At 60.6% G+C, this 230,686-nt stretch carries 170 protein-coding genes and 22 pseudogenes (2 of these 192 running past the window's edge); 100 read left to right on the top strand and 92 right to left on the bottom strand.

The window, feature by feature from the left end:
* Positions 1-250: the 5' portion of a MarR family transcriptional regulator gene (locus K6I40_RS02905; RefSeq protein WP_222912776.1), read on the bottom strand. 59 nt of this gene lie to the left of the window's left edge; only the first 250 of its 309 coding nucleotides appear in the window; the start codon lies at positions 248-250; the stop codon falls past the left edge of the window.
* A 499-nt stretch (positions 251-749) separates the two neighbouring features.
* On the opposite strand from K6I40_RS02905, the pseudogene K6I40_RS02910 reads away from it, so the two are divergent.
* The 4 genes and pseudogenes from K6I40_RS02910 to K6I40_RS02925 form a co-directional block, all read left to right on the top strand.
* Positions 750-1,247: pseudogene (locus K6I40_RS02910) on the top strand (AAA family ATPase); the annotation flags it as partial.
* 112 nt (positions 1,248-1,359) lie between these two features.
* Positions 1,360-1,611: a hypothetical protein gene (locus K6I40_RS02915; RefSeq protein ID WP_222912777.1), complete on the top strand. Its 252-nt coding sequence runs from the start codon at positions 1,360-1,362 to the stop codon at positions 1,609-1,611.
* Entirely contained in the window at positions 1,608-2,075 is a 468-nt protein-coding gene (locus K6I40_RS02920; RefSeq protein WP_222912778.1) for a nucleic acid-binding protein, read from the top strand. The genes K6I40_RS02915 and K6I40_RS02920 overlap by 4 nt, the downstream gene beginning before the upstream one ends.
* Before the next feature lie 383 nt (positions 2,076-2,458).
* Positions 2,459-3,679, top strand: a complete 1,221-nt coding sequence (locus K6I40_RS02925) for an AAA family ATPase (protein ID WP_222912779.1) — start codon at positions 2,459-2,461, stop codon at positions 3,677-3,679.
* A 134-nt stretch (positions 3,680-3,813) separates the two neighbouring features.
* Here K6I40_RS02925 and K6I40_RS02930 read toward each other — a convergent pair whose 3' ends face one another.
* Positions 3,814-4,137 (bottom strand): hypothetical protein, encoded by a 324-nt coding sequence (locus K6I40_RS02930; RefSeq protein WP_222912780.1) that lies wholly within the window; start codon positions 4,135-4,137, stop codon positions 3,814-3,816.
* 471 nt (positions 4,138-4,608) lie between these two features.
* Here K6I40_RS02930 and K6I40_RS02935 point away from each other — a divergent pair, with 471 nt between their 5' ends.
* Positions 4,609-5,718, top strand: coding sequence for a terminase family protein (locus K6I40_RS02935; protein WP_255681349.1), 1,110 nt, complete (start codon positions 4,609-4,611; stop codon positions 5,716-5,718).
* Between the two features lie 678 nt (positions 5,719-6,396).
* On the opposite strand, the gene K6I40_RS02940 is transcribed toward K6I40_RS02935, so the two are convergent.
* The 6 genes from K6I40_RS02940 to K6I40_RS02965 form a co-directional block, all read right to left on the bottom strand.
* Entirely contained in the window at positions 6,397-6,705 is a 309-nt protein-coding gene (locus K6I40_RS02940) for a MarR family transcriptional regulator (protein WP_222912781.1), read from the bottom strand.
* A gap of 647 nt (positions 6,706-7,352) precedes the next feature.
* Complete coding sequence (locus tag K6I40_RS02945) at positions 7,353-7,991, bottom strand: hypothetical protein (protein WP_222912782.1); 639 nt, start codon at positions 7,989-7,991, stop codon at positions 7,353-7,355.
* A 124-nt stretch (positions 7,992-8,115) separates the two neighbouring features.
* The gene (locus K6I40_RS02950; RefSeq protein WP_222912783.1) at positions 8,116-9,708 is read right to left on the bottom strand and encodes a hypothetical protein; all 1,593 of its coding nucleotides are present in this window, start codon (positions 9,706-9,708) and stop codon (positions 8,116-8,118) included.
* A 634-nt stretch (positions 9,709-10,342) separates the two neighbouring features.
* A complete protein-coding gene (locus K6I40_RS02955; RefSeq protein ID WP_222912784.1) occupies positions 10,343-11,413 on the bottom strand; it encodes a YihY/virulence factor BrkB family protein in 1,071 nt (356 codons plus the stop codon).
* Positions 11,414-11,769: 356 nt separating this feature from the next.
* Positions 11,770-12,741: a hypothetical protein gene (locus K6I40_RS02960; protein ID WP_255681442.1), complete on the bottom strand. Its 972-nt coding sequence runs from the start codon at positions 12,739-12,741 to the stop codon at positions 11,770-11,772.
* The gene (locus K6I40_RS02965) at positions 12,731-13,168 is read right to left on the bottom strand and encodes a hypothetical protein (protein WP_222912785.1); all 438 of its coding nucleotides are present in this window, start codon (positions 13,166-13,168) and stop codon (positions 12,731-12,733) included. Before K6I40_RS02965 ends, K6I40_RS02960 begins: the two co-directional genes overlap by 11 nt.
* Positions 13,169-13,403: 235 nt before the next feature.
* Here K6I40_RS02965 and K6I40_RS02970 point away from each other — a divergent pair, with 235 nt between their 5' ends.
* Positions 13,404-13,664, top strand: a complete 261-nt coding sequence (locus tag K6I40_RS02970; RefSeq protein ID WP_222913623.1) for a MarR family transcriptional regulator — start codon at positions 13,404-13,406, stop codon at positions 13,662-13,664.
* 385 nt (positions 13,665-14,049) lie between these two features.
* Here K6I40_RS02970 and K6I40_RS02975 read toward each other — a convergent pair whose 3' ends face one another.
* Positions 14,050-15,186 carry a glycosyltransferase family 4 protein gene (locus K6I40_RS02975; RefSeq protein WP_222912786.1) on the bottom strand — a complete coding sequence of 379 codons (1,137 nt, stop codon included), beginning with the start codon at positions 15,184-15,186 and terminating at the stop codon, positions 14,050-14,052.
* A gap of 104 nt (positions 15,187-15,290) precedes the next feature.
* On the opposite strand from K6I40_RS02975, the gene K6I40_RS02980 reads away from it, so the two are divergent.
* Both K6I40_RS02980 and K6I40_RS02985 read left to right on the top strand, forming a co-directional pair.
* On the top strand, positions 15,291-16,571 hold the full coding sequence (locus K6I40_RS02980) for a sulfatase (RefSeq protein ID WP_222912787.1): 1,281 nt from the start codon (positions 15,291-15,293) through the stop codon (positions 16,569-16,571).
* A gap of 15 nt (positions 16,572-16,586) precedes the next feature.
* Positions 16,587-17,708: a glycosyltransferase family 4 protein gene (locus K6I40_RS02985; protein ID WP_255681351.1), complete on the top strand. Its 1,122-nt coding sequence runs from the start codon at positions 16,587-16,589 to the stop codon at positions 17,706-17,708.
* A gap of 17 nt (positions 17,709-17,725) precedes the next feature.
* Here K6I40_RS02985 and K6I40_RS02990 read toward each other — a convergent pair whose 3' ends face one another.
* The 3 genes from K6I40_RS02990 to K6I40_RS03000 all read right to left on the bottom strand — a co-directional run bounded on the left by K6I40_RS02990 (position 17,726) and on the right by K6I40_RS03000 (position 22,123).
* Positions 17,726-19,333 carry an alkaline phosphatase family protein gene (locus K6I40_RS02990; RefSeq protein ID WP_222912789.1) on the bottom strand — a complete coding sequence of 536 codons (1,608 nt, stop codon included), beginning with the start codon at positions 19,331-19,333 and terminating at the stop codon, positions 17,726-17,728.
* A gap of 400 nt (positions 19,334-19,733) precedes the next feature.
* Entirely contained in the window at positions 19,734-20,462 is a 729-nt protein-coding gene (locus K6I40_RS02995) for a glycosyltransferase (RefSeq protein WP_222912790.1), read from the bottom strand.
* A gap of 230 nt (positions 20,463-20,692) precedes the next feature.
* Positions 20,693-22,123 (bottom strand): sulfatase, encoded by a 1,431-nt coding sequence (locus tag K6I40_RS03000; protein WP_222912791.1) that lies wholly within the window; start codon positions 22,121-22,123, stop codon positions 20,693-20,695.
* Positions 22,124-22,469: 346 nt separating this feature from the next.
* Between K6I40_RS03000 and K6I40_RS03005 the strand changes: the two genes are divergently transcribed.
* From K6I40_RS03005 to K6I40_RS03020, 3 genes and pseudogenes are all read left to right on the top strand, one after another.
* A complete protein-coding gene (locus K6I40_RS03005; protein WP_222912792.1) occupies positions 22,470-23,927 on the top strand; it encodes a hypothetical protein in 1,458 nt (485 codons plus the stop codon).
* 824 nt (positions 23,928-24,751) lie between these two features.
* Positions 24,752-25,576, top strand: a complete 825-nt coding sequence (locus K6I40_RS03015) for a sulfatase-like hydrolase/transferase (RefSeq protein WP_345779369.1) — start codon at positions 24,752-24,754, stop codon at positions 25,574-25,576.
* A gap of 15 nt (positions 25,577-25,591) precedes the next feature.
* Positions 25,592-26,247, top strand: a pseudogene (locus K6I40_RS03020) (ISH3 family transposase); the annotation flags it as partial.
* 182 nt (positions 26,248-26,429) lie between these two features.
* On the opposite strand, the gene K6I40_RS03025 reads toward K6I40_RS03020, so the two are convergent.
* The 3 genes from K6I40_RS03025 to K6I40_RS03035 form a co-directional block, all read right to left on the bottom strand.
* Complete coding sequence (locus K6I40_RS03025; RefSeq protein WP_222912794.1) at positions 26,430-27,434, bottom strand: polysaccharide pyruvyl transferase family protein; 1,005 nt, start codon at positions 27,432-27,434, stop codon at positions 26,430-26,432.
* 227 nt (positions 27,435-27,661) lie between these two features.
* Positions 27,662-29,017, bottom strand: coding sequence for a flippase (locus K6I40_RS03030; protein WP_222912795.1), 1,356 nt, complete (start codon positions 29,015-29,017; stop codon positions 27,662-27,664).
* A gap of 100 nt (positions 29,018-29,117) precedes the next feature.
* Positions 29,118-29,285 carry a hypothetical protein gene (locus K6I40_RS03035; RefSeq protein ID WP_222912796.1) on the bottom strand — a complete coding sequence of 56 codons (168 nt, stop codon included), beginning with the start codon at positions 29,283-29,285 and terminating at the stop codon, positions 29,118-29,120.
* On the opposite strand from K6I40_RS03035, the pseudogene K6I40_RS03040 reads away from it, so the two are divergent.
* A pseudogene (locus K6I40_RS03040) lies at positions 29,281-29,541 on the top strand (nucleoside-diphosphate sugar epimerase); the annotation flags it as partial. The gene K6I40_RS03035 and the pseudogene K6I40_RS03040 overlap by 5 nt on opposite strands.
* Positions 29,542-30,145: 604 nt before the next feature.
* Here K6I40_RS03040 and K6I40_RS03045 read toward each other — a convergent pair.
* Entirely contained in the window at positions 30,146-30,307 is a 162-nt protein-coding gene (locus K6I40_RS03045) for a hypothetical protein (RefSeq protein WP_222912797.1), read from the bottom strand.
* Positions 30,308-30,380: 73 nt separating this feature from the next.
* A complete protein-coding gene (locus tag K6I40_RS03050; protein ID WP_222912798.1) occupies positions 30,381-30,632 on the bottom strand; it encodes a hypothetical protein in 252 nt (83 codons plus the stop codon).
* A 23-nt stretch (positions 30,633-30,655) separates the two neighbouring features.
* Here K6I40_RS03050 and K6I40_RS03055 point away from each other — a divergent pair, with 23 nt between their 5' ends.
* Positions 30,656-31,603, top strand: a complete 948-nt coding sequence (locus K6I40_RS03055; protein WP_222912799.1) for an NAD-dependent epimerase/dehydratase family protein — start codon at positions 30,656-30,658, stop codon at positions 31,601-31,603.
* A 127-nt stretch (positions 31,604-31,730) separates the two neighbouring features.
* Here K6I40_RS03055 and K6I40_RS03060 read toward each other — a convergent pair whose 3' ends face one another.
* Together K6I40_RS03060 and K6I40_RS27765 are read right to left on the bottom strand one after the other, a co-directional pair.
* On the bottom strand, positions 31,731-32,714 hold the full coding sequence (locus K6I40_RS03060; protein WP_222912800.1) for a sugar phosphate nucleotidyltransferase: 984 nt from the start codon (positions 32,712-32,714) through the stop codon (positions 31,731-31,733).
* Positions 32,715-33,087: 373 nt separating this feature from the next.
* Positions 33,088-33,221, bottom strand: a pseudogene (locus tag K6I40_RS27765) (NDP-sugar synthase); the annotation flags it as partial.
* A 2,063-nt stretch (positions 33,222-35,284) separates the two neighbouring features.
* Between K6I40_RS27765 and K6I40_RS03065 the strand changes: the two are divergent.
* Positions 35,285-36,829 carry an SDR family oxidoreductase gene (locus K6I40_RS03065; RefSeq protein WP_255681352.1) on the top strand — a complete coding sequence of 515 codons (1,545 nt, stop codon included), beginning with the start codon at positions 35,285-35,287 and terminating at the stop codon, positions 36,827-36,829.
* 40 nt (positions 36,830-36,869) lie between these two features.
* Positions 36,870-37,066 (top strand): annotated as a pseudogene (locus K6I40_RS27770) (RNA-guided endonuclease TnpB family protein); the annotation flags it as partial.
* 1,064 nt (positions 37,067-38,130) lie between these two features.
* On the opposite strand, the gene K6I40_RS03070 reads toward K6I40_RS27770, so the two are convergent.
* On the bottom strand, positions 38,131-38,772 hold the full coding sequence (locus K6I40_RS03070; protein ID WP_255681353.1) for a hypothetical protein: 642 nt from the start codon (positions 38,770-38,772) through the stop codon (positions 38,131-38,133).
* A gap of 318 nt (positions 38,773-39,090) precedes the next feature.
* Here K6I40_RS03070 and K6I40_RS03075 point away from each other — a divergent pair, with 318 nt between their 5' ends.
* A complete protein-coding gene (locus tag K6I40_RS03075; protein ID WP_345779358.1) occupies positions 39,091-39,489 on the top strand; it encodes a hypothetical protein in 399 nt (132 codons plus the stop codon).
* Positions 39,490-39,536: 47 nt separating this feature from the next.
* On the opposite strand, the pseudogene K6I40_RS03080 reads toward K6I40_RS03075, so the two are convergent.
* A pseudogene (locus K6I40_RS03080) lies at positions 39,537-40,799 on the bottom strand (transposase).
* Between the two features lie 243 nt (positions 40,800-41,042).
* On the opposite strand from K6I40_RS03080, the gene K6I40_RS03085 reads away from it, so the two are divergent.
* Positions 41,043-41,975, top strand: a complete 933-nt coding sequence (locus K6I40_RS03085; RefSeq protein WP_222912801.1) for an NAD-dependent epimerase/dehydratase family protein — start codon at positions 41,043-41,045, stop codon at positions 41,973-41,975.
* 1,064 nt (positions 41,976-43,039) lie between these two features.
* Complete coding sequence (locus K6I40_RS03090) at positions 43,040-43,204, top strand: HVO_A0556 family zinc finger protein (protein ID WP_222912802.1); 165 nt, start codon at positions 43,040-43,042, stop codon at positions 43,202-43,204.
* Between the two features lie 323 nt (positions 43,205-43,527).
* Here K6I40_RS03090 and K6I40_RS03095 read toward each other — a convergent pair whose 3' ends face one another.
* From K6I40_RS03095 to K6I40_RS03105, 3 genes are all read right to left on the bottom strand, one after another.
* Positions 43,528-44,796 carry a glycosyltransferase gene (locus K6I40_RS03095; protein ID WP_222912803.1) on the bottom strand — a complete coding sequence of 423 codons (1,269 nt, stop codon included), beginning with the start codon at positions 44,794-44,796 and terminating at the stop codon, positions 43,528-43,530.
* Between the two features lie 649 nt (positions 44,797-45,445).
* Entirely contained in the window at positions 45,446-46,558 is a 1,113-nt protein-coding gene (locus K6I40_RS03100; protein ID WP_222912804.1) for a DUF1616 domain-containing protein, read from the bottom strand.
* Positions 46,559-46,692: 134 nt separating this feature from the next.
* Positions 46,693-47,832 carry a winged helix-turn-helix transcriptional regulator gene (locus tag K6I40_RS03105; protein ID WP_222912805.1) on the bottom strand — a complete coding sequence of 380 codons (1,140 nt, stop codon included), beginning with the start codon at positions 47,830-47,832 and terminating at the stop codon, positions 46,693-46,695.
* 536 nt (positions 47,833-48,368) lie between these two features.
* Between K6I40_RS03105 and K6I40_RS03110 the strand changes: the two genes are divergently transcribed.
* The 4 genes from K6I40_RS03110 to K6I40_RS03125 all read left to right on the top strand — a co-directional run bounded on the left by K6I40_RS03110 (position 48,369) and on the right by K6I40_RS03125 (position 52,362).
* Positions 48,369-49,151 carry an ABC transporter ATP-binding protein gene (locus K6I40_RS03110; RefSeq protein ID WP_222912806.1) on the top strand — a complete coding sequence of 261 codons (783 nt, stop codon included), beginning with the start codon at positions 48,369-48,371 and terminating at the stop codon, positions 49,149-49,151.
* A gap of 182 nt (positions 49,152-49,333) precedes the next feature.
* Positions 49,334-50,482 carry an ABC transporter permease gene (locus K6I40_RS03115; protein WP_255681354.1) on the top strand — a complete coding sequence of 383 codons (1,149 nt, stop codon included), beginning with the start codon at positions 49,334-49,336 and terminating at the stop codon, positions 50,480-50,482.
* Between the two features lies 1 nt (position 50,483).
* The gene (locus tag K6I40_RS03120) at positions 50,484-51,710 is read left to right on the top strand and encodes an ABC transporter permease (protein WP_222912808.1); all 1,227 of its coding nucleotides are present in this window, start codon (positions 50,484-50,486) and stop codon (positions 51,708-51,710) included.
* An 82-nt stretch (positions 51,711-51,792) separates the two neighbouring features.
* Entirely contained in the window at positions 51,793-52,362 is a 570-nt protein-coding gene (locus K6I40_RS03125; RefSeq protein ID WP_222912809.1) for a metal-dependent hydrolase, read from the top strand.
* Positions 52,363-52,424: 62 nt separating this feature from the next.
* Here the strand turns inward: K6I40_RS03125 and K6I40_RS03130 are convergent, their stop codons facing one another.
* Positions 52,425-54,524: a hypothetical protein gene (locus K6I40_RS03130; RefSeq protein WP_255681355.1), complete on the bottom strand. Its 2,100-nt coding sequence runs from the start codon at positions 54,522-54,524 to the stop codon at positions 52,425-52,427.
* A 308-nt stretch (positions 54,525-54,832) separates the two neighbouring features.
* Between K6I40_RS03130 and K6I40_RS03135 the strand changes: the two genes are divergently transcribed.
* From K6I40_RS03135 to K6I40_RS03145, 4 genes are all read left to right on the top strand, one after another.
* The gene (locus K6I40_RS03135) at positions 54,833-55,936 is read left to right on the top strand and encodes a DUF58 domain-containing protein (RefSeq protein ID WP_255681356.1); all 1,104 of its coding nucleotides are present in this window, start codon (positions 54,833-54,835) and stop codon (positions 55,934-55,936) included.
* A gap of 215 nt (positions 55,937-56,151) precedes the next feature.
* Positions 56,152-56,355: a hypothetical protein gene (locus K6I40_RS27775; protein WP_255681357.1), complete on the top strand. Its 204-nt coding sequence runs from the start codon at positions 56,152-56,154 to the stop codon at positions 56,353-56,355.
* A complete protein-coding gene (locus K6I40_RS03140; RefSeq protein ID WP_222912810.1) occupies positions 56,352-56,909 on the top strand; it encodes a hypothetical protein in 558 nt (185 codons plus the stop codon). Before K6I40_RS27775 ends, K6I40_RS03140 begins: the two co-directional genes overlap by 4 nt.
* On the top strand, positions 56,902-57,852 hold the full coding sequence (locus K6I40_RS03145; protein ID WP_255681358.1) for a hypothetical protein: 951 nt from the start codon (positions 56,902-56,904) through the stop codon (positions 57,850-57,852). Before K6I40_RS03140 ends, K6I40_RS03145 begins: the two co-directional genes overlap by 8 nt.
* A gap of 43 nt (positions 57,853-57,895) precedes the next feature.
* On the opposite strand, the gene K6I40_RS03150 is transcribed toward K6I40_RS03145, so the two are convergent.
* The 3 genes and pseudogenes from K6I40_RS03150 to K6I40_RS03160 all read right to left on the bottom strand — a co-directional run bounded on the left by K6I40_RS03150 (position 57,896) and on the right by K6I40_RS03160 (position 60,375).
* Positions 57,896-58,933 (bottom strand): MoxR family ATPase, encoded by a 1,038-nt coding sequence (locus K6I40_RS03150; RefSeq protein WP_222912811.1) that lies wholly within the window; start codon positions 58,931-58,933, stop codon positions 57,896-57,898.
* The gene (locus tag K6I40_RS03155; protein WP_222912812.1) at positions 58,930-60,054 is read right to left on the bottom strand and encodes a DUF4350 domain-containing protein; all 1,125 of its coding nucleotides are present in this window, start codon (positions 60,052-60,054) and stop codon (positions 58,930-58,932) included. The genes K6I40_RS03150 and K6I40_RS03155 overlap by 4 nt, the downstream gene beginning before the upstream one ends.
* Positions 60,055-60,118: 64 nt before the next feature.
* Positions 60,119-60,375, bottom strand: a pseudogene (locus K6I40_RS03160) (hypothetical protein).
* 679 nt (positions 60,376-61,054) lie between these two features.
* Here K6I40_RS03160 and K6I40_RS03165 point away from each other — a divergent pair.
* From K6I40_RS03165 to K6I40_RS03210, 10 genes are all read left to right on the top strand, one after another.
* Entirely contained in the window at positions 61,055-62,272 is a 1,218-nt protein-coding gene (locus K6I40_RS03165) for a GTP-binding protein (RefSeq protein WP_222912813.1), read from the top strand.
* A 1-nt stretch (position 62,273) separates the two neighbouring features.
* A complete protein-coding gene (locus tag K6I40_RS03170; RefSeq protein WP_222912814.1) occupies positions 62,274-63,623 on the top strand; it encodes a GTP-binding protein in 1,350 nt (449 codons plus the stop codon).
* Positions 63,624-63,968: 345 nt separating this feature from the next.
* The gene (locus K6I40_RS03175; RefSeq protein WP_222912815.1) at positions 63,969-65,003 is read left to right on the top strand and encodes a metal ABC transporter substrate-binding protein; all 1,035 of its coding nucleotides are present in this window, start codon (positions 63,969-63,971) and stop codon (positions 65,001-65,003) included.
* Positions 65,000-65,221, top strand: coding sequence for a hypothetical protein (locus tag K6I40_RS03180; protein ID WP_222912816.1), 222 nt, complete (start codon positions 65,000-65,002; stop codon positions 65,219-65,221). The genes K6I40_RS03175 and K6I40_RS03180 overlap by 4 nt, the downstream gene beginning before the upstream one ends.
* Positions 65,218-65,991 carry a metal ABC transporter ATP-binding protein gene (locus tag K6I40_RS03185; RefSeq protein WP_222912817.1) on the top strand — a complete coding sequence of 258 codons (774 nt, stop codon included), beginning with the start codon at positions 65,218-65,220 and terminating at the stop codon, positions 65,989-65,991. The genes K6I40_RS03180 and K6I40_RS03185 overlap by 4 nt, the downstream gene beginning before the upstream one ends.
* A 48-nt stretch (positions 65,992-66,039) precedes the next feature.
* Positions 66,040-67,056, top strand: a complete 1,017-nt coding sequence (locus tag K6I40_RS03190) for a metal ABC transporter permease (RefSeq protein WP_222913633.1) — start codon at positions 66,040-66,042, stop codon at positions 67,054-67,056.
* Between the two features lie 380 nt (positions 67,057-67,436).
* Positions 67,437-68,387, top strand: coding sequence for a nickel ABC transporter permease (nikB, locus tag K6I40_RS03195; RefSeq protein ID WP_222913635.1), 951 nt, complete (start codon positions 67,437-67,439; stop codon positions 68,385-68,387).
* Complete coding sequence (nikC, locus tag K6I40_RS03200; protein WP_222912818.1) at positions 68,384-69,292, top strand: nickel transporter permease; 909 nt, start codon at positions 68,384-68,386, stop codon at positions 69,290-69,292. Before nikB ends, nikC begins: the two co-directional genes overlap by 4 nt.
* Before the next feature lie 2 nt (positions 69,293-69,294).
* Complete coding sequence (locus K6I40_RS03205) at positions 69,295-71,706, top strand: ABC transporter ATP-binding protein (RefSeq protein ID WP_222912819.1); 2,412 nt, start codon at positions 69,295-69,297, stop codon at positions 71,704-71,706.
* Positions 71,703-73,244, top strand: a complete 1,542-nt coding sequence (locus tag K6I40_RS03210) for an ABC transporter substrate-binding protein (protein WP_255681359.1) — start codon at positions 71,703-71,705, stop codon at positions 73,242-73,244. Before K6I40_RS03205 ends, K6I40_RS03210 begins: the two co-directional genes overlap by 4 nt.
* Positions 73,245-74,522: 1,278 nt before the next feature.
* Here K6I40_RS03210 and K6I40_RS03215 read toward each other — a convergent pair.
* Positions 74,523-76,037 carry an RICIN domain-containing protein gene (locus K6I40_RS03215; RefSeq protein WP_222912820.1) on the bottom strand — a complete coding sequence of 505 codons (1,515 nt, stop codon included), beginning with the start codon at positions 76,035-76,037 and terminating at the stop codon, positions 74,523-74,525.
* Positions 76,038-76,378: 341 nt separating this feature from the next.
* On the opposite strand from K6I40_RS03215, the gene K6I40_RS03220 reads away from it, so the two are divergent.
* Positions 76,379-78,817 (top strand): alpha-L-arabinofuranosidase, encoded by a 2,439-nt coding sequence (locus tag K6I40_RS03220; RefSeq protein WP_255681361.1) that lies wholly within the window; start codon positions 76,379-76,381, stop codon positions 78,815-78,817.
* Between the two features lie 73 nt (positions 78,818-78,890).
* On the opposite strand, the gene K6I40_RS03225 is transcribed toward K6I40_RS03220, so the two are convergent.
* Positions 78,891-79,718 carry an SDR family oxidoreductase gene (locus K6I40_RS03225; RefSeq protein WP_222912821.1) on the bottom strand — a complete coding sequence of 276 codons (828 nt, stop codon included), beginning with the start codon at positions 79,716-79,718 and terminating at the stop codon, positions 78,891-78,893.
* Positions 79,719-79,975: 257 nt separating this feature from the next.
* On the opposite strand from K6I40_RS03225, the gene K6I40_RS03230 reads away from it, so the two are divergent.
* Positions 79,976-81,070, top strand: a complete 1,095-nt coding sequence (locus K6I40_RS03230) for an exo-alpha-sialidase (protein ID WP_255681362.1) — start codon at positions 79,976-79,978, stop codon at positions 81,068-81,070.
* A gap of 101 nt (positions 81,071-81,171) precedes the next feature.
* Here K6I40_RS03230 and K6I40_RS03235 read toward each other — a convergent pair whose 3' ends face one another.
* Positions 81,172-83,844, bottom strand: a complete 2,673-nt coding sequence (locus K6I40_RS03235) for a sugar-binding domain-containing protein (RefSeq protein WP_222912822.1) — start codon at positions 83,842-83,844, stop codon at positions 81,172-81,174.
* A 274-nt stretch (positions 83,845-84,118) separates the two neighbouring features.
* Between K6I40_RS03235 and K6I40_RS03240 the strand changes: the two genes are divergently transcribed.
* Complete coding sequence (locus K6I40_RS03240; protein ID WP_222912823.1) at positions 84,119-85,219, top strand: M24 family metallopeptidase; 1,101 nt, start codon at positions 84,119-84,121, stop codon at positions 85,217-85,219.
* A 221-nt stretch (positions 85,220-85,440) separates the two neighbouring features.
* Here the strand turns inward: K6I40_RS03240 and K6I40_RS03245 are convergent, their stop codons facing one another.
* From K6I40_RS03245 to K6I40_RS03255, 3 genes are all read right to left on the bottom strand, one after another.
* Complete coding sequence (locus K6I40_RS03245) at positions 85,441-86,304, bottom strand: carbohydrate ABC transporter permease (RefSeq protein WP_222912824.1); 864 nt, start codon at positions 86,302-86,304, stop codon at positions 85,441-85,443.
* Positions 86,297-87,100: a sugar ABC transporter permease gene (locus K6I40_RS03250; RefSeq protein WP_255681363.1), complete on the bottom strand. Its 804-nt coding sequence runs from the start codon at positions 87,098-87,100 to the stop codon at positions 86,297-86,299. Before K6I40_RS03250 ends, K6I40_RS03245 begins: the two co-directional genes overlap by 8 nt.
* 129 nt (positions 87,101-87,229) lie before the next feature.
* On the bottom strand, positions 87,230-88,531 hold the full coding sequence (locus K6I40_RS03255; protein WP_222913643.1) for an extracellular solute-binding protein: 1,302 nt from the start codon (positions 88,529-88,531) through the stop codon (positions 87,230-87,232).
* Between the two features lie 335 nt (positions 88,532-88,866).
* Here K6I40_RS03255 and ugpC point away from each other — a divergent pair, with 335 nt between their 5' ends.
* A complete protein-coding gene (gene ugpC, locus K6I40_RS03260) occupies positions 88,867-90,009 on the top strand; it encodes a sn-glycerol-3-phosphate ABC transporter ATP-binding protein UgpC (protein WP_222912825.1) in 1,143 nt (380 codons plus the stop codon).
* Positions 90,010-90,201: 192 nt separating this feature from the next.
* Here ugpC and K6I40_RS03265 read toward each other — a convergent pair whose 3' ends face one another.
* Entirely contained in the window at positions 90,202-91,533 is a 1,332-nt protein-coding gene (locus tag K6I40_RS03265) for a sialidase family protein (protein ID WP_222912826.1), read from the bottom strand.
* 304 nt (positions 91,534-91,837) lie between these two features.
* On the opposite strand from K6I40_RS03265, the gene K6I40_RS03270 reads away from it, so the two are divergent.
* Entirely contained in the window at positions 91,838-92,083 is a 246-nt protein-coding gene (locus K6I40_RS03270) for a universal stress protein (protein WP_222912827.1), read from the top strand.
* 118 nt (positions 92,084-92,201) lie between these two features.
* Here K6I40_RS03270 and K6I40_RS03275 read toward each other — a convergent pair whose 3' ends face one another.
* From K6I40_RS03275 to K6I40_RS03295, 5 genes and pseudogenes are all read right to left on the bottom strand, one after another.
* The gene (locus tag K6I40_RS03275) at positions 92,202-92,807 is read right to left on the bottom strand and encodes a DUF624 domain-containing protein (RefSeq protein ID WP_255681365.1); all 606 of its coding nucleotides are present in this window, start codon (positions 92,805-92,807) and stop codon (positions 92,202-92,204) included.
* A 288-nt stretch (positions 92,808-93,095) separates the two neighbouring features.
* Positions 93,096-93,410: a hypothetical protein gene (locus K6I40_RS28850; RefSeq protein WP_345779370.1), complete on the bottom strand. Its 315-nt coding sequence runs from the start codon at positions 93,408-93,410 to the stop codon at positions 93,096-93,098.
* A gap of 203 nt (positions 93,411-93,613) precedes the next feature.
* Positions 93,614-94,480: a fumarylacetoacetate hydrolase family protein gene (locus K6I40_RS03285; protein ID WP_222912829.1), complete on the bottom strand. Its 867-nt coding sequence runs from the start codon at positions 94,478-94,480 to the stop codon at positions 93,614-93,616.
* Positions 94,481-94,763: 283 nt separating this feature from the next.
* Entirely contained in the window at positions 94,764-95,999 is a 1,236-nt protein-coding gene (locus K6I40_RS03290; RefSeq protein WP_305082481.1) for a mandelate racemase/muconate lactonizing enzyme family protein, read from the bottom strand.
* A 209-nt stretch (positions 96,000-96,208) separates the two neighbouring features.
* A pseudogene (locus K6I40_RS03295) lies at positions 96,209-96,969 on the bottom strand (IclR family transcriptional regulator).
* A gap of 795 nt (positions 96,970-97,764) precedes the next feature.
* Between K6I40_RS03295 and K6I40_RS03300 the strand changes: the two are divergent.
* The gene (locus tag K6I40_RS03300; protein ID WP_222912831.1) at positions 97,765-99,684 is read left to right on the top strand and encodes a beta-L-arabinofuranosidase domain-containing protein; all 1,920 of its coding nucleotides are present in this window, start codon (positions 97,765-97,767) and stop codon (positions 99,682-99,684) included.
* 108 nt (positions 99,685-99,792) lie between these two features.
* Here K6I40_RS03300 and K6I40_RS03305 read toward each other — a convergent pair whose 3' ends face one another.
* The gene (locus K6I40_RS03305) at positions 99,793-101,682 is read right to left on the bottom strand and encodes an ABC transporter ATP-binding protein (RefSeq protein WP_222912832.1); all 1,890 of its coding nucleotides are present in this window, start codon (positions 101,680-101,682) and stop codon (positions 99,793-99,795) included.
* Between the two features lie 277 nt (positions 101,683-101,959).
* Between K6I40_RS03305 and K6I40_RS03310 the strand changes: the two genes are divergently transcribed.
* Entirely contained in the window at positions 101,960-103,462 is a 1,503-nt protein-coding gene (locus K6I40_RS03310; protein ID WP_222912833.1) for an alpha-L-arabinofuranosidase C-terminal domain-containing protein, read from the top strand.
* An 87-nt stretch (positions 103,463-103,549) separates the two neighbouring features.
* Here K6I40_RS03310 and K6I40_RS03315 read toward each other — a convergent pair whose 3' ends face one another.
* The 3 genes and pseudogenes from K6I40_RS03315 to K6I40_RS03325 form a co-directional block, all read right to left on the bottom strand.
* Positions 103,550-104,014: a universal stress protein gene (locus K6I40_RS03315; RefSeq protein ID WP_222912834.1), complete on the bottom strand. Its 465-nt coding sequence runs from the start codon at positions 104,012-104,014 to the stop codon at positions 103,550-103,552.
* A gap of 270 nt (positions 104,015-104,284) precedes the next feature.
* Positions 104,285-104,404, bottom strand: a pseudogene (locus tag K6I40_RS27785) (hypothetical protein); the annotation flags it as partial.
* 151 nt (positions 104,405-104,555) lie between these two features.
* Positions 104,556-106,000: pseudogene (locus K6I40_RS03325) on the bottom strand (MATE family efflux transporter).
* 934 nt (positions 106,001-106,934) lie between these two features.
* On the opposite strand from K6I40_RS03325, the gene K6I40_RS03330 reads away from it, so the two are divergent.
* The 6 genes from K6I40_RS03330 (at position 106,935) to K6I40_RS03355 (ending at position 113,163) form a co-directional block, all read left to right on the top strand.
* The gene (locus K6I40_RS03330; RefSeq protein ID WP_222912836.1) at positions 106,935-108,623 is read left to right on the top strand and encodes an ABC transporter substrate-binding protein; all 1,689 of its coding nucleotides are present in this window, start codon (positions 106,935-106,937) and stop codon (positions 108,621-108,623) included.
* Between the two features lie 78 nt (positions 108,624-108,701).
* Positions 108,702-109,715, top strand: a complete 1,014-nt coding sequence (locus K6I40_RS03335) for an ABC transporter permease (protein ID WP_222912837.1) — start codon at positions 108,702-108,704, stop codon at positions 109,713-109,715.
* A 13-nt stretch (positions 109,716-109,728) separates the two neighbouring features.
* A complete protein-coding gene (locus K6I40_RS03340; RefSeq protein WP_222912838.1) occupies positions 109,729-110,721 on the top strand; it encodes an ABC transporter permease in 993 nt (330 codons plus the stop codon).
* A gap of 2 nt (positions 110,722-110,723) precedes the next feature.
* Complete coding sequence (locus K6I40_RS03345) at positions 110,724-111,776, top strand: ABC transporter ATP-binding protein (protein ID WP_222912839.1); 1,053 nt, start codon at positions 110,724-110,726, stop codon at positions 111,774-111,776.
* Positions 111,769-112,893, top strand: a complete 1,125-nt coding sequence (locus K6I40_RS03350; protein ID WP_222912840.1) for an ABC transporter ATP-binding protein — start codon at positions 111,769-111,771, stop codon at positions 112,891-112,893. The genes K6I40_RS03345 and K6I40_RS03350 overlap by 8 nt, the downstream gene beginning before the upstream one ends.
* 57 nt (positions 112,894-112,950) lie before the next feature.
* Positions 112,951-113,163 (top strand): hypothetical protein, encoded by a 213-nt coding sequence (locus K6I40_RS03355; protein WP_222912841.1) that lies wholly within the window; start codon positions 112,951-112,953, stop codon positions 113,161-113,163.
* Here K6I40_RS03355 and K6I40_RS03360 read toward each other — a convergent pair.
* A complete protein-coding gene (locus K6I40_RS03360; RefSeq protein WP_222912842.1) occupies positions 113,160-115,421 on the bottom strand; it encodes an alpha-L-arabinofuranosidase C-terminal domain-containing protein in 2,262 nt (753 codons plus the stop codon). The two genes, K6I40_RS03355 and K6I40_RS03360, sit on opposite strands and share 4 nt — an antisense overlap.
* A 97-nt stretch (positions 115,422-115,518) precedes the next feature.
* Complete coding sequence (locus K6I40_RS03365; protein WP_222912843.1) at positions 115,519-116,196, bottom strand: IS6 family transposase; 678 nt, start codon at positions 116,194-116,196, stop codon at positions 115,519-115,521.
* A gap of 942 nt (positions 116,197-117,138) precedes the next feature.
* On the opposite strand from K6I40_RS03365, the pseudogene K6I40_RS03370 reads away from it, so the two are divergent.
* Positions 117,139-117,513, top strand: a pseudogene (locus K6I40_RS03370) (PaaI family thioesterase); the annotation flags it as partial.
* Between the two features lie 174 nt (positions 117,514-117,687).
* On the opposite strand, the gene K6I40_RS03375 reads toward K6I40_RS03370, so the two are convergent.
* Positions 117,688-118,659 carry an NADPH:quinone oxidoreductase family protein gene (locus tag K6I40_RS03375; RefSeq protein WP_222912845.1) on the bottom strand — a complete coding sequence of 324 codons (972 nt, stop codon included), beginning with the start codon at positions 118,657-118,659 and terminating at the stop codon, positions 117,688-117,690.
* Positions 118,660-118,804: 145 nt separating this feature from the next.
* On the opposite strand from K6I40_RS03375, the gene K6I40_RS03380 reads away from it, so the two are divergent.
* The 4 genes from K6I40_RS03380 to K6I40_RS03395 all read left to right on the top strand — a co-directional run bounded on the left by K6I40_RS03380 (position 118,805) and on the right by K6I40_RS03395 (position 123,072).
* A complete protein-coding gene (locus K6I40_RS03380) occupies positions 118,805-120,442 on the top strand; it encodes a class I adenylate-forming enzyme family protein (protein WP_222912846.1) in 1,638 nt (545 codons plus the stop codon).
* A gap of 190 nt (positions 120,443-120,632) precedes the next feature.
* Positions 120,633-121,217 (top strand): rod-determining factor RdfA, encoded by a 585-nt coding sequence (gene rdfA, locus K6I40_RS03385; RefSeq protein ID WP_222912847.1) that lies wholly within the window; start codon positions 120,633-120,635, stop codon positions 121,215-121,217.
* A 2-nt stretch (positions 121,218-121,219) separates the two neighbouring features.
* Positions 121,220-121,672 (top strand): ATP-binding protein, encoded by a 453-nt coding sequence (locus K6I40_RS03390; protein WP_222912848.1) that lies wholly within the window; start codon positions 121,220-121,222, stop codon positions 121,670-121,672.
* Positions 121,651-123,072 (top strand): archaea-specific SMC-related protein, encoded by a 1,422-nt coding sequence (locus K6I40_RS03395; protein ID WP_222912849.1) that lies wholly within the window; start codon positions 121,651-121,653, stop codon positions 123,070-123,072. The genes K6I40_RS03390 and K6I40_RS03395 overlap by 22 nt, the downstream gene beginning before the upstream one ends.
* Positions 123,073-123,163: 91 nt before the next feature.
* Here the strand turns inward: K6I40_RS03395 and K6I40_RS03400 are convergent, their stop codons facing one another.
* The gene (locus K6I40_RS03400; RefSeq protein WP_222912850.1) at positions 123,164-123,649 is read right to left on the bottom strand and encodes an AsnC family transcriptional regulator; all 486 of its coding nucleotides are present in this window, start codon (positions 123,647-123,649) and stop codon (positions 123,164-123,166) included.
* Positions 123,650-123,739: 90 nt separating this feature from the next.
* The gene (locus tag K6I40_RS03405; RefSeq protein WP_222912851.1) at positions 123,740-124,738 is read right to left on the bottom strand and encodes a TIGR04024 family LLM class F420-dependent oxidoreductase; all 999 of its coding nucleotides are present in this window, start codon (positions 124,736-124,738) and stop codon (positions 123,740-123,742) included.
* A 417-nt stretch (positions 124,739-125,155) separates the two neighbouring features.
* On the opposite strand from K6I40_RS03405, the gene K6I40_RS03410 reads away from it, so the two are divergent.
* Positions 125,156-125,470: an OB-fold domain-containing protein gene (locus K6I40_RS03410; RefSeq protein WP_222912852.1), complete on the top strand. Its 315-nt coding sequence runs from the start codon at positions 125,156-125,158 to the stop codon at positions 125,468-125,470.
* Positions 125,471-125,577: 107 nt separating this feature from the next.
* Positions 125,578-126,465, top strand: coding sequence for a 3-hydroxyacyl-CoA dehydrogenase family protein (locus tag K6I40_RS03415; RefSeq protein ID WP_222912853.1), 888 nt, complete (start codon positions 125,578-125,580; stop codon positions 126,463-126,465).
* 700 nt (positions 126,466-127,165) lie between these two features.
* Here K6I40_RS03415 and K6I40_RS03420 read toward each other — a convergent pair.
* The 3 genes from K6I40_RS03420 to K6I40_RS03430 all read right to left on the bottom strand — a co-directional run bounded on the left by K6I40_RS03420 (position 127,166) and on the right by K6I40_RS03430 (position 129,813).
* On the bottom strand, positions 127,166-127,966 hold the full coding sequence (locus tag K6I40_RS03420) for an enoyl-CoA hydratase-related protein (RefSeq protein ID WP_255681366.1): 801 nt from the start codon (positions 127,964-127,966) through the stop codon (positions 127,166-127,168).
* A 133-nt stretch (positions 127,967-128,099) separates the two neighbouring features.
* The gene (locus K6I40_RS03425; RefSeq protein ID WP_222912854.1) at positions 128,100-128,909 is read right to left on the bottom strand and encodes an enoyl-CoA hydratase/isomerase family protein; all 810 of its coding nucleotides are present in this window, start codon (positions 128,907-128,909) and stop codon (positions 128,100-128,102) included.
* A gap of 112 nt (positions 128,910-129,021) precedes the next feature.
* Complete coding sequence (locus K6I40_RS03430; RefSeq protein WP_222912855.1) at positions 129,022-129,813, bottom strand: enoyl-CoA hydratase/isomerase family protein; 792 nt, start codon at positions 129,811-129,813, stop codon at positions 129,022-129,024.
* A gap of 170 nt (positions 129,814-129,983) precedes the next feature.
* Between K6I40_RS03430 and K6I40_RS03435 the strand changes: the two genes are divergently transcribed.
* From K6I40_RS03435 to K6I40_RS03475, 9 genes are all read left to right on the top strand, one after another.
* Positions 129,984-130,982 (top strand): TIGR04024 family LLM class F420-dependent oxidoreductase, encoded by a 999-nt coding sequence (locus K6I40_RS03435; RefSeq protein ID WP_222912856.1) that lies wholly within the window; start codon positions 129,984-129,986, stop codon positions 130,980-130,982.
* 174 nt (positions 130,983-131,156) lie between these two features.
* Positions 131,157-132,383, top strand: coding sequence for an acyl-CoA dehydrogenase family protein (locus tag K6I40_RS03440; protein WP_222912857.1), 1,227 nt, complete (start codon positions 131,157-131,159; stop codon positions 132,381-132,383).
* A 192-nt stretch (positions 132,384-132,575) separates the two neighbouring features.
* Positions 132,576-133,565 (top strand): MBL fold metallo-hydrolase, encoded by a 990-nt coding sequence (locus K6I40_RS03445; RefSeq protein ID WP_222912858.1) that lies wholly within the window; start codon positions 132,576-132,578, stop codon positions 133,563-133,565.
* 119 nt (positions 133,566-133,684) lie between these two features.
* The gene (locus K6I40_RS03450) at positions 133,685-134,773 is read left to right on the top strand and encodes an acyl-CoA dehydrogenase family protein (RefSeq protein WP_255681367.1); all 1,089 of its coding nucleotides are present in this window, start codon (positions 133,685-133,687) and stop codon (positions 134,771-134,773) included.
* A 268-nt stretch (positions 134,774-135,041) separates the two neighbouring features.
* Complete coding sequence (locus K6I40_RS03455; protein ID WP_222912859.1) at positions 135,042-136,670, top strand: AMP-binding protein; 1,629 nt, start codon at positions 135,042-135,044, stop codon at positions 136,668-136,670.
* A gap of 69 nt (positions 136,671-136,739) precedes the next feature.
* Positions 136,740-138,413 (top strand): AMP-binding protein, encoded by a 1,674-nt coding sequence (locus tag K6I40_RS03460; protein WP_222912860.1) that lies wholly within the window; start codon positions 136,740-136,742, stop codon positions 138,411-138,413.
* Positions 138,414-138,937: 524 nt separating this feature from the next.
* On the top strand, positions 138,938-140,086 hold the full coding sequence (locus tag K6I40_RS03465) for a thiolase family protein (protein ID WP_222912861.1): 1,149 nt from the start codon (positions 138,938-138,940) through the stop codon (positions 140,084-140,086).
* A 270-nt stretch (positions 140,087-140,356) separates the two neighbouring features.
* Positions 140,357-141,448: an amidohydrolase family protein gene (locus tag K6I40_RS03470; protein ID WP_222912862.1), complete on the top strand. Its 1,092-nt coding sequence runs from the start codon at positions 140,357-140,359 to the stop codon at positions 141,446-141,448.
* On the top strand, positions 141,448-141,825 hold the full coding sequence (locus tag K6I40_RS03475) for an iron-sulfur cluster assembly protein (protein ID WP_222912863.1): 378 nt from the start codon (positions 141,448-141,450) through the stop codon (positions 141,823-141,825). Before K6I40_RS03470 ends, K6I40_RS03475 begins: the two co-directional genes overlap by 1 nt.
* 96 nt (positions 141,826-141,921) lie before the next feature.
* On the opposite strand, the gene K6I40_RS03480 is transcribed toward K6I40_RS03475, so the two are convergent.
* Complete coding sequence (locus K6I40_RS03480) at positions 141,922-142,671, bottom strand: SDR family NAD(P)-dependent oxidoreductase (RefSeq protein WP_222912864.1); 750 nt, start codon at positions 142,669-142,671, stop codon at positions 141,922-141,924.
* A gap of 225 nt (positions 142,672-142,896) precedes the next feature.
* Here K6I40_RS03480 and K6I40_RS27790 point away from each other — a divergent pair.
* The 3 genes and pseudogenes from K6I40_RS27790 to K6I40_RS27795 form a co-directional block, all read left to right on the top strand.
* Positions 142,897-143,846 (top strand): annotated as a pseudogene (locus K6I40_RS27790) (thiamine pyrophosphate-dependent dehydrogenase E1 component subunit alpha).
* On the top strand, positions 143,843-144,808 hold the full coding sequence (locus K6I40_RS03495) for an alpha-ketoacid dehydrogenase subunit beta (RefSeq protein WP_222912865.1): 966 nt from the start codon (positions 143,843-143,845) through the stop codon (positions 144,806-144,808). Before K6I40_RS27790 ends, K6I40_RS03495 begins: the two are co-directional and overlap by 4 nt.
* 178 nt (positions 144,809-144,986) lie before the next feature.
* Positions 144,987-145,637, top strand: a pseudogene (locus tag K6I40_RS27795) (E3 binding domain-containing protein); the annotation flags it as partial.
* 851 nt (positions 145,638-146,488) lie between these two features.
* On the opposite strand, the gene K6I40_RS27800 reads toward K6I40_RS27795, so the two are convergent.
* From K6I40_RS27800 to K6I40_RS03530, 7 genes are all read right to left on the bottom strand, one after another.
* Positions 146,489-147,490, bottom strand: a complete 1,002-nt coding sequence (locus K6I40_RS27800) for an LLM class flavin-dependent oxidoreductase (RefSeq protein WP_255681368.1) — start codon at positions 147,488-147,490, stop codon at positions 146,489-146,491.
* Positions 147,487-149,007: a hydantoinase B/oxoprolinase family protein gene (locus tag K6I40_RS03505; RefSeq protein ID WP_222912867.1), complete on the bottom strand. Its 1,521-nt coding sequence runs from the start codon at positions 149,005-149,007 to the stop codon at positions 147,487-147,489. The genes K6I40_RS27800 and K6I40_RS03505 overlap by 4 nt, the downstream gene beginning before the upstream one ends.
* Positions 149,004-149,168, bottom strand: a complete 165-nt coding sequence (locus K6I40_RS03510) for a hypothetical protein (protein WP_222912868.1) — start codon at positions 149,166-149,168, stop codon at positions 149,004-149,006. The genes K6I40_RS03505 and K6I40_RS03510 overlap by 4 nt, the downstream gene beginning before the upstream one ends.
* Positions 149,165-151,237: a hydantoinase/oxoprolinase family protein gene (locus K6I40_RS03515; protein ID WP_222912869.1), complete on the bottom strand. Its 2,073-nt coding sequence runs from the start codon at positions 151,235-151,237 to the stop codon at positions 149,165-149,167. The genes K6I40_RS03510 and K6I40_RS03515 overlap by 4 nt, the downstream gene beginning before the upstream one ends.
* A 95-nt stretch (positions 151,238-151,332) precedes the next feature.
* Complete coding sequence (locus tag K6I40_RS03520; RefSeq protein ID WP_222912870.1) at positions 151,333-152,400, bottom strand: phosphotransferase family protein; 1,068 nt, start codon at positions 152,398-152,400, stop codon at positions 151,333-151,335.
* Positions 152,397-152,870 carry a hypothetical protein gene (locus K6I40_RS03525; RefSeq protein WP_222912871.1) on the bottom strand — a complete coding sequence of 158 codons (474 nt, stop codon included), beginning with the start codon at positions 152,868-152,870 and terminating at the stop codon, positions 152,397-152,399. Before K6I40_RS03525 ends, K6I40_RS03520 begins: the two co-directional genes overlap by 4 nt.
* A gap of 49 nt (positions 152,871-152,919) precedes the next feature.
* Positions 152,920-154,152: an acyl-CoA dehydrogenase family protein gene (locus tag K6I40_RS03530; RefSeq protein WP_222912872.1), complete on the bottom strand. Its 1,233-nt coding sequence runs from the start codon at positions 154,150-154,152 to the stop codon at positions 152,920-152,922.
* A gap of 188 nt (positions 154,153-154,340) precedes the next feature.
* On the opposite strand from K6I40_RS03530, the pseudogene K6I40_RS27805 reads away from it, so the two are divergent.
* Positions 154,341-155,074, top strand: a pseudogene (locus K6I40_RS27805) (acetoacetate decarboxylase family protein).
* Positions 155,075-155,361: 287 nt separating this feature from the next.
* A complete protein-coding gene (locus K6I40_RS03545; protein ID WP_222912874.1) occupies positions 155,362-156,885 on the top strand; it encodes an AMP-binding protein in 1,524 nt (507 codons plus the stop codon).
* 13 nt (positions 156,886-156,898) lie between these two features.
* On the opposite strand, the pseudogene K6I40_RS03550 reads toward K6I40_RS03545, so the two are convergent.
* A pseudogene (locus K6I40_RS03550) lies at positions 156,899-157,908 on the bottom strand (zinc-binding dehydrogenase).
* 163 nt (positions 157,909-158,071) lie between these two features.
* Here K6I40_RS03550 and K6I40_RS03555 point away from each other — a divergent pair.
* A complete protein-coding gene (locus tag K6I40_RS03555) occupies positions 158,072-158,911 on the top strand; it encodes an enoyl-CoA hydratase-related protein (RefSeq protein WP_222912875.1) in 840 nt (279 codons plus the stop codon).
* 67 nt (positions 158,912-158,978) lie between these two features.
* Here the strand turns inward: K6I40_RS03555 and K6I40_RS03560 are convergent, their stop codons facing one another.
* Complete coding sequence (locus K6I40_RS03560) at positions 158,979-160,553, bottom strand: long-chain-fatty-acid--CoA ligase (RefSeq protein WP_222912876.1); 1,575 nt, start codon at positions 160,551-160,553, stop codon at positions 158,979-158,981.
* Positions 160,554-160,651: 98 nt separating this feature from the next.
* Between K6I40_RS03560 and K6I40_RS27810 the strand changes: the two genes are divergently transcribed.
* The 9 genes from K6I40_RS27810 to K6I40_RS03600 all read left to right on the top strand — a co-directional run bounded on the left by K6I40_RS27810 (position 160,652) and on the right by K6I40_RS03600 (position 168,817).
* Positions 160,652-160,954 carry an enoyl-CoA hydratase-related protein gene (locus tag K6I40_RS27810; protein ID WP_255681446.1) on the top strand — a complete coding sequence of 101 codons (303 nt, stop codon included), beginning with the start codon at positions 160,652-160,654 and terminating at the stop codon, positions 160,952-160,954.
* On the top strand, positions 160,921-161,295 hold the full coding sequence (locus tag K6I40_RS27815; RefSeq protein WP_255681447.1) for an enoyl-CoA hydratase/isomerase family protein: 375 nt from the start codon (positions 160,921-160,923) through the stop codon (positions 161,293-161,295). The genes K6I40_RS27810 and K6I40_RS27815 overlap by 34 nt, the downstream gene beginning before the upstream one ends.
* A 227-nt stretch (positions 161,296-161,522) precedes the next feature.
* Positions 161,523-162,659: an acyl-CoA dehydrogenase family protein gene (locus K6I40_RS03570; protein WP_222912877.1), complete on the top strand. Its 1,137-nt coding sequence runs from the start codon at positions 161,523-161,525 to the stop codon at positions 162,657-162,659.
* Positions 162,660-162,923: 264 nt separating this feature from the next.
* Positions 162,924-164,279 (top strand): ABC transporter substrate-binding protein, encoded by a 1,356-nt coding sequence (locus K6I40_RS03575; RefSeq protein WP_222912878.1) that lies wholly within the window; start codon positions 162,924-162,926, stop codon positions 164,277-164,279.
* An 11-nt stretch (positions 164,280-164,290) separates the two neighbouring features.
* On the top strand, positions 164,291-165,151 hold the full coding sequence (locus K6I40_RS03580) for a branched-chain amino acid ABC transporter permease (protein WP_222912879.1): 861 nt from the start codon (positions 164,291-164,293) through the stop codon (positions 165,149-165,151).
* Positions 165,144-166,154, top strand: coding sequence for a branched-chain amino acid ABC transporter permease (locus tag K6I40_RS03585; RefSeq protein ID WP_222912880.1), 1,011 nt, complete (start codon positions 165,144-165,146; stop codon positions 166,152-166,154). Before K6I40_RS03580 ends, K6I40_RS03585 begins: the two co-directional genes overlap by 8 nt.
* Positions 166,147-166,890 (top strand): ABC transporter ATP-binding protein, encoded by a 744-nt coding sequence (locus K6I40_RS03590; RefSeq protein ID WP_222912881.1) that lies wholly within the window; start codon positions 166,147-166,149, stop codon positions 166,888-166,890. The genes K6I40_RS03585 and K6I40_RS03590 overlap by 8 nt, the downstream gene beginning before the upstream one ends.
* Positions 166,890-167,606: an ABC transporter ATP-binding protein gene (locus tag K6I40_RS03595; protein WP_222912882.1), complete on the top strand. Its 717-nt coding sequence runs from the start codon at positions 166,890-166,892 to the stop codon at positions 167,604-167,606. Before K6I40_RS03590 ends, K6I40_RS03595 begins: the two co-directional genes overlap by 1 nt.
* 134 nt (positions 167,607-167,740) lie before the next feature.
* On the top strand, positions 167,741-168,817 hold the full coding sequence (locus K6I40_RS03600; RefSeq protein WP_222912883.1) for a zinc-binding dehydrogenase: 1,077 nt from the start codon (positions 167,741-167,743) through the stop codon (positions 168,815-168,817).
* Between the two features lie 32 nt (positions 168,818-168,849).
* Here the strand turns inward: K6I40_RS03600 and lpdA are convergent, their stop codons facing one another.
* From lpdA to K6I40_RS03615, 3 genes are all read right to left on the bottom strand, one after another.
* Positions 168,850-170,253 (bottom strand): dihydrolipoyl dehydrogenase, encoded by a 1,404-nt coding sequence (gene lpdA, locus K6I40_RS03605; RefSeq protein WP_222912884.1) that lies wholly within the window; start codon positions 170,251-170,253, stop codon positions 168,850-168,852.
* A gap of 1,256 nt (positions 170,254-171,509) precedes the next feature.
* Positions 171,510-172,298, bottom strand: a complete 789-nt coding sequence (locus tag K6I40_RS03610) for an SDR family oxidoreductase (protein ID WP_222912885.1) — start codon at positions 172,296-172,298, stop codon at positions 171,510-171,512.
* 173 nt (positions 172,299-172,471) lie between these two features.
* Positions 172,472-172,654 carry a hypothetical protein gene (locus tag K6I40_RS03615; protein WP_222912886.1) on the bottom strand — a complete coding sequence of 61 codons (183 nt, stop codon included), beginning with the start codon at positions 172,652-172,654 and terminating at the stop codon, positions 172,472-172,474.
* Positions 172,655-172,935: 281 nt separating this feature from the next.
* Here K6I40_RS03615 and K6I40_RS03620 point away from each other — a divergent pair, with 281 nt between their 5' ends.
* The 4 genes from K6I40_RS03620 to K6I40_RS03635 all read left to right on the top strand — a co-directional run bounded on the left by K6I40_RS03620 (position 172,936) and on the right by K6I40_RS03635 (position 177,484).
* Positions 172,936-173,913, top strand: coding sequence for a D-2-hydroxyacid dehydrogenase (locus K6I40_RS03620; RefSeq protein WP_222912887.1), 978 nt, complete (start codon positions 172,936-172,938; stop codon positions 173,911-173,913).
* A 73-nt stretch (positions 173,914-173,986) separates the two neighbouring features.
* Positions 173,987-175,120, top strand: coding sequence for a thiamine pyrophosphate-dependent enzyme (locus tag K6I40_RS03625; RefSeq protein WP_222912888.1), 1,134 nt, complete (start codon positions 173,987-173,989; stop codon positions 175,118-175,120).
* A complete protein-coding gene (locus K6I40_RS03630; RefSeq protein WP_222912889.1) occupies positions 175,117-176,121 on the top strand; it encodes an alpha-ketoacid dehydrogenase subunit beta in 1,005 nt (334 codons plus the stop codon). The genes K6I40_RS03625 and K6I40_RS03630 overlap by 4 nt, the downstream gene beginning before the upstream one ends.
* Complete coding sequence (locus K6I40_RS03635) at positions 176,111-177,484, top strand: dihydrolipoamide acetyltransferase family protein (RefSeq protein ID WP_222912890.1); 1,374 nt, start codon at positions 176,111-176,113, stop codon at positions 177,482-177,484. The genes K6I40_RS03630 and K6I40_RS03635 overlap by 11 nt, the downstream gene beginning before the upstream one ends.
* Positions 177,485-177,675: 191 nt before the next feature.
* On the opposite strand, the gene K6I40_RS03640 is transcribed toward K6I40_RS03635, so the two are convergent.
* From K6I40_RS03640 to K6I40_RS03650, 3 genes are all read right to left on the bottom strand, one after another.
* A complete protein-coding gene (locus K6I40_RS03640; RefSeq protein WP_222912891.1) occupies positions 177,676-179,160 on the bottom strand; it encodes a tripartite tricarboxylate transporter permease in 1,485 nt (494 codons plus the stop codon).
* 37 nt (positions 179,161-179,197) lie between these two features.
* Positions 179,198-179,560 carry a tripartite tricarboxylate transporter TctB family protein gene (locus K6I40_RS03645; RefSeq protein WP_255681370.1) on the bottom strand — a complete coding sequence of 121 codons (363 nt, stop codon included), beginning with the start codon at positions 179,558-179,560 and terminating at the stop codon, positions 179,198-179,200.
* Positions 179,561-179,752: 192 nt separating this feature from the next.
* Positions 179,753-180,760, bottom strand: coding sequence for a tripartite tricarboxylate transporter substrate binding protein (locus tag K6I40_RS03650; protein ID WP_222912893.1), 1,008 nt, complete (start codon positions 180,758-180,760; stop codon positions 179,753-179,755).
* Positions 180,761-181,023: 263 nt separating this feature from the next.
* Between K6I40_RS03650 and K6I40_RS03655 the strand changes: the two genes are divergently transcribed.
* A complete protein-coding gene (locus tag K6I40_RS03655) occupies positions 181,024-181,470 on the top strand; it encodes a universal stress protein (protein ID WP_222912894.1) in 447 nt (148 codons plus the stop codon).
* A 112-nt stretch (positions 181,471-181,582) separates the two neighbouring features.
* Here the strand turns inward: K6I40_RS03655 and K6I40_RS03660 are convergent, their stop codons facing one another.
* On the bottom strand, positions 181,583-182,074 hold the full coding sequence (locus K6I40_RS03660; RefSeq protein WP_222912895.1) for a hypothetical protein: 492 nt from the start codon (positions 182,072-182,074) through the stop codon (positions 181,583-181,585).
* A 257-nt stretch (positions 182,075-182,331) separates the two neighbouring features.
* Positions 182,332-183,147, bottom strand: a complete 816-nt coding sequence (locus K6I40_RS03665) for an aldo/keto reductase (protein WP_222912896.1) — start codon at positions 183,145-183,147, stop codon at positions 182,332-182,334.
* Positions 183,148-183,362: 215 nt separating this feature from the next.
* Between K6I40_RS03665 and K6I40_RS03670 the strand changes: the two are divergent.
* A pseudogene (locus K6I40_RS03670) lies at positions 183,363-184,459 on the top strand (Gfo/Idh/MocA family oxidoreductase).
* Positions 184,460-184,600: 141 nt separating this feature from the next.
* Here K6I40_RS03670 and K6I40_RS03675 read toward each other — a convergent pair.
* The 3 genes and pseudogenes from K6I40_RS03675 to K6I40_RS03685 form a co-directional block, all read right to left on the bottom strand.
* A pseudogene (locus K6I40_RS03675) lies at positions 184,601-185,105 on the bottom strand (metal-dependent hydrolase).
* Entirely contained in the window at positions 185,105-185,422 is a 318-nt protein-coding gene (locus K6I40_RS03680; protein WP_222912897.1) for a hypothetical protein, read from the bottom strand. The pseudogene K6I40_RS03675 and the gene K6I40_RS03680 overlap by 1 nt, the downstream one beginning before the upstream one ends.
* A 49-nt stretch (positions 185,423-185,471) precedes the next feature.
* Positions 185,472-185,639 (bottom strand): hypothetical protein, encoded by a 168-nt coding sequence (locus tag K6I40_RS03685; RefSeq protein ID WP_222912898.1) that lies wholly within the window; start codon positions 185,637-185,639, stop codon positions 185,472-185,474.
* A gap of 246 nt (positions 185,640-185,885) precedes the next feature.
* On the opposite strand from K6I40_RS03685, the gene K6I40_RS03690 reads away from it, so the two are divergent.
* On the top strand, positions 185,886-186,368 hold the full coding sequence (locus K6I40_RS03690; RefSeq protein WP_222913648.1) for a MaoC family dehydratase: 483 nt from the start codon (positions 185,886-185,888) through the stop codon (positions 186,366-186,368).
* A gap of 144 nt (positions 186,369-186,512) precedes the next feature.
* Here K6I40_RS03690 and K6I40_RS03695 read toward each other — a convergent pair whose 3' ends face one another.
* The 3 genes from K6I40_RS03695 to K6I40_RS03705 form a co-directional block, all read right to left on the bottom strand.
* Entirely contained in the window at positions 186,513-187,448 is a 936-nt protein-coding gene (locus K6I40_RS03695) for a prolyl oligopeptidase family serine peptidase (RefSeq protein ID WP_222912899.1), read from the bottom strand.
* A 184-nt stretch (positions 187,449-187,632) separates the two neighbouring features.
* Entirely contained in the window at positions 187,633-188,094 is a 462-nt protein-coding gene (locus tag K6I40_RS03700; protein WP_222912900.1) for a hypothetical protein, read from the bottom strand.
* Entirely contained in the window at positions 188,091-188,933 is an 843-nt protein-coding gene (locus K6I40_RS03705; protein WP_222912901.1) for a ParA family protein, read from the bottom strand. Before K6I40_RS03705 ends, K6I40_RS03700 begins: the two co-directional genes overlap by 4 nt.
* Positions 188,934-190,280: 1,347 nt before the next feature.
* Here K6I40_RS03705 and K6I40_RS03710 point away from each other — a divergent pair.
* Positions 190,281-190,972, top strand: a pseudogene (locus K6I40_RS03710) (mandelate racemase/muconate lactonizing enzyme family protein); the annotation flags it as partial.
* 96 nt (positions 190,973-191,068) lie between these two features.
* Here K6I40_RS03710 and K6I40_RS03715 read toward each other — a convergent pair.
* Positions 191,069-191,491 carry a heme-binding protein gene (locus tag K6I40_RS03715; RefSeq protein WP_222912902.1) on the bottom strand — a complete coding sequence of 141 codons (423 nt, stop codon included), beginning with the start codon at positions 191,489-191,491 and terminating at the stop codon, positions 191,069-191,071.
* 493 nt (positions 191,492-191,984) lie between these two features.
* Here K6I40_RS03715 and K6I40_RS27820 point away from each other — a divergent pair.
* The 4 genes and pseudogenes from K6I40_RS27820 to K6I40_RS03730 form a co-directional block, all read left to right on the top strand.
* A pseudogene (locus K6I40_RS27820) lies at positions 191,985-192,179 on the top strand (dihydrodipicolinate synthase family protein); the annotation flags it as partial.
* 919 nt (positions 192,180-193,098) lie between these two features.
* Positions 193,099-194,526 carry a glycoside hydrolase family 4 gene (locus tag K6I40_RS03720; protein ID WP_222912903.1) on the top strand — a complete coding sequence of 476 codons (1,428 nt, stop codon included), beginning with the start codon at positions 193,099-193,101 and terminating at the stop codon, positions 194,524-194,526.
* A 425-nt stretch (positions 194,527-194,951) separates the two neighbouring features.
* Positions 194,952-196,196 carry a right-handed parallel beta-helix repeat-containing protein gene (locus tag K6I40_RS03725; protein WP_222912904.1) on the top strand — a complete coding sequence of 415 codons (1,245 nt, stop codon included), beginning with the start codon at positions 194,952-194,954 and terminating at the stop codon, positions 196,194-196,196.
* Positions 196,197-196,361: 165 nt separating this feature from the next.
* Positions 196,362-197,389, top strand: a pseudogene (locus K6I40_RS03730) (GDSL-type esterase/lipase family protein).
* 75 nt (positions 197,390-197,464) lie between these two features.
* Here the strand turns inward: K6I40_RS03730 and K6I40_RS03735 are convergent.
* Positions 197,465-198,139 (bottom strand): carbohydrate-binding family 9-like protein, encoded by a 675-nt coding sequence (locus K6I40_RS03735; protein WP_222912905.1) that lies wholly within the window; start codon positions 198,137-198,139, stop codon positions 197,465-197,467.
* 183 nt (positions 198,140-198,322) lie between these two features.
* Positions 198,323-201,085, bottom strand: a complete 2,763-nt coding sequence (locus K6I40_RS03740) for a family 78 glycoside hydrolase catalytic domain (RefSeq protein ID WP_222912906.1) — start codon at positions 201,083-201,085, stop codon at positions 198,323-198,325.
* A 150-nt stretch (positions 201,086-201,235) separates the two neighbouring features.
* Here K6I40_RS03740 and K6I40_RS03745 point away from each other — a divergent pair, with 150 nt between their 5' ends.
* Positions 201,236-203,431: an RICIN domain-containing protein gene (locus K6I40_RS03745; protein ID WP_222912907.1), complete on the top strand. Its 2,196-nt coding sequence runs from the start codon at positions 201,236-201,238 to the stop codon at positions 203,429-203,431.
* Positions 203,432-203,921: 490 nt separating this feature from the next.
* Here the strand turns inward: K6I40_RS03745 and K6I40_RS03750 are convergent, their stop codons facing one another.
* A complete protein-coding gene (locus K6I40_RS03750) occupies positions 203,922-205,100 on the bottom strand; it encodes an oligogalacturonate lyase family protein (protein ID WP_222912908.1) in 1,179 nt (392 codons plus the stop codon).
* Between the two features lie 64 nt (positions 205,101-205,164).
* The gene (locus K6I40_RS03755) at positions 205,165-207,027 is read right to left on the bottom strand and encodes a DUF2264 domain-containing protein (protein ID WP_222912909.1); all 1,863 of its coding nucleotides are present in this window, start codon (positions 207,025-207,027) and stop codon (positions 205,165-205,167) included.
* Positions 207,028-207,142: 115 nt separating this feature from the next.
* On the opposite strand from K6I40_RS03755, the pseudogene K6I40_RS03760 reads away from it, so the two are divergent.
* The 3 genes and pseudogenes from K6I40_RS03760 (at position 207,143) to K6I40_RS03770 (ending at position 212,271) form a co-directional block, all read left to right on the top strand.
* Positions 207,143-210,333: pseudogene (locus K6I40_RS03760) on the top strand (glycoside hydrolase family 2 TIM barrel-domain containing protein).
* Between the two features lie 121 nt (positions 210,334-210,454).
* The gene (locus K6I40_RS03765; protein ID WP_222912910.1) at positions 210,455-211,663 is read left to right on the top strand and encodes a glycoside hydrolase family 88 protein; all 1,209 of its coding nucleotides are present in this window, start codon (positions 210,455-210,457) and stop codon (positions 211,661-211,663) included.
* Positions 211,664-211,806: 143 nt separating this feature from the next.
* On the top strand, positions 211,807-212,271 hold the full coding sequence (locus tag K6I40_RS03770) for a universal stress protein (RefSeq protein WP_222912911.1): 465 nt from the start codon (positions 211,807-211,809) through the stop codon (positions 212,269-212,271).
* Positions 212,272-212,307: 36 nt separating this feature from the next.
* Here K6I40_RS03770 and K6I40_RS03775 read toward each other — a convergent pair whose 3' ends face one another.
* Together K6I40_RS03775 and K6I40_RS03780 are read right to left on the bottom strand one after the other, a co-directional pair.
* Positions 212,308-213,033, bottom strand: coding sequence for a TIM barrel protein (locus K6I40_RS03775; protein WP_222912912.1), 726 nt, complete (start codon positions 213,031-213,033; stop codon positions 212,308-212,310).
* A gap of 26 nt (positions 213,034-213,059) precedes the next feature.
* A pseudogene (locus K6I40_RS03780) lies at positions 213,060-214,168 on the bottom strand (Gfo/Idh/MocA family oxidoreductase).
* 137 nt (positions 214,169-214,305) lie between these two features.
* Between K6I40_RS03780 and K6I40_RS27825 the strand changes: the two are divergent.
* Together K6I40_RS27825 and K6I40_RS03785 are read left to right on the top strand one after the other, a co-directional pair.
* Entirely contained in the window at positions 214,306-214,806 is a 501-nt protein-coding gene (locus K6I40_RS27825) for an alpha-glucuronidase family glycosyl hydrolase (protein ID WP_255681371.1), read from the top strand.
* Positions 214,803-217,151: a glycosyl hydrolase 115 family protein gene (locus K6I40_RS03785; RefSeq protein WP_255681372.1), complete on the top strand. Its 2,349-nt coding sequence runs from the start codon at positions 214,803-214,805 to the stop codon at positions 217,149-217,151. Before K6I40_RS27825 ends, K6I40_RS03785 begins: the two co-directional genes overlap by 4 nt.
* Before the next feature lie 297 nt (positions 217,152-217,448).
* On the opposite strand, the gene kdgK1 is transcribed toward K6I40_RS03785, so the two are convergent.
* From kdgK1 to K6I40_RS03830, 9 genes are all read right to left on the bottom strand, one after another.
* On the bottom strand, positions 217,449-218,390 hold the full coding sequence (gene kdgK1 / locus K6I40_RS03790) for a bifunctional 2-dehydro-3-deoxygluconokinase/2-dehydro-3-deoxygalactonokinase (protein ID WP_222912913.1): 942 nt from the start codon (positions 218,388-218,390) through the stop codon (positions 217,449-217,451).
* 721 nt (positions 218,391-219,111) lie between these two features.
* On the bottom strand, positions 219,112-219,339 hold the full coding sequence (locus tag K6I40_RS03795; protein ID WP_255681373.1) for a hypothetical protein: 228 nt from the start codon (positions 219,337-219,339) through the stop codon (positions 219,112-219,114).
* Between the two features lie 50 nt (positions 219,340-219,389).
* Positions 219,390-220,478: an ABC transporter ATP-binding protein gene (locus K6I40_RS03800; RefSeq protein ID WP_222912915.1), complete on the bottom strand. Its 1,089-nt coding sequence runs from the start codon at positions 220,476-220,478 to the stop codon at positions 219,390-219,392.
* Complete coding sequence (locus K6I40_RS03805; RefSeq protein WP_222912916.1) at positions 220,478-221,542, bottom strand: ABC transporter ATP-binding protein; 1,065 nt, start codon at positions 221,540-221,542, stop codon at positions 220,478-220,480. The genes K6I40_RS03800 and K6I40_RS03805 overlap by 1 nt, the downstream gene beginning before the upstream one ends.
* Positions 221,543-221,611: 69 nt before the next feature.
* Complete coding sequence (locus tag K6I40_RS03810; protein ID WP_222912917.1) at positions 221,612-222,613, bottom strand: ABC transporter permease; 1,002 nt, start codon at positions 222,611-222,613, stop codon at positions 221,612-221,614.
* Entirely contained in the window at positions 222,606-223,625 is a 1,020-nt protein-coding gene (locus K6I40_RS03815; protein WP_222912918.1) for an ABC transporter permease, read from the bottom strand. Before K6I40_RS03815 ends, K6I40_RS03810 begins: the two co-directional genes overlap by 8 nt.
* 43 nt (positions 223,626-223,668) lie before the next feature.
* A complete protein-coding gene (locus K6I40_RS03820; protein ID WP_255681374.1) occupies positions 223,669-225,426 on the bottom strand; it encodes an ABC transporter substrate-binding protein in 1,758 nt (585 codons plus the stop codon).
* Positions 225,427-225,578: 152 nt separating this feature from the next.
* Positions 225,579-227,330 carry an ABC transporter substrate-binding protein gene (locus tag K6I40_RS03825; RefSeq protein WP_255681375.1) on the bottom strand — a complete coding sequence of 584 codons (1,752 nt, stop codon included), beginning with the start codon at positions 227,328-227,330 and terminating at the stop codon, positions 225,579-225,581.
* A 154-nt stretch (positions 227,331-227,484) separates the two neighbouring features.
* Entirely contained in the window at positions 227,485-227,718 is a 234-nt protein-coding gene (locus tag K6I40_RS03830) for a hypothetical protein (RefSeq protein WP_222912921.1), read from the bottom strand.
* Positions 227,719-228,254: 536 nt separating this feature from the next.
* Between K6I40_RS03830 and K6I40_RS03835 the strand changes: the two genes are divergently transcribed.
* Positions 228,255-230,099 (top strand): rhamnogalacturonan lyase, encoded by a 1,845-nt coding sequence (locus tag K6I40_RS03835; protein WP_222913650.1) that lies wholly within the window; start codon positions 228,255-228,257, stop codon positions 230,097-230,099.
* A 287-nt stretch (positions 230,100-230,386) separates the two neighbouring features.
* A protein-coding gene (locus tag K6I40_RS03840; RefSeq protein ID WP_222912922.1) for a rhamnogalacturonan lyase crosses the window boundary here: on the top strand, positions 230,387-230,686 show its 5' end (the start). The gene runs 1,716 nt beyond the window's last position; 300 of the gene's 2,016 nt are visible here — the first part of the coding sequence; the start codon lies at positions 230,387-230,389; its stop codon lies beyond the right edge, outside the window.

Here is a 230,686-nt window from a genome sequence, read left to right on the forward strand (position 1 = left end):
TCGGTCGCGTCGCGGCAGGCTCACTTGGGAGAGTTGGCTCGGCCAGTTCCGCCAGCCGGGTTTCGCCGGCCGCAGTAATTTCGTAGACGCCACCGGTGGTCTGGCGGACGTCGCCAGTCGACTGCAGGGCGGCACACCGTTGGGCGACCGTCAGTGGATGGGCCTCACAGTGGGCCGCAAGCGGCGCTATTTCGAGCGGACCGTGTGCGGCAAGCACGGCCAAGGCCGTCTGCCGTGAGCAGGAAGTCATGGCGCAACACGGTATGTAATGGTCTATCATGATATAAATCCCGGGGTGACGTCTCTCCTCGCCCGGACCGTAAGGCGGTGGCCCTCCCCTCGCCGCCATCGAGACGCACGACCGGACCGGCGACGCTGCCGACACCAGTCCGGACGTCCTGCTCGAGCGCGGCACAACGCTGCGCGACCAGCACGTCGTCTGCGACGAGTGGTCCGCGACCGAGCGCCACCTCGAGGACGTCCTCGCCTGACATGACCACGGGGAGCGGCCCGCAGGCCGGCTCTATTGCGAGCATAAACCCGCGCACGGTTGGCTCCTGAGCAACGAGCTGCTCGAGGTTTCGTCACGGGCAGCTACGCGCTGCGCGACGGCCCTCGCCTGTGGTCACCCGTGGCGAGCCACCGACCGCGACCGCCACTCGGATCACCGGACTCACTATCGGCCGGGCGAGCAGCCGGGCGCTACGTTCATTGGTGGCACGCGACTACCACGGCTAACCGCGATTCGTATGAGCAAGTACGACGACCTCTTCGCCGAGACCACGCCGGATGAGAGCGTCTTCGCCGACAAGGGGGTACTTGATCCCCTCACGAAGCCCGTGGAGATCTCTGCCCGCGACGCCCAGGAACGCGAGTTCGCCAGGATTCTCACTAGCGTCCACGACGGCTACCTCCCGCCGACGGTCGCGGTGTACGGCCCGCCCGGCATGGGCAAGACGCTGACGACGCGGCGGGTCTGCCGCGAGTTCGCCGCCCGCCACGACGCCGTTGCGGTGGAGTACGTGAATCTCACGGAGTGTCGGACGCTGTTCAGCGCCGCCAACGAAATTTTGGCCGCGCTGACCGGCGCCAAGAAGGGGGCCTACGAGGGGGTGGACGGCGTCTTCGCCGGGCTCTGGGCGGCCCTCGCCGACTACCCCGCCTAAACGGTGCTCCTCCTCGATGAGATCGACCACGTCCGCCACGACGCGAACGAGTTCCTCTACTGGCTCTTGTGCGGCGAGGGCACCCGCGCTTGCGGAAGCAATCGCTGTCGCGTCCACACCTGAACGGCCGACACCGTCGGACACGATGGTGTATCCACTGCTGTTTAAGGTCGTACGGAGCGAGTATTCAGATATGGCCACGGATCTCACCGAGCGGGTGCAAGAGATCGCCGACGCACGAGGAAAACGCGAATCGGAGATCCTCGAACAAGCCCTCGAGCGTGGCGTCGAAGACCTCTGGATCGAGGTCGTCCTGTCGCGATACGTGAACGACGAAATCGATCGAGAGACGGCAATCGAACTCGTCGGTCGGGACCGGGTCAAGCGTGCAGAACGCGAACTGCAGGCGGTTTCCGACGATGTGCAGTGGGGGCTCGATGCGTGAGTCTCGCGGTCGCTGACACGGGGCCCATTATTCATCTCGACGAGATCGATGTGCTCCACGTGCTCTCGACCATCGATCACGTTCTGCTTCCACAGACAGTGTACGATGAACTCGCGGCGGGCACGGTTCCGCCTGCGCTCGGCGACATCGAGTACGAACTCGTCGAGGCCGACGCGGCCGCACTCGATGTGGAGTTGGATCCCGGCGAGACAGCCGCTCTTGCGGTCGCGGCTGAACGTTCAGCGGTGTTTCTGACCGACGACCTTGCAGCCCGGAACGCCGCTGCGGAGCGCGGTGTCGAGGTGCATGGGTCGATCGGGATTCTCGTGCTCGCGTATAGCCGTGGCGAGCTCAGTAAACCGACGGCGATCGACCACATGCGAGCGCTTCAGGCAGAGACGAGCTTGTTTATCACGGACGCAGTCGTGGAGCGAGGGATTGCGCTGCTCGAGGCGTCGTCCTGACGTCGGTCGCCCGTGACCCGATCGAACGCGTGCGGTGAGGTCTCGCCCGAACGTCACCAGTGTGGCTATCGGGCCGGTATGTGAGACGGTCGTTGCTAGCACGCCACTCCCACGGGTACTCCCGACCGCGCTACGATGCGACGCTCATCAGCGATCCCGAACGGCTGTGCACGACTATGCCGGTGCGTTCGCCCCGCGTTGACCCTGTACGGGCACCAGCAGTCCGACGAGCGCCTGCCCCGGTATGCGGCAGTCGGCTCGCAGTTGCGTGGGGCACGCCGTCGGCTGCAGCGTCGACCACCGAACCGGTCCGACCGGCACCGGTCGCGCACGGGCGATACGTTCATTGCTGGCACGCCACTACCACGGTCAATTGCGATCGTATGAGCAAGTACGACGACCTCTTCGCCGAGACCGCACCTGCGGACAGCGTCTTCGCCGACAAGGGCGCGCTCGATCCGCTCGCGGAGCCTGCGGAGATCCTCGCCCGCGGTGCCCAGGAACGCGATCTCGCCACGATCCTCGCTGGCGTCCACGACGGCTATCTCCCGCCGACGGTCTCCATCTATGGCCCGCCGGGGACCGGCAAGACGCTGACGACGCGGCGGGTCTGCCGCGAGTTCGCCGCCCGCCACGACGCCGTTGCGGTGGAGTACGTGAATCTCAAGGAGTGTCGCACGCTCTTTAGCGCCGCCAACGAGATCCTGTACGCGCTGACCAGCACCAAGAAGGGTGCCTACGAGGGGTTGGATGGCGTCTTCACGGGGATCTGGGACACGCTCGAGGCGTATCCTGAGTGGACTGTCCTGCTGCTCGACGAGATCGACCACGTCCAGCACGACACGAACTACGAGCCCAACGAGTTCTTCTACCGGCTGCTCCGCGGCGAGGGGAAGCTCGCCCGCGGGATCTCGCTCTCGGTCTGGCTAGTGAGCAACGAGTTGCTCGAGGTCGACCTCCGGCTGGACAGCCGCGTCGCAAGCGCGATGAGCGACGAGGCGGTCTGCTTCCCGCCGTACGGGGCCGATGAGTTAGCGGCACTCCTCAAGCCCCGACTCGAGCAGGCGTTTCGTGACGGCGCGGTGCCGACGGAGGTCCGCGACGAGGGCGCCCGGGAGGCGGCCCGGCGGTGGGGCGACGCCCGGAAGGCTCTGACGCTCTTTCGCCAGGCCGGCGAGACGGCCAACGACCGCGGGTTCGCCCGGGTGACCGACGAGTGCATCGCGGCGAACCTCGAGGCGACCGAACGCGAGGCGACCATCGCGAAACTGCTCGCCTTGCCGGCAAACCACTTCCTCGTGCTCACCGGCGTGACGGGCTGGGATCAGGGGACGACGATCAAACAGCCCGTGACGACGGCGGAGATTCACGAAATCGTGCGGAGCGACCAGGTCCCGGCCGCCCTCCGCTTCGGCGAGCGCACGATCCGCGAGGCCGTCACCGATCTCGAGACGATGGGCCTCCTCGAGACCTGGATCGACTCACGGGGCCGTGACGGCCGGGTCAAACAGATCGAGACGACGTTCGACCCCGGTTGGGTTCGGGAGGCGATCGAACCCTACGCCGCGACGTCGCCGGCGTTCGCCGCTGTCAACGATACTTAAGTCAGGGCAGCTTCCTATGAAACTGGAATAAAGCGTCTCAGACGACATTCTTACTCATCTCTGGGCAAGAGTCGCCGCTACCTGTTTCACTTTCACTTCGGTATCCGGCAAGTTATACCGGACAGTCACGAACACTATCCCATGAGCCGCCCACCCACACCGTCCGGTCGCGACCGGCTGCGGCGCGTGGCCGGTGCTGGCTGAGTGGTGGCTCCCCGCACCATGACGGCATCCAGTCCCCCTCCGAACGCACCGACCGCGAGGCAGTCCTCGACCGCCTCGCCGACACCATCGAACTCACCCACGACCGAATCGCGGCCAGCGACCCCGACACGGCCGCCGAGCAGGAACTCCAGATCAAGTGGATCCGCACGCTCGGCTATCTCTCGGGGCAGTACCGCAAGCTGCTCAAAGACGAGGACCTCGACGAGATGGCCGCGGAACTCGACCTGCTGCACGCCGACGACGGAGGACCGCGATGAGCGATCCGACCAAACGCGAACTCGAACGGGAACTCGCGGCCCTCAAACACCAGTTGGAGGGGCCACCAGACGACGCCCCGACCGACGTGACGGTCCAGTGGCGCGACGCCGCCCCCGAGGCCCGGCCCACGGGGATCGACTACGATCCCGAGACGGCCACGCTCACCTACGATCTCTGGGCGGCCCAACGGGAGTGTCTCGCGGCGCTCACCGGCGGCGAAGCGGATCTCGTCGCCTGCCTCGCGGGGTATGGCAGCGGGAAGTCCATCCTGGGCGCGCGCTGGCTGCTCACCCAGGCGCTGGCCCACCCCGACAGCCGGTTTCTGGCGATGGGCGTCGACTTCACCAAGGCCCGCGACAGCACGTTTCGCATCCTGTTCGACCAGCTTGCCCGGCACACGGACGGCGATGGTGACACGGGCCCACAACGGGCCCGAAACCTCGCCGGTGGTCGCCGACTACACCCGCAGCGCCAACCGACTGACGCTGACCACCGGCGCGACGATCATCCTCGGGGCGGCCGACAGCTGGAACCGCTACGCCGGCGACGAGTTCGGCGCCATCTGGCTCGACGAGCCCAGCCACTACGAGGCCGACCTCCACGACCTCCTCGAGATGCTCGGCAGCCGGCTGCGCGGCGTCGCCGGGCCGAAAGTGCAGTGTTGGACGCTGACCGGTAACGGCTACAACGACGCCTGGGAGATCCTCGGCCAGCGCCAGGACAAAACCGGCGACCCGATCGGGCTCGCCATCGAGGTGGTGCGGGCGTCGACGCTCGACAACCCGTATCTCGATCCGGGCACCCGCGAGCGCTTCGAACGCCAGTACGCCGACACCGACCGTGAGGCCCAGGCGCTGCGCGGGGGGTTCGCCGCCGCCCAGGGATTGGTCTACAGCGGTTTCAGCCGCGATCGACATGTGATCCCCCATGCCACCGCTTGCGAGCGTGCCGGCGACAGCTGGCGGGTCTACGGCTACGACGCCGGCTGGGACGACCCTCGGGTCTGTCTCGAACTCGGCAAGACGTCGTACGAGCAACTCGTTGTCCTCGACGCGTTCTACGAGTCGGAAAGTCACCTCGAGGACGTCCGGGCCTGGCTCGCCGACAACGGAAAGCCACGGGGGACGATCTACTGCGATCACGAACCCGCCCAGATCGACAAGCTCAACCGCGCGGGCTACTCCGCCGAGAAAGCGACGAAGGACCTCGACGAGGGGATCGCCGAGGTGCGCAAACGCCTCGAGGCCGACGGCAATCTGCCCGTCGACAACCGTGAGAAGGTAATCATGGTCATGGGTGGGGTTCCCGGCGGCACCCACCTCTCGTCGCCGACGGGGGAAACGCGGCGCGCGGGCGAGCCACCCTGTGGCGAGACAGCCAGCGCTGAGGCAACGCAATCAGAACAGCCCACCGTTGGGCTCCTGATTTCCGAGCGCTGCCAGCACCTGATCCGGGAGTTCCTCGGCTACAAGGCAGACCACGTCGGCAAGGCGACCGCCGAGGACCACTGTCTCGATGCGCTGCGCTACGCCTGCATGAGCGTCGCCGGGCGATAAGTGCCCGCGAGTACTGGTCGCTACTCGGTGACGAGCCGGCCGGCTGCCGCCGCCCGTGCCCTCGCGGTCGCGGCCCGTCTCCTCGCCGCGGAGCCATGGAGTCGATTGCCCAGCCTCGGACAGCCGCTCGCGGTGGGCGGTCAGATGCCCCTGTGGAAGGCGGCTCGCAGTAAGCGGACACGACACTGGCACCCGGTGACGGCCGTCCGAACGGGCTACCGGACCCAGCTCGGGGGGAGCTATACGACGTTCGCTACCGAAGGGGGCGCATGGACCGCCGCAAGCGGCTTGGATTGCGGCTGCACCGCGCGCTGCTTTATTGGGGGCTGCTACGTCACCCACGCGGGCGAGCGGCGGCCCGCGAGCGGTATACGCCGACCGGCAAGCGCCGGGCGCCGCCGGACGACCCCGAGGCGGCTGATGGCGGCGACCGATCCGGCGACTAACCGGCGGCCGGTGGCCGTGGCGCGGTGAGCGGGTGGCGGCCGCTGCGCTCCCAGCGGGTGGGGGCACGACCGGCCGGTTAGCGACCGAGCCCCACGGCTGGCGCGCTCACTCTCACTCTCTGTCTCTCGTCCGGATCGCAGCCTCGAGCAGTGCGAGCGTGGCGCCGGTGGTGATCGCGTGACCCAAAGGGCAAAGGGGCGCCAGCAGCCAGTGACGGCCTAGACGCGTGAGCTACTCCTCATCGACGGTACCAGAGATGTCGCACGGAACATACCGCTCGCGGGAGATAGTCGGTCGCGTCGCGGCAGGCTCACTTGGGAGAGTTGGCTCGGCCAGTTCCGCCAGCCGGGTTTCGCCGGCCGCAGTAATTTCGTAGACGCCACCGGTGGTCTGGCGGACGTCGCCAGTCGACTGCAGGGCGGCACACCGTTGGGCGACCGTCAGTGGATGGGCCTCACAGTGGGCCGCAAGCGACGCTATTTCGAGCGGACCGTGTGTGACAAGCACGGCCAAGGCTGTCTGCCGTGAGCAGGAAGTCATGGCGCAACATGGTAGATAATGATCTATCATGGTATAAATCTCGAGGGTGACGTCTCTCCTCGCCCGGACCGCAAGGCGGTAGCCCTAACCTCGCCGCCATCGAGACGCACGACCGGACCGGCGACGCTGCCGACCGGACCAATCCGGACGTCCTGCTCAAGCGCGGCACAACGCTGCGCGACCAGCGGCTGGAGGCACGAACGGCCGGTGCGCGACCGAGCCCCATGGCTGGCGCAGTCTCTCTGTCTCTCGTCCGGATCGCGGCCTCGCGCGGCGGGCAGTCACCGTTCGAGTGGGCGCACCCAGCGGCTACCGATTAGCGACGCGCCTATACCGTAGTGAACCGCCGCGAGCAGGAGGTGCGAGCCACGGCCCACACCACCACTCGCGGGCGGTGGGCGCCGGCCCGCTGGTGGGTCGGGGAACCCCGATAGGACCGATCCGGACTGGGCGCCGGTGTGGTGCTCGACACCAGCCACGCCGCGTGCGGCTCGAGCGACGCCAAATCCGGCCGCGTCGCCAGCCGGCTGGGGAGCCGGCGGCGTGGGGAGACGCCGACCCGTGGGCCGGATGGGGCAGGTGCAGACTGCCACGAGAGGACAGGGCGCCCGCCGAGCCGTTCGGCCCGTGCCCAGGCACCCCACGCATCAGCAGGACGCGGCTGCCGTCGGTGCCGATGGGGCCACTGCTGTGAGACCGTAGTTGAACGCCGTATTGCCGCTCGCACGCGCCGGATGCTGGGAGGCGTACGCCTGCCACTCGAGCGTATAGTCGCCGTCCAACTCGAGGACGCGATCTTGACTCGCACGCCGACGTGCCGCCTCGGGCCAGGCCAGCCGCCCGCCGACAGTCCGGCCGTCAGAGAGTGTCAATGCGTCGTCATTCGCCCCGCTGGACTGGTTGTCCCATGTAAGGGTGTCGGTCGTCAGTATCACCGCCACACCCCGATCACAGTGCCCGGCCGCGACACGCGTTTCGAGCCGCTCGAGATCGGCGAGAGACGCATAGCAGCCCATATCCGTCGGGTCATTGCCAAACTGAAAGGTCTCGTCGGCCGGCTGTGCCTCGAACGGCTTCGTTGGAGACGTCAGTTCCACGGCCATGGTGGTCTCGCCGTCGGCCAGCCAGAGATCAACGATGACATCGCCGACCGGATACTCGGCGCGGATCGTCAGCGACGGGAACTGCCGGTGGAGTGCCCACGCAAGTGCCTGCTTGAAATCGGCTTCGCTGTGGAAGACGCGTGGGAGCTGCTCGAGCGAGGCGGCAAGGAGCGCGGCCTGCATACGTCGTCTCCACTGAGAGTGCTCATAAGCCCTGTCGAAGCTCTCGCACAGCGCAATCCCCCAGTAGTGATTAGCCCTCCAACCCACTATTGGCTTCTCTCTTCGAAACCAGAGAGGAGTTGCGCTACGAACCACCAATCTCTTCGACGTCTTCTGCCTGGATCTCGAATCCATACGTGAGGTCACCAACAGAAACCGAACGCTTCCATCCTGTAAGTGCAAAGTCAGCTGTGTCGCCCGGTTCGAGGTCGACAGTCTTCATCCGGTGCTCACCGTCCGGTCCTCTCACGGTGAGCCGATAGTCCGCAGTAACGTTCTTCACTGTCGCGGACCTGCTACTGTATTCGGCGTCATAGACTGGAGCATACTCAGTACCGCCAATCTCGAAGGAGATCGAGGAATCTATCACTTCAAGTTTCCCTTCGAGCTCAGGGTCCAGATCAAAGTCAGGCTCAAGTTCGTCGATCGGGACAGAAACGCTAACACGCCGAACATCAATTTCATACTCGGCTGCCCCCTCACAGTTTTCTAAGCTCATACTCGAGTAAATTCGCCTCTCGCCTTTTTCAATACGCTCTCTGCCTGTACCCGGTCCGCCAGGGGTACCTATCCGCGTAATTTCTTCCCCATCATCCGAATAGACACTCACCTCAGCTCCGAAGGAGAGGAGGTACGTTTCGGGAGTGGTTTTCTCGACCTCTATGCGGGCCTCACACTCGTCTGACCCATTCCGTATGAGTGCGTGATCCTGAACCTCCAGATGCTCTGCAGCTCTCTCGGAGAGGATTACTTCCCCCTCTGCATCGATCTCCTCGTTGTGATCGTTGACCAGTTCAGCTTCTTCGATCTCATAGTCCGACGTTCCAATCTGAACGAGATAACTCTCGACGTCTTCGGTACAGGATCCCTCAATTTCCTTTTCATCTGATTCGCCTGGCTCAAGGTTAGTGAACCCACGATCGAGATCATCGCTATTCACGGTCGCACTGACGACGTAATCGTGAGTGACGTTTGTGACACCGATAGTGACCCGACACTGGCCACTCCCGGGTTCGTCTACCCAGTTGAACCCGTGGTCGACTTCGATCTTGTCCTCGAGTTCGGGATGGATGTCGACGTCAGCCTCTATCGCGTCGGCAGAGATGATAGCACTAAAATTCACGACCTCGAACGTATACTGGTCAGTACCTTCGCAGTCATTGAAACTGACCGTGTAGAATCGATTCTCGTCCTCACCGAGCTCGCCCCTCTCAACACTTGGTCCAGCTTTTTCTGCGATCGTCTCACCGTCGTCAGAATAGAGCGTTACCTTCGTCTCAAAGGAGACGTGGTACTCGTCGTCGCTGCTGATTCGTTCGAGTTCCGCGGCAAACTCACACCCGGCCCCGTCCGAGTCGAGTGCGTGATTGAGAACGTCCAGATGCTCTTCTGCTTTATCAGGAAGGATTACATCTGGTTGCTCTTCTGGTTCGGCGTCCTCATCGTCTTCAGCGTCGCCCTGATCTTGATCCTGCTCCTCTTCGCCCTGGATTTCGTATTCCTCTTGATCGGTATCGTTAGTACTGTTGTTCCCATTCAGGCCATCGTTTTCGTCTCGATCCTGATCTTCGATGTCACCACTAGCTTCCTCTTCAGACTCGTCCTCAGCCTCGGAACAGCCAGCGAGTGTCGTAGAGAATATAATTCCAGTACCCGCTAAGACCGATCGTCTATCCATACTGATATTTTTGAGAGCTTATTAATAATATTGGCGAAAATATTGTATATATGTATTATTTTATAATCGTTCTGTGTGCATCCACCTCGTCGTGAACGGCGGGAAGGAGGTCAACAAGACGCCACCAGTCGTATTGAATCGGTCGCCAGCACCCTCGGTCGCGAGCCACAACGAAACGGTGAGTGGTGCCACTGAGACAGCGGATCGCGGCAGCATGAATGCTGCGACCGGATTTGTCCGTAGCCTCCGTCGAACGGCACACCAAACGGGCTGCGCTGCTGGATCTCGCCAAGACACGAGACAGCGCGGTTTCAGCCTCGAGTACCTCACTGCCACCGGTCGTGATAGGCCACTTGTATCTCTCGTGTCCACAAATCGGTCCCAGCGTGGCTTCGTTTCGTTCTCGCCACACCAACGCTATGACCGCCTAGCTCATATCGTGCGACTAGAGACCGCTGCTCGAAGGAACGTATCGCGCGAGGCGGGTACCCTTTCGAGTTAACAGTGCTGTCAGCCCGTTCCTTCGCTACAGGTAGGTCTCGAGGGAGGACTCGAGCTTCGCTGGCTATAATAGAATCTAATACGGAATAGCCAACCCTAGAGCAGGCTATTCTGGGTTTGATTATTCGGCAGGTTACTCCTCGCGATTGCTGCCCGAGCGCCATCGCAGGCGCACCTCATGGGTCGTTCCGTCCTCGTCCTCTCGAGTCCCCTCGGTTACGGAGATGGGCTCCTGTGGCGAGTTGCGCTCGGCGACGGTGGTCTCGTTCACCGAATGCATTCCCTCGACGTTCGTTGGAGACGTCCCCTCGGAGTGATCGGTAAGATCCTCCCGGAGCTGAGAGAGGTACGCCGCCACCTCGTCGCGGTTCATGTCTGCATCCAGCACCGAAGGTTCGATCCGCGTCTCGACAACCTCGCTGGCACGACCGATGATGACTGCGTTGACCACCGCACCCAGCAGCAGGATGACGCCGCTGAAATACAGCCAGGTGACTAACAGGATGATACTCGCGATAAGATTGCCCCCACCTCCGCTCAGGGATGCATACACCTGGAACAGCACCTGTAGGACCGCCCAGCCGACGGCCCCGACAATCGTTCCTGGGAGCACGTCCCGTGGCTCGACGTCGATCTCTGGAAACAGGTAATACATCGGGAAGAACGCGATAACGAGCCCGACGACGAGCAGCAGGGGGACCGCAAACTCGATGAACGGGACAAACGAGAAGAACGCGACCACGCTGGTGGCGACGACCATCGCGATGATCCCCAGCGTGAGAGTGATCAGCATCAGCAGTCCGTTTTTGATTTGGCCGACGAACGACTCCTGCGTGGTCGTCTCGTAAATCTCCGAGAAGGCGGTGTCAATCCCGCGGAACACCTTGAGCGCCCCCCAGACGAGCGTGAGAATCCCGATGATGGACGCGCTGACGGTCGATCCGGCGCCGGCGCCTGACTGTTGTTCGATCATCACCTCGATAACCCCGCCGACCGACTGAGAGACGTTGCTGGTAGCGAGCTCGATGACCCGCTGCTGCAGTCCGGGATCAACGAACGATACCGCGAGGAGGAAGAACATGACCAGCGGAACGAGCGAGATGAACGCGCTGTAGGCGATACTCCCGGCAAGGAAGGTGATGTTCTTCTCGCTAAAAACGGTCTTGACTACCTTCGCCTGCGACACAGCCGACTCGGTATTCATGGTTTCCGTATCACAGTCCGGACAATTAGTCCATGGGCTTGGATGCAGTCCACCTTCCATGGGCAACGGCCGTCTTCAGGGCCTTCAGGTGGACTTCCTGTCTGTCAGAAATCACTTTCATTTCAGTGTCAACCGCATCGAGCTCCGGAACTGTTCTCCGTGGACAGCCGTCGTCTCCCGTTAGGTATTCGAAGCCGTCGCTACTCTGTGACTGCCGAGACTGCTCGAGCGGGGACACCCACAGCTACCGAACCGACATTACACCCGCCAGCATGATGGTCACTGGTGTCGTAGCGGGGGTGTCTCGATCTCTCGAGGTGGGTTCACCAGGTCGTGTCCATGGTCATCCGAAGACGTCAGCTGTCTTCGGAGGCCGTCTCGCTCGTGATCGCCTTCGCATCGGTGCTCGAGTCAGTCGGGACCGCGGTGCTCGAGTCCGGACCGATATGTGAGTTAATTCCCGTACTGGCACTCGGCGCCGTCGTCTCACCGGGTATCTCGGCGTCTCTCGGAAGGATCACCCGGCGCTCGGTGTACTCGAGGCTGTTCTTCCGTTGCGTGCGTTTGCGGACCGCGAGGCGGTGTTTGGAGAGTTCGAGGACCGCGTCGATCGTCCTCGAGACGAGTTTCTTCGCGTAGGTTTCGCTGATACCGTCTTCCTGTCGGCGGATCCAGTGTTTCAGGTCGGAGGCGGTGACGTACTCGTCGATGGATTTGCAGCCGTCCATCCAGGGATCGTCGCCGACGGTCGGGTCAGTTCTAGCCTGCCAGAGTTTCGCGGCCAATCGCGTCGGGAGGGAGTTGGCGGTCGATCGGCGCATGTCCGCATCCATCCGCGCGAGTTGCTGGATCGGCAGGAGGTCTCCGTGGGCGAGGGCAACGGTGTCGGTTCCGTCCAGGGGATCGCTCGAGTCGGGGACGCGGTAGTACGGGCGTCCGTCGTCTTTGGTGAACTTCTCGAGGCGATCGCCGGCGATCCGGATCTCGTGGGGGGTGACGGTGTCCGTTCGGAGGTGAGCTCCCTTCTCGAGTTCGCGAGACTGGAGTTCCCGGACGCGGTCCTTGTTGGCGGCCGCTTTCCTGAGTGCGGCCTCGGCGGCGCGGTTCGTCTCGGTCGCCCGGGACTCGCACTCGGTCAATCGGTGCTCGAGATCAGTGATTCTGCCGTCCTTTTGATCGCACTCCTCTTCGAGGGCTGCGATGCGCTCGTTCTTCCGATCGCACTCCGCCTCGAGATCGGTGACGCGGTCCTCGAGGGCCGTCACGTGATCGCGGAGCGCCTCGAGTTCGCGCACGAGGGGCTGCTGGTCGCTCGAGTCACTCCCCATCGCGATCACCCTGCTCGTGTGTTGGGTCGTCAGCGCGTTCGACGTCGTCGACGGTCCCCGGAGCTGGTCCACGGTAGGTCGTCGTGAGCGAGTCACAGCCGATGACCGTCGGGGGATCACCGTCGTCCGACCGCTCGGGAAGCATCACCCCCGATCCGAACAGCTCGAGGCCGACGCGCATCGCTTCCGCATCGATCTCTCGGAGTCGGCGTGTCGTTTCGCGGTACGTCTCGTCGTCGATCGCGAGCTCGGTGGTCTCGTCGGCAGTTCGGACGTCCGTGAGGATACTTCGGGTTAGTTCGGTGATCGACTCGAGGCGTTCGCGGATGGAGTCGTCAGTGATCTTGCCATCGCTGGCTCGAGCGGTCGGCGTCGATGCGTGTGGTCGGTCGGGGCTTTCAAGACCCCGCGAATCGTCGTTTGACATGGCTTCCGTAGGGAGGTTACGGGAGCTTCTCGCGGACTCGGTGCCGCAAACACCGATCCGCTATTCTGTAACTCTGAAACCGAGAGAGTCACGTAGAGCTTCCGTACACGGTACGATGCACTCCCCTGACATAAATCTTGACTACATATGGCGTTTGGTTAAGACTGCAAATGGTGTTTTACCCCCTCGAGATGCTACTGGTTTTTCTGTGCTGCTGGCGGTGTATCGCGAATATATGGTCGAGCGGGTCCCATGGATGGCTCCTGTTGATTACGAGATTCTGCTCTTCTTCGACGAGCACCATATCCAAGTTTCTCCAAAAGTGATTGCAGCGAACATCGACTACGATCGTCAGTATGTGGGTAAGCGATGTGGGACACTCGCTGATGCAGATCTTCTGGAATCCGTTGGTACCGGCCTCTATCAGCTCACGGATACCGGGCACGCATATCTCGAGGGCCAACTCGACGTGAGCGAACTCGAGATTGACGAGTAGTTTGATCGGACTTCGACTGCGTTACTCGTTTTGATTGCTACTACTCAGAAAGCCCCGCCCGCGGTGGCTTGGTCGATCACTTCAAACCGATACCGGTTGAAAGAGATAGCCCCATTCGTATTAGCCGATCTCCGCTGAAGTGATCGTATGGGCCTCCGAAAGCGCCTTGGGTTACGGCTGCACCGGGCACTGCTTTACTGGGGGCTCCTAGACCATCCGCGCAGTCATGAATACGTGAAAGAGCGGTACACGCCCCTCGGTGGGGTACGGGAGTCGGATTCCCTGGACGAAAATAACGGCTCTGGAGAGCGATGAAAATTGAAGCACTATGTTATCCCATCATTCGAGAGATGGTTCCCGATCAGTTCCGCAGTAGCTTGCGAGTCTACCACTCGTCGTCGATCGCACGACGGTAACACTGTTCCGCTTGTTCAGCGACGGTATCCCAGTCATATTGTTGGGCTCGGGCCGTGGGTTCCGTGTTCGGCCGCTCGCCAGTGAGGGCTCGCTCGAGTACTGCTGCGAGGTCGTCGGCGGTCGGAGACGCGAGGAAGCCCGCGTCACCGATGACCTCGGAGGCAGCTGATTCGGGATGCTCCGCTGCGATAACGGTACAGTCCGCGGCCATCGCCTCCGCGAACGTGATCCCGAAGCCTTCGCGGGTCGAAGGCGAGGCGAAGACGTCCGCCGCGCGCATGTGGGCGAGTACGTCGTCGTACTCCTCTAAAAATCCGAGCATCGTCACGCGGTCGGCGTGCTCGAGGGCTTGGGCTTGTTTCTCGAGGCGATCGCGTTCTGGCCCATCACCGATGATGCCGAGGGTCGCGTCGGGGACAGTGTGTGCAATTTTGTCGAAGGCCTCGAGGAGCAGATCGACGTGCTTGTCCTTGATCAGGCGGCCCGCGTAGAGGACGGTGAAGCCATCACTTGTCGGCTCTGTCGATTCGATCTGGTTCACGTCGATTCCGTTCGGGACGACCTCGATCCGATCCCGGGACGGGCCGATTTCGGTGAGTCGATCGGCGGTGACGCTCGAGACGGCGATCGGATAGTGTGGCGTTTTGGCCGTGAGTCGCTCGATGCCCTTGCCAAAGGGAGCAAGCCGACCGAGGTAATCATCCCAGTAGTCGAGCCAGACTTCGTGCCAAGTTGTGATTAGCGGCGTGTCGGTTCCGAGGGTGGTGAGCTTCGAGGCGAGGACGGGAAAGTAAGGAAAGAGAGATGCGACGATGATATCGTGATCGTCGACGTTTCGTCGGAGATGTGGGAGTAACCGAGCGGAGAAGTCAATCGCTTCCGTGATCGATCGGCGTTCGTCCTCGTAGAGCTCTTGCGCCGGTGCGACGCCGTAGAGTGTCATCCCTTCATAGTCCATCACCTGTGGACCGTCCCAGAAGTGGCGGCCGTAAATCGTGACATCGTGCCCCTCTGCTGCAAGGCGAGTGCCGATTTCGTGGATGCGCTTTTCCGCACCGCCTTTCACGAAAGGAAAAACAACGTTCGTCACGAAACCGATATCCATCGATGACAGGTAGGCGAACGGGTGCTAATGACCTTACGGTATGACATCGGTGTGTTGTCTCGAAGTCTAAAATTATAACACCCTCCCACCAGTTCTCACGAGTAATGAGTATAGAGCCGGACAATGTGATCTTGCTTTCGGCGGACGCCCTCCGGGCGGATCATCTCTCCTGTTATGGCTATCATCGGGATACCTCACCCGTGTTAGATGAGTTCGCCGAAGAGTCGATTCGGTTTACCCAGGCCTATAGCGCGAGTTCTCACACCCGCGAAGCAGTCCCCGCATTACTCACTGGCGAGTATCCCGACGTCGCCATCGACGCGAATTATCGGCTCGTGGCGGACACGATCGCGTCTCGGCTTTCGGAGGCAGGGTTCAAGACTGGTGGTTTCCACTCGAATCCGTTCGTCTCGAGAGCATATGGCTTCGATCAGGGATTCGACGAGTTCGATGACGACCTCCACTTCGGGCAGCACAAGCTTGTTGCGCTAGCCCAGCGAGCATTGGATAAGTTGCGGAATCGGCACTATGCTCGAGCGGAAGAGATCAACGATCGGTCTCTCTCGTGGGTTGATTCGTTGGCTTCTAACGACTCGTTCTTCCTCTGGAATCACTACATGGATACGCACGGTCCATACGAACCACCGGAAGACTACCAGCGGCTGTACTGTCAGGAGACGGTTTCGGATAGCAAAGCTCAATCACTCTACCAGCGTGCGATCAAGGACCCGGATTCGATTACGGATGAAGAACGCCAACTGTTGATCGATCTGTACGACGCCGAAATCCGGTACAACGACGAACGGATCGGAGAGTTTCTGGAATCGCTTCGAAAGCGGAATCTGCTCGAGGATTCGTTGCTGATTGTTACAGCTGATCATGGCGACGCCTTTGGGGAACACGGCTATTACGAGCACCCACGATACCTGCACGACGAGATTACGCATGTGCCGCTGTTCGTCCGTCCACCGGGTGGCGTTGACGGCTCAGAGGTGGCGTCACCGACGAGTACACTAGACGTTGCTGCGACACTCGAGGACGTAGTCGGTGCTACTACGCAGAGTGAGGGACAGTCATTGCTCGAGTTAGGCGGTAAGAGCGATACGGTCGATCGAACAGTATTTCTCCAAGCACGTGGCGAAGATGAGCATAGCCACCTCCGTCGGTACGCGCTTCGGACGGCTGATGGCGCATGTTTCTGCGAACGCGATCGAGAGAACGACATACTCGAGTTTACGTCGTGTACGAGTCGGTCACATCGCGAGGAACTTGAGGCCCATATTGCGGAGCGGGTTCGACGCGAAAACGGTGAAGCAGCGGCAGATGACGGCGAAGTAGACGACGAAATCGAACGACGATTGAGTGCGCTCGGATATAAAGAGTAAATCATGAGAATTGCGATGATTCAAGACGACTGGTGGCCACGAACCGGTGGCGGTCCAGTCCACGTCAAGGAGCTTTCAGTAGCGCTCGCTGATCAATTCGGCCATACGATCGACATCTATACGCGGGCGTTAGACATGGACGGGCAAGCCCACACCAACACGGAGACGTTCGCCAATGGCAACGTGAGAGTGCATCGGTTGAAGCCATCGACGGAGTACTGGAACCCGATCGGTCGCGTCTCGTCCCTCGTGACACCGCTTCCACACCTTGTCACGGAAGATTTCGATATCGTTCACGGTCACACGTTCTTACCAGCAGTCCCGACGCGGACGGCAGGGGCAGTAACCGATGCAGCAACCGTCTTTACAGTTCACGGGACAGCACTGACATCCGGCGTCGGTCGCGATGAGTCTGCTCTGTCCCACGTTAAGCGTCGTCTCGAGCGGCTATTCATCCTCAACTTCGATTACGATCACGTCATCTCGGTCAATACCGAACATCTCGACCTGCTCGGCGACCACCACACGGATCTCTCCTGCGTTCCGAACGGCGTCAACCTCGAGCGATTCGACGTCGATGTCGAGCAGCGTGATGAAATCCTGTTCCTTGGCCGTCTCGCACCCAAAAAACGGGTGAGTGATCTTATCGAGGCCTTCGATCGAATCGCAGACGAAATTCCGGACACGGACCTCGTTATCGTCGGTACTGGACCGAAGAGTGACGAACTGAAAGCGCAGGCGAAGCAACTGGGTATCGACGATCGCGTTCACTTCGAAGGGCGGGTCTCCGACGAGGCGATCCCTCGGTACTATCGGCGTGCCAGCCTGTTCGTGTTACCCTCCGTGTGGGAGGGGCACCCGCTGACGCTGCTTGAGGCATGGGCGGCCGAGGTGCCAGTCATCACGAGCGATGTCGAGGGAATCGCCGAGTTCGTCGACCACGAGGAAACGGGTTACCTCGTTCCGCCGAAGTCGCCGGCCGAGCTCGGCGACGCGATGCAGTACGCGCTGTCGAACCCGGAGGCACGGCAAGAGTGGGCTGCGAACGCCTACGACCTCGTGCAAGCTGAGTACTCGTGGGAAGGGGTGGCCGAACGGACGAACCGCATCTACGAGCGGATCGCGTCGACACGCTGAGCGCAGGATTCGTTTTCTCACTCCATATAGCCGAGATCGGCGAGTCGATCTTCGACGCCCGACATATCCGCATCGGACTGCTCGTTCACGTATCCCGCCGCGAGTTCATCCCAGTCCGCGTACTCGATCTCATTGATGTCCCCGAGCAGGACTTCGCCGTCCGTGTTCGTATCCACAGGAATCCCGAGTGCCGCTGCGACAGTCGGTGCAATATCGTAGATTTCGGCGTGATCGTCGCAGATCAGGTCGCGGTTCGATAGGAGGATCCCATCCGGCTTGTGGTTCTTGTGAGGATAGCGCCGGAACGTATCGAGGATAGAGCCGCTCACATCGTACTGGTAGTCCCGCGGGACGAGGACGATATCCGGTGCGTCCTCAAGGTGTTTCCCTTCGTAGACGTCTTCGCGGGGGCGGACTGCCTCAAAGACCAGCTCGCCGTTGGGATCACGGACCTGCTCGAGTTTTTTGATGAGTTCGGTGCGCGTCTCCTCGTACTCCGACTGCGGAATCTGGCCGTCCGGATCGCGGTCCTGGACGTTCAGGTGTACACCGAGACTGTTGAAATACAGTTGGAACGCCTCTGAATTGGCGTGATCGACGACCTGATTCTGCGCGGCTACGAGCGCATCTTCGGGAAAAAACCGCTCGACCGCTCCTGCGAGCCCGACTGTGGAGAGACCACGGTGGACACGGTGTGGAGAAAGGCCGACTTTCGAGAGAACGTTCGCGGTGGTTCCGACTGCGCTCTCGAGTGGACTAGTGCTATTGTTCTCGTTGTCTTTCCCCTTCAGAGCATCCTTCTGCTGTCGGAAGTACTGCGCATCGCCCGTCGCCGTCTCACAATATCCCTGTTCGGCCAGCCACGAATTGACGTAAAACGTCCACTCGTAGTCGCCCATCCCGTGATCCGATGCAATGAAAACAGATGGATCGTCGCCGCCGAGTTCAATAATATCGCCGACAAACTCGTCGACCTTCTCGAGGACCTGACGAATCTCGTCTCGGTCGTCGAGATCGTGGAAGATCGAGTCGGTGACCTGGAACTGGACGGCCATCAGGTCCCAGTCGTAGCGTTCGTCGAGGAAGTAGGCCATGTCTCGGCGGTGACGGGCGACATCGACGTATTCGCTGACAGTGTCGTCGTCAGTTCCGTACTCGGGGTAGATAACGTACTCGTCGTACTCTGCTTCGTACTCCTCTCTCAGGTGTCCCGGATGGAACGATACATCTTCTTGAGCGAGATATCCAGGCACGACTGCTCCATTTTCCATCTCTGGTACTGGGTGTGTGACAGGATAGTTGATGACTACTGAGGTGAGATCATGAGGGTCAGCTGCCTCGAATAGGTACGGAGAATCGACGTCAGAGCGTTCGATGAGTCGCTTCTCATTGCCATCCCGAGTGAAGAAGTCGAAAACACCGTGCTTGCCGGGGTTTCGGCCAGAGAGGAGAGACGGCCAAGCACATGGTGTCCAAGGAGGATGAGTACTTTTGAGATCTGAAGATTCTCCACTGTCAACAAGACTACTGAGAGTTTGGAGGCTGCTATCGTTGATCCAGTTGTCGATCTCGTCCCAGTCCAGTCCGTCAAGACCAACAAGGATCGTCGGTGACTTTTCCGTCATTCCTGCGTGTCTTGTATCACTGAACGGTAAATCTCTTTATACTCTTTCGCCGCAGCCTCTCCGGAGAAATTCTCGCGAACACGTTTGTACGCTCGATCACCCAATCGTTCTGCTTGTCTACTATCCGAGAGAACCAATCGCAGTTTCTCCCCGAGTTCCGTGGGCGAACGCGGTTCTACATAGGAATGGTTCTCGCCGAGAGCCTCACGGAATGGCGGGATATCAGTGGCGACGATGGGCTTCCCATGTGCCATCGCTTCAAGCATACTGATACTAAATCCTTCCGAGATTGACGGTAGCGCAACAACATTCGCGTGGTGATAGACGGACTGGGGGTTCTTGACGAACCCGACGAATGCAACATTGTCTGCGACGCCTCGATCCTCCGCTATCTCTTGGATTACCTTTTTCGGGGCCCTTGTCCCGTCAACACCAATTTTGCACGGGGATGTTCCTCCAGAACATGTGGTAAAGCTTCGATCAGATCTTCTCGGCGCTTTTTCGGGTCGTATCGAGCAACATTCACGATAAGCTGTGCATCTCTGTCGATATCCGTCGTCCACTCAAGGTCGTTCCACGTGACAGCGCCGGTCTGTCGGACCTGCTCTACGTCAATACAGTTGTGTGCTACCTCTGTCTGCGCCCACCGTTTGTACACTGTCGGTAGCGATTGTTTCACAGCGTCAGACACGCACACGTTAGCATCTGCAAATGGACTCGTGAGAAGATCCGGCACTTTTGCCGTCATAGGCCGATTGTTATACGACGTGTGGACTGTCGAAACGACAGGTGTCTGGGTAAGTTTACCAACAACTCTCCCGATTGCACCACCTGTCACCATGTGTGTATGTATGAGATCGTAGTTATGTTTCTGCAAGTGCTGTTGGAGAGACATAACAGATTTTACCGAGAGCGGATTATCACCTAATCGGTGAACATTGATCTCGTGCTGTTCAAACTCTGGAACAAGTTCGTCCTTTCCCCCTAAATATGCTATTTCAATATTAATCTTATCGCGCAGATGTTTCGTGATATTCAGTATTACTTGTGGTGTTCCGGCAGCTCCTAGTTGTCCAGATAACATCAGTACCCGTTCCGGCTTTTGGATCATTTTGTCTGATTGTACCATGATTTAGATTTCATAGTATATCTGTAGTATACAACCCGATCTAACATTTTCGATTCGTAATGCATGAACCGCTACAAGAACCTGAGACTGATAACATTTCCGCTAATACTGACAGACTCCAGAAAATGTCGGTAAGCACATATTGTGTTGCTGGTCTATCAGGATTCGGATCCTCCTTCGGTAGCAATCAGATTTTCGCTCATTACTCAGATTGCGTAATCGGCCAGTATCTATAGATATCCTAGATCCTCTAGTTGCTGCCTACTATGCTCGGAAAGTTCGACTTGCTTCTCGCCAGTCGGATCAAGCGGCAACCCTTCATCATCTGCGATTTCAAGCAACCTCTCTGTGACTCCACTGCAGAGGTCCGTATCGTCTGAATCCTCCTCGCTTCCAACGTTAACTGTCCGGGCTTCGCCGTCGTGAGGGTCTATGAGTTTGTATTTGTTCGTCCGAACCATACGAAGTCGCCGATTAATGAGTTTTCGAACGTCCGTTTTTTCCCGGCGATTGCCGAGGCTTAAGTCCCGGTCTGGTGGATGGAGATACGTTGCACACACGTGCTCTCGCTCGCCGTCCTCATACAGCGAGTTTGAGGATACCGTCTCGTCAGGAGGGATAGTACAGTCAGCCAGTGAGAGAATTGTTGGATAGAGGTCACGAAGTTCGATAAGTGAGTCGGTTTCGGTAACGGTGTTCTCTTGGGGAGTACGGACAATCAGCGGAATCTGAACTAACGTGTCGTGAAGACCGTACTGATGGTCCATCAGCCCGTGATCGCCAATATTTTCACCGTGATCGCCGGCGACAATGACTGCAGTGTCCTTTGATAACCCCGTTTCATCAAGCGTATCGAGAATCTGTCCGAGGAGTTTATCAGTGTATACGAGCTCCGCCTTGTAGAGTCCACGGAGGGCTTCAAATTCAGCGGTTCCCATCTTAACTTCGTCGAAGAGGTATTTCCAGGGATCTTGGTTGACGGTCTTTGTCCCCCCTATATCTGAGACATACTGGGCTGCCAGTTCATCCGGTGGGTTGTATTCTAAGTGTGGTTCAAGAAAGTTGACAAAGTAGAAGAAGGGCTCAGCATCGTTGGTGTGCTTTTGAAGCCATCGTGAGGTACGAGTAGCTGTCAGCTGACCTCCCTTGTCAGATCGACCTGACAGGAATTTCGCATACAGCGTGTTAAGGATGGTCTTTGGTACGTTCCTTACAGAGAGATTGTCGACAAGAGCTAATAGTTGCTCATTGAAGCTATCTTTCCCGAAGGCAGCGGAGATGTCGTCGCCGTTCCAGAAGAGGTCCCACTTCATTGACAATGCGTCAAACCCTACGTCGAACCCAAACTCAGGGCTGATCCATGGGTTCCCAGAAATACCGACCGTTCGATAGCCACTGTCACTCAGCGCGGCTGGTAGGGGTGTCACAGATGGGTCAAACGTCGGCGAGTCGTAGTGTGCGCCGTGGTCGTGCGATCGCTGTCCCGTAAACATAGATGCGTGGGAAGGGAGTGTCCATGGTGAGGTCGAGAATACCGACGAGAAATACTCGCCAGACTCCGCTAATCGCTTCAGTGCTGGCAACTCGTCTGCTTCAATCATCTCTGAGACAATGTCAGCACGAGCAGTATCAAAAATTACAAACAAAATATTTGATCGCATATTATTGCTAGCTCTAACGGAAGTTATAAAGCTTGTGAAGATACCTGTTTAGCTCTGACAACCAGTTTAGCTCTGGGGATCTATTTAAATCTGATATTTACAGATCGAATAACCTAACAGTTCGCGTAATCTCTGCAAGAGAAAGAGTAACTTTTTAACTATCTATGCCACTGGATAGGTTATGGTTTCGGCGTCTTGGCGGCGAATTTTTCGCCTTCTTCCTCTTCTGGCAAGTTCGATCTGGTCAGTGTTTCATCCTGGACTTTGGCCGGTGCTCCCTGCGGGCTTTTTAGCGACTCTTCTTCTGCTGCTGTACGATAACGATCGACTGAGTCTGAGGAGCGTCGTGACTGAATCAATCGCGGCTGGATTAGTATACCGCGCCACAATTTGGATAGCGACTCCTTCGATGATCGGCATGGATCCCGACAAATATGCTGTCGCGATCAGTGTTGTCTCAGATGAAGGAATCGGAGCAATCTCTGATTTGGGGTTTTATGGGTCTACCCCCATCTACCATATTATTCATGTTATCGTGATGGACGTGTCTGGACTAAGTCCTGCAACGACTCTTCAATTGACCTCAACAGTTCTCTACGCGATCGTCCCTGTAGTCACAGTCGCGCATCTAACGACAGTTCTCAGCGGACACCGAGCAGCAAAACTTGGGTCCATCCTCGCAGCAGCTGGAGGGTCTACTATTGTCTATTCTACCCTTACGATACCACAAAGTACGATGCTAATTCTATGGTATCTTGTTGCATCAATCCTGATTATAGGCCAGCATAATCTATTAAGAACGCTGCTTTTGGTCATCTTCCTTGCGATTATGGCCGGTCTCCATAAGCTCGGAGCATTACTTCCCCTCGGGGGAATCACCGCAATAGCAGTAATTTATCTCATCGGCATCATACGTGACAGTCGTGCGCTAACTATGCGTCATCTGGGCCACTATTTCCTCATTTCGGGCCTGATATTTGGAGTTCAAATGGTATGGTTGACAGCTTGGATTAAAGGTACCATCGCAAAACTTATCTATATTGTATCTGGTAGCACAATCGAACCAACAGTTGATACACCTGCGGCAACAACAATTGACGGATTAGATAGCCTCATTTTTGAGCATGGATCCTGGATGGTTTTAATGTTGGCTGCAGGAATTGCGGGCATCTGGCTGTTCTATACACAATCAGACCGGAAGACTGCCGGTTTATTAGGGATTGTCGGCACGTCTACTTTAATCATCATCGGAGCTATTGCATCCCCGTTTAGTCTTTCTGTGGAACGGGCGATTGGAATTGGAGAGCCCTTTTTTATCATATTAGCAGTAATCGGCGCCGTCATTCTTTCAAAGCAGACAAACCGCTCAGTGGCACCAGTTATCGTTGCTCTATTGCTGATCACGCAACTCGTGGGTGCTGGTGCAGTCCCAGATCACCCCGTCGAAGTACAGGAATATCTCACTGATGACGAGGTTAACGCGAAGCAATGGGCGAATGCACATCTTGATCAAGAAATATACGGGAACTATTTTATCGCTCAAGAGATAACTGATTTTGAAGGTGAACGTGCCACACACAAAACGGGAGAAGGTGGAGGGTTTCCGGAGGGGTGGTCACCTGCCAGTGAGTATCTTGTAACGGGGAACCTCTCCGGAGCAGATGGATGCTTCTTCCTACGGAAAGGTCAAGACAAGGTCCAGTACAATGGATTGCATCAGCTGACATACGACCCCATCACCCGGTTGGAACATTCTAATCGGTCGGCTGTTTTCGAGAATTCAGACGTAGTAATTTACTGTTGAGTACTGATCAATGTTGACCTATATATTAAAACCTGAGGCTAAAAATCCGGTCAATTTATAGATTTAGTCATGCCCTCCATTATATCGAATATAGTTGGTGGGAACCACCTAATGATATAATAACTACATTCTGGTGTTATAGTAAATTAATAACCTACTTGACTATGCACATTTTTATAGAATCATATGAAGAACGTTATTTTAGTCACGATTGATTGTCTTCGGTATGACCGGTGTGGATTTAACGGGCACCATCGAAATACGACCCCTAGTTTAGATTCACTAACCGATTCGTACTTTTTCGACAATGCATACTCAACTGGGCCATATACGACGGAATCGTTCCCGGGAATATTAGCAGGGCAGCACTCTCATAATGGCGCACAATATGGAGATCATCCTGCTTGGAAAGCTCTTCCCGGTGATTCCACGACGATCGCAAGCCACCTTTCTAAGCAGTGATATCAGACAAATGCCATAATCTCTAACCCGGCACTGTCTAGATAAGAGAAACCGCAATACGGGAAGGTGATGAAGTGACGGTATCGGCTGTAAAATCATCATATTGGATCTGATATAGGGGACTCTGTTCCACGAGCAGCGACAATTCGGCTGCTTCAGCAAATTTCTCATAAGCAGTGTCAATCTCAGATTTCACCGGTAATGCTGTAGCAGGCTCTGAAACACTGCTATACGTCGGGATCGAGTAACTAGACAGTGCCACAACCTATAATCCGTATTCCTTAGCGTATGTCCTATATCGATACAAACAGTATCGGTCATCATGGCCGACAACGCGAGCGAAAACTATCACTTCGTTAGCTATTGACGAAATTGATGACCGAGAGTCTAGTTCACCGTTCTTCCTCTGGACACATTACATGGATTTGCATGCGCCTATTCATCCGGGTTCTGCATCGGAATTGGATGATATCGGGACCATCAAATCTCTGTTTTATGATGCTGGGCGAGCTGCCCGGAATCATGTTCCCTACGACCGGCTTTATGACGGGGCTCTTCGTTACGTCGATAAAAATATCGGGAAACTCATTGAACATTTAAAAGACAACAATATCTGGGGTGAAACTACGCTTATTGTTACTGGAGACCACGGAGAGGCACTTTACGACCGGCAAGGCGTATACGGTCATCCCCGGCACTATCATTATGACGAATTATTGCATGTGCCACTTTTGATCAATATTCCTGGTGAGAATGGTCGACGGATCTCTGCACCTGTTTCATTAGCTTGGCTGCACGAGCTAGTTTCTGATGCTGTTAACATTGAGCGAGGAGAATTCCCCTCTAAGAGCGGTTCTAGAGATCTATTTCAGGAACCGGCATCGAAGCCGATTGTTTCTGATACGCTTGATGAGGAAGGGCATACGGTCTCAGTGAGAGACGAGCAAACGAAATATATTGTCAATGAGCTAACCCCAGGTGGTGATATTGAATGGGATTATGCTAATGCTCACAGATCATATCTCTATAATAAGGACCGGGGAGAACGTAATCCTATAGATAGAGAATCCAATTTTCTTGAATTAGCCGAGTCTCTGGTAACATTACCATCAACTTTGCCACGAGTAGATGGCGACTTTGATGACGATGTCGAAGACCGATTGCGCGACCTAGGATATAAAATGTAATTTCTAACGGGACACGCTGGCGAAACCACCAGCGATGCTCTTGGTGAGTTCCTCAAACTCCTTTACGGCCTTGATCTGCGCGTCAAGGCCGTCTACCTTGATCGAGGATTTCTACAACAGCACTGGTCTTGAACTGCTGTACGCGTACAATTACGCCTACAGTATGCCAATTATCAAGTGGGTGAGGCGATTCAAGACGAACTCAGCAGAGGCTGAGTCGCGTGATTGAACACGAACTCGCTGGGCGGGTAATATTCCCTGTGTTCATCGACTGTGTCTACCAGCGAGGAACGATACGACGAGTATGGGGTGGCGCGTCACGGCTACGCCGTTGACGCGCCGTTCATCGACCCACTACAGGATCGAGAACACTATCGCAAGCGCTTCAGCATCGAGTCAAGCTATTGATTAGCCAAGCAGAACCTTGCTCTCACCAGTTCTCGGAATGCCGGGCTTCGGTTATTGATGTTTGTCGTGAGTTTGTTGCTGCAGAACGTCTGGCGATACCTTCATTGGATGTACGTGGCGGCGCCCCGCCGTGGGGGCGCCGCCTCTGGAAGTGGCCGTTCACGGAGTTCTATGAGATGATGGTTTGTGCTGCCTGGACAGCCCCCGGTATGCGCAGAGCAGTCCCAGCGAATCAACCACTCGACGACCGGTTCTTCCCGTAGCTGTCCCTAAATTGGGGCAGCGGTCGTGAGTGGCAACATTGTCGCGTCGGCGGTGATCCGCCGCTGACAGCGACTGACCGACGTCAGACATTACAGACGTAGATTCAGCGCCTACTGGAGGAGATCATAAGCCTCTCAATGTGATCGACTGAATATGATTCTACATCAATCCCATAATACAATTAGAGTGAATTGCTGATCATACTCTGAAGCGCTTCAACTTGTTTTTGTTTAGCTTTCTTTAGCAAGTTTTGATTGACTGAAACGGGCTCGTCCTGGATATCCTCATCGAGGACTTTCTCGAAGAGAGCTCCTCTCGGCGTATCGAACCAGAACTGTGCACGGTTTCCGTAGACAAGTGTCGGCACACAGGCGTGGATCCGATCGGAGTGTGTAACCCGCGTGTTTGCATACAAGAACAGATAATCTCGAATCGAATCGGATACGAATACGTCATCCTTGTTGAACAAGTTCCATTGAGATTTCATTTTCTTGATTTTCTGCCAGAGGTTCCCGTAGGGTTGCTCAAACGGATAATGGTCCGTATGGACTACTCTTCTATTGGACACGATCTTAGGAGTAGTTTGTTTATCGAAGGTTGCAACATCATACTCGTCGGTAGCGGTCGGCGGGTCATACCACTCATTGATGAAGAACGCACAGTCAATCCCATCATGGGCATGCGGTACGTCGTCGCTGTATGACTCGTACGCGTCCCTATCTCGAGTTATTAACCCTGCTGGCTCTACTTCATTGATAAATTGCTTGACATATCGCTGGGTTTCGCGATCGTAATCTCCACCTCCAGCTCCTAACAGAACGAGCGGGGTGTCATCCTCTACAAGCTTTTCGAATACTGGATAGTACTTTTCCAATACGTGTTCGTATAGAATACAGCCCGGGAGAACCGCTATGTCAACATCCACTAATTCACCAATGTTGACGGTATTCTGGAGTGGAGTATGGCTAGAATGTCGATACAACTCTCCATACGCCGATTCATCCCGGCCAGAAAAGACGTTCGGCAGGAGTCCTTTCGTCTTACGACCTCCAACTAAATTTGGGTGACCACTCGCTTCGATGATCTCTGCATCGGGGAATGCACGCTCGATAGCTGCCCTTGCTCCTTTATCGATAAATCCATTTCCAATATTTGCGATCCAGGTTCGCAATAGTAGAATTTGCATACGTGTCTTGAAATTCGGAAGGTAAATAACCTTTTTGACATACGCGAAGTAGTCATATTTATGGTTTAATATTTATATGTCGAATCGCTATATGTTTCCCTGTAGACTCTTAATGAGTTTTGAAACAAGTTCTCGGTCCTCGTCCGAGATGCCTCCAGTAATCCACAGCATGAGAACACCCATGCCTCCAGATATCATCCCAATAGCACTCAAAGTGATTATTTCTACTACCATATGAATGTTAGATGGAATAAAATAAGTCCGAAAGTTACGACTGTGAAACTAACTACAGACATCAGGACCGATTCAATTGAGACCACAAGAATATTGTGCATGAGGTACAGATCAATTGACTTGAGGATATTCATAGCAGTATACCCGAGAAGCGATGCTGTGGCGGCCCCTACTAACCCGTATTTGGGTATCAGCACGATATTGAGGACGAAATTGATTGAAACTGCGATAGTATTGTAGATGAGTACTGACTTTGATCGGCCGAATCCGAGCATCGCCTCCCCATTCGGTCCTGTAACTGCATTCAAAAATAGTCCAAGTCCTAAAAGGACTAACAGCGGTTTTATCTCCGCGACTTCGTACTGTTCCCCGAATAGGAATATTAGAAAATCAGGCCGAAGGGCAAGAGCAGCAAATGCGGGCGTTGTCAGCCCTAATATCCATTTTGTAGTTTGCTGGTACATTGGTGCGATGATTGCCTCGTTCCCATCAGCGAGTTGTTCAGTGAGTTTCGGATAAAGGAGAAACCCAAATGCAGACCTAAAGAGGCCGAGAAGTGAAACAATAGTAACTGCAACTTCATATATTGCTACGTGATCAGGACCCTGGTAATACGCAATGAGCATCTTATCGAGATACGATAATAATATGAATATTGAAGACGAAATTAACAACGGAAGACTAAATCGATAGAGCTGAGTTATCTTTGCAGACTGAATGATCTGCGGTCGCCATCCTTCCGCCCATACAAGGTACAATCCAGCCGAGGTTGTAAATAAAGTTGAAACGAAAAATGCGACTGCTACCGACGTGCTTGTGCCGAATACAAAGACTGCAACCCCTGCTAGTATGAGCTTTAATCCTGGTCGAATAATCTTAGATATCCGCACGAAACCCTTTGAGTTCATTTCTCCCCGAAGAATCCCGCCAATCAGTTTCAAGAGAGCAAAAATTGGAATCGTACATAGAAAGATATAGAGTAACAGATCAGGAGTAGCACTCCCAAATAGCTCGTTCTTGATTGTGTCTTTGAAGAGAAGTCCAAGGAATCCAGCGATGCCTCCAAGCGCAACTACAGTAAGAATTGAGACCGTAATGTACGTATCCCGGTATTGCCCGTTCTTTTCAGCTGCGATAAACCGAACGACGCCCTGGTTCAAACCGAAGAGGCAGGGGAGAGATGCAATATTAACGAGTGAGATTCCAAGTACAACTAACCCAAATTGATCAGTAGTGAGATAGCGGGCACCGACAAGGCGAAATAAGAATCCAGAGAACATGCTCAAAACAGTGCCGAGCAAGACAAGAATACCTGCTTGACCGACATCTGCTATATCTTTTGACCCCATCTATGTTTGTCCCATATCCCTTTTCTTTAAAAACCTGTTCGCATTTGAGGCGGTTTAGAAATATGGGGTGATATCTACTAACCACGTGGCGAAACAATGATCAACTGTGTTCGTCACTGTTGACGTACTTGTCGGCGGCTACACAGTGGAGCACAGTATCAATGTTAGCGATGACAACCTCGTCGATTGTCGCCTGCGACGTGAGGTCGCCTTGGAGAAACGTTGTATCGTCGGGGATCAAGTCCTGAGTTCTGTTAGAGACCGGCATCTATAACCTCGAGACGGGCGAGCCGTACAGTTTCAATACAGTTGTCGAGATACTCAACGACGAACTCGGGACCGATATCGAGCCCGAATACGTCGAAAACCCGATTCCCGGTTCGGTGTACATCCACGACACCTGTGCCGATTCGTCGACGATGCGCAAGGCGATCGGGTGGGAACCCGAGATCGACTTCGAGGAGGGACTCCGGCGGGTCTGTGCACAGTACACCGAAGACGACGCAGCGGCCTCGTCCCAGTAATCGGCGAGGGTACTCATCTGTTGCTCCGCCACAGTTCGGTACCCCATGTTCCGTACAAGTAGATCGATTATTGCCAGCTACTGGATCGGCCATCATCGTCACATCCACCATCACTCCAGGGCCGGTGTTCGACACGAAACCTGCAGTGCGCTGCCCGCCTGGTCCGCAGCGGACTCGGGACTGGCCGCCAGCTTGAGCCCCGGAGAGCGGCGTTGGCTGGGACGGCTCGTGGTTCCCCACCGACGGCGACGTAAGCATGGCTGTGTCCCGTCACGATTGCGGTGTCCTGCTCCGTGCGATGGCGCGAGTATCGCGCTGTACGATGGCCTGAGCACTGCGCGTCACGCCCCCATTTGCTCCTATCCGTACTGTCATGACCGAGGCCGCCGAAGTGGCCGAGAGCTATGGTATCAACACGCAATCGACGATCGTACGACAGGAGCGCAGTTCGGAGCAAGCACTGTGAGTGAGACCCGCGGACTGCACAAACGGTATATAAATCGTTTCAGTTGGTATTCTAGACTAGTCCCGTCACCGTGAGAGCGAGGGAATCGGAACGAGCTCGGTTCTGGGGAGCGGTGGACACCAACTGTTCGGGATCCCATCAGGCGCGGACTCGAGAGAGAAAGGACGGAAGAGGCGAGGCGCTGGTCTGCTTTCGGGCCGACGAGCGAACCGAGGACCCCGAGACGCGAGCGTGCTCGACAGCCACGAACGTCGTCGGCTTGATCGCCGCCGCGGGCAACTCGTCGCCAATGGTGAACACGGCAGCGTCCGTAGGCGTCGAACTGGCCGAAGAATGCGGAGCGTGCCGAAACCGAAAAGCGACCGAACGTCGGCTACAGCAACCGACGGAGCGCGCGCAGCGGGAACGTGATGATTGCGATAACGAGGCTGATCGCTTCTTTGAGTATCGATCGTATTGCGTTGATCATACTCAGGATAACGGGAAAGAACGGGTTGTCGATGTGGCCTGCCGACGCAAGCGGCGGGACCGTCTGTCTTCCACCTCGAAGCGTCGAAAGCCGTAAACAGCGACCGCCCTCGGACTCATGGGGCTCACAGACGTCCCGAGACCGTAGCGTTCTCATAGGTGGCTGCTAGTCATAGTGACATGCAGAATAAGCGCGTCCTGATAACGGGTGGGGCAGGGTTTATCGGATCCAATCTGGCAAATCATCTCGCAGCAAATAACGACGTCGTCGTGATCGACGACGAGTACCTCGGCACGTCCGAGAACCTCGAGTCTGCCGTCGACTACCACAATCGGAGCGTCCTCGAGGACGATCTCCCGACGGACGTCGACGTGGTATTCCACCTCGCGGCGCTCTCCTCCTATGCGATGCACGAGGAGAACCCCACCAAGGGAGCCCGCGTCAACGTCGAGGGGTTCGTCAACGTGGTCGAGCAGGCCCGCCAGGACGGCTGTGAGACGGTCGTCTACGCGTCGACGTCCTCGATTTACGGCAGTCGTACCGAGCCCTCGCCAGTCGACATGCCGGTCGCCGTCAACACCGGCTACGAAGCCTCGAAACTCGCCCGCGAGCGCTACGGCGAGTACTTCGCCAATCACTATGATATGAACGTCGCTGGCATGCGCTTCTTCTCGGTCTATCAGGGCTACGGCGGCGCTGAAGAACACAAGGGCGAGTACGCGAACGTGATCGCCCAGTTCGCCGACGACATCGCGAACGGGGAGGCACCGGTGCTGTACGGCGATGGCACGCAGACGCGGGACTTCACCCACGTCACGGATATTGTCCGCGGACTCGAGCAGGCCGCGGACACCCAGCTCACTGGCATCTATAACCTCGGGACGGGCGAGCCGTACAGTTTCAATACGGTTGTCGAGATGCTCAACGACGAACTCGGGACCGATATCGAGCCCGAATACGTCGAAAACCCGATTCCCGATTCGGTGTACGTGCACGACACCTGCGCCGATTCGTCGACGATGCGCGAGGCGACCGGGTGGGCACCCGAGATCGACTTCGAGGAGGGACTCCGGCGGGTCTGTGCACAGTACACCGAGGCCGACGCAGTGACCTCGTCCAACCAGTAGACTGGGCGGCCCGCTCCATCATACCGTCTTTTGTGCAGCACTATTGACCCCGCCGGTACGGCTTGTTACCACCCAGGCTGGCCATGGGTATGGCAAAGTCACGGTACAGTTACTTCATCAGAGCAGACTAGTCAGCTGGTGACTCAGGACGATTCGTGACCTGTAATTCAGAGCCGAACAACGCCTCGGAGAGCGAATACCCAGTGAGGCAGGTTCCCTCACCGACGATCGACCGCTCGAGGGCCGTCTCCTCGAGCGTCACCTCCGGAAAGATCACTGCGTCCTCAACCGTCGTATCGACAAGTGTCGCACCGTCCATCACGTGAACGTTCGGCCCGACCGTCGCGTTCTCGAGTGTCGCACTGTCGGCCACGCACGATTCCCCATCGAGATGCCAGGCAACAGCATCGAGATAGCTCGCCGGCGTGCCGATATCGAACCAGGCACCCTCGAACGTATACGCGTAGGTTGGCTTCCGATCCTGTAGCCACTGGATGAACCAGCCGGGTTCGTCGGGGTTGTTCTCCCCAGCGAGATAGGTTGCCAGCAGCGAAAGCGAGTTCTGCGGGAAGGCATAGCAGGCGATCGAAACGAGCGTGCTCTTGGGATCAGCAGGTTTCTCCTGGAAGTCGACGACGCGCTCGCCCTCGAGTTCGACGAGTCCATAGGATTTCGCCTTTTCGCGTGAACCAACGTCGTAGGCGGCGAGCGTCGGTGCGTCGCGCTCCGCAAAGGTATCGATAAAGTCCGCAATGTCGAAACTGATCAGGTTATCGCCGGCGATGACCAACAGATCGTCATCGATCTCTTCTCGGTCGACGAGTTGCGCCAGTGCACCGACGACGCCGAACTTCTCGTCCTCGCCAACCGTCTCCTCGATCGAGAGCCGTGGCTTGTCGAACTCGCTGTCGGCAAGATACGCCTCGAAGTCATCAGCGAAGCGCTCGTTCGTGCTGATGTAGACGTCGTCGATCCGCGCGTCCACCTCGAGTTCGGCGAGGATCCGGTCGATCACGGTATCCTCACCGATCGGGAGAAACATCTTCGGCCGCTCTTTTGTGAGCGGCCACATCCGCGTCGCATACCCTCCTGCGAGGACAACCGCGTTCATGCCGACTCCCCCTGACAGACACACTCGAGAGAAACCGAGCTAGGGGCGGCTGTGGCAGCCGTGGTCCGATGACCGATCCTTCCTGGAGCGCTACACTGGTAGCGCCCGGTCGCGAAAATCGCGTTCATTGTTACTAGCTATCTAGAGATGACGCAATGAAAGAGATACCGATACTGCGCATCGGTCCGTGCTAGCCGACCGAGTGGCGGTATGGACTCCCGGAACGACGACGAGTGATCGGCGAGTTTGAACCCACACACCACGTTTCATCTTGCGATAGCGAGGAAACCCCGCCGTAAATGGACCCTGCGAACGTCGCATCCGGACAGACCACAGTGGCCGGTACAATGGGAAGACACTCGAGGTCACCAACGAAGCGCTCGGGCGTGCTGACGGAGCCTCGTCGATCCGTGTCTTCACCTCGAGTTCGGCGAAGATCCGGTCGGTCACGGTTTCCTCACCGATCGGGAGGCACATCTTCGGGCGCTCGTTTGTGAGCGGCCACATAAACCATACCCGCGCCTCACGTTGCAGCTTGAGGTATAAAAGCCGACGACAACAGTTTGAGTACACACCACATTTCATGTGTGTTCTACTGAACGAGTGGAGAGTACCGTCTTCGATTCTGCAGACCCATATTAGAAGGTATTTTATGGTATATTAGATTAAGATAGATTCGTATCAGGAGGAAAGCCGAGGAACGAATTGCGACTGCTTCAGCCGATCCAACTGCTCCGGTTTCCGCCCCTGAATGACTCTCTGTGTCTGTGTGGGATCCGCGAGACATATGAAACACATGAGACTCATGAAGCGGGCCTTTCTCACAAATAAGTGGAATGTGCAGAATATGGGCCGTTTCGCGCAAAGTACTCAATAAGCGCTGCTGAAAAGAGGGGGTCAGCCGCCGTCAAATGAGGTTTGGGGAGAGTTCCGTTAGCACAACCTCTCCCCACGCGGTCTACAATCATAACTTAGTCAGCAGGCACAATCTCTCGGTTTCTCGGCTTAACCGAACACGGATGGGTTCCCAACTCATGGTAGCTACTCCTACAGGACTGGGTAAGAGCGCTTCCCTCTCTCCGGTGAGCGAACCGCTACGTGTAGCCCCACTGAACCGGTGATTCGCTGCAATCAGCAGGCATGTGTATCGGTATCGTCTGACAAAGATTTTATACACCACTGTTAAATTGTGCTCTCGTCACCATGCACTCCTGCGATTATTGCGGTGAACCCGTATCAATCGTCGAAACACCTGCTGCACACCCATGTATTGACTCGGACGAACTTCCCGAGATCATCTACGAATGCCAGATAGGGCATCTGTGGACGCCGTCCCGACGCAAGGTGGGATAACTCCGAGCCCCATACCGGGATAGGAGTAATAGCGGTGTAGCCCCGCCAGTAGCCCTGTCATGCCGAGTAGGTTGCAAACCAGCAAATATCCCACCCTGCGGGACAGGAAGCCTTGGCGTCGTCGGGCTGCGCCCGACTGCTTGAGGGAGCAAAGCTCCCTCTCCGTTTACGCCAGGGAGGAGATCGCCACTAACGAGCTATTCATCGAAAAGGGACCTGCCTGTGGGAGCTACGACGTTGAACGGGTACCCCTTATTGGGTGCGGAAGTTCATTCAGATGGTTGTGGACCAATCTGAGAAGAGGTTCGATTTGGTCCCACTCTTGACCTTTGGTTATCGTGTGCTCGTCACTATCGCAATGTACGTACCCTTCACCTCAAGTTTCGGAAGATGTATGTGATACAGCGCAGCCTGCGTGTTCTCTTCCTCAAACGCAAGACCTGATACCTGGTGAAGTGGGAGTTCACTGGCATCTTGGCCCTGTTCATAGAGAGTGAAAAGTAGCCGACGCCGAATGGGGTGACTTAACGTCTCCAGTATCTCATCAGTGACTCCGTTATCAGAGTAGCCGAGCATATGTTGATAATTCTGACAAAACTCCATAAACCTTTTTGCCGTTGTCTGCGGTTCAATCGCGATTCATTCGCTTTTAATGCCGAAACCGGGACGTACCGCTGTTCTGAACCCGCTTTCTGTCTTCAGCATGCAACTCGTCAACTACCCCACCCTCCTCGAGCGAACCCGTTAGAGTGGGTGGTAAATCCGCCACTCGGCGTCACCGTTCCAGACTTCAGGGCAAATTAACTGCTGCCCATCCGCTAATGTGACGACTACACGGAACGAGAACTGGATGAGCGAACGCAAGCACTCGGCGCATAACTAGTAACGGCTTCCTGACTCTCATACCAGTCAACCCATAACAAAGGATACTCATCGGGGTGTTCGGGTTATGCCGCGATGCATCGTCGGGTGGCCGACGGACGGACGGCACTCAGTTGACAACTATGAGATGGCCAGTGATTACAGCCGAGGGAACGTCAGTCCGTGATGCAATCGCTCAGGTCGATCAATCTGAAGGAAGCGGAATCATCGTTATCGACGATCAACGCCGGCTTCTCGGAACCGCAACAAGCGGCCAACTCAGAGACGAGCTGTTGGAGGGCACCCCACCCACGGCACCGATTTTGTCCGCTATCGATGACGTATCTGAACAACCAATGAGTGAAGACCTATCTGTTGACGCGACGGCTGACATACCTGACGCCAAGATTCCCGTCGCAGCCAGCTCAGAGTCAACCACCGTCGAGACGGTGCTCATAGTCGGCGGCGCTGGATATATCGGCTCGGTGCTCTGTCGGCTGCTGCTTGAGGAGGGCTTCATGGTTCGCGTCCTTGATCCACTCATGTATGGCGACACCGGTATCGCAGATCTCACCGATCACGAGCGGTTTGAGCTCTACGAGGGCGACGCCCGCTCGATCGAAACGGTGCTCGAGGCAATTGAGGGGGTTGACGCCGTCGTCCATCTCGGTGAAATTGTCGGTGATCCGGCTACTGAACTCGATCCACGAAAAACGCTCGAGTACAATCTCCATTCAACGCAGTTGCTCGCCTCGATCTGTAAGTACCACCAGCTCAATCGGTTCGTGTTCGCCTCATCTTGCAGTGTTTATGGAAAGCACGAGAATGGGACTGGACGGTTAGCCGAGGACGACGACCTCAATCCGGTCTCGCTGTATGCGCAGATGAAAATCCAGTCCGAACGCATCCTTCGCGAGTTCGCGGACGAACGGTTCTCGCCGACAATGCTCCGTATGGCGACCGTGTACGGCTACTCACAGCGAATGCGATTTGATCTTGTCGGCAACATCCTTCCTGCAAAGGCTCACGAGCAGGGCACCATTCCCGTCTTCGGCGGTGACCAGTACCGACCGAATGTTCATGTTGAGGATGCCGCGCGGGCGTACATTGACTGCCTCACTGCACCACTCGAGGACGTCGCAGGCGAGGTGTTCAACGTCGGCTCGAACGAACAAAATTATCGGATTGACGAACTCGCAACAATCGTTTCGGACGTATTCCCCGATGCCAGCATCGAGTATCGCGAGGAGTTAACTGATGAGCGAAGCTATCGTGTTGAGTTCGACAAAATCCAGTCGACGCTCGACTTCGAACCCGAGCGATCCGTCCGTGATCACTGTCTCGAGTTGAAAGCGGCGTTCGAGAGCGATATGTTTCCGGACTACACTGCGACACGATTCAACAACCACACAACCCTCGAGAGCGCCCTTCCTTCGAGGAGACGGCTGCGGTGCTCGAGGAACACGATCTACCCGCCTTTGACAGCCGGAGCGAAGCGACTGCATCTCAAGAACTACGGACTGACACCACGTGACATCCTCCCGCGCCTAAAGACGCGGGCCTCCCACCCGGTGTTGGCCGGGCAGGTCAATCCTGACGGTTGGGAGTCTACGGTTTGCGACCGACGGCGCTGGCTCTGCCACGAAGCCGTTACTCCTACCGCGTTGACGGCTCGGAGGTGTCTTGTTTTGTGTCGGTCGGCGCGGTCGGCTCACTTGTTTGATTTCGGCTCGCACCGTGGCAAACACCGAGTCAACTGCCAGTTCTCCGCGCACAAGAGGAGTATAGTGCGGTCGAACAATCAAGCTTACGGCGCGTATTCACGGCCTGAAGGCCGGGTATTGCGCCTGTTCATCAGTATAATCCGCCCGTACTGGTACTTACCGGAATTGCAGCGCTAAGGCCCCTTCCTCGACGAGCGACCGAAGGGAGCGAATACAGCGTTCACGAGAGCAAAACGTCCTGCACAAGCTCTCGAACTACTACGCCCTCAACTACGACCTCGTGGCTGTGGGGGACTTGGATGCGAAGGGGTTGGTCAAACTACCGGGCAACTCCCGTAACAGGGCGGGGTGGCGGCGGGGATGTTCCTGCGGATGCTTGAATACAAATGCAAGCGCGAAGGGACGCACTTTTTGACATTCTCACCACGGCTAAACAGTAGTTGCTGATTCGATCAAGAAAGCCGCGGGGATTGAGGTCTCGTCTCAGCTCCGGCTTCGTGAAACCGTGCTCAGTACTATCCAGAGAGTGTAACAGCTGCCGAATCTTTCCGTCAGCCGTTGTTCTCTCAGTCTTGCCAGTACTGAGGGGCGTACTGACTCGAGCTAATGGCCCGAGTCAGTCGCCGAGACAACCGATATCCGTACGGTATTTGTCCGAGAAACGCCCGACGTGGCGTTACGAGCAGATTCGTCAATACCCACAGATTGTACAACGCGACAGCAAACAGAAAGTAAACGACCCCGGCGCCGAGGAGGCAACGGGGGCGCCAGCCGCCGGGACGGCTGCCAGTGGAAGGGACGAGAACCGATCTGCAGACCATCCGTGTACGACACGAGAAGACAATAATGGTATATGAGGGGGTTGAGAACGATGAAGCGAACTGAATATGGCAACCTGTGATAACTGCGACTCTCATGTTACGGCCCACTACAAGCGCGTCTTTACGGACAATCAGGGCACTCTGCATGCCTGTTCGAATTGTCAGTCTCAGAGCGAGATGCTCAACGGCGCTGGAGTCGGAGACTAGGGCTACAGGAGCCGTACCAGTGAGACTCTGCGCCACACAGAACGAGAACTATCGCTTGGGCATGGCCTGGTTGTATAGGTCGCTACTTCCTCACCCTACATCGATGATAGCACACTTCTCGCTTCGTCGACTGTCTTTTTGATCGCGAGACGCGACTTGGCGAACTCACTGTCGGCAAGATGCCCTCGAGGTCACCAACGAAGCGCTCGGTCCTGCTGGAGCCCTCGTCGATCCATGTATTCACTTTGAATTCGACGAAGATCCGGCCGGTTACGGTTTCCTCACCGATCGGGAGACACATCTTCGGCCGCTCGTTTGTAAGCGACTACATCTGCGTCGTACCCACCCGCGAGGACGACCGCGTTATGCCGACCCTCCTGACAGACATACTCGAGAGAAACCGCACTGAAGGCGACTGTGGCACCGTGGTCCAGTAATCGGCGCGTCGAACTATCGCCGAAAAAGGGACCGAATAGCTCCCCGTAGTCGATGTAGTCCAACGATATGTCGCGAGGTACCAGCCTCCGACCCCGACTCGGGATCGTCCCTCGTGTTGTCCCACCGCCATGCCGGAAGGTCGACGGGGAGGTTCGACGCGGCGACACCGGAAGTCACCCCAATTGAGGACGCCAGCACGGCGATTTGCAGTTCGAATCGACCGAATCCCAGCGAGTCGGACTGCAAGAGTGTCCACACCATTCCGGAAACGAACAGCACCACTCCGGTGACGATCAACCACTTGTCCGCGACGGACGAACCATCTTCCCGTTGCGTGAGTCGAATCACGACGACACCCGTGACGAAGTAGACGATGAACACCGCGAGGAGAGCTCCCGCGATTGACAGTGCCGCGAACGGGTTCCACGACGGCAGCGCCGACGTGAAACTGCCGAGCAGGTCGGTCGGAACGAGACCTGCGACGAACTGTACGAACGTCTGAAGCACCGCGGCAATCAGAGAGTCGATCTCCGCGAGGATCCGGACCGCGAGCCGAATCTCGCTGTCGAGGAGCTCCCGCGCGAGGTCACGAACGAGCCCGCTGCCGAGGAGTCTGGCGAGGAGAAAGAGGCCGAATGGCGGAATCACTCCCAATATGAAGACCCAGCGCACGACCCACGAAAGGACGCCGCTTCGGGGGGCGCGACGAACCAGACGATAATGGCGAGCGGAACGATTGCAAACGGCGATTCATGGAGGACGCTGAGCGTCGTTTCGAATATGGGCACGGAGCAGTGAACGCACTAAAACTGGACCGAGCGTATTGAGAACCTTTCGACTTCAGAAATGAGTGAACCGAGATGAAATTGGTCGGTTAGATATCATTACAGCCGGGAGCCTCCCAGAGGGGCACGCCACCGTCATGCATGTGTCTGACTGACGTTTTAGGGCCTGAGTGTGGACGCGATTGCCATGGCCACGTCAGGGTCGACACAGACCGGAACGGATACCGGATCACAGCCGACGGGCGACGATTCCCTCTCGATACGGACCACGACGAGCATGGTTCGTCTCGGTGCGCGGATACAGCCGTGGCTCGCGTATCTCTTGGCCACGTGCTGGCCGGGCGCCGGCCACTTCTATCGCCGCCAGTGGGCGCGTGGCTGCAGCTGGATAGCGCTGTACGGGGCTGCACTCGTGGTTCTTAGTTCCGGCATGCTCCTCGCTGCGGGCTCGGTTACCGACCCGCTCCTTGTCACCGCACTCCGCCTCGAGGCGGTCGACTTCGGCGACGTAGCCATGCCGCTCGCAATCCTCGTTCTCAGTGTGGTCGATCTGTATGCGCTCACGACACTCGAGGAATGGAGTTGACATCCTCCCCGCCCTGAAGGGCGAGGATTCCCGACCGCGTTGGGATATTATGGTTCGCGGTTAGAAGCCTGTTCTCGTGGGGCGAAACAGCCCTCACTACGGTCGAACAGGTGAACCGCTGGCTGTGCCAACCAGCCGTTATCCCTATCACCGCCATCCGTGGCGAGACTCGGGAGTACCTTTTGCCGAATGTTCTCCGCGCCGTTCACGTCCGCGTTCGCAACTGTATCGCATTTCTCACACACGTACAACCCGCGTTCAACGCGCTGATTGTCGTCTGTGTGGCCGCACGCCGAACACGACTTCGACGTACCGCGTTCCGACACCAACTCCATGTTGATGCCTTCCGCTTCCGTCTTGTAGTTGAGAAGCGTCGTGAAGCGGTCGAACGCCCAGCCGTGTAAGTCGAGGTTGCCGTGGTCGCCCCAATTCCGAGGTTCGCCGTTCTCGTCATCTTCTCGGATACCGCCGAGGTCGCCAACGACAAGCGTCCCGACACCTCGTTCGACACACTCCTCGACAATCGCTTTCGAGAGTGCGTGCAAGAAGTGCGTCCGACGACCCGTCCGCTTCCGGTCAAGGCGGATAGTCTCGCGGGACGAAGAATCGTCGCACTTGGCTTTCATCTTAGTGAAGTAGTATTCGTCCTCTTTGAGTGCGCCACCGGGGTACAACAGGGATTCACCGCCGAACGAGACAGCGGCGAAGTTGCAAATCCCGAGGTCAACACCAGCCACTTCGTTGCCCGGCGGTTCCGGGTCGATAGTGGTGCGACAGACGAATTGAAGCCGCCATTCGTCGCGCTTATAGACGGTGCGAACCTGTTGAATGTCCCACTCGGTCAGGTCAACATCGGGACGAGTCTGGTACTCACAGAGGATGAAGTCTGAACGGTGTTCTTTGAGGTTGCGTCCTTTCGATAGACGAACACGGGTAAACTGTGCGTCGTGCTTGAAGCCAGCCGCTTTGAACGACACGGTAGAACGTGGGTGGGAGTCTCCGTTTTTGCGGTAGCCGGGCGGTCGGGCACGGTCGTCGCCGTTCCGACGCTTGCCGAACCATCCGTTGAACGCTTCAGCGAGTTCTTCGAGAACGCGCTGACTGGATTGAGAATGTAAGTCCGTGTAGCGTTCGTGGCCTTTGAGTTCCCCGTCATCGGGAATCTCGCCCGTTTCGTCCCACTGTTCTTGTGCGTAGTAGCGACCGACGTTCCAGAGTTTTGAGGCGGCCCACCCGAGTTGGTCGAGGTCGTCACGAACCTGTCACTGGTTCGTGATGGTGGCCTCGAAGGTTCGGATGGTTCGACTCATTTCTGGCTCCATAACTGGTTATGAACAGTGTTTTCTTAATAGTGTCGGTTGGCGTGGAATATCCGGCCGTGTAGTCAGCGGGGGTTGGCGTCATACAGTGACGGCGCGTATCCCCGCCCTAAAGGGCGCGGTTTTGCGCCTGTTCATCCCATAACGAGTACGCCGATCCTGCCAAACATAGGCACACTTTTCGGAGGTCAATGAAGTCGAATCGTTTACCGTCCTCCACTCTCGTGACCACATATGCACGACCAACACGTTCTCATCACCGGCGGCGCAGGATTCATTGGCTCACACCTGACCGAGCGATTGCTCGCAAACGGGGCCACCGTCACGGTTATCGACAACCTCTCGAACGGCCGCGAGGAGTGGGTCCCCGACGACGCAACCCTTATCGAGCGCGATCTCACCGACCCCAATGCGCTCGAGGGAGTCCTCACGAGCGACGTCGATCGTGTCTTCCACCTCGCAGCGTCGAAAGCCGTGAACAGCGACCGCCCGCGGGCGCAGTTCGAAGCGAACACACAGATGACTTACAACGTGCTCGAGACCATGCAGGACGTCGGCGTCTCGGAGCTCGCTTATACCTCGACGTCGACGGTGTACGGGGAAGCGCCGCGGCCGACCCCCGAAGATTACGCGCCCCTCGAGCCGATCAGCGTGTATGGTGCGAGTAAGCTCGCTGATGAAGGTCTCTGTTCGACATATGCGCACTCCCACGACCTGACCGTCCGCACGTTCCGCTTTGCAAACATCGTCGGCTCACGGCTGCACGGGGCAGTGATCCCTGACTTTATCGAGAAACTCCACGAGAACCCGGACAGACTGACCATCCTCGGGAACGGTCGTCAGGAGAAGTCGTATATGCACATCGAGGACTGTCTCGATGCGATGTTGACCGTCCTCGAGCGTGCCGATGGCTCACTCGCCACCTACAATCTCGGCACGCGGACGACGACCTCCGTGACCCGCATCGCCGATATCGTCAGTGAGGAGTTAGACCTCGCTCCCGACTACGAGTATACAGGCGGCGACCGGGGCTGGACCGGCGACGTACCGAAGATGCGCCTCTCGATCGAGAAACTCGACGCGCTCGGCTGGGGGCCACAGTACACCAGCGATACAGCGGTCCGCAAAGCGACACGTGACCTGCTTGCAGAGGGCGTGGCGGACTGAGTCGCACAAGCCTGGCGGCGACAGGAGCAGGAACAGCGGCCGGCGACAGCGGCAAGCGTATGAGCCAGGTTGTGGCAGCCGCAGCAGGTTGCGCGTCGTGATACACGCACCCGTGGTACCTCTCAAGTTGGCGAAGCGGCCGCCACCGAACGCCCCAGTGCTGGATCCAAACGACAACCGCGTTCGAGGTCGCCTTCTAAGATTGGTTGACTAACAAGACCCGCATACGCGGCTTATCGCGGATGGCACGTCTAGGGCCCGCTCGTGATGGGGATCGGTCGAGAAGGTTCCGCGAACGGCGAACCGACGGTGGTAGCGAACTGGAGCTGGTCGGTGCTGAGCCAGTCACAGAGACAACTGATGGGCACAGAGTCTGGAAGCGGACCCCATCCCACCGACAGCCATAGGTCCGATTCGTCGGCCAACTGGCAGCCGTACTGCTCCTTGATTAAATCACAGACGGGCGACATTTGGAACTCTCGTGCGATCCCCGTCATCGAATTACTTTCTCGCAGTAACCGAATTTCGGCCTGTTATGGGATTTTATCCATTCAAATCATATATCGTTCCCACACACTTCACAGATATCAGATTGCCATTCTACTGTTTTTACTACTACTCGCTGCACCTCACAGTGAGAACAGAACGTCTGTTCTCTTTGGTTCTCCCCTCCCATATTTCCCCTTTTAGAAATATTTCTGCCTCCTCTATTAATAAGTATATGGAATGAGGTTCATAATTGTAGTTATTAATTGTTTTTGGATATTATTCATGCTTTTATTGGTGAGGATGTTTTCTACTAGATATATGTCGAATTAATCGCCGAACGTGACAGAATCACACCTATATTCCACAATTTAATTCACCAGACGTTTAGAGGAACCACCTCCCTCAGCCCATCATCTCAATTTTTGAAAGTTTCTCACCGAGACATCATTATAGTACGGTTGATCAGGGAATAGATTACCACCATCAGTGTTGATTATAAAAAAGTATACCATGCTAGGTGTTCGGTATCGTATTACCTAGGACTTATTAGCCAATGTAAATATTGGATAATTACAATGCAACAACAAAGATCCGAGACCGTCGTTCATCCGGTGATCGACGCACTAGAGGGACGGACCTGTTCGTTCTGCGAGAAGGGCAAACTCGTTCAAGACATCTACAAGGGGAATGATGCCGTCATTTGCGATGTATGTGCCACACCTAGCGCACAGCTCTGGTAAGCGGCTCGCATCTCAATCGCGTTCTCGATGTTTGCCGCAGTACGCACCGAATCTGTGCAACGCACCTCTTTGAACAGTGCTTGCTGCAAACAGGCGCGGCTGAGTCGGTCGACAATACGACCGTTGTCTTGGATCGAATAGAGAGTCCTATCGCGCGCTATCGGCTGGTGGACGGTCCAGACAAACGGAAGGGTTCAGTCCTCAATCGTAAGCGACAGAATCTGGACTTTGCTTCGACTGAGTACTGACTATGATTTCGGACGCACCCATCTGGTAACCTGTCCGCGAGTGATCGTCGCAAAATCGAACGCGCACCGCAGCCACTACCGATTGACTGCGCTTAGGAAGAACGACGAAAACACCGTCTGGAGTCCGATGATGATCGCCGTAAACGCGACGAGCGACCCCATCGTGAACTCGAGCGTCGAGAACCCGTTCAGAATCCACTGATAGACCAGAATTCCCGCGTACGCACCACCGAGACCGAACACTGCGAGTCCGGCCGTCGCGCCGTGCTCGAGAGACAGCGATCCCGTCACGCGCTCCGTGATCGGATCCTCGGGTTTCTGGATCGGATCGCTCGTTACGGCGGCGAAGACCCCGAGGCTGCCAATCTGATAACCGACAATGGTCAGCAGACTCCCGGCGATCATCGAGTGGATCCCGAGGCTCACACTGCCGACCGATATCCCGGTATACGCAAGGCCCATTACGGCGAGTCCGACGAGACATAATAGGAGTCCCGGTGCCGAAAACAGGTAGCCCGGCGCGTTCACGAGCATGAACCGTACGTGCCGCCAGCCATCTTTGAAGCTCTCGAGGGTTTCCTCACCCTCCCGCTCGTGGTAGATGATGGGGGTTTCGACGATCGTGAGATCTTTCGCGCCGGCCTCCATGATCATCTCGCTGGCGAACTCCATGCCGGTCGTCTCGAGGCCCATCGTCTCATAGGCCTCCTTCGTGAAGATCCGGAAGCCGCTGTGGGCGTCGCTGACCCCGGCCCCGTAGAAGGCGTTCAGGAATTTCGTCAGGAGCGGATTCCCGATATACTGATGAAGCGACGGCATTGCGCCGGGTTTGATTTCGCCCTCGAGCCGACTCCCCATCACCATATCGGCGTCCTCGTCGCGGAGATGAGCCAGTAGGCGTGGGATCTGTTCGAAATCGTAGGTCGTGTCGGCGTCACCCATGACCACATAGTCTCCGCGGGCACGATCGAATGCGTATCGGTAGGCGTAGCCATACCCTGGTTGGTCGGGTTCGTAGATAATCGCACCCATCTCCTGCCCGATCTCAGGCGTGCGATCGGTCGAACTATCACTCAGGATAATCTCGGCAGTCAGACCGAGAGAAGCGATTGCCGTCTTCGCCCGCTCGATACATTCGGCAATGCCTGCCTCTTCGTTGAGCGTCGGCATCACGATGCTCAGCGTCGGCATCTGCTCGCTGTCCGGCCCAACAAGCAGGTTATCAGCCTCATGGTGGCTTGTCGTTTCGTGGTCGGTTTCTTGCTCGAGTCCGCCCTCGAGTGATTCTGATGTTGATTCGGCTTCCGTCGGATACGTCTGGTCTCTTCCTTCAGATCTCTTCATGATGGTCAGTCGTGGTGCCGCCCTCGTACTGCGGACCCAAGACGGCGAGGTCTGCTGGTGTCACACCATCTGCCGCTCATTGCGCCGAACCGCAGAGTTGTCGACTAGGATAGCTTACCGAAACTAGTTCCATAAGCGTTCGGTATTAGGCTAATACAATACCTTTTACTAGAAGGGAATGAATACTCATTTTATTATCTAATTATGTATGTGGGAGAACATAAGTGGGGGATTCTGAGTGTATCCCCGAGTGGAACGACGCTACTGAGAGCGGAGGCACACTTGATATGACCCAGTCTTAGCGATGTGCGCCTGCCGTGAAACACTCATGCGCTTCGGCAGACAGAAAGACATGCGTCCCAACATGCCGCCCGTACTACTGTCAACAATTCCTGCAAGTGACATCTCTACGTTGGCTCATCATCGTGACCAACGTACCCTTGCCGTGTATTGGCCGGGCAGTCATTGATGGAATGTACGCAAATTACAGCTTAAACCGTCGCACTTTCCTGATCCTGAAATGAGCAGCCTGTCATATAATATCGTATGAGTAGCGGCTCGTCACTGCTGGAATTACCGTCTGTTCGACATCGGGAACACGTTAGCGACATAGTGAACAGTGGGCTGACGCCAGTACAAGAGGAGCAAGTCATGGCTCGGAGACGGTCACCCAGAGATGAACGGAGTACTCTGTATCTTCCATCGAGGGCTCGGACGGCACATCACTGTCGGGGAAGAGCAACCAGACGATGCGCTGGTTCTCGCCGGTCATCGTGGGCTCGAGATCGTACGTCTGGAGCCCGCTCTCGTTGTGTGCGATCGTGGTGCTGAACCGATCGAGTTCACGTTGCTCGCGAACGATCGTTTCGTTGGCTGTCGCGTTACTGTCTCCGTCGCTATTCGCCGTCTCGTTCGCAACCACCTCGACCTCCTGTTCGAGGACCACCACCGTGTACTCCGTCGTCTGCTGTTCGTGGTTGTCGATGCCGACGATCAGTTCCTGACTCTCGCCTTGGACGAACTCGGTCGGGTAGTCGTCGGCGACGAGTTCGCCGTCGTCGTCTTCGGTCAACAGATAGATCGCCGAGAACTGCTCGCCGTCAGGCGGGATCATCACTGCGTACCAGACACTCCCGGCGGCGAGTATGACTGATGCTACAAGCAGGACGTTCAACGCGGCATCCGCACGCGTATCCGGCTCGAGTAACTCCGCGCGGCCGGCAGCGTACCACGTTCGGTAGGGGACCTGAAATCGATCTTCGACGGGCAGTTCCCGTCGGCGGCTGGCTGCCACGGCCGTCGCAATGAGCGTGAAGCCGCTCACCGACACTGCGATCGGTACCAGTCGAATTCCCCAAGGAGTGAAGTTCAATACGAGTCCGATTAGGGGAACGACGGCAATACTCAGCCCAAAGGAGAGCGCGACTCGCTCAAGGCCGTCGATCCCGTCCTGGGCTGCAAGCGAGTCGTACCAGCCGTCCGTATCCGAGTCATCGGCCATCATATCGCTGTCGGCTGGTGAGCCGGCAGTCGATGCGGGCGAGTCGGCAGCCTCAGGAAACAGTGCCGCGATAAACGCATAGCCTGGAACGAAGAGGACGAATGCGAGTCCGAGCGGTACCCGGAGCGGCGTCTCTCGAATCATGGGTGCCAGCGCGGACACGTTTGTCACGACGACGAGTACGACGATAGCAGCGAGATCGGCCGGCAGTTTCCTCACTGGTCGTGGCAGCAAGAGCCACAACGAACGGAACGCAACCATTCAGCTACTAGTATCGACGACAGTAATAAAAACGATCCGATAGGCGCCTGATCCGACAACGTAGCCCTAGTTCGAGTTATTAGTGCTCCCGGTATCAATTTTCGTACTAGGATAACTCCCCTCATTATACAAAATTAAGGGCTATCGGCCGCGAGAATTCCTTCCATGATTTGGATTTCCTCGGCCTCTGAAATCTGTTCGGACTGAAAGCAAACACGGATCACCTTGTGAGCGAGCTCCGGATCGACGGCATGGTCACTCGCGAGTTGCTGCTCAAGTGAATCGATCCGTGCAGTGAGTGCGGTAAGCTCTGCATCTGATTGCGCCTGCGGAGTCGACTGCATGTCGGTGGCACTTGCCATCTGACCCGTCTGTTCCTTGGGAGTCGCATCCATCTCTTTGCAGTCGGCAGTGCTCGATGCGCCGTCTGCTCGCGGAGTCGGGGTTACGGAGCGGTCCACACTTGGCGTTGCGTCCGCTGTCTCGAGATTGTCATCGATGTCCCCGGTGGCGTCGGGCTGGGCGTTGCCACCGTCTCCGAGCGCGGTGTCTGGGCGCTCCGTACTCGTCTCGGGTGTGTCCGTAGCCGCGCAGTCAGCAGTTGTGCTGGCCTCCACGTTTGCGTCGACCGCACTATCGTCGCAGGTCACGGCATCGCTATCTCCGCCGTTAGGCTCGTTAGACTGATCATTGTCCGCATCTACCTCACCGTCCGTCTGTGTCTCCTCGAGATCCGTTTCCGCTCGGTTGAAGAACTGCTTGACGAACGTCTGCCGGTCGGCCCAGTCGAACCCGGCAATCCCGTTGACCCGCTGGCTGATCGTCGCGCTGCTCACGCCAAGCGACTCGGCGAGGACAGCCTGTGTCGCGTGCGGATGGTCGCGGATCTCGCGGAGCGTCTCCAGTTGTGTCTCGGTGATATCGGCCGGGGCGACTATCGACTCGTCGGTACCGGTAGTGTGGTGACTCATAGCTGACTCGTCGAACAGTGAATCATCAACTGCATCCGCTGCCGTCTCGTCGTCGGCTGCAGTCGGTTCCGCATCCTCAACCGTTGCCTCGTCTGCTTCGATAGTCCCTGGATCTCCGTACTCATCGAGTACCTGCTCAACGAGTGACGTCGTCGCACCGGTGACACGGTCAGCGATCGCTGCCATCGATTCCTCCGGGCGTGATTCTGCGATTTCGAGGATCCGCTTATGAACGACTGCTCGCGGAACGGTCGATTTGTGATCGGTACCCCGTTTTGTAGTAGTTGCTTGTATATCACTCATACACCTTCCGTCTCGTGAGATATTACTTCACCATCTGCTGACTTGTAGCTTTTCCAGAGATATGATAACTATCACCATTCAGCAACCTCTATATCAGAGAATAGAACAAACCGAAATGAGCCGTTCGAACGGACCGTCAATCGTCCATGTGAACATCATCGTCGTCACAAACTATTGTACTGCTTCGAGGACGTCCGCAGTTTCGTCAGACAAATCGTCACCGCATTGAAAGCGGCACGTTCGTACCAGCTTTCCAGATCAGCCGAGATTAATGTGTCCGATTTCTGATGTCACGATGGAGCACCGATCTCGGCTGTGCTCAACACAAACGTGAGTACGCACTGCAAAAGAGCAATGTAAACCGAGATTGCCGTTCGTTCGAGGGAACGACTCGCTGCAGTGTGTTTTACGACAATTCGTGGTGAGGCGGCACCTTGTTTTACATTCCCTACTAGTGGCATGTAATTGTATTCAGGGTGCAGTAGGAGGGGCAAAACAATGATCGGCCGCCGAGAGTCCCTGTCTAAGACAGTAGTATGGCACATGATCCACCGCCGAGCACAGACGACCGAACACTGGCGACCACCAATAAACACACTCAAGCGGTCGCCACACCACCAGTTACTGTCCACTGTTCGGGAGTGACTCACGAGTACGGCGACAATCCCTCCAGACTTCGATCCGTCTCATCGCGAACGGTAACCGCGCTCGAAGACGTCTCATTCGAGATTCGTGCCGGCGAGGTTGTCGGCCTCGTTGGTCCGAGCGGGAGCGGTAAATCGACGGTACTCCACGTCGTTGGAGGACTACTCGAGCCGAGCAAGGGAACCGTCGACGTACTCGATACGGATCTCACAACACTCTCTTCGTCCCAGCGAACGCGACTGCGCCGCGATCATGTTGGGCTCGTCTTCCAACAGTTCCACCTCCTCTCGTCGCTGTCAGCTCGAGATAACGTCGCCCTTCCACTGGTTGAACGCGGGGTAGCACGACGCGAACGGCAGCAACGGGCTACCGAGTTACTCGAGCAGGTTGGTCTCGACGATCGTATGACCCACCGACCGGGCGAACTCAGTGGCGGAGAACAACAGCGCGTCGCGATTGCGCGGGCGCTAGTGACCGATCCCGAGATCGTCCTCGCCGACGAGCCGACGGGCGAACTCGACACGGAAACTGGCGAACAGGTGCTTGAACTCCTCGTGGATATCGCGGACGATCAGACGGTACTCGTGGCGACCCACGACGAACGCGCAATCGAGGTAACGGATCGCGTCCTCCGACTGCTTGATGGGGTAGTGACGGTCGATGAGAGACGATAACGGCTCCTTCATCTATGGCTGATGAGACACCGAATCGAGATCGATGGCTGCCTCGAGGTCGGCGATTTCGGCGGTGGATCGGGCTCCTCCGGGTTGCTGTCGGCCGGCTGGTGTCGCAACTGCGACGGATACCGAGACAGACAGCAGTAACGGTTTCTCTCGTCGCGCTCACGATTGCGCTGTTGGTCCTCGTAACAGGGATTTCGGCAGGTCTCGCGACAGATTCGACGGCCGATGACGAAGCCGATGTCCGTGTGCTACCCGAGGGAGGCGGCACGCTCTCGTCGGTCGTCGATGTCGAAAGTGCACGACTCGGCAACGTCCACGAAACGACGGCGACGGTCGATGACCGTGACGGCATTTCGTACGCGACACCCGTACTCACGGAGGCCGTCCAGGTCCAATCCGAGGGAAGTGACGAACCTGAAACCGTACTCGCACTGGGCGTCGTCCCGCCGGATGAACCGACGACGATCGAGGATATTTCGACATCCTCACTCGAGCCAGGAGATCCCCACTTCGCAAACGGCTCCTATGACGGTCCACGAACGGGAGAGGTTGTACTGACGGACGCTGCAGCGGATGGGATCAACGCGTCGGCTGGCGACAACCTCAAGATCAGGAGACCGACTCCCACTGGAGCACTCCAGTTGGAAAATGATAATCAATCTCCAGAATATACCGCGACTGCCGTCGAAGACACGGAAATCGATGGCCTGACAGGCGAACTCCCACTCGTCGTGCTCCATTTGAGCGAACTGCAGTCTATTACGGGTGCCAACGACGATGATCTCGCCGATCAAGTGCTCGTGAATGCCGAGTCAGACACGTCGATGAGCGCTGCTGAATCGGCCGCCGAGAACGCGTATCCGAACGCGACGATTCAATCCGGCGGAGAGAGTGAATTCACATCGATCCGAAGCGACGATTTCGCGCTCGCGACGAGTCTTGTTGCACTGGTCGTCACAGTCGTGATCTGCTCGCTGTTCGTCGCAACCTCCTCAGCACTGACGATCGATCAGGATCGGCAAACGATCGCTGTACTCGCGGCTGTCGGCTTCTCGGTCCGGTCGCGACTAGCCATCGTCGCGATCACGACGCTTAGCCTGACGCTTGTCGGTGCGGTTGCTGGCGTCGTCCTCGGCATTCTCGGCGTTTCGATCACGAACTACGCGGCTACGGCAACTGTCGCACCGGAACCGATCGCAACGCTCCGTCCAGTGGTTGTCCCCTACGCGATTGCGGTCGCATTGGTCGCAGGTATCCTCGCGCTTCCGTACCCGCTCTATCTCGTCGCGCGAACAAATGTTGTCTCCGAACTGAGTCGATAACATGAGCCGATTACTCACGAAAGGACGCGCTGTTGCACGGCTCGCGGTCAGTCAGATATGCCACGAACGCGGACGGACCGTACTCGTTGTTCTCGCGATCGCACTGGCCGTCCTCGCCGTTACGCTCCTGTCAAGTCTCGGACTGGGCGTCATGCAGACCGGTGAGGAGCGATTCGACCGGGCTGGACAGGACGTTTGGATCTCGGGGGACTCCGTTGAATTGACAGCAACCGGTAGCCTCGAGAATCCGATTACGGACTCCCACCGACTTGCTACCGACCTCAACCAACGCGACGATGTTGAGACAGCGTCACCGCTGGCGTTTCATTCTGTTTACGTCGGGACGAAACCGGACAACACCGAACTCGTAACTGGGGTCGGCGTTCCCGGTACTGGGAGCGACAATACCGCTGATGGCGACGGGTTCTCGGGAGGCGACAGCCACTATGCTAACGGCAGTTACGACGGACCGATGAGCCAGGAAATCGTTATCGATCCGCAGACAGCCGAACTGTTCGATGTGGGTGTTGGGGACACGATCTACGTCGGAACGAGTCGGGTGAGCGCTCCGGAACGTGAGTTCGAGATCGTCGGGATTTCGTCAGAGTACTCGCAGTTCCTCGGTACGTCCACGGTGACGATGCCGATCAGCGAGTTACAGGAACTCGCCGGTACCACCGGGACTGATCGAGCAACGTTTGTGACCGTTACTACGGTAGATGGTGCCGATCGAGAGACCGTAAGTGAAGATATTCAACAATCGTATCCGGGGTACAACGTGCGGACGAGCGAAGAACAGTTCGAGTCGATGCTGAACGAGTATCTGCTGGTACTCGCTAGCGGGGCGACGCTCGTCGTGTTAGCGCTGGTAGCCGGAATCGCGTTGACAACGAATACCCTCGTTCTCGTGGCCGTCCAACAGCGCGACGAACTCGCAGCCCTTCGGGCGCTCGGCCTCTCGCGCGGCCTGATCGCGGGCGTTATCGGCGGCCAGGGATTCACGCTCGGGGTGCTTGGTGGGATCCTCGGACTCCTCTCAACACCGCTGTTCGCATTTATACTCAACCACATAGCCACCTCATTCGTTGGCTTCGAGAACCTGTTGCGAACACCGCCGATTATCTATGCAACCGGCCTCCTAATCGCAGTCGCCATCGGGACACTCGGTGCCGTCATCGCCGGCTGGCGGGCAGCTCGATATGCCCGTGTTGATAACCTCTACGCCTAGAAGAGACTAAATGCCTTCAGCTCGACCTCGAGTCAGTGTACGAACGACACATCTTTGCGGATACGCCTGAAATCTCGGGACAATGTGGCCCTGGGGACACCTCGCTGTCGCATACTTGGTTTATACGGTCTACTGCCACCACCGAACCAGTCGGTCACCAAGAGTGCTTCCGGTGGTCGTCCTAGCGATTGGATCGCAGTTTCCCGATCTGATCGATAAACCATTTGCGTGGTCACTCGAGATCCTACCCGGCGGCCGGACACTCACTCATTCGGTGTTCGTCGCCGCACTGCTCCTCCCAGTGGTCTATAGGGTTTCCCTCCGTCTCGAGCGACCTGCTCTTGGGATAGCATTTGCCATCGGGCATGTATCACACCTAGTGGCTGACATTCCACCGTCTGCAATCGTCGTTCGAGATCTCTCAGCAACGACCTTCTTGTTCTGGCCGGTCCTCGAACCACCGGCATACGAAACGGTCGACGGCATTCTGGCTGGCTTCCTTCGGTACTCGATGGGGTGGTACGAGTGGGCCCAGTTTGGACTCGTCCTTATTGCACTCGTCACCTGGCACCATGATGGGAGACCTGGCCTTGACTACGTTCGACGTGGCCTCGAGCGAGCCGTCCGAAAGAACGGAGCGTCTGATCGGTAACACACTTCCCGCACCGAAGCGCGCAGATTAACTGCTACTGCGACGAGCGCAGCTGTGCTATCTCAATCGTCCGCTGGATTGTTGTCAGTTGACGGGTCGTCGAGACCACACAACGCCTGCGCTCGCTCGAGAACGGCAGTCGCTTCTGTCGTCGAAATCCGATCCTGACCGAAGGCCGCAGATTCGTACCCTTCGGTGACCTCACGGAGCAATGTGGCCTTCGTCTCGTCCTCGTTTTGGAAGGTACGATAGAACTCCCAGTGAGTCAGCGCGTCCCGGCCATCGATCTGTGATGACAGCGCCTGACGAACCGCCACATAACTCGAGTGGGCCGCGTCGTCGGGCCGGCCGCGTGAGAGTTGGTCACTCGCTCGCTCGAGCAGCGGTTCGACAGCGAATTGGTGTACTGACTGCTCAGACCCAGACGACTCAATGCCGGTAGCGGGGGAGTCCTGATCGGCGCCAGGACCGTTTGGAGCAGGGCTCGTCCCCCCCGATTGGCGATACCACCAGCCGACGAGGCCGCCAACGATCACGAGGCCGAACCCAACTGCGAGCCAATCCCACCGAGGAAGTCCTAATTCCGTTCTCCCTGAACCAACAGTAACGATCGTCTCAGCGGTCGCTGACTTGATATTGGATTCGTGGCCCTCGTAGACAGCGACGACTCCCATGTCGTTGCCACCGACCGAATTCGGAATGGTGACTGTCTCCTCGAACGTCCCGTCCGCCATCGTAGTCGTATTTCCAACAGTCGTTCCATCGATCTGGATTTGAACAGGTTCGCCGCCAATCCCGTCACCGCCGTCGGTGGCTAGCGTACCATCGAGCACGACTCTCCCATCGCCTGCCGACGTCCCCGCAACCGAGAGCGAACTATCTGTCTCGCGGACCATTATACCCGACGCGTCGCTCGTCGGGGCGAGAGCCCGATCTTCGAACGGGAATCGGACGCGCAGTTCAGTTTCACCGTCGGGAACCGACGCAGGCACGTTGGCGCTCCCATTGAACTCGCCGTCCGTTACAGTGACCGTGCCAATACGCTGCCCATCAAGGATCACCGCAAGGGGGACGTCATCAACGGGAACACCGTCGACATCGACTTCTCCGGCGACAGTCGCTTCTGTCCCATAAGCGACCTCACTGCTGGCCTCACTGAGGGAAACCGTCGGTTCGGTCTGCCCGATCGAGACACTGACGTTTGTCCTGTCACCCAAGTATGTCGATTGTGTATTCGGAACATACCGAACCTCGAGTTCCTCAACTGATAGCGACTCAGTAGTTGGTCGATACTCGAGAGAGAACACCCCGTTCGAATCCGTTGAGACTCGCTTCGTGTGGTTGTTGATATCCAGTCGAATCTCCGTATCGGCGATCGGATCGCCATCCGACGTCCGTAGCTCTCCTGTAGCAACCAGCGGCTCGACGAACGAGATCGTCTCGCGTTCGGGTGTAACTGTCAGGTCCGTTTCGACGAACTCCTGTTCGCGGACCGTCATCTGTTCGGACCGGATGTCTTCGGTAACCCCCTCGATCGCTGCGTTCGGTTCCGAGAGATCAGCACCTGTCCCCGCCTCAACCGAGTCGTAGCTCTCACGAACAGAGCCGCCCAGAGAGTTGATTTCGTTGGCAAGCGTCTCGAGTTCGCGAGCGAGTTCACGTGCGCGCCCTTCGTCACCAGCTTCGCGAGCGGCTTCGTACTCCGCTTTCGTTTCCCGGTACTCTTGAACCGCGTCTGTCAATTGTGATTGTTTCTCGCTGGCGTTCTCGAACTCGTCCGCAAGATTATTGCCTTCGGTTTCCCCGGCGACATCGACGTACTGCTCTAGTCGGTTTTGGTACTCCTCGTCGATGTACCCCTTCGCGAGTTCGTACTCACCCTCGCTCAACTGGATCGCACCCTCACCGAGTTGGCTACTCATTCTGTCAGTCAGCCACCCCTCGACGCCCTCTAGATCCCCGTTTTCGGAGTAGTTATCGGGGTTCCGATGGGGGGACGTCTCGTTTTGATCTTCTTCACTATCAGTTTGCTGGACCGCAACACGCTGGACGGCATCACCGTCTTTCGCGACGGCCACGCCTGTCAGGCCGGCCCCGGCAGTAGCCCCAAGTAAGAGGACAAGGAAGGTGAGAACGACCGCATGGCCGCTGACGTTATTCACAGTAGCGCCATTTGTGTTCCTTATTAATAAGGTATTCTCTCGAACGAAAGAACACTAGTGGGTAACAATTACATGTTCATTCGTCACTATGGCACTGTATGGCGTTCTCAGCGCCTTTCTAAGCTGTTTTTCAAGCGTCCGATTGAGACGTTGTCTTTCGAAATTCAACCACGAGCGATATTGCACAACGATTCACCCCGATCGCACCACTGGAGATCTGATCGATTCTCGCCCAGTAACCAATAGTTTCAACAGGGTCTCGGAAAGTCTGTCCAGACATGCAGCCCACGCGCCGGGGATGGACAGTTGTGGCACTCACCGTTGTGCTCGCCATCCTCGCGATGGTGTTCGCGCGTCCGCTTACACTTGTTGGTGCAGCTCTCGTTGGTACGTGGTTTCTGACCCATCAGTACCGCTTCGCCCGCGATCTCGAGCGAACGGTAGCGTCGTTGTCCGTCGTTCAGTCCACGGCCCAGACTAGTGTTCACACTGGAGACGTGATACCGGTTACACTCGGTGCAACGCGCGAAGCCGACACGGCGCTAACGGTCGAGATCACCGCCGGGCTTCCGGTCGCAAGTGAGGCAACCAAACCCTTCACCGTCACTCTCGAGTCGACTATCGAGCGGGCGGACCGAATGCGAATGGTCACCTGGCCAGTCGCCGGTAACCACTCGTTCGAGGGAGCGACTGTAACGGCGACAGACGGACTCTTCCGCGAGACGCTCACCGCAGGTCCGGCACCGATGGTAACGGTCGAACCACCCAGTACCCAACGGGTTCACGTCGGTGAGGGTGGCAACCAAGTTGCTGCTTCGTACGGCAGCCATGACGCCGGACAGGCCGGTTCGGGGATTGAACTGGCGGAACTCCGTGAGTACGTACCGGGCGACCAAGGGAAAGAAATTGACTGGAAAGCAACTGCACGGCATGCGACACCGTACGTCCGTAAGTACGAAGCCGAAACCGATCGGCGGACACTGCTCGTCGTCGACCACCGCGCCTCGCTCACGACCGGTCCTGGGACCATAACGAAACTAAATACGCTCCGAGAGGTAGCGTTGGTCATCGCGGGGAACGCACGTCGACTCAACGACCCACTTGGTCTGGTGACGGTCGGTGACGATGGGATCACTAACCGCCTCAGTGTGGCCTCACCGTCCGTCAACTATGGGCCAGTCAAGCGTCACTTACTCGATCTCACGCCGACAATTGAGGCAAATGCAAACCAAACAGATCCATTCTCCGGCCGCGCCAACTCGAACTCGACAAATGGACCGAGAGATTCAGTATCTCCGTCGACCCATTCGGAGGCCCGTTCGTCGACCACGGTTGGTTCAAGTGGAAACGGTACCACACTCGCTCGACGGCACACCGGCCCACGGATGTACAACGGTCACTCACCAATCTAGAGGGAACAGATGACACGTTCGCGCAGACGCTACGCCTCTTCTACAACGATCGGCAGAGATATCAGGAACGTATCGCCGAGGACCCACTCTATGGTGCGGTCCATACCGGGGTAACGGAAAACCAGGGAAGAATCTGGACAGTCATCTGTACTGATGACTCGCGGCCGGCTGAACTACGTGAGACGGTTACACTTGCTCAGCAGAACGGGAACAGAGTGACTGTCTTACTCGCTCCCTCAGTGCTTTACGAACCGGGCGGTCTCGCAGATGTCGAGCAAGCCTACGACCGATACATCGAATTCGAGGAGTTCCGACGGGAGCTTTCACGGATGGATAATGTAAGAGCACTTGAGGTCGGGCCAGCTGACCGACTGGCGACAGTGCTTGAAGCAGGACGATCTGGTGGTGATGGACTATGAGTGTCCGCATCGACGCAGTACCATCTGCAAGTGGCCATGACTGGCCGACCGTCGCTGCGTTCGTCGCGCTCGTCGTCGCTTTCGGCGTGGTCGCTGGCCCGCTTGGCGTGCTTGCAGGGCTCGCGACTGCGCTACTCGGATACGTACTCGGACCACCATACGCGCTAGCGGCCGGTCACGTTGCGCTTGTTGCGTGTACTCCTGGTGGAATCGATCCACTCTCGTTCGTAGTCGTCGAAGTCGCGTTCCTGGGCGTCGTGCTCGCGCCCGTCCATCGGACCACTAGTTCGAGTCACGTCGCGCTCGTTGCCGTCGCGAGCGCCCTTACGCTCGCTGGGGTCATGTGGATCGTCGTCGGCTCACAATCGATCTGGCTGGCCGCCGTGACCCTGCTTTCAGTGCTTGCGATAATCGCTTACGGGCACCATCGTCTCGAACTCGTTCAACTCGGGCTAATCCCGGGCAGCGATCGAGACCCCTTACTGGACGATACCGAGCGGACGACCAATTCAGGGAACGAGACAACTGACGGAAACACCACTAACCATGAGTAAGAAGGATGTTGACTTCGATACGAAAATTTCCGACTTAGATGCTAGTCCCCCGACCGGTGATCACGCTGCGGAAGGGGAGACAGATCACCTCGAACAGACAGCACGAACGGAGCTCTTAGAACAGGAGAACCGGCGATTACGAGCCGAGTATGCCCGCACGCATCAAGCACAGTATCGTCGGACAGCAGTGGGGCTAGCATCCATCGGAGTTTTCGCTTGTCTCGGTGCGGTCCTCTTCCCCGACAGTCGGGAGGTGCTTTTTGCACTCGCCGCAGTGGGGCTGTTCGGTGGGGTACTCACGTACTACCTGACCCCCGGCACGTTCGTTGCCGCGACCGTCGGCGAGCGAATTTATGCTGCGATGGCGATCAATGAGGCCGTGATCGCTGACGAACTCGGATTGAGCGATGAGCGCGCTTATCTGCCAACCGGTGATGCTGCAGGGGTCCGTCTCTATGTTCCCCAGCGGCCGACCGATGAGTTCCCCGAGACACTGGAGGGACCGATCGTGACTGATCCCGATCACCGTGGGCTCGCCCTCGATCCCACCGGGAGGACGCTGTTCGAAGAGTTCGAACGTACCCTTACTGACGAAATTGCCACCGCACCGGAACCGCTCGCAGCCCAGCTCGTAGACGGACTCGTCACACAGTTCGAACTTGCAGGAGGAGCGGATTCGGACGTCGACACGAAGACGGGGCGCGTCACCGTCGCTGTTGACGACAGCGCGTTCGGTGATATTGACCGGTTCGATCACCCAGTTGCCTCGTTCCTTGCGGTTGGCTTCGCTACTGGCCTCGAACAGCCAATCAAGCTCGAGGTTACATCGGGAGATGAGCGGTCTGACTGGCTCATCACGTGTCGCTGGTCCGATAATAGTGGAATCGACGACGAGAGTGAAGAGAAAACGACCGACGACGGAATCAGGGAAAGAACCGAGTAAGGTCCGGGTGCAGGCAGCGTATGGATTTCGTCTCAGGTGAGGATTACTGGAGTGTAGTGTTACCACCGTCGCTTGCTTCGGTGGCGTTAGAGACACCGCTTGTGTCTGCACTCGGCGGATCAGCCGCATCAACGATGTCTGAGATGACATCTGCTGGATCGACGTTGCTCAGGTCTGCATCAGTGCTTAACACGAGCCGGTGGCGCAATACTGGTTCGGCAATTGCCTTCACATCATCCGGAATAACGTAGTCACGACCATGAATTGCGGCTCGTGCTTTCGATCCGCTGAGAAATGCCAACGTCGCACGCGGTGAGGCACCGTGGGAAACGTCTGCATGGTCTCTCGTCGCAATCACTAGATCCAACGTATACTCCTTGACAGGCGGGGCAATATGGATTTCTTCAACGGTTTGTCGTGCGTTGACGAGAGCCTGTGGCTCGATGACCTGATCGACATCGTCGGGGTCGAGTTCGGGATTGTTGTCGAACCGGTCGAGCAATTTCCTCTCGTCCGGTCGATCCGGCAGATCTAGTGTCAGCTTGAACTGAAAGCGGTCCCGTTGGGCTTCCGGCAACTGGAATACACCCTCGGACTCGATTGGGTTCTGCGTTGCAACGACCATAAATGGGTCAGGCAACGAGAGCGTCTCACCTTCGATAGTCACACGTCGTTCCTCCATTGCCTCGAGCAGAGCACTCTGGGTCTTCGGCGTCGCGCGGTTGAGCTCGTCGGCAACTACCAAGTTAGCAAAGACGGGACCACGCTGAAGTTCGAACGTCCCCGCGTTCTGTCGGAAGATATGTGTTCCCGTGATGTCGGCCGGGAGCGTGTCGGGGGTCATCTGAATCCGGTTGTATTCGAGACCGGTTGTCCGTGCGAAGAGGTTCGCAAGCGTCGTCTTGGCGATGCCTGGAACCCCCTCAAGCAGGAGGTGGCCACGGGTCAACAGCGAAATCGCTAGATACTCGACTGCCTCATCGTTGCCGATCAGGACACGGTCAATCTCCGAACGAAGTAATTCATAGATTGCTTCGGGATCGCCACTCGTCCCGTCGACCGAATCGATGTTCCCACTCATTCGTCGGTTTCTCCTTCCGAACGTGGATGGTTAAGCGCTTTTATCACTCGGTCGATCTGTTCTTCATCCCACTCAGGATGGCGACTGCGAAGAAATTCGGCCCGCTCGTCGTTGGAGAGTTCGGGCCGCTTCCGTCTCCGATCACGACTCCCAGAGGACTGGAGACGTGTTGGGAACTTCGATCGCGCACCCTTGAGTATGGATCGAACACGCGCTTGCGACAGGATCGCAACGAGCCCGATTCCGACGGTACCAACGAGCAACTGTAACAGCGGGGAATCCTGAATAACTAGCATCGCGGCAGCCAAGGGGGGCAGCTTGGTCCCGTGTGACCGATCGAAGATGACGTGATCGGCGTCGGTGTACAATCCGCGCACGAACGCACTGTTATCCGGTTCATTGTACATCGCGTTTATCGTGATACTCGGATCACCAACAACAACGACTTGTCCCTCACTGATGTTCTCAACTGTGGCGACCGGATACGATTGCAAGTCATCCTGTTCGTCCAACCCATCTTCCTCAGGGCCGAGATACGCGAAGTCACTAGTCGATACTAGTACTGTTGCGTTACCCGCATCAATAGCAGTCGCATGGTTGAGCGTCAGCTGCTCAACGCCGGTTGTGAACGTGTGATTCTCGACGCCCGTTGCGACCGGCATTGTCGGTCCGCGGAAGTGATGGCGTTCGTCTCGGAGAAGTTGTCTATCAGCCTGTGCTTCAGCACCGACATCGGCAAGCAAGGCGTTCCCGGGCTCACCGAAGTTCTCGAGGACGACTAGGGTACCGCCGTCCGCAACGAACTCTCGGATGCGTTGGGCATCCTCATCCTCGTAGCGTTCGTCCGGTGTAGTCACAAATGCCACTGTCTCGTTAGCTGGCAGTTCCTGGTACTGGGCAGTATCACGCACGAGATGGCTCTCGACAGCGGGATTATCTGCACTGTCCTGATGGAAGTCAGACGAGCCGTCCCATGCGTGATTGTATAGACCGAATGAAGTCGACGATGTCGCCGCGGTGGCCCCTAGTGCGACGAGTACGGTAAGGGTAAGCGCAAGCAACAGAGCCCGTGGCCAATCGATCCTGCTACCATCGCTGAGCAAGCCGGTATGCCAGCTCATTGGACCTCCTTCACGGCTTGAGCAGACGGCAGTTCCCGATATCGGTGCACACTGTATCTCATATTTAGATTACCTCCGGTGGCAGGATCTCGAGAATCCGCCGGACGACGACCATCACGAAGCCGACGAGGCCGAGTAGAATGAGCCACCGCAACCGACGGCGCCACGTTGGCGTGACGTTGAACGGCGCAGTGAGTTCTATGATGACTAAAATCCAATCAGCGAGAGGACGAAGAACAACTCGTAGGAGAGTGCGTTCAACAGTGCGAGCGCGAGCACCGTTGCAACCATCCACGCGATGTTCCCACGAACGAACTGCATTCGACGCTGAGTTGGCATCCATTCGAACGAGTAGTACAGAGATACCTAAACGTAGCGCACTGTCAATGCGAGCAGTGGGACTGTCCCTCGAACTCACAGGCTGTGTTTCTGTCTTCGATCTGATCGAAGCCTCAGTCCGATATTTCACTATCTCGCGTAATACTAACTACTCGAGACCCGAACGATAACTGTGACGATAGGCTGGGACGACGAGGACCTGAGGCGGTATCTCGGACCCGTTGACGACCCCGACACGCTCGTGGAAGCGTTCGAATTGCTGTCTCGCTCGCGGTCAGTCCATGGATATTACCGATAGGCTTGCTGTTCATCGTGCTTGTGTACGGCGTGTTCGGGATCCCAGCCGTGGACTTGTGCTGCGGATACTCTGGGAACAGGCGTATCCCGAACGGAGCGACTGAGAAAAGAACAGGTATCTCGTCTTTCAGTCCTTTGTCCACTATTTCGAACGCCTCGAGAAGCGTTTAGTGGCTTTACGGACAACTTCGCTGTGGCCACCGTGCCCGTGTCAATCGCGAAGCCGCCGAGGTACTGTAACAGCGATTCGGGTATTGAGATGCCGATATACTAAGTCGCCCATCAGTGTTAATAATACTGTTATTGGTGTGCGGGTTAAAGCGCGATAGTTAATATTTTAGTATAGCATCTTAATAGTCCACATATGCCGTCGAACACGACACCAATTCCGGTAACGATTCTGAGTGGGAGCCTCGGTGCAGGGAAAACAACGACGCTCAACCACGTACTGAACAGTAACCGAGAGCTAAATACTGCCGTCGTCGTCAACGACATGGGCGAAGTGAACGTCGATGCCGACCTCGTCGAGCGCGAGTCGGACCTCTCCCAAGACGGTGAGGACATTATCGAACTCTCGAACGGCTGTATCTGCTGTCGTCTCCGCGGCGACATGCTTGAGGAGATCGGTCGGCTGGCCGAGACCCGTGACTTCGACTACCTGCTCGTCGAGTCGTCCGGGATTAGCGAACCGATCCCGGTCGCACAGACGTTCGCCCGCGGGTTCGAGGATGCGTCGTTCGATCCGACCGGCGTCTACGAGCTCGATACGATGGTCAGCGTTGTCGACGCCTACAGCTTCTGGCAGGGGTTCGACTCGGGACAGGCACTGACCAACAACGACATCGAACCCAAGGGGAGTCAGGTCCCCGAGGGGGTCCTGATGGACCAGATCGAGTTCTGTGACGTCCTCCTGTTGAACAAGTGTGATCTGGTTCCCGACGAGGACCTCGCGGAAATGGAAGCGGTCCTCAGCGCGCTTCAGCCGCGTGCGGAGATCGTTCGTACTGAACACGGCAGCGTCGACCCCGACGTAATTCTGGACACGGGTCGGTTCGACTTCGAGCGTGCGAGTCAGTCGGCCGGCTGGAAGCGCGAACTTCAGGGGGGACATCATCACGACGCCGCCGCCGCTGAACACGGCGTCGAATCGTTCGTCTTCGAGGTCGACAAGCCGTTTCACCCGGAACGAATCGCCAGCCTACTCGCCGATTTCCCGGATGGCGTCATCCGAGCGAAAGGGTTCTTCTGGTCGGCCGGGCGAGAGGACGTCGCGATGGGCCTGGACAAGGCCGGACAGTCAGTCCGGGCCGGCCCGGCCGGGACGTGGATCGCAACGCTCCCGGAGGCCGAACGGAAGCAGTACTTCGCCGCTCGACCCGGTATCGAGGACGACTGGGACGAGGAGTGGGGCGACCGCGGGATCCAGCTCGTGTTTATCGGCCGCGAGTTCGACGAAGCGGGGCTCGTCGACCGGCTCGAGGACTGTCTCCTGACCGACGAGGAGATGGACGGCGACTGGAGCCAGTACCCAGATCCGTTCGGGGCGGACGAGCAGCGCGAACTGGCGCTCGCCGACGACTGAGATGGCCGACGAACTGCTTCCGGTCACGATCCTGAGCGGCGGGCTCGGGGCCGGCAAGACGACGACGCTCAATCACCTCCTCAGGGAAGGCGGCGAGCGCCACGACATCGCCGTGCTCGTCAACGACGTCGGGGAGGCGAACATCGACGCGGACCTCGTCGAGAACGGTACTGATCTCTCGATCGACGACGGCACCGTCACCGAGCTCTCGAACGGCTGTATCTGCTGTGGGCTTCGGGACGAACTGGACCGCGAACTCGAACGACTCGCCACCCAGGAGACGTTCGACTACCTGCTCATCGAGCCGTCGGGGATCAGCGATCCCGTCCCGATCGCCGAGCGGTTCGTCTCCGCGGGGCGCGTGGCCGCGCGATACGATCTCGATTCGATCGTCACCGTCGTCGACGCCGCGCAGTTCCACTGGGCGTTCGTCGCCGGCGAGCCGCTCGAGCAGACGACCGACGGGACGCGGCCGCTGTCGGACCTCCTCGTGGAGCAGGTGGAGTTCTGCGACGTCGTCCTGTTGAATAAGTGCGACCTCGTCGACGACGACGAGCGCCGGGCCGTCGAACGAGTACTTCGAATGCTTCGTCCCGACGTCGAGATCGTTCGAACGACCGACGGACGGGTCGATCCGGATCGGACACTGGAGACGGGCCGATTCGACAGCGCCGAGATCGACGCCGCAGCGAGGTGGAAACGCGCGATCGATGACGATGAACGCGCTCCGGACAGCACCCACGACCACGGCCATGCAAATGATGACGGACGCGAGCACGGTTACGGGGACGATGACGGACACAAACACGGGCGTTCGAACGACGGAGAACACGAACACAGCCACGAGAGCGATGGCGAACACGACCACCTGCATCCGCCGGCGGAATTCGGTGTCGAGTCGTTCGTCTACGATCGCTATCGACCGTTCCACCCGGAACGTGTCCACGATTGGCTCACCTCGTTCCCGGAGTCAGTCATCCGGGCGAAGGGCCACTGCTGGGTCGCCGGCCGCGAGCGCTACGCGCTCGACCTGAGCCAGGCCGGGACGGAGATTCACGTCGACGTCAATGGCCGCTGGGCGGCGACGCTGCCGTCGTTCCAGCGAGAGTCGTACCGTGAGTCGCAATGGGACGGCCACTGGGACGAGGAGTGGGGCGATCGCGAGACGAAACTCGTGTTCATCGGTGCGGGAATGGACGAGACTGCGATCGTCGACGCGATGGACGGCTGTCTCCTCGACGACGCCGAGATGCGCCATGAGTGGGATACGTACGAAAATCCGTTTCCTGGAGACTGGAACGGTTCGGCACCACCCGAGGAGCAGCGGCTCGTGATCGACGAGACGCGATGAACGGATCCCGTCACAGCCGGTTTCGACTCGAGGACTGACGATCACTGACGAAACGCACGCCGACGAGCGGATCTCACCCACGAGCCAGCTGACTGATTCCGGGTCTCGTCGCGGTCCGCTGTCTCTCTGCCGACTCATCCCGTTTGGTCGGCGATAGATCCGATCGGCCTCGAGTGCGTTTCGGACCGGGTTCAACGGTAGACGTCTGAAACGACGAGATATCGATACTGTTCTCGTGTGTTGCACCTGCATCGGATCGACAGCCGCGACTACGACTACCATGTTATTAACAATAGTTACTATGATCACAACCCTTATTATCTTGATCCAGTAGACTAGTAACAGATGACGCAACAGAGCCGTCGACGATTCATCGGAATGGGGATCGGAGCCGCCGCGATCGGTACGATCGCGGGGTGTGTATCGAATCCGATCGACAGCGAGAGCGAAGGAACGGTGACCCAGTCCTCGTTTTTCGTGTTCGGCGACTTTGCGAGCGCGGTCGCGGGCGAAACTGCGACGGCGGAGACGCTGGTCCCGGTCGGGCAGCACGGTCACGGCTGGGAACCGGGGCCGCAGATCCAGGGAACGGTCCTCGAGTCGGACCTTTTCGTCCGCGTGACCGAGGGGTTCCAGCCCTGGGCCGACGACCTCGCAGAGAGCCTCGAGGACGACGACGCCGACGTTCGTCTCGTCAGTGCCGGCGCGAGCGTCGACCGTCTCGAAGCCGGCCACGATGACGGCGATGAGCACGAGCACGACGAACACAACCACGAGGACCACGCCGATCACGGTCACGAGGATGAACAGAATGACAACGAGGACCATGACCACAATCACGCCGTCGGCGACCCCCACTTCTGGCTCGATCCGACGCGCGCGATAACGGCCGTCGAGGCCATCCGCGACGGGTTCGTCGCCGTCGACGGCGCCAACGAGGACGCGTACGTCGACAACGCCGACGAGTACTGCGCCAGACTCGAGGAGCTCGACGAGACGTTCCAGTCGACGCTCGCGGACGCGTCCAAGGACGTCGTGCTCGTCGCCGGCCACGACGCGTACCAATATCTCGGTCACCGCTACGACTTCGAGATCAAGACGCTGACGGGGCTGGCACCCGACAGCCAGCAGACTCTGGCGGACAACGGGCGAGCACAGGAGATCATCGCGGAACACGACCTCGAGTACGTCTGTGTCGACCCGCTGGAATCGCAGACGGCGGCCGAGCGACTCGTCGAAGAGACGGACGCGACGGGCATCCTCCCGCTGACGCCGATCCCGGGCCAGACGCAGGAGTGGGTCGACGAGGGCTGGGGGTACGTCGAGATCATGGAGAACATCAACCTCGAAACGTTGTCGGAGGCCCTCGATACGCGATGAACGACTCGACCTCGACTGACTCCGAACCGGAGTGGACCGGGTCGGCGGGACCGGGGGCATCCGATCCGTCTCCCTCCACACTGATGGCGGTCGTCGTCGGCCCCGCAGAGCGGCCGGCCTGTACGATCTATCCGCCGGACGTGGCCACCCCCTATCGGACGACGACGTGGATAACGGCTCACGGGGACGCGTTCGTCGACCCGGAGGAGATGCGATGACGACCGCACCACCGGATGAACAGGATGCAACGGAGCCCATCGTCAGCATCGACGATGTGACGTTCCGGTACGGCGACCGACCGGTCCTCGAGGACGTCTCGATCGACGTCGATCCGGGCGCGTTTCTCGGACTGGTCGGGCCGAACGGAAGCGGCAAGAGCACACTCCTCGAACTTGTGCTCGGTCTCAAACGCCCGGACGCGGGGTCGGTGACGCTCTTCGGGGACCGCGCTCACGAGTTTGACAACGGTGAACGGATCGGATACGTCGCACAGGATGCCACCGAGACGGCGCGGACCATGCCGATGACGGTGCGCGAGGTCGTCGCAATGGGGCGATACCCCCACCGGCTCGTCGGTCGGTTCTCACGGGCAGACCACCGGGCGATCGACGAGGCGATCGCACGCGTCGGGATTACAGACCTCGCGTCGCGTCGCATCGGCCGGCTCTCCGGCGGACAGCGACAACGCGTGTTCATCGCCCGAGCGCTGGCGTCCGAGGCGGACCTCCTGATACTCGACGAACCGACCGTCGGCGTGGACGCGGAATCGCGGGAGGCGTTCTACACGCTCCTCGGCGACCTGAACGCGTCCGGGCTCACGATCGTCCTCATCGAACACGATATCGGCGTCGTCACGACGCACGCGACCGAGATCGCGTGTCTCAACCGCCGTCTGTACTTCGACGGCGATCCGGCGGACTTCGTCGCGACCGACGCCCTCTCGCAGGCGTACGGAACCGACCAGCACGTCGTCCACCACGATCACTGACCCATGACCACACGAACTACACCCGTACCTGACGCGACAAGCGAGAGCATGGCGATGGTATCATCGTTCCTCGGCATCGCGTTCGATCTCTTCGACTGGTTCCTCGAGGACGTCTACGGCGCGAGGATGGACTGGCTCGCCGACTTCCTCGGCGCATCGATGCTCGGCTATCCCTACATGCAGCGGGCGTACCTCGGTGCCGTATGTATCGCCGTTATTGGACCGCTCGTCGGGACGTTCCTCGTGCATCGAGAGCTCGCAATGATCGGTGATACGCTCGCCCATACTGCCTTCGCGGGCGTCGCCGTCGGACTGTTCATCAACGCGACGTTCTCGCTGTCGCTGCCGCCGCTGCTCACCGCTTTCGTGGTGGCGGTCGTCACGGCTCTGCTTGTCGAGTTACTAATTGAACACGCTGGCGCGGACAGCGATACGTCGCTGGCGATCGTGTTGACCGGCGGGTTCGCGCTCGGGAGCATTCTCATCACGGCGACGGATGGCGGGATCGCCGTCGGGATCGACGCCTACCTGTTCGGGAGTCTGGCGACCGTTTCGAAGTCGGACGTCGGGCTTCTCGTCTTCATGTGTCTGCTCGTTGGCGGGGTTGTCTCACTCGCGTATCGACCGCTGTTGTACGTCACGTTCGATGCGACGGCCGCCCGCACGGTGAGAATAAAGGTCAGACGCTACAAACGGCTCATGGTTGTTCTCACGGCGTTCGTCGTCGTCAGCGCAATGCAGATCATGGGCGTCATCCTGGTCGTCGCGATGCTCGTCGTGCCGGTCGCGACCGCGGCGCTCGTCGCCCGAAGCTTCAAGCGATCGATCCTCCTCGCGATACTCGCCGCCGAGTTCGCGGCGGTCGTCGGCGTCACGGTTTCGTACGCCTACGGCATCGCCGCCGGCGGCTCGATCGTCCTTACGGCAATCGGCGTCTACGTCGCCGTACTTGGTTCCCGAAAGTTACCTCGAGAAATACCCGTTCCGACGATGACGGGACGGAACCGGGATCTCGTCGAACACTCCGCAGACGGCATCAAGGCAGACGGGGGTGAGGAGGAATGACTGGCGAATCATCGCGTCGACGACGGAGACGCACGTTCGGACAGCCGGATCGACACCGCGAATCGTTCTCCCTCGAGTTATCGAGGCGGACGGCGCGTTCACGGAGAAACCTACACTTTTACAACCAAAACTTCAGTACTACAAGCAAGGTTGTATGAACGAACTGCTCGATGCTGACCGGACGATGGTCGACGGTTCCCGCTGCAGATCGCCCAGAACCGACCGTGCCAGGAGGAGGCACAAAGTTCCACGAATAGGACAGCACACTGCCCGGTGTGACGGTCAAGCACGACGGCACTGCCGGTTCTCCGATCACAATAATTGCTCGAGGAAGATCACTCGAGCGCGAGCGCAACCGACTGTTCACTCCCTCTACTGAGATGTTACGTGCCCTCCTCTCTCGACTCGGGTCGCTGTCGGCCGTGATGGTCGGCGTCTCACTGATCACGTACGGGTTCGTGTTTCTCACACCGGGCGATCCGGCGTACACGATCCTCAGAGAGCAACGCCAGAGCCCCCCGTCGGCGTCCGAAGTCGCGGCTTTCCGCGCCGAACACGGACTGGACGATCCCTTCCTCGTCCAGTACGTCTCGTGGCTCACCGACGCGGTTCAGGGAGACCTCGGAACCTCGTACTATCAGTCCGAACCCGTGACCTCGCTAGTGCTCGCACAGCTGCCGAACACGCTCGAGCTCGCACTAGCGGCGACGGTCATCTCGGTGCTGGTCGCTGTTCCGATGGGCGTGGTCAGTGCCGTCCACCGTGACACCTGGATCGATCGGACTAGCCAAGTTGTCGCGTTGATCGGCGTCTCGATGCCGAACTTCTGGCTCGGCTACTTGCTACTGCTCGTGTGCTCGCTGTGGCTCGGCCTGACGCCCGTCGGCGGGGCAGGGACCCTCGGTCACCTCGTGTTGCCCGCGATCACGCTTGGCACCGGGATGGCCGCAATCGTCACGCGGCTCGTCCGGACGTCGATGCTCGAGGTCCTCGAGGCCGAGTACGTCGATACTGCGCGGTCGAAGGGCGTCCGTGAACGGCTCGTGGTGTACAAACACGCGCTCCGGAACGCCCTCGTCCCGGTCGTAACGATCGTCGGGCTCCAGTTCGGGACCGTGATCAACGGTGCCGTGATCGTCGAGGCCGTCTTCCAGCGCCCCGGGTTGGGGACGCTACTCGTCGACGCTGTCTTCGCCAGAGACTACCCGATCGTCCAGGGCGTCGTTCTGGTGACGGCGGCCGTGTTCGTCGTGACCAACCAACTCGTCGATCTCGCGTACGTTGCGCTCGACCCGCGCATTGAACGCGGACGCGGAGGTGAGCGACCGTGAGCGAACGACGCTCCGGACCACTTCCCTCAAGCGCGGATCCGGCTGGTCTCCTCGAGCGGGGGCGACAGCTCGTCCCGCGGACGAACGCCCAGATCCGGCTGGGTGGCGGAATCGTCGGGCTGCTCGTGGCCGTCGCCTTCGTCGGCCCAATGGTGTCGCCGTATGATCCGGCAGCACAGGCACTCGAGGCCCGGCTTCAGGGACCATCGTTCGCTCATCCGCTTGGAACCGACGCGCTCGGCCGCGACGTGGCTACCCGGCTCGCCCACGGGGCTCGCGTCTCACTCGCACTAGCGCTCGGGGCGACGGCTGTCCGCCTCGTGATCGGAACGGCGATCGGCCTGCTCGCTGCGACGGGTGGGCGCGTCGTCGGCACTGTCCTGATGCGGCTCGTCGATATCCAACTCGCGTTCCCTGGACTCGTGCTCGCGCTCGTGATCGCCGGCGTCCTCGGGCCGAGTCTGCGAAACGTCGTCATCGCGCTCTCGATCGTCGGGTGGGCCTCGTACGCGCGGGTCATTCGAGGGAGCGTCCTCTCGATCAAAGAACGACCGTTCGTCCAGGCTGCGAAACTCTACGGGACGCCGTGGCACCGGCTCGTTCGCCGGCATCTGCTGCCACACGTCGCGAGTCCGGTAGTGGTCCTCGCGACGCTCAACCTCGGGACAGTCGTGCTGGCGGCCGCCGGGCTCTCCTATCTCGGACTGGGTGCCCAGCCTCCGACGGCCGAATGGGGGTCGATGATCGCTGACAGCCGGAGCTACCTGCGATCGGCACCGTGGCTCGTCACCGCACCCGGCGTCGCGATCATGCTGACCGTCATCGGCTTCAACCTACTCGGCGACGGGCTGCGAGACGCACTGGATCCCGACCACCTTGACGACCGCCAACGGAGACGAACCTGACCATGAACAACGCACTCGAGATCGAAAACCTCCACGTTCGATTCCACACCCGATCCGAAACGGTCCACGCAGTCAACGGCGCATCGTTCGAAATTGCCCCCGGCGAAATCGTTGGGCTGGTCGGCGAGAGCGGCTGTGGGAAGTCGGCCACCGCGCGATCGATCGTCCGCCTCGAATCGCCAGGCGAGATCACCGACGGCAGCATTCGATACGATGGCCAAGAGCTGACGACGGCCGACGACCGGACGCTCCGGCGGCTTCGCGGACGGGAACTCGCGATGGTCTTTCAGGACCCATCGACGACGCTGAACCCGGTGTACCCGGTTGGCGAACAGATCGCCGAGGCGCTGCGGATCCACCGCGACCCGGACCGTCAACCGTTCCTCAAAGAACTCGCTCTCGGGACGAGTTCCCGGCTCCGATCGACGCGGCTCCGGTCGGATGTCCTCGATCTCATGGAGACTGTCGGCATCCCCCGCCCCGGCGAGCGGATCGACGCCTGCCCACATCAGTTCAGCGGCGGCATGCGCCAGCGAGCGATACTTGCGATCGCACTCGCCCGTCAGCCGTCGGTGTTGATCGCCGACGAGCCGACGACGGCTCTGGATACGACGACGCAAGCGGCCATCCTCGAGCGGCTGGCTGAACTCAACGACGCACGCGGGATGGGAATGCTGGTGATCAGCCACGATTTCGATGTCGTCTCGGCGCTGTGCGACCGAATCGTCGTCATGTACGACGGCGTCGTCGTCGAGCAGGGCCCGGCCGACGAACTCCGTTCGAATCCCGCGCATCCGTACACGAAAGCGTTGCTCGGATGTCTGCCGAGCCGAGCCGATCCGCAGTCGCGATTGCCAACGGTCGAGGGGACACCACCGGACGGCACGTCGCCGTCGACGGGCTGTGCGTTCGCCGATCGCTGTCCGTTCGCGACCGACGACTGCCGCGGCCGGAATCCGCCCGTCGTCTCGGTCGGCCCGGATCGAACGGTCCGGTGTGGCGTGCCCAAAGCGCGCGACGCGTCGCTCGAGTCGATAGACGGCCGACAAACGACTGCGGAGACAGTGAGTAGTGCGCCGAACCCGTCGAACGCGTCGAGCACATCGGGTGTGTCAGATGCGCCGAACACGCCGTCGTCGCTGGCCGTCGACGGCGGGACAGCCGCGTCCCCCGCAAACGCGACAGTCGACTCACATACGGGCGGCAAGCCGACAACCGCTCTGTCGCTCGAGCCCGACGACTCGAAACCGGACGATCAGTCGACGCAGTCGAACGAACCGATCGTCGAACTCGAGTCCGTCACGAAGTCGTTCCGCCGCTCCGACGCGCTCGTCGACCGACTCCTCGGAGCCGACGATCGGATTCCGGCAGCCAGGAGCCTCTCGCTCGAGCTTCGCGCCGGCGAGACGGTCGGGCTGGTCGGCGAGAGTGGCTGTGGCAAGTCGACACTCGCGAAACTGATCGCGGGGCTCGAGGAACCCGACGACGGAGCTGTCAAACTCCATGGCCACCAGGTCGGCGTCGTCGACGGGCGGACGAGCGCGCAACTGGCCGAGATCGGTGTCGTATTCCAGCATCCGGGTGCGAGCCTCGACCCGAAGCGGACAGTGGCACAATCGATTGCCGAACCGCTGCTCGAGGCGGGGTGGTCGACGCCGCGGCGAACTGACCGCGTCGCGGAGGTGCTCTCGCTGGTCGATCTCTCGCCTGAGTGTGCCGATCGGTATCCGAAACAACTGTCCGGCGGGCAGCGCCAGCGCGTCGCGATCGCTCGCGCACTCGCGCTGGAACCGTCTGTACTTGTGGTCGACGAGCCGACGGCCGCGCTCGACGTCTCGACCCAGGCGACGATACTGAACCTGCTCGCCGACGTACAGGACGAACTCGGGCTCGCGACGCTGTTCGTCTCGCACGACCTCGATGTCGTTCGCCACGTCGCGGACCGAGTCGCAGTGATGTACTGCGGGCAGCTCGTCGAGACCGGCCCCGCTCGCTCAACGCTCTCGACGCCGACACATCCGTACACGCAAACGTTGCTAGACGCGATCCCGGACGATCGACGGGACGATGGGGCGGACACGAGTCAACGCGACGACGCGCTTGCGGGAGAGCCGCCAAGTCCTGCAGAACCACCGTCGGGCTGTGCCTTCCATCCGCGCTGTCCGGTCGCCACCGGGGAGTGTTCGCAGATCGAGCCGTCGTTGGAGTCCGCTGGCGACTCCCAGTCGCGCTGTCTGTATTCGGACGAGTGGACAGACGACGCGGATCGACGAGGTGGGGATCCGGATCGGCGGATGAGGGACGCGGATCGTTCGCGATCGGACGGCGAGCGAACGGATTCTGACTCGAGCATGTACGACGCCGATACCGAGGAATCGCACACTGAGACTACTGACGGCTCTCCAAGCCAATGACGCACGACAGTTACTTCATGATGGATCGCCGAACCGCACTGCAAACGACGCTCGGAACCGCGACACTCGCCGTCGCCGGCTGTCTCTCAAGCAACGCCAAGAGTGCCGATTTCCGGATCGGGAGCCCGTGGAAACCGAACCGGGATCCCCTCGATGGCGGGAGCATGATTCGCCGGCTCGGAATCACGGAGGCCCTGCTCGGCGTCAATTACGACGCCGAGCCGGCCCCCGAACTGGCGACCGAGTGGGTGCGACTTGACGATCGGCGATGGGAGTTCACGCTCCGGGAGGGCGTCACGTTTCACGATGGCGATGCCGTCGACGCGGCGGCTGTCATCGACTCGCTTCGCCGGACCACCGAGTCGACCGCGTTCGCGGATGTCCCGATCGAGACTGTCGAGGCGGTCGACGAAACAACCGTTGCCGTGACGACGACAACGCCGTTCGCTCCGTTACCGGCGCATCTCTCGCGCAACGAGGCGGTGATCCTCAGTCCCGACGCTGTCGACGCGGACGGGTCAGTCACTGACCTGTACAGCACCGGCCCGTTCGCCGTCGACTCGTTCCGGCCCGAGACCGCGGTTCGAACCGTCCGCAACGACGACTACTACGGGCAGTCGCCCGCCCTCGAGTCCGTCCGCTACGAGGTCGTCGCGGACGACCAGACGCGCCGGATGAAACTCGAGACCGGCGAACTCGAGATGGCGCGGACCCTCCCCCACGAGACGGTCGACTCGCTTGAGTCGACCGACGGGATCGATGTCTACACGCCGGCGGTGCCGCGGGTACGGTTCCTCACGTTCGATACGGACTCGGAACCGTTCGATGACGAACGCGTTCGACGGGCGGTCTCCCTGGCAATCGATCGGGAGACGATTACCGAGTCACTGCTCGACGGGGTCAGCGATCCCGCCATCAGCCCGTTTTCGTCGTCGATCACGGAGTGGGGGAATCCGGACCTCGATCCGAATCCGTACGATCCGGACCGAGCCCGGACACTGCTTTCCGAGGCCGGCTGGACCGGCGGGACCGGGGGACGAACCCGCGACGGCGAGCCCCTCTCGGTCGAGTTTCTCACCTTCGACGCCAGGAGCCTCCCACTCATCGCCGAGGTGATGCAGGACCACCTCGCCGACGTGGGAATCGAAGTCGACGTGACGGTCCTCGAGTACAGCGCGATGATCGATCAAGTCGGCCAAGGCTCGTTCGACGCGTACCTCACGTCGTGGGGGACTCTCTGGTACCCCGATCCCGATCGGCTTGCCGAGATGTTCCATTCGACGGCCGCATCGTTATACCACGGGTACGAGAACGACCGCGTCGATACGCTGCTCGAGGAGGCGCGGAAACTCGATGATACCGATACGCGGCGGGAACGATACCACGAAGTCCAGTCAATCGTCGCGGAAGAAGCGCCGATTGCAGTGATAACGAATTACACGAATGTTATCGCGACCATCACAAATGTCCGCGGGTATGAGCCCCATCCGACGGAATCGAAGTACGGACTCGAGTCGATCTCCCTGGACGATGACTAAAATAGTTTGAGACCAATAAGGTCAGCCATTCCATAGACTACAATATATGTTCTATATTATTACTGATCCCACATCTCTTGTCTCTAAAATCGAACCCCTATCGATGATAAGTGTGGTTTATTTTAATATTACTGTTGACAATAGATGCAGTATTATCGGCGTCACATTTCCCGTAGCGTTCCCGGAAGACTAAACTCGCAATGACTTCGTCTCTGGCCTGTTCAAGCGTTCTATGCGGTAACCGGTTCGTCATATAATCGATAGCAGTAGACAGCCATACCGCTCGTCGAGACGAATCTCGGTTTCGTCGTCCGAGACATGATCTGGACTTCGACTCATATCAGTTAATCTTATTTTTAAATTACCTTGACTGTCATTGATTCCATTCACTAGCCGAATCTGCCGAGAACCCAAACAGTATTTGAAGACGAAAATTCTTCAAAACAGAACGAACTCAACTTCACCAACAGCCTTGGTGATGCTTCTCACTCTATACGACCCTGATCAATCTCATAAGTACTATTATTGAAGTGAGTTTTCGGGCAGAATTCCCTCAGAAGACGCGACGCTTCACTGTTCAATCGGTATCTGAACACCGCCAAGCGACTGCGCTAGTCATACCAGACAGGCACCAGTGGAGGTGGAAAACTAGACGGAGACTTCTCTCACTTCCGTTCTCTATCACTGATAGTGGGGACTCAATACAGCGTAACGGTTACTTCGTGTTTTGGCATATCGATACGAACTCGGCTCCTCTCGTGTCGCGACTGTGTATTTGAGTTTGGGGGAGGATGACAAACCCGATATTTACATACGTACGTTTGTAATAAATGTTGCGCTGACTTCGTGATCTGCCGTACCAGAGGCCGTTTTACGCGTAAGGAACATGGCTGTTGTACGAATCAGGACGCCGTAATAGACATAGAATATCGTTCTCTATGAGTGGAGCGACAGTGTCTCCGACTTTCCCTTCCGCTTCTGCAAGTGTTTTCGTCCCGGTCTCGAAAAGCGGCCGAACGTGTACTGTTTCGATCGGTGCATCGCGTTCGGCAGCCTCAATGTCTTCGAGAAGCGTGCGTAGACACCTGCGAACGACGGAGAAAGGACCTGACGAGTGCGTCAGACCGGATACCGGCCAGCGGCTGATCGTCCCCGCCGAAGTCGTCTGGTCTCGTCACCGGCCCGCATAGTACGTCGGATCCGCGAGCGAGTCGACAGCCGATACCACCCTCCGAACCGGGAAAATCGTCACGCGTTCTCAAGCCCACGTACCCGCTATTACACTAGGTCGAACGTCCACCTCTGGTTTGCACCGCCGTTCCATTCCCACTGGACGACGGTAGCGCCGTCGTCCGTCGACGCGCCGTCGACGTCAGCGACCTTTCCGCTATTGGCGTTCTCGATGCGGTAGGTACCGTCACCGTTGTCGACGATGTGCCAGTCCTGGGTCGCGTGCCCGGTGTCGGCGTACTGCTGGACGTTCCCACCGTCGCTCGTATCGGCGCTGGTCACTTCCATGAGCTTCCCGCTGTTAACGTTCCGAAGGTGGAACGTCTCGTGGTCGTCCGTCTCGACCACATCCCACTGCTGGCAGGCGTGGCCGGTATCGCTGTACTGGTGAACGTCGTCGCCGTCGCTCGTTCCGGCAGCAGCGACCTCGAGGCGCTTACCGCTGTTGACGTTCGTGATCGCGTAGGTCCCCTCGCTGATACCGATACCGCTGGTGACATTGCTGCAGTCGTAGCTTCCGGTGCTCGGCATCGGGCTCTGCGTGCTCGGCGTCCCGTCGCAGGCGACGACCGGCCAGTCGTTCTCCCACTGGATTCGATCGAGCATCATCGTGCGGTCTTCTCGGTCCGCCGTGGCCTCGACGTGGTAGAGCATCCACCAGTCGCCGTTTTCGTCCCGGATCGCGGTGTTGTGGCCCGGACCGGTGAACTCGTCCGTCCCGTTGAGGATCGACACGCCGCTCCGATGCTCGTTCAGGTCGCGCAGATCGGTCCCGTTCTGATTGTAGTAGGGGCCGAAGAACGACTCGGACCGGCCGACCTCAAGCTCGTAGGTACTATCGTAGCCGTCACAGCAGTGGCCGGTCGAGTAGAACAGGTAATAGTAACCGTTCTCCCGGACGATCATCGGACCTTCGCGGTCGTCACCGGCCAGGTGGAACGTCGTCCCCGGGACGTAATCCATTCCGTCGCTCGTGAGTTCGACGCCGTAGAAGCCATAAAAGCTCCCCCAGACGATGTAGGGAGTGCCATCGACAACGCGGAACTCCGAATCGATACAGTTGGTCATCCCGAGGTCCTCATCCCTGAACACCGGTCCCTGATCCTCGAACGGGCCGTCCGGCGTGTCCGAGATCGCGACGCCGATCCCGGGGTTGTCGGTGCTCCCCCACGTCGAATAGGAGTAGTAGAGGTAGTACTGGCCGTTGTAGTAGTTGATGTCGGGCGCCCACACACCCGCGTCGGGATCGTCACGCCAGTCAGGGTAACTGTCGAACGCAGAATCGATGTACGTCCAGTTGGCCAAGTCATCCGAGGTCGCTATTGGAACGATGTCCTCCGGCGTCTCGGTCCCGTACGCGTAGTAGGTACCATCGTCAGCCTGGATAGCGGTCACGTCACCGAATCCGATCGGACCGACCGGATTGTGGTAATGGGTCGAACTGTCGTCCGCGGACGCCGACCCACTCGTCGCAACTGCACCCGCAGTTCCGAGCGCACCGACTCCGATCGTTTGCAGGACACTTCGCCTATCGATGTCTGTGTGTTCATGACTATCAGCCATGTGTTATGATTATAAACATCGATACATAATAATTCTTCGTATACCACATCTAACACTAGTCGACAGCACTGCAATTAAAGGGTAGTCGGGTCGGTACTCCATTTACACCGACGTGAACGGTCAGCGTTGATCGCCTAACCGCGGTCGCTCCACTGGATGACGCTGTCGGCGTCCTCCACAATACAACCTGGCAGCAGCGTTTGGCCACGTAACCGCCCTATCATTGCCGGATTCGCTGCAATCTTCGGACTACATAGATCATAGTCCAATACTATCAAAGAATATTTAGTAAATGATAGTGAATGGCAAATCGAATGGTACATAATCACAACCATAGATCGGTGACCAGTAACACCGATGACAACCGTGGGATCGTCTCTCGTCGACGCTTTCTGGCTCTCCAGTCGATGGTCGTGGCCGGAGCCGCCACCGGGACAGCGGTAGGGAATCCGCACACAGGATCCGCTGATGAAATACAGAACACCGTCTCGCTGAACCTCGCGGAACGAACGGAAGCAGCGGTTTCCGACCAGTTGTTCGGACGGCTCTGCGAGCACTACGAGTCAGGCACGATCTATCCGGGTATCTACTCCGAGCACGTCACGAACAACTCGTTCTATCCCAGGGAGTGGTCGGAAGACGATCACTTCGGCCCGAAGACGTTCTTTGACCCTGGATCGATAGACCGCCACGAGAACGTCCCGTTCCCGTGGGAACCCGTCGGCGACTCCGGCGTCGCCTTCGAGCAGCGAGAGGCCGGCGTCGCCGCCGTTGAGACGACAGATTACCAGCGAATCGCCATCGAGGACGCTCGTGGCGGTATCTCTCAAAAAATCGTCCTCCCAGACTTCCGCACACTGGGATACGACCTCTCGTTTTCGGTTCGTGGCGACGGTCTCGAGACCATTACCGCTGCCATCACGACGCTGGACGGCGAGACCCTCGCAGCCACCGACGTCGCCGTCGCCGACGACTGGAATCGTCACGAAGTCACACTCAAACTGGCCGAAGAGAGCGGCGATCAGTACGTCGCTGGGTCGGTCGCGGACGTCGAAACGCCCTACGGAAAGTATGTCCTCGAGTTCACCGCGGAGGGAAGCGGCCGCGTTGATTTCGACTGGATCATGCTTCGGGCGGACGACGCGATCAACGGCAAGTTCAACCCGTCGACCGTTGAGCTGATGCGAGAGCAGAACGCGACCTGGCTGAAGTGGCCGGGCGGGAACTTCACGAGTCAGTACAATTGGCGGGACGGCATCGGCCCGCTCGACGAACGGCCGATGCGCTTCAATCACGCGTGGGGCGGCGTCGATCCGAACTACTTTGGCACGGACGAGTACCTCGAGCTGTGTGAGGTCGCCGATCTCACGCCGCGTCTCACCGTCGGCTGGTGGGACAATCCGGGAGAGTGGGCGGCTGAGAGACAGATTCTCCCCAAAGACGCTGCCGACTGGGTCGAGTACTGTAACGGTTCGACGGACACGGAGATGGGTGCACTTCGTGCCGAGAACGGTCACCCGGAACCGTACGACATCGAACATTGGGAGGTCGGCAACGAGGTGTGGGGCCCGTGGCAGCGCGGTCACACGGCCGATCCCTCGGAGTACGCGAGCGGATCCGCGGAGCGGATCGGGTTCAACGAGTACTACGACGCGATGATGGCGGTCGACGACTCCATAACCGTCCTCGCGGATGGAATGGATCCGGGATACAACGAATCGAATACGCCGGATCCGGCCGAGTGGAACAGCACGCTGTTCGAAGAGTCGGGCGACCGCCTCGACGGACTGGACCTGCACCGCTACAACTGGGGAATCGAGAGCCAAGCGGAACGGGACGCGTGGTACGATGAGAACGACGCCGGCCCCATCGACTACAACGAGGTGTTGCTCATGTTCCCGACGCAATTTGGCGTATTGATGGACGAACTCAGCGCCGAGGCCGCCGATGCGGACATCGAGAACTTCCGGATCAACGTCGGCGAGTACGGGCTCTTCCCGTCGGTCGACGAGGGCGCTCCGTACCCCGGTCCGGAGACGATGCCGGGTGGCTCCTATATTTCGGGGATGCTCAACTCGTTCATCCGGCAGAGCGAGACCGTCGTCGAGGCCTCCCAGACGTGGGTGCCCGTCCGCATGTTCCCGCCAGAGTTCACCGAGGCACCGCCGGACCCGAACCCGCTGGCCCCGGCGGGATCGGTGTTCGGCCTCTACTCGGCGGTGTTCGAGACCAACGCCGAGTGGCACGCGATCGACCTCGACGTCGGCGGTGCCGGTCGAACGATTCCTGACACCGGCCCGCGAATTCGCCACATGGCGGATGTTCCCTACGTCGACGCCGCCGCCATACAGAACACGCGTGGGAAGGAACTGTGTGTCTTTCTGACTAACCGAAACCTCCGGGGAAGCAGTGAGGTCACCATCGACCTTCCCGAGGAGTACGCCGGCAAACCGGTGGCGATCACCCGCCACCGAGCGACTGCGAGCGAGCGACCGCTCCCACACGACTTTCAGGAATCGTGGGAGGAACCGGACGTCTACGAGGTCGACCATGCAATCGAATCCGTCGATCATGATGGCTCGCTCACGCTCGAGGTCGGACCCGCCGCAGTCGTCCGATTACTCGTCGACAACGATCACGGCCGTCCCGATACGGTCGGTGACGACGGCGTCTGGTCGGGACTCAACGGTAGTGAGTGCGAACACCATCCAGGAAACGGAAAGGGGCACGGTGGTCCGCCGTCTGACTCGCACGACCAGCGAGGATCCGGCAAACGATAGCGGTGTTACGGTGAGATCCCGTTCGTCCCACGGTATAGACCGCTCGGATCCTATTTCTATTCAACAGAACCGGTTACAGGATCTGGTAGCCGCCGTCGACATAGAGGAGATGGCCGGTGACGTAGTCGGCGTCGTCGGAGGCCAAAAATAGGTACGAGCCCGCGAGTTCGTCGGGTGTTCCCATCCTCCCCATCGGGATCTCGGGGTTGATCTCTTGCTCGTTGAGATCGGGAAGCTCCGCATCGGGGAGGATGAATCCGTCATCGATCTCCCGGTCGAAGTCGGGGTTGCCAGCACCGAAGGTGGTCTCGATGATCCCCGGCGCGACGGCGTTAACCCGGATGTCGTACCGGGCGAGTTCGAGCGCCGCAACGCGGGTGAGCATCATGACCGCTCCCTTCGAGGCGTCGTACATCGAGTGGCCGACCTGTGCGTACTCGGAGCTGATCGAGGCCGTGTTCACGATCGAGCCCGGTTCCTCCCGGTCGAGCATGTCTCGAGCCGCCGCCCGACAGCCGGCGAAGACGCCGCGGACGTTGATCGCGAACACCTGATCGAACGCGTCGGCGTCGGTTTCTACCAGCGATGCCTCACGGTAGATGCCGGCGTTGTTGACCATCACATCGACGCCTCCAAACTCCCTGGCGGCTTCGACGACCGCGCCGACGTCCTCGGGATCGGAGACGTCCGTTTCGATAAACTCCGCTCGGCCGCCGTTATCTTCGACGAGCTCGTGTGTCGGCGCCGACGCGTCGTCTTCCTTGGGCTGTTCGCGGATGTCCGCGACGATCACCGTCGCGTCTGCCTTTCCGAACCGGCGAGCGACTTCGCGGCCGATACCGGACGTTCCGCCGGTCACGATCACGGTCTCGTCGGAGAAGTCATACGTAATCTCTCCCATATCCTACCTGTCGCTACCAGTCACTTAATTATTGCTTCGACCGATCGGAGGACACCCGGACTGACGGCGTCGGGGAACGGCTGCGAATATGAGAGCTGACGCCGACAACTGCGAACTCGAGCCCCGACCCCCGTCTACTCGCTTCGACCACTCGAATTTATGTAAACAGAGACGGGTGTGGAAATCGTGAGTCAGCCTATTGGACGGATCGAAACCGATCTGCTAGAACCGACCGTGAGGACGCGGGTGAGCGCCAGATGACGACTGATGGGAACCGAAACGGAAAAGCGCTCTACACGCCGCCGGAGGGTGCTCCCGGGCCCGGTGCGATGTACCCCCGTGTCGTCTGCTTGGACCACGACGAGTCCGAGGGAGAGACCCTGCTCGCGACCTTCGAACAGTACGAGAGTATCGACAATGATGGCACAGGACAGCCGGTCTTCCCGCTTTACCGCAGTCCTGACGGGGGAGAAACCTGGTCGCGATTCTCCGAAATCCGCGACATGCAAAACGGCTGGGGGCTCCGATATCAACCGACGCTATTCGAACTGCCCGAGTCGATCGGCCCCTGGTCGGCGGGAACGATACTAGCTGCGGGGAACTCCATCCCGGACGACCGATCCCGGACGAAAATCGACGTGTACGCGAGCGAGGATGGCGGCCGAAACTGGTCGTCCGTGAGTACGGTGGCAACCGGTGGCAAAGCCGTTCCTCAAGCCGGTGCGACGCCGGTCTGGGAACCCGAGTTCGCGATCGACGCCGACGGGAACCTCGTCTGTTACTTCGCCGACGAACGCCACCGCGAGGAGGGGTACGCTCAGCTCGTCGGACACCGCGTCTCCCGCGACGGCGGTCGAACGTGGGGCGAGGAGACGTTCGACGTCGCGATCCCCGACGGCGAGCAGCGACCGGGGATGCCCGTCGTGACGACACTCCCCGACGGCGGCTACGCGATGGTCTTCGAGATCGTCGGACCGAAATACGACGGAGGGATCTTCGTCAAGACCTCCCCGGACGGACGGTCGTGGGGAGAGCCGGCCGACATCGGCGCTCCGGTCCGGACGGCGGAGGGTACCAGCTCACGAACGGCCCCTACATCACGTGGACGGCCGCCGGCGGCGACGAGGGGACCGCACTCGTCTCAGGGAAGACGCTGCGCGACCCGGACGGGCGACAGGCCCCCGGAAGCGGCCGGACGCTCCTCGCCACGACCGATCTCTCGGGGTTCGACTCGTGGACGACCGTTTCCGCGCCGCTCGAGTTCGACGACGCGATCGACGTCGGTCACGAGACAGTCGGGTGGACCACGCCGTTACTGCCCTCGCGGGACGATGAACGGCTGCTCCAGTTGACCTCGACGTCGGTCCAGGGCGAACGCTGTGCAATCAGCTACGCGTCCGGCCCGCTGACGCTGTGACGGTCGATCGTTCGGCATCGGAATCCGGGGCGAAACTCAGCCGCACTCCTTGGACCCGAGATCGTCGACGAGCGCGGCGAGGGCCGCCATCCCAACGGGCTGCGCTCCGTACGCGTCCGTGATTCGAAACGTGAACGCGCCGACGCGGCCGTCGCCGACCTCGCGAACGACGGCCGCTGCCGACCGGTTCGCTAGCCAGCCTTCGACGTAGCCGATCGACACGTCGTCATCCGTCGAGATATCGGCGACCACGTCGTAGGGGTAGAGACCTTCTAGTTCCCACCCGGGAACGGTGTCGACGTACTCGGCCAGCGAGGCGTCGTTGCAGTAAAACAGCGACGCCACGAGATTCCAGCTTTCCGTTTCCGGCAAACGACGGTACTCGAAGAACTCCTCGTCCGCCATGTGTCCGCTCTCGTCGGGGAGAAACACGGCGACTCCACCGTCTTCGACGTACGCTCGAACGGCAGAGTCTGGATGGACCACCAGCGCCACGTCGACGGTCTCGTCGAGGCTCGAGACGACCTCGAAGCCGGTCTTGGACAGTCCGTCGGCGAGCCCCTCGGCGTCGGTGTACACCGTCGTATCGCTGTCGGCGCTGGGTTCGGGAACGACGGTGATCGGTTCCCCGTTTGTCGGCGCGCTCGGCACCGAGACCGTCAGTTCGTCGTCGCGGACGCCGTCGACGGACGGGACGTCGACAGTGATGGCGTTTTCGACGCGTTCGACGCCGAAACCGTCAATTTCCACGTCGACGGTGCTCGACTCCCCGAAGATCGACCACTCGAGCGGACCGTCGACGGCGTCGGTGGTGCCGTTGCTGACGACCACGTCGGCGGTCAGCGTCCCGCCCGACGCGACGGCGTGGGCGTCCGGATCGACGCTGACGAGGACGTCACTGTTTATTCGGGCGATGTCGTCGTGGAACGCCTTCTCCTCGCGGCGATAGTCCAGCACCCCGTTGAACTCCCACTCGATGTCGGAGAACTCCGTGAGCACGTATCCGGCGATGTCCTCACGGGTCCGCATCCGTTCGATGACGTCCGCGATCGAGCGGAACTCGCGACGCTGCCACGCGTCGGCCATCGCCGACCAGTCGTCGAAGACGTCCGAGAGGGCCGTCTCCTCGAACCGGTCGTACGCTCCCGCGGGACGCTTGATCGGGTCGTCGAAGAACTCGTAGTCGAACCACGGCGGTTCGCCGCCGTAGTGCTCCTCGATCGCGGGCAGATCGCACATCCCCCACGTCCCGAACTCGGAGACGATCTGTGGCGCGTCCGCCGGATCGGTCTCCGTTGCGCCGTAGTTGTCCGCCGGTGACGACGTCATCGACTCAAGATCGTCCGCCCACGCGGCCGCGCGGTCCGGACTGACGAAGTACCGGTGGTAATCGTTCACGTCGGTCGCCACGTGAGCCCAGCCGGAGTTGTCGCAGACGAGCCGCGTGGGATCCCACTCCCGGGCTGATTCGTAGAGATCCGCGAGGTACCGCTGTTTCGCTTCGTCCACCCACAGCGACGTCTCGTCCTCGAGTCCCTGGGGGTTTCCGATCCCCCACTCCTCGTTGTACAGGCTCCAGACAATCACACTGGGTCGGTTGTAGTCCCGGTCGATCATACCGCGGATCTGTTCGCGGACCTCCCGCCTCGAGCGGTCGGTGTGCACCGTCGGATTCGCGGGCTCCTCCCAGACGAGGATTCCGAGTCGATCCGCGAGTTCCAGGAAGTCCGGATGGGCCGGCTTGATGTGCTTGCGGAGCAGGTTGAACCCGAGTTCCTTCGCCGTGCAAATCTCGGACTCGAAGAGATCGGCGTCGAACGGCCGGTACAGCGTCTCCGGGTAGTACCCCTGATCGAGCGCGCCCCGCACGTAGAACGGGTCTCCGTTCAGGTACAGGCGGCCGTCGCGAGACTCGACGCTCCGCATCCCGAAGTAGTCCTCGTACCGATCGACGACCGTGCCGTCGCGCGACAGTTCCACGACGATGTCGTACAGCACCGGGGTCTGCGGCGTCCAGTACTCGGGGTCGCCGATGGCCAGCACCGCGGTTCCCGCCCCCGCGTCTACGTCGACGGTCGATCTCGTGACCGACTCACCGTCCCGCTCGACCATCACGGCGGCGGTCAGGTCGGTCGCACTCGCGGGCGTCGCGTCGAGATCGATCCGTACCGTGTCGTCGTCGAGATCCGGCGTCGCGCGAACGCCGTCGACGTGCCACTTCGGGACGGTCGTTACCGTGACGTCCTGCCAGATCCCGCTGATGCGCTGATACCACGGCGCGCCCTGCTTTCCGTGGGGGATCTCGCTTACGTCTTCGGGATCGGTCACTGCGACGACGATCACGTCCTCGCCGTCAGTCACCGCATCCGTGATATCTATCTCGAAAGGGAGATAGCCGCCGCGATGCTCCCCGACCCGCTCGCCGTTCACCCACACCGTCGCCTCGTAGTCGACGGCGCCGAATCGGAGGAGCGTGCGGTCGTCTCCGGACCGTGGGAGGGCGGTATGACGGCGGTACCACGCGGTCCCGGTGTACTCGCGATACTCGTCGCGCTCTTGCCAAGCGTGGGGGACGTCAACGGTGCAACGGCGATCGGGCCAGGTCGCGTCCGGAGCGTACCAGTTACCGGAGCGTCCGTCGGACGCCGGGTCGGTAACGAACTCCCACGGTCCGTTTAGTGTTCTCGTTTCTCGGTAACTCTCTGTCATTGATGATCTATGTACTTACTATCGAACTGGCTGCGGGTGAGTATCCGACGTTCAGGCGGACAGTTCGTCCACCGGGACGCCTCCGTGTCATAGCCTATCACCCACGGTAATCGTTTGCACCACGGTCATATATCTCTTCCTCCGACAGCCGTACAGAGAAGCCGCGATATCGCGATCGGACGAGGTTCACAGTACTTCCTCGAAGCTGATGGGACAGCGGATCGAACGGTCTGCATCCACAACGATTTATTGGACGCCCCTCGTTGCGAGGGATATGACGGCGATACGCGACCAGAAACTGACGCGTCTAGACGAGTACATGGCCGAACAGGAGTTGACCGAATTGTGGTTCCTCAGGCCGGAGAACTTCGCGTGGCTCACCGGCGGGAACTCGACCGTCGACCGTGCGGCGGACGTCGGCGTCGCCGCGCTCGGCTACGACGGCGACGCGGTGCGCGCGCTCACGTCGAACAACGAGGCGGAGCGGTTCCGTGAGGAGGAACTCCCGTCGGCAGTGCCCGTCGAGACGTTCGACTGGCACGAGTCCTCGCTCGGCGAGGCAGTGGCGCGTGCGAGCACCGATCGAGCCGGCACGGACGTTCCGACGGTACCGGGCCTCGAGCCGATAGACATCTCCCAACTGCGGCTTCCGCTTACCGAGCATGACCAGCAGACACTCGAGCGGGCCGGCCGAGCCACCGCCGACGCGGTCGAAACGGTCGCACGGGAGGTGTCTCCGGACGATACCGAACGTACCGCGGCGGGACGGCTTCGCGACGAACTCTGGCAGCGGGGCCTCGAGTCGCCCGTCGTCCTCGTCGGCGGCGCCGAGCGCTCCCAGCGCCATCGACACTTCACGCCGACGGACAAGCCGCTGGGCGACTACGCGCTGCTCACCGTCGTCGCGGTCGAACGCGGCGTCAACATCGCCGTCACGCGGACCGTCGACTTCGACGCCCCCTCGTGGCTGCGCGAGCGCCACGACGACGCGAGCCGTGTCGCGGCGACGGCGATGGCGGCGACGCAGGACGCTGCGACGGCCGACGACGGCACCGCCGGCGACGTCTTCGCAGAGATTGAGCGAGCGTACGCAGCCGTCAGTTGGGAGGGCGAATGGCAGCAACACCATCAGGGCGGTGCCATCGGGTTCGAGAGTCGGGAATGGACCGCGACACCGTCGGCCGACGCGCCCGTCGAAACGCCCGCGCCGTACGCCTGGAACCCGACGGTACAGGGGGCGAAGACGGAGGATACCGTCCTGATTTCGCCGACCGACGTCGACGTGGTCACCGATACCGGCTCGTGGCCCACCGCGGAGTACGCGGCCGTCGATGCCGATCTGCGCCTCGAGTTACCGACGCCGCTCACCAGATAGACCGCGACGCTCGTGGTTCGGATTCAATGCGCCTCCGAACGACTGATTCGTTCGAGAGGTGTGTGAAAATGCTGGGAGCGTCAGTTCAGTTCGAGCAGATACTTGGCGGTCGCAGCCAGCAGGTCGTCGACTATCTCGTCTCGCTCGAGTATCATGTCCTCCACGTTACGCGCGCAGAGCAACCGTGAAAAGTAGCGAGGTGAAGTCTGTGCGGGTGCCAGTTACCCGGTCGTGCCGGTCCCCTGAACTTGGACGGCACGGACGATCTCTCCCTGGAAGAAGAGATAGACGATGAACAGCGGAAGCGACGCCAGCACCGTCACGGCCATGTGCAGACCAGGCGTCGTGATGTTCCCTTGGTAGAGGTTCACCAGTCCAATGGGAAGCGTGTACGCCGACTCATCGGAGAGGACGATGAGCGGCCAGAGGAACGCGTTCCAGTTGTAGACGAACATGAACAGCGCGAGCGAGGCGAGGATGGGCCTGGCCAGCGGCAGGATGATACGGTAGTAGATTTGGAACGTCGAGAACCCATCGAGGCGCGCGGCCTCCTCGTACTCGTCAGGGATGTCCCGGAAGAACTGGTACAGGAGGAAGACGCCGAGCGGACTCGCAACCGCTGGCAGAATCACCCCCCAGTAGGAGTTCACTAGGCCGAGATCGGCAACGACCGTGTACAGCGGGACGATGTTCATGTAGTACGGCACCATGAAACTCGCGAGGATAACGCCCATCACGATAGATTGGCCGGGCCAGTCGAGTCGCGTGAGCGAGAACGCGATCATCGAGTCGACAACGAGGATGATGATCGTTGCCCCACCGGCAATAACAAACGTGTTAATAGTCCACTGGACGAACAGCGACTCCGTCAGGAGGTACTGGTAGTGCTCGAGCGTGATTTCCGGCGGGATCCAGTGCGGTTTCGGGTCCATCAGGTACTTCCGCGGCTGGAACGACCGTGAGATCGTATAGAGGTACGGGATCGCCATGAGGAGGGCGACACCGTACAGCACCACGTGGGTGCCCAGCGAGCGAAGCGAAACGTCGTCGAGTCGACTCGTCTGTTGTGTCGTGGAATCAGTCATTGGTACCGATCACCTTGAAGTTGATAATCGCGATGAGTACGAGTATCATGACAAGAACGTAGCCGATTGCAGCTCCGTAGCCGTATTGATGTTGGGAGAAGGCGCTCCGGTAGAGGTAGTACACCAGCGTGTCCGTCGAACCTCTCGGACCGCCCGTGGTCAACACGAACGGCTGCGCGAATACTTGGAACTGGAGAATGAACTGAATGATGACGACGAAGAGAATGGAGTTGCGCATCTGCGGGAGCGTGACGTCTTTGAATGCACGCCACGTGCTCGCGCCGTCGAGTCTGGCGGCTTCATAGAGGCGTTCCGGAACGCTCTGTCGAGCCGCGAGAAAGATCACGAAGTTGAATCCGACCAGCCACCAGACGGTCATGAATGCGAGCGCCGGCATCGCTAATTCCGTAGACGTCAGCCAGCCGGGTGGGTCCGACATAACGTATCCGAGATAGTGGTTGATCAGCCCATAGCTCTCGGAGTAGACCTCCGACCAGATGAGCGTGACAACCGCGACGGTTAGGATATACGGGCTGAAGTAAATCGCCCGGAGGACACGTTTGCCCTTGACGTTCTTGTTAACGCCGAGTGCCAATCCCAGCCCAACGATGACGAGCAGCGGGACCGAGAGTGCGACAAAGTATATCGTCCCTTTCATCGCATCCCAGAAGACGGGGTCGTTGAACAGTTCGATGTAGTTGTCGAGTCCGATGAATTCGGACTCGGAAGGGACGAACGGGTCCCAGTTGTGAAGGCTCATGTAGAAGCCCTTCAGCGCCGGCCACACGAGGAACACCGAGAATACCGCCAGATACGGAATCGACCACCCGATTCCTTCGACCGTTTCCTTCCGGATACCGAATACGGTCTGCTGAGCGCGCTCGTTTCACTGCTCGTGAAACGGTTTCGTATTCCCATCTGTCAGTTACTCCTCAAGGCCGTTACTGATCTCCGAGACGCCGTCGTCGAGTGCCTCTTGGGGGCTCCCGTAGTTGTGACCCCACATGTCGAGCAGCCACTGGTACCAACTCTCCGAGTTGGGGTCGCCGTTTGGCACCTTCGGGTGATAGAAGTACATGTCGTCTTCCGCCATCTCGAGGTACTTACTGAGGGTTTTGTCGTAGAACGACGCGTTTTGAAACACGTCGGACTCCCTGATGTCCGCGGCGGCGGGAAGGTGACCGGCTCGAGCACCCCACTCTGGGTTTTCAGTCGTCAACCAGTGGGCAACCTCCGCTGCGATTTCGGACTTTTCATCGCTACGGTTCTGGTTCCCGGGTAACACAATCGTGTGACCGTCCGCCCAGACCTGATCCTGGGTCTTATTGGGAGCGATGGTCGGCTTGAAGAAGCCCCAATCGATGTCCGACTCCTCGAGGGTGGCCACGTACCACGTACCGTTCATCGTCATGCCCAGATTTCCGTTCTCAAAGGCGTTTGCACCCCAGTCCGCTTCAGTTGTCTGGGAGGACCACTCCATATCACCGGTCATGTCCCAGAACAGTTCGGAGGTCTCTTGGCCCGCTTGGCCGTCGAACGTCGGATTCCAATCGCTGTCGAAAAGCTCTCCGCCCTGTTGCTTGACGAGAGTGCTCCACGTTCGCCACGAGCCGAAGCCGTCATTGTAGGGAGTCTGGCTGAACGCCGATTTATCGGTTTCTTCGGCGATGGCGTTCCCTGCGGCTTGGAACTCCTCCCAGTTCGTCGGCGGGGACTCAGGGTCGAGGCCTGCTTCCTCAAAGATACCCTTATTGTAGTACATCCCGACCGGGTGCAAGTCCATCGGAAGCGCTCGCGTCTCATCTTCGACCGACACGAGGTCCCAGTGGTTATCGAGGTAATCGCCTTCGATTTCCTCGGTATCGATGTAGTTGTCCATCGGCACGATCGTGTCGTCCCACGCACGCAGATACGCTGCATGCATAACCGCTAGATCAGGCCCGCTACCGCCCGCAAGAGTAGTGTATAGGTTATTGTAGTACTGATCCCACGGCGTTCGCTGCCGGTCTATTTTCACCTCCTCGTCCACGTCAAGCGGCTGTTCGTCATTGAACTTTTGAACGATGTCCTCCATCACGGGGCCTTCGCCACCGCTGAACAGTTCCCAGAATGAAATGGTGTAGCCGCTAGAGCCCCCGGTACAGCCGGCGAGCGAGACGGCGCCTGTAGCACCAACGCTTTGGATGAATCTACGACGCGATTTCGTCGATATTCGATCACGAGTCATGTTTGTTCCCATTAGTCATGCTCAACTGCATCATGATAAATATTCGGGGTTGGAGGCAATCACGCCCGTGACGTCTACAATTACCCGAATAGGAACAGGTTCCTCTGAATTAGTATGGAAATCTCGATATTCACACCATCGCCAATGAGTGCGAGTCCAGTAACGAGCGTATCTCAGTTTCGTCGAAGTACTGCAGAATTCGTCGCTCTGCTGGCTGTACTGGATCCCATATAGACGGCCCACGACCCGACGTATCGAATCTAGTCGCCAAGCTCAGTTCTTGAAAAGAGTGACCTATCCAAAGGGTTATTATACGTTGATAGTAACCTTGTACCATGAGTCGTGTTAGTATTGAGGACGTATCGAAGCTCTACGACGGAAGTAGCGACGGAAAAGACACAATCGTGGCCGTCGACGAAGTTAATTTCGACATCAAAGACGGCGAATTTCTCACCATCGTCGGGCCGTCTGGATCGGGCAAGTCGACACTACTGCGGATGGTCGCGGGCCTCGAAGACATCAGCAAGGGACAGATTCGTATCGGTGACCGCGTCGTCAACAACATTCAACCCCAAGACCGAGGGGTCGCCATGGTGTTCCAGAACTACGCGCTGTACCCACACATGACAACTCGGAAGAATATGGCCTACGGGCTAAAGCTGACGTCGGACCTCAATGACGACGAGGTCCAGCAGCGAGTCGAGGACGCTGCCGAGATGATGGGCATCGAAGACCAACTCGACAAGAAACCTGGGAGCCTCTCCGGTGGCCAGCAACAGCGGGTTGCCACCGGCCGCGCTATCGTCCGCGATCCAGAAGTGTTCCTCATGGACGAGCCACTGTCGAATCTGGACGCGAAACTTCGCGCGCATATGCGGACGGAGATCCAACGCATTCACGAGGACCTCGGAACCACGTTCATCTACGTGACCCACGACCAAGAAGAAGCGATGACGATGTCCGATCGCGTCGCCATCCTCGATCAGGGGAAAGTCCAACAGATCGGGACGCCCGACCAAATCTATAATGAACCCCAGAATCTCTTCGTCGCCGACTTCGTTGGCAGCCCTGCAATGAACCCGTTCGACGTCGAACTTGACGGAACGACGCTAATTGGAGCCGACTTCGAATACGAGCTGTCCGAGGAGTACGCCGAGCGAGTACGGGAACAGATCGCGGATGGGGAGTCTCTCGTGCTCGGGATTCGGCCTGAAGATATTCACCTCACGGACTCCTCAGCCTGGAACGCCATCGAGGCTTTCCTTGACGTGCTAGAACCCGTGGGATCAGACAACTACCTCTACCTCGAGATGAAGGGGGTCGAGGAATGCCGGGTTCGGGTTCCCGGCGACGTGAAACCCGAGGAAAACGACTCGCTGACAATCTCCTTCGACGAGGACGACATCCACCTCTTTCGACAATCCAACGGCCGGAACATTCTGGCAGAGGAACGCGAGAAACAGGAAGTCACCGCGTGAGTTAGCTGTTGGCGCAGTAGTTCGGTAGCGACGAAGTCTGGCCGCAGTGCTGGCGAGGTGATGAAATCAAGTTCTCGGACGATCGGCTGCCTGTTACAGTATGTCGCCTCGAGCTACTGTCGATAAACGTGGTGTGCAGCGGCGTCTAGGCGACCAGTGATTGGCTATCAGTTGCCCAGTCAGCCTGCGTTCTCAGAGTTTGTTCAACTTCAGCGGACACTCCGCGTACTGAATCTCACAGAGGTCCTCGTTCATCGCGGTCGAGGTCATCTGGAGGAGGTGTTTGCCGTTCGCGGATGGGAGAATCGGCGTCGTCCATCCGGCGAAGATCCGGCCGCCGAGTTCGCTCTCCGTCTCGAAGGACAGCGATGCCTTGACCGGCGTCCAGTTGCCGCTCCCGTCAAGGTTCGTGTTGGCGAGGACAACCTCGCCGTTGCCGTCGGCCAAATTCCGGTTCCCGTCGACCAGTTGTTTGCCGGAAACGAGAATCGTCCCGTCGGGTCCACCTCTTGGCGTCCACGTGATGTACGGGCCGTTGATGAAGCGCCGCCCGTCATCGGTGACGACCTGTTGCCCGAGGTCCGTCGGGTCGCCCCAGTCGCGGCCGTCGGGCGACGTCTTGACTCTCACCTCGCCGTTCACGTTATCGGAGCCGACGACCTCGTAGACGGCCATATAAGTGCCGTTCGGTAGTTCGACGACGACCGGCATGCCGGGCCGGTCTGCACCGTTTGGAATTGCAGTCACGAACTCCTCGTCGCCCCACGTCTGGCCGCCATCGCTCGACGCCTTGAGGCCGACGAGTTGGTTGTAGTCGTCGTCGTCCGCCTGTCGTTCGTCGGCGAAGTAGCAGACGAGATTTCCATCCGCGTCTAGCTGTAGTTCGGGCTCCCAAACGGGGCTGTTGCCCGCGTGAGGGACTGCAGGGCCGCCGGTGGCGACGGTGCTGACATACTCCCACGACTCTCCGTGGTCGGTGCTCGCGTATAGGTCAATACTCGAATCGCCGAGTTCACCGATTTCGCCGTCCGCGACGTTGTCGGGGTCGTCGAGGATCGGAATAGCGTTCCCGGCGGCGAGGACTGTCCCGGCCGGCCACGGCCCGGTTTCCGCGGGGAGCTCGTACAGCGTCGGCTGGTATCGCAGTCCCCAGTCCTTGCCGCTCTGATCGTGGATTTCCGAGAACTTCGACCACGTCTGGCCGCCGTTCGTGCTCCGATATATCGGGAAGTACGGTTCCGCGCCGCCGCTCATCGATGGGTAGTACTCAAACGTTGCGAGCAGCGTCTCGTTGCCGCCCGGACTGTACTCGAGACGTTCGACACGCGGGTACATCGCACCCGGCGCCGGCGCTCCCTTCGGCGGAGAATAGAGTGTCTCTCCGCTATGCTCGTCGCCCGAATTCAGGTGGGCTTTCGTTACCTGTACAGCGCCGGTCGTGCCGAGACCGACAGCTCCGAGGAGCCCGATTGCTTGCAGGTGCTCTCTACGCGTGCGGTCATCGCCAGTCGTTGATTTCTTCATACATTCGTCACCGCAACACAATCATGAATATTTATACACAATAATCTTTCCCCAAGTGAAACGAAACAGATCGGCCTTCGGTTTACGGCGACCGACGTCGTCTCACGGCGACTCGCGAAGGAACTGCATCGACGGGCCGCCGGTAGGTTCGTCAAGCGTGACGGTCTCACGGACTTGCGCAACCGGCGCAACGATCGTCCTGCTGCACGTGTTTTCGGAGGACGAGTTCGACGACACGGCCCACAAACTGAGTTTGATCCGTCGAAAAAGGACGTCGACGCGGACATAGTCGCCTCGAAGGGGTATGACGATCCACGAACTTATCGAGACGTTTGAGCAGGCTGGTGTCGACTATAGGATTCGCGGTGAAATTGGGAAAACGGACGAGCAACTCGTCAGGGTCGCCGAATCGATAGACGCCGACCGAGTGTTCGTCGGTGGCCGGAGCCGAAGTCCGACTGGGAAAGCGTTCTTCGGGAGCGTTTCGCAAGCAGTGATGCTCTCCTCACCGTGTCCAGTGACGTTCGTCCGCCGCGAACTGGATGCCTGATTGGCAGGCAACGTGATACTCCTCCTTCTCTCTGCGGTGACCAAAACGCTTGCCGGCAGCGGTCCAACCAGCCGACAGTGGGGCGTGCATCGAAGGTTTGCTATGAAATATCAGGTGGTTACCCCTCATGTTCAGCGATGACGGCGACGTGGAACGTGAACAACAAGAACGGGAACACCAGACACACGGTAACGGTGAGAACAGCACTGACGGCGAATAATCCGAGGCTGACGAAGCCGAGGAGTACCGTGTCGAACGGGTGAGTGGCGGTCCACGAGTACCCACTCGTAACCGCGTCGTATACCGAGTCGCCTTCCGCTAAGCGGACGAACGCTACGACGAGAACAGCGCCAAGGTGGGCGGTCAAGTAGCTCGCTATGACCGCAAGGGTGCCCGTCTGCACAGCTCCCGTCTGAAGGTACTGGGTGGCGTAGCCGACGGTAACGGCAGCAAAGACGACGAACACGCCGCTAAGGAGCATCGAGTTATGCCAATGCTGTGAGAGAGCGGAGACGACTGCTTCGCGGTCGATGTGCCCGTCCTCGCGGAGCGTCAGCACGGCAGTGTAGGCGGCAAGCGTCGCCGGCCCAATAGTTATAATTGGGAGCGATGCGACGACCCAGAGAAGGCTGACAGCGACCATCGTAACACCGTTGTTGTACGCGGATTTGAACGCAACGCCGACCCCGTGGTGGACCGAACGGATGTCGTCTGACGTGTTCATTGTCGCACCCATGAAGTGGACAGTCGCGTCGCTGCGCAACAGGTGGTATCAGTCGTACCGCCCCCTACAACTCGAGCCGCTGACTGACCACCCAGCTGGCAGTTACTCGACTGCTGTCGGTCGGTCCAGTGGCTCGATCGATTCGCCATTCCGTCAGAACCCCATCGAGCGTGCATTTTGTACTATACTCTGGTTGGCCGTAATGAGTGTTACCGTCCCGTCGGAATTCACTCGATCGTGTAGTAGCCGAAGTCTTCCTCGGGAGTCAGCTCGTCGCTGACGTCCTAGTCAGTCCGAAAGTACGGGAGGGACTCGCTCAGATGGTGGTTCGATTCCTCCCGTTGGAGCGGTTCGCAGCGCACGGAAGATACCACCGGGACCGAGCGTGTCACCGACAGCTTGTTTCACGCCGTACGTTTTGGGGCTGCGAATCTCGTTCTCGAACGGTTCTTCTCCGCCGACGTTGATCGTGTTGAGAACGTAGTCGGCATCCTCTAAGGCCTCCGTCTGTCCGTCGTCGTGTGGATCTCTCCGGGAGATCGTGATAGTTGATAATCGCCTCTCCCACCGTTGCAGTTCGCGACAGTCGGTGAGAATCGATATCCATCAACGTGACCGTACTGTCTCATAGACTGTCGAACGAGAAGATATCCGTCAGCAGGTTCTTCGCAAAAACGACACTTCTGGCTCCAATAAAGGTCACGTTTGTCATCATTCAAAAAGTACGGTCGGGATGAGTTATACTGTTGGACCAACTGGGTTCGAACGGTCCCGCTCAGTCCCCGTTGCCGTACGACCGCTGTCGCTCACACTTCAACGACCGTGTTGACGAGTTCGCCGATCCCGTCAATCGCGATGCGCACTTCGTCATCCGGCTGGAGCGTGAATCCGTCGTCCGGGACGAGCGACGTTCCGGTGAGCAGAACACCGTTCCCTGGAACCGCATTGTGGTCGCGCCAGCACTCGACCAGTTCCTCACATGAGCGGTCCATCTTCCCCGTCGAGGTTTCACCGTCGTAGAGTGTCTCCCCGTCGCGGCTGATCTCCATCGTCATCGTCAGTTCGTGGGGATTGCCGACGCTGTTGGCCGACGCGACGCAGGGGCCGATCGAACAGCACTTGTCGTACACCTTCGCCTGCGGAAGGTACAGTGGGTTCTCGCCCTCGATCGAACGGCTGCTCATGTCGTTGCCGATCGTGTAGCCGACGATTTCGCCGTCGTAGAGGACGATCCCTAGCTCCGGTTCCGGGACGTCCCACGCTGAGTCCGCACGGATGCCGACCGGTTCGTCGGGACCGACAGTCCGACTCGGCGTCGCCTTGAAAAAGATCTCCGGCCGCTCGGCCTCGTAGACATCTAGGTACATTTCCGGCATCCCGCTCTCGGCCTCGCGGGCTTCCTCGCTGATCTCGTAGGTGACGCCGGCCGCCCAGACCTCGTCGGGGACCATCGGAAGAGCGCTGTCGCGTAGCGCCTCGCGCTCAACGGACGGTGCGTCGGCCATGAGCGACTCTCCTAGCTCGTCCACGCTCTCGTCCGCGACGTTTGCCGCGGCGGCGAGGTCTGCAAAGGTATCGAGTCGGGGTTTGACTGCCGTGAGATCGTAGACAGCGTCACCGTCATCGGCGACCAATCTATACCCGTCTCCGCTGGGAAGTCGATGATACCGCATAACCAGACAAAATAACTTAATGGTAATAAAGGTCCCGTCCGTGGCGGACTATCAGCCCGTCCGCCCACAGCCGCCTGATGAATCTGGACGAAGTCATCGTCGCCTGCCCCACCTACCGATATCACGGACCGCGCCATCGACGCCGTCAGTATGGGTTCCATCCCACTATCGCGTCCCCACTGATCCACGGGTTTACGGGTTAGCGATCAGTCGGACGGGCGACGGAACCGACTCCATCTCCACATCGAACCGCAGAGGGTCGCTCCGTGAGTGTGACGTCGGTTTACGCCTCATCGAACATTTCAGCACCGTCAGCCAGATGCTCCTCGACGGCGTCGAAGTCGAGCGTCAGGCCCAGCCCCGGCTTCTCCGGCACTTCTGCGTACCCCTCGTGGATGATGTCTTCCTCGACGAGATCCGACCACCAGCCCAGTTCGTAGGAGTGGTACTCGACGGCCAGCGAGTTCGGAATCGCCGCGCCGACGTGGATACTGGCCATCGTCCCGATCGGCGAGGAGACGTTGTGCATCGCGACCGGCACATAGTACATGTCCGCGAGATCCGCGATCTTCCGCGTCTGGCGCATCCCACCGACGCGAGGCACGTCCGGCGCGACGATATCAACCGCCTGCTCCTCGAGGAGGCGGCGGTTGCCGTGATTGCGGTAGACGTTCTCGCCGACGGTGATCGGCGTCGAGGTGCGCTTGGTGACTTCGGCCTGGACGTCGTGGTTCTCCGGCGGGATTGGGTCCTCGAGCCACCAGACGTCGTAGTCCTCTAAGCGCTCGGCGAGGCGGTGTGCGCTGCCGGAACTGAACGACCAGTGACAGTCGAAGGCGACGTCGGCGCGGTCGCCGATGCGTTCGGTGACCTTCTCGACGATTTCGGCCTTGTGTTCGATCTCGGGGCCCCGGAGGTGGCGGTTCGCGCGGTCTTTCTCGTGACCGCTGGGGACGTCGAGGTCGAACTTCAGTGCGTCGTAGCCGAGGTCCTCGACGACGCGTTCTGCCTCGTCGGCACACGCGTCCGGGTCAGCCTCCTCCTCGGTGTGGCAGTCGCAGTACATCCGCATTTCGTCGCGGTACTTGCCACCGATGAGCTGGTAGGCCGGCACGTCCAGAATCTTGCCGGCGACGTCGTGGAGTGCGAGCTCGATCCCGGAAATCGCGGAAATCGCTTTCCCGGCGATCGAGCCCTCACCGGAGAGCTTCTGGACGAGGTGTTCGTAAAGTCGGTCGATGTCGAGCGGGTTCTCGCCCTCGAGGAAGGGTGCCATCCGCTCGATGATCTCCTGTTCGCCGGCTCCCCAGTAGGACTCGCCGTTCCCAACGAGACCCGCGTCAGTGTAGACACGGACCAACGTCCACGGATAGTTGCCGTCGACGATGGTCGTCTGGACGTCCGTAATCTCGACATCGCGCGGCCCGCGAGAGCTGGAAACCCCCATCGTCTCCGCGGAGAGGTCGCGCATCGTATACTCTGCGTTCGGGTCGGACAGCTGTCTGTAGTCCATCGACAGTCGTGAATGACGGCAGATACTACTAAAACTTCCGTCTGCAATAATACTACTGTCCGAGAATGTCCCTCGTCGGCCTTGAGTGGGGTGAACCGGTCGGCGAAGGGGACTCGCCGGTATCACGGAAACAGTCGGACACAGCGAGCGCTCGACACTCTGTGCACGCGCATCGAGGGTCGGAACGCTGAATATTGGTACCAGAGGCGGAGAGACTACGAATAATTATGCTCGAGTTCGATGACGTTTGCGGTGCCGAGCACGGCGTCGGGAAGTTCCTCGTAGAACCGTTCCTCACTGATACGGTGGACCGGGCAGGCAACGCTAATGGCACCGATACTCCGTTCCTCGCCATCCGTAATAGGGGCGGAGACACAGCAGAGGCCAGCGAGACGCTCCTCGTTGTCGACCGAGTACTTTCGCTCCCGAATCTGGTCGAGTTCGTCGAACAGCTGGTCACGGTCCGTAATTGTCTTGTCTGTCCTCCCGGGCATCCCATGCTTGTCGAGTATTTCGGAGACTTCGTCGCGGGGGCGGAAGGCCAGTATCGACTTTCCGAGTCCCGTACAGTGAAGTCTAACCTGCTTTCCCTCGTGCGTATCTAGCTCGACGGCATTCTGGCCCTTCGATTGGTAGAGGTAGATTCCCATCCCGTTTTCTCGACGAGAAGGTTTGCCAACTCACCGGTTTCGTCGGCGAGTTTGTCGACTTCGGGCCGAGCGGTTTCGTAAATTTCGGTTCGATTTCGGGCGTACGCGCCGAGCCCGAGAAAGGAAAGGCCGATCTGATACTTGTCGCCTTCCTTGACGAGATACTCTCTGTTGACGAGCGTATTCAGGTGATTGTGGACCGCGCTTTTGCCGATATCGACCTGCTCAGCGATTTCAGAGACGCCGGCACCGTCGAGTTTCTGGATTATTTCGACGATCTCCATCGCCCTGTCGACCGTCCGAACCGGATGTTTTGGGTCTCCCATACCACACCTCTAATTCGAAATCATATAGCTTTTGTTCTGTTTGAAGTCTTTTGCGTTCTGCAAGAGAGTTCTACTCTCCGCTATCACGGAACGCACCCGTAGTTGTCCGCCTCATTGAGAGAAACAACGCGTCGTTCCCTCGTAGCGAATAGATATCTGGGTATACTAAATCCGATTCTGTGATAGAGAACACAAGCGGTGCTATAGTTATTACAATTGTATGGTTGTAAATACGCGGTCCGTTGGAGCGTTCGATCTCGTCGTACCGAAGCACACACAGAGGAGTAACAGAGATACGGCGAACAATCGGAACGAGACGGTCCAGGAACTACGGAGGAGTGTCACTCATTCAGCGATTACAGAGATACAAGGAGAACAATGTTCTCTAAAATAGAACCCGATAGCTATGAATAGGCGGTAGTGTCACCACGACAGCAAAGCCGGTACCCCGGTAGCAGGCGATAACGGTTCGTACTCTCTGCGAGCGACGATGGCTTCTCTCGTTTCAATAGCGAGAGAACGGACGAGTTTGGCAGTGAGAACTGCCTACATAAACCATCAGACAGTGATACGACGCTCGGTAGTAGCTATTGTTCCGAATTCTCGTTCTAGAGAGGTGAAACGGCGAGGACCGACTCCACGAATTGATCGCCGGCCGACAGACCGGGTGAGCAAACGGTACGCCACGGGTGGCGTCTATCACATCGGTGTGAAGTCCTCAGCAGTCCAGCGTGCCGTATCTCTCGACAACCTTTATTAGTAGATGGCTGATATGAGCAGCCGGGAAACACACTCATGAGTTCACACGGAGGGCCCGGAGACACGGTGACGCTCGCGGACGTCGAAGTCGACGACGAATTTTGGTCGCCGCGACGGGAGCGAAACAGGAAGGTGACGATCGAATACCAGTACGAACAACTCGAGGAGTCCGGCACGCTCGAGAACTTTCGGCGCGTCGCAGCCGGAGAGTCCGGCGGCTTTCAGGGGATGTGGTTTCAGGACTCGGACGCCTACAAGTGGATCGAAGCGGCCTCATACGTGCTCGCTCAGCGCGATGATCCGGAACTCGAGGAGAACGTCGACGCGGTGATTTCGCTGATCGCCGATGCACAGGGGGCAGACGGCTACGTGAACACCTACTTCTCGCTGGTCGAGCCCGAGAATCGGTGGACGAACCTCCACATGATGCATGAACTCTACTGTGCCGGGCATCTGATCGAATCCGCAGTCGCCCACTACAGAGCGACGGGAAAGGAGACGCTGCTCGACGTGGCGATTGACTTCGCGGATCTCGTCGACGATGTCTTCGGCGACGAGATCCAGGGGGTCCCCGGCCACGAGGAGATCGAACTGGCGCTCGTGAAGCTCTACCGGGTTACCGGCACGACTCGATATCTCGACCTCGCGAAATACTTCATCGATCTCCGCGGGACGGACGATCGATTGGCGTGGGAAATAGACAATCCGGAGACGCTCGGCGGCGGCGAGTACGAGGACGGTGCCATCATTCCCGACGCACGGAGCGTCTTCACCCACGAAGACGGAACGTACGACGGGCGGTACGCTCAGGCCCACGAGCCGCTCCGAGACCAGGAGACCGTCGACGGCCACTCCGTCAGGGCGATGTACCTGTTCGCGGCGGCGACGGACCTCGCCATTGAGACGAGTGAGTCCGAGTTGATCGAGGCCATAGAGCGCCTCTGGACGAACATGACCACCAAGCGGATGTACGTCACCGGCGGGATCGGCCCCGAAGAAGCACACGAGGGGTTCACGACGAACTACGATCTCAGAAACGACGCCTATGCCGAGACCTGCGCCGCGATCGGAAGCGTCTACTGGAATCAGCGGCTGTTCGAACTCACCGGCGAGGCGAAGTACGCCGATCTCATCGAGCGAACGCTATACAATGGCTTCCTCGCCGGTGTCTCGCTCGACGGGACCGAGTTCTTCTACGAAAATCCCTTAGAGAGCGACGGCGACCATCACCGAAAGGGATGGTTCACCTGCGCGTGCTGCCCGCCGAACGCGGCCCGTCTCCTCGCGTCGCTGGGCGAATACATCTACAGCCAGCGGGAGTCAGAACTCTACGTCAATCAGTACGTCAGCAGCACCGTCACGACGACGGTCGGCGACGCGACCGTCAAACTGTCACAGGATAGTTCCCTCCCCTGGTCCGGCGGGGTGGCCATCGACGTTGACGCCGACGGAGCGTCGGTGCCGCTTCGCCTTCGAATTCCCGAGTGGACCGAATCGACGACGGTGACGGTAAACGGCGAGCCGCTCGAGGCTTCCGTCCCATCGGAGGGCTACCTCGAGCTAGAACGGGAGTGGACCGATGATCGGATCGAGTTGACCGTTGACCAGACGGTCACGCAACTGGAAGCACATCCGGACGTAGCTGCCGACGCCGGCCGCGTCGCCCTCAAACGCGGCCCGCTCGTCTACTGCCTCGAGGCGGTCGACAACGATCGGCCGCTCCATCAGTACGAGGACCCGTCTTCGGCGGTTTCGACGGAGTATCGACCGGACCTGCTCGAGGGGGCCACGGTCATCGAGGGAGAGGCGAGCGTGCCAGATCGGGAGGGCTGGGACGACGAACTGTATCGCCCAGCGAGCGAGACAGCTCGGGAACGGACCGAGTTCACCGCGGTGCCGTACTACGCGTGGGACAACCGCGATCCCGGATCAATGCGGGTCTGGATACGGTCGTAGCGCTGCGGTCTCGGTACCCACGGCGACGATGGAGGGGAGGACGGTGGTGAAACGTTACCGACCGATGGACCAGCGGGCCGTCACCGACTGATGGTCCGACAGCCATCCTCACCCGTTCCGGGTAATTCGCTCGACGAACGCGTCCGGGAGATCGTTTATCTCGCCGGCCTGTACCTTCCAGAGGTTCGCGTAGAGACCGTCCGCCTCAAGCAACGCGTTGTGGCTCCCTCGCTCGACGATCTCACCGTCGTCGAGGACGAGGATGGTATCGGCATCGCGAACGGTCGACAGTCTGTGGGCGATGACGAACGTCGTTCTGTCAGCGGTGATTTCCTCGAGCGAGCGCTGAATGAGCATCTCTGTCTCGGTGTCGACGTCGCTGGTTGCCTCGTCTAACACGAGGATCTCCGGATTCGAGAGGATGATGCGCGCAAGCGCGATTCGCTGGCGTTGCCCGCCGGAGAGCTTGACGCCCTCCTCGCCGACCTCGGTGTCGTACCCGTCCGGAAGTTCCGTGATGAATGCGTGGGCCTGTGCGGCCGTAGCGGCCGCGACGACCTCCTCGTCGGTCGCATCGAAAGTCCCGTACGCGATGTTCTCCCTGACTGTGCCGCCAAAGAGGTAGTTTTCCTGACTGACGTAGCCAATCGTGTCCCGGAGACTCGACAGCGTCACGTCGCAGACGTCGTGGCCATCGATCCTGACCTCACCCTCGTCGGTCTCGTACATCCGCATGAGGAGTCGGACCACTGTGGACTTGCCCGCACCAGTAGGGCCGACGAACGCGACCGTCTCGCCTGGATCGACCTCGAACGAGACGTCCTCGAGGACGTACTCCTCGTCGGGATCGTAGCCGAAACTCACGTCGTCGTACTCGACGCGACCGTCGACGTCGGACAGCGCCGTCGCGTCGTCTACGTCCTCGATGGCGACGGGCATGTCCATGAGGCCGACGACGCGTTTGCCAGACGCACGCGCGTTTTCGTACTGCTCGATGATTCTCGCGATCTGCTTGAGCGGGCCGGTAAACCGCTGACTCATGAACAGGAAGGTGACGAGCGAGCCGACGGTGAGCGTTCCGCTGAACAGTGGCGGCGGCCCGACAACGACCCAGTAGCCGCCGATGATGAACGTCGCTGCGAACGACACGTTTGTGATGAAGTTGCTCCCCGGGTGGTACGCCGTGTTGAGCTTGATCCGTTGCCAGTTCGTATCGAAGTAGCGGTAGGACACGTCGCCGACGCGGTCGGATTCGTAGGACTCCGTCGTCATCGTCTTAATGAGGTGGATCCCTCCGAGATTGTTCTCGAGGCGGGTGTTCATGCTGCCGACGCTCGATCTGATCCGGTCGTAGATCGGCTCGACCCGGCGCATGAACCACAGCGTGAACGCGGTGAGCAAGGGGACCGCTCCCAGCGTCACGATCGCAAGCTGCCAGTTCAGGTAGACGAGAATAGCGGTGATGCCGACGAGTACCGTCCCGATCCGAACCGCTCTAGTGAGAGCGTCGTCGAAGAACTGCTCGAAGTTGGAAATGTCGTTGTTCAGGATGCTCATGAGTTCGCCCTTCTCGTGGCCGTCGAAAAAGCGAACGTCCAGTTGTTGCATCTTGTCGTACGTCGACGTGCGAACGACGTGCATCAGGTGGTGCGAAAAATAGTCGACGGAGAGCATCCGCACTGTCGCCAGCAGCGCCGTGAGTACGTAACACCCAAAGATGATCCCGAACGAGAACCAGAGCTGTCCCTCCGTCGTCGCCGGAACGATCCCGTCCGAAACGAGCGGCAGTTCGTACGCCGTCGTCTGGTTGAACACGGCGTCGATGGCGACACCGAGAACGAACGGCGGGATCAGCGACGCCATCCGTTCGAACAATCCGGCGAGCAGCCCGAGCGAGAACCAGCGGCGACGGCTTCGACTGAACCGGGCAAAGAGACGGACCAGCGGCCACTCGACTGCGTCACGGTACTCCTCTAATCGATGGTCTCTCTTGGACACTGTCTCAGCAAGTGTCGAACCCGGTCGTTCAAATAGGTTGGTACTCCGTGGCGACTGCGTTCATCCGATGACATCGCTGTGACTGTCTCTCGTCGAGGCCGATTCCGCTCGTCGTCAGATAGAGGGGTCCTCGAGAGAACCACGTGACGGCCGGTCGAGTTGGGCCGCTTCATCGGCTCCGACGCGTCGATCGTCGGTCCGGCCGTCTCGATTCACTAAGCGAATCGGTGACATAAACCGAGACACTTATACTATCCTATCAGAAAGGGGATTGTGGATGGCTGACGCACATATTACAGTTCATACTGCAGCGGGTATCGACCGCATCGAACCCGAAGTACACGGTCACTTCTCCGAACACCTTGGGCGGTGTATCTACGATGGCGTCTGGCAAAGCGACAGCGCGGACGAGGACGGGTTCCGGGAAGACGTCGTCTCACTCCTGTCCGACCTCGAGGTTCCCGTTCTTCGCTGGCCCGGCGGCTGTTTCGCCGACGACTATCATTGGGAAGACGGCGTCGGCCCACAGGAGGAGCGACCGCGACGTCGGAACCTCTTCTGGGCGCAGGGGACCGAAGAACTCCCCGAAGAGTCCAACGCCTTCGGCACCGACGAGTTCCTGGAACTGTGTGAACGCATCGGTACGGAACCGTACCTCGCAGCCAACGTCGGCTCGGGCGATCCACAGGAAGCCGCCGACTGGGTCGAGTACTGCAACTACGACGGCGACACCGAACTCGCGGATCGTCGACGGGAGAACGGACACGAGGAGCCCTACGGCGTCAAATACTGGGGGCTCGGCAACGAGAACTGGGGCTGTGGCGGCCAGATGACTCCCGAGCAGTACGCCCGGAAGTACCGCCAGTTCGCGACCTACGTCGGGACCATGGATAACCTGATGCTCGATCACGAGATCGAGCGCATCGCCTGTGGCTTCGAGGGCCACGAGTGGAACCGCCGCTTCCTCGAAGAGGTCAACGGCTCGGCGTGGGGCGCGGAGTTCCCGCTCGACCACCTCACGCTGCATCACTACTACGGGCGGACGATGAACGTTTCCGAGGCGGACGAGGACCAGTACGACCAGCTCCTCGTCGAAGCGCTCGAGATGGAAGACCACATCGAGCGAATGGCCGCGGCGATCAACGCGGTGGCGACGACTCGCGACATCGGCGTCATCATCGACGAGTGGGGCACTTGGCATCCCGAAGCGACGGCCGACAACGGGCTTGAACAGCCGGGGACCGTCCTCGACGCCCTCTCCGCAGCAGCCGTCCTCGACATCTTCAACGACCACAGCGACGTCGTGACGATGACGAACATCGCACAGACGGTCAACGTCTTGCAGTGTCTCGTCGAGACCGACGGGGACGACGCCTGGGCGCGTCCGACCTACCGTGTCTTCGACATGTACGCGCCGCACAAGGGTAGCGAGGCCGTTCAGACATCGGTCGAAGCACCAACGCGCGAACTCACCGATGATGACCGCGAACTGCCGCTCGTTGGCGCGTCTGCGTCGGTCGACGACGACGAGGCCTACGTTACCGTCACGAACCTCGACTGCCGTGAGACGCACACGATCGACGTCAACCTCGAGGGCATGTCGCTCGAAGCCGATGACGTCGACGCCGAACTCCTGTTCGAGGACCACGACCCTGCAGTGGAAGCCGACGCCGACAACGCGGCGGAGTTCACCGCTGAGGACCTCGACGTCTCGATCGACAACGGATCTCTGATAGCAGAACTTCCAGCGTCGACGGTGGCCGGAATTTCGATCGAGTAAGCTGCCACCAACCGGTACCGTAACGGTTCTCCAGCGATCGTCGAGTGATGCCTTTCGTAGTTGACTCGAGTGGGACGAATCCCCAATTCAGTTCATTTTGAGCGTCACGGTACCGTCGAAGTTGAGCAGGATGCGCTGGGCGACGTCGCCAAACAGCGCTTTCCCGGTCGGCGACCGCTGTCGGCCGATGAGAAAGAGGTGATCGCAGCCGAGTCGCTCCGCAGCGGCGATAATCTCGTCGGCGCGCTCGTCTCCGTCGGTGACGATTCCCTCGGTAGTGAACTCGATCGAATCGTCAGCCGATTCGAGCACGTCTGCTGCGAACTGTCGTGCGAACTGCTGTGCGGTGGCGGTCGGATCGGGATCGCTGTATGACGTTCCTTCGACCTGTTCGATGGCCTCTATGTTTGCCGCCGTCTCGTCGGCCTGATCCGGCGTTATCCACGAGAGCACGGTCAGGGTCGCGCCGGTATCGTGTGCGAGTTGTCCGGCCTCTGTGAGCAGCGTTCGGTGTGCATCAGTGTCATCGATAACGACGAGTGCGTTATCCATGCCACGGTTTTGATCAGTCTCCCAAATAAGTGTACTGTCCGTATCGGTCCGCGTTCGACATCTGGAGGGATTTATAACGGTATCTAACCGATCCCAACCGTCTCTTCAGGTGGTGAAAGGCTGATCAAGTGACTCGCACAGTGGAACCGCTCGCGCTCGCTGTCGGACCTCGTGTTCTTTAGTACGGGCTCCGACGAGTTCGTCGCGAGCGTCGCCGACAGTCCGCTCAAGGAAACCGGCGAGAGCGGGTATCCGATGTGGACGGAGGTGTTCGTCAAGATCCATGAGAACGATCTCGCTGTCAGCGAGGGCATCAAACGAGAGCATGTCGTCGACGAGGTTCCGCGCGAATACCATGCTCCCGGCCCCGATGAACGTAATCCGTCGCATGCGATGAGCTTCTATCCGAACAATTAATTAAGTTAATGTTCGGGATACCGTTCTGTCTGATATCGGGACCTCTGAGGTGTGTACTCGACGTTCCGCGGTGAGGGAACGGCAGTGAGACCAATATCTAATCGTGTCCGCCCGCCGCAGCGACTCAGTCGTCACCGGCCACGATATCGGGACGGTACGCTTCGCTAATCGTTTTCCACTTATCGGTACGAAACCGCCAGTAGTTGATCGCGGCAGGGATACTCGTCTCCGCCGTGAACGCGAGATACAGCCCCCAGTACCCCAACCCGGTCGTCGCGCCGAGGTACGCGAGCGGAATCGAACCAAGGAACATTCCGATGAACTGGCTCACGAACGGAACGCGCGTATCACCGCTCGCGTCGAGCGGTCCGGCAGCGGCACCGCCGACGCCCTGAAAGACGACCGCGCCGCAGGCAGCGTACACGAGGTTGACGGCGATTGGGATCTCGGGGCTCGTTGGATCATTTGCAAATAACACGACGATCTGCTCGGCGAACAGTGCGATGAGGACCGCAGAGACGGCGTACGTCGCCACCGCGAACCGAATAATGTCGCGGCCGTATGCTTCCGCCGTTCCCTCGTCGTTTCGCCCGAGCGCTTGGCCCACTAAACTGGACGAGGCGAGACCGAATCCCCATCCGGGCGCATTCATCACCCCCCAGATGCGACGGGCGATGACGAACGCAGCGACGGTGTTTCCCCGAAGACATCGAGGATCGCGAGCATCGGAAATTCGGCGACGGTCCAGACAAGGTTCCGAGCGCCGATCGGGAGACCAATTCTAATCAGATCACGGACCGTTCCGGGATCGACGTACGTTCCCATCGGATCCACCTGAATGGGAAACTCGCCGATACCGGGGAAGCGACCGCGGCTAATCCCGATCGCAAACGTCATCGACACTACGACGTTCGACAGAACTGTTCCGAGCGCCGCTCCAGCGACGCCCCAATCGAACCCGAAGATGAACACGGCGTTCAGACCGATATTAGCGAGGGCACCGCCGGCGCGCAGTTGCATTGCAATGTAGGAATCGTCAGCGCCGACGAGCGTGCGACTCCCGACAAGGTTCAGCCCCGCAAAGGGAATCCCGAGCCCGACGACCTGCAGGTACGTCGCTCCGTAGTCGATTGCCTGCTCGTTGCTACTCAACACCGAGATGAGTTCGTGCGGAACGAACCAGAAAACGGCGGTGACCGGAACGCTAAGCACCACGATAAGCAACGTACTCGAGCGGACCGCCAGCTCCAACTCGTCGTCAGCGTCCGCGCCGTAGCGCTGGGAGACCAGAGCGATAGTACCGCCGGCAACTCCGCCACCGATCGCGAAGGCGAGTCCCCAGAACGGTCCTGCGAATCCGACGCCAGCGACGGCTGCAGTGCCGACTGACACACCGACCATCGCGACGTCGACGGCGTTTTTCGACATTCGAGCGATACCGGTAACGATTCGCGGCCACGCGAGGGTGGTCGTCTGAATGGCGCGTTCGCGGTCGATGAGCCCAGCTCGCGCGAGTACGAGACCGATAGAGAGGATTACTAGCCGAAGCGGGTTCGGGAACCGAGTCACGAGCGTTATCAGTCCATCACATACTCAAAGGTGTTTTGTTCTCCAGTGCACAGCGAACCGAGAATCAACCGACTCTGCGAAGAGAGCCGGATCAGCGCTCGCTTGATCGCGGACTGACCGTCTCTCTCGTCGACGCTTTGCTACCAGTCGTGGGATAAAAGACGATAGAAACGATCGTCCTGAACACCCGATGCATCTACTCAGGAAGCGAAACCTTCATTCGAGACCGTTGCGGTCGGTTATAGTGCGGATAGTCGTCGGTCTAAGTAGCCGGTCCCAATTGAAACGAAAACAGAACGATAGACCGGTTTTCCAGAACAATACTTGCGCTTCTGTCTATTCGAATTCGACACTACCGGTACCAATACGACACTCGTTCACAGATCAATTACAAACATAGACTTGTAATCTACCCGTCCCGTTCGATGGTATCCACCCACACATGCATGGCCTATTGCGAGATGAATTCATAACGCATAACTCACGTCTTTCGGTAGTTCTGCCAATAAAACAGCTGATACACCGCACAAAGCCGCTCGAGACGAGTTCCGGTGAGGCGATTTGGGATAACTGGCGCATCAACTAACCCGAATCCAGTTATATACTCATGTTCAGTTCATTTTTAGATTACTCCCATCCAGTCATACAGAATATCAGTCACATATAGATATCGACCGTCACGCTATTTCAGGGTCAGTCGACTGAACTAGCGGTGAGCTGTAGCAGGTCCTCAAGAATGACCATAATTCCTCTCAAGAGAAGAGTGGCGATTATGTTCTCATTGAACAGTCTCTGAACAAAAAGTAATTGCTAGTCCACAATGTTTTTCACTCACTATTGTTAATGAGACCCTATGCCATTAGATGGCACAGGACCTATGGGGAAGTCGAATCAGCGGTCTATCTCACGCAGACACCTCCTTCGCGGCGCAGCGATGGGGGGCGCAATGGCGATGGCCGGTTGTCTTGGGGGTGTCGAAGGGGACAATAACACGTTCGTCGAGCCGATAACGGTGGATCCGACGAACTATCAGTTCAATCATCTCAATCTGCAGAATCCGTTCTCGCACGACATGCAGAGCGACCAGCTGCAACGGTACTTCATCGATAAGGAAGAGTTCGAATCGTACGCGGTGAGCATTGAGGAGTTCGAGGGCGAGACTGCGGTGCTGAAGGTTCGGGACGGTCTCACGTGGCACAACGGCGACCCGGGCGATCCGGTCAACGCCGACGACCTCTACACGAAACTCGTCACCGACGCGATCATTGGTGACACGCTATCGACCCTCTGGACGGACATCCAGCGAGCCGGTGACAAGTCCGTCGAACTCACCCTCGACGGCACGGTCAATAAGCAACTGTTCCAAGACGGACTGAATTACTACTGGCTCGAGACACCTCACCGGCTGTACAAGGACTACGTCGAGCGGTGGGAGGATGCGACGAGCGACGACGAGGTCGCCGACATTCGGAGCGACCTCCGTAACGACTCGTTCGATGAACCGAAGGGGAACGGTCCCTTCCAGTTCGAGGAACGGGACAACCGCCACCTCAAGATGAGCCTGTACGAACACCACCCCGACGCGGACAACATCAACTGGGAGAACTGGGAGCTCCACAAGGTTTCGACCGACACCGCGAGCGTGCTGCTCGGCAACGAAGTCGACGCGATCCGGAACTACTCCGCACCGGAATCGGTCTTCGAGGAAGCTCCCGACGAGCTCCTGCACGCACAGCTCCCCGCGCTGTGGGGACACTCGCTGCCCTTCAACCACGAGGACGACGACTTCGGAAATATCCGGGTTCGACAGGCTATCAGCGAGTTCATCGACAGACAGGCCTGTGCGGGCAACTACGGACGGCTCGGACAGCCGGTCGAAGCACCGAGCGGACTCGTCGGAAACATCGACGGTCAAAACGAACCGTCCAGCCGGTGGGAGAACAAGGTCTCCGACGAGATGGTCGAGCAACTCCACCGCTACGACGATTCGGATCGCGGTCGACGACTCCTCCGCGAGGAAGGGTACCAGAAGGACGACGACAAGTGGTACCGACCCAACGGCGACCGTTTCGGGATGACGATCAAGGTCCCCGCGGGATACAACGACTGGCATCCGGTCTACGAGACGGTCATTGATAACCTCGACAACGAGGGTATCGACGCTGAAATGCAGAGAATCGAGGAGTCAACGTACTGGGCCGACCACTATACTGCGGCGAACTATACGGTTGCGTCGACGGGGTGGACGCTTCAGCGATCCAGTCCGTACTACGTCTTCGACATGTACTACAACATCGACACGGAGTTCATGAACCTCGCCCCCGAGGACCTCGAGGCACCACCGATGGGTAATCCCGACGGCGATCTCGAGCCGGTCGATCCCCGCGGGCTGATGGACGAGTTGCTCGTGGCACAGGACGAGGAGAGAGCGACCGAGATCACCGATCAGCTCGCATGGGTCACTAACCAGACGATCCCCATGCTCCAGCTCAACGAGATCAATGACCCGGTCTGGTTCTACACGGACGACTGGGAGGTTCCGGAGCCGGACTCCTCGAAGTACCAGTCGAAGTGGCCCCTCTGGTGGTTCCCGCGGACCGGTGACTTGCAGGCCAAGAACTGATCGGTCACCGCTTTTAATCAACCGGTCAGATAAAACGGAACTATTATAAGATAACACGCACCACAAACACGCAAATTAATGTACATAATAAAGCGACTTGGACAAGCATTCGTTACGTTCGTCGCGGTAATCACGGTAACATTTGGACTGATACGGGCGATACCGGGCGGACCGGCGGACCACATTAGATCAGAAGTCATGCGGAACCGAGGGGCGGACGGCGTGAGCATGTCCGAGATCAACTCGCTGACGGAGACGTACACGAACTACGATCCCTCAACTCCGGTGCACGTTCAGTACTTCGATTACGTTACGAACATCCTGCAGGGGGATCTGGGACAATCGATGTCGTTCACCAACAAGAGCGTCAGCGAGCTCATCATCCAGGCCGCTCCGTGGACGATCTTCCTGCTCACGATGGCGATCCTGCTCACGTTCGCGATCGGTATTGTGCTCGGCGCGGTCATGGCATACCGAGAGGGAAGTCGGTTCGACATCGGATCGACGGTCCTCTCGATGTTCCTGAACTCGGTCCCCTACTACGTCGCGGCAATCTTCCTGGTGTACGTCCTCTCCATCCAGCTGAGTATCTTCCCGCAATCGGGGAACTACGCAATCGGGTTAGAACCGGGACTGACGCCCATCTTTATCTCCGACGTATTCTACCACGCGACGCTTCCGATCGCGTCCCTCGTCCTCACCGGATTCGGCGGGACCGCGATCACGATGCGAGGGAACGCGATTCAGGAGATCGGGGAGGACTACATCCGGGTGGCACACCTCCGGGGTGTCCCCGGACGCCGGATCGCGGTCCGGTACGTCGGTCGGAACGCGCTGCTGCCGATGTACACCAACCTAATGATCTCCGTCGGATTCATGTTCGGCGGCTCGGTCATCCTCGAAGAGATCTTCGCCTACCCTGGCCTCGGAAGCTACCTCCTACAGGCGATCCACGCCCGCGATTACCCGCTGATGATGGGGATCTTCCTCGTCATCACCGGCGCGGTTCTGATCTGTATCCTGATCGCGGATCTCACCTACGGGATGATCGATCCGCGAGTCAGCAAGGGCGAAGGCAAGGAGGCCTACTGAGAGGTAACATTCGATGGCTGAAACCAATTCAACGTTCGACGCAACCGACGATCGCGACAGCACGAGTGACGGACCGACGGCGACCCGTTCGGAACTATACAGGGAGTGGCTCGATGTAGCCATCCTCGCCCCGCTACGGGTCGTCTGGAACGACTGGCGGACGAAGGTCGGCTCGATCATTATCCTGTTCTACATACTGATGGGAACGGTCGGTCTCTATCTCGTTTCCCCACCGAACCAGGGGCAGGGACCGCGACTGATAGGCCCCTTCGAAAGTATGGCGTATCCGCTCGGAACGGACAACACCGGGACGAGTCTCCTCTCAGAGATCGTCTACTCGACACCGCCGGTGCTGAAGATGATTCTGGCCGGTGCGGTGTTCTCGACGATTATGGCGACGATCATCGGGACTATCTCGGGCTACAAGGGTGGGGTCGTCGATAGTGTCCTCACCACTCTCACGGACATCGCCATGACCATTCCCGGCCTGCCCCTGATCATCCTCCTGGTTGCCGTCTTCGAACCGGAGAGCCCGTATCTGATCGGCGTCTTCCTCGTGATTAACTCGTGGGCCGGTCTCGCGCGGTCAATCAGGTCGCAGGTGCTCTCGATCAGGGACCACTCCTACGTCGAGGTCTCCCGGATCATGGGCGCATCCACGCCGAAAATCATCGCTGACGATGTCCTGCCGAACATCATGCCCTACGTGCTGATCAACTTCGTCAACTCCGCACGCGGGGTCATCTTCGGTGCGGTCGCGCTGTTCTACCTCGGGCTCCTCGGCGGCTTCTCGTCCAACTGGGGGATCACGCTTAACGAGGCCTATACCAACGCAGCGATCTACTCGTTAGACTCCGTTTACTGGCTGCTCATTCCGATGGTAACGATCGTCGGCCTCTCGTTCGGGTTGGTACTGTTCGCACAGGGAACGGAAAAACTGTTCAATCCGCGTATTCGGGCGCGCCACGCGGAAACGGTCGATGACACTGCGCCCTACGAGAAATAACAATGCAGCACAAACGCACATCAACCGTCGACGATCCGATCTTCGAGGTACAGGATACGACCGTCTCATTCGACATGTCACGAGGGGAATCGAGAGTACTGAACGAAGTGGATATCGACGTGGCACGAGGTGAAGTCCTCGGCGTCGTCGGCGAAAGCGGCAGTGGGAAATCGATGTTCGCGTCCGCGTTGCTCGACGCTGTCGTCGACCCAGGTGTCCTCACCGGCGATATCACCTTCTACCCCGAGTCGGGGGAGCGTATTGACCTGCTCGAGCTTTCCGAGTCGGAAATCAAGCAGGTCCGCTGGGAGGAGATTTCGATGGTGTTCCAAGGCGCGATGAGTTCGTTCAACCCGACGATGTCGATCGGAGACCACTTCCGAGAGACGCTGGCCGTCCACGACGAAGACGTCGACGAAGGGATGGAACGCGCCGAGGACCTCCTCTCGGAACTCTACCTCGAGTCCGACCAAGTGTTGGACTCCTATCCGCACGAACTGTCAGGTGGGATGAGCCAGCGCGCACTCATTGCCCTGAGTCTGGTACTCGAGCCCGAAGTGCTGGTGATGGACGAGCCGACGGCCGCGCTGGACCTCCTCATGCAGCGCAGCATCATCCGGTTGATCAGGGAGATTGCGGACGAGCGCGATCTGACGATCGTCTTCATCACCCACGACCTGCCGCTGGTCGCGAACCTCGCCGACCGGATCGCGGTCCTCTATGCCTTCGAGTTCATCGAGGTCGGCCCCGCCTACGAGGTGTTGACTGAAGCGAAACATCCCTACACGCGAGCGCTGCTCAACTCGACGCCGAACTTGGAGACGCCCCGCGAACAGATGCAGCCAATCGAGGGCGCGGCTCCGGATCCGGTTTCGGTTCCTAACGGGTGTTCGTATCACCCGCGCTGTCCGATGGCCGACACGACCTGCGAACGCGATGATCCACCGCTCGAGTCGGAGACGCCGGACGACGGACACGTCTCGGCGTGTCACTACGTCGACGAGGTGCCCGATACGGTTCCGCTGACCCTTCAGGAGGTGAAGGTCAATGAGTGAGGATCACGTCGTCTCGCTGCAGGACGTGGAAGTGCACTTCGAGTCGGATTCGTCGCTCCTCTCCCGATTCAGGGGTGAAACCGATATCGTCAAAGCCGTCGACGGCATCTCGCTGGACATTCCCGAGAACGACGTCGTCGCGCTGGTCGGCGAGAGCGGATGCGGGAAAAGTACCCTCGGAAAGACCGCCATCGGCGTCCAGCGCCCGACCGACGGCTCGGTGAGCTACAGGGATCAGGACGTCTGGAAGGCCAAGGACAAGGAAGGAAACGTTGAGGTTCCGTACGACGATATCCGCCAGTCCCTCCAGATCATTCCCCAGGATCCGGGCGCGTCGCTCAACCCGAACAAGACGGTCCAGCACTCGCTCTCGGCGCCGCTCAAGCTTCGTAATCCGGAGATGGACTCGTTCGAGCGACGGGATCGAATCCACGAAATGATCTCGCGGGTCGGCATGTCTCCGCCGGAAGACTACGCCAAGCGGTTCCCCCACCAGCTCTCCGGTGGCGAGAAGCAACGCGTAGCGCTGATTCGGGCACTGTTGATGAACCCCGACCTCATCCTCGCGGACGAGGCGGTGAGCGCACTCGACGTCTCCTTGCGGATCGACATGATGGACCTCATGCTCGAGTTGCAGAGTGAGTTCAACACGTCGTTCCTATTCATCAGCCACAACCTCTCGAACGCCAGTTACGTTGCCGGGAAGTCTAACGGCCGGATCGGAATCATGTATCTCGGCGAACTCGTTGAGATTGGGCCCATCGACGAGGTCCTGACAAACCCGAAACACCCCTACACGAAGGCACTGGTGTGGGCGACACCGAACCTCGATCCCGACGCCGACGCGAAGAACGAATCGCCGCTCCGGAAGATCGACGTTCCGGATCCCCGGAACCCGCCGTCGGGCTGTCGGTTCCACACGCGGTGTCCCGAGGCACGCGAGGCCTGCAAGGGGACTACCCCCGAGTCGGTGCCGGTCGACGGCGACGAGGACCACGCAGTGACCTGCTTCCGGGCGCTCGACAACCACGAGTACTGGAACAGCCCGGAACTCGAGGACGAGCCGACTGAATCCGACGCGGATCCGGCCGAACTCGCGGACGAACCCGTCCAGTAGCGCTCTTCCCTCGCCGTTCCAGTACTTCTATTACGACGTCGCCGAAACAAGGAGGCAATGGATACGAGCGAAGCCGTCTTCCGGGCGCTCCTCTCGATTACCCTGACGCTGGCAATCATTCTCCTGGCGTTGTTCCCGTTCCAAGAACCCGGATCGGAAGGTCGCGTCGTGTCGATTCTGGCGCTGGCCATACAGAGCGTCATGATCCTTATCGCTACAGCGGGACTCTACTTCGGCTGGGAGCCATTCAAGTTTTTCGACGAGACCTAGTTCGTCGGCGCAGCCGACGCGCCGTCAGTCGGATCTCGGTCCCCGGTCAGCCGAAGTACCGAATACGGCGGGAGCGACACCATGACGGTCCCGTTGTCGACCGTCGCGCTGTCGGTCGTCGGCGCGATCCGCTGGGGGTCCTCGAGCGTGTTCGTGTCGTACATCGTCTCCGCCGAGAGCCGATCGACGGTCACCTCGTTGAGCGATTTCAGCGGGTCGCCCGAGACCGTGACGTCGATGGCCCCCGCCCCGGCGTCACGGTGGACGAGCATGATCGCGATATCGTGCTCGTCGGCGTCGGTCACCGCCATCACGTCGACCGCCGGCTCGTCGGTCACGGGCTCGAGTTCGCCGAACCACTGGGTCGTATCCGACCCCCACGTGGTCTCCGTCGAGAAGGTGTGACACGTCACGTTGACGCCGACCGGGGTGCCACCGATCAGTCCTGTCCCGAGCTGTTGGCCATAGTAGCAGGGATCCACCCATACCCGTCCCTGTGACTTCCGGAGTCCACCACCGTGGTTTCCGACGCCGGAGTGAGTCACCATGTCGACGGTTCCACTCCGGATGCACTCGTGGATGATCGTGGCGTCGAAGACGGCCTCGGTGATGCTCTTGTTCGTGGGGAGGGTCTCCTGGTCCATGCGGTTTCCCTCATGGGCCTCGTGTAGCTCGTCCATTCCGTCTGACTCGTCCGCTTCGTCCTCACGGTTGCCGTCGGCTTCCGCTGCGGTATCCTCCTCGTCGAACCGAGTGAACAGCTGCAGTTCCGTGATCGCCTGTCTGACATCCTCGAGCCCGGCGTCCCGGCAGTCGTCCGCGATCCCCTCGTACTCCGCGCACAACTGGCTCGCAAAGCCCGAGTGGGCGTTGAACAGTTCGACCGGGTCGGTCCCCGAATCGGCGTGACACTCGAGGAGGACGTGATCGGTGAGCCAGTCGGTCGACTCGAGTTCCGCGAGGAGTGGTTCGTTCCAGTCAGTATGGCGGTTCCCGCAGGCCATCACCGCGATCGAATCGTCGACGGCCTCCATCACTGCCTTGAACCGTCGGTAGCGGTCGGCGTTGCCCGCCGGTGTCGTCCAGCCGATCTGCCACGGACCGTAGAGTTCGTTTCCGACCTCCCAGTAGGTGACGTCGTACGGTTCGGGATGGCCGTGTTCGGCTCGCAGGGCACCCATCTCGGTGTTGATCGATCCGTTGCAGTACTCCACCCACCGCGCCGCTTCCTCGGGTGTCCCACTCCCGGCGTTCACGCAGATCATCGGCTCGCAACCGACCGCCTCACAGAGTGCGACGAACTCGTCGGTCCCGAAGAGGTTCGTCTCGAGGGCGTCCCACGCCGGGTTCGGCTCGGTCGGTCGCTCCTCGATCGGACCGACGCCGTCCCGCCAGTGATACCCCGAGACGAAGTTTCCACCAGGCCACCGAAGCACGGAGAGGTTCAACTCCGCGAGCAGGTCGACGATTTCGGGGTCGGCCGTGGCGACGTGATCGTCGGGATAACAACACACCCGATCGACGACGACGTTCGCGGTAGCGCCCCGCGTGGTCACGCTGAACCCGAAGAGTCGCTCCGACGCCTCGAGTTCGTTCTGTGGCAGTTCCAGCGAGAACGAGACGGTTCGATCTTCATCTCGGGCAGTGACGACGGTCTCCGCGAGTACCTCCCCGATCGTTCCGTCGGTAGGGTCGACGTCGTGGACCGCGAGTCGAACCGGTCTCTCTTCGGCGGCGCGCATCGTTACCTGTCCCTCGAACGCGTTCGTTCGATGGACTGGTAGGTAACACCACTGCGCGAGGCCGTCGTAGCTGTCCGCCGAACCGGTCTCGAACCGTTGTGCGCGGTCGTCGGCCGTCCCAATATCGGGACTCGTTCGTACCGCATCTTCGTTCCCGTATGGGAACCACCACAGTGCCGTTCCGTCGCGATAGGCCGCCTGGAGTCGTTCGGTGTCCGGTATTCCGTGCGTCTCGGCGTACGTCTCGATCCGGTCGTCGATCTCGTCAGGATCGCTGACGGCACTGTTGCCGCCGTCCGGACCGTACTGCTGGTGCCCAAACTTCCAGGAGCCGAACGTGGGGTTGAATAGCGCCTGTGCCTCGAGGACGTTCGTCACGTTCCGGGGCGTGTAGAGGTGTTCGCCGAATTTCGAGTACAGTCCGGGGCTGACCGCCTCTCCCCGCCTCGATGGGTCGAGGCGGACGGTTGCCTGCGATTCGGAGTCGCCGCTCGTATGCGTATAGAGATCCGCCATGCTCGTACGTGTACTGTTTCCCGTATGTCTCATAAACGTGGGGATAACTCTTAAAAGACGTTCAGTTAGAGAAACGATATCCTGCCCGCGGCACTGTCTAGTTTAGTACCTCCGCTGGCGTCTGTCCGTTGAGTGATTGGTGCGGTCGTTGTGTATTGTAGTAGTGTACGAACTGTTCAAGCCAGTCTCTGACGCTCGCTCGACTGCCCACCCATGAGTTGTGGAAGCAGTCAATTCTCATCTTTAAGGTATGAAACCACTTTTCGATCAGGTTTCGATCGACATAGTCGAGCTGACCGCTCAACCCCAATCGAGAAAGGGCAGTCAGATAGCCGTAGCCATCGACGAGAAACACAGTGTTGGAGAGATCGTGTTTCTCGGTCAATTTATGCAGGAACGCAGCGGCTGGATCGGTTCCCCGCCGTCCAAACACTGCAACATCAAGAATAAGCCGTGAGTCTAGGTCGATTGCAGCGTACACCCAAGACCAGTCGCCGTTAATCTTGACAGCGGTCTCATCAATAGCGACCCGCGACGGCGAAGCCGACGGCGGGTCTGGGACGCTGTCAGCCAGCCGATGCACCCAGTACCAGATTGCTTGATGAGTGCGTTCTACGCCAATCAAGCGAAGAATTGCTTGTGTCTCTCGGAGAGAACAACCGGTCGCGTGGAGTCGGACGGCGAACACCCTGACGGGCGTCGCCGTCCGCTCACGCTCCCAACATTCATCAAATTCCGCCGCGTAGCACTCGCTGAGCAGGTCTGCGAGCCACATTCCAAACTAACTCCACGACCTGCTTGTTCCTCAAACTGGCCTAACTAGACACTGCCCTGCCCGCTGAGTACCCGCTTCCCCGAACAGACGCGGTAATATACTTCGATGGAGTAGAACAGGGGGAATCTGCCGAGTATGGGATTTCAGGGATCGATCGATTCAGTCGAGTAGCGATATTCGGCAGGTCAATCACTTTCAACTACGATCCAGTTTCGGAACGGTATGGGTCCAGACCGCCGAACTCGAGGTGATGGAATCGAAGGCGGACAGTCGATCGGCAGCCGACGGATTGAAGCGACACGGATCAGGTTGTAGTCGACGAGACGGCAGTTCAGTTCGACGGTCGGCGCTATCGGCCGGCCGTAGCCGTCGACCCGACGCCGTGGCCTGAAGCGACGCGCCCTCCACACCGACTCCGATTTCGAGACGAGACCCACAGAAACCGACACGCTGTCGAACCTCTCTCTCGAGATACATGATCGCGGACGTCCCGGTTCGGAAACAGTTCAAATCCGCCGACCCAGCGACTGCGGAAATGCGATCCAAAGCGATAGAGATGACGGCGGACAGTTTCTCAGGACGGCCCGTAAGCACCGAATCGATGCGTCGCTGCTCGAGGATTTCCGCGGAACACGCTGCGTCGTTAACTCGGTTACGGAGGGGTATCACGTTACCCAAATAAAAATAGCATAACCGGTTAGTATACTGAATTAGCCTACATAGTTATGCCGACGCAGCCACCGGAATATCGACAAATAGAGGACCTATTTTTATGTTTTTCTACCAGTCTATTTTTATAATCGAAGGCTCGAACGACCAGCTTCGTCGGATCTATCGACGCACCGTCGGACGCACTACAGAAGGTCCGAAGGAGAGTCCCAGTTCACTGCCAACATCGCTGGAGACCGGACATTTTTCTCGACCGACGTGGAGAACCATTCGATGGACCCGTTCACGATTACGGACTCAAACCCGTTCGCACAACTCCTTGGGATCGAACTGGTCGAAGCGGCGGACGGTCATGCCGAAGCTCGACTCCCGTTTCGCAGCGAACTCTCGTCGAGCGCCCACACCGAAATCGCACACGGCGGCGTAACCTACGCGCTGGCGGACCACGTCGGCGGGATGGCGATCATCTCCGTCGCCGAAGAAATCTGCCCGACGATCGATATGCGAATCGACTACCTCGTACCGGCCCGCAGCGACCTCCGGGCGACTGCGACCGTCGTTCGAAACGGGGGGCAGGTCGCACCGGTCGATATCGACGTCTACGATGCGGACGATATCCATGTTGCGACTGCTCGCGGCGTCTACAAGGTCGATCGATCATCGGCGGGTTCGACCGACGAGAATCCCTGGTTGCGCGACCAGAGCGACGACAGCGGGTGACGAGATCGGGATCGGAGCCGTGCCCGCAGATAGCGAGGTCCCCGATCGCGATACGGCGGTTCCGCTCGGCCAACGGCGGCCCGAGTCGTATCGATACGTGGGTTACGGCGTCAGTGCGACTTTTCCTGTGCTCTTCCGATCCTCGATGAATCGATGGGCTGCCGCGGCCTCCTCGAGCGGGAACTCCTCACCGACGATCACCTCGAGGTCGCCGTTCGAAAGCACATCCGTGAAATCGATGACTGCGGTCGTTATTCGACCCGGATCGTGGGCAGCGGCCTGACTGAGGTGAAACCCGATGACGCGCTTGTTTTCGAAGAGGAGCCGTTTGTTTTCGACGGCCGCTAGCGTACCGCTCGCGACGCCGTAGATGACGAGTCGACTGAAGTGAGTGAGCGCGTCGAGGCTCCGTTCGAAAACGTCGCCGCCGACGCTCTCGAGGACTAATTCGACGCCGTCACCGTCCGTTTCCGTCTCGACGACCTCGCGAAAGTCCGTCTCGGTGTAGTTGATCGGACGGTCACAGCCAAGATCGGCCGCGAGATCGAGCTTGTCCCAGGTACTCGCGGTGCCGAACACCGTCGCGCCGGCGCGGGACGCGAGCTGAACGGCGGCCGTCCCGACCCCGCCTGCAGCCGCCTGGATCAGTACCGATTCGCCGTCCTCGAGGCCGTCCCACTCGAAGAGACAAGAGTGTGCGGTGAGGAATTGGACGGGGAAGCCGGCGGCTTCCGCGAAACTCGTTCCGTCGGGTATCGGAAACAGCAGCTGGGTGTCCGAGACGACGAACTCGGCGTAACTGCCGCCACCGGGCATCGCGACTACCCGGTCGCCCTCGGTCACGTCGAGCCCCTCGCCGACTGCGTCGACGGTCCCTGCGGCCTCCGCACCGGGCACATATGGCGGTTCCGGGCCGCCCGGGTACGTGCCGCGACGCTGCATGATATCTGCGAAGTTGATGCCCGCCGCTTCGACGTCGATTCGGACCTCGCCGGGCCCCGGTTCGGGGACCGGTCTGTCGGTCAGCTCGAACACGTCGCTATCGCCGTGGTCCGGCACTTCGATGGCCTTCATGGCTCTCTGCTTCGGGTGTGCATATCATAAACATGGATGGTCCTGTTCCCCGTGACGCCTCTCGAAGAGCCACCGGTGAGAGAGTCACGCTGTACCCTCTCGGCGAAACACATATAGTGGTATGTGTTGGCAGTCCACAACGGAGATGGAGCTACACGATGAAGATCAAATAGCGAGATACGAGGACGCGGGCGTCTGGGGAGACGAGACGCTGCTCGAGCGGTTCGCGGATACCGTTTCCCGGCATCCCGAGCGGACGGCCGTCGTGGATCCACCGAACACGCGGGACTTGATCGATCGAGAGCCGGACCGACTGACGTACGCGGAACTCTCCGACGCCGTCGACGCCGTCGCGGCATCACTTCACGAGCGCGGGATCGGCGAGGACGACTTCGTCGTCGCGCAGTTGCCGAACACGTGGGAACTGGCCGCGCTGTACCTAGCGGTCGCTCGAGCCGGGGCCGTCACGTCGCCGATGCCGATTCAGTGGCGGCGACACGAACTCGAACACGTAGTCGACATCACTGAGGCCGTCGCGTACGTCGGGCCTCGAGACTTCGACGGGTTCGACCACGTCGAGATGGCGACGGCGGTCGCCGAGACGTCGGAACCGCTCGAGCACGTCGTCTCGTTTTCGGACGTTCGAGACTTCGCGGCCGCTGATCCGGACACGTCAGGGCTCGATACCGTCGAGGTCGGGGCCAACGAGGTGTTCAATATCCAGTGGACGTCCGGGACGACCGCCGATCCGAAGGCGTGCCCGATGACGCACAACAACTGGCAGTCGAATCCGACGCCGCTCCTCTGTGAGATGAACGAGGGCGACGTGATACTCTGTGCAGCGCCGCTGGTCAACATGACCGCGCTCGGCGTCAATTACGTTCCGTGGTTGCTCACTCGCGGAACGCTCGTGCTCCATCATCCGATCGATCTCGGTCTGATGGTCGAGCAGATGCAAGACGAGGGCGTCACGTTCACCATCTTGGTTCCGGCGATGTTGAATCAGTTGCTCAAACACCCCGACGTCGACGACTTCGACCTGAGCGACGTCGAAACGATCACGACGGGTTCGGCTGCACCCGCCGAGTGGGCGATGCGGGAGTTCGACGAGCGATGGGGGATCGAGATCATCAACATCTGGGGGCAAAACGAGGGAACGTCTGCCATCAGCGGTCCGAAGACGACCCCCCTAGAGCGTCGTGCAACGGAGTTCCCGCGGTTCGCCGAGGACGTTGATTGGGGGATCGACGATCCGCGGATCGACACCGTCGACACTCGGATCGTCGACCCGGAGAGCGGCGACGAGGTGACCGAACCGGGCGAAGTCGGCGAGGTCGCGTTCCGTGGGCCGGGGCTCATGGCCGGCTATTACAACCAGCCCGAACTCACCGCAGACGCGTTCGACGAGGGCGGATACTTCTATACCGGGGATCTGTTCCGAGTCGAAGCGGACGGGTACATGAGTTTCTTCGATCGGAAGAAAGACGTCATCGTTCGGGGCGGGTTCACCATCAGCGCGAAGGAAGTCGAGAACATCGTCATCGAACACCCGAAGGTCGCGGACGCGGCCGTCGTCGGTGAACCGCACGAGGACCTTGGCGAGCGCGTCGCAATCTTCGCGGTCCCACAGTCGGACGAGGGCCTCTCGCTCGAAGATATAACGGAATACATGGGCGACGACGTCGCCGTGTACAAGCGCCCCGAACGGCTGGAACGCGTCGAGGAAATTCCCCGGAATCCGGTCGGGAAGGTTCTCAAGACTGAGCTCCGAGAGCGACTGTGAGCAAGCGATTCCGATACGTGAGGCCCGCTAGAATACACTCGACGATACGATTGGCACGAACAGGGCGAATCGGTATCGCGGTATGAACCGATACGGCAATTCGGTCCCCGGTCGAAGCGCGGGTTACCGATCTTTATTCACGATGGTTGAACCAACGTTCTTATCTACAACGGGTGAAAAGAGAGGGGCGATGAGCGAGTACGGCTGTAAAGTCTGCCGAGTATTAGATGAGTACGGGATGGAGCGATACGAGGAGCGACTACTCGAGCAGTGGCAGGCGGACCCCTCTCAGCGGAAGGGGTATCGGCAACTCGCTGAATGGTTCAATACGCTCATGTTGCGCCGCGAAATGGACCGCGCGGGGCTTTCGACCCTCGGCGACGAAGCCGAGTCCAAGTACGAGCGGCTACAGTCGGACGAAGCGGTCGCAGCGGAGGTCGCGACGGAGTTAGAGAACGCAGGGATTCCGATCGAGACGCTCCGAGACGATTTCGTCTCGTACGGCGTGATTCGAACCCATTTGAAGGAGTGTCTCGAATCCGATATCGACCTCTCGAGCGGGGACTGGGAACAGAACGCGATCGAGATCTCACGGGATCACGCGTCCACGAAAATCGAAGAGGCGGTCCGATCGCTCCGGAACAAGGGACGGCTCACCGCCGGCGGTGACGTGAGCGTGTCCGTCACCGTCGAACTCGAGTGTGAGAACTGTCACGCTCGCGTCCCTAGCGATCGGGCGATCCGCCGCGAATACGTCTGCCGTTGTGATGACTGATTATGACTGACCGAACACTGCATCTCGAACTCGAGAATATCGGTGGTATCGAACGCGAAGAACTGTCGATTACTGCGGGACCGACGTTCATTCAGGGCCCGAACGCTGCGAACAAGAGTTCGTTCCTCAAGGGACTGCTCTTCGCGCTCGGGAGCACGACGGTTCCGATCCGAAGCGGGGCCGACGAGGCTCGCGCAGTGCTCTCGTCCGGCGAGAAGCGCGTCGAACGGATCGCTCGACGGACCGACGCCGGTATCGAGACGGCCGGCGAGGCGTGGATTACGGACCCCGACGACGTCACGCTTCTCGAGCGGTTCGCGGGACTACTGGAGACGAATTCGCTCAGAAGTGCCGTGGCTCGGAACGAAGACGTCGAGTCGCTCCTGAAAGAGCCGATGGACATCGAGGCGCTCGAGGCGGAGCGATCGACGAAATGGCGCGAAAGCGGGAGCTGACGGCGGAGATCGAGTCGGCCGGTGACGTCGATGATCGGCTCGAGGACCAAAAACGCGAGCTCGCGACGAAACGCGACCGACTCGACGAACTCGAGTCGACCCTCGAGGAGCTGTACGACGAGCAGGACGACACCGATACCGACACCGACGATGTCCTGCAGGAGCTGCGCGACGAACGAGCCGATCTGCGCTCGGACGAAGCCGAGTGTGAGACACAGATCGAACAGCTCGAAGCCGCTATCGACCGCCTCGAGGAGCGGAGGGACGAGATCGAAGCCGATCTCGAGGACGCACGCGACGCCATCGAAGAGACCGATATCGAGGCCCTGAAACGGAAACGCGAGTCAGCGCGGGCCGAACTCGACGACGTAACAGAACGCCTCGACGTGTTGCAGTCGGTCCTGACTGCGAATCGCGAGATGGTCGATTCAGAGTTTACGGGCGTACTCGGCAGCGATACAGGACTGATGGGCGACGAAGTGACCTGCTGGACGTGTGGCCGATCGGCACCGGTCGAGGAGCTCGAGGGGACGATCGAGGAGCTGACGGAACTCGTCAAAGCGGACAAACGCCGAAAGCGCGAACGCGAACCGGAGATCGAAGAACTCACAGAGCAGATCGAGCAAGCTCGACGCTCGGAAACGGAAATCCAGCAGCTCGAGGCGGAGAAAGGGGACGTCGAGCAGACGCTCGAGAGCCGGCGTGACTCCCTCGAGGAACGACGCGACCAGCGAGAGACGATTCGCGATCGGCTCTCCGAACTCGACGACGAAATCGCCGATCGAGCGGCCGATCAGCGCTCCGAACAGTCGGAACTCACCGACGAGATCGAAGAGACGCGAGTCGAGATAGAGACGCTTCGACGGGAGATCGAGCGACTCGAGGAGACCTGCGAATCGCTCCGCGAAACGCGGGCGGAGCTGGAACGCAAACGCGAGGAAGTCGATCGACTCTCCGACGAGATCACGGCGTTGACGGACCGAATCGAGAACCTCGAAAGCGAGCTCCGGGCGGTGTTCAACGAAACGATGGACGAACTGCTGGACGTCCTCGAGTTCGAGCGGATCGAGCGCGTCTGGCTCGATGGCGAGTTCGAACTCGTGATCGCCCGCGAGGTTGACGGCCGGACGCAATCGGACTCCATCGAGCATCTTGCCGAGAGCGAGCGGGAGATGATCGGGCTCGTCCTCGCACTCGCCGGATTCATCACGTACGACGTCGACGACGTGACACCGGTACTCGTTCTTGACTCGCTTGGTGCGTTCGACGCGGAACGGACCCGCCGATTAGTCGATTACTTCGCCGACGAAACCGACTATCTGGTTGCGACGGTCCATCCCGAGTCCACCGTCGATACCGCGTTCGATACCGTGACGTTCGAACCGCCGGTGCAGAACTGACGCGTCCTCGGAACTACGGTGGCGTTTGAGAGGAGAAAACTAAACCGAACACGGTGGGATTTTCGGTACAAATTATGGTTCCTGGGACTGATCAGTAAACGGGAAGATAGTTCCCGATATCCACAGCGCGGTCTGTTTCGATGAAGTAATCGATATCAGTCATCGAGTCGAGCGCTCGCATCTGGACGAGAAGCTCGTCGATCTCAGCGTTCGATTTCGCGGTGGCGATGCCGTACAGGTCGACGGTGCCGAACCCTTCGGCGACGAACCAGAAGTCCATGTTCGACATCGCCTCGAAGGCGTCCCGTTTCGCGTTCGCTTCGTCGGCGGTTCTGGCCGTGACGAGGACGATTTCCCAACTGTTGCGTTCCGGGCGCGGTAAGAAGAAACTCGTCATGTTCTCGAGCAGCGACGTGACGCGGCGGCGGACGCCTTCGCTGCTCAGGTCGATATCGTACTCGGCTAACTCGGCGGCGATATCTGCGTACGGACTCCGCGGGTCGTTCGCGAGTATCTCGAGAATCCGTCGATCGATCTCGTCTATTTCGAGGACATCGTCGTCGGAGTGATCCGCCATACTCGGGTACTATGTCTACCACCTATTAAATCTCTAGATGGCCGCGGAGAGTATCGACTACGGGCCGCTATCGGTCGGTGTCTCGACCGATCATGGCGCTAACGCGGTCATCGTCTCGTGTATTTCGTCCGGTCCGGCGCCCCGCGGGAAGGAGACGTTGACGGCGTCCAGTCCGTCGATATCGAGGAACTGCTGCAGTTGTTCGCGCGCCTCCGCCGGCGCCCCCGCGGCCCCCATCTGGTCGCGCAGCTCCTCCCGAACGATCATCGTGGCGCGGTCCTTGTCACCTTCCTGCCACAGATCGTAGATCTCGTGGGCGACCTCCTCGTACCCCTGTCGGACGAGGTTATCGCGGTAAAACGTCCCCATCCCGCCGATGTAGAATGCGGTGTGTTGGGCGACGAGTTCGCGGGCGCGCTCGCCGTCCGCGAGGGCACAGCAGCCCACGGCGAGCGTCACGCGGAGATCGTCGGGGTCTCTGTCACCTAACTCGGCGCCGCGTCGGAGGTCGGCGAGCCGCTCTCTGAGGCCGTCTCTGGTGTAGTTGACGGCGTGCCAGCCGTCGGCGAAGCGACCGGCGAGTTCGACGGCCTTCGGGCCGAGACCCGCCGCATCGACCGGTGGGGCCGGTTCCGGCGGGTCACAGCGGAGTCGAAAGCCGTCCAGGGAGAAGTACTCGCCGTCGTAGGAGACCGTCTCGCCGGCGAGGACCTGTTGGACGATCTCGACCGTCTCTCGTGTTCGACGCAACGGATTGCCGAAGTCCATCCCGTGCCAGTTTTCGATAACGATCGGTCCGCTCGGACCGATGCCGAGCCGGAAGCGGCCGTCGCTGGCCTCCTGCAGCGTGGCGGCCGTCTGCCCGAGCAGCGCCGGCGATCTGGAGTAGATGTTGGCGATGCTCGTTCCGATCCCGATCTCGTCGGTCCGTTCGGCCGTGGTCGCCATCGCGGTGACGACGTCCCGTCCCCAGGTCTCCGGAAACCAGACGCGGTCGTATCCCAACTCCTCGGCGGTGACCGCCTGGTCGACGAGATCCTCAAGCGTGGGCTGTGCACCGACCGGCAGAAAGACGTCCCTATCGGTCATGTCTGTCTCGTATTTCGCATTCATAATAAAAGTACACGGCGGACTCGAGCGTCGCTTGCAAACCTGACCGAATGAGCTCGATCGGACACGCTCGTTCCGTATCAATCTGGCCCGCGTAGCGGAGGATCAGTGGTGGGATTTATACGCTCACGCCGCACAGTGGGATTTGATGGCATGAGCGAGTGCCGTAGGTGTCGGAATGACGACGTTCGGCCCCCACGAATGGACGCTTGCGGAACTAGTCGCCGAAGCCGCACTCGAGGCGCTAGACGATGCAGGGACGACGAACGATAGCATCGACGCGTTCTATCTCGGGAACACGCTCGGCGGAATGACCGAAAACGAGACCCACCTCGCACCGAAACTGGCGACGCACGTGGGGATCACCGGCGTGCCCGCACAGCGCTTCGAAGCGCTGTGCGACGTCCCCTCGGACAGGAGTGTCTCGAGTGCGGTCATGCCACCGCGGCACCGAAGGCGGCGTATGCACGCTGTGGTTCCCGCGACCTCGAGACGGTCGAATTACCGACGACGGGGACGGTCTACACCGTTACCACGATCACTGTCCCGCCGCGACAGTTCAGTGGCGAGGACAGTTATCAGGTGGCGATCGTCGAACTGAACGAAGCGCGCGTGATGGCACATATCGACGGGGAGGCCGAGATCGGCGACGAGGTCCGCCTCCGAGGAACGATCGAGGCGGACGACGCGCCGGCACCGCTTTTCGGATAGCGTATACGAAGGTCGCGATACCCGTGTCGTGATCCCCGGACGGTCCGTCCGCCGACAGTAATTATATTACGGAGGAGCCGGATGGTAGTGGTGAGGTTTGACCTAGCATGAATGTTGCAGTCCTGGGAGCTGGCTCCATGGGTCACGGTATCGCCCACGTCAGCGCTCTCAGTGGACACTCGGTTATCGTTCGCGATGTCGAACAGGAACTCGTCGAAGACGGTCTCGAACAGATCGAGGCGAATCTCGAGGGCGGAATCGAACGCGAGAAGATTACCCCGGCGGAGAAAGAGGACGCGATCGAGCGGCTCACCGGGACGGTCTCACTCGAGGCGGCCGTCGAGGACGCCGATCTCGTCATCGAAGCGGTTCCGGAACAGCTCGAGATCAAGCAGGACGTCTTCGAGGAGGCCGAGGAATTCGCGCCCGACAACGCGATCATGGCCACGAACACCTCGTCGCTGTCGGTCACGGAAATCGCCAGCGTGTTCGAGGATCCGTCCCGCTGTATCGGCCTTCACTTCTTCAACCCCGCTCACATCATGCCGCTCGTGGAGATCGTCGTCGCGGAGCAGACGAGCGAGGACACGAAGGAGTTCGCCGACCACTACGTCGAGAGCATCAAGAAAACGCCGACGACGGTCACCGACGTCCCCGGCTTCGCTTCGTCTCGACTCGGCGCGATGTTCAGTCTCGAGGCGATCCGGATGGCCCAAGAGGGCGTCGCGAGCATCGAGGACATCGACGAGACGATGCGACTGGGGTACAACCTCCCGATGGGGCCGATCGAACTCGTCGATCACACCGGGATCGACGTTAACGTCGAAGTGATGGAGTACCTCCGGGAAGAACTGGGCGAGCGATTCAAGCCGCCGCAGTTGCTCAAGCGGAAGCTCCGGGCCGGAAAGCTCGGTCGGAAGACCGGCGAGGGGTTCTACGTCTGGGAAGACGGGGAGATCGTCGGCGTTAGCGACGCCGGAGACGTCGCGGAATAGTCGACAATTCACCGCCCCCGCGATACTCCGATCGCCTTCAGTATCCCACCTGTCCTCAGATCGGCCAGCACCGGTCCCGTCGAAAGAGCGAGTTTCTCGGTCGGAGTGCTGCATTTATGGTCGAGTCCGCCGGCCAGGGAATAACGGACTTAGGGTGTTATTCAATGCTCGGCTCGAGTATCGGGGTATGCGCAATCAAACCACGGGTGTGAGTATCACACGATTCAGGACGGGAGTCCGATTCGGAGACGCTCCACAGTGAAACGAGTCGCTCAGGACGGGATCGGAGTTGGAACTCTCGGTCGAGTCTCTCGAGTCCGACGCCGGGGTCGTTCGCCACTGAAACGGCCGCGTCAGGGTCGTTGCTCGGCGACTGTGCTCCGATAGTAGTCGGTGAATTTCACGATCTCATACGGCTCGAACGCCGCACCGACGCCGTCTGGCGTCCAAGACACGGTCTCGTCTGCCTCGAGCAAACGGGGGAGATGTTTTTCGCCTGGTCGGCGAGTTGGTCGTAGTGGGAGACGCGCGAGTCACGCAGCACTCGTTCGACTGAGGAACAGCTGATCCATGTTGTCATTGGTCGTCGTATGCGATGATGTCGATGGTTGTTCGAACACGATCACGACATGACGTCCGTCGCGGTCGTGGCGCTATTCGGTCACTGTGGTCGGCGCTCGCCGAGCGTCCGCCGACGATCTCACTGGCCCTCGAACTCCGGCTCTCGGTTCGCCACGAACGCGTTGACGCCCTCGGCGTGGTCGTCGGTTTCCGCCGCCGTCGCGATCGCGTCCGTCTCCGCGGCGAGTTGTTCCTCGAGCGATCGATCGAAACTCCTCGTGAGAAGCTGTTTCACGGCTCCGTACGCTCTCGTCGGTCCGTCCGCCAGTTGCCGAGCCAGTTCGTCGAGACGCGCATCGAAGTCGTCGTCCGGAACGGATTCGGTCGCCAAGCCCCACTCGACGGCTTCTTCCGGCGTGATCGGCTCGTCGAGCAAGGCGATGTCCTTCGCTTTCCGGAGGCCGACGAGTCGCGGGAGGTGAAACGTCGCACCGCCGTCTCCCGGCAGGCCGAGGCGCGGATAGCCGTATTCGAAGCGAGCGTCCTCGCTGATCAGGACGAGATCGCCGAGGAGCGCAATGCCGAGGCCGGCACCGGTCGCGACGCCGTTGACGCCGGTGACGAGCGGGACGCCCGCCTGATGGAACTGGACGATCGCGTCGTGGAGAATCGATGCGCCGCGTCGCACGGAATCGGATCGGTGACCGTCTTCGGCGAAGCTCTCGACGTCGGCACCGGCACAGAACACGCCGTCCGATCCCGTCATGACGGCACATCGAGTGCCGTCGTCGGCGTTGAGAAACGACGCAATCTCGAGTAGTTCGTCGCCCATCGTATCGTTGAGCGAGTTGAATTTCGTCGTACTGTCGATCGTAATGGAGACGATACCGTCGTCTCGTTCGAGAACGAAGTTCTCACACTCCGGCAGCAGTCGTGCCATGGTATCACGTATACATCCTATTGTTATAATTCTCCGGTCCAGTAACGAGCGCCGATCGATGGAGCGCCGAACGGAGACGGAGTCAGCGCCGGCTCAGACGACTAACGGGCAATGCCCGCCGTCGCCGGATCAGTTACCGCCCCTCGAACTCCGGCTCGCGCCCCTCGAGGCGGGCAGTGAATCCCTCCGTGTAGTCGCGGGTGTCGTCGAGTTGCTCGCCGAGTGCCCGCTCGTAGGCGAGCCCGTCGTCGAGAGGCATCTCCAGGGCAGCGTTGAGCGCTTTCCGTGCTCGCTCCATCCCCAACGGCGCGTTCTCAGCGAGATCGTCCGCCAGCTCGCGAGCGCGTTCGTCGACCGCCTCCGCGTCGCAGACCTCGTTGACGAGCCCGATCCCGTCCGCCTCCTCGGGGTCGATGAACTCGCCGCTCAGGACGAGCTCTTTCGCCTTCGCCAGCCCGATCATGCGCGGAAGCCGTTGGGTCGCCCCGCCGTGGGGGAAGGTGCCGAGCTGTACCTCGATGACACCGTATTTCGCGTCCTCGGAGATGATCCGAAAGTCAGCGGGGAGCGACAGTTCGAACGCGCCCGCGGGTGCGGCGCGCTTGATGCCGACGACGGTCGGAACGCGCGCGGTATCGACGGTCTCGATGACGTCACCGAGGAGACTCCCGCCGCTCTCGGCTCCGCGGGACTCGCCTTGCTGGGCCTGTTCGCCGCGGTCGCGCATCATCTCGAGGTCCATCCCCGCACAGAAGACGGGACCCTTCCCGAGCAGTGCGACGGCGCGGACGTCCTCGTTCGCATCGACCTCCTCGAACGCCCGCTTCAGGTCGGAGAGAACGTCCTCGTTCAGTGCGTTTCGCTTGTCCGGGCGGTTCAGCACGACGTCGGCGCGGTAGCCGTCGACGTCCACGAGTACGTGACCAGTGCCAACTTCTCGCATACAAGGCGATCAACCAGATTGAACTTAATTGTACCGCCCCGGTGCCGTGTGTTCCCGCTGTTCAAACCGCGGGTTCGTCGCGAAATCGAAGCCGAGTGCGCCAGTGCGGCCGCTATCGACCCCTGAACTCCGGTTCGTAGTCGTCTTCGGCGAACGCCTTTGCCCCCTCTTCGTGGTCCGCCGTCTCCAGCAACCGTTCGAACAGCCGTCGGTCGTACTGTCGTCCCTCTCGAAGACCGGTCTGCGTGGCGATGTTGCCGGACTCCTTGATCGCCTGAATCGAAAGCGGCGGCTTCGACGCGATCGTTTCGGCGAAGTCTCGGGTCGCCTCGTCGAGATTATCGGGAACTCGAGTGACGATTCCGAGGTCGCGCGCACGGTCCGCGCTGATGTGTTCGCCGGTCATCGCGATCTCCTTCGCCGCGGCGGGATTCGCGAGTCGACTGATGAACTGGACGCCGCCCGCTCCGGGAACGATACCCAAATCGACCTCCGGGAGTCCGAACCGAGCGTCTTCGTCCGCGAACCGGAAATCACAGGCCATCGCCGTCTCGAGGCCGCCGCCGAGGCAGTAGCCGCGAATCTTCGCGATAACGGGTACCGGGAACTCCATGATGAATTCGTAGTGGTGGCGCTCGGAACTGGCACCCGGATTCGACTCGCTGAATTCGGTGATGTCGGCACCGGCACAGAAGTTCCCGTCTGCGCCCTCCACGATGACCGCCCGCAGTGCGATTCCGTCCTGGTCCTCGTTTTCGCTCTCGAGTAACCGGAGCCCCTCGATGAGGTCCGCCCGGAGCTGATCGCTGAGCGCATTGAGCGCGTCGGGGCGGTTCAACGTTATGTGGCCGATTCCCGTCTCTGGAGTGAATTCGACTACCGTCGTCTCGAGCGTTTCTCGCATACACGCGTCCATCAACACGATATTAGATATCTTTTCCGACTAGTACGCGATAGCGACAGTAGCAGTAGCGACCGAGACCCGTATAGTCGCGGCCGTTCGCCGCGCCTACTGAATAGCACGGGCCGAATCTGGTATAGCTTTATCACGTCGAACGGCTAACGGAACATCGTATGACAGACCGTGACGTATTTCTCCCGGTCGGCGCACAGCCCACGCTCGATCAACTCGTCGATCAGGCGGTCGCCGCGGAGGAACTGGGATACGATCGCGCCTGGTTCCCCGAATCGTGGGGTCGTGACGTCGTGACGGCGCTCGCGACCGCTGCCGAGCGAACGGATCGGATCGGCCTCGGAACGAGCATCGCCAACGTCTACTCCAGATCACCGGCGCTGCTCGGGCAGACGGCCGCCACGCTGCAGGAGGCTAGCGACGGCCGCTTTCGACTCGGACTCGGTCCGAGCGGCCCGCTCGTCGTCGAAAATTGGCACGGGATGGACTTTGGCAACCCGCTGCGTCGAACGCGAGAGGCGATCGAAATCGCCAGACAGGTAGTGGGCGGTGAGACCGTCTCCTACGACGGCGAGTACTTCTCCCTGAACGGCTTTCGACTCCGCTATGACCCGCCAGAGCCGGCGCCGCCGATCGATACGGCGGGACTCGGCCCGAAAGCCGTCGAACTCGCCGGTCGCTTCGCCGACGGCTGGCACGCCGTCAACTACACCAGAGACGGAATCGCCGATCGCCTCGAGGACCTCCAACGCGGCGTCGAACTGGGAGACAGGGATCGCGACGACCTCCGCGTCACGCTCTCCGTGAGCTGCTGTGCCCTCGCAGACGGCGAACGCGCCCGCGAACTCGTCGCCCAACACATCGCCTTCTACCTTGGCGGGATGGGGACGTTTTACCGCGATAATCTCGCTCGGCAGGGGTACGACGAACTCGCACACGAGATCCACGACGCGTGGCAGCGGGGGGAGCGCGACCGCGCTACGGATCGCGTGCGGGCGGAGTTACGCGATCAGATGGGCGCTGCCGGTACGCCGGCCGAGGCCCGCACGCAACTGGAACAGTTCGAGTCCATCGACGGCGTCGATGCGATCTATATCTCGTTCCCGCGCGGGGCCGAACCCGACGAGATACGTGAGACCATGACCGCGATGGCTCCGTGATCTCTCCATCTTCCCCTGTCCGAATCGGTGTTCCCCTGTCCGAATCGGTGGCTCACGGTCACTAGCCCGATTTCCGACTGCCGCGGACCGCCCCGGAAACGGCGCCGTTCATGATAGTATCGTTATGCGAATGGCGGGATTTATATGTGTATTCCGATAATGGTCTGTGTACTCATGGCACGATCAGTGGAGACCGGTTCCAGCGTCTCGTTCGGGACCGACGGCGAAACGGAACTCATCCTCCAGAGCCTCGAGGAGTTCGTCGAGCAGGAAGTGAAACCGATCGCCGATGACCTCGGTGAGACGCTCACGAACCCCCGGCTCGGACACGAACCGAACGGTCGGCTGACCAACGAAGTGCTCGAGGCGAGACGGGAGGTGCGACGGAAGAGCGCGGAGGCCGGCTTCTACGCGATGAACATGCCCGAGGCCGTCGGCGGCGAGGACGTGTCGGCCGTCACGTGGTACCGGGCGAACAAGCACCTCGCGAAGCAGGACGTGCCGCTGGCTTCGAACGTCCTCGCCGGACCCGGCGGTCCGAAGCCGCTCCTCGCTCAGGCGGAGGGCGAACAAGTCGAGCGATATCTCGAGCCGGCGATGCGCGCGGAAAAGACGACCGCGTTCGGGCAGACGGAACCCGGCGTGGGGTCGGACTCGCCGAACATGGAGACGCGGGCCGAGAAAGACGGCGACGAGTGGGTACTCAACGGGACGAAACAGTGGATCACGAACGCACCCTACGCCGATTTCATCCAGGTCTTCGCGAGGACGACGCCGCAGGAAGAGGCGGGTCGACACGGCGGCATCACGTGTTTCATCGTCGAGGAAGACGAGTACGAGATCGGGAGCCTGAACAACGCCGTCGGCGCGACCGGTATGCAGGCGGAGGTCCGCTTCGACGACGTCCGACTCTCCGACGATCGCGTCCTCGGGAGCGTCGACAACGCGTTTTACGACGCGATGTCGTTCCTCGGGCTCGGGCGCGTCGAGATCGGCGCGACGGCGGTCGGCCACGCGGAGTGGCTGCTCGACGAGGCCACGAACTATGCGAACGAGCGCGAAGCGTTCGGCGAGCAGATCGGCCAATATCAGGCGATATCGCACAAGATCGCTCGCGGACGAGCGAACGCGCTGGCAGCGGACACCGTCGGGCTCAAATGCGCCTGGCTGCTCGATCAGGGCGAGCCGGCGATCGCCGAGTCGTCGATCCTCAAGTGGTTCGCGAGCAACACTTTCTGGGAGATCGCCGACGATGTCGTCCAGATTCACGGTGCCAACGGCCTCGCCGAGGAGAACCCGTTCATGGACCGCCTCCACCGCGCCCGTATCCAACGAGTCGTCGAGGGGACCGACGAAATTCAGCTCAACACGATCGCCAAACAGTACGGCGTGGAAACGTAGGTCGGGAGACCGAGCGCGGAACTCGAGCACACTGACCGGGCACCCCGCCGAGAACGCGTATTGGCTCCGGTCAGTCCGTCTCACGATCTCCGAAACGAGAGCAGGACCCATCTCGCTGCACGACGGCGCTTCTATGGGATGGCTTTGCCGCTAATCGAAACTTATCCATCGTGGGTCACCGTATCTATCGGCATGAGCGAACCGAATCGGACCGCTGGGAACGATCTCGATGCGACGGTCCACCGGCTGGAGTTCTCCGTCGATTGGCCGCCGGGTCACGCGGCGGCGTACGTGATTTCGGGCGACGAGCCGATTCTCATCGATGCGGGTACACCCGGTGAGGACGGTTCCGAGGAATTACGCACCGAACTGAGCGACCACGGGTACGATCCGTCGGACATCGAACACGTGGTGCTCACGCACGGGCACACGGATCACGTCGGCCAGACGCCGACGCTGCTCGAGGCCGGATCACCGACCGTCTACGCGCCAAGACAGATACGGAATCGGTACGAGCGGGAGATGGACGCGGTCGCAGAGAGGACTCGAGCGAATTTACTCGAGGCCGGTCTCGAACCCGAATACCTCGAGTCCGCCAGCGAACGCTTGCTTTCCGCTCATCGCACGGTGCGCGAGTCGCTTCCCGAAGACGCGGTCGACATCTGGATCGATGCTGACCCGTTCACCGTCGGGACGCACGAAATCGAACCGATCTATTCTCCAGGCCATCATATCAGTCACTGCTGTTTCGGGACGACGCTCGACGGTGAGCGAGTCGTGTTTTCGGGCGACATGGCGATGGAACCGTTCCGCGCGCCGTCGCTACTCGTCAACTTCGACGACGGTGTCGAAGACAGCGTCCGACTGTTTCGTGCGACGCTAGAGCGCCTCAAAACGTATCAGTTCGAGCAAGTGTTCCCAGGCCACGGTCCGGTACACGAACGGTACGAGGAGTGTCTCGACCGATCCATCGCCGATCTGGAGTCCAAACTCGAGCGGTGCCGCGATCGGATCGAATCGGACCGGGCGACGGCCTTTCAGATCGCGACGGAGAGGGCGGGCACGGAGCGCGGAATCAGTCGAATCTTCGCGGAGACCGTTGGGCTCGTCGAATATCTGGAGGATAGAGGGGACGTCCAGAGTGTTCTCGAGGACGGTGTTCGGTTCTACGAGAGTACCTGAGCGGTTCACGTACTCCTATGTCTGATCAGCGGATCCGATAGACCGTCTCACGGGGAGAGTTCTGTTCGATAGTGCCAGTCGACGCCTCGTTTTATATTATCTCGTGAGGAGGTGAGCGTATGCCCGTTTCCGAGACGGAAGTCCACGACTTAATACGGAGTTCGGTACGCGAGCTCGCTGCCGGGTACGACGCCGATTACTGGCGCGAACACATCGATCAGAAGCGCTTCCCGGAATCGTACTGGCAGGACCTCGCGGACAACGGCTGGCTCGGCGTCGCGATCGACGAGGAGTACGACGGAGAGGGGATGGGAATGTACGAGATGACGATCGTCATCGAGGAGCTCTCGCGTGCCGGCGGGCAGGGGGGCATCATCTTCATACTGACGCCCGTGTTCGGCGGTATCAGTATTCAGCGACACGGGACGGAGGCCCAGAAGCGAGAGTACCTCCCGGAGATCGTCGACGGGAACTGCCGGTTCTGTATGGGGCTAACCGAACCGAACGCCGGGACGAATACGCTCTCGATAGAGACGATGGCCGAGCGGGACGGCGACGAGTTCGTGATCGACGGCGAGAAGACGTTCATCAGTAGCGTCGAGAACGCCGACGAGATGTTACTCGTCGCACGTACCTCCGAACTCGATCCCTCGGATCCGACTCACGGCGGAACGCTCTTCCTCGTTTCCGATCCGGCCGAGCGCGACGCGATTTCGCTGTCGACGCTCGACACGGCGGTGCCGTGGTTCGAACACCAATATCAGGTCGCCATCGACGGCCTCCGCGTTCACGAGGACGACATTCTCGGTGCCGAGGACGAGGGATTCGAACTCATGTTCGATACGCTCAATACCGAACGGATCGCCGGTGCGGCGAGCGCGCTCGGCGACGGACTTCGGGCCATCGACCTCGCGGTCGAGTACGCGAACGACCGCGAGGTGTTTGGGCAACCGATCGGTGCCCACCAGTCGATCCAACATCCGCTGGCCGAAAGCTACGCCAAGCTCCTCGCCGCCCGCCAGATCACGTACAGCGCCGCCGCGAAGTGGGACCGTGGCGAGGACTGCAGCATGGAAACGAACGCAGCGAAACTGCTCACGAGCCAGTTCAGTACTGAAGCCGCGTCACAGGCGATCCAGACTCACGGGGGGAACGGATTCACGAAGGAGTACGAAGTCTACGAACTCTGGCAGAACGCGCGCGCGTGACCGAGACCGTACCCGTCTCGAACGAAATGGCGAAGAACTACATCGCGGAACACCATCTCGGACTCCCCCGCTCGTACTGATTCGACGGGGCCGAAGGAACGGCCGATACGCTCCCCGCTCGCGGGTACGGATCCGGTTACAGGTCCCGCACGGCTTTCGGTTCCGGTACTCGAGACGGCTATCGCTGCTCGAGTGCGTTCTCCGCAGGACTGGCACGGATTCCTGACAGACGAAAAACTATATTTCCATTCAGTATACGCGGTACCATATGACATACGAGAGTGTGTACGAGGCCGTGTACGACCAGTACGAGACGGACGCGAGTTGGGACGAACACGCCCACGTCGGGGACAGAGAGTCGCTCAATATCGCAACCGAATCCCTCGGTCGGCACGCGTCGTCGGAAGAGACGGGGCTTCGGATCCGGGACTTCGAGACCGGCGAGACCGAGACGTACACGTTCGCCAAACTCGATGCCGCCGCGAACCGAGTGAGCAACTACCTGGATGCACACACCGACCGTGGCGACCGAATCGGTGCGATGCTCCCGACGCATTTCGAGCTGTATGCCGTCGTCTTCGGGACGATCAAGGCCGGCCGGATCTATCTCCCGCTCGCACCGATGTTCGGCCCGGACGCGCTGAACTACCGCCTCGAGGACGCGGGAGCGACCGTGCTATTCACCACGGCGGACGGCTGCGAGACCGTCGACGGGAGTCTCCCCTCGCTCGAGCGCGTCGTCACGGTCGACGGCGGACGCGGAGCGATCGATAGCGACGCGACGGTGGACGACTACGACGCGGTCCGCGATCGGTCCGAGACGTTCGAACCCGTCGAGACGCACCCGAACGACCCGTACACGCTGACGTACACGTCCGGGACAACCGGGCCGCCGAAAGGGGTCCTGAGCAGTCACGGCGGGGTGATCGAACTCCACGCGTACGCGGAATACGTCGCCGACGTCCGTCCCGACGACGTCTATCTGGTCGCCGCGTCGCCGTCGTGGTCGTACGGACTCAATATGGGAACGATCATGTCGGGGATTCGGGGGACCGCGATCGGGTGTTATCGCGGTCAGTTCGATCCCCGCGCGTTCTTCGAGACCCTCGAGGAGTGGGACGTCGACAACGCGATGATACCGCCGACGGCCCTCCGGCAGTCGCGAGCGGGCGGGATCGATCTCGAGGCGTACGACGTCGATCTCCGCGTGTTGCTTTCGGCCGGTGAATCGCTCGACGAGGACACCGTCGAGTGGTGTGAGAACGGATTGGGTGCACCGCCACAGGACGCCTACGGGCTCACGGAGGCCGGCATGGTGATCTGTAACTACGCGTTCGACGACTGGGAGGGAAAGCCCGGAAGCATGGGGAAGGTCCTTCCCGGCGTCGAGGTGGCGCTACTGGACGAGGACGGCGACGAAGTCGCGCAGGGCGACGTCGGTGAAATCGCCGTCAAACGCGATACGGACGCGCATGGATCGTACTGGGGCCGACCCGAGGCGACGCTCGAGACGTTCACCGGCCGCTGGCTCAGGACCGGCGACCTGGCGCGGCGGGACGAGGACGGCTACTACTGGTACGTCAGTCGCGCGGACGACGTCATCATCTCCGCCGGCTACCGCATCGGTCCCGCGGAAGTCGAGGAAACGCTGCTCAACCATCCCGCGGTCGAGGAAGCGGGCGTCGTCGGAACGGACCACGAAACCCGCGGCGAAATCGTCAAAGCGTACGTGACGCTCGTCGACGATGCCGACCCCAGCGAGGGACTGAACGACGACCTCCAGGAGTTCGCCCGTGACGAACTCTCGAAACACGAGTATCCCCGCGAGATCGAATTCCTCGACGAACTCCCCAAGACCGCCAGCGGCAAGATCAAGCGGTCCGCCCTCGAGGGGTGACTCCTTCGGCGTCCGGAGTTCACCGGGCGACACAATTAATACGGGTCGTCTAGACGTGTTTGTCACACAATGGCACGGATTGATCAGTACCATTTCTACGAGCGGGACTGGGAGAGTTACGAACGGCTCCGCGAGTCCTTCGAGTGGGAGATCCCCGACCAGTTCAACATCGCGGAGTACGTCTGTGATCGCTGGGCTCGCGAACGCGGGCACGTCGCGTTCTTCGCCGAGAACGGGTCGAGCGACCGCCGGACGCTCACGTTTCGGGACGTACAGCGCGACGCGAATCGCCTCGCGAACTACCTCTCGGAAGCGGGAGTCTCGGCGGGCGACCGGATCGGGATCTGTCTCGGTCAGCGGCCGGAGGCCGCCATCGCCCATATCGCGGCGTGGAAGCTCGGCGCCGTCTCGGTGCCGCTCAGCACGCAGTTCGGCGACGACGCCCTCGCGTACCGACTCGACGACTGTCGCGCGACGGCCTGTCTCGTCGGCGAATCGAGCGTCGAGACTCTCCGAACGATCCGCGACGACCTCGAGGCACTGGAAACCGTACTGACCGTCGATGTCGACCCGACTCCGACAGAAATGACATGGGACGTGGTCAAGACGCAGGCGTCACGACGGTTCGAGACGGCGGAGACGAACGCCGACGACGACGCGATCATCATCTACACGAGCGGGACGACGGGTGATCCCAAGGGCGTCCTTCACGCGCATCGGCTGCTGCTCGGTAACCTGCCTGCGTTCGCCGAGAGTTTCCTCGAGTCGGGAACGACGGATGGAACTGTGTTCTGGACGCCGGTCGAGTGGTCGTGGATCGGCTCTCTTTTTTCGCTCGTGATGCCGGCATTGTACTACGGACGGCCGGTCGTCGCCGACGACGTCGACCGGTTCGACGCCGAATCGGCGTTCGAACTCATCGAGCGATACGAGGTGACGGACCTCGGAGTCCCACCGACGGCCCTCCGTATGATGATGCAGGTCGATGCTCCATCGGAGCGATACGACGTGAAGTCGGTTCGACGCGTCGGTGCGGGCGGCGAAGCGGTCGGCGAAAGCGTCGTCGACTGGGCGAAAGAGACGTTCGATGGTGTCCCCGTCGAAGAGCTCTACGGACAGACCGAAGCGAACCTCGTCGTCGCCGACTGTAGCTCGTTGAAGCGGCCCCGTCCAGGGAAGATGGGACTCACGGTGCCGGGCCACGAGGTGGCGATCGTCGATCCGGAAACGGCCGAACCGATCGACGAACCGGGGTCGGTCGGCGAGATCGCGGTTCGATACGAGGGCAATCCGGTCTGCTTCGAGGAGTACTGGCAGAAACCGGAGCTGACCGATCGAAAGGTCCGAAACGGCTGGCTGCTGACCGAAGACCTCGGATCGGTCGACGAAGACGGGTTCTTCTCGTTCGAGGGGCGCAAAGACGACGTGATCATCACGTCGGGTTACCGCGTGAGTCCCGAGGAAATCGAGGAAACAATCGCGAGTCACGGTGCCGTCGCCGACGTCGCCGTTATCGGCGTTCCGGACGAGGAGCGGGGAGCGGTCCCGAAAGCGTTCGTCGTCGCAGACGACGACCACCCGACGACCGAGTTGAAGGAGACGCTCGGAACGCGTGTCAAGGACCGTCTGGCTCCGTATGAATACCCTCGAGAGATCGAGTTCATCGACGACCTCCCGACGACGTCTACCGGAAAGGTCCGCCGTCGGTCCCTCCGCGAGCGGGAGGGAATCGCGGACTCGTGACGCGTCGCTCACGCAGCGCTACGGGCGACGGGCGTGTTCTGAGACGCGACGACTCGACCGCTCGCTGGCTATCGTTCGAATTTGGTTCCGACCGATCCGCGTTCTTCCGACAATGATCGCTCCTCAAGTCCGGTGAGAGAGCACTGAGGGGTGTAACGGATGGGATCGACGCGACCCCGTCGTACCGATCCCTCTCGCCCGCGTTTCGATGAATACGGTCCTGTCACGAGCGGAGCGAGCGAGTCCGACCACAGCCATAATAAGTGTTAAAACAATATTAGGCATTTGGATTCCCAGCAGCGTCCAGAGTAATAACATACTAAGGGCGTTACTAAATGGCGCGATCGAGATCCTGTGCGCCGGAGTACCAACGAAGGTTTTGCTTACCGTGGAATGTCACATCGGCCGCGAATCGCTCGAGAAACCGTAGAGAACGGGATATCGGCGATCCGGAGATTCGTAGAACACGTAGCCGAACAGAGGCAAAGCCTATTAGCGTCACGGTAGTTAACAACACACGTACCATGAGAAACGCAGTTATCGTCGACGCAGTTCGCACTCCGTTCGGGAAGCGAGACGGCTCGTTTCGAGACATGCATCCGCAGGACCTCGCGGCGGAACCCCTCGAGGCGCTACGTGAGCGGAATGGATTCGAGCCCGAGACGATCGAAGACGTCATCTACGGCTGCGTGACGCCGATGGACGAACAGGGACTCAACATCGCCCGGCTCGCACCGATGGTCGCCGGCTGGGGCGATATCGTCCCGGGGGTTCAACTCAACCGGATGTGCGGGTCGGGTCAGCAGGCAGCTAACTTCGCCGCGTCGAACGTCATGGCCGACCAGCACGACGTCCTCATCGCCGGCGGCGTCGAACACATGACCCGCGTTCCGATGGGATCCGACGACGGCGGGCTGACGGACACGTATTTCGAGCATTTCGACGAGCGGACCCACCAAGGCGAGGGGGCCGAGCGCATCGCCGAGGAGTACGGCTTCACGCGCGAGGAGCTCGATGAGATCGCCGTCGACTCCCAGCGGCGTTGGAAGGAGGCCTGGGACGAGGGCCGCTACGACGACCAAATCACACCGGTCGAAACCGAACTCGACGGCGAGGAAGTCGTCGTCGAGCAGGATGAACATCCCCGTCCCGACACCGACATGGACACGCTCTCCGACCTTCCCCTCTCCTTCCGCGAGGAGGGCGAGGGCTTCCACCATCCCGGCAACGCCTCGGGGATCGTCGACGGCTCGGCGGCACTGTTGATCGCGAGCGAGGAAGCCGCTGAAGAACACGGCTGGGAACCGATGGCCCGTATCCGACAGACCGAGGTCGTCGGTGTCGACCCCATTACGATGTTGAAGGGCCCGATTCCGGCCACCGAAGGCGTCCTCAAGAAGGCCGACATGACCGTCGGCGACGTCGATCTCTTCGAGGTGAACGAGGCCTTCGCGTCGGTCGTCGCGGCCTGGCTCGAGGAGACGGGCGCATCCTGGGAGGACGTCAACGTCAACGGCGGCGCGATCGCTCACGGTCACCCGCTGGGCGCGACCGGCGCGATGTTGCTGACCAAGCTGGCCCACGAACTCGAGCGGACCGGTCAGGACACCGCGCTGTCGGCGATGTGTATCGGCTTCGGCCAGGGCATCGCGACGATCCTCGAGCGGGTCTAGCGGCGACGATTCGTTTCGGTGACCATCGGCGGTTCTTCGGCGGTCGTGTCCCGTGGGGCGGTCCCCGCTGCTACCCGTTGGTACCGGTTTCTAGAGGCTCGCATCGAATCTCGGCTCCTGTGATGACCGTGTATCCCGGTTCACTATCCGAACCTCGTCCGAAGTTATTAATGGTTGTACGTTAACAATACACAAGTATGGCGTCACATACTACTGTCATGTTCGGTGTGAGTGCGAGCGAGGAAACCGAGGCCGAGACGGAGGGGGCCCATGTTAGACCTTGAGGAGACGTTCGTGTACGACGCCGTAACGCACTCGTACAACATGTCCCCGTCGAACTACCGTAACGAACAACACGCCGAGGGGATCACGGAGATGCTCTTCGGGAACGTGTCGGCCGTCGTCTCCGACGAGTACACGCTCACCCCGGAGGGCTTCGTGCGGGATTGGGGCGTCGAAGAGACGGCGACCATGCTGTTCGAGGAGAGTTACACGGACATGGCAACGTTCCATCCGGTACCGATGTATGCCTTCCACGACGGGCTGGTCGCCAACGGCAAAGCGGGTGCGGTCGTGGACCGATGGCCCGACCGGTTCCGGTCCTACGCCTGCGTGGATCCGCTCCGAGACGAGTGGGAGGACGAACTCGAAGCGCAAGTTCAGGACTTCGATCCGCTCGGAATCAAACTCTATCCGTCCCACTGGAGCGAGGATCATCACGAAGGCTGGAGCATGGGTGATCCGGAGGTCGCGTTTCCCGTCTTCGAGAAGGCACACGATCTCGGCATCGAACTCATCGACATCCACAAAGCCATTCCCTTCGGTCCCGTTCCACGAGGCCCGTATCACCCCGGTGACGTCGACGAGGCGGCTGAGAGCTTCCCCGATCTCACGTTCAGTATCGTCCACGGCGGCTATTCGTTCACCGAGGAGACCGCCTGGCAGCTCGCTCGCTTCCCGAACGTCTACGTGAATCTGGAGGGACTACCAGCGATTCTGCTCGGTAACGAACGGCGGTTCGGCGAGTTGCTCGCCGAGTTGATCAGCTTTCTGGGAGAGGACGGGATGGACCGGCTGTTCTGGAGTTCAGGAGCGATGTCCGTCCACCCGCGGCCGCAGCTCGAAGCGTTCCGCGATTTCGAGTTTTCCGAGCCGGTCCGCAAGAACACCAGTATGATGGGCGAACTCCCCCAGATCACCGACGATCACAAGCGGAAGATCCTCGGAGAGAACTACGCGAACCTCATCGATCTCGATATCGACGAGGCCCGCACTCGTCTCGAGGACGACGAGTTCAGTAGTGCGCGGGCGGACGAGGAACTCGCGGACCCGTACTCGACGACGAACGCCGAGGTGGCGTGATGTCCTCCCTAGAGAACCGAATTCGCGAGCGGCTGGACGAGGTCATCGATCCGTGTAGCGCGGCCAACGGGACGAATCTCAGTATTATCGAAATGGGACTCCTCGACGAGATCGACGTCGACGAGGGCTACGTCACCGTCTCGATGCGACTCACCACGCCCTTCTGCATGCAACTCCCCTACTTCGTCGAAGAGATCGACGAGCGGGTCAGCGCCATCGACGAGGTGGTATCCGTCACCCTCGAGACGGACGAGGGCGTCGACTGGCATACGGGGATGATGTCCGAGGAGGCACAGAAACAGCGACGGGAACGCAAAGCTGCCCGCGAAGCGGAGTACTTCGACGAGACGTCCGAGGACGTCCGCGCCGACGATTGACGGAGCAGGGACGGCAGAGACCGTTTTTCACAGCGTCATGGAGCGGAGCCCCGCCCGTAACGAACGAGCCGCGTCAGCGCGAGTAAGGAGAGGAGGTCACACGTACCCGGCGTCGACTTTCAGCGCTCGTCCGGTCACGTACGACGCGTCCTCGCTGGCGAGGAAGGCGACGCAGGACGCGACTTCGTCGGGATCGGCCCAGCGGTCGAGCGCTGTCTGCCGACGCATCGCCTCCTGTTCCTCCTCGGAGTACCACTCGTCGGTCATCGCCGTGTCGATCAGACCGGGACAGACGGCGTTGATGCGAACGTCGTACTGTGCGAGTTCGCCTGCGACGGACCGCGTGAAGTGGAGCACTGCCGCCTTCGTGAGCGCGTAGGACGTGATCGGGGCCGGCTTCCATCCCGCCATCGAGGACGTATTGACGATGACGCCGCCGCCGTCTGCCTCGAACAGCGGGAGTACGGCGTGACAGCCGTTCCAGACGCCCTTAAGATTCACGTCGATCAGTTCGTCCCTGTGTTCGCGCGTCGTTTCGCGGAAGGACCGCGCCTCACCGATGCCGGCATTGTTGAACAGCACGTCCAGTCCGTCGTAGTCCTCGGCGACGGCGTCCAGACACTCCTCGAACCGCTCGTAGTCGCTAACGTCGAGCGAGCGGAACTCCGCCGTCCCGTCGGCCGCCTCGTTTGCGTCGATCCGCTCGACGGTCTCTTCGCCCCGCTCGTTGTCGATGTCAGTGACGACCACGTCGACGCCCTCCTCGGCCAGTCGGTGCGCCGTCGCGCGGCCGATCCCGGACGCACCGCCGGTAACGACTGCAGTCTTTCCGTGCAATCCTCGCATGCGTTCCGTTAACACGGGTATTGTATAAGAAAGTACGCCTCGAGCGCTCCCGGCCGCCGGGGTTTCCGCCACACGGAATTCGTGGAATATCCGCCGGCAGTGCCGTCGCGATACCGCTCACCGGGGGTAGATTTATGCGGCATACTGAAACACCTTTAGATGTGGGATCGAATGACACAGAACGTTAGCGTCGACGACGACACGGCGAGAGATCTCCTCGAGGAGATGCTCCGCATCGATGTCTTCGAGGAGGAGACGAAAGAGCGGTTTGGAGAGGGGGAGATTCCGGGGTTCGTGCACCTCAGCGGCGGCCACGAGGGATCACATGTCGGCATGGGAGCTGCGATGCGGGACGAGGACTGGCTGGCAGTCGGGGGTGCGCGACTGATCGGACAGTATATCGCGAAGGGCGTGCCGCTACCGGAGATCATGGCGGAACTCTACGGGCGCGTCGGGGGATCGAACAAGGGCCACGGCGGCCAGATGCACGTCTCCGACGTCGATCGGAAGCTGTACGGACACGCCGCAACGATCGGCTCCGGGCAGAACCCCGCCGTCGGACTCGGGCTGGCGGAAGAGATGAAGGGGACCGACAACGTGGCGGTGACGACCATCGGCGACGGCGGGACGAGTCGCGGCTCGTTCCACACGGCGCTCGTCTTCGCCGCGTACTGGGACCTGCCGGTCGTATTCATTATCGAGAACAACGAGTGGGCCATCTCGACGCCCGCCGAATCGCTGTCGCCGGATCACCTCTCGGATTACGGGATTCCGCACAACATGCCGACCGAGAGCATCGACGGGAGCGACGTCGAGGAAGTGTACCACACTGTCTCCGAGGCGATCGAGCGCGCTCGCAATGGTGAGGGACCGACAGTCATCGAGAGCCGCGTCGTCCGTCTCGTTCCCCATTTCGAAGGGACAAGGAGACCTACCGCGACGAGGAGGCCTACGAGCGGGCCAAGGAGGAGAAGGATCCGATCGAGAACTATCGGGAGCGGCTGCTCGAGAACGACGTCATCACCGAGGCCGAACTCGAAGACATGGTCGCGAACATCGAAGCGGAGGTCGAGGAGGCCGTCGAGTTCGCTCGCGAGAGCCCGGAACCGGAGCCGGAAGCAGCCTACGATCACGTCTACCAGCTGCCCCTCTACGGGCAGGGTGAGGGACAATGACACGAGAGATCACGTACGTGCAGGCGATCGCGGAGGCGATAGACGAGGAACTGGAACGGGACGAGGAGGTCATCCTGTTCGGCGAGGACGTCGAGGAGTTCGGCGGCAACTTCGGCGAGACGGAGGGGTTGTACGAGAAACACGGTCGGAACCGAGTTCGGAACACGCCGCTGTCCGAAATCGGGATCGCGGGAATGGCTCTGGGCGCTGCCGTCGGCGGGATTCGGCCCGTCGCGGAACTCCAGTTCGCTGACTTCGCGGCGACGGCCGGTGACGAAGTCTTCAACCAGATCCCGAAACAGCCCTACGTCAGCGGCGGACAGATCGAAGCACCGCTCACTATCTTCGCGCCGTCCGGGGCCGGGATCGGTGCGGGTGCACAGCACTCGCAGTCCGTCCACTCCTGGCTCGGCAACGTGCCGGGGTGGGTCGTCGTCACCGCGACGACGCCCTACGATGCGAAGGGACTGTTCAAGAGCGCCATCCGGGACGATAACCCGGTCTTCTTCCTCCCCCACAAGATGCTGAGCGAGACGAAAGGCGAAGTGCCCGACGAGGAGTACACGCTCCCGCTCGGGGAAGCCGCGATCGAGCAGGAAGGAGAGGATGTCACCGTCGTCGCGACCCAACTCATGTTCCACCGCGCGAAGGAAGCCGCGGCCGAGGTCGACGCCGACGTCGAGATCGTCAACCCTCGGACGTTCGCCCCGCTCGACACCGAGACGATCGCCGAGAGCGTCCGGAAGACGGGACGACTGGTTGTCGTCGACGAGACCGTCGAGCGATACGGGACGCAGGGCCACATCGCGAACGAGATCGTCGAGAACGACTTCTTCAGTCTCGACGCGCCGCCGAAGACCATCGGCGTGAAGGACATCCCCATTCCGCTGAGCCCACCCCTCGAGCAGGAGGCGCTGCCCTCCGCCGACCAGATCGCGAACGGGATCGAATCGCTCTTCTAGCGACGGTCGGCCGGGGAACGCGCTTCTCCGGTCGCCATTCCTCGTCTCGAGGACCGGTAGGCGCGGTGAGACACAGAGAACGGAGACGACGCGAGGGTCGGTGGTCCGGTTCTCACGGGCGGAACGGGGACCCGATCGGGTGAGAATTTAAATATAAAGGAGAACCATGCTACCAAACATGGTAGATGTAATACGGATTCCGAAGCTCGGGCTGAGTGACTACGGAGACCTCGTTGCCTGGGAGGCCGACACGGGCGATCGTGTGGAGAAGGGAGACGTCGTCGCCGTCCTCGAGTCGGAGAAGGCTAGCGCCGAAATCGAGGCCCCCACGAACGGAGTCGTGCTCGAGCAGTACGTCGAGGAGGGCGAAGAGATCGCGATCGAAGTGGGGAAACCGCTGGCGGTGATCGGCAAGGAGGGAGAGTCAGCGCCGTCGCTGTCGGAACTCGAGGACGGAGAGAGCGACGAGCGGCCGGCGGACGTCGGCGAGGCGGCGTCGGCTCCGGACACCGACTCCGTTGACGGCGCGGAAGCCGATGGCGGTGCAGCGACCGCAGACGTCAAGGCGACGCCGCGGGCCAAGCGTCGCGCCAACGAAGCGGACGTCGATCTGGCTGAAATCGACGGAACCGGGCCGCAGGGTGCGGTCACCGAGGGCGACATCGAGGAATACCTCGAGAGCGGGGGCGGTTCGTCGGCAGGGAGCGGTGACGGAGCGTCAGCAGAGGGCGACGACGAGTCGGAGTCCGACGCCGCGTCTGCGACGGACGACGTCAAGGCGACGCCGCGGGCGAAACACCGCGCCGAGGAGGACGGCGTCGACTTATCTCGGATCGAGGGGACGGGCCCACAGGGGGCGATCACCGAAGGTGATGTCGAAGCGTTCGCGAGCAGTGCCGACGCCAATGGTCCCGACGCGTCAGCGGTCGCGAGCGACGAGCTGACCACCGACGGACTCACCGTGACGGAATCGCGGGAACTCACCGGCACACGGAAAACGATCGCGGAGCGCCTGAGCCGGAGTGCTCGAGAGAAACCCCACGTCATGGGGACGCGCGATATCGGGATCGAGCGCCTCGAGGAAGTCAGAGACCGACTCGAGGAGAAGGGCGTCGACGTCTCATTGAACGACCTCATCCTCCACTTCGTCGGCCGAACGCTCGAAGATCTCCCAGAGTTCAACGCTCACTTCGAGGACGGCGAACACCGCCTCATCGACGAGGTCAACGTCGGCTACGCGGTCGACAGCGAGAACGGACTCATGGTGCCGGTGATCGACGACGTGCCGGACCGCGACCTCGAGGACCTGTCGTCGGAGCGGCGGCGACTCGTCGAGACGGTCCTCGAGAACGAGCACACGTCGTCGGATCTCCAGGGGGAACCTTCACCGTCACCAACGTCGGCGTCTTCGACATGGACGTCTCCTTCTCGATCATCAACCCGCCGCAGGTCGCGATCCTCGCACTGGGTCGGCGCAAGCCGATTCCCGTCGAGCGCGACGGCGACATCGAATTCGAGCGCGCGATCACATTCAGTCTCACGATCGACCACCGCGTGCTCGACGGGGCCGACTCGGGCGCGTTCCTCGAGCGGCTCGCCGAGTACCTCGAGTATCCCGGACGGGCGTTCGACGCCGTGTAACGCGCAATCGCGTCGAAACAGAAATCGAGACGGTCGCTCTCAGGGACCGAGATCGGAACCCGTGATGACTTCGTCGTGGAACCGCTCGTTCTCCTCGGTCCGGTCGGGCGGAAACAGGCACATGACGTGGTCGACGCCGAGCTCCTCGAGCGCTCGCAGTCGCTCTCGACACGCCTCGGGCGGTCCCGCGACCGCGAAGCGATCGCCGAGATACTCCCACACCTCGTCGTCGATGTCCGCGAGCGCGTCCGCTTCCTCGTCGCCGTGCTCCTGCATATCGTGAGCGTCGACGAGGTCGCGGAGGTCGGCTTGCACGTCAGCGGGCGCTTCTTCGACGGAGAAGCTGAAGTTGTGATAGGCGATGGGTTCGATGACCGGCTTCAGCTTCTCGACCGCTCGAGCCCGGCTGTTGGCCGCGCAGGTCGGCGTGAGCGTCACGATATCGAGGTCCTCGAGCGACCGCCCGGCGCGTTCGGCCCCTTTGCGGACGTTCGCCAGCCCGAGCTCCTCGACGGTCTCGGGGTTCGGACCGCCGCCGAAGATGACGCCGTCGGCCACCTCGCCGGCCATCCGCAGCGTCTTCGGGCCCTCCGCAGCGACGTATACGGACACGTCACGTCGTCGCGACTCGAGCCGAAACGGCTCGCCGCCGAACGCGACTTCCTCGCCGCGAAGCAGACGACGGATTTTCGTCGCGCTCTCCGCGACCTCCTCGACGGTCGCCGGCCGCTGTCCGACGGAATAGACGGCGCTGTCGCCGGCGCCGATGCCGAGTACCGCTCGGCCGTCGGCGAGCTGGTCGAGCGAGGCGATCGCGTTCGCCGTCACCGACGGGTGTCGGCTCTTGGGGTTGGTGATGCCGGGCGCGAGCGTCAGTTCGTCGGTGACCGTCGCACACTCCGCGAGCGTGACGTACAGGTCGGTGTAGAGCTGCTGGGAGTCGATCGCCCAGAGAGCGTCCCAGCCCCACGACTCGAGCGAGCGGGCGTATTCCCTCGCGTCGGCGACGGAGTCGGTCGCGACGAATCCGCCGAAGTTCATGACTCGTCGGCCGGGTCGTAGCCGTAGACGTCTCGAGCGCGCGCTTCCGAAATCAGCCCCCGCTCGACGTCCGCCGCGACGCGTTCGGGGTCGCGGTCCTCGGGATCACCGTAGCCGCCGGGCGTCGCGGAGACGAGCGTGAGCGTCTCGCCGGGCTCGAGCGTTCCGGGGCCGTTCGGCGGAACCTCTTTTCCGTCGCTCGAGGAGGCCGTCGTCGCCCGTTTCCCCGATCGACCGCCGCGGAAGCCCGACGGATCGCGGTCGGCGCGACCGGAGGTGAGCGCGAAGTACACCGGCCGATCGGTCGGGTTGTGGTACGACGTGCGCATCGCCGGTCCGGACCGATGCTCGCCAGCCCCTTCGGTATCGGGGACTAGCGCCGTCTCCTCCCATCGGAGCGGACTGTAGCGTTCGAACATCTCGATAGGGGTGTTCTGCCCGTTGTACGGGAAGTAGACGCCGGGGATCCCGTCCCCGTCGGCGCTGGGCGGGAGACCGCCGGCCGTCCCGCCCACGGCGATGAACTCGTCACCGTTCTCGTCGGCACCCGAGAACGGCGCGAGTTGAATACCCGCCATCTCGGAGAGCGCCGATTCGGGGACGACCTGACCCAGCGCGCGGATGAGCGCGTCTTCCGCCCGCGAGTAGGTGAGGTGGCGACCCATCGTCGCCTTCGGCCGATCACAGTTGAGGATCGATCCCTCCGGTGCGGTCACCTCGATGGGCCGGAAGAACCCTTCCGCGTTCGGCAGATCGGGGACGAGCATGCACTTCACGATGTACTCGGTGATGGTGACGATGTTCCCGAACGGACAGTTGATCCCGCCCTCGACCTGCGCCGATGTCCCGGCGAAGTCGACTTCCAGGGAATCACCGTCGATCGTCGCGGCGACGCGAATCTCGAGATCGTGCTCGGCGATGGTGAATTCGATCGAGTCCTCGTACGTGCCGTCGGGCAGGTCGGCGAGTCTCTCCCGCAGCGCGCGCTCGGTCCGCTCGATGACCTCGCTCGCGACTCGGTCAAACGTCTCGGGGCCCCGATCGGCGACGATTTCTCGAACGCGCTCCTCGCCGACCGTGTTCCCCGATCGCAACGCCTCGAGGTCGCCCAGCGCCTGGTGGGGGATCCGGACGTTGCTCCGAATGATGGAATCGACCGCGTCGTTTCGCTCGCCGGCCTCGTAGAGCTTCGTCGGCGGAATCAGGATCCCCTCCTCGTACACCTGTTCCGCGTCGGTCGACCAGCCGCCGCGGTTCCCGCCGACGTCGTCGGTGTGACCGAGACTGCCCACGATTCCGACGAGATCACCGTCGTGGAAAACGGGGTTCAGGACGACCACGTCCGACAGGTGACCGCCGCCGATCCAGGGGTCGTTCGTGATGACGGTATCGCCCGGTTCCAGCGTCTCCGGCGGGAAGTGATCCTCAAGGATGATCCGCGTCGTCCGGGAGAGTGCCCCTGAGAGAACGGGGACGGACTGGTCGGAGAGGCCGATCGCGTCGCCCTCGGCGGTCATGACGGCCGTCGAGGCGTCGGCTCCCTCTCGAATGGAAAGGAGTACGCCAGCCGCTCGGCGGCATCGTACATCTCGTCCGCGGTGGCTTGCAATCGGTTCCAGAGGACCTGGGTCTCCAGGCCCGTCGAATCGGTTGTCTCGGTGTCGTCTGTTTCAATCATAGTTCGATGGTGATGTCGTAGTTGTCGGCGACGGTCACGATCGAGTCGGGATCGGCGACGACGGTCGTCTGGTCTGCTTCGACGACGATGGGACCGTCCACCGTCTGGCCCGCCTCGAGACCGTCCCAGCGGTAGACGCCGGCCTCGACGGTCCCGTACTCCGGTCCGTAGTAGACATCTCGCTCGCCGGGTTCGGTACGATCGCCCTCTGGAGCGGCGAGCTGTGCGGTCTCGCCGGTACTCTCGTCCTCGCCGAGTTCGAGACGGTAGGTGAGCACCTCGACGGGAAACTCTAGCGTCTCGCGGTTGAACGTCTCCCGGTAGGTACGTTCGAACGCGTCGCGGGCGGCCTCGGGAGTCACGTCGTCGATATCACAGTCTTCGAGGGGGACTTTGATCTCGTGGCCCTGATCGACGTGGCGCATATCGAGGCTGAGAGATGTCTCGGCTTCGTCCAGATCGATGCCTGCCCGCTCGAGGACCGATGCGGCCTCCTCGCGGAGGGACTCGAACTGACGGCGGAAATCCTCGGTCGAGAGCGTCGCGAGAACCGCTTGACTCGTCGAACTGGCCTCGTACATGCACGGCGCTTCGGTGAGTCCGATCGAGGAGCCAACGCCGGCGCCGTACGGGCAGACGACCTCGTCGATACTGAGCTTTCGGGCGACGCGAAACGCGTGCGACGGACCGGCGCCACCGAGGGCCGTCATTGAGAGTCCGCGAGCGTCGATCCCGCGAGAGGCGGCGTACCGACGGAACGCCGTGGCCATGTTTTCGTTGACCACCTCGAACACGCGCCACGCTGCCTCGGTGACCGAAACGTCGAGCGGGTCGGCGAGTTCCTCGGCGAAGACGGATTCAGTCCGTTCAGCGGCCAGCTCCATCCGCCCGCCGTAGAAGTTCTCGGGGTTAAGGTAACCGAGCAGGAGCGAGGCGTCCGTCACTGTCGGCTCCTCGCCGCCCTGATTGTAACAGATCGGACCGGGATCGGAGCCGGCCGACTCGGGACCGACTTCGACGAGTCCGACGTCGTTCACGGAAGCGATCGATCCCCCGCCGGCACCGATCTCGGTGAGATCGATGAGCGGCGAGACGAGGTCGTAGCCGCTCCCCTCCTTGAACCGGTGGACGCGGGCGACGTCGGTCTCGTACTTCATCCGGACGTCGCCGTCCTCAACGACCGATCCCTTCGCCGTGGTGCCGCCCATATCGAAGGAGAACACGCCGTCGTTGCCGTGGTTCTCGCCGAAAATGCGCGAGGCGAGGACGCCCGCTGCCGGGCCGGACTCGACGAGTCGGATCGGTTCCGCCTTCGCCGTCCGGACGTCGACGATACCGCCTGACGAGGTCATCATGTAGACCTCACCTGCGAATCCCTCCGACTGAAGTTCCGAGCGGAGGAACTCGAGGTAGTCCGCCACGACGGGCGCGACGTACGAGTTGATGACGGTCGTCGACGTTCGCTCGTACTCCCTGATGACGGGAACGACGTCCGCGGAGAGCGAGACGTTCAGGTCGGGATACTCGTCTTCGATGACCTCGGCCACGGCGCGCTCGTGAGTATCGGACTCGTAGGAGTGCAACAGCGACACGGCGACGGAGTCGACATCGTGGTCCTCGACCAGCGTCTGAGTCCGCTCGCGGACTTCCTCCTCGTCGAGCGGCTCGACTACCTCGCCGTCGTCGGTCAGGCGCTCGTCCAACTCGAGACGGCGCTGGCGGGGGACCAGCGGGTCAGGATACTCCATCTCCCAGTCGAACATGTCGTAGCGCGACCCGCGCCGGAGTTGGAGCGTGTCGCGGATCCCCTCGGTCGTGAGCAGCCCCGTCGTCGCTCCCGTGCCTTCGATGAGCGTGTTTGAGACGAGGGTCGTCCCGTGAATGACAGTGTCGAGATCGTCGAACGAGACGTCGTTCTCGTCGAGGATCCGACGAGCCCCGGTCAGCGCCCCCTCCGCCGGATTCGCCGGCGTCGTCGGCTCCTTATCGATGGTGACCGTCCCCGACTCCCGATCGACCAGGGTGAAGTCGGTGAAGGTCCCGCCGATGTCCATGCCAAGTGTGTACATGTGTAGTTCGTCTCCGGAGTCCACATCCGGTCAAATATATGTTGTGATGGCCGATAGCAATAGACACAGTATCGGACCGATGCGATCCGGATTCCTCAGCACCGATCGGCTTCGATGATCGCGAGGAGGTCCTCGATCAGCCCCGGGATCGGGTACTGGAACCAGGCGTTGCGGACGTCGTCGCTCGCGCCGGTGTCGTACTGATTGGCGCCCCAGCAGCAGATGGTGAGCATGACGAACGCCGAGAAGGCCTGCCAGTACCGGACGCGCTCCCGGTCGACGGGTCGTCCCGTCCGCCGCTCGTACTCGTCGTAGAACCACTCCCGCTCCAGCAGCGAGCAGGCGAGTTCGGGCCGCTCGATCGGCTCGACGAGTTTCCCCGCGAAGTACCGCGTGCTCGCATAGCCGAGGTCGAACAGGGGGTCGCCGACCCGGGCGAACTCCCAGTCGAGGAGGCCGGTGATCCGATCGTCATCGATGAGGGCGTTCCCGATCCGGAAATCGCCGTGAATCAGCGTCGTCTCCGGAACCGCGGGTTCGTTGGCCCGGAACCAGCGAATCGCTTCCTCGACCGCCGGTTCGCGCTTCAGTTCGGCGTCCCGGTAGAGCGCCTCCCAGCGGTCGATCTCGCGAGTCACCACCTCGTCAGCCGGCACGTCCTCGATCCCCGGAACCGTCGCGCCGTCGATCGAGTGAACGCCCGCGGCGGCATCGACGAACTGGTTCGGAAGCGTTCGCTCGGCCGAGTCCCACGCGTCGTACAGGTCCTGTCGATCCCGCGGGTCCCACGTGATCGGTGGCTCACCCTCGAGATGGTCCATGACGAAGAGGCCGCGCTCGAACGGCCCACCGTCCGCGTCGAACCAGCGGACTCGCGGAACCGGAACGGGCGCGTCTTGACTCGCGACGAGCGTCTCGTACTCGGTCTCGATGTCATTCCCGGGGAGCGACGCCGCGTCGATATCGTGTTGCAGTTCGTTCTCGGCTCTGAGGACGAGACGTTCAGAGACGTCGTCGCCGTCTCCGCGATACCGAGCCGTGAACGAGACCGTGTCTCGGGACCACCCCTCGGTGTGCGCAACGATATCGTCGACGGACACCTCGCCGTCGGCGAGCGACCCGGAGAGGTACGTCGAGAGCGCGTCGGCCGTGAACTCCGTCATTCCTCTCCCTCCCGGCCGAGCAGGCGCAACTGCCGGTCGACGCGCGTCCGCAGGAACTCGTACAAGGGCCGTCGAGCGATCGCGGCCCGCTCCGCGTCCAGTTCCTCGTCGATCGTCGCCAGTACGTCGTCCGCGGCGGTCAGGAGCGTCTCTTCGACGTCTCGAGTTGATCCGTCTACGGCGTCTATCTCGTCGCGAGCGTCATCGAGTGCGGTACGTACCGCGCTCGAGTCGATCTCGTTTCGTTCGAGCACCGACTCGAGCTCGTCCAACCGTTCGGCGAGAGTCCGACGCTGGGCCCGAACGGCTGCCTCCCGGCCGCCGACTTCGCCCGCCAGGAACTGCAGCGTCGAGGCCATCGATCCCACCTGCGCGTGAACGAACTCGTCGTCGGTGACTGCGGGGCGGACTTCCTCCCGCGTGAACGTCGCGAACCGGTCCAGTATCAGCTCCGGATCGAGGTATGGCATACCGTGGTATAGTACGGTATCGTTACAAAAGCTGCGGGTCGGCCGCATCCTATCCGAGGTAATCGAACAGGTGACCGGCGACGTTGCGCTTCTGGATCTCCTCCGATCCCTCGGTGATCCGGTAGCGCCGGTGATGGCGGTAGATGTGCTCAAACGGCTTGTGGCGAGTGTACCCCTGTCCGCCGTGGACCTGCATCGCCCTGTCGGCGGCGTCGCACGCCAGGAGGTTCGCGCGGTAGTTCGCCATCGAGACCTTGTCGCTCACGCTCTGTTGATTCTCCTCGTCGAGCTGCCAGGCCGTCTTGTACACCAGGTTGCGCACCATTTCGGCCTCCGTGTGCAGGTCGGCCAGCGGGAACTGGATCCCCTGTCGCTTCGCGAGCGGTTCGTCCCACGTGCGGCGTTCCTTCGCGAACTCGACCGCTTCGTCGATGCAGAACTGGGCGGCACCGACGCTCGAGGCGGCCTGCCTGATGCGGCCCTCGTGAACGAAGTACGACGCCTGCTGGAGGCCTCTGCCCTCCTCGCCCAGAATCGCGTCCTCGGGGACGCGGACGTCGTCGAGCGTCACCTCGGCGTGGTCGGTCGGCATGTTGAACGTCCAGTGGAAGTACTCGACCTCGAGTCCGTCCGCGTCAGTCGGCACCCAGAACGCCGTGATTCCCTCGTGGTCGCCGTCGTCGCCGTCGGTCCGAGCGAAGATGACATCGTAGTCTGCGGTGTGCAAGCCGCTGTTGTATCGCTTCGCCCCGGTGATCACCCACTCGTCGTCGTCCTTCTCGGCCGTCGTGTCCATGTGCGTCGCGTCGCTGCCGTGTTCGGGCTCGGTCAGTCCGAACGCGGCGGTCGTCTCGCCGGTGATCAGGTCCTCAAGGTGGCGTTCTTTCCGCTCTTCACTGCCGAATTCGATCAACAGCTCGGGGACGTTGAAGTTTCCAACGACGGCGGCCTCCTGTTGCAAGACGTTGTGCAGGCCGATCCCCTTCTGGGCGAGGTGTTCCCGAATCACGGCCATCCCGAGGTTGCTCCCGTCCCGACCGCCGTACTCCTCCGGGAGCATGTACCGATACAGTCCCGCCTCGTCGGCGCGGCGGCGCATCTCCTCGAGCAAGGCCTCCCATTCCGCCGTCGGCGTCCCGTCCTCCCAATTTGTCCGAGCGTCCTCGCGTCGGTGATCGAAGAACCGTTCGTGTTCCCGCTGGAGCGGCTCGATCTCGTCTTCGATGAACGCGTCTATCTCCTCGAGCAACTGCTGGAGCTGCTCCGGCATCCGGAAATCCATACGTAGTGACATTCGACGAGAGTACATTATAGTTCGGGTGAGAGAGGAGGCCGCGTTCGGGCGAGCGCTCGAGTACACCGGTTCTGCGGACCCTCGACGAGGCAAACCGTTAAGACTCGAGCTGACGACCGACGACTATGTCCGGGTTCGTTCGATCGGAGGAGGAAATCGAGGCGATTCGGGAACGGATGGTAGAGAACCGCTTCGACGACACGAGGCAGGTGGCGATCCGGTTCCGCACCCGCGAGTCGACGGTCGACCGGATCCTCCCGCCCGGTCTGGAACCGACCGAGGAGCCGGTGATACGGGTCGATGTCGTCGAGGTTGGGCGCAGTAATTGCGTCGGTTCGTTTCGCGGAGCCGGCGTCTACGTGCGAGCGCAGCACGAGGGCCACGTCGGAGAGTACTGTTTGACGATGCCGATGTCGACGGAGGCCGCGATCACGTGGGGACGAGAGCTGTTCGGTGAGCCGAAGAAGAAGGCCGCCATCTCGCTCGAGCGGAGCGAAAGCGAGGTGAGCGGACGAGTGTCCCGAAGCGGCGAGCCGCTCATCGAAACGACGCGACCGTGGAAACGAAACGGCAGCTCGACCCGAAGCCGCAGACGATCTACCACTACAAATCGCTCCCCGACGCGACCGGGCGGGGGTTCCAGTTCGATCCGACGCTGGTCCGCGTCACGTTAGACAGCGACCTCCACGCGTACGAAACCAGGTCTGGCTCACTTTCGCTGGGCGAAGGGGCCGACAGTCCGCTCGGTGAACTCGAAATAGAAGAGGTCCTCGGAGCGTCGTACACTGAGGCGGACCTGCGCTCGTCACAGGAGAACGTGACCACCGTCGACTCCGAAGCGTTCCTCCCGTACGCCTTCGGAACCGGACGCGGTAACGATTGGCTCGAGTTGGATAACGTATCCGATTGAGACCGTCTGTGAACGTGGCCGTCCAGTCGATCGGAACGCCCGGACGTCTCTGAATGGCCCCTGCGACACAGCACAATCCGTCGAGACACTGTGCCGTGGAAGCCTCTGTCAAAGCGATCGGACGAGAGACCCGATCCTCGCCGGAACTGAGGTCGACTGACCATCGCCGGCATTGAGGTCGACCGCAGGACGCTCTCAACGGCCGAAAACGCCATCTCTCCTCACTACCCTGCGAATCTACTGCGGCGATCCATAATTTTTTGACCAGTGTTATCATCTATCAATGTATGGACGGACTCACCGTCGGCTATCTCGCCGAACGGAACGCACGAATCCAGCCGGACGCCGAAGCGGTCGTCCAGCGGGCGGACGGAGCGCGAACCGAGACCGTGACCTTCGAGGCGCTCAACCGCAGGGTCGACCAGCTGGCAAACGCGCTCTCGGAATTCGGGATCGAGAAGGGAGACGCCATCGCGACATACACGGGGAATCGGGTCGAGACGATCGAGAGCTACCTCGCGGCGATGAAGCTCGGTGCCCTGCCGGTCCCAATCAACCACCGGTTCAAGGCCGGCGAAGTGAGCTACGTCCTCGAGGACAGCGACGCGACGTTGTGTATCTTCGGCGAAGCCGGTCGCGAGACGATCGCGGGCGTCCACGACGAGTTCGACTCGCCCGTCGAGACGTACCTGTACGCCGGTGACTCAACGCCGCCGTTCGCGACCGACTACGAGACGGTTCGGGACGAGGCCGCTCCCGATCCCGTCGAGGTCGTCCCGTCCCGGCTCGACGAGGCGGCCATCATGTACACGAGCGGAACGACCGGCGATCCGAAGGGGTGCGTACTCACGCACGACAACGTCGTCCAGGCCGCGGAGAACGGCCTCTACGAGGTGAACCTCTCCCGCGACGCCCGGTTCATGGTGGTGACGCCGCTGTTCCATATCGCCGCGTTCGGGCTGTTTATGATGTCGTTTTACGTCGGCGGGACGACGATCCTGGTCGACGACTTCGAGCCGGCGTCGGTCCTCTCGATCCTCGAGGACGAATCCGTGACGGCGTCGTTCATGGTCCCGATGATGAGCCGCGCGGTACTGTCGGCCGACCCCGAGTCGTACGACCTCTCGCAGTTCCAGCACTACATGACCGGCGCAGCGCCCTCGGAGCGCTCGCTCAAGGAGGCGATCATCGAGACCGTCGACTGCAACCTCTACGACGTCTTCGGCCAGACCGAACTCTCGCCGTCGACGACGATGTTGCGACCGGAGAACGCGCTTGAGAAGCCCGACAGCGTCGGTCGGCCGATTATCAACGTCGAGGTCAAAGTCGTCGACGAGACGGGCGACGAGGTCGAGACCGGTGAAACGGGCCGGATCGCCTACCGCGGTCCGACGGTGTTCAAAGAGTACTACGGCATGCCGGAGAAGACTGCAGAGGTGTTCGACGACGGCTGGTTCGTCTCCGACGACCTCGTCCGGATGGACGAGGACGGCTTTGTCTACTTCGTCGGCCGGGCCGACGACATGATCATCACCGGCGGCGAGAACGTCCACCCCGCCGAGATCGAGGAGGTGCTCCACGACCTCGAGGGCGTGGACGAGGTCGCGGTCGTCGGCGTCCCCGACGACCAGTGGGGCGAACGGATTAAGGCCGTCGTCGTCCCCGAGGAGGAGGCTGTCCTGACGGAGAGCGACGTCGTCGGCCACGTCGAGTCGAATCTGGCCGGATTCAAGAAACCCCGCGAGGTCGAGTTCCGGGACGAACTGCCGCGGAATCCGACCGGAAAGGTCCTGAAGAACGAGCTCGCCTGACCCGGGTTCGCGATCAGGGTTCCACGACGAGCTTTCCGACCGCGTTTCGATCCGCCATGTCGGCGAACGCTCGATCGGTTTCCGCGAGCGGATAGCGCTCGTGGACGACCGGCTCAAGTCGGCCGTCTTCGACGAGGGAAACGAGGCGCTCGAGGTCGCCCTGCGTTCCCATCGTACTTCCGATTACTCTCTTCTGATTCAGGAAGAGGTCGTCCAGCGTGAGCGTCGAGGTCGGACCGGCGGTCTGCCCACAGATCGCCATCCGCCCACCGCGTCGGAGGACGTTCAGCCCGCCTCCGAGAACGGACCACCGAGGTGGTTGATCGTCGCGTCGACGCGACCGATCTCGAGGACCGCCTCGCGGATCTCGTCGGGATCACCGGACTCGATGGTGTGGTCGGCACCGAGGGCCTCGAGCCGGTCGAGTTTCGCTCGAGACGTCGAGGTACCGATCGTCCGCGCGCCGAGAATGGCCGCCAACTGGACGGTCGCCACGCCGACGCCGCCCGTCGATCCTGGGACGAAGACGAGGTCGCCCGGACCGACCGCGGCCGCCTCGAGCATTCGAAACGCGGTCATGTACGAGACGGGGAGCGCCGCCGCGTCCGCCGGTTCGACGGCGTCGGAGAGCGGAATCAGCCGATCGGCACGGACGGTCGCGTACTCCGCCAGCCCGCCGTGATAGAGACTGAACCGCTCACAGTAGCTCTCCGGCCCCTCCCGGCAGAACTGACAGGAACCACACGTCTGATTCGGACAGAGGAGGACTCGACCCCCCGTCTCGACGCCGTCGACGTCGTTTCCGACCGCGGAGACGGTCCCCGAAACGTCCATCCCGGCCACGTACGGGAGTTGGTCCTCGCCGACCCGGAAGTCGCCGTTGAGGATCCACAGGTCGTGGTGGTTAATCGAACAGGCCTCGACCTCGAGAACCGCCTCCTCGGGACCGGGCTCGGGATCGTCGAACGATTCGATCGTCACGTGCTCCGGACTACCGAATCCGGTGAACGCTGCAGCGCGCATGTCATCTCGCTCGGACGCCATCGATATATAGGTCCCGTTCAGCGAAGGCGGAACGGACGCAGCGGGCCGATGGGGTGCCGCGCCGTCGGACACGCCGTCATCGCGGGACGCAGTCTCGACAGTTGCGGAAAGCGTTTTATCGCCGGGTGAGAGTCAGTACCACATGCCATCGACCGTCGACTATACCGTCGATTCGGATCGAGCGGCCGCGCTCGTCACACTCGACCGTCCCGACTCGCTGAATACGCTGAACGACTGCCTGATCGAGGAGCTGTGCGACGCGATCGCTCGAGCAGAGGCCGACGACGAGGTGAGAGTGATCGTCCTTCGCGGCGCGGGTGACGAGGCGTTTTCGGCCGGCTACGACATCACCCCAGCGGAGGAAGATGGGGAGGAGACAGACCCCGTTCCGTCGGTCGACGACCTCCTCGACGAATTCGACGCCGCGACCGATCACGTTCACGCCGTCTGGGAGTGTGACACGCCGGTGATCGCCGCCGTCGACGGCTACTGTCTCGCCGCCGGCAGCGACCTGGCGATGGCGTGTGATCTCGTGATCGCGACCGAGGAGTCGGAGTTCGGCTATCCGGGATTGCGGATGGCCGGCGTCCCGCCGACGCTCGTCTATCCGTTCGTCATGAACCTCCACGAGGCGAAGGAACTGCTCCTCTCGGGCAAGATCGTCGACGCGCAGCGAGCGTCGGAGTTAGGAATGGTCAATCGCGTCGTTCCGCGGGACCGACTCATGGCGACGGTCTTCGCGGAGGTCGAGGAGATCCGGAAGATGCCGGGCAACAACGTTCGCATCCTCAAACAGGTGCTCAACGGCGCCGCGGAGATGCAGGGCGCGAAACCGATGTTCAAGTTCAGCGAACTGTTCGACGCGCTCGGCCACCACACGGAGTACGGCAAGGAGTACTACCGCATCGCGGCGACCGAGGGGTTCGACGCGGCGCTCGAGTACATGAACGAGCGGAACAAGGGAACGAGGCCGCCCGAGTGACTAGAACGTGGAACGAGATCGATCGAACGACCGGACACGGGTGCTCCTATTGCACTGCCGACCGCGTTCAGTCCTCGTTGCGGAGCTTGTACTTCTGGATCTTGCCGCTCGGATTCTTTGGGAGGGCGTCGCGGAACTCGTACCGTCGCGGCCGCTTGAACTCGGCGAGGTCGTCGCTCGCTCGGCAGAAGTCGTCGAGGTCGTCCGCGGTCAGGTCGCCGTCCGGAACGACGTGCGCGACGACGCGTTCGCCCCACTGGTCGTCTTCCTCGCCGATCACAGCGACCTCGGCGACGCCGTCGTGCTGGTAGAGGACGTTCTCGACTTCGGTCGGGTAGATGTTCTCCCCGCCGCTGATGATCATGTCGTCGATCCTGTCGACCAAGAAGAGGTAGCCGTCCTCGTTGCGATAGCCCGCGTCGCCCGTGAAGAACCAGCCGTCGCGGATCGCGTCCGCCGTCTTCTCCGGCAGGTTCCAGTACTCGTCCATCATCGGCGGCCCCTGCAGGATGATCTCGCCGGTCTCCCCGGTCACGACGGTGTCCGTCGGCGTGACGGGATCGTTCGGGTCCTCGTTCTCGGTCGGCTCGACGATCCGGACCTCGTGGTTCGGCGCCGCCCGACCGACGCTCTCGAGGTGCTCCCGAACCTCGAAGGGGAGGATGAACGTCGCGCACGGCCCCATTTCCGTCATCCCGTAGGCCGTGGCGTAGTCCTCGGTGAACGTCTCGATACACTCCTCGAGCAGCGACGGCGGCATCGGGGCGGCACCGTAGACGCCGAGCTCGAGCGACGAACCGTCGAACGATGCCAGCTCGTTCGACTCCTCGAGCAGTTGCCCCCAGATCCGCGAGGCGACGAAGAGGTGGGTCGCACGCTCTTCGTCCACGATTTCGAGAGCGCGTCGCGCGTCGAAGTCGTGGAGGATCACAGACTTCGCGCCGAGGTTGATCCGCGTGAGCAGTCCGCAGTTGAGTTCGGCGTTGTGGTACAGCGGCATCGCTGAGATTCCGACGTCCGTGAAGTTCAGCCCCATCTGGCCGGCGTAGAGCATGTTGTGGTACGTCGCGTCTCGATGGGAGTGGACGACCCCCTTCGGTCGGCCGGTCGTCCCGCTCGTGTACATGATCGCGTACTGGTCCGTCGAATCGACCGAGACCGGCGGCGTCGACGCGTCGGCGCGCTCGAGCAGGTCGTGGAACCCGGCGGCGTAGTCGGGCGTGCGTTCGACGTCGTCGTCGACGTACACGTACTCCTCGACCGTTCCGAACTCGTCGCGGCCGCTCTCGACCGTGTCTCGCGTCGCCTCCTCGAAGACAAGGACCGTCGACTCGGAGTCATCGAGGATGTAGCCGACCTCACTGGGAGCGAGGCGATAGTTGACGGGATTGAAGACGGCACCGGCCCGCAGGAGACCGAACAGTGCGATAGCGAACTCCGCGGAGTTGTGGAGCAACAGCGAGACGCGGTCGCCGCGTTCGACGCCGCGCTCTCGGAGCGCGTTCGCGAACCGATCCACTCGGTCGTCGAATTCGGCGTAGGTCAGGCGGAGGTCCTTTCGAGGGTAGACGATCGCCTCCCGATCGGGATACTTCCGCGTCGTCCGCGACAGCGTCTCCGGTAGCGTGGGAAGGTAACCCATACCTGTCCGTTTCCGCGATCAGCATGTTAGCTCTTTCGTCCGCGACCCCCGGCCGTCACAGGGATTTATGAGGGTAACCGACATCTGTTCTGGCGGACATGCAGGAGTACGAGAACCTAGCAGTGACGCTCGACGGCGACGTCCTCCGAATCGCGATCGACCGACCGGACGCGCTCAACGCGGTGAACGCCCCGCTCCACACCGAACTCGCCGAGGTGTTCGACGACGCCTACGACGCCGACGCGAGGGTGGTCGTCCTCACCGGGAACGGCGACGCGTTCTCCGCCGGCGGCGACGTGAACTGGATGAAAGAGAGCGTCGAGGAGCCCGAAAGTTCCTCGAGACCGCCCGCGAGGGCGAGGAGATCATCGAGAGCATCGTCAACCTCGAGAAGCCGGTGATCGCGAAGGTGAACGGCGACGCGACGGGACTGGGGGCGACGCTCGCGCTCTTCTGTGACATCGTCATGCTGAGCGAGGACGCGCGGATCGGGGACCCGCACGTGAACGTCGCGCTCGTCGCCGGGGACGGCGGGGCGGTCATCTGGCCGCTCCTGACGAGTCTGAACAAGGCGAAGGAGCTGCTGATGACGGGCGAGCTGCTCTCCGCCGAGGAGGCCAAAGAGCTCGGACTCGTCAATCACGTCGTCCCCGCCGACGAACTGGACAACGCCACCGACGAGATGGTCGAGAAGCTGGCGACGGGGCCCCAGACTGCGATCAGATACACGAAAAGACCCTGAACAGCTGGCTCGAACTCGGGAACGACCTCGCGCTGACGAAAGGCATCGCGCTCGAGGCGGCGGCGCAACAGCATCCCGACCACGAGGAAGCCGTCGAAGCGTTTCTCGACGGCCGACGGCCTGACTTCCCGAGCGGCCGCGACCGCGAGTGACGCCGGCTCCGACGGACGAGGAACAGAGACGGGACCGAACGGCGATAGACGACACCTAACAGAAGAGACCAGCCAATGACGACAGCACTGACAGCGGAACATGAGGCGATTCGCGACGCGGTTCGCGAATTCGCGGAGACGGAGATCGAACCGGTCGCCAGAGAGTACGACGAGCCCGGCGTGGTACAGTTCCCGCGGGAGATCTTTCGGGAGGCCGCCGATCTGGACTTCCTGGCCCCGCACTATCCCGAGGAGTACGGCGGTGCGGGGATGGACTTTCTCGCATCGGTCATCGTTCACGAGGAATTCAATCGCGCTGATCCCGGGATCGGCACCGCCGTCCTGACCGGCAAGTTCGGCACCGAAATGCTCCTCGAGTACGGCGACGACTGGCAGAAAGACGAGTTCGTTCGACCGGTTCTCGAGGGCGAGGCCGTCTGTGGCACCTCGATCAGCGAACCGGACGCGGGGAGCGACGTCGCCGGGATGCGGACGACCGCCGAGAAGGACGGCGACGAATGGGTCCTCGACGGGAGCAAGACCTGGGCGAGCAACAGTCCAGTCGCGGAGTTCATGATCGTCATGGCGAAGACGACTCCCGACGCGGGTCACGACGGGATCAGCGCCTTCATCGTCCCGACCGAGACGGACGGGTTCGAGGTCGGCAACGATATCGAGAAGATGGGGCTTCGGGCGAGCCCGACCGCCGAGATCGACATCACAGACGCGCGGATTCCCGAGGACCACCTCGTCGGCGAGGAGGACCGCGGCTTCGCGCAGTTGATGGAGTTCTTCAACGAGAATCGGATCCTCGTGGCGGCGAACGCGCTCGGTGCCGCCGCCGGGGCGTTCCGCCACGCGTTCGAGTACGCCCACGAGCGCGAGGCCTTCGGGCAGCCGATCGGTGACTTTCAGGGCCTCCAGTGGAAGCTCGCGGACATGATAACCGGGATCGAAACCGCCCGTTCGACCACCTACCGGGCGGCGGCCGAACTGATGGCCGGGAACGATCCGCGGCGACTCGCCTCCATCGCCAAGTACTACACGAGCGAAGTCTGCGAAGACGTCTGCTCCGAGGCCGTCCAGATTCACGGCGGCTACGGCTACACGCGGGAGTTCCCGGTCGAGAAGTTCTATCGGGACTCTCGAGTACAGAAGATCGTCGAGGGGACGAGCGAGATCCAGAAGAACATCATCTACGATAGCCTCTAGCGGCCGCAGTGCGGTTCGTGAGGGTCGGACACCGGTCCACGGTAGCCCGTCGTCCGCTCGCCACTGTGACCGGGCGCGTCGGAGCAGACGGGCATCGATCCGCTACCGTCGAACCGGGCAACCAGAAGAGCGAGAAGTGTCGACTGATAGATATGACTGATCGGTGGTGTCAGCGGCGTCATACCACGTCTACTGCGATTCTATAACTATTATTATGGAAAGAGATATAAGGGAACCTCCGGGATTTACTGGTGGTCGATACCAATGAGCAAGGAGTCCAATGAGCAGACTCGCTACGGCAGAGGCATCTCCGATCGAACGGATCGCCGAACCGTTCTGCAGACGATCGGAGCGGGGGCAGCGGTCACGTCGATCGCGGGGTGTCTCGGCGGCGGTGGTAGCGGGGATACGATAAAGATCGGGCACATTATGGCCGTCGAAACGGACAACGGTCTCGGCTCGGAGCGGTCGGCACAGTTAGCCGTCGATCAGTTAAACGAGAACGGTGGCATCCTCGACCAGGACGTCGAGCTCGTGACGGCCGACTCCGCCGGGCAGCCCTCCGAGGCGCACTCGGCAGTGACGGAGATGGTCAGTCGGGAGAACATCCAGATGCTGGTCGGGACCATCGTGAGCGAAGTCGCGCTGTCGCTGGTGGACATCGCGTCCGAGAACGACCTACCCTTCATGATTACCGGGGCGGCGTCGCCGCGTATCTTCGCCGAAAACCACGCACAGAACTACGATCAGTACAAGAGCATCTTCCGGCCCGGACCGGTCAATTCGATCAAACAGGCCGAATATCTCGCGGAGTACGGCCAGTACCTCAGCGAGGAGCACGGGTGGGACACGATGGCCGTTGTCTCCGAGGACGCCGCCTGGACGCAGGACATCACAGACATCACCGCGGGACTCCTCGAGGATAGCGGAATAGACGTTTCAGTCAACGAGCGGGTTGCGCTGGACACGAACGACTGGACGCCGATCCTCGATCAGGTCGAAAGCTCCGGCGCACAGGCCATGATCGGAGCGCTCTCGCACATTCCGATCACCGGCATGACCGCGTCCTGGTCGCGAAACGAGTACCCGTTCTCCGTCGACGGCGTTATGATCGCCGCGCAGTCGCCGCAGTTCTGGTCCGACACCGACGGTACCGCGGAGTATCTGTCCACGGCGACGGCCGCCGCGGACGGGTTCGCGGACATCACGCCGAAGACGAGCGAAGTCATGGACGCGTACCAGGCCGAGTACGACTCGCGGCCGACGACACCGACGTTCGTCGGGTTCATCACGCACGACGCGATCACTCTCTACGCGGAGGCCGTCGAGCGCGCGGGCACCGCGAACCACCAGGAGGACATCGACGCGATCGTCGAAGAACTGCAGGCAACCGACTTCCAGGGATCGTTCGGACAGATTCAGTTCCAGGGTGAGGGCGACGAGTACCCGAACGACGTGTATCCGGGCGAAAGCGCGGGTGACGAGTACGCACCGTTTACTGTCACCCAGTGGCAAACGGCGGAAGAAGGCGACGGAATCGGCGGGACGGACGGTACGAAACGCTGCGTCTGGCCCGAGAGCTACCAGAACGGCGACCACCAGCCGCCGTCCTGGATGTAATCACTGATAGCATGCTCTCAGATATACTCACGATCGTGATTGTCGGGGCGATGATCAGCGCGATCTACGCCCTGATCGCGATCGGATTCACGATGATCTTCGGTGTCGGTGGGATACTCAATCTCACTCATGGGGCGTTGCTCATGCTCAGCGCCTACACGTACCTCGTGGCACAGCCGTACGTCGGCCGGCTCGGAGGCGTAATCGCCGGCGTTCTCGTCGCCGCGCTCGCGTCGTACGGCGTCTACATGGGCCTTGTCAGATACATCGAAGAACACGTAGTCATCACGTTTATGGCGACGATCATGGCCGCGCTCGCCATCCAGGAGGCGATCACGATGGGGTTCTCACAGCAGGCGCGCGTTCTCGAGCCCATGGTACCGGGCTCCATCGCGGTCGCCGGCACCCGAATGCAGTACGACCAGCTCCTGGCGTTCGTCGTCTCCTGGGTGTTGATCGGCCTGCTGTGGTACTACGTCACGAACACGAAGAACGGACGAGCGATCCTCGCGACGTCGATGAGCGAACGGGGCGCGATATTCACCGGCGTCGATCTCCCGCAAGTCCGGCGACAGACATGGCTCATCGCGGGCGCGTTCGCCGGCGTCGGCGGGCTCTTCATCGGGCGTTTGCAACAGACAAGCCCCGAGATGTGGCTCGAGCCGCTCACGCTCGCGTTCATCATCGTCATCATCGGCGGTGTCGGCTCGATCAAGGGATCGATCATCGCGGCGTACCTGATCGGCTACATCGAGACGCTCACGGTCGAACTCATCGGCGCGCCGTACCGCGTCGTGATAGCGCTACTGATAATCATCGCAGTGATCATGTACCGGCCGGAAGGCCTCTACGGGAGGGAGTACCTTGAGTAACGAATACGATCGCTCCGGCGAGCCAGTACTGCAGCGGTTCACGAGGGAGTTCCTCGGCGAACCGAACCAATACCAGATCGCGGCAGTCGGGGTCGCGCTCCTCGCGCTCTTCACCCTGCCGTTCTGGGCCGCCCAGTACCTGTACGTGTTCGCGTTAGCGAGCATCTGGGCCATCTTCGCCATGGGCTGGGACATCATCAGCGGCCACACCAACTACATCAGTTTCGGGCACTCCGCACTGTCCGGCGGCGCCGCCTACATGACCGGGATTCTCGTCCACAACGTCAACCCCGATATGGCGATGTACATCACGTTCCCGCTGTCGATCCTGGCGGCGGTCGCCATCGGGCTCCTGTTCGCAGTCCCGACCCTGCGACTCGAGGGACCGTACTTCTCGCTGATCACGCTGCTCGGCGTGTTGGTTCTGACCCAACTCGTCTACATTTACGGGGAGTACACCGGCGGCGAGCTGGGGATTACCGCGGTGTCGACGCTCACGTACGATCTCACGACCCTGTACTACTACACGCTGCTCCCGATGCTGCTCATCGGTTCCGTACTGGTCGTGGTGAGTCAATCGAACGTCGGGCGGATCCTACGCGCGATCGGCGAAAACGAGGCCGCGATCGAGTCCTCGGGGATCGACACGACGAAGTTCAAACTGTGGTCGTTCCTGCTGAGTGCGGTCACGATGGGGATCGGCGGCGCGATGCTCGCTCACTTCTACGGGAACGTCACACCCTCGACGGTCCTCGTGATCGACCGCAGCCTTGAGATGGTCGCGATCGCGGTCATCGGTGGCATGGGAACGATCGCCGGGCCGATCGGCGGCGCATTCGTCTTCATCTTCCTCCGCGACGAGGTGCTGACGGTGTTCGGATCGACCGGTCGGTGGCTCGCACTGTGGCTCATCGTGCTGTTCTTCCTCGTGTTCCTCCGGGACGGGATCTTCCCGTTTATCTGGTCTCGAATCGGTTCCATTGGAGGTGATCGCGATGAGTAACGATACCGTGTTCCAGATCGATGACTTGCGAAAGGAGTTCGGCGGTCTCGTCGCCGTCGACGACCTGTCATTCGACCTCCGGGACGACGAGATCCTGGGGCTGATCGGTCCGAACGGGTCCGGGAAGAGTACCGTCTTCAACTGCATTATGGGAATCTACGGCGTGACGGGCGGCTCCGTCCAGTTCAGGGGCACCGACATCACGGATATGGATACCCACGAGATCGTTAACCGCGGGATCGCACGCGTTTCCCAGGAATCGAACCCGATTCCGTCCTCGACGGTCGGCGAAAACATCGAGCTGTTCACGTATCCGAACGATATCTTCTCGCTCACCGGCGGTGCGAGTCAAGCGGAGGTCCTCGACATCGCCCGGCGGTTCGGCCTCGACGGGAAGTTGGATACGCTCCCCGGATCGCTCCCCCACGCCGACGTCCGGCGGCTCGAAATCGCCAAGGCGTTGGCGACCGGGCCCGAAATGCTCCTCCTCGACGAACCGTTCGCGGGGATGAACCAGGCGGAGATTCGCGAACTGTCAGAACAGATTCGCGATATCCATGCGGAAGGGCGACCGATTATCATCGTCGACCACAATATGAAAGGACTCATGCCGATCGTCAACCGCGTCGTCGTCATCAACAGCGGACAGAAGATCGCCGAGGGATCACCCGAGGAGATCGCGAACGACGAGACGGTACAGAAAGCGTACCTCGCCGGTGCGGAGGTGGGCAACTGATGGCCGACCCCGTCCTCGAGATCGAGGGACTGGACGTGACCTACGGCAAGACGCAGGCGCTCGACGACGTCTCCCTACACGTCGAGGAAGGCGAAACGGTCGGCGTCATCGGTCCGAACGGCGCCGGGAAGACGACGCTGTTCGACACCCTCTCCGGGATCACGGAGTACGAGGGCAGCATCAAGCTGTTCGGCGAGGAGCTGTCCGACCTCTCCAAGCGCGAAATCGTCGATCAAGGGCTCGTCCACTGCAGCGAAGAGCACGACCTCTTCCCGTTTTTCTCCGTCCACGAGAACCTCCTGATGGGAGCCTATCCCCGAGACGATCAGGAGGCCGCCCAAGAGACGATCAACTGGGTCTACGAGCTGTTCCCGCGACTGGACGAGCGCCGCGAGCAGGACGCGGAGACGCTGAGCGGCGGCGAACAGCAGATGCTCGCCATCGGCCGCGCGCTGGTCAGCGATCCGAAGCTCCTCATCTTAGACGAGCCGACGCTCGGGCTCGCGCCGGTCATCATCAACGACCTCGACGAGACCTTCGAGCAACTCAAGCGGGAGGGCATCACGATCCTGATCGCCGAACAGAACACCACCTTCGCGATGCGCCACGCCGAGCGGCTCTATCTGCTCGAGACCGGAGAGATCACGCTCGAGGGACCCGCCGCGGAACTACAGGAGGACGAGTACGTGCGGGACGCCTACATCGGCGTTACGTGACGTCGCTGCGTCACCGTTTCCTGCTGACGTAGTTCGGACGAGTCGGGTCGCCGTACCAGCCGCGAGCACCGATAGGCGGCGGCCTACGGACACGTAGCTTTACCTTCGCAGGAATGGTATGGGTAGGCAGGACAATGGATGCCGTCTACCTGCATGGGCCCGGAGACCTCCGTGTCGACGACGTCGATCAGCGCGCCGTCTCGGCGGACGCGGTCGCGGTCGATATCGAGTACACGGGGATCTGTGGCTCCGATCTGCACGAGTACGAGGTCGGACCCATTCCGATCCGAGCCGAAGCGACCGAGCACTCGATTCCGGAGTCGGACTGGGACGAGTACCTGCCGAAGCCGATGGGTCACGAGATCGCCGGCACCGTTTCGGACGTCGGTGAGACCGTCGATGACGTTCGCGTCGGCGATCGCGTCACGCTGAACATGGTCACGGCCTGCCACGATTGTCGCTACTGTGCAGCCGGGAAGTACCACCTCTGTGAGCGAGGCGACGGCGGCGTCGTCGCCAGTCGCGGCTTCGCGGATCGAATCGTCGTCCCGTCCTCGATGGCTGTCCCCGTCTTAGACGAGGTGTCGCTGCGCCACGCCGCGCTCGCGGAACCCCTCGGCGTCTCGCTTCGGGGCGTCCGGCGATCGGGCCTCGAGCCCACCGATCGCGTCGCGGTGTTCGGCGCCGGGCCGATCGGCCTCGGCGTCGTCGCAAGTGCCGCTGCGGCCGGTGCCCGCGAGATCTACGTCAGCGAGCCCCGAGCGGCGCGTCGAGCGGCCGCAGAGTCGCTCGGTGCCGACGTCGTCATCGATCCGACCGCCGTCGACGCCGTCGAGGAGATTCAGCGGGAGACCGACCGAGTCGACGTCTCATTCGAGTGCGCCGGAACGGCCGCGACGCTGACGGACGCGCTCCGGAGTACCGCGTACGGGGAAACGGTCGTCGTGCTCAGCGTGTTCGAGGAGGAGGTCCCGATTCATCCGAACGATATTATGCAAGCGGAACGGGAACTCGTCGGGTCCTTCGGCTTCCAGGGCGGGCCGCTTGTCTCGCGGTCGGAATTCGCGACCGCACTGGATCTGATCGCCGACGGCCGCATCGACCCCGAGCTGATGATCACCGAGACGGTGCTGCTGGACGGCGTGGAATCTGCGTTCGAGGGGCTTCGCGATCCCGAGAGCGATCAGATCAAAGTACTCGTCGAGCCTTAACCCGTCAGTTACCCCACCACGGTCGCAGTCGGTCAGCGATTCAGCGTGTGTATCGCCTGTCCGAGCGCGTTCTCGCAGGCCTCCATGACCGCCTCCGAGAGCGTCGGGTGCATGTGGACGGTGCCGGCGACGTCCTCGAGCGTCAGTCCCGTCTCGACCGCCACCCCGAGTTCGCCGATCAGTTCGGACGCCTCGGGACCGACGATCTGTGCACCGAGGAGTCGGCCGGTGTCTTCCCCGGCGACGACGCGGACGAACCCCTCCGTCTCCGCGAGCGTGAGCGCTCGGCCGCTCGCGTTGAACGGGAACTCGCCGACGACCGGCGAGTGACCGGCGTCGCGCGCATCGGCCTCTGTCAGTCCGACGGTAGCGATCTCCGGGTCGACGAACACCGCCGTCGGAATCGCGGCGTCATGAAGCGCGGCGTCACCGCCCGACGCGACTTCCGCGGCGACGAGACCCTCTGCGACCGCTTTGTGTGCGAGCATCGGTTCGCCGGCGACGTCGCCGACCGCGAAGACGTGATCCCGAGCCGTCCGGGTTCGATCGTCGGTCTCGAAGAATCCGGCGTCGGTTGGCTCCAGTCCGATCGCCTCGAGACCGAGCGTGTCGGAGACGGGTTCCCGACCGATCGCGACGAGTATCCGCTCTGCGGTCGTCTCGTGATCGGTCCCGTCCGTCCCTTCGGTGTGGAGGGTAACTGTCCCGTCACCCTCTCGAGACCACTCGACCGCGACCTGACCGAACTGGAAATCGACGCCGACGGATTCGGCTCGCTTCTTCACCGGTCGGGTGAGATCCGATTCGTACCCCGGTAGCACGTCGTCTTCCATCTCGACGACCGTGACGTCCGTCCCGAGCTTCGCGAACACCGTCGAGAGTTCCATGCCGATGTACCCCGCGCCGACGACGGCCAGCGACCGCGGCGCGCCCTCGAGCGCCAGCGCCTGCCGAGAGTTCAGAATCGGGTCGTCGTTGACGGAAAACCCCGGAACGCTCATCGGGTGGCTCCCGGTCGCAATGACGGCGGTTTCGAACTCGAGTTCGTCGATAGTGCCGTCCGTCGCAGCGATTTCGACGGTGTGGTCGTCCGTAAACCGCGCCGTCCCCTCTCTCACGGTGACGCCGTTCGCCTCGCAGAGTTTTTCGACGCCGCCCGTGAGCCGGTCGACCACGTCGTCCTTCCAGTCGATCATCTCCCCGACGTCGACGAACGGCTCCGCGTAGATGCCCATCCGGGACGCCGACTCGAGCTCAGTGACGAGGTTCGACGCGGTTAACAGCGCCTTCGAGGGGATACAGCCGTGGTTGAGACAGGTTCCGCCGACGCCGTCCCGATCGACGAGCGTGACATCGCAGTCGCGCTGTGCGGCACGAATCGCGGCGCTGTAGCCGCCGGGTCCACCGCCTATCACGAGAACGTCAGTCATTGCCATGCGGAGAAAATCGTCTGGGTTGCTTATAGTGGTTTGGTGACCGGTTCCCGTCTCGAACGGAGTAGGGGGATGGTCCGTCCGAGAGGGATGTATCTGGCGCAGCACCGTCTCGCTGTTATAAATCCTTGTGGGTATCACTCACGGCCGATTTTGACACGCTATCCCGCCCCGCTGTACATAACACCCTTAGGGCGTTATTATATTGTGGTCGGCCGCAGTTCCACTGCGGAATCAAACGACGGTACCAACATTAGCTGTCTCTCCGTCACCATTTCCGAAGAGAGCGCCTCCGAACCAGTCCTCCAGTTCGAGTAATATCTTACTGAAATCGTACCGAAATCCCCTCATTGGCCTGGCCATGGTGACAGCTGGACTCGATCCATCTAGGAAATCCTGTCCGCGGCCCATCCTCACGTATCCTTCTATTCCCGGGTAGGACTGAAGCCGTTGCGATGCGTTCTTCACAACGGTACCACCGCTTGATTATACGGAACCGTGAAGACGCGGCCCGTCGGTAGCGGTTCGTTCACGCTCGGTCATGCCTCTTCGCGACGATCAATCTGGGCGAAACGGACCTTCACCGGAAACAGTCGGTTGCTCCGTTGGACGCGTTTCGATTAGCTCCGACCTCAAGGGACGAGGAATGGACGGAAAATGGCGAATTTTGCAGTGTACTGTCATAGGGTAAGGTGGCTGGATTGGTTGACAGTTGGGAGTCGGGTTTGTTCGTGATGTTTCGTCCGTCCCACCTCCGTGGTAGTTGGTACCACCCACCATCAAATAAACGTTAGTGTTGCGGAAGGACTGTCTCGGTTTTCCGACAATGTCTGCAGGGGAGAATGTACGATTACCGGACTCTCTGCGTTTACCGATCGGAGAGCTCTGTCGTCGACCTATGTCGCCACGAATTCACGGACGTGAGAGTGGGAACGGCAGCGAGAAGACGGTCCGCTGTCTCCGCGGCGAGCCGGCGACTGGGGAGACGGATTTCGGTGAGAGAGGTGTTCTGTCGTTCGAGCGGAGTCACAGGAGAGGGCGGGAACGGTCGTGGGGATTCCCGTTACCGCCCTCGAGGTGTGGCAAACGACTGACCCTAATGGCTGCTCTGCAGCCGTGGTATAGTATGGCAAGCACTGCCTTGAATCCGGCGGCGTTTCGCAGTGCATGACGTCGCTGAGCGATCGGCCAGCGCGATTCAGGTCGCCGAGCGACTCCGTTCGCATTCAGCGCCTGTCAGGTCCCGGGATCCGGTCGCACTAGAGGTTCGAAGCGCCGGCCCCGCCGTCGACAGTGACGGTCTCGCCGTCGATATACCCCGACTGTGGTGACGAGAGGAACGCAATGGTTCGGCCGAGATCCATCGGGTCACCGATACTCCCGACCGGAATCCCAGAGCTCCGTTCTTCCAGCCCCTCCTCGTAAGAGTCGTACTCACCTCGTTCGAGACCCTGTTCGATGACTTCGCTGATGCGTGGCGTCTCGTGGACGCCGGGGAGCACGGCGTTCGCGCGAATTTCGGGCGCAAGTTCCGTCGAGAGCGTCTTTTCCAGTCCGATAACGCCCATCCGGACAGAGTTCGAGAGAACGAGCCCGTCGATCGCTTCCTTGACGCTACTGGACGTGATTGTGACGATCGTTCCGCCGCCATCGCGAAGGTGATCGACCGCCTCGCGGACGACTCGGACGACGCTCATCACGAGCAGATCGAACGCCTCGTACCAGTCCTCGTCGCTTTTCTCCAGGAAGGGGCCGCTCGGCGGGCCGCCGGCACTGGTCACGAGGTGGTCGATCGTCCCGAATTCGTCGACGGTCCTCTCGACGAGCGCAGTGATATCGTCGGGCTCGGTCAGATCGCCGGACTGACCGACAACGGTGCCCGTCGCATCGGTTCGGACGTCCTCGACTGCCGCCTCGAGGCGCTCCTCGTCCCGACCGTTCAGTACGACGTTCGCTCCCTCCTTCGCGAGCGCGCGAGCGGACGCTTTGCCGAGCCCGCTGCTCGACGCCGTGACGAGCGCTGCGTTACCCTGCAGTTGCAGATCCATGGACACTCGTCTAACACGTTTCGAAATAAAGGTTCATCCCACGGCAAACCCCTCGGGACGGGGACGGACACCGATCAGATGATCGATCGCGCCGCGTCGGTTCGGGAATCACGACACGAATCCGAGCGCGGGACCATGTCCTCGAAGACCGGGACCAGCAGAGACCGCAGACCTCAGACGACGGTAACACTGTTCTCGAGTCGCCCGAGATCGGCGAGGCCAGTCCCGTTGGTCCGTGTCGCAGCGGCGAGGTCGCGAAACGTCTCGATCGGCGGGTCGGCCGTACCGAGATCGAACAGTTCGCCGTCGCCGCTCGCGACGAGGCCCTCGGCTCGCTCGAGTTGGAAGTACTGCATAGTTCTCTCTGTGTGAGTATTACCCCCAAGCAGTGATAAAATATCGGGACCGATACAAACCCTGAATCGAGTCGGTAATCGGATCGGTCAGTACAAGGGAAACGAGCGGGCTGTCTCCTCAATCCGTGTCAGCGCCCGTTCATCCGGCCAGCGGTCGGTGAGAGGGGCAGGAGACTCTCGGTCGAAGCCGAATCGGGATCGATGCCGGTAGCGGAGCGTCTCAAATTTCACGCGAATATAAGTTCCAGTACGAAATAGAGTGGCTTGAACGATTTCGATCCATGAGTACGACTACTACCGATATCGTCGTCCTGCGCGGCACTGCACACGGAATGTCGAGTGAACGGTGCGCAGAGCGGCTTCGCGACCGCCGTCCCGATCTCGAGGTCGAACTGGCTCGAACGCCGGCGGCGGAACGAGAACTCATCACCGAGGCCCCCATCGCGACCGGCCTCCGAATCGACGAGGAATTACTGGCCGGCGCGGACTCGCTCCGACTGTTCGCCTGCGCATCGGCGGGCGTCAACCACCTCCCGATAGACGAACTCGAGTCGCGTGACATCGCCGTAACGAACGCCTCGGGCGTCCACGCACCGAACATGGCCGAACACGTGCTCGGAAACGTATTGACGTTCGCGCGCCGGCTTCACCAGGGCTGGCGGCGTCAATCTCGAAACGAATGGCGACACTACCGTGCGGGCGAACTCAACGGGAGCACCGTCACGGTCGTCGGGATGGGGCCGATCGGGCGACGGACGCTCGAGTTACTGGCTCCGTTCGATGTCGAGCGGATCGGCGTCCGATACACGCCGGCGAAAGGCGGGCCGGCGGACGAGGTGCTCGGATACAGCGATGACCTCCACGAGGCGTTCATGCGATCCGATTACGTCGTGCTGGCCTGTCCCCTCACCGACACCACTCGAGGAATTATCGACGAGGAAGCGTTCAGAACGCTCCCGCCGAACGCAGTCGTCGTCAACGTCGCTCGCGGCGCAGTCGTCGACACCGACGACCTGCTCGCGGCGCTGCGCGGAAACGAGATCCGCGGTGCGGCACTGGACGTGACCGATCCCGAACCGCTTCCCCACGACCACCCGCTCTGGACCCTCGAGAACGTCCTGATCACACCCCATAATTCGGGGCACACTGATGAGTACTGGGAACGACACGCCGACATTCTCGTGGAGAACCTCGAGCGAATCGACGACACGGGGTCGTATACCGGCCTCGAGAATCAGGTAGTGACGCCGGACGAGTGATCGGCGTCGATAGTTCACGTTCGGGTAAAGTGACCGCAACCTATTTTTCCGTTGGTTTGGTATTCCCACGCACATGTCACAGTGGTCAGAATCGCGACCGGACGACGATTTCTATCGGGTACTCGCTCCGGACGGAACGATCACCGCAGATCCACCGGATCTCTCCGAAGACGTTCTCCGTCGCCAGTATCGAACGATGCGGCTCTCCAGGCGGTACGACGAGAAGACGCGGAGCCTCCAGCGGCGGGGAGAGATCAGTATTCTCTCGGGATCGATCGGCGAGGAGGCGATCCCGATCGGCAGCGCGGCGGCGCTCGAACCGGACGACTGGTGTTTCCTCACCTATCGGCAGACGCCCGCGATGCTGTACTGGGGGGCATCGCTCGAACGGTCGATAGCGGGCCTCATGGGGGCCGAACCCGAAACGATCGACGAACACCTCCCGCTTGACGACGAGGACGCACCACCAGTCAACTTCCCGCCCGTGTACGTCCCGTTGGCGGCGAACGTTACCAACGCCGTGGGATCGGCGATGGCAGACCGGTTCGGTGACACCGACGCCGTCACCCTCTCGTACATCGGCGACGGCTCGACGAGTCAGGGCGACTTCTACGAGGCGCTGAACTTCGCCGGCGTGTTCGACGCCCCCGCAGTCACGATCTGTCACAACAATCAGTGGGCGATCTCGGTCCCCGCCCACCGACAGACCGCCGCCGAGACGTTCGCACAGAAGGCCGAAGCGGCCGGCGTTCCGCACGAGCGAATCGACGGGAACGACGTCCTCGCCGTGTACGAGGGAACGCGGCGAGCCGTCGAGCGGGCGCGGGAGGGCGACGGTCCGACGCTCATCGAGTGCGTCACCTACCGGGTCGACGACCACAACACTGCGGACGACGCCGACGCCTATCGAGACGATTCACAACAGGAGTACTGGGCCGAGCGCGACCCGATCGATCGGTTCGAAGCGTATCTGCGTTCCGAGGGGATTCTCGACGACGAGACCGTCGAGTCGATCGGCGAAGAGATAGACCGACGCGTCGAGGAAGCCGTCGACCGCGCCCGCGAGGTCCCCGACTCGGATCCCCAGCGGATCTTCGATAATCACCTCAAGACGACGTCGTGGAACGAGCGCCACCAACGCGAGGAGCTCCGCGCAGAGCTCGAGGGCGAGAACCCGTTCACCGACTTCACAGGGGAGGGGCTATGAGCGCTCAGGACTATCCCGAGTCCGAGACCAGCGAGATAAACCTCGTCACGGCGGTCCGAGAGACGCTCGCTCAGGAGATGCGACGTGACGAGTCGGTCCGGCTGCTCGGCTACGATATGGGGCCGATCGGCGGCGTCTTTCGGGCCACCGAGAACCTCTACGAGGAGTTCGGCGAGGAACGCGTTATCGACACGCCGCTCTCGGAGAACGGCATCCTCGGTACCGCCGCGGGAATGGCGATGCGCGGCCAGCGCGTCGTCCCCGAGATTCAGTTCCTCGGGTTCTTCTACCCGGCGTTCGGCCAGTTCATGTACACGATCTCGAAGATGCACGAACGCTCGGGCGGAGAGATCGACATGCCGCTCACCGTCCGGATCCCCTACGGCGGTGGCATCAAGTCCAGCGAGTACCACTCCGAGTCGACCGAGGCGCTCTTCATCCATACGCCGGGCGTCCGCGTCGTCTGTCCGAGCACGCCCGCGGAGACGAAAGGGCTGCTCGCCGCGAGCATCCGGTCCGATGATCCCGTAATGTTCCTCGAGCCCAAGAGCATCTACCGGGTCGGGACCGAAGCGGTCCCCGAGGAGGAGTACACGCTTTCGCTCGACGACGCCCGGATCGTCCGAGAGGGAAGCGATATAACCGTTCTCACGTGGGGGGCAATGGTCCGACACGCGGTCACGGCGGCCGATCGGGTCGACGCCGACGTCGAGATCGTGGACGTCCGGACGCTCTCGCCGCTTCCGGTCGAAGCGATCCTCGACTCGGTGAAAAAGACCGGCCGCTGTGTCGTCTTCCACGAGGCACGACGCACGCTCGGGCTGGGAGCGGAGTTATCGGCGCTCATCAACGAGTACGCGCTCGATCGGCTTCACGCCCCGATCAAGCGCGCGACGGGATACGACGTCCACTTCCCAGGCCATCAGACCGAAGAGGCGTACCTTCCGGACGAACAGCGAGCGGTCGACGCGATCGAGGCGGTGATGTCGTATGAGTTCTGAGTTCGAATTCACGCTACCGGACGTCGGAGAGGGAATCACGGAGGCGGAGATCGTCGACTGGTTCGTCGACGATGGAGACGCCGTCGACGAGGACGAGCCCGTCTGTACCGTCGAGACCGACAAGGCGATGGTCGAGATTCCGGCGCCGAGCGATGGGACCGTCACAGAGCGCCGCGCCGAAACCGGCGACACGGTCGCCGTCGGCGAGGTGTTACTAGTCATCGAAACGGACGAGCCGCCGAAAACGAGTAGCGAGCAGTCGAGCGAGGCGGACGATCGGGGAGTCGCCGGCAGCTCGAACGAGCCGAGCGACGAGCCGGCGGCCGCCACCGGCGAGACGGATCAGAGCGCTCCCGCGGGAGCCGTCTTGGAAGAGTCGCGCGAAACGGCCGCCAACGGAGCGACGGGAGCCGTTGCGGACCAGCGCGTGGGAACCGTCGCGGACCAGCGGGTGTTCGCCGCACCCAGCACTCGACGGTACGCTCGCGAACAGGGCGTCGACATCGCGGCCATCGACGGGACCGGTCCGAACGGTCGCGTCCTCCGGGAGGACATCGATGCCCGCCTCGAACAGCGACGGCCGACCGGCGACGCGGAGCCGACGACGGAGTCGAGCGAGGTGAGTACAGCTTCAACCGAGCCCGACATCTCGACGGACGACGAGCGGACTGTTCATCGCCCGCTGCAGGGTATCGAAAAGCAAATGGCCGAGAACATGAGCGAGTCGTGGCAGACCGTTCCCCACGTTACCTCGGTGTCCGAAGCCGACGCGACCGAACTCGTTGCACTGAAAGAACGGCTCGACGAGAAGCACGAACGTCGAATCACGTACACGGCGATTATCGTCAAGGCGGTCGTCCCGGCGCTACAGGAGTTTCCCGAGATCAACGCCAGTGTCGACCTCGAGGCCGAGGAGGTTATCGAGAAGAACTACTACAACGTCGGCGTCGCCGTCGACACCGAACACGGACTCGTCGTTCCGGTACTCCGCGACGTCGATCGGAAATCGATCACCGAAATCGCGGCGGAGCTCGCGGAACTGGTCGACGCCGCCGCCGACCGAGAGCTAGAGCCGTCGGACTTCGCAGACGGGACGTTCACGGTAACGAACACGGGGACACACGGCGAACACGGCGTGTTCGGAACGCCGATCATCAACCATCCCGAGGCGGCGATCATGGGGGTCAATCGGATCCGAAACGCGCCCGTTGCAGTGGACGACGAAACGGTCGAGGTCCGAAAGCAGCTCCGACTGACGCTCTCGTACGACCACCGCATTATCGACGGAGCGACCGGGTCTCAGTTCATGGAGACGGTCATCGAGGGACTCGAAGATCCGGACGTGCTGCTCAGTCGGATCTGAATCGTCCGGACACCGTTTCAGGGAATCGAGATTGAGATACCACCGCCGAGTAAGGCGGATAATCGCCAGACATCACTGACTCAATTGGCACGTAATCAAGCGTTCGGGGCTCATATTCAAACAGTTCACCGATCAGGGCAGGGATCAGCGGACGGCGTCGAAAGCGGTCCGAAGAGCAGACGGGCGCAGAATCAATTCGCAGTGAACCGTTTTGCGAGAAACGGCGAGAGCAGCGACACGACGGATAACAGCAGGATCACCATCGCGATCGGACTCGTATAGAAGATGTCGAGCGACCCCTCCGAGAGTTGGAGCGAGCGGCGGAGGTTCTCCTCAGCGATCGGGCCGAGAATTAACCCGAGCACCATCGGTGCAAGGGGGTAATCGTCCATCCGCATCACGAACCCGAGCAAGCCCGCGAGGACCATCGCCCAGACGTCGAAGATCCCGCCGCGGAGTGCGAACGAACCGACGACGCAGAGAACGATAATTATCGGCCACAGGTACTGCGGCGGAAAGTTGATGATCCGTACCCAGAAGTGCGCCCCGAGGAGTCCGAGGACGAGGATAACCACGTAGACGAGGAAGAAGCCGATGAAGATCGAGAACACGAGACCGGTCTCTTGCTCGAACAGACCGGGCCCGGGACGGATCCCGTGGACCAGCAGTGCGCCGATCAGTATCGCGGTAACCGAATCGCCGGGAATGCCGAGCGTGAGCGTCGGAACGAGGGCACCGCCGGTGCTCGCGTTATTACCGGCTTCCGCGGCGGCGACGCCGCGGATATTCCCCTTCCCGAACGGGGGCGTCGCGTTACTCGCCCACCGCTTCGCCTCGTTGTACGTAACGAACGAGGCGATGTCTCCGCCGGCACCCGGCAGCGCACCGATGAAGGTTCCGATGATGCTCGAGGTGAACGTGACGTTTCGAATGTCGCTCAGATCGGCCCGAGTCGGCATGATATCCGTCACGTCCTGCTCGACGTCGATGCCATCGATCCCTTCGCGATAGCGGTTGAACGCTTCCGCGAGCCCGAAGAGACCGATCATCACGGCGATGAACTGAACGCCGGCGGTCAGCGCCGTAATCCCGAAGGAGAATCGCGGATATCCGGTCGTCGGATCGAGCCCGATCGTCGCGATGAGCATACCCAGGAGCCCGGTGATCATCCCCTTCATGATCGAATCGCCGCTGACGCTTGCGATGATTGTCAGCCCGAAGAACGCGAGCGCGAAGTACTCCGGCGAACGGAAGTTCAGCGCGAACTGCGCGATCTGCGGGGAGATGAACGTGATGAGTACGACGCTGATCGCTCCCCCGACGAACGACGCGATGGTGGCGATGCCGATCGCGTTCCCGCCCTTTCCCTGCTGTGAAAGCGGGAATCCGTCGAAGATCGTCGCCGCAGCGCTCGGCGTTCCCGGTGTGCGGATGAGGATCGCGGGAATCGACCCCGCGAAGAGGGCGCCGCCGTAAATACCGAGCAGGAGCATCATTCCCGTCGTCGGTTCCATGCCGAACGTGAACGAAACCAGGACGGCGACAGTCATCGTCGCAGTCATGCCGGGGATCGCGCCCATCGCAATACCGATGATAACGCCGAGAACAATCAATATCAGCGGTAGCGGCTGGAAAACGAGCGCCATTCCCTCGAGTACTCCTGCAACAATATTCATCGGATCACTCTCTCGGTGGAGATAGTGGGGAGTAGTCTCACACTAATCCAACGCCTCCGTACCACAGTGATGGCAACAGTCGTCCGATCGGAACGAACGGGTTTTCGGGGAGCGGTATGCGAAGGAATTGAATGAAGATGTAGTGCAATGCGAGACTGACACCGAGCGCGACCGGGACTGACTTCCAGACTCGGTCGACGCCCGAGAAGTGCATACTGACCACGAGAAAGACGACCGTGGCGAGGAGGAAGCCGAGAAACGGCATGAGAACGACGTATCCCACGACGAGGACGGCGGCGATGCCGACCGTCACGGCCACCGATGCGGAGATTTCATACGACCGTTCCTCATCGGACCGAATCGCGTTTATTAACTGAGCGACCGCGAACAGGGCGATCAAGCCAGCGATCACTCGCGGAAAGAACGCAGGCGACGTCTCGCCGAACCCGCTCGGGAAATCCGCCGTGTAGAAAATATAGCACCGACTAGGAGGAGCAGTAATCCGCTCGCGATCTTGTCGGTATGACTGATTCTAATAGACATTTTATTTCGTTTTTGGAGTGGTGAAATCCGTGTGGTTCGATCGGCTATGCTACTCACCCAGCTCGAGATTCTCGACGAGTTCTCCGAAGTCCTCGTAGGACTGCTGCATGAACTGGCCGAACTCCTCGGTGTCCCGTTTCCGGAGGCCGAAGCCGCTCGTATCCATGAACTCCTGGAACTCGTCGGATTCGTACACCGAATTATAGGCGTCGTAAAGCGTCGAAATGACGTCGTCGGGCGTGTCGTTCGGAACGCCAAGTCCTCTCCAGGCGCCCATCGAAAAGTCGACCCCTTCTTCCATCAGCGTCGGGGTGTCAGGCATCAGATCGACTCGTTCCTCCCCGAAGACGGCGAGCGTCGTGAGCGGCCCGTCTTCCACCTGCCCGGCGACCTCCGGAGCGCTCGAGGTGGTCGCTTGGACTTCTCCGTTGACGACGGCTTCCGTTGCGGGCGCAGCGCCGTTGTACCCGACGTGATCCAGTTCGATCCCGGCCTCCTGTGCGAAGCCGGCCGCGGACAGATGCCAGATTCCGCCCGGCCCGGAGTTCGAGACGCTGATCTCGCCTGGGTTGTCCTCAGCGTAATCGATGAACTCACTGAGAGTCCCGTAGGGCGCGTCTTCAGGAACGGTGAGCGCTGCAGGGTCGAAGTTGTACTGCAGTATCGGTTCGACGTCTTCGTGACTGACCTGTGCCACGCCCAGATGTTCGATCGTTGTGATTTCGACGGTGAGAACGCCGACGGTGTGACCGTCAGGGGCGGCGTTTGCGATCGCACCGAACCCGACGCTACCGGTCCCACCGGTCTGGTTACTGACGTATGCCGACGTATCAAGGTGGTTTTCGACACCGCTGGCCAACTGCCGTGCGGTCTGGTCGGTCCCACCACCTTCGGCCCACGGGCAGATCATCTCGATATCTTGACTGGGGAACTCGCCACCACCGCTCCCACCGGAGATGTCGTCCGTACACCCAGCGATCCCCACGGTCCCGAGAACGGATCCGGCGCCCGCGGCTTTGACGAACTGTCGCCGCTGAAGCGTGGTATCTTTTACCATACACCGTTTGGGTATGCCATTATATCATTTAAGTTTTCCTATCAGTATTCATGTTCTATAGGTAAAATCAACTGCACATCAGTACTGCTGCAGGAATAATACAATTTCGGTTGAATATAGTTTGAATCATGTATTCAATCCGATCAGACAGCTGGTTTCCGAAGACAGCGGCTCCGACCGGGTCGGACTACTCGCAGGGCGACAGTGGGAAACGGACCGAGTCCGTGCCGATTACTTATAGTCACCGAGGGAAATGACAGTGTATGCCAGTCGTCGCAGCCATCGATCGGTCTCCGACTACAGACCGAGTCGTCGCCGAAGCCGCCACGCTCAGTGAGACGTTCGACACGGAACTGCACGTCGTCCACGTCGCCGGCCAGTACGAAACGACCAACCGCGTCCGGATGGACGCGGCGGAGGGATCCCGCGATCCCGTCGATCTGGACGACGACGAACGTGCACGGACTCACGTTCGGAGCGTCGCTCGTTCGGTCACCGACTCGTTCACACCGGTCGGTCTCGTTGGGTATCCGGAACAGGAGATATTACGCTACGCGACCGAACACGATGCCGACTACATCGTCATCGGCGGACGAAAGCGGTCACCGATCGGCAAAGCGCTGTTCGGAAGTACGGCACAGGCCATATTACTGGACGCGGACCGACCGGTAGTAGCGATTCCAACCACTGATTCCGATACCGACCGCTGACCATCGGAAGAAGGCAAGAGCGTAAACCGTATTTCGATATTTCGACACCGTATTAGAAGGCAGGCAGACGGTCAAATTATATAGACACTTATTGATTGTGTAGTTTATCATTCTAGTCAAAATCCCAGAGTCCGTCGACCGAGTGGATAGTGAGAGACGTGCCATCCGACGAAGCGGTAACCTTAGTATGGACCTGTACCCGGTTAAAGTTCTCCCGGGTCGTCGAGACGTTGAAACTTCCGACCGACTCGCCGTCCTCGGCCCACTGCGGACTGGTCGTTCCGACCACGTAGCGGACGGAATCGAACTGCTCGGTCAGTTCGTCGTGAAGTGAATCGGAGACGACCGGCGTTCGGGGCGTCGGAAATCGGTCCGCCCACTCCTCGTTGAGGTGAACGAGGTCCGGCGGAGTATTATTCGGCTCGTAGCTGGCATCGACGTTGAGGATGGACACCGGGACAGTCCGGTTGGACTCCTCGATGATGCCGTCGATTATTTTGAACTGTATGTACGCTTCGACGCGCTCAACGGAGTTCAGACATCCAGCAAGGGCGAACGGGATGCCAGCCCCAATAGCACCGAGGAACGGTCGTCGGGAAATCATATACTCGGATTCACTAGTTTGATGCGTATATGTTTTCTGAGAATAATAGCACACACGCAAGCATACTGGGCAATCCAATCGATTATTCTTGACGTGCCCGTCTTCAGCCGTCTCGCTCTGACTTCCGTCTCAAGTCTCTCCCGATCACGCGGAGACACAGCGCCAGTCACTGTGGGAGACGCCTCCGCGATACGTCAGAGGACGACACTGAGCGGATCCCGTCCCCACGGGTTACGAGTGCGTCGATAGCGCTCTCGCTATCGATCGTTCCACGGCGCGTATTCGCGATCGATATGGCGGTGTTTCCGCTCGATAGCGTCGATCCGGTCGATGTCCGCCTGCTCAAGTTCGAGGTCGCGGGCATGCCAGTTCTCACGCATGTGACGTTCGCTCGACGCCTTCGGAATGACGGCGACGTTCCGTTTCGAGAGCAACCACGCAAGCGATACTTGGGCCGGTGAGACGTCGTGTTTCTCCGCGACGGTCTGGAGTTCGGGAACGTCGACCACGTCTCCCCGCGCGAGCGGACAGTGTGCGATCAGCCAATGATCGTCGTTGACGGCGTACTCGCGGAGTTCCTCCTGCTGGAGAAGCGGATGACACTCCACTTGATTGGCGAAAATCGGCGCGTCGAGGACGTCGCGGGCGACGTCCAACGTCTCGGGTTCGAAGTTCGAGACACCGATATGCTTCGTCTTCCCCCGCTCGTAGAGCTCTTGAAACGCCTCGAGCGTCGTCCGTGGATCGTACGATCCCGCCGGCCAGTGGACGTACAACAGGTCGACGTACTCCGTCCGGAGGCGGTCGAGACACGAGTCCACTGCGGTGATGATATCGTCTCGTTCCGGGACGGGCTCGTCGACGTGAACGACCTTCGTCGCGAGGAAGATATCATCGCGGTCGACGTCCGCACTGTCGATTCCCGCGCCGACGTATTCTTCGTTTCCGTACACCTGAGCGGTATCGACGTGTCGATAGCCGATCTCGAGGGCCTGACGAACGCGCTCCTCCCACCGGTGGCGGTCGGAGTCCGAGTAGGTCCCGAATCCGACGCGAGGCATGGGCCGTGCCATGCTGGACCACGCCACGAGAGCGAAGGTAAATGTGACGGTGAGTATATGTTCTCTCACTGTCTTCTCTGGCGGCTGGGAATTTGATCGCGAGCGAGACGACGGGTCCAATTACTGTGTGAAAGATATATTAGTCGAGATGATAATTAGACGAGTACGAATCCGGTGCTCACGGATTGCCTCCCGATCCCGGGTTCTCGCTACCGAGCGTGGTTCAGATGACATACAGGACAGGTATTATCGGCACTGGCGGCATCGCAGGGATGGGAATCCTTGGACTGCACGACGAGGAAGTTATCGGGACGGAGAAAATCGAGGCCAGTCACGCCGGCGGGTACGACGCGACGGACGAGATCGAACTCGTCGCCGTCGCGGACGTCGACGAAGAGACGCTCGAGCGGTTCGGCGAGGCCTGGGAGATCCCGTCCGAGCGACGGTACGTCGGCCACGAGGCGATGCTCGACGCGGAGGATCTCGATGTCGTCTCGATCTGTACCCCTCGTATCTCCATCACGAACACACGATCGACGCTGCTCGGTCGGCCGCCGACCCCGACGTCATCTGGTGTGAGAAGCCCATCGCTTCGCATGTCAGCGCCGCCGAAGAGATGATCAGCGCCTGCGAGGAGAGCGACATCGAGCTGATCGTCAATCACTCGTTCCGGTTTACGACCAAACTCCAGCGGCTTCGTGATCACATCCGAGATGAGAATATTCTCGGTGACGTCGTTTCGGTCAGCACGCAGTACCGCATGGAACTCATGCGTAACTCGACGCACGTACTCGACACGCTGGTCTATCTGCTCGACGCGCGTGCAGATCAGATCAGCGGCCACGTCACCGGTGAGAACGAGGCGGTCGAGTCGCTCGACGTGCCACGGGCGGTCGACGACGCCGGTGGCGGCGGACACATCGTCATGGACGACGGAACGTTCGTCACCGTCGACTGTACGATTCCCCGCGAGATTTCGTCGATGACGCTCCAGTTCATCGGAACGGAGGGGAAGTTGTACATGAACAACGACGACGGCGAATGGCGGTACTGGACGCTCGAGGACGGCGATCACGTCGAGACCGAACTCCCGGGAATCGACGGTACTTGGACCTGGGACGACGACTACGAGCGCTCCTTCGCGAACGCTGCGCGCCACGTCGAAGACGTGCTGAACGGCGACGCGAAGAACGTCTCGCCCGGTGTCGAGGCTGTGCGGTCGCTCGAAATTATCGTCGCGTTCTACCTGTCGCACTACACCGACGGGTCCATCGACGTTCCGCTCGCGGAGCCGCTGCGCGAAGTCGCGATTACGTCCTGGTAGCGATCCCCGGTATAGTAGCCGCTGAAACGGATTACACACTAATTGCAACGTCGATACGCGATTAGGTGTGCATTGACGTTCAGTGGCTACCATAGCTCACGTCTCGTTCGATAGCGACACGCGACGCCACAGTTCGGACCGTTACGTCGAGGTTTCCGGTCGGTTAGGGGCCCCGTACCGACGCGCGATCCAGAGACCGACAACGAGGGTGCCCGCGACGGCCGCAGGCCAGCGATCCGTGCTGAGATAGAGGTCCAGGGAAGGTGGCCGATACGTGCTGAACGGGAACAAGACGGCATACACCCTCCCGGTGGCCGAGAGCAACGCGACGTCGAGGGCATAATGGGACACTGCGCCGAGAGCGAGGAGTGCGGTCGCCTGCCGTCGGTAGTCGGGAGCGACCGAGAGCGAGGAGGACGACGAGCAGGGTCCCGCCGAGAGTGTGTAATGGTGCCCACGAGAATGGAACACCGATCAGTCCCTCGACGAGGTCGTCCGGAATCAGCAGTCCGATCTTTCTGAGGTCCGGCGAGAGTGCACCGGCCATGACGAGCGTGACCTGCGCCGGCCGTATCCGCTCGTCTCTGAACGAGAGGAGCGTCCCGATGCTGTAGCCGACCAGCACGTGCGTGAGGAGGTCGGACATCACCGATCACCGTCATCGCGGTGGTGACCGGTGTCCGGTCGCTCCCCTTGCACCTCGCTTGAGCCGCGGACCGATTCGTCCCCTAGTGACGCACTCCGAGCTGTCCCGCGGTGGCCGTCACTGGTCAGCGCCTCGGTTCGGGGAACGAGCGCGAGCCGGTCGTGATCGACACGCCAGCCGCGAACGAGACGCGCGAGAACCCAGCAGCCACCAATGACCGAGACGACGCCCATATATAGGGAGCCCCACAGCTCGTCGGTGACGGTCCGATCCGCGTCGAGAGTAGACTCGTTCTCGAGGGTGCCGAAGGCGGTCACGCGGGCATCAGTCTCGAGGGAGGCTGTCGGCCGTGTTCGCCGCGGTGAATCACCCGTTGCCGCCGGTTCGCGTCGCGATCACGACGGGGTCGGTTTCGACGACCGTGCCGCTGAGAACGACGCGGTCGCCGACGTAGGCCTCGCGGTCCGTTGTCACGTCGTCTTCGGCCGGGTACCCACTCTTCAGCGGCTCGACGGCCGCGGCCCCGTCCAGCACATGAGCCCGAGCAGGGCGACAAAGAGGATGACCGCGCCGAAAATCGGCCAAAGTATCCGAACGAGTCGCATAGAAGCATCTATCTCGTCTATGAGACGTATGTGACCATAGAGATTGGGCAGGTCAGGGCACAGACGGGCGTCTATCGGAAGTATACTACCTCTGCGTCTCACCCTGCGACGAGAGTGACTTACCGGGTACGGGCACAACGTGTGCGCGACCTCGACCGTCCAGACCCGATCCGCTATTCTTTTTTCTCTCACCTCCGTCCTCACTACCCAGCGCTACTTCGAGGACATCGAGGTCGGCACGACCGAGGAATTCGGCGAATATCACGTCACCAAAGCGGAGATCACCGAGTTTGCCGAGCAGTACGATCCGCAGCCGTTCCACACTGACGAGGAGGCGGCCGAAGAATCGGCGTTCGGCGAGCTCGTCGCGTCGGGATGGCATACCGCCGCGATGTCCATGCGAATGCTCGTCGAGAACTACTTAGGGGAACAGGCAGGCATGGGCGGGCGCAGCGCGGACGAACTGCGCTGGGAGCGGCCGGTCAAGCCGGGCGATACGCTCTCGCTTCGCACCGAGGTGGTTGACAAGCACCGCTCCGAGAGCGACCCGCATCGAGGATACGTGGATAATTACATCGAGGTTCTGAATCAGAACGATGAGGTCGTTCTCTCCTATACCGTTACCGGGATGGTCAAGCGACGAAACCCGGGCGAGTAGACACCAGACCGCCGTCGATTCGCTACAACACGCATACACCACCCGTCGGCCGCCGGCTCTTGTCTCGCTTGAGTAACGTCACAGCCATCAACCCCCAAATTGGACATCCTCTCGGCCCACAGTATGAAGTGAGGTAGTACGATATTATCGGTCGAGCCAGCGAGCCAACCAGTCATAGGCGCGCGACCGGACATCGGCGGGGAACTCGTGGCCGCCCTCGAAGAACAGCGTTTCGAACCGGTCCGAAACGCCAGCGTCGGCGTAGGCCTCGGAAAGGGTACCAGAGAGCGTGCGGACGGAATCAGGAGGGAAAATACGATCCGCCGTCCCGTGAGTTAGCAGCAGCGGCGTCGGCGCGACGTCCGCCAGTACGGCCTCCATGTCGCCGACCGTTAGCAGATCGGGGACGTACAGTGCGAAGTTGTGGGTGATCTGCTCGCGTTGAACGGCGGCAAGTCGGGCCGCGCCGCTGGAAACGACGGCGGCAGCGACTCGATCGTCGAACCACGACAGCCAGGCGGCCTCCTGACCGCCTAGGGAATGTCCGAGTACGCCCATAGCACCGGCGTCGACCAGGTCATAGCTCTCGAGGACATCGAGTGCGACGACGAGGTCCGAAAGGTACTTCGCCTGGAGAGTGGAGCCACGCAGCAGTCGGTCCATCGCGACGAATTTCTCGTAATCGGCACCGTCGGGAGCCGTTCCGGCCGTGCGCTCGTGCTCGGGCGGTCGTCGATCCTCGAAGCAAAGCAGATCCGGACAGCAGACGACGTGACCGCGCTGGCAGAGTTCGACGCCATAGTGGTACGGCTCCGTGTCGCTCAGTCCAGCAGGGTCAGACTTGCCGACGGCAAACTCGCCCGCGTGAGGATGAACGGCGAGGATGCTAGGCCGTTCACCGTCGATATCATCAGGGACGAGCAGATAGGCTCGGATTCGTTCATCCGATTCGACATTGTACTCGAGGAGACGACGCTCGAATCCGTCGGCGGCCGTGACCGAAACGGTCTCAACGGCCGGGCCGGGACGGTCAGGGACCGTCCCAAGACAATCGAGAATCGCGTCACGAGTGACGTCCATATCGGCATGACGGACGAGAGAACCATAAGTACAATCATCAGAGAGATTATTTTCGTCGGAATGTCCTCCGCGAGTGTAGCGAAGGAACGGTCACTCGTTTGGGGAACGAGAACCGAGAACGGTGATGATCAACCGAGGTACGAGCGTTGGTAGGACGTACTACACTGACCGGTGGTCAAGTGAATTATTTGGTTGATTCGAAGCCCCATGCACGAAGTCGTTCGACGACCTCGTCGACGTTGTGCATCGCAGCCTCGTAGGCCGCTTCCCGGACGTCAGTCTTTGAGACATCAGTTCCGAGTTCGTCGCTGACTGCATCGACAAACTCGTCCTCCGCGTCGACCACGTAATCTCGGAGGTAAAACTGGACCATCTCCCGGTCCTGTTTGACGTTATCCCGTACGTAGACCCAAGGGACACCGCCGTCATCAGTGCCGGCTTGCGGGGGGTCCCGGATCACTTCGCTCGAATTGGATTCACTGACTTCATCCTGATCGTCGTCTTCAGTGGTCTCTGCTCGAGGTGTCTCCTCCCCGGTAGCTGAGTGATCCGGTTCGGGATCGGATTCGTCATCGACGGTCGTCTCTGCTTCTGCGTCCTCGTCTTGCACGTCCGCGAACGGATCACTACCGGATCCCTTCTTCATCGTTCGCTCACCTCTTCGATCTCCGTCGTTAACTGATCGATCTTCTCGAGGGTTTCCATCTCGTGATCGCGCTGGCGATCGCGATAGTCCTCGACATAGCGTCGCGGTGTACACTGCTGGTCCCAGCAGCCCTCGAAGAGCGACGATCGGTCGCGAATCGCGACCGGTGCGGGATAGCCCCGATCGCGAATCTCCATGAGGTATCGCTCCTGATCGGACGTTCGACCGACGCCGTTCGGGACGGCCGAGAGGACGCCGATTTCGGCTTCGAGCCGATCCTCGAGGCCATCGACGAGTTCCTCTAAGCCGAGGACACTTTGCATTCCTTTGCCGGTCGGCTCGACGGGAATCACCAAGCTTCGCGTGGCCGAAACGGCGTTATAGAGGTGCGGGCCCGCAGTCGCCGGCGGATCGATAACGATCACGTCGTATTCCTGTGGGACACTGGACGCCAAGAGCACCTGTCGGAGCCGGTCATACGGATCGAAGTCGTCACCCTCACCGAGATCGTCGGCCATCTGCTGTGCTCTGTTCAGGAGATCCTCGAGGTTCTCGAGCATGTTGTGACTCGGAATGAGATCGAAGCCGTACTCCGTTTCGCAGATGAGATCCTCGAAGGACCCTTTCGGTCGATCGATCAGGTGGCGAACGATATTATCCGCCTGACTGTCGTCTCGAGGTGCATCAACATCAAGGAGGTAGGTGAGTGATCCGTTCTGCTGGTCCATATCGATTGCGAGGACATCGAGTCCGTGGTTGGCATGAGACTCGATCAGTGCCGCTCCGATCGTCGATTTCCCGACGCCGCCGGCCTCCGAGTAGGTCGTATATGTGAGCATACGAGTTAGTTAGTCTTCTCGAATATAATACTTCACCATACGCACTCGAGAAGGCAACTGGTTAGCCTAATTAGATAGCCTAACTATAATCCCAACACGACACCACTGGCGACGACGGTTCTCGAGAAAGGGCGTTGGAATACCCGATCAGTTAGCCTAACCGAATAGACCAACGGCTGATGTAGACACAGCACTACTCCGCTGCAGCCCCCAGTATAGATTTCTGGATCGTATAACCGATTACCCCAACCAGTTATCCTAACCAGTATCCCAACATGGTACTACCGGCGACGACAGTTCTCGGGAAAGGCTATCGACACATCTAATCAGTTAGCCCAATCGAATAGGCTAACTACTATGTACGCACAGTGCTACCCACCGCGTTAGCCGTCAGTATAGGTTTCTAGATCACCTAACCGATTGGTCTAATCAGCTATCCCAACCAATATGCCAACACGGTACTACCGGCGGCGACAATTATCGAAAAAGCCCACCGGTATGCCCACCCAGTTAGCCTAATTGGATAGGCCAACTACTGGGTAGATACAGCTCCCCTCCGCTGCAGCCGTCAGTAGAGGTTTCTAGATCGCCTAATCGATTGACCTAATCAGCTGCCCTAACCAATATGGCAACAGAGGATCAGCCGCTGCTAGATCGCTCAATATAGATTTTCGACTCATCTAACTAATTAGCCTAACCGACTATATTGGCCAGTAGAATTAGCCGAACGATCGCCCAGGAATTGACCATACCAACAGACCTCCCCAGCAAGCTGCCCCAACGGACTACCCTAATTGGCTAGCTAACTTGGGAAATCTATTCGGTTAGCCTAATTGAGAGGCCGAAATGACCGGCCGAACACAGCAGGTCAGTCCCTCTATCCAGAAATGGATTCGATTCGGGCAAGCTATGCAACCTAACTAGATAGACTGGTCGATCAGCATATCCATTCAGCCTAATTAGGGGCATCTATGGACTCTTCGATGAAAGATGCGGTTTGGACATGACGATCGTACTACTGTCGACTGATAAGCTACCCGGACTGTATAGGATGACAGGTGGGGCTAACTAAATAGACTAACCAATAAGCCTAATAGCGTAATTGAGTTTGGACCACAGTCATCATCGACGTCACGTCCAGTTCACTGAAGCGCGACTGGTCGCTGCTACCGATTATCTGTTCACTATCTTTCTACCGACCATGATAAACGGTACCATTTTACTCACGGCGTCGGTAGAGGTGACCATGTCGATGCGCAGTACCGTCCGTTTGGGTCCGGGACAACTATTCGAAGCACAGCTTCTGAGAGGAAGACGCGAATGATCGCTCAGTCCGACCACATCGACGCAATCAAGTTCGACCTCGATATGGAGCAGGACAACGAGCCGGATCCGTACAACGGTCGGCTCACGAACGCCGCGCTGAATCGCAAGGTCGAGGTCGTCGACGCCGTCCGCGAGGCGGTCAGTAACGAAATCGACCTCGCCTTCGACTGCCACTGGGACTACACTGTCGAGAGCGCGACCCGTCTCGCGAGCAAGCTCGAGCCGTACGACCTCATGTGGCTCGAGGACGTCGTTCCACCGGAGGAGACGGACGCGCAACGCGAAGTCGCCCGGCGGACCGAGACGCCACTCGCCACCGGCGAAAATCGGTTTCGTATCCACGAACTGAGCGAACTACTCGATGAGTATGCTGTCGACGTGATCACGCCTGATCCGACGACGTGTGGCGGTCTCGCGGAGTCGAAACGCATTGCCGAACGCGCCGAGGAGCGATACATTCCCGTCTCACCGCACAATGTCTGTAGCCCCGTGGGACGATGGCCTGTGTTCACCTCTGTGCGGCCGTCCCCAACGCCGACGTACTGGAATACCACGCGCTCGAGGTCGACTGGTGGGATGACCTGCTCGAGCGCGACGAGCCGTTGATCGAAGACGGGTTCATCGACGTGCCGACCGAGCCGGGACTCGGCATCGAGCTAGACGACGAAGTCGTTGAGGAACACGTACTTGCCGGAACGGACGGGTTCGACTGACAACGCGATGGCAAACGCGTTCAAACAACGCACTTCGTCGGCGTTGTGCAACACAGCGTCACCGAGTACGACCACCGGGAGTGTTGCTCCGTCCCATCACTCAGCCGGGCTGAACGCGTCGACCCCTACGCCGGCGACCGCAACGTCTTCCGAAACGTCACCGCCGCTGGCACCGACCGCGCCAACTACCTCGCCATCGTGCTCGATCGGGATACCGCCACCGAACGTGACAACGCGAGTATCGTCCGTCGACTGGAGACCGTACACGTCACCGCCTGGTTCGGATCCCTCCTTCAGGGCTGCCGTCGGCTTCTTCACGGCCGCTGCAGTGTAGGCCTTGTCACGTGCGATACTCGCTGCAACGAGCTTCGCACCGTCCATTCGGCGAAACGCGAGGAGGTTCCCTTCGTCGTTTGTTACTGCGAGGTTCATCGGAACGCCGAGTTCAGTTGCCTTCGCTTCGGCAGCGTCCAGTATCTCTTTCGATTCGTTTAGCGAAACCGAATGTTGTGTCTGCATTTCAGTAACCGGTGCTCGATCCAGTGACAAGCCATTTTGGATCCATACGTGTATTGCTGGGTCCTCCGAAACGGGACTCACATCGGCGAAGCTATCGATTCCGTTGTCAGTCGTCTCATCGGCCGGTACGATACTCACGAAGAGATATACAGTATTCCTCGAGCAGCCAGAGAATCGACGAGATCTGACACTAACACCGACTCGGACCGCCAGGGTTCATGAACTGTCTCCTATTATGCTGATAGGGTGTCCTACGTCTTGCCGTTGTCCCGGAGTTCGTCGCCGACCGTCTCGCGAGCGTGTTCGAGACTGGACTAGCGGCGATCGGTATCTCTAACCCCGCTACAATGCCGAAGCCAGGATCGTCGTGACGGTGATCGATACTGGCAGTACCACACCGTCCATACATCAGTCAGTAGGACGGTCACAGCTGTTCTATATATCGTATATTGCTATATGATTCGGATGGCGAACGGGGTTCGAAACCAGATTACTCGCTGTTCAAACAGAGCGTATCGACGTTACCGAGACGAACGGTTCGGCACTGCCAGACGACACGTGCGTCCTCGCTGGTGTCTGGGAGCACGAAGACCTCACGGGAACTCATCACTGCGTACGATGGGATCGGCTCGACGCGATAATGATCATGCTTCCGGACCACACGTGCATTCACGAACAGGGATTCCTCGAGGATGACAAACGCTCGCGAGCGACAACGTGGTGCCGTGCGAACTGGTTGCCAGCCTCTCAACGAATAGCAAACGACAGGCCAAAGCGGACGGAACAGCGCCAACCCAATCTCGACCGACTGCTCTGAACACCGGGTCACGAGTCGAGTCCGTTTTCGAGAGCAGCGTTGCAGAGCCGGTCGGGTCCCGTGATCACGCTGGGTACGGTTCGCCACGGTCAGTTTTCGTGATATCCGTCATCGTCGGAAGAACGGTCCCAGCGGACGCAGCCGGATGATAACCGGTACTCGGACGCTGTCTCCGGCACAGTTTGATGGGTAACCGCGAAATGTCGTCCGGGAGCACCGGAACTGTGTGTGCCACCGGTGGTTTGTCCGCCCGTGAGATTACGATCATACACATGTAAATATCGGCCGGCATTCCGATGGAAACACGTCTAAGCGACCGAATTCCATGGACTCAAGACCGAGAAGTGGCGTTCTCGGGCCGTCCGGTAATAGCGGACACAGAGTGGGTAGCGCTATCACGGGGCAGAGAAGCAGATAGAGACGGACGACACTCCCAGCAGTCGGACATGCTCTTCGAGCGCATTACCCGCTCATAGCCGTCCCGGTACTCCCAGCCGTAGACAACATAGTTGTCGAACGGACAGTGTCGGATATCCCCACTCACACCGAACATCGCTTCTCTGGTTCTATAGGTACCTCCGACGAGCGTGATTAGCGGACGACGGACCAGTCGTCTCGAGCAGAGACTAACACCTCACTGTCGGTAGGACGGTGTAGTGTGATGGCGGGTCTCGGTGTGTCCGGGTTCGATGCAGCCGACTTACGGACAACGAGTGACGCGGTTACGACGCCCTGGATAGCAGATGACACAACGGCAATGCCTTTGTACCCCCGTCTACGTACAGTTCGTATGCATCAGCTCGAAGAGAGATCTTCGTCGCAGTCGCGTTCCTCGGTAAAGATCGGCTATATTGGTGGCGGCAGTCACGGATGGGCACACACGCTCATCAACGATCTGCTCCAGTGTGATGATCTCGCAGGGACGGTATCACTCTACGATATCGACTACGAAGCGGCCGAACAGAACGCGAGGCTAGCGAACGGTCTCGCGGACCGGCCGGACGCCAACGGAGCGTGGACATTTGAGGCGCGTCGGAACGTTGACGACGCGCTCGCGGATGCCGACTTCGTCATCTGTTCGATTCAGGATCCGGTCGAAGAGACGTTCGTCCACGACATTGATGTCCCACAGGAGTACGGGATTTACCAGACCGTCGCGGATACGGTGGGCCCCGGCGGCACCCTACGCTCGATGCGAGTGATCCCGCAGTATCGTGAGATCGCGTCGACGGTCCGCGAACAGTGTCCCGACGCGTGGGTGATCAATTACACGAACCCGATGACGGTCTGTACGCGGGCGCTCTACGAGGAGTATCCCGATATCAACGCGATCGGACTCTGCCACGAGGTGTTCGGAACCCAACGGCTGCTGGCCGACGTCGCCGAGACGCACATCGACGAGGCCGAGGACGTTACGGCCAATGAGATCAACATGAACGTAAAGGGGGTCAACCACTTCACGTGGATCGATAACGCGTACTGGCACGGCCACGACGTCTTCCAGTACCTCGATCGCGAACTCGAGGAGCGACAACCGATCCCGGGGTTCGAACCCGGTGAACTGGACGACGAGTCCTACTGGACGAACCACCACCAGATCGCCTTCGATCTGTACGATCGGTTTGGGCTGCTCGGTGCGGCGGGCGACCGACACCTCGCCGAGTTCGTCCCCTGGTATCTCGACATTGACGAGCCAGCGGAGATTCAGCGCTGGGGCGTTCGGCTGACACCCAGTTCCGCCCGCACTGGCGACAGCGAGGGCCCAGCGAAGATGGAACAATATCTGTCCGGCGACGAGGAGTTCGAGTTCACCGAGTCCGGCGAGGAGGTCGTCGATATTATGCGTGCGCTCGGGGGGCTCGACCCGATCAAGACGCACGTCAACTACCCGAATCGGGGGCAGACTCCCGACCTGACGGACGGTGCCGTCGTCGAGACCAACGCCGTCATCACCGGCAGCGGCGTCGCACCGATTACCGCCGGCGAACTCCCGCGTGAGATTCGGTCCATGGTCATGACGACCGTGAACAATCAGGAAACGCTCATCGAAGCCGGCTTCGCCGGCGACCTCGATCTCGCGTTCCAGGCGTTTCTCAACGACCCGCTCGTCACCATCCAGCGCGACGAGGCCCGCGAACTGTTTGCCGAACTCGTCGACCTCGAGCGCGACTACTTACGGAACTACGATCTCGAGGACGCCGACGTCCTCGAGGATTAACGACGGAACAGCTGAGGGACAGCACTGGAGACCATATCAGCTGTTCTCCGTGTTGTCGGAACGCGTTGGCGTCCACTCGTGACGCGGTAAAACCGACTGTCGATCGATATTCGGTCCGAATTTTGTCGCAGAAGACGAGCTACCTTTTTAGTACCAACTGGAACGGTTTACACGCTGATCGCATCGTCCGCGGTTCTCGCTCACGTAGCTCGCTCCGAACCGCGCTACCGTCGTGCGATCGGGTGTGCAGTGACGTTCAGTGGCTACTATAGTTCTCGCCCGACTGATCGAACGGAGACGAGTCCTCGTTTGGGTTGGTTTTATATTCATGAATCCGTTCGGCACAGGTTTTTACTGTAGATATAATAATTATATTCTAGAAATAAGATTTAATAATAGTGTTCCCGATAGACATTGATGCAACTATGCCACTAAATAGCACGAGAAATAGTAACAGAGAAGAGACTGAGCGAGTCGAATCGAGTACTGCGACTCCGGGCGTAACCCGTCGCCGCGCGTTATCGCTCGCAGCCACGGGGCTGGCAGCGGGTGCGATCGGTACTGTGCAGGCGAGCAGCCACGACGCAGAGGTGTGGCAGACTGACGGTACCTGGTACGCCGCAAACGACGGGACGGTATACGAGGGTCCGGACCACATCGATGCGATTCAGGCGGCCGTCGATAGCCTCACCGCCGGTCGCGACTGGAAGGAGACGGTCCTGATCAAAAACTCCGGGTCAGTCGGACCCCACTCGTGGGATGGTGACCTCAAGACGGTCGATTTACCCAGTTATACCGTCATCAATCACAACGGGACGATCTCCGTCGAGGACACCGGCGACGACTTGATCGTGCCGTTTCGCGCACAGAGTGTCGAATCGATCGAGATCCAGAACGTCAATATCGAAGGGAACCCCCGCTACGGCATCTGGATCCAGAGCTGTTCGGATGTCCAGTTGGGCACCATCAGTATGTCGCTGTGGGACACCGAGGACGTCGGGATCGGGATTCGGATCGACGACAGCGACGGCGGCCGGAGCCAGAACGTCACACTCGACTACGCCTCCATCGAGGGATCCCAGCATCACGCGGTCGAGACCTACGGCGTCGACACTGTCGACATCGGCACCGTCGAGACCGTCGACACGGGTGGCTGCGGGCTGCTGTTGAACGACACGGCTCACGCGACGGTCGACCACGTCGACGCCACTCGGGCGGACCAGGGCGGGGGCTATGCCGGCTTCCGGTGTGCGAACGGTGCCGGACCGGATATCACCGTCAATCAGGTTGACGCCGTTGACTGCGGTCGCGGGATCTTCACCGTCTCCGGGAGTGAGGGTATCGAGATCTACAACGTGTCCCTCGATGGCAACGGCGGGAACCTTATCCAAGACTCCCGATATATACTCATCGACGGCGGGACTGTTACGAACACTGGTAGCAGCGGTATCCGCATCGACTCGCGGAACAGCGACGACCACCCGTATACGACAAACGTCACGGTCCGAAACCTCGAGATCACGGGCAACGCCGAATACGGCGTCTACGAGACCGGACCCGACACGGGAGACAACGCGATCGTCGACAATCACTTCTGTGACAACGCCAGCGGTGCGATCGAAACATACGCAGACAGCACGGACGTCAGCGGGAACTCGTACTGCAGCTAGGACGGCCCAACGGTGGGGATCACCAGTGACGGACGATCGAGTTGATCCGAGAATGAGACCGGACTCCGATCGCGAGCACTGGTTCCAGATTCGGATTCAGGCGCGGCCGCGGCCGCAGCCCGAGCCACCACATAGTTGATATGGTAGCGGGATAACGTGTCCGCTATGCACCACGACGGCATCCAGTTTCACAACGTCGGCGATGTGCGATCGATCGAGGGCCGAAATGGGAAGTTACTGCAACGGGTTCCCGAGGCGGTCAGAACCGAACTCAACGACGGCGCGCAGTCGCGGATGCGCCACCCCGCGGGGGTCGAACTCCGGTTCGTCCCCGACGGTCCCACGACGGTGACGCTCTCGACGGTCCCCGGCGGGAGTTCCGAAGAAGGAACCGTCCGGGTCTTCTGGGGACCGATCCAAGGCCCGACCGAGATCGTTATCGATGACGACCCGACGACGATCGAAGTCTCGATCCCGGAGAAGCTGACCGACCTCGAGCCGTCGGCCCGCGAAGACCTCGCGTTCGATCCGCGAGTCTGTCGGATCCAGTTGCCGGGCGAACACCGCTGCGGACCGATGGTCTATCACGGCCTCAAGGGCGACGTCCGTCCGCCCCGTGAGGACGAACTGCCCGACCAGCGCTATCTCGCCTACGGGACTTCGATCACCGAGGGCGAAGCACCGCTGGGCGAGCATCTAACCTACGTGAGTCAGACGGCCCGTCGGCTCGGTGCCGATCCGATCAACCTCGGTTCCTGTGGCACGGCCTACTGCGACGCCGCGATGGCCGACCACATCGCCGAGCGCGACGACTGGGATATCGCGACGCTCTCGATTTCGATAAACATGGTCGGTACCTTCTCCCCGAGGAGTTCCGCGACCGCGCCGAACGGATGATCGACCGGGTCGCGAGCGCCCACCCCGACAAACCGGTCGTCGCCATCACCATCTTCCGCAACTCTCGGGACGTCTGCCAGAGCGCCGATCCCGAGAGGCTGTGCGCGCGGTTCCGCGAGGAACTCCGTGAGATCGTCGCCGAGACGCCTCACGAGAACGTTTCACTCCTCGAGGGGCCCGACCTGCTGCCGACCATCGGCGGACTCACCACTGATTTAGTCCACCCCGGTGACGACGCCATGATCACGATGGGCGAGAACCTCGCTGCCGAACTCGAGCCACTGCTCGAGGACTAACGACGGAGCCGGAACCAGGTCACCGGGTTCGATTTCGACGGTCGATGGGCTCGATGCCGACGGTCCAGTGGCGACTCACTCGAACGGAAGCCGACCGAAGTACGTCGGCGAGTGATAGTCGGGTTCGGGTTTCTCGATGAGGTTCCAGGTCGCCTTCTGAGAGTCAGAGGCGACGCCGCTCCGGTAGAAGTTGCCCCGCCACTCCGTCCCCGCGGTCGGCGCGATTTCACGGCCGGTCAGGGTCGAGAGAACGTCGAAGGGGATCGCGGCGGCGAGCCACCAACCGTCATCGTCGGCGTCGCCGTCCGCCGTCGAGCCGGTAACCGAGGTCCGAATCGAAATCCGCGAGGCGAGGTCGGGCGAAATGAGATCGCGACCGATCCCTCGCTCCTGCCAGCCGGCCTCCTGCCAGGCCAGTTTGAACTGGCCACAGCAGTTCGGCTCGAAGTTGAGGTACAGCGAATCCTCATCGGGAGTCGGATCGGCGAAGAATTCGACGGAACTGTCCTCGAAGGTTGGACCGTTGAGTTCCGTCACCGACGCGGTGATATCGTCGTCTTCGACGAAGAACTGTAGGTATATCGCCTCGTCGTCGTAGAGAACGCGGCCGGTCGTGAGTGGTTTCGGACCGCTCTCGTGCCACGAGAACTCGTCGATGTGAATTGCCGCTGCCTCCTCCCACGGCGCCCCGTCGACGGCATCGCTGAGGGGGACATCGCTTCGTGTACGGGTGATCGTGTACTGTTTCACGCGAGACGTTCGATCCTCGAGTGACAATAACACACCGATCCCGACGCCGAACTGACGGTTGATAACGGCCGATGACGACTGACGACGACCGACGACGACCGATGGCGGCCGCGATTGCGATCGAGCCCGTTCGCCGTCGTCTCGAGCCCGGTCCGTCCCGTCTACTGTGGCGCGTTCACTGCGTCACTCGAGCGCGAACCGGTAGGTCCCCGATTCAACGTCGATTGCGAGTCGTTCGCCGTCCCGAACGGCCGAGACGCCGTCTGGAAGCGTCGCCGATTTCCCGCTGTTCCCGCCGTCCCCATCGTCCCAGACCGGGTTGCCATTGACAGTCGCGACGGCGTCTCGATCGCCCGTCGGGAGCGCGACCGTCGCTGACGTATTCCACGGGATCGTCGCCTCGAGTCGGAATGTCTCACTGCCACCGTCCGCCCGAGTCCCCGCAGGTTCGCCGCCTCGCGTCCACGAGATTTCGACGGTGCCCCGTTCAGTCGGCACCCGGCCTGACGCGGACTCGAGTCCCGCTTCAGGCGGGCGGATTTCGACGTGCTCGCCCGCGACGCCGTCGGAGCGAACGCCCAGAAGCGTCCGAAGAATGCTCACCAACACCGTCGCGCCCATGGCGTGGGACTCGCTGCGATTGCGCCGGTGGTCGTCCGGCAGAGACGAGTCGCGACAGTGCCAAGTCTCCCAGGTGAACGTGCCGCCTTGCTCGAGGATGTTTGCCCAGCCGTCGTCCTCGGCGTTCGTCACCAGTTCGACGATCGCGTCGGGACGGTCCGCGGTCTCGAGCGCCTCGAGCAGCCACGGGACCATCATCGGCCCCATCTCCATGCCACAGTCGGCCACGTACTCGGTGACGGCGTCGACGTGCGCGTCGGGGACGAGGTCGAACGCTAACGGGAGGGCGTTGGCGTGCTGAGAGGTGGAATCGCTCGCGTCGCTCGCGTCACAACCGTCGACGTAGCGGTCGTCCTGTCGGAGGTGCTCGTCGATCGCCGCCTCGAGCGCGTGCTGGCTGTCGCGATAGTGCGCTCGCTCGTGGTCCGGTCGGTCGAGTGCAGCCGCGATGTCGGCCGCCCGCCCGAGTGCGCTCGCACAGAGAACGTTGACCGTCGTTCTGGCGGGCCAGTCCCGATCGTAGCCGTAGCGCATTTCGGGGGGCCAGTCGACGATCCCCTCCTCGTAGGGGCCGCCCTCGCCGCCCGAGAGGGCCGTGACAAGTCCGGTATCGGCGTCGACGTGGCGCTCAACGTAAGCCGCGACCGCCTGGACGACCGGGTAAGCGAGATCGAGCGTTCGCCGATCGCTGGACGTGCGGTAGTATCGCCAGACCCATTCGGGAAACGACGCGGTGAAATCGGGGATATCGCGTTTTCCGTCTCCGTTCGGGTAGACGGCGTTCAGACGCCCTTCACCCGTCCAATACCGGTAGTGGGATCTGACAAACTCCTCGATCGCCGTCCGGCTCAGCGTCCGTTCCGCGAAGGCCCGGGTCGTCGTCTGAGAGACATTAAAGCCGTCCAGCAGGAACTGCCCTTTCTCGCGAGTGGGCGTGTCGACAAACCGTTCCTGACAGCCGTACAGCGCGGAATGGCGGGCGAGTTCAAAGACCGCGTCGACCGTTTCATTCGCGGACTCGAACGTCGCCGCCGTCTCGTCGGGGACGTCGTTTCGCGTCGCCAGCAGTCGCACCTGCTCGGGCTCGAGTCGCTCGCCCGGGTCGTCGATCTGCAGGTACCGGACGCCGAGGTAGTTGAACGGCCGGAACCGTCCCTCGCCGTCGGACTGGACGTACTCGTAGCTCATGTCGGTCCACTGGGTACCCTCGGTGGCCGAAACCGTCCCGTCGTCCTCAAGCAGATAGCCCGCCCTGAGTTCGACTCGATGACCGGCCGTTCCGTCCTCGAAGCGCACTTCGGGAAGCCCGGCGTAGACGCGGCCGAAATCGACGACGTACGAGCCGGAGTCGAGGCGCTCAATCGAGGCCGGTTCGACCGGTGACTGGACGACCTCGCACTCCCGTGCGACGAGGCGCTTCCACGGGTCCGTGGGATGGGTGCCGACGACGTCTGCGGGCTCCCATCCTCCCGTATCGAACCCTGGTTCGTCCCAGCCGAGCGGGACCCGGCGACCGTCGATGATCTCGACCGGCTCGGCGATCTCGTCGTTTCGCTGCGGTGCGTCCTCCCGCCACTCGGCCTCGCGGACGCGCCACGATCCGTCGGTGACGACGGTGCGCTCGGAACCGTCGGCGAACGTCACCTCGAGTCGGCAAATGAACCCCGGTTCGACGGCGGGTCGTCCCTGTCCGGCGCCGTTCCAGTTGCACAGCGCGCCGATCGCGTTCTCGCCCGTCTCGAGGTTGTCGGTGAGGTCGACCGTCTCGTAGTACTGGAAGTCCGGATAGGAAAACGACTGGCCGCGATCGACCGTGCGGCCGTTGACCGAAAGTTCGTACTGGTGGCTGGCAGAGACGTACGCTCGTGCCCGATCGATCTCCCCTTCGACAGTGAGTTCGCGGCGCAAATAGGTGAACTGGTCGCGCTCGAACGTGCCGTCTTCGGGACGGCGTATCCAGGACGCCGCCCAGTCATCAGGATCGAGGAGTCCCATCTCCCACCGGGCCGGTTCGCTCCACTCGCTCGGTTCGTCGGCCTCGTCCCATACTCGAACTGTCCAGTAGTACGCAGTTCCGGACTCGAGGGGATCGCCGTCGTACGTCACTGCCGGACGGTCCGACGATCGCTTTCCGGTGTCCCAGAGGTTCCCCTCGCCAGCCGAGAGCCGGTCCGGCGTCGATGCGACGAGCACTCTGAACGCGGTTTGTCGCGCGCCGCGGCGGTCGGCGTCGACCCGCCAGCGCAGGTCGGGCGTCGGCTCGTCGATTCCGATCGGATTTGAGGCGTACTCGGTTCGAAGGTCTACCGGCTGGTTCCGTGACATCGTCGTTTCCGTCTGTCACCCCTCTCGGAAACCCTAAAAGAATACCGGCGCGGACGCGCCAATCATCGATACCCGGGATCGTCCGTCAGCTCTCGTGACAGTGATTGTATCCACAATAAATACTTATGATAGGCAACTGTTCACACCGGTGTGGTACGAGATATCGAACCGCAGGGAAGTGGCAACGCGAGCGAACGCGACGTCGGTCCAACGTTCGACCGACGGACGATCCTCGGTCTGTTGGGTGCCGGCGGCCTCGCCGCGACGTACGGAAGCGGTGCGGCGCGGGCCGACGGTGGCCAACCCGCTCAGCAAAAGGGGGATTCGGGCCCGACGCGCAAGTGGAATCAGGACATCGACGCACAGGAACACGACCTCTCGAATCTGGGTTCGCTCGAGGTCGATCACGTCTATACGGCGGCGCGGAACGCGGACGTGATCGTCTGGAAGGACGATGACGGCGTCTTCCACGCCGACGGCGCAGACGGCCACGTCGCGAGCGGTGAGGACGTAATCGAGGTCACCCAGGCAGCAGTCGACAGCCTGACCGACAGCCGCGACTGGAAGGAGCGGGTTGCAGTGGTCTCGCCGAGTACCGTCGGACCGGTCGACGGAAGCGGCGACGTGCCGACCTACGAGGGGTCGAACGACATCAAAGGGATCGAACTGCCCAGTTACACCGTACTGGACGTCCCTGCGACGATGCGCGTCGAAGACGAGGGCGATCAGGCGCTCGTCGTCCCGGTCGAGGCCCACGACGTCGAACACGTTGAAATCCCGAACTTACGGGTGGTCGGCAACCCCCGGTTCGGGTTGTTCCTCCGGAGCGTCCGGAACCTCCGACTCAGGAATGTGAGCGTCGAGATGACCGGCGAGAGCCCCCGCGGCGGCATCGGCGTCCGCATCGACGGCTTCGCCCACGGCCGCGGCGAGGACACCGTTCGCTGTACGGATATTCAGATCGACTCGGTGTACGTCGAGAACTCGGGCGGCCACGCATTCGAAACGTACGCGGTCGACCGAATCCAGGTCGGACAGGTCATCGCGAACGGCGTCGAGTCGGGCTGTGGCGTCCTGCTCAACGAGACTACCGACGCGACGGTCGGCTCGGTCGTCGGGAAAGAGATCGATCCCGGCGGCGGCTACGCCGGTTTCCGCGTCGCCAACGGGACGCACGACGTCACCTGCGATCAGGTAGTCGTCCGGGGCGGTGCCCGCGGTATCTTCGGCGTTTCGGGATCACATAACATCACCATCGGCGAGGTGAACATCTCCGAGATGCTCGGCGGCGTCTTCATCGAGGACAACCAGAACTTCACCATCGAGGGCGGCGTCGTCAAGAACTGCGATTGGGAGGCCGTGCGCATCCACTCGCGGTCTGACTTCCAGCACGATCCAACGAACGGCGTCACGATCGCGAACCTCCGCACCTACGACGATCGACCGGCGGACGAGCGCGAGCAGAGTTACGGCATCTACGTCTCCGGCGGACAGACCTCGAACGTCCGGATCATCGACTGCGACGTGCGCGGCGGCGGTACCGACCAGAACATCCGCGTCGACGCCGACGACACCGTTCTCCAGAACAACCACGGCGGCGGCCTCGCGAAGGGTACTGCCTCCCTCGAGTCCGGCACAGACCCCGCCGCGACCGTCGAGGGCGTCAGCCCGTTCGGCTACCAGCAACCGTCGCTCCGGGCCGATCCCGTCGAAGCGGCGGGCGTGACGTTCGCCTACGATCACTATTTCCTCTGGAACGCTGACACGGAGGCGTGGGATCTCCACTTCGAGTGGAAGCGCGACCCCGGCCAGGACGTGGACGTCCAGTACGTCGTCGACAATCCGCGAGCGAACCTCGGGACTCACGAGTCGATGGACGACGGGGGAGAGTTGACGGAACTCGAGGCGGGGACCTACCGGCTCACCTCGGCGCTCAACGACGACGACATCGTGATGAGCGTCGACGGCGACCTCGCCGACAGCGCAAACGTCTACAACGACACCTGGGGCGAGGCGAACGGCCAGGTGTGGGACGTCACGGAACTCGAGGACGGCGTCTTCCGCATCAGTCCGACCGACGCCGACGGGCTCGCGCTCGAGACGGCCGACGGCGGGACCGATACCGGCACGAACCTCGAACTCGGCGCGTGGGAGGAGGCCGACCACCAGAAGTTCGAGGCTAACCCGGTCGCGCCGGACCGCTACTCGCTCGAGCCGACTCACGCGGACGACCTCGCGGTCGACGTCTGGGAGACGGATCCCGATCCGGGCGCCGATCTGCGCCACTGGAACGTAACGAACGGGAGCAACCAGCTCTGGTCGTTCCAGGACCCCCAAGACGGATAGCTGCGGTCCGTTTCGGCTCGAAAACGTTCCTCCGTTCGATTCGATCAGCGGCCGACTGTGAGACGGCGAGACTTTGTAGCAATCCAAATCTTGATACTCGTCCACAGAGTAGGTCGATTCGCGCACCGAAACGTGCGCTACAAACGGAATAGCCTCTGGCAAGTCTATTCACAGACATCTCCCTCTGTGGAGTATCACCCACCAGAGGGAGAGATTTCGAGACGACCGAGACGATCGGACCGCTGTGTCCGCGAGTGAACGGTGTACGGCGCGAAGCGGTCGAGAATCCCAGCGCGATGCTCGAGCCCAGCGGAACTGCTTCGTACTTCTGAGGACGCCGCGGGAAGGCAAATAGCCTGGAATAGTGATCCCGCGAACCATTCGAATAGTGCGAGACCTCCGGTGATAGTCGCCCCTCACTCGTACTGCCGGCCGGACCGGTTCCCGTCGACTGTTCGCGGCGAGAAACCGCTTTCAGGCGACAGGGCTGTTAGCTCTCTCTCCCGTCGAACGTTGGTAGGTCACCGAGATCGTCGGGTATCTCGACGACATAAACGTCGCTGCCGGTGCCGCCCCGGCTGCTGTCGAAGACGACGTAGTTCCCGTCCGGACTCAGCCTCGAGTGGGGGTGAACGTCGCCGTCACCGCTCCAACCGTGGGACGCCAGTTTTCGCGGCATTCGGTACTCGTCGGCGCCGTCGTCCCACTCCCAGAGCAGGTCGAAGGGAGCCCCGCGGTACGTGCCGTCCCCGACGGCCAGGTCGCGGGTATTGCTGTGGAAGTGTGTGTAGATGTCCGGCGCCGGCCACTCGCGCCGCTCCGTGCCGTCATACCGAACGTGGCCGAAGAACGGGTCCGGGTCGTCGCGGCTGCCCCGCCAGCCGTGGTAGCCGATCGTCTCGCCGTCGGCGAGCCAGTACTCGTGGCCGACGGCCTCGTCTTCGTCGGTCCGCCGGACGAGCCACGTCTCGTCCGTCTCGAGGTTCAGCGCCCGGATCCGGTCGACGTCCTCCCAGGTTCCCTCCTCGCAGTACGTGACGAGTTCGGGCCGGGTCGGCGACGCGTTGACGTGATTGAGCCACCGATCCTCCTCGACGTGGACCGTCGGCTCGTCGCCGGAGAGCGGAACCGAGATTACCTTTGAGTGGGGGCCAGCGTCCATTCGGTCAGCGATCCACTGCTCGCGGTCGTCCGACCGCCCCTCGATGTCGAGCACCTCCGAGAGAGCCACGACGGCCCGCGCTCCGTCGGCCGTCCCCGCGGCGATGCTCCCTGTGTAACCGTCGGGGCGTTCGTACAGCGGCGTCACCTCGAGGGACTCGAGATCGAGCACGACGAGCCGGTCATCGCACCAGAACAGCGCCGTCGGTTCGGTCGCGACGCGGGTGACGCCGCCGATCTCGGCCGGAAGGTCGGTCAGCTGCGTTATCCCGCCGGACTCGAGCGCGATTGAGTAGAGTTGCTGCGTCCCGTCGCGGTCCGAGCGAACGAGCAGCTGGCGGCCGTCGTCGTACCACCCCGGTTCGGTGAAGTACAGGTGTCGGCTATCGGCACCGGGATCGCTCGTCAACCGCGTGACTTGTGCGCCGGTCTCCGGATCGGTGAATCGTTCGCGCTCCGGTGGTAACGTCCGGCCGGCGTTTGGCCCTTGTCGTAACTCGTCTCCCATCTGGCTCGAGAAACGCCGTCAACACGCAAAAAGATACGCGACGGTGCGGTCGACTCGAGTCCGGCTACTCGGTCCCGCCAGTCCCCGAAATCTCGCCGGGTCGGCACTCGAGGATGCGGTCGCCATCGGCCGTCTCGATCGCGATGCGGTCGTCGCCGTCGGCCGTCACGAGTTCCGGCGTCCGATCGAAATCGACCGGTCCCTCGGGCGTCGCTCGGACGGCAGTGACCAGCCAGTGTTCACCGGCGTCGTATCGGTTCCGGAGCGTCGGGACGACCGTGCGCGGGTGCATGAGATTCGTATTCGGTTCCTCCGGGACGATCTCCGGCCGTCGATCGCCGCGCAGGTCGGTGATGAGACTCGTCCCGTTCGGATACGCGGCGCGGGCGGTCGCTCCCTCGGTCTCGTGGGAGAACCGCGTCGGGTCGTCGTCGCCCGTCCGATCGAGCGCGAATCCGCCCTCCTCGCTGTGAAGGGGTCGCGACGTCTCGAGGCGGTGGACCCGGACGTGCCAGGGAAGCGCCGGCGCCAGCCAGGTTTCGACGCGCACGTCGTCCCACGGGGTCCACAGCGATTTGAGGGTCGTCCCGTCGGCTTCGGTCGCGGTGACCGACTCGGGGGCGGGGGCCTTGTACTGGTCGCCGTCCGGGCTGAGCGCGAGCGAGCTATCGTGTCCCGCCTCCCCGAGGCCCGCGTTCTGCCCGGCCATAGAGAACCCGAAGGTCGCGGAGTAGGCGAACTTCCCGTACTTCTCCGGCCCGTAGATGCTGTCCTGGGCGAGCGAGAGCGCGAACAGGTGCTCGTCGTCCCGGCAGATGACCTTCCTGGGCTCAGACTGGACGACTGTCTCGGGTCGGTCGGGAAGCGGCTCCTCGTCGGCCTGCCAGAACGGGTGCGTCGGCTCGAGCGCGAGCGGCAGGAACGCCTTCGTCGCCCAGTACGGCGAGTTCGGCGAGTTGTACACCTCCGACGTCTTCAGCGTCGGATACCGGTATCCGACCGACAGCAGGCCGCCGTCCGTGAAGATCGGCTGGTTCAGCCACCAGCGGACGTTCCGCGCCCAGAGCCCTCTGATGACGCCCCACGGGAGCGGGTTCAGGTCCGCGAACGCGAGCGCGCCCCAGAACCCGGCCTGCGCGAAGCGGTAGGTGAGGCTCCGTCCGTAGGGGAGCGCGCGTCCCTCGTCGTCGAACCAGTGGACGTGACTGGTCGCGAACTCGGCGGCCCGCTCGCGAAACCGACCGGCCCGCTCCGGATCCTCGTCGCCGCAGACGGCGGCGTAGACGAGCCCGTAGAAGTGCATCGCCCACGGAAGGTAATAATCGATCGGGCTCCCATCCCCCGCCGGGCCGTCGGTGTACCAGCCGTCTCCCTGATAGAAAGACTCGAGGCGATCGAGCGACGCCTGTGTGCGCTTCCAGTCGTGGGTCGCACCAACCGATCGGAGGCCCATATTGACCATGACCCGGAAGAACAGCCAGTTGCAATCGTGGAGTTCGGCGTCATTGATCTGGTTCAGCCATCGGACGAGCCGTTCCCGCTCCGGTTCGGAGAGTGGGTCCCAGATGCGTTCGGGAGTCAGCGCGAGTCCAAGACCGATCGCGGCCATCTCGACGTGTTTCTGGGAGCCGTCGCCCGCCTCGCCCCAGTACTCGTCGTGAGCCGGGTCCGTGCCGTTGACGAGTCCGCGTCGAACGAGGTCCCACCGATCGGACGTCGAGTGGACGCTCAGCGGAACGAGACCCCACAGCGGTCTCGCGAACCCCTCGAGTTCGGCGGCGACGGCGGGAAAGTGAGCACCGGCCGCCGTCGGCCGCACTCGCGCGCCGCCAGGGCTGGCGTGATCGTACAACGGGTCGACGAGCCCCTCGACGGCTCGTTGGAAATCGGTTCGTGTCCGAAGCGGATTCTCTGCGATCGGATTCATACTCGATAATACTGTACTAATGGGAAAACGTTTGCTCCGATCGGGTCCCCACCTTCTGAGCCATCGATCGCCTGCGCCCGAGGATTAATGATAATTCGTCGGAGACTACCGGTCGATGACTCGAGACTGGGCCGACCCGGAGACGGTCGGTCGAAATCGGATCGATCCGCACGCGCATTGCCTCCCATACGCGGCGACGAGGAACGCAACCGCTGGGAATCGAGGGGCGTCGCCCTGGATTGCGACACTGAACGGGGAGTGGCGATTTCAGCTGTCGGAGACGCCGGCCGCCGCGCCCGAGACGGTCCACGATCCAGCGGCCGACGTGAGCGACTGGGACCGTATCGAGGTGCCCCAGCACTGGCAGACGACTGGCTACGGGGCACCCCACTACACGAACGTGGTCTATCCGTTTCCCCTCGATCCACCCCACGTCCCCACTGAGAATCCGACGGCATCGTATCATCGCTCCGTCTACGTTCCTGACGACTGGGACGATCGGCAGATCCGACTCCGATTCGGCGGCGTCGACTCCGCGTTCCATCTCTGGGTCAACGGCGAGGAAGTCGGGTACAGCGAGGGGAGTCGGCTCCCGTCGGAATTCGACGTGACCGACTACGTCTCAGCGGGCGAGAACACGCTCGCCGTCCGTGTGTACAAGTGGTCAACCGGGAGCTATCTCGAGGACCAGGATATGTGGTGGCTCAGCGGGATCTTCCGCGACGTCACCCTCTACGCGAAGCCGACGGTACAGGTTGCCGACGTCGACGTCCGGACCGAACTCGACGAGCAATACGAGGACGCCATCCTGCGGGCGTCCGTTGACGTGCGCAACGTGGGCGACGACGGCGGGACGGCCCGGATCGAACCGGCACTGCGCGACGAGGACGGCACGCCGGTCTCGACAATTCTCGAGGCCCGGTCCGTCACGCTCGAGGCCGGCGAGGCGACGACCCTCGAGTTCGTGACGACCGTCGAGGAGCCACGCACGTGGACCGCCGAGACGCCCCACTGCTACGATTTCGTGCTTAGCGTCTCCCACGGACAGGGCGACGACGAAACGGTCGTCACGCAGACGGTCGGCTTCCGAGAGATCGAGCTCGTCGACGGGCAGTTGCTGGTCAACGGCCGGCCGGTGACGATCCGCGGCGTCAACCGCCACGACTTCCACCCTGACCGCGGCCGCGCCGTCCCGCTCGAGACGATGCGGGAAGACGTCGAACTGATGAAACGGCATAACATCAACGCGGTTCGGACTGCCCACTACCCGAACGATCCGCGATTCTACGAACTCTGTAACGAGTACGGACTCTACGTGCTCGATGAGACCGACCTCGAGTGCCACGGAATGGTCCACGCGGAGACGACGGACCACATAAGCGACGACCCCCGCTGGGAAGCCGCATACGTCGACCGGATGGTTCGGATGGTCGAACGCGACAAGAACCATCCCAGCGTCATCGTCTGGTCGCTCGGTAACGAGTCAGGTCTGGGGGCACACCACGAGCGAATGGCCGCGGCGACTCGCGAGCGCGACCCGACGCGGCCGATCCACTACGAGCCGGACACCGACCAGACGGTCTCAGACATCATCGGGCCGATGTATCCGCCGTTCGAGCAACTCGAGGAGTGGGCCATGGACGACCTCGAGCATCCGGTCATTCTCTGTGAGTACGCCCACGCGATGGGGAACGGGCCGGGGAATCTCCGGGAGTTCTGGGACCTCTTTTACGAGCACGACGGGCTGCAGGGCGGCTTCGTTTGGGACTGGATCGATCAGGGACTCCGGCGGACGGCCGACGACGGGACGGAGTGGTTCGCCTACGGCGGCGACTTCGGCGACGAGCCCAACGACGCGAACTTCAACATCAACGGGCTCGTCTTCCCCGATCGGAAGCCGTCGCCCGGGCTCACCGAGTACAAGAAGGTCATCGAACCGGTCGTCTTAGGCGAGGCGGCGCTCGAGCGCGGGGAACTCACCGTCGAGAACCGGTACGATTTCCGGTCGCTCGAGCACCTTCGCGCCTCCTGGCGCGTGCTGTCCGACGGCCGTGTCGTCCAGAGCGGGCGGCTGCCGCTGCCGTCCGTCGACGCCGGTGAGTCCGCAACGACCGCGATTCCCGTCGACGCGGACGGCCTCGACACGGACGGACTCGACGCGGACGCCGAGCACGTACTCACCGTTGACGTCTCGCTCGCCCGCGAGACGGCGTGGGCGCCGGAGGGACACACGGTCGCGACCGGCGAGTTCGAGCTTCCGGAAGGTGGATCCTGGGCCGGCTCCGCTTCGCGGCCGACGACCGGCGTCGCCGCGCCGCTGACGTGTGACGCGGCCGAGGAGGAGATCCGCGTTTCGAACGGGCAGTTCGAACTGGTCTTTGATCGCACGTTCGGCGTGATCGACTCGCTCACGTACCGAAACCGGTCGCTGCTGGAGAGCGGCCCCTCGGTCGGGATCTGGCGCGCACCGACGGACAACGATGGGGGGCTCCCGCTCTCGCGGACGCTCCTTTCGCAATTCACCGAACGCTACGAGAACGAGGAGCACATTCAGGCAGGGGACCTTGCAACCGTCGGATTCGAACAGCTCTGGCGGGAGCACGGGCTCGATCGGCTGCAGTTCCGTACCGATGACGTCACGTGTGTCCGGGAAGAGGGAGATGCCGACCGCGTCACGATCACCGTCGACGGCCGCCTCGCGCCGCCGGTATACGACCACGGGTTCGCAGTCGAGCAAACGTACACGATCGAGAACACCGGTGCGATAACCGTCGACACCACGCTCGAGCCCGAGGGGGACCTGTCGGTGCTACCCTCGCTCCCCGGGTTGGACTCGATCTCACGCTCGCGGACGACCTCGACCAGATCACGTGGTACGGACGCGGACCTGGAGAGTCGTACGTCGACAGCAAGGAAGCCGCCCTGCTCGGCCGGTACAGCCGATCGGTCGCTGCGCTCCAGACGCCCTACGTCGCCCCACAGGAGAGCGGGAACCGAACGGACACCCGCTGGGTGACGTTCACCGACCAGCGCGGGATCGGCCTCTTCGTCACCGGCGAGACACCGTTCGATTTCGGCGCACACCGCTTCAGCACTACCGATCTCGACGATGCCGATCACGATCACGAGCTGCCGAATCGGGATGGCGTCCGGGTTTCGCTCGACGACGAACACTGTGGGCTCGGGACCGGAAGCTGTGGGCCGCCGACGCTCGAGCAGTACCGTATCGAGCCGCGGCCGACCTCGTTCCGTCTCGAGCTACACCCGTTTACTGCAGACGGAGTCGGGACGACCGATCGGTACTGACGAGCGACGAGCCGTGTGGTTCGGTGCCTATCGGTTTCGGTGTAAGGAACAACGGTGTGGATCGCTGCCCACCTGATGGAACGGTGGTTTTATGCCTCGATGTGACGCACTGTGCGTCAACATGTCACGCACGCCGACCACGCTGGAAGCAGCGACTGCGGATCACGGGCTTCCGGATCGCTACACTGAACGGTCGACAGTCGACCGAGCGGAGTTGAATGAGGCGTTGTCGGCCGCTATCAATCGTATCGACGATTCCCTCGAGGAGTTCTACGATCGGTTTCCGAGCCCCTCGAGCCAGGGACTCACCTACACGGCGACGGACAACATAGACGGGTGGACCGCATCCTTCTGGACGGGGTTGTGCTGGCTCGCGTACGAGGTCACCGGGGAACGACGCTTTCGGGATGCCGCCGAGACCCAGCTAGAAACGTTCCAGCGGCGGTTAGCAAACGGCGATGTCGGCACCCACGACCTCGGCTTTCTCTATACGCTGTCAGCGGTCGCCGGTCACCGCCTCATCGGAAACGAACGGTACCGATCGATGGCGCTCTCAGCCGCGGATCTCCTCGTCGATCGGTTTCTGGAAGCGCCCGGGCTCATTCAGGCTTGGGGCGACCACGAGGCTACCGACGACTCTTGGGAACTGGGTCGAATGATCGTCGACACCATGATGAATCTCCCGCTGTTGTTCTGGGCGAGCGAGGAAACGGGAGAGTCGCGGTACGCCGCGATTGCGGAGACGCACGCTCGGACGAACGCCCAGCACATCGTCCGGCCCGATGGGTCGACCTACCACACGTTCAAGTGTGACGTCGAGAGCGGGACGCCGATCGGCGGTGAAACGGCCCAGGGGTACGACGCGGACTCCTGTTGGTCGCGGGGACAGACCTGGGCGATATACGGGTACGCGATCGCGGCCGATTACGCCGACGAGGGAGCGTACGCACAGCTCTCGGCAAAGCTCGCTAATTACTATCTCTCGCACCTCGAGGACGACAGCGTCCCCCGGTGGGACTTCGACGCGCCAGCCGAGCGAGATATCCGCGATACCTCGGCCGCTGCGATCGCAGCCTGCGGCCTCGATGAACTCGCCCGACAACTGCCGCTCGCGGACGACCGCGTTCGCGGCTACCGGAACGCTGCCTGCACGACACTCGGTAGTCTCGCGGAGAACTATTCGACGGCGGGGCTGGATTCGAACGGGCTGCTCACAGATGGGGCCTACGACACGTCGGACGGCGACTACGATGAGTGTTGCATCTGGGGCGATTACTTCTACGTCGAGGGGCTCGTCCGAGCGACCGAGCACTGGTCCCGATACTGGTGAGTTCGTCCGGCCATCCGCGGACCCATCGAGGTCGACCGTAGTGGTTGTCGTGAGATTTCCCCTTCGCAGAAAGAGAGAGAGACCAGCTCTCAGCGGATGATACGGACAATACACTTATTTGGGTGACTAATCAAAACGATGGCATGGACAACGCACTTGTTGTCATTGACGACACTGATACGCATCGGACGTTGCTCGAGGAAGCCGGGAAGCTATCCCACGATACCGGCGCAAAACTGACCGTGCTCGCGTGGATAACGCCGGACCAGGTTGACGAGACGGCGGCGAGCCTAGAAGTGATCGAACAGGTCGAGGGAACGTCGTACGGCGAACCCGATTCGAACTCTGCAGCACAGCAGTTCGCACAACAGTTTGCGGATGACGTCTTCGAGTCGGTCGACGATTCGATCGACTTCACTCCCGAGGGAATCGTCGTCGAGGACGACGAACGCGCCGACGAGATTATTGCCGCTGCGGAGCGCCTCGAGTGTGACCACATCTTCATCGTCGGCCGACGGCGGTCGCCGACCGGGAAGGCGCTGTTCGGCGACGTCGCTCAGCGCATCCTGCTCAACTTCGACGGCACCGTGACGCTCAAAATGGACTGAACCAAGTGACGTCGAACTCGTCGGCGTCCACTCCCGTCAACGCCAGTTCAACACTGTGGCCATCGCCTCGTCGGCATCGCCGATCGGCGAGAACTCGCAGCCGACGTAGCCGTTGTAGTCCGTCTCATCGATCGCCGCGAAGATGCTCTCGTAGTCGAGTTCACCGGTACCGGGCTCGTGTCGTCCGGGAACGGCAGCCACGTGGACGTGGCCGATACGGTCGATATTCGCCGTAATGTTTCGGATGACGTCGCCCTCAGTGATTTGCTGGTGATAGACGTCGTACAGCAACCGGACGTTCGGCGAATCGACCTCGTCGATAATCTCGTACCCCTCCTCGGACGTCTCGAGGTAGTAATCGGGGTGATCGACCGCCGTATTCAGCGGCTCCAAAACGATCGTCACGTTCGCTGCTTCGGCGTCGGGCGCGACCCGCGAAAGGACATCGACGATGGCGTCGTGCTGGGTCGCCCGATCCACCCCCTCCTGATCCGGACCGGTTGTCGCGATGAGCGATGGAATACCGAGGTCGGCCGCCGTTTCGATCGACTCACGGATGGTCTCGACGGCGGCGTCAGCCGCGTCGGAATCGGTAAGCGTACCACCCGCGACGCAGCCGATAATCGGGATCTCTGCATCCGCCGCGGCGCTCTCGATCCGCTCGAGATCCTTCTCGCGCCAGTCCCAAAATTCGACCGCGTCGGCCCCGGCCTCAGCGGCCCGCGAGATCCGCTCGTGAAACGGCTCGTCGTCGTATACCATCTCCACGCAGACGGAGATTTCGGCATTCACTCGTCCTCCGTCATCGGGGCGAGAGACAGGTCTCCGGAGTCGACCATCGCTTCGAGCGGGTTATCGTCGATAGTCAGCGGGAGATCGACCCGGCCGCGTCGGCGAGCGGACTCCCACGTGGCGAAGATCAACTCGGTCGCGTTCAGTGCGTTCGCCGCGCCGAGTTCCGGTTCCTCGTCCATCTCGAGGCAGCGAACGTTGTCGGCGATCGCGCGGTCGATGAACTCCCAACTGTGCAGGCCGTCCTCGGTCTCGATCGGCTCCCACTCCTCGTCGCCGGCACGGCGGATTCGGAGCGTCGGGAGATCCTCGTCGCCCTCACCGGATGGGCCGAGTTCAATCGTGCCGTGAGTACCGATCAGCCGATTGTGACAGCCGACAGCGCTCGTCGGACCGTCATCGTCGGCGCTGTCGCTCGTCCCGAGACCACTGACACCGTTCTCGTACTCCCAGAGAACGACAGCCTGATTCTCGTTGTGCGCACCGAAGAGGATGTTCTCCTCACTGTATTCGATCTGGCCCAGCGCCCAGTCGGCAGCGACCTCGTCATTGAAGTAGTTACAGAGGTCGAAGGAGTGCGATCCGTAATCGAAGATGCCGACCGGTGCAGCGAACTCGATCCGCTCGAGATCGCCGATTTCACCGTCGTCGAGCAACTCCTTTGCCGTCCTGACCGCGTCACTGAACCGCCGCTGGTGGTTGAACGTCAACTGGACGCCGTGGCGGTTCGCTTCCTGTACCATCATGCGTGCCCCACCGTAGCTGTCGGCCATCGGCTTCTCGCAGTGGATCGCCTCGACGACTCCCGACCGGATACAGTCGATCGCGATCGTGTCGTGGGCCGCCGGTGGGACACACAGCGAGACGATGTCAGGTTCGACCGTCTCGAGCAGTTCGTCGTACTCCTCGAAGACGTTTCGGCGGCGATCTCGAACTCGTCGGCGAACGCCGCGGCGTTCTCGGGAACGATATCCGCACACGCGACGAGATCGCATTCGGGGTGGTTCTCGTAGGCTGTGGCGTGGTGATACGCCATCGCGTACCCATCTCGGTTGGGACTGTCCGGTTCCGCGCCGGTACCGATCACGGCAACTCGGTGAGACATACGGTTCGGTTCCAGTGAGTGAAATATAATAGTTGTCACTGTTAAACCGTACCGGGTCGGTACTGTTGGGAAATAATTCGCGAACGGCCGGCCATGGTCTTTTTCTCTGCTCGGGACAAATAGCCGAATTGATGGGTATGATAACCGACAGACCGTCAGACGGCGGCGTCCCGATCGTATACAAGGATGCAGTCGCTGAGGTCTACGTCGATGAGGGCGATCATGAGGTCGCAAAGATTGCAGCGACCAACCTCGGTGACGACATCGAGCGCGTCACCGGATGCCGCCCCGCGGTCACCGGGTCACTCGACGATCTCGCTTCGTCCGCCGTGATCGTCGGGACAATTGGTCGCTCCGAGGGCGTCGAGAGGTGCCTCCAAGCGAGCGACGTCGACGTCGCGACGCTGACGGACGAACGGGAGAGTTTCGTCATCGAGACGATTGAAGAACCGCTTCCCGGCCTCGAGTCGTGCGTGCTGATCGCCGGGAGTGATCGCCGCGGGACGGCCTACGGCGCGTACGAACTGTCGAAGCGGATCGGCGTTTCGCCGTGGTACTGGTGGGCTGATGTGCCACCCGAGAGGCGCAACGCAGTCGTCGTCGAGTCGGGAACGTACAGGTTCGGTCCCCCTCGGTGACCTATCGGGGGATCTTTCTCAACGACGAGGACTTCGGGTTGCGGCCATGGGCGGCGGAGACGTTCGCTCCAGAGGAGGCCGACGATCGGCCCGGGATCGGGCCGACAACGTACGCCCGGATTTTCGAACTGCTGTTGCGTCTCAAGGCGAACACCGTCTGGCCGGCGATGCATCCCGATACGAAGGCGTTCTATCGGTATCCCGAGAATTCAGCCGTTGCCGACGAGTACGCGATCATCGTGGGGACGTCGCACTGCGAACCGATGCACAGGAACAACGTCGATGAGTGGGACGACTCCCGCGGCGAGTGGAACTACGCGACCAACCGCGAGCAGATACTGACGTACTGGCGATCGCGTGTCGAAGCCGTCGCGGACGGCGAGAACGTCTTTACCTTGGGGATGCGCGGCATCCATGACTCCGGAATGCCCGGCGAGGAAACTCGAGCGGAGACGGTCGAGTTGCTCCAGCAGGTGATCGACGATCAGCGGCGAGTGCTGGACGAAGTCCACGACCGGCCAGTCGAGGAGATCCCGCAAGTGTTCTGCCCGTACAAGGAAGTCCTCGACGTGTATCGCGGGGGACTTGACGTTCCTGAGGACGTCTGCCTGATGTGGCCGGACGACAACCACGGCTACGTCCGGGAACTACCGCTCGACGCCGAGCGCAAGCGCGAGGGCGGCTCGGGGGTGTACTATCACCTCTCCTACTGGGGCCGTCCTCACGATTATCTCTGGTTGTCCAGCGTGCCTCCGGGCCTCATTCGATCCGAACTGACGAAAGCGTACGACGCCGGCGCTCGCGACTACTGGGTCGTGAACGTCGGCGATATCAAACCGACCGAGGCGGAGTTGGAGTTCGCTCTCGATCTCGCGTGGGACGTCGAGGCAACCCGATCCGTCTCGAGCGACGAGTGGCTGCGGGACTGGGCCGCCCGCGAGTTCGGCGAGACCCATGCCGACGATATCGCCGGGATTCTCGCCGAGTATTATCGGCTGTCGCTAGCCCGAAAGCCCGAACACATGGGCTGGTCGACAGTGTATCCGGACACGCATCCGGACGAGCCGGCGTTCAGTTTCGTCCACAAGGGTGACGAAGCGCGCCGGCGAGTCGAAGCGTTCGAACGCCTCGTCGAGCGGGCGGAGTCGGTCAATGAGGACCTCCCCCCGGAGCGACGGCCGAGTTTCTATCAGCTGGTGCTGTACCAGGTGCGTTGCGCTGCAGCGATGTCGAAAAAGTACCTCCATGCGGCCCGAAGCCGACTGTACGCTGGACAGGGCCGCACGAGCGCAAATCACTATGCCGAACTGGCCAAGCGCGCTCACCGGTGTATCGAAGCCGAGACGCGGTACTACAACGAGGACCTGTGCGACGGCAAGTGGGAGGGAATGCTATCACACCGACCTCGAGACCTGCCGGTATTCGACGCGCCCGCCACGGCGAGTCTCACGCCACGAGAGGGCGCTGCGCTCGGCGTCGCTGTGGAGGGCCGTCGGACGCCGGTCCGCGGGGACGAGAGCACGCCGCCGTCGTTGCCGACGTTCGATCCGGGGGTCGATCCGGACCGCTTCGTCGACGTGTTCGCTCGCGGCGACAAGCCCGTCGAGTGGTCCGCGACGCCCAGTGACGAGTGGATCGACGTCGACGCCACCGAGGGAGTCGTCGAAGACGAACTCCGATTGTGGGTCGGAGTCGACTGGGACGCAATCCCGACTCAGCGGGCGACCGGCGACGTGACGATCGAGGGGGCGGGTGTTGAAAAAACCGTTCGCGTCGAAACGGCGTCTCCGCGGAGCGAACCGCACGGTGACTTCGTCGAGACGAACGGAGCCGTCGCCATCGAGGCGGAGCGATACAGCAGAACCCACGACGGCGACCCGGGTGTCTGGACCCGGTGTGACGTCCCGGGACGCGTTTCGGGGACGACCGTCGCCGTGGAGCCATCGACGTTCTCGAGCCACGATCCAGGGAGCGACGCCGCCCCGCTGTTGGAGTATGACATCGAGCTGTCCACGACCGGCTCCGTCGACATCGAGGTACAGTGCATTCCGACGCAGGCACTCAACGAACAGCGGGATCTGCGGTACGCTGTCTCCGTAGACAGCGGCGAGAGAGCCGTCGTCTCGACTGATCCCGATGGCGGAGAGCACGATCCCCAGTGGCAAGTGAACGTCCTCCGCGGAGCCACAATAGAGACGACGACACACGAGATTGAGACGAGGGGGACGCACACGCTGCAACTCCGAGCGTTGGATCCCGGTCTTGTTGTGGACCGAATCGTCGTCTACGCCGACCGCGACCGTGAGACGTACCTCGGTCCGCGAGAGTCCGCCCTCGAACGGTGATCGACGACCGCGTATTCGGAGCCGCTTTCAACGCTGGTTACAGTCGATTGAAGCGGACCTGCTGGTCGGGTGCGCCGCCTTCGTAGGCTCGGATTGTTTCAGGCGGCATGAACGCTCCCGGCATGATGGGGGTCCCATAGCAGTTGCCCATCTCGATGACAGCGAGTTGAGGGGCGGTGTCGCCAGAAACACCCTACCAGCGAGTCGGACGGATCCGCGTCGAAGATGATTCTCGAGCCGACGAGAACGTCTTCAAAACAGCCAGAAAGCGTGCTGATCAGTGGTCTCCAGCACGGACTACCTATTGATACTCGACTCCCCGTCAGCGATGACCGCTTCGACCTCGGGCTCGGAGATCACTGCCAGATCTCCCTTGATGGTTCGCTTCAACGCTGCCGCCGCCGCTCCCCACTTCAGTGCGCCCGTTACGGATTCGTTGCGGACGTACCGCGAGAGGAACGCGCCGACGAACGCGTCGCCGGTCCCGATCGGGTCGACCGTCTCGGTATCGAAGGCGGATTGCCGAACGAGTCCATGTGCGGTACTCGCGACTGCGCCGTCTGCCCCCCGTGTCACGACGACCGTCTCGGAATCGAACCGCGTGCGGAGATCATCGGCGATGGCTGCAGCCGACCCATCGACGTCGAGTATCGACCGCGCGTCGCGTTCGGGGACGAACAGCAAATCGACCAGCGGGAGAAGTTCCTCGTATGCCGACTTCGCCGTCGATTGCGACCAGAGTTTGCCCCGATAATTAAGATCGAAGGCGGTCGTAGTATCGACGCGCAGGAGTTCGGCGGTCGTTTGATACAGCGTTTCGGAAAGCGCCGGTGTGATGCCTGTAGTAAAGAACACATCCGACGATCGAATCGTGTCGATCGGAACATCATCGGGATCCGTCGTCGTTATCGCCGCATCTTGTCGGTCGTAAATGACGTTCGTGCCACGTGGCTCCCTGCCCTGCTCGATATAGTACGTCCCCTGTCTGCCCTCATCACTCCAAGCGATCGCTGGCGTGACCCCGTGTCCCCGAATATCTGTCGTAACGCGCCGACCAAGCGGTGTCTCCGGAAGTTTCGAGATCCACGTCGTATCAGCACCGAGCCGACTCGCCGCGATCGCGACGTTGCTCTCGGCACCGGCCGTCCGGAACTCGAGCGAGTCCGCCGTTTCCAATCGTTCTCCGTGTTCCGGTGAAAACCGAAGCATCGTCTCACCGAACGTCGTAATATCACCCATCGTACCATCGGATGTCAGAACCCGTCATGCTAGATGAGTTCCGATTCGCGGCGACCGACATAATTCTGGGGATTCTCGCGACGGCTGCCAGCGAGGCGGACTCATCGGACATCTCGAGGGAGTCGGGGAACGATCCCACGAAAAGCCAGCTCTGGCGTTATCGCGGCGTGGAATCGGTCGGTTTGGCTCCTCGGCTGAAGTCTGTTCGTCCAGTGAGTGCGGTGGTCGCCGGACAGTGTGGGAGCGAAAATTGAGCAATGTGTTCTCTTCTCATGCGCTTCTCCACTGATAGAGGAGGTCCGATAGAAATAAACGAAAATAATCGTACAGAACGTTGTTGTGTAGGGGGATACGGGTTACAGACATACGATTGTGATCCTTTCGCTCTCGATATGAACCCACGGATGGCTAGTGCTCATGTGTTATCGCCAGAGACAACAGTAGAACGTCTCGAAGACCGGTTTCGGGAGCCCTCGAAGAGCGACTCGAGTTCCGAGGGGCGAACGATAATGAAACGAACACCGTTCCGAAAGAGAGAACGGTCGACGTACTGGGTGATACTGTCGGACAGAAGTCACTGCAGATTCGATCGCGAAAGTCACTACATACCTGCTCGCATGACAGCTGTGCGATCAGCGTATACTCGTTTCAGTGACTACTATAGTCGAATACCACGGTACCTCGTGAAGGAGACTGGGCTGGACGGAAACGGTGACCGGTGTTACGATCCGTAGTGATACCAGAGCCGATATGCGATGTCTCCGACGACCGTGACGGCGAGGAGTGAGAGGCCCCATAGCCCGAGCACGCCTGCCATCGACCCGTCAAAGAAGAGTATCCCGGCGAGCATCAGCGCGATTGCGATCGCGACCGATATCCGGGACGCTCGACTACCGGGGAGATTCACGGATCGGCGCCGTCTGGAGTTCGATTCGCTAGACGTTTCCATCGTGGTGTTGTCGGTCATATCGGACATGTCTGTTTCGTCGGAACGGCCGCTCACGGTGAATCGACTGGCGGCTCATCCGTTATCTCAGGGCTGTTCCAGTACTCGTGGGTCTCGTCCGCTCGGAAGCACCGAGCGTAGTTTTCTTCATTGCCGTTCGCGTGGATCCGTCCTGGATGTTGGCGTTTACACACCTCTCGAGCGTTCGGACAGCGCGGGTGGAAGTGACAGCCGGAGGGGAGATCCGTCGGATCGGGAACGTCTATTTTCCGTAGGGGGAACTCCTCGTCGTCTTCGTCCTCGTAGAGGTTCGCCGTCGCCCACTGCAGCGCTTTCGTGTACGGATGCTGTGGATTTTCGACGATTTCCTCGACGGTTCCGATCTCGACGATCTCGCCGAGGTACATCACAGCAATCCGTCCGCCGGACTTTTCGGCGATGTACCGCGCGTTCGAGAGATCGTGCGAGATGAACAGGTACGAGGTCTGGAACAGGTCCTGCAGTTCAAGCATGAGGTCCATCATCTCGACGCGCAGGGACACGTCGAGCGCGCTGATCGCCTCGTCGGCCAGGATCAGATCGGGATCTAATAACAACGCCCGAACGAGGACCGCACGCTGTGTTTCCCCGCCACTCAACTGGTGTGGGTACCGGTTGAGATAATCGCCAGGCGGCGACATTCCGACCCGTTCGAACAGCGTGTGGATGCGCTCCTCTCGCTCGTCGCGGCCGAGGTCAGGGTACCACTTCTTCAACGGCAACATTAACGAGGTGAGGATCCGCTGATTCGGATTGAGCGCACTCCCCGGATCCTGGTGAATAATCTGGAGCGAGTGGCGGATTTCGTCGAACGGGATCGACGCGTCGCCGGCCCCGTTTCGCGCCTCCCAGATGTCCTGCCCGCGGTAGCTGACCGTCCCGCTGGTCGGCTTCTGAGCGCCGATCGCCGTCTTCCCGAGCGTCGATTTCCCGCAGCCGCTCTCCCCGATGAGTGTGAGCGTCTCCTGTTCGCCGAGCTCGAGGGACACGTCGTTGACCGCTCTGACCGTCTCGGACTCGCCGAAGATATCGAGCACCCCTCCACCGTCGGTGAACTCGACGGAGACGCCGTCCATCGAGAGCATCGGTTCGGACGACGGCATCAGTTATCGCCTCCGTCAGTCGCGGTACTTCGACCGGTCGTCGGGCGGGTATCGGGCGCAGCGCTAATCGGAACCGCGTCTGCGGCCTCGTCGTAGTAGAAACACGCCGACTCGTGGCTATCACTCACCTCCATCATTGGTGGGTCCTCGGATCGACAGCGGTCATCGGCCATCGGACACCGGGGATGGTACGAACACCCCGGAATATGGTCGACCGGATCCGGCTTGCTCCCTTCGATGATGTTCATCTCGTCGACCGGGACGTTCAGATCCGGCGTCGTGTCGAGGAGCGCACGCGTGTAGGGATGCGAGGCCTCGTAAAGCAGATCGTCCGTCGTCCCGATCTCGACGATGTTGAACGCGTACATCACGGCGATACGGTCGGCGAGCTTGGTCAACAGCGGGAGATCGTGCGTGATGAACACGAGCGTCAGATCGTACTCCTCCTGGAGTTCGCGAAGGAGCGTGACGATCGAGCGCTGCATCAACAGGTCCAGTGCGGCCGTCGGCTCGTCAAGGACGAGGACGTCCGGCTCGAGCACCAGGCTTAGCGCGATGAGTGCCCGCTGTTTCATGCCGCCCGAGAGTTCGTGTGCGTACGAGTTGAGGATTCGGTCGGGATCGAGGTACACGCTCTTCAAGAGGTCGCGTGCTCGGTCCATGCCGGCGGAAATGTCGCGGTTGTGATCCTGCAGGGTTTCCCTGAAGTGCGTTCGAATCTTCGTGACGGGGTTGAACGAACTCATCGCCCCCTGGAACACCATGGCGACCTCTTCCCAGCGGAACCGATCCAGTTCGGACTCGGAGAGTTCCAGCACGGAGACCGGGTCGCCATCTTCCGGATGGAACGTGACGTCGCCCTCCGAGACGCCGGGTTCGACGACGGCGTTGAGAAACGATGAGGCGAGCATGGACTTGCCGCTCCCGCTTTCGCCGATGATCCCGAGCGTTTCGTTGCGGACGACGTCGAGATCGGCGTCGCGAACGACACGCGACTGTCCACGATTCATCTGAAACGTGACGTTGAGGTCTCGGACCTCGAAGATCGTGTCTGTGTTACGCATTCGTTGTCCTCTCGTAGCGAACGGCAGTCAGTGTCATAGTCCTGTCGTCGTTTCCGTCCGTCGATCGGGTCATGCTTCGGACCCTCCGTCGTCATCGATTGTCGACGAGTGGCGCGCCCTGAGCCGGACGTTGAACACGCTGTCCATTCCCTGCGAGAACAACACGAGTCCGAACGACATCAGGAAGATTGTCAGTAACGGGAACGCGAGGAAGTGGTACATGTCCGGCCGGCTCAATGCGTTCCCCTCGTAGGCGATGTTCATCATAACGCCCCAGTTGAACGTCGTGAACGGAAGGATGCCCAGGAAGTACAGCCCGACGGACTCGAAGATGATGCGTCGAGACGCCAGCGCCGAGTTCACCGTTACGTAGGGCATGAGCTGGGCGAGTACGTCTCGACGGAGGATCGTCCCCGTCGAGATGCCCATGATCTGTGACGCCTCTACGTATGACTCCTCTCGGATACTGAGCACCTGCGAACGCACGGTCCTCGCCAGACCGGGCCAGTTGTCAAGTCCGAGCAAGACGCCGATGACGTACGGATTCTTCGGCTGGAAGATCGCGATGAGGACGATGACCAGCGGGAGTCCGGGGATCGTGATAATGATATCGGTGATCGACATCAGTATCGTGTCGATCTTCGAACCCCGGTGGAACCCCGAAACGATGCCGACCAACGCCGCGAATCCGACGCTCACGACCGCTCCGGCGAACACCATTCGGAACATATCCGGCGTCGCGTGGATGAGTTGTGCCCCGATCGGCTGTCCGAAGGTGTCCGTCCCGAGAATGTAATCGAAGTTCTGGAACGGTGGTTCGAGAACGGGGGCGTCGCCGCTCGTCGGTCGGTCGACAAGCCAGACACCGACGGTCCCCATCAGGAAAAATATGGTAACAATTGCCGTTCCGATGGCGGCTCGCCAGTCGGTCATGGCTACCCGGGAGGGGGCGGCGACGTACAGGTCGAACTGACGTCTGAGTCGCTGTGACCTCGGTGTCGGCTCTCGGTCGACATCCGCATCGAAGAGCGTTTCAAGTCCCTCTGTATCGTCTGGTTGTTCACTACTCATTGTTTCCTCCGGACGAGATTCGGGGGTCGATGTATCCATACGTCAGATCCGCGATCAGGATCGCGACGATCGTTACGAGCGTGAAGACGATGAGCGACCCCATGAGTACGGGGTAGTTCCGCACCTGTATGGCGTCGTACACCAATAGTCCCACGCCCGGATAGGAGAAGATCTGCTCGACGATGACGGAACTGCTGAGCACGCCGGCGATACCGATCATGAACTGGGTGTACATCGGCAGGATGGCGTTCCGTCCCACGTACTGGGTCGCGATACGAGAGTTGCGCAACCCGCGTAGCTCCGCGACGCGGAGATAGTCCTCCCCAAGGACGCGGACGGAGTTACCCCGCATCGTCAGCGCCGTGCCGAGTCCGAGAACGCTCATCGAAAGTATCGGGAGTGCAGCGTGAGTAGCGATACTTTGCATGAATTCTAGGTTGAATCCCTTTTCAATACCGAGTCCGTACCGTCCACCCGTCGGGAAGAAATTGTTCCGAATGCTAAAGAAGAAGATGAACAGGATCCCTGCGACGTAGTACGGCGTGGAGTTGAGTCCGATAACGGCGACGGACGACACCGAGTCGAATTGGGATTTTTCCTTGAACGCCATCACCGCCCCGAGCACGATGCTGACAGTGTAGCCAATAACCATCGCGTAGACACTGATGAGCATCGACCACGGGAGTCGTTCGGCGAGTAGCGTCGTTACGGGAGTATTCTCGTAGAGCGACTCACCGAGATCTTGCTCCAGGAAGACACTGCTCATGTACTGATAGTACTGCACGTAAATCGGCGCATCACTCTCTATATTCGTATACTGCGCTACTAACTGTTCGATTTGCTCTGGGTTAATTGTATTCGACGATCCCATCTGCTGGGCGAGGATTTGGTTTCGAAGTGCTTGGGCAGGGCCACCTGGCATCATTTGATACAGAACGAACGTTAGCGTCACTGTCGCGAAAAACGTCAGCAGCGCCTGACCAACGCGTTTTACGAAATAGTTCCCTTGCATGACCTATATCCTGTTATTTTGGGGTTTTATGATCAAGATGGTTCTAGTTCATCGAGATACGTCCGCTCAGTAACGCCGACGGACCCGGATTCGGACGGTCCATCCGGAACTCGTCCTCGCTCGGGAAGTCGAAGTTCTCCACGTCACCGGCGAAGCCACGGTTCTCCTGCAGGTGGATGATCGCGGGCAGATCAAAGTTAACCCACTGAACGAGTGTTCGCGTCAGTTCTCTCGTCTCCTCTTCAGACGATGCACCCTCGAGGTCAACCATGAGCTGCGCCGGGTTAATCTCGACGCCGTTGCCCCCAATCTCCGGTGCGCCAACTTCCTCGGGAATGTCGAGTGAGAACGGCACGCCGGTCGGGCCGGTGTCACTATCGCTGTTGACGTCGCCGGCGAGGAGGCCGTAGAAGTCGTTTGAGAAGTACGCCACGGGGTGCCAGTACGGCAACGCGACGTGCCACATCCAGGCGATGTCGAATTCCCACTCCTGAACCCGTGAGTAGTAATCCTGCCCGACCGCCTCCATCTCCGCGTTCAGTCCGAACTCGTTGAGGTGGTCGGTGAAGACGTTCGTCGGCTGGGACTGTGAAACGGCGGATTGCGTGATGACGGTAAAGTCGGTTGCATCGCCGTCGGGGCCGACCCATTCACCGCCGTCCCTCGAGTAGCCGGCGTCTTCCATGTAGGAAATTGCCCTCTCCTCGTCGGCTTCGACGGGGTAGTCAATGAGGCTGTCGACGAAGTCCTCGCCGAGGTACTGGTCTTCGATGGTCTCTCGGATACCCGTTTGGACCTGCGTTGGACTCGCAAGCATTCCCGTCTGCGCCGCGGCGTCGACGATCGAGGGAATATCGATCGCAGCGATGATTGCTCGGCGAACCGATCGGTTCGCGAGGTGCTTGTTGTTCCAGTTCAGGATGTATTTTTGGCAGTTGTAGTGACTCAGTTCGTAAATGTTCTCGATATTATCGGGGTAGTCCGGGCGCTGGCTCTCAGTGATGTACTGAGTCATGTCGAGTTTGTCGCTCTTCTCGAGTTGCTCGACCTGCGTTCCCGATTCGACGTTCGGATAGACTCGAATCTGCTCGAGATCCGTCTCGTCCGCCCATGGATGGTCCTCCCATTTGATTGCCAGCGTCTCGGAGGAATTGAAGTCCTCGATCTTGAAGAGCGAGCTGCCGTACCCCTCCTCGACGAATTCCTCGGTGTCGATCGTCATCTGGAGGAGCTCATCAGTGACTTCCTGACGGGCACTTTCCCCGCTCGCATCCTCGTAGCGCTCGTAATAGTCTCGGAAGACCGATTTCGGTGCGGACGTCCCACCGCCCGCGTTCGATTTCGCGATGACCGGCGAAACCTCGTCCTTGTAGATCCGCTTGACGGTGTAATCGTCGACCAGTTCGTGGCCTTCGATCGGCGAGGCCTCCGGATTCTGGTAGCGCCAGATCTCCTGTTCGATGAAGTAGTCCTCGGCGGTGATGTCGTTGCCGTTCCAGAAACTCCACTGGTCCGAGAACTCGATCGTGACCTCCCGACCGTCGACGCTGATGTCCTCAAAGAAGTCGGTCGACACGGTCCCGTCGGCGTGTGTCGCGATCGTCCCCTGAAGCCAGTAGATGCTGTAGGTCTGTCCGTAGTTCGATGCGTTCCAGGGGTTGAAATGGACCTGCGTCGGCTGACGACCACCCTCAAACGCTGTGACAAACTCCGTCGCGTCACTGCCGCTGCCGCCGAGACAGCCCGCGAGCGTAGCGGCGACCGTACCGGCGCTCGCACCGATAAACTGACGTCTATTCACGCGGGTGTGATTGTGTCTCATATGACTACGGTTTCACAGTCACAATCTATCCTTATGTATGTTTTGACTAGTTGTAATCGAATGCCAGCGCGCACGATGCTCGTCCGATCGAAGTCTACTACTGTTCGGGCTCGGTTCGTGTCAGGACGGGCTCAGTTGGTCGTGATATGGCCGTTCAGCAGCGCGTGCGGTCCCGGGTCGGAACGGTCCATCCGGAACTCGTCCTCGCTCGGGAAGTCGAAGGTCTCGACGTCGCCGGCGAACCCGCGGTTCTCCTGGAGGTGAATGATCGCCGGCAGATCGAAGTTGACCCACTGGGCGAGCGTTCGCGTGATATCGATCGTTTCCTCCGCAGAGGACGATCCCTCGAGGTCGACCATCAGTTGCGCCGGGTTGATCTCGACGCCGTTACTCCCGACCTCCGGTGCGCCGACTTCCTCGGGAATGTCGAGCGAGAACGGCACGCCGGTCGGGCCGGTGGCGCTATCGCTAGTGACGTCGCCGGCGAGGAGGCCGTAGAAGTTGTTCGAGAAGTACGCCACGGGGTGCCAGTACGGCAACGCGACGTGCCACATCCAGGCGATGTCGAACTCCCACTCTTGGACTCGCGAGTAATAATCCTGCCCAACGGCCTCCATCTCCGCGTTGATCCCGAATTCGTTGAGGTGGTCAGTGAAGACCTTCATCGGCTGGGACTTCCTGACGCCCGCCTGCGTGATGGCGGTGAAGTCGGTCGCGTCACCGTCGGGACCGATCCACTCGCCGTCTTCCCGCGAGTAGCCGGCCTGCTGCATGTACTCGACGGCCGTCTCCTCGTCGGCCTCAACGGGGTAGTCGATGAGACTGTCGACGAAGTCCTCGCCGAGGTACTTCTCCTCGATGGACGCTCGGATCCCCGTCTGGACCTGCGTCGGCGACGCCATCAACCCGGTCTGATTCGCGGCGTCGACGATCGAGGGGATGTCGACCGCCGAAATGATCGCCCGCCGGACCGGCCGCCTCGCGAGGTGCTTGTTGTTCCAGTTCAGGATATACTTCCGGCAGCTGTAATGGTCTAGCTCGTAGATGTTCTGGATGTTGTCGGGGTAGTTCGACCGCTGGCTCTCGGTGATGTACTGGGTCATGTCGAGTTCGTCGCTCTTCTCGAGTTGCTCGACTTGGGTCCCCTCGGTGGGCCGCACGCTGATCTGCTCGATGTCCGTCCGGTCGGCCCACGGGTGATCCTCCCATTTGGTTGCCAGCGTTTCGGAGGAATTGAAGTCCTCGATCTTGAAGAGCGAGCTTCCGTATCCTTCCTCGACGAATTCCTCGGTGTCGATCGTCATCTGGAGGAGGTTGTCGGTCACTGCATCTCGCTCGCTCTCCGTGGTGGCGTCCTCATAGCGCTCGTAATACTCGCGGAAGACCGACTTGGGAGCGGCCGTCCCGCCCTCGGCTTCTGATCGCGCGATAGGCGGCGAGATCTCGTCCTTATAGATCCGCTTGACGGTGTAATCGTCGACCAGTTCGTGGCCTTCGATCGGCGAAGCCTCCGGATCCTGGTAGCGCCAGATCTCCTGTTCGATGAGGTAGTCCTCGGCGGTGATATCGTTGCCGTTCCAGAAACTCCATTGATCCGAGAGCTCGATCGTGACCTCCCGACCCTCGACGCTGAGATCCTCGAAGAAGTCAGTCGACACGGTCCCGTCGGCGTGTGTCGCGACCGTGCCCTGAAGCCAGTAGATGCTGTAGGTCTGTGCGTAGTCCGACGCGTTCCAAGGGTTGAAGTGGACCTGCGTCGGCTGACGGCCGCCCTGGAACGCGGTCACGAACTCCGACGCGTCATCGCTACTGCTGCCGAGACAGCCCGCGAGCGTGGCGGCGACTGTGCCCGCGCTCGCGCCGATGAACTGACGTCTATTCACGCGGCTGTGATTGTGTCTCATATGACTACATCTTCCCACTATCCATCAACCCTTATGTATATTTTGACTAGTAATCAGATGCCAGCGTACTTGGAGCTCATCTGATCAACGTAGGCTGCGAGAACGCGGATTCGGTCGTCCGACACAGTCGCCGTTAGTCGGCACGTCGCGAGCAGATCACCATCATTCCGAACGAGAAGGAACCGGTCACGGCGAACGTCACGAGCTGGATGATCGTAATGACGTACGTCCCAGTCCCTCGCTCGATGGCCGGCAACACGGCGCCGAGGACGAGCAGCGATAACACCGAGACCATAAACAGCAGCCGAAACTGATGACGGAACCGACAGAACGCGTCCATAAGGGTTTCCTCTGCCATGTCGTTCATCGTTCTCGCTCGTCCATCACAAGTGTTACTGTGTGATACTACCACACGATTGTCGCATTCGACCGAGAGACAAGTCCGTCAGACACCGCCTCGAGATGATCCAGTTCCGCCGCAGGCGTGGGTGATCGGACGGCGACTTGTGCAGCCCGCCCATGCTCGAGCCGACACTCGCTTCGGCGCAAGGACGCGTTTGATTCCTTCCAAACGATTGTAACTGGGTGGCCAGATTCAAAGACGCCAGTGAGAATATCCTGAATTGCAGAAGGCTCTTCTCGCCGTGGCTGGCCCTCCGTTGTGGTTACCGTTACCAAATCCTCTAATAATAGATAATGGATTGAGAAAGTGAAGCGTGAAAGACAATGACTGATTCAAACACGAATAGCGTACGATATCGACGTGAGTTGTTGAGCGGGATAGCAGTCGGGACGACGGCGATTGCGACCAGCGGTGTCGGTGCAGCAACCACTGGCGGTCGGACTAACCGGTCTGCCGACAGGGAGGGAAGAGGCAACGATACGAAGGAGTTTACGCGTCAGATGGAGTCACTCGACCGGGGCCTCGTGGCCGTTCCGGTAGAAGACGGGGTGCTCGTCCGATGGCGACTCTTCGGGACTGACCCCGCCGACCTCGGGTTCCACGTATACCGCGATGGTAAGCGGATGAACAACAAGCCAATTACCGACAGCACGAACTACCTCGACCCCGACGGAACAAGGGATTCGACCTACGCGATTCGACCGGTTGGAATCGGCCGGGCCGGCGGGGAGCGGAACGGCGGCAGAGGGGGTGGCCGCAAACCAGGCATGTCGAAGTCCGTCGGGGTGTGGGACAACCAGTACAAGGAGATTCCGTTGAACAAGCCCGATCCGGTTGAGGGCGAGAACGGCGAGACGGTTACGTACCACGCAAACGACGCGAGCGTGGGCGACCTCACGGGCGACGGAACGTTCGACATCGTCCAGAAGTGGACCCCATCAAACTCGAAGGTAAACCCGCTCGATGGATATACGGGCGATGTCCTACTCGACGGATATACGATAGAGGGTGAACACCTTTGGCGAATCAATCTCGGGCAGAATATCCAGGCTGGCCCGGCCTACACATCGTTCGCAGTATACGACTTCGACGGCGACGGGAAGGCGGAATTGGCGATGCGGACGTCTGACGGCACCACGGACGGAGCCGGGACAGTCATCGGTGACCCGGACGCCGACCACACAACCGAGGATGGACGTATCCTCGAAGGGCCGGAGTATCTCACTGTCTTCGACGGGGAAACAGGTGAAGCACTCGCGACGGAAGATTTCGAGCCCGCACGCGGAGACGTCTGCGACTGGGGTGACTGCTACGGCCATCGCGTTAATCATTTCCTCCCGACGCCCGCCTACCTCGACGGCGAGCGACCGAGCATCGTCATGGGTCGCGGCTACTACGAAAAGACGATGGTGGCCGCGTGGGACTTCCGCGACGGCGAACTCACGACCCGCTGGATCTTCGACAGCACCGAGGACAACGAGGAGTATGAGGGCCAGGGCAACCACCAACTCTCCATCGCTGACGTTGACGGCGACGGGAAAGACGAGATCGTCTACGGCGCGATGGTCGTCGATCACGACGGTACTGGGCTGTACTCGACCGGATGGAGCCACGGTGACGCCCTTCACGTGAGCGATTTCGTCCCAGATCGAGAGGGACTCGAGGTCTTTCAGCCCCACGAGTACGGGTCGTACGGAGCAACGCTCCGCGATGCCGGAACAGGTGAGTTACTATGGGGCAAGGGAGGAGGGGAGAAAGACATCGGCAGGGCCATGATCGCCGACGTCGATCCCAACTATACGGGAGCAGAAGCATGGGCAGTGAAGCCCCTGACCGATGGCGGTCTCGGCACGTGGACCGCCCACGGCGAGCAGATCCGCGAGAACGCTATCGGTTCGGCCAACTCCGCGATCTGGTGGACGGGCGACCTACACCGGGAACTGCTTGACCACGATTTCCTCGGCTGGGATGCAGGGTACGGCGTTGGCTGGATTAAAAAGTGGAACCCCGAGACCGAGGAACTAGACCTCCTGAAGTCCTTCGAGGGCACTCATTCGAACAACTCCTCAAAGGGCAATCCGTGTTTTTCGGGAGACATCCTCGGTGACTGGCGCGAAGAGGTGATCTGGCGGACCGAAGACAGCGAGGCGCTGCGCCTGTACGCGACGCCTCACGAGACCGACCACCGGCTGTACACGCTATTGCACGACCCACAGTACCGGGTGGCGCTCTCTTGGCAGAACGTGATCTACAACCAGCCGCCGTGGCCGAGTTACTTCCTGGGGAACGGGATGGACGAACCGCCGAAACCTGATATCGAACTCGTCTCCGCCGGCGGTGACTGAACGGAACGCGTATCGTAGCGTCACGAGTCACCGACAGCCGACACCGCGCGTCTGAGCGGCCAGTACGGTACACGAAGGCGAGGGACCAGCGGCTCGGTCCTGTTCAGCTATCGGCGATTCGAGTCCGCGGCCGCGACTCGCTCGAGTCTAGTGCGAGCGATCACAGCGTTGGCTGCCGGCAAAATCGGCGTTAATACCGATTTGAATAATATATACGGCAACTGTGTTTATAATAGAAAATATTTATATAGAGTGATCTGGACGGGGACGGTGCGGTGTGAAAGACAATGACTAATTCAGACACGAATGAGACACAACTGCGACGGTACCGACGCGAGATTCTGAGCGGAGTGGCGGCCGGGACGGCAGCGTTCGCAACTAGCAGTGCGGCGACTGCCGCGGATCGAAACGGCCGGTCTGCCGTCGGGAACGGAAAAGGCGACGAGATGAACGAGTCGACGTGTCAAATGGAGGCACTCGACCGGGGGCTCGTGGCCGTTCCGGTGGAAGACGGAGTACTCGTCCGCTGGCGACTGCTCGGGACTGAACCAGCCGATCTGGGATTCCATGTGTTCCGCGACGGTGAA

Origin of the sequence: Natrinema sp. SYSU A 869 (assembly GCF_019879105.1) — an archaeon.
GTDB lineage: Archaea > Halobacteriota > Halobacteria > Halobacteriales > Natrialbaceae > Natrinema.

Excerpts from the sequence above, each read along its gene's own strand:
- K6I40_RS02915 (WP_222912777.1), top strand. The coding sequence starts at position 1,360 with ATGGCCACGGATCTCACCGAGCGGGTGCAAGAGATCGCCGACGCACGA.
- K6I40_RS02925 (WP_222912779.1), top strand. The coding sequence starts at position 2,459 with ATGAGCAAGTACGACGACCTCTTCGCCGAGACCGCACCTGCGGACAGC.
- K6I40_RS02940 (WP_222912781.1), bottom strand. The coding sequence starts at position 6,705 with ATGACTTCCTGCTCACGGCAGACAGCCTTGGCCGTGCTTGTCACACAC.
- K6I40_RS02945 (WP_222912782.1), bottom strand. The coding sequence starts at position 7,991 with ATGCAGGCCGCGCTCCTTGCCGCCTCGCTCGAGCAGCTCCCACGCGTC.
- K6I40_RS02950 (WP_222912783.1), bottom strand. The coding sequence starts at position 9,708 with ATGGATAGACGATCGGTCTTAGCGGGTACTGGAATTATATTCTCTACG.
- K6I40_RS02955 (WP_222912784.1), bottom strand. The coding sequence starts at position 11,413 with ATGAATACCGAGTCGGCTGTGTCGCAGGCGAAGGTAGTCAAGACCGTT.
- K6I40_RS02960 (WP_255681442.1), bottom strand. The coding sequence starts at position 12,741 with ATGGGGAGTGACTCGAGCGACCAGCAGCCCCTCGTGCGCGAACTCGAG.
- K6I40_RS02965 (WP_222912785.1), bottom strand. The coding sequence starts at position 13,168 with ATGTCAAACGACGATTCGCGGGGTCTTGAAAGCCCCGACCGACCACAC.
- K6I40_RS02970 (WP_222913623.1), top strand. The coding sequence starts at position 13,404 with ATGGTCGAGCGGGTCCCATGGATGGCTCCTGTTGATTACGAGATTCTG.
- K6I40_RS02975 (WP_222912786.1), bottom strand. The coding sequence starts at position 15,186 with ATGGATATCGGTTTCGTGACGAACGTTGTTTTTCCTTTCGTGAAAGGC.
- K6I40_RS02980 (WP_222912787.1), top strand. The coding sequence starts at position 15,291 with ATGAGTATAGAGCCGGACAATGTGATCTTGCTTTCGGCGGACGCCCTC.
- K6I40_RS02985 (WP_255681351.1), top strand. The coding sequence starts at position 16,587 with ATGATTCAAGACGACTGGTGGCCACGAACCGGTGGCGGTCCAGTCCAC.
- K6I40_RS02990 (WP_222912789.1), bottom strand. The coding sequence starts at position 19,333 with ATGACGGAAAAGTCACCGACGATCCTTGTTGGTCTTGACGGACTGGAC.
- K6I40_RS02995 (WP_222912790.1), bottom strand. The coding sequence starts at position 20,462 with ATGGTACAATCAGACAAAATGATCCAAAAGCCGGAACGGGTACTGATG.
- K6I40_RS03000 (WP_222912791.1), bottom strand. The coding sequence starts at position 22,123 with ATGCGATCAAATATTTTGTTTGTAATTTTTGATACTGCTCGTGCTGAC.
- K6I40_RS03025 (WP_222912794.1), bottom strand. The coding sequence starts at position 27,434 with ATGCAAATTCTACTATTGCGAACCTGGATCGCAAATATTGGAAATGGA.
- K6I40_RS03030 (WP_222912795.1), bottom strand. The coding sequence starts at position 29,017 with ATGGGGTCAAAAGATATAGCAGATGTCGGTCAAGCAGGTATTCTTGTC.
- K6I40_RS03035 (WP_222912796.1), bottom strand. The coding sequence starts at position 29,285 with ATGCCGGTCTCTAACAGAACTCAGGACTTGATCCCCGACGATACAACG.
- K6I40_RS03050 (WP_222912798.1), bottom strand. The coding sequence starts at position 30,632 with ATGAGAACGCTACGGTCTCGGGACGTCTGTGAGCCCCATGAGTCCGAG.
- K6I40_RS03055 (WP_222912799.1), top strand. The coding sequence starts at position 30,656 with ATGCAGAATAAGCGCGTCCTGATAACGGGTGGGGCAGGGTTTATCGGA.
- K6I40_RS03060 (WP_222912800.1), bottom strand. The coding sequence starts at position 32,714 with ATGAACGCGGTTGTCCTCGCAGGAGGGTATGCGACGCGGATGTGGCCG.
- K6I40_RS03065 (WP_255681352.1), top strand. The coding sequence starts at position 35,285 with ATGAGTGAAGACCTATCTGTTGACGCGACGGCTGACATACCTGACGCC.
- K6I40_RS03075 (WP_345779358.1), top strand. The coding sequence starts at position 39,091 with ATGGCCACGTCAGGGTCGACACAGACCGGAACGGATACCGGATCACAG.
- K6I40_RS03085 (WP_222912801.1), top strand. The coding sequence starts at position 41,043 with ATGCACGACCAACACGTTCTCATCACCGGCGGCGCAGGATTCATTGGC.
- K6I40_RS03090 (WP_222912802.1), top strand. The coding sequence starts at position 43,040 with ATGCAACAACAAAGATCCGAGACCGTCGTTCATCCGGTGATCGACGCA.
- K6I40_RS03095 (WP_222912803.1), bottom strand. The coding sequence starts at position 44,796 with ATGAAGAGATCTGAAGGAAGAGACCAGACGTATCCGACGGAAGCCGAA.
- K6I40_RS03100 (WP_222912804.1), bottom strand. The coding sequence starts at position 46,558 with ATGGTTGCGTTCCGTTCGTTGTGGCTCTTGCTGCCACGACCAGTGAGG.
- K6I40_RS03105 (WP_222912805.1), bottom strand. The coding sequence starts at position 47,832 with ATGAGTGATATACAAGCAACTACTACAAAACGGGGTACCGATCACAAA.
- K6I40_RS03110 (WP_222912806.1), top strand. The coding sequence starts at position 48,369 with ATGGCACATGATCCACCGCCGAGCACAGACGACCGAACACTGGCGACC.
- K6I40_RS03120 (WP_222912808.1), top strand. The coding sequence starts at position 50,484 with ATGAGCCGATTACTCACGAAAGGACGCGCTGTTGCACGGCTCGCGGTC.
- K6I40_RS03125 (WP_222912809.1), top strand. The coding sequence starts at position 51,793 with ATGTGGCCCTGGGGACACCTCGCTGTCGCATACTTGGTTTATACGGTC.
- K6I40_RS03140 (WP_222912810.1), top strand. The coding sequence starts at position 56,352 with ATGAGTGTCCGCATCGACGCAGTACCATCTGCAAGTGGCCATGACTGG.
- K6I40_RS03145 (WP_255681358.1), top strand. The coding sequence starts at position 56,902 with ATGAGTAAGAAGGATGTTGACTTCGATACGAAAATTTCCGACTTAGAT.
- K6I40_RS03150 (WP_222912811.1), bottom strand. The coding sequence starts at position 58,933 with ATGAGTGGGAACATCGATTCGGTCGACGGGACGAGTGGCGATCCCGAA.
- K6I40_RS03155 (WP_222912812.1), bottom strand. The coding sequence starts at position 60,054 with ATGAGCTGGCATACCGGCTTGCTCAGCGATGGTAGCAGGATCGATTGG.
- K6I40_RS03165 (WP_222912813.1), top strand. The coding sequence starts at position 61,055 with ATGCCGTCGAACACGACACCAATTCCGGTAACGATTCTGAGTGGGAGC.
- K6I40_RS03170 (WP_222912814.1), top strand. The coding sequence starts at position 62,274 with ATGGCCGACGAACTGCTTCCGGTCACGATCCTGAGCGGCGGGCTCGGG.
- K6I40_RS03175 (WP_222912815.1), top strand. The coding sequence starts at position 63,969 with ATGACGCAACAGAGCCGTCGACGATTCATCGGAATGGGGATCGGAGCC.
- K6I40_RS03180 (WP_222912816.1), top strand. The coding sequence starts at position 65,000 with ATGAACGACTCGACCTCGACTGACTCCGAACCGGAGTGGACCGGGTCG.
- K6I40_RS03185 (WP_222912817.1), top strand. The coding sequence starts at position 65,218 with ATGACGACCGCACCACCGGATGAACAGGATGCAACGGAGCCCATCGTC.
- K6I40_RS03190 (WP_222913633.1), top strand. The coding sequence starts at position 66,040 with ATGGCGATGGTATCATCGTTCCTCGGCATCGCGTTCGATCTCTTCGAC.
- nikB (WP_222913635.1), top strand. The coding sequence starts at position 67,437 with ATGTTACGTGCCCTCCTCTCTCGACTCGGGTCGCTGTCGGCCGTGATG.
- K6I40_RS03205 (WP_222912819.1), top strand. The coding sequence starts at position 69,295 with ATGAACAACGCACTCGAGATCGAAAACCTCCACGTTCGATTCCACACC.
- K6I40_RS03210 (WP_255681359.1), top strand. The coding sequence starts at position 71,703 with ATGACGCACGACAGTTACTTCATGATGGATCGCCGAACCGCACTGCAA.
- K6I40_RS03215 (WP_222912820.1), bottom strand. The coding sequence starts at position 76,037 with ATGGCTGATAGTCATGAACACACAGACATCGATAGGCGAAGTGTCCTG.
- K6I40_RS03225 (WP_222912821.1), bottom strand. The coding sequence starts at position 79,718 with ATGGGAGAGATTACGTATGACTTCTCCGACGAGACCGTGATCGTGACC.
- K6I40_RS03230 (WP_255681362.1), top strand. The coding sequence starts at position 79,976 with ATGACGACTGATGGGAACCGAAACGGAAAAGCGCTCTACACGCCGCCG.
- K6I40_RS03235 (WP_222912822.1), bottom strand. The coding sequence starts at position 83,844 with ATGACAGAGAGTTACCGAGAAACGAGAACACTAAACGGACCGTGGGAG.
- K6I40_RS03240 (WP_222912823.1), top strand. The coding sequence starts at position 84,119 with ATGACGGCGATACGCGACCAGAAACTGACGCGTCTAGACGAGTACATG.
- K6I40_RS03245 (WP_222912824.1), bottom strand. The coding sequence starts at position 86,304 with ATGACTGATTCCACGACACAACAGACGAGTCGACTCGACGACGTTTCG.
- K6I40_RS03255 (WP_222913643.1), bottom strand. The coding sequence starts at position 88,531 with ATGACTCGTGATCGAATATCGACGAAATCGCGTCGTAGATTCATCCAA.
- ugpC (WP_222912825.1), top strand. The coding sequence starts at position 88,867 with ATGAGTCGTGTTAGTATTGAGGACGTATCGAAGCTCTACGACGGAAGT.
- K6I40_RS03265 (WP_222912826.1), bottom strand. The coding sequence starts at position 91,533 with ATGAAGAAATCAACGACTGGCGATGACCGCACGCGTAGAGAGCACCTG.
- K6I40_RS03270 (WP_222912827.1), top strand. The coding sequence starts at position 91,838 with ATGACGATCCACGAACTTATCGAGACGTTTGAGCAGGCTGGTGTCGAC.
- K6I40_RS03275 (WP_255681365.1), bottom strand. The coding sequence starts at position 92,807 with ATGAACACGTCAGACGACATCCGTTCGGTCCACCACGGGGTCGGCGTT.
- K6I40_RS03285 (WP_222912829.1), bottom strand. The coding sequence starts at position 94,480 with ATGCGGTATCATCGACTTCCCAGCGGAGACGGGTATAGATTGGTCGCC.
- K6I40_RS03300 (WP_222912831.1), top strand. The coding sequence starts at position 97,765 with ATGAGTTCACACGGAGGGCCCGGAGACACGGTGACGCTCGCGGACGTC.
- K6I40_RS03310 (WP_222912833.1), top strand. The coding sequence starts at position 101,960 with ATGGCTGACGCACATATTACAGTTCATACTGCAGCGGGTATCGACCGC.
- K6I40_RS03315 (WP_222912834.1), bottom strand. The coding sequence starts at position 104,014 with ATGGATAACGCACTCGTCGTTATCGATGACACTGATGCACACCGAACG.
- K6I40_RS03330 (WP_222912836.1), top strand. The coding sequence starts at position 106,935 with ATGGGGGGCGCAATGGCGATGGCCGGTTGTCTTGGGGGTGTCGAAGGG.
- K6I40_RS03335 (WP_222912837.1), top strand. The coding sequence starts at position 108,702 with ATGTACATAATAAAGCGACTTGGACAAGCATTCGTTACGTTCGTCGCG.
- K6I40_RS03340 (WP_222912838.1), top strand. The coding sequence starts at position 109,729 with ATGGCTGAAACCAATTCAACGTTCGACGCAACCGACGATCGCGACAGC.
- K6I40_RS03345 (WP_222912839.1), top strand. The coding sequence starts at position 110,724 with ATGCAGCACAAACGCACATCAACCGTCGACGATCCGATCTTCGAGGTA.
- K6I40_RS03350 (WP_222912840.1), top strand. The coding sequence starts at position 111,769 with ATGAGTGAGGATCACGTCGTCTCGCTGCAGGACGTGGAAGTGCACTTC.
- K6I40_RS03355 (WP_222912841.1), top strand. The coding sequence starts at position 112,951 with ATGGATACGAGCGAAGCCGTCTTCCGGGCGCTCCTCTCGATTACCCTG.
- K6I40_RS03360 (WP_222912842.1), bottom strand. The coding sequence starts at position 115,421 with ATGGCGGATCTCTATACGCATACGAGCGGCGACTCCGAATCGCAGGCA.
- K6I40_RS03365 (WP_222912843.1), bottom strand. The coding sequence starts at position 116,196 with ATGTGGCTCGCAGACCTGCTCAGCGAGTGCTACGCGGCGGAATTTGAT.
- K6I40_RS03375 (WP_222912845.1), bottom strand. The coding sequence starts at position 118,659 with ATGAAGGCCATCGAAGTGCCGGACCACGGCGATAGCGACGTGTTCGAG.
- K6I40_RS03380 (WP_222912846.1), top strand. The coding sequence starts at position 118,805 with ATGGAGCTACACGATGAAGATCAAATAGCGAGATACGAGGACGCGGGC.
- rdfA (WP_222912847.1), top strand. The coding sequence starts at position 120,633 with ATGAGCGAGTACGGCTGTAAAGTCTGCCGAGTATTAGATGAGTACGGG.
- K6I40_RS03390 (WP_222912848.1), top strand. The coding sequence starts at position 121,220 with ATGACTGACCGAACACTGCATCTCGAACTCGAGAATATCGGTGGTATC.
- K6I40_RS03395 (WP_222912849.1), top strand. The coding sequence starts at position 121,651 with ATGGCGCGAAAGCGGGAGCTGACGGCGGAGATCGAGTCGGCCGGTGAC.
- K6I40_RS03400 (WP_222912850.1), bottom strand. The coding sequence starts at position 123,649 with ATGGCGGATCACTCCGACGACGATGTCCTCGAAATAGACGAGATCGAT.
- K6I40_RS03405 (WP_222912851.1), bottom strand. The coding sequence starts at position 124,738 with ATGACCGATAGGGACGTCTTTCTGCCGGTCGGTGCACAGCCCACGCTT.
- K6I40_RS03415 (WP_222912853.1), top strand. The coding sequence starts at position 125,578 with ATGAATGTTGCAGTCCTGGGAGCTGGCTCCATGGGTCACGGTATCGCC.
- K6I40_RS03420 (WP_255681366.1), bottom strand. The coding sequence starts at position 127,966 with ATGGCACGACTGCTGCCGGAGTGTGAGAACTTCGTTCTCGAACGAGAC.
- K6I40_RS03425 (WP_222912854.1), bottom strand. The coding sequence starts at position 128,909 with ATGCGAGAAGTTGGCACTGGTCACGTACTCGTGGACGTCGACGGCTAC.
- K6I40_RS03430 (WP_222912855.1), bottom strand. The coding sequence starts at position 129,813 with ATGCGAGAAACGCTCGAGACGACGGTAGTCGAATTCACTCCAGAGACG.
- K6I40_RS03435 (WP_222912856.1), top strand. The coding sequence starts at position 129,984 with ATGACAGACCGTGACGTATTTCTCCCGGTCGGCGCACAGCCCACGCTC.
- K6I40_RS03440 (WP_222912857.1), top strand. The coding sequence starts at position 131,157 with ATGGCACGATCAGTGGAGACCGGTTCCAGCGTCTCGTTCGGGACCGAC.
- K6I40_RS03445 (WP_222912858.1), top strand. The coding sequence starts at position 132,576 with ATGAGCGAACCGAATCGGACCGCTGGGAACGATCTCGATGCGACGGTC.
- K6I40_RS03450 (WP_255681367.1), top strand. The coding sequence starts at position 133,685 with ATGCCCGTTTCCGAGACGGAAGTCCACGACTTAATACGGAGTTCGGTA.
- K6I40_RS03455 (WP_222912859.1), top strand. The coding sequence starts at position 135,042 with ATGACATACGAGAGTGTGTACGAGGCCGTGTACGACCAGTACGAGACG.
- K6I40_RS03460 (WP_222912860.1), top strand. The coding sequence starts at position 136,740 with ATGGCACGGATTGATCAGTACCATTTCTACGAGCGGGACTGGGAGAGT.
- K6I40_RS03465 (WP_222912861.1), top strand. The coding sequence starts at position 138,938 with ATGAGAAACGCAGTTATCGTCGACGCAGTTCGCACTCCGTTCGGGAAG.
- K6I40_RS03470 (WP_222912862.1), top strand. The coding sequence starts at position 140,357 with ATGTTAGACCTTGAGGAGACGTTCGTGTACGACGCCGTAACGCACTCG.
- K6I40_RS03475 (WP_222912863.1), top strand. The coding sequence starts at position 141,448 with ATGTCCTCCCTAGAGAACCGAATTCGCGAGCGGCTGGACGAGGTCATC.
- K6I40_RS03480 (WP_222912864.1), bottom strand. The coding sequence starts at position 142,671 with ATGCGAGGATTGCACGGAAAGACTGCAGTCGTTACCGGCGGTGCGTCC.
- K6I40_RS03495 (WP_222912865.1), top strand. The coding sequence starts at position 143,843 with ATGACACGAGAGATCACGTACGTGCAGGCGATCGCGGAGGCGATAGAC.
- K6I40_RS27800 (WP_255681368.1), bottom strand. The coding sequence starts at position 147,490 with ATGAACTTCGGCGGATTCGTCGCGACCGACTCCGTCGCCGACGCGAGG.
- K6I40_RS03505 (WP_222912867.1), bottom strand. The coding sequence starts at position 149,007 with ATGACCGCCGAGGGCGACGCGATCGGCCTCTCCGACCAGTCCGTCCCC.
- K6I40_RS03510 (WP_222912868.1), bottom strand. The coding sequence starts at position 149,168 with ATGATTGAAACAGACGACACCGAGACAACCGATTCGACGGGCCTGGAG.
- K6I40_RS03515 (WP_222912869.1), bottom strand. The coding sequence starts at position 151,237 with ATGTACACACTTGGCATGGACATCGGCGGGACCTTCACCGACTTCACC.
- K6I40_RS03520 (WP_222912870.1), bottom strand. The coding sequence starts at position 152,400 with ATGACGGAGTTCACGGCCGACGCGCTCTCGACGTACCTCTCCGGGTCG.
- K6I40_RS03525 (WP_222912871.1), bottom strand. The coding sequence starts at position 152,870 with ATGCCATACCTCGATCCGGAGCTGATACTGGACCGGTTCGCGACGTTC.
- K6I40_RS03530 (WP_222912872.1), bottom strand. The coding sequence starts at position 154,152 with ATGGATTTCCGGATGCCGGAGCAGCTCCAGCAGTTGCTCGAGGAGATA.
- K6I40_RS03545 (WP_222912874.1), top strand. The coding sequence starts at position 155,362 with ATGGACGGACTCACCGTCGGCTATCTCGCCGAACGGAACGCACGAATC.
- K6I40_RS03555 (WP_222912875.1), top strand. The coding sequence starts at position 158,072 with ATGCCATCGACCGTCGACTATACCGTCGATTCGGATCGAGCGGCCGCG.
- K6I40_RS03560 (WP_222912876.1), bottom strand. The coding sequence starts at position 160,553 with ATGGGTTACCTTCCCACGCTACCGGAGACGCTGTCGCGGACGACGCGG.
- K6I40_RS27810 (WP_255681446.1), top strand. The coding sequence starts at position 160,652 with ATGCAGGAGTACGAGAACCTAGCAGTGACGCTCGACGGCGACGTCCTC.
- K6I40_RS03570 (WP_222912877.1), top strand. The coding sequence starts at position 161,523 with ATGACGACAGCACTGACAGCGGAACATGAGGCGATTCGCGACGCGGTT.
- K6I40_RS03575 (WP_222912878.1), top strand. The coding sequence starts at position 162,924 with ATGAGCAAGGAGTCCAATGAGCAGACTCGCTACGGCAGAGGCATCTCC.
- K6I40_RS03580 (WP_222912879.1), top strand. The coding sequence starts at position 164,291 with ATGCTCTCAGATATACTCACGATCGTGATTGTCGGGGCGATGATCAGC.
- K6I40_RS03590 (WP_222912881.1), top strand. The coding sequence starts at position 166,147 with ATGAGTAACGATACCGTGTTCCAGATCGATGACTTGCGAAAGGAGTTC.
- K6I40_RS03595 (WP_222912882.1), top strand. The coding sequence starts at position 166,890 with ATGGCCGACCCCGTCCTCGAGATCGAGGGACTGGACGTGACCTACGGC.
- K6I40_RS03600 (WP_222912883.1), top strand. The coding sequence starts at position 167,741 with ATGGATGCCGTCTACCTGCATGGGCCCGGAGACCTCCGTGTCGACGAC.
- lpdA (WP_222912884.1), bottom strand. The coding sequence starts at position 170,253 with ATGGCAATGACTGACGTTCTCGTGATAGGCGGTGGACCCGGCGGCTAC.
- K6I40_RS03610 (WP_222912885.1), bottom strand. The coding sequence starts at position 172,298 with ATGGATCTGCAACTGCAGGGTAACGCAGCGCTCGTCACGGCGTCGAGC.
- K6I40_RS03615 (WP_222912886.1), bottom strand. The coding sequence starts at position 172,654 with ATGCAGTACTTCCAACTCGAGCGAGCCGAGGGCCTCGTCGCGAGCGGC.
- K6I40_RS03620 (WP_222912887.1), top strand. The coding sequence starts at position 172,936 with ATGAGTACGACTACTACCGATATCGTCGTCCTGCGCGGCACTGCACAC.
- K6I40_RS03625 (WP_222912888.1), top strand. The coding sequence starts at position 173,987 with ATGTCACAGTGGTCAGAATCGCGACCGGACGACGATTTCTATCGGGTA.
- K6I40_RS03630 (WP_222912889.1), top strand. The coding sequence starts at position 175,117 with ATGAGCGCTCAGGACTATCCCGAGTCCGAGACCAGCGAGATAAACCTC.
- K6I40_RS03635 (WP_222912890.1), top strand. The coding sequence starts at position 176,111 with ATGAGTTCTGAGTTCGAATTCACGCTACCGGACGTCGGAGAGGGAATC.
- K6I40_RS03640 (WP_222912891.1), bottom strand. The coding sequence starts at position 179,160 with ATGAATATTGTTGCAGGAGTACTCGAGGGAATGGCGCTCGTTTTCCAG.
- K6I40_RS03650 (WP_222912893.1), bottom strand. The coding sequence starts at position 180,760 with ATGGTAAAAGATACCACGCTTCAGCGGCGACAGTTCGTCAAAGCCGCG.
- K6I40_RS03655 (WP_222912894.1), top strand. The coding sequence starts at position 181,024 with ATGCCAGTCGTCGCAGCCATCGATCGGTCTCCGACTACAGACCGAGTC.
- K6I40_RS03660 (WP_222912895.1), bottom strand. The coding sequence starts at position 182,074 with ATGATTTCCCGACGACCGTTCCTCGGTGCTATTGGGGCTGGCATCCCG.
- K6I40_RS03665 (WP_222912896.1), bottom strand. The coding sequence starts at position 183,147 with ATGGCACGGCCCATGCCTCGCGTCGGATTCGGGACCTACTCGGACTCC.
- K6I40_RS03695 (WP_222912899.1), bottom strand. The coding sequence starts at position 187,448 with ATGGACGTCACTCGTGACGCGATTCTCGATTGTCTTGGGACGGTCCCT.
- K6I40_RS03700 (WP_222912900.1), bottom strand. The coding sequence starts at position 188,094 with ATGAAGAAGGGATCCGGTAGTGATCCGTTCGCGGACGTGCAAGACGAG.
- K6I40_RS03705 (WP_222912901.1), bottom strand. The coding sequence starts at position 188,933 with ATGCTCACATATACGACCTACTCGGAGGCCGGCGGCGTCGGGAAATCG.
- K6I40_RS03715 (WP_222912902.1), bottom strand. The coding sequence starts at position 191,491 with ATGCAGACACAACATTCGGTTTCGCTAAACGAATCGAAAGAGATACTG.
- K6I40_RS03720 (WP_222912903.1), top strand. The coding sequence starts at position 193,099 with ATGCATCAGCTCGAAGAGAGATCTTCGTCGCAGTCGCGTTCCTCGGTA.
- K6I40_RS03725 (WP_222912904.1), top strand. The coding sequence starts at position 194,952 with ATGCCACTAAATAGCACGAGAAATAGTAACAGAGAAGAGACTGAGCGA.
- K6I40_RS03740 (WP_222912906.1), bottom strand. The coding sequence starts at position 201,085 with ATGTCACGGAACCAGCCGGTAGACCTTCGAACCGAGTACGCCTCAAAT.
- K6I40_RS03750 (WP_222912908.1), bottom strand. The coding sequence starts at position 205,100 with ATGGGAGACGAGTTACGACAAGGGCCAAACGCCGGCCGGACGTTACCA.
- K6I40_RS03755 (WP_222912909.1), bottom strand. The coding sequence starts at position 207,027 with ATGAATCCGATCGCAGAGAATCCGCTTCGGACACGAACCGATTTCCAA.
- K6I40_RS03765 (WP_222912910.1), top strand. The coding sequence starts at position 210,455 with ATGTCACGCACGCCGACCACGCTGGAAGCAGCGACTGCGGATCACGGG.
- K6I40_RS03770 (WP_222912911.1), top strand. The coding sequence starts at position 211,807 with ATGGACAACGCACTTGTTGTCATTGACGACACTGATACGCATCGGACG.
- K6I40_RS03775 (WP_222912912.1), bottom strand. The coding sequence starts at position 213,033 with ATGGTATACGACGACGAGCCGTTTCACGAGCGGATCTCGCGGGCCGCT.
- K6I40_RS27825 (WP_255681371.1), top strand. The coding sequence starts at position 214,306 with ATGATAACCGACAGACCGTCAGACGGCGGCGTCCCGATCGTATACAAG.
- kdgK1 (WP_222912913.1), bottom strand. The coding sequence starts at position 218,390 with ATGGGTGATATTACGACGTTCGGTGAGACGATGCTTCGGTTTTCACCG.
- K6I40_RS03795 (WP_255681373.1), bottom strand. The coding sequence starts at position 219,339 with ATGGAAACGTCTAGCGAATCGAACTCCAGACGGCGCCGATCCGTGAAT.
- K6I40_RS03800 (WP_222912915.1), bottom strand. The coding sequence starts at position 220,478 with ATGCCGTCGTCCGAACCGATGCTCTCGATGGACGGCGTCTCCGTCGAG.
- K6I40_RS03805 (WP_222912916.1), bottom strand. The coding sequence starts at position 221,542 with ATGCGTAACACAGACACGATCTTCGAGGTCCGAGACCTCAACGTCACG.
- K6I40_RS03810 (WP_222912917.1), bottom strand. The coding sequence starts at position 222,613 with ATGAGTAGTGAACAACCAGACGATACAGAGGGACTTGAAACGCTCTTC.
- K6I40_RS03815 (WP_222912918.1), bottom strand. The coding sequence starts at position 223,625 with ATGCAAGGGAACTATTTCGTAAAACGCGTTGGTCAGGCGCTGCTGACG.
- K6I40_RS03830 (WP_222912921.1), bottom strand. The coding sequence starts at position 227,718 with ATGAACGACATGGCAGAGGAAACCCTTATGGACGCGTTCTGTCGGTTC.
- K6I40_RS03835 (WP_222913650.1), top strand. The coding sequence starts at position 228,255 with ATGGAGTCACTCGACCGGGGCCTCGTGGCCGTTCCGGTAGAAGACGGG.